210 protein-coding genes and 3 pseudogenes are annotated in these 225,709 nt (G+C 65.9%); 98 read left to right on the top strand and 115 right to left on the bottom strand.

The features are described 5' to 3' along the window. Positions 1-62 precede the first annotated feature (62 nt). The 24 genes from ACMZPQ_RS08245 to ACMZPQ_RS08130 form a co-directional block, all read right to left on the bottom strand. Entirely contained in the window at positions 63-389 is a 327-nt protein-coding gene (locus ACMZPQ_RS08245; protein ID WP_312647104.1) for a hypothetical protein, read from the bottom strand. Positions 390-561: 172 nt separating this feature from the next. Beyond that, positions 562-2,067, bottom strand: coding sequence for a sigma-54 dependent transcriptional regulator (locus ACMZPQ_RS08240; protein WP_197582859.1), 1,506 nt, complete (start codon positions 2,065-2,067; stop codon positions 562-564). Then, positions 2,064-2,441, bottom strand: a complete 378-nt coding sequence (locus ACMZPQ_RS08235; RefSeq protein WP_010485922.1) for a response regulator — start codon at positions 2,439-2,441, stop codon at positions 2,064-2,066. Before ACMZPQ_RS08235 ends, ACMZPQ_RS08240 begins: the two co-directional genes overlap by 4 nt. 14 nt (positions 2,442-2,455) lie before the next feature. Next, the gene (gene rpoN / locus ACMZPQ_RS08230; RefSeq protein WP_197582858.1) at positions 2,456-3,865 is read right to left on the bottom strand and encodes an RNA polymerase factor sigma-54; all 1,410 of its coding nucleotides are present in this window, start codon (positions 3,863-3,865) and stop codon (positions 2,456-2,458) included. Positions 3,866-4,265: 400 nt separating this feature from the next. Next, positions 4,266-4,898 (bottom strand): response regulator, encoded by a 633-nt coding sequence (locus tag ACMZPQ_RS08225; protein ID WP_005413261.1) that lies wholly within the window; start codon positions 4,896-4,898, stop codon positions 4,266-4,268. Between the two features lie 92 nt (positions 4,899-4,990). Next, a complete protein-coding gene (locus ACMZPQ_RS08220) occupies positions 4,991-5,569 on the bottom strand; it encodes a PilZ domain-containing protein (RefSeq protein ID WP_197582856.1) in 579 nt (192 codons plus the stop codon). Beyond that, positions 5,566-5,859, bottom strand: coding sequence for a hypothetical protein (locus ACMZPQ_RS08215; protein ID WP_197582855.1), 294 nt, complete (start codon positions 5,857-5,859; stop codon positions 5,566-5,568). Before ACMZPQ_RS08215 ends, ACMZPQ_RS08220 begins: the two co-directional genes overlap by 4 nt. Further along, positions 5,856-6,272 (bottom strand): flagellar export chaperone FliS, encoded by a 417-nt coding sequence (gene fliS, locus ACMZPQ_RS08210; RefSeq protein WP_197582854.1) that lies wholly within the window; start codon positions 6,270-6,272, stop codon positions 5,856-5,858. The genes ACMZPQ_RS08215 and fliS overlap by 4 nt, the downstream gene beginning before the upstream one ends. 128 nt (positions 6,273-6,400) lie before the next feature. After that, positions 6,401-7,819 (bottom strand): flagellar filament capping protein FliD, encoded by a 1,419-nt coding sequence (fliD, locus tag ACMZPQ_RS08205; protein WP_197582853.1) that lies wholly within the window; start codon positions 7,817-7,819, stop codon positions 6,401-6,403. A 441-nt stretch (positions 7,820-8,260) separates the two neighbouring features. Next, positions 8,261-9,439, bottom strand: coding sequence for a flagellin (locus ACMZPQ_RS08200; protein ID WP_197582852.1), 1,179 nt, complete (start codon positions 9,437-9,439; stop codon positions 8,261-8,263). 86 nt (positions 9,440-9,525) lie between these two features. After that, positions 9,526-10,716, bottom strand: coding sequence for a flagellin (locus ACMZPQ_RS08195; protein WP_312646894.1), 1,191 nt, complete (start codon positions 10,714-10,716; stop codon positions 9,526-9,528). Between the two features lie 72 nt (positions 10,717-10,788). Continuing rightward, the gene (locus tag ACMZPQ_RS08190; protein WP_197582851.1) at positions 10,789-12,009 is read right to left on the bottom strand and encodes a flagellin; all 1,221 of its coding nucleotides are present in this window, start codon (positions 12,007-12,009) and stop codon (positions 10,789-10,791) included. Between the two features lie 384 nt (positions 12,010-12,393). Then, positions 12,394-13,596 carry a flagellar hook-associated protein FlgL gene (gene flgL / locus ACMZPQ_RS08185; RefSeq protein ID WP_197582849.1) on the bottom strand — a complete coding sequence of 401 codons (1,203 nt, stop codon included), beginning with the start codon at positions 13,594-13,596 and terminating at the stop codon, positions 12,394-12,396. Continuing rightward, on the bottom strand, positions 13,593-15,473 hold the full coding sequence (flgK, locus tag ACMZPQ_RS08180; RefSeq protein ID WP_197582848.1) for a flagellar hook-associated protein FlgK: 1,881 nt from the start codon (positions 15,471-15,473) through the stop codon (positions 13,593-13,595). Before flgK ends, flgL begins: the two co-directional genes overlap by 4 nt. An 8-nt stretch (positions 15,474-15,481) precedes the next feature. Then, positions 15,482-16,681 (bottom strand): flagellar assembly peptidoglycan hydrolase FlgJ, encoded by a 1,200-nt coding sequence (gene flgJ / locus ACMZPQ_RS08175; protein ID WP_197582847.1) that lies wholly within the window; start codon positions 16,679-16,681, stop codon positions 15,482-15,484. 1 nt (position 16,682) lies between these two features. Beyond that, positions 16,683-17,825, bottom strand: a complete 1,143-nt coding sequence (locus ACMZPQ_RS08170) for a flagellar basal body P-ring protein FlgI (RefSeq protein ID WP_312647165.1) — start codon at positions 17,823-17,825, stop codon at positions 16,683-16,685. A 2-nt stretch (positions 17,826-17,827) separates the two neighbouring features. Beyond that, positions 17,828-18,520 (bottom strand): flagellar basal body L-ring protein FlgH, encoded by a 693-nt coding sequence (gene flgH, locus ACMZPQ_RS08165; protein WP_197582844.1) that lies wholly within the window; start codon positions 18,518-18,520, stop codon positions 17,828-17,830. A 22-nt stretch (positions 18,521-18,542) separates the two neighbouring features. Then, positions 18,543-19,328 (bottom strand): flagellar basal-body rod protein FlgG, encoded by a 786-nt coding sequence (flgG, locus tag ACMZPQ_RS08160; RefSeq protein ID WP_005409571.1) that lies wholly within the window; start codon positions 19,326-19,328, stop codon positions 18,543-18,545. A 103-nt stretch (positions 19,329-19,431) separates the two neighbouring features. After that, a complete protein-coding gene (locus ACMZPQ_RS08155; protein WP_197582843.1) occupies positions 19,432-20,181 on the bottom strand; it encodes a flagellar basal body rod protein FlgF in 750 nt (249 codons plus the stop codon). A gap of 32 nt (positions 20,182-20,213) precedes the next feature. Beyond that, entirely contained in the window at positions 20,214-21,437 is a 1,224-nt protein-coding gene (flgE, locus tag ACMZPQ_RS08150) for a flagellar hook protein FlgE (RefSeq protein WP_197582842.1), read from the bottom strand. A 32-nt stretch (positions 21,438-21,469) separates the two neighbouring features. Continuing rightward, positions 21,470-22,153 (bottom strand): flagellar hook assembly protein FlgD, encoded by a 684-nt coding sequence (locus ACMZPQ_RS08145; protein ID WP_197582840.1) that lies wholly within the window; start codon positions 22,151-22,153, stop codon positions 21,470-21,472. A gap of 23 nt (positions 22,154-22,176) precedes the next feature. Beyond that, entirely contained in the window at positions 22,177-22,584 is a 408-nt protein-coding gene (flgC, locus tag ACMZPQ_RS08140; RefSeq protein WP_033835497.1) for a flagellar basal body rod protein FlgC, read from the bottom strand. Positions 22,585-22,587: 3 nt separating this feature from the next. Then, entirely contained in the window at positions 22,588-22,983 is a 396-nt protein-coding gene (gene flgB, locus ACMZPQ_RS08135) for a flagellar basal body rod protein FlgB (RefSeq protein WP_005409576.1), read from the bottom strand. A gap of 126 nt (positions 22,984-23,109) precedes the next feature. Continuing rightward, entirely contained in the window at positions 23,110-24,054 is a 945-nt protein-coding gene (locus ACMZPQ_RS08130) for a chemotaxis protein (RefSeq protein WP_197584367.1), read from the bottom strand. A gap of 282 nt (positions 24,055-24,336) precedes the next feature. Here ACMZPQ_RS08130 and flgA point away from each other — a divergent pair, with 282 nt between their 5' ends. From flgA to ACMZPQ_RS08110, 4 genes are all read left to right on the top strand, one after another. Then, positions 24,337-24,993: a flagellar basal body P-ring formation chaperone FlgA gene (gene flgA, locus ACMZPQ_RS08125; protein ID WP_197584365.1), complete on the top strand. Its 657-nt coding sequence runs from the start codon at positions 24,337-24,339 to the stop codon at positions 24,991-24,993. Positions 24,994-25,068: 75 nt separating this feature from the next. Beyond that, complete coding sequence (gene flgM / locus ACMZPQ_RS08120) at positions 25,069-25,374, top strand: flagellar biosynthesis anti-sigma factor FlgM (RefSeq protein WP_197584362.1); 306 nt, start codon at positions 25,069-25,071, stop codon at positions 25,372-25,374. Continuing rightward, positions 25,371-25,709 carry a flagellar protein FlgN gene (locus tag ACMZPQ_RS08115; protein ID WP_006366325.1) on the top strand — a complete coding sequence of 113 codons (339 nt, stop codon included), beginning with the start codon at positions 25,371-25,373 and terminating at the stop codon, positions 25,707-25,709. The genes flgM and ACMZPQ_RS08115 overlap by 4 nt, the downstream gene beginning before the upstream one ends. Positions 25,710-25,800: 91 nt before the next feature. Continuing rightward, positions 25,801-27,021, top strand: a complete 1,221-nt coding sequence (locus ACMZPQ_RS08110; RefSeq protein WP_197584360.1) for an ATP-binding protein — start codon at positions 25,801-25,803, stop codon at positions 27,019-27,021. Positions 27,022-27,114: 93 nt separating this feature from the next. Here the strand turns inward: ACMZPQ_RS08110 and ACMZPQ_RS08105 are convergent, their stop codons facing one another. Beyond that, entirely contained in the window at positions 27,115-28,887 is a 1,773-nt protein-coding gene (locus ACMZPQ_RS08105) for an EAL domain-containing protein (protein WP_312647439.1), read from the bottom strand. A gap of 4 nt (positions 28,888-28,891) precedes the next feature. After that, positions 28,892-30,994, bottom strand: a complete 2,103-nt coding sequence (locus ACMZPQ_RS08100) for a sensor histidine kinase (protein WP_197580128.1) — start codon at positions 30,992-30,994, stop codon at positions 28,892-28,894. A gap of 131 nt (positions 30,995-31,125) precedes the next feature. Between ACMZPQ_RS08100 and ACMZPQ_RS08095 the strand changes: the two genes are divergently transcribed. Further along, positions 31,126-33,885 (top strand): bifunctional diguanylate cyclase/phosphodiesterase, encoded by a 2,760-nt coding sequence (locus ACMZPQ_RS08095; protein ID WP_197580129.1) that lies wholly within the window; start codon positions 31,126-31,128, stop codon positions 33,883-33,885. 110 nt (positions 33,886-33,995) lie between these two features. Here ACMZPQ_RS08095 and ACMZPQ_RS08090 read toward each other — a convergent pair whose 3' ends face one another. The 8 genes from ACMZPQ_RS08090 to ACMZPQ_RS08055 form a co-directional block, all read right to left on the bottom strand. After that, positions 33,996-34,523 carry a hypothetical protein gene (locus ACMZPQ_RS08090; RefSeq protein ID WP_197580130.1) on the bottom strand — a complete coding sequence of 176 codons (528 nt, stop codon included), beginning with the start codon at positions 34,521-34,523 and terminating at the stop codon, positions 33,996-33,998. Positions 34,524-34,660: 137 nt separating this feature from the next. Beyond that, on the bottom strand, positions 34,661-35,008 hold the full coding sequence (locus tag ACMZPQ_RS08085; RefSeq protein WP_197580131.1) for a hypothetical protein: 348 nt from the start codon (positions 35,006-35,008) through the stop codon (positions 34,661-34,663). 96 nt (positions 35,009-35,104) lie between these two features. Next, complete coding sequence (locus tag ACMZPQ_RS08080; RefSeq protein ID WP_197580132.1) at positions 35,105-35,320, bottom strand: hypothetical protein; 216 nt, start codon at positions 35,318-35,320, stop codon at positions 35,105-35,107. A 98-nt stretch (positions 35,321-35,418) separates the two neighbouring features. Continuing rightward, on the bottom strand, positions 35,419-36,609 hold the full coding sequence (locus ACMZPQ_RS08075) for a methyl-accepting chemotaxis protein (protein ID WP_008268676.1): 1,191 nt from the start codon (positions 36,607-36,609) through the stop codon (positions 35,419-35,421). A 163-nt stretch (positions 36,610-36,772) separates the two neighbouring features. After that, the gene (hflD, locus tag ACMZPQ_RS08070) at positions 36,773-37,387 is read right to left on the bottom strand and encodes a high frequency lysogenization protein HflD (protein ID WP_032127363.1); all 615 of its coding nucleotides are present in this window, start codon (positions 37,385-37,387) and stop codon (positions 36,773-36,775) included. Further along, positions 37,384-38,526, bottom strand: a complete 1,143-nt coding sequence (gene mnmA, locus ACMZPQ_RS08065; protein ID WP_197580133.1) for a tRNA 2-thiouridine(34) synthase MnmA — start codon at positions 38,524-38,526, stop codon at positions 37,384-37,386. Before mnmA ends, hflD begins: the two co-directional genes overlap by 4 nt. After that, positions 38,523-38,984 carry an NUDIX hydrolase gene (locus tag ACMZPQ_RS08060; protein WP_197580134.1) on the bottom strand — a complete coding sequence of 154 codons (462 nt, stop codon included), beginning with the start codon at positions 38,982-38,984 and terminating at the stop codon, positions 38,523-38,525. The genes mnmA and ACMZPQ_RS08060 overlap by 4 nt, the downstream gene beginning before the upstream one ends. 1 nt (position 38,985) lies before the next feature. After that, on the bottom strand, positions 38,986-39,459 hold the full coding sequence (locus ACMZPQ_RS08055; RefSeq protein ID WP_197580135.1) for a hypothetical protein: 474 nt from the start codon (positions 39,457-39,459) through the stop codon (positions 38,986-38,988). A 112-nt stretch (positions 39,460-39,571) separates the two neighbouring features. Between ACMZPQ_RS08055 and clpS the strand changes: the two genes are divergently transcribed. Next, positions 39,572-39,898, top strand: coding sequence for an ATP-dependent Clp protease adapter ClpS (clpS, locus tag ACMZPQ_RS08050; RefSeq protein ID WP_006444529.1), 327 nt, complete (start codon positions 39,572-39,574; stop codon positions 39,896-39,898). Between the two features lie 251 nt (positions 39,899-40,149). Here the strand turns inward: clpS and ACMZPQ_RS08045 are convergent, their stop codons facing one another. Continuing rightward, on the bottom strand, positions 40,150-40,962 hold the full coding sequence (locus tag ACMZPQ_RS08045; protein WP_197580136.1) for an APH(6) family putative aminoglycoside O-phosphotransferase: 813 nt from the start codon (positions 40,960-40,962) through the stop codon (positions 40,150-40,152). Between the two features lie 138 nt (positions 40,963-41,100). On the opposite strand from ACMZPQ_RS08045, the gene clpA reads away from it, so the two are divergent. Further along, positions 41,101-43,386: an ATP-dependent Clp protease ATP-binding subunit ClpA gene (gene clpA, locus ACMZPQ_RS08040; protein ID WP_197580137.1), complete on the top strand. Its 2,286-nt coding sequence runs from the start codon at positions 41,101-41,103 to the stop codon at positions 43,384-43,386. A gap of 73 nt (positions 43,387-43,459) precedes the next feature. On the opposite strand, the gene ACMZPQ_RS08035 is transcribed toward clpA, so the two are convergent. The 5 genes from ACMZPQ_RS08035 to trxB all read right to left on the bottom strand — a co-directional run bounded on the left by ACMZPQ_RS08035 (position 43,460) and on the right by trxB (position 47,374). Beyond that, positions 43,460-43,843 carry a hypothetical protein gene (locus ACMZPQ_RS08035; RefSeq protein WP_197580138.1) on the bottom strand — a complete coding sequence of 128 codons (384 nt, stop codon included), beginning with the start codon at positions 43,841-43,843 and terminating at the stop codon, positions 43,460-43,462. 202 nt (positions 43,844-44,045) lie between these two features. Next, positions 44,046-44,264 carry a translation initiation factor IF-1 gene (infA, locus tag ACMZPQ_RS08030; protein ID WP_005409596.1) on the bottom strand — a complete coding sequence of 73 codons (219 nt, stop codon included), beginning with the start codon at positions 44,262-44,264 and terminating at the stop codon, positions 44,046-44,048. 86 nt (positions 44,265-44,350) lie between these two features. After that, positions 44,351-45,091 (bottom strand): leucyl/phenylalanyl-tRNA--protein transferase, encoded by a 741-nt coding sequence (gene aat / locus ACMZPQ_RS08025; protein ID WP_197580139.1) that lies wholly within the window; start codon positions 45,089-45,091, stop codon positions 44,351-44,353. A gap of 85 nt (positions 45,092-45,176) precedes the next feature. After that, a complete protein-coding gene (locus ACMZPQ_RS08020) occupies positions 45,177-46,301 on the bottom strand; it encodes a GNAT family N-acetyltransferase (protein WP_197580140.1) in 1,125 nt (374 codons plus the stop codon). Between the two features lie 101 nt (positions 46,302-46,402). Then, a complete protein-coding gene (gene trxB, locus ACMZPQ_RS08015) occupies positions 46,403-47,374 on the bottom strand; it encodes a thioredoxin-disulfide reductase (protein ID WP_197580141.1) in 972 nt (323 codons plus the stop codon). A gap of 232 nt (positions 47,375-47,606) precedes the next feature. Here trxB and ACMZPQ_RS08010 point away from each other — a divergent pair, with 232 nt between their 5' ends. The 3 genes from ACMZPQ_RS08010 to lolA all read left to right on the top strand — a co-directional run bounded on the left by ACMZPQ_RS08010 (position 47,607) and on the right by lolA (position 52,700). After that, the gene (locus ACMZPQ_RS08010) at positions 47,607-49,967 is read left to right on the top strand and encodes a DNA translocase FtsK (RefSeq protein WP_032127351.1); all 2,361 of its coding nucleotides are present in this window, start codon (positions 47,607-47,609) and stop codon (positions 49,965-49,967) included. Between the two features lie 39 nt (positions 49,968-50,006). Next, positions 50,007-51,950: a DUF3857 domain-containing protein gene (locus tag ACMZPQ_RS08005; protein WP_197580142.1), complete on the top strand. Its 1,944-nt coding sequence runs from the start codon at positions 50,007-50,009 to the stop codon at positions 51,948-51,950. Between the two features lie 111 nt (positions 51,951-52,061). Beyond that, positions 52,062-52,700, top strand: a complete 639-nt coding sequence (gene lolA / locus ACMZPQ_RS08000) for an outer membrane lipoprotein periplasmic chaperone LolA (protein ID WP_197580143.1) — start codon at positions 52,062-52,064, stop codon at positions 52,698-52,700. Positions 52,701-52,879: 179 nt separating this feature from the next. On the opposite strand, the gene ACMZPQ_RS07995 is transcribed toward lolA, so the two are convergent. Then, positions 52,880-54,049, bottom strand: a complete 1,170-nt coding sequence (locus ACMZPQ_RS07995) for a hypothetical protein (RefSeq protein WP_197580144.1) — start codon at positions 54,047-54,049, stop codon at positions 52,880-52,882. A gap of 297 nt (positions 54,050-54,346) precedes the next feature. Between ACMZPQ_RS07995 and ACMZPQ_RS07990 the strand changes: the two genes are divergently transcribed. Both ACMZPQ_RS07990 and ACMZPQ_RS07985 read left to right on the top strand, forming a co-directional pair. Continuing rightward, positions 54,347-55,624 carry a replication-associated recombination protein A gene (locus ACMZPQ_RS07990; protein WP_241885078.1) on the top strand — a complete coding sequence of 426 codons (1,278 nt, stop codon included), beginning with the start codon at positions 54,347-54,349 and terminating at the stop codon, positions 55,622-55,624. Between the two features lie 189 nt (positions 55,625-55,813). Then, positions 55,814-56,185, top strand: coding sequence for a DUF805 domain-containing protein (locus tag ACMZPQ_RS07985; protein WP_197580146.1), 372 nt, complete (start codon positions 55,814-55,816; stop codon positions 56,183-56,185). 73 nt (positions 56,186-56,258) lie between these two features. On the opposite strand, the gene ACMZPQ_RS07980 is transcribed toward ACMZPQ_RS07985, so the two are convergent. Beyond that, positions 56,259-56,633, bottom strand: a complete 375-nt coding sequence (locus ACMZPQ_RS07980; RefSeq protein WP_197580147.1) for a hypothetical protein — start codon at positions 56,631-56,633, stop codon at positions 56,259-56,261. A gap of 282 nt (positions 56,634-56,915) precedes the next feature. Here ACMZPQ_RS07980 and ACMZPQ_RS07975 point away from each other — a divergent pair, with 282 nt between their 5' ends. From ACMZPQ_RS07975 to ACMZPQ_RS07935, 9 genes are all read left to right on the top strand, one after another. After that, a complete protein-coding gene (locus tag ACMZPQ_RS07975; RefSeq protein ID WP_197580148.1) occupies positions 56,916-57,944 on the top strand; it encodes an alpha/beta hydrolase in 1,029 nt (342 codons plus the stop codon). Between the two features lie 122 nt (positions 57,945-58,066). Further along, positions 58,067-59,443, top strand: a complete 1,377-nt coding sequence (locus ACMZPQ_RS07970; RefSeq protein ID WP_197580149.1) for a YncE family protein — start codon at positions 58,067-58,069, stop codon at positions 59,441-59,443. 51 nt (positions 59,444-59,494) lie between these two features. Beyond that, entirely contained in the window at positions 59,495-60,541 is a 1,047-nt protein-coding gene (locus ACMZPQ_RS07965) for an ABC transporter substrate-binding protein (RefSeq protein ID WP_197580150.1), read from the top strand. Continuing rightward, entirely contained in the window at positions 60,538-61,581 is a 1,044-nt protein-coding gene (locus ACMZPQ_RS07960; RefSeq protein WP_197580151.1) for a FecCD family ABC transporter permease, read from the top strand. The genes ACMZPQ_RS07965 and ACMZPQ_RS07960 overlap by 4 nt, the downstream gene beginning before the upstream one ends. Further along, positions 61,578-62,339: a heme ABC transporter ATP-binding protein gene (locus tag ACMZPQ_RS07955; RefSeq protein WP_197580152.1), complete on the top strand. Its 762-nt coding sequence runs from the start codon at positions 61,578-61,580 to the stop codon at positions 62,337-62,339. Before ACMZPQ_RS07960 ends, ACMZPQ_RS07955 begins: the two co-directional genes overlap by 4 nt. A 260-nt stretch (positions 62,340-62,599) precedes the next feature. Next, a complete protein-coding gene (locus ACMZPQ_RS07950; protein ID WP_197580153.1) occupies positions 62,600-63,349 on the top strand; it encodes a hypothetical protein in 750 nt (249 codons plus the stop codon). Positions 63,350-63,798: 449 nt separating this feature from the next. Then, on the top strand, positions 63,799-65,835 hold the full coding sequence (gene fusA, locus ACMZPQ_RS07945) for an elongation factor G (RefSeq protein ID WP_197580154.1): 2,037 nt from the start codon (positions 63,799-63,801) through the stop codon (positions 65,833-65,835). 357 nt (positions 65,836-66,192) lie between these two features. Further along, complete coding sequence (locus ACMZPQ_RS07940; protein WP_005409616.1) at positions 66,193-66,465, top strand: hypothetical protein; 273 nt, start codon at positions 66,193-66,195, stop codon at positions 66,463-66,465. A gap of 110 nt (positions 66,466-66,575) precedes the next feature. Then, positions 66,576-67,331, top strand: a complete 756-nt coding sequence (locus ACMZPQ_RS07935; protein WP_197580155.1) for a SapC family protein — start codon at positions 66,576-66,578, stop codon at positions 67,329-67,331. Here the strand turns inward: ACMZPQ_RS07935 and ACMZPQ_RS07930 are convergent, their stop codons facing one another. From ACMZPQ_RS07930 to ACMZPQ_RS07920, 3 genes are all read right to left on the bottom strand, one after another. Continuing rightward, entirely contained in the window at positions 67,332-69,644 is a 2,313-nt protein-coding gene (locus ACMZPQ_RS07930) for an ATP-binding protein (protein ID WP_414485941.1), read from the bottom strand. Then, the gene (locus ACMZPQ_RS07925) at positions 69,641-70,267 is read right to left on the bottom strand and encodes a response regulator (protein WP_197580156.1); all 627 of its coding nucleotides are present in this window, start codon (positions 70,265-70,267) and stop codon (positions 69,641-69,643) included. Before ACMZPQ_RS07925 ends, ACMZPQ_RS07930 begins: the two co-directional genes overlap by 4 nt. A gap of 162 nt (positions 70,268-70,429) precedes the next feature. Beyond that, a complete protein-coding gene (locus ACMZPQ_RS07920) occupies positions 70,430-70,957 on the bottom strand; it encodes a helix-turn-helix domain-containing protein (protein ID WP_197580157.1) in 528 nt (175 codons plus the stop codon). A gap of 113 nt (positions 70,958-71,070) precedes the next feature. On the opposite strand from ACMZPQ_RS07920, the gene ACMZPQ_RS07915 reads away from it, so the two are divergent. From ACMZPQ_RS07915 to ACMZPQ_RS07905, 3 genes are all read left to right on the top strand, one after another. Next, positions 71,071-72,543, top strand: coding sequence for a serine hydrolase domain-containing protein (locus tag ACMZPQ_RS07915; RefSeq protein ID WP_197580158.1), 1,473 nt, complete (start codon positions 71,071-71,073; stop codon positions 72,541-72,543). A gap of 108 nt (positions 72,544-72,651) precedes the next feature. Then, complete coding sequence (locus tag ACMZPQ_RS07910) at positions 72,652-73,971, top strand: ABC transporter permease (RefSeq protein WP_197580234.1); 1,320 nt, start codon at positions 72,652-72,654, stop codon at positions 73,969-73,971. 11 nt (positions 73,972-73,982) lie between these two features. Further along, positions 73,983-75,197, top strand: a complete 1,215-nt coding sequence (locus tag ACMZPQ_RS07905; RefSeq protein WP_197580159.1) for an FtsX-like permease family protein — start codon at positions 73,983-73,985, stop codon at positions 75,195-75,197. A gap of 104 nt (positions 75,198-75,301) precedes the next feature. On the opposite strand, the gene ACMZPQ_RS07900 is transcribed toward ACMZPQ_RS07905, so the two are convergent. The 10 genes from ACMZPQ_RS07900 to ACMZPQ_RS07855 all read right to left on the bottom strand — a co-directional run bounded on the left by ACMZPQ_RS07900 (position 75,302) and on the right by ACMZPQ_RS07855 (position 84,000). After that, positions 75,302-75,865 carry a fasciclin domain-containing protein gene (locus ACMZPQ_RS07900; protein ID WP_197580235.1) on the bottom strand — a complete coding sequence of 188 codons (564 nt, stop codon included), beginning with the start codon at positions 75,863-75,865 and terminating at the stop codon, positions 75,302-75,304. 81 nt (positions 75,866-75,946) lie between these two features. Then, a complete protein-coding gene (locus ACMZPQ_RS07895) occupies positions 75,947-76,489 on the bottom strand; it encodes a lipocalin family protein (RefSeq protein ID WP_197580160.1) in 543 nt (180 codons plus the stop codon). 8 nt (positions 76,490-76,497) lie between these two features. Beyond that, positions 76,498-77,571: an SAM-dependent methyltransferase gene (locus ACMZPQ_RS07890; protein ID WP_197580161.1), complete on the bottom strand. Its 1,074-nt coding sequence runs from the start codon at positions 77,569-77,571 to the stop codon at positions 76,498-76,500. After that, the gene (locus tag ACMZPQ_RS07885) at positions 77,568-78,353 is read right to left on the bottom strand and encodes a DUF1295 domain-containing protein (protein WP_197580162.1); all 786 of its coding nucleotides are present in this window, start codon (positions 78,351-78,353) and stop codon (positions 77,568-77,570) included. Before ACMZPQ_RS07885 ends, ACMZPQ_RS07890 begins: the two co-directional genes overlap by 4 nt. After that, complete coding sequence (locus tag ACMZPQ_RS07880; protein WP_197580163.1) at positions 78,350-78,910, bottom strand: DUF2878 domain-containing protein; 561 nt, start codon at positions 78,908-78,910, stop codon at positions 78,350-78,352. Before ACMZPQ_RS07880 ends, ACMZPQ_RS07885 begins: the two co-directional genes overlap by 4 nt. Then, positions 78,900-80,159 (bottom strand): class I SAM-dependent methyltransferase, encoded by a 1,260-nt coding sequence (locus ACMZPQ_RS07875; RefSeq protein WP_197580164.1) that lies wholly within the window; start codon positions 80,157-80,159, stop codon positions 78,900-78,902. Before ACMZPQ_RS07875 ends, ACMZPQ_RS07880 begins: the two co-directional genes overlap by 11 nt. Next, positions 80,156-80,923, bottom strand: coding sequence for a DUF1365 family protein (locus tag ACMZPQ_RS07870; protein ID WP_197580165.1), 768 nt, complete (start codon positions 80,921-80,923; stop codon positions 80,156-80,158). Before ACMZPQ_RS07870 ends, ACMZPQ_RS07875 begins: the two co-directional genes overlap by 4 nt. Then, positions 80,920-82,197, bottom strand: coding sequence for an FAD-dependent oxidoreductase (locus ACMZPQ_RS07865; RefSeq protein ID WP_197580166.1), 1,278 nt, complete (start codon positions 82,195-82,197; stop codon positions 80,920-80,922). The genes ACMZPQ_RS07870 and ACMZPQ_RS07865 overlap by 4 nt, the downstream gene beginning before the upstream one ends. Position 82,198: 1 nt before the next feature. Continuing rightward, the gene (locus ACMZPQ_RS07860) at positions 82,199-83,149 is read right to left on the bottom strand and encodes a fatty acid desaturase (RefSeq protein ID WP_197580167.1); all 951 of its coding nucleotides are present in this window, start codon (positions 83,147-83,149) and stop codon (positions 82,199-82,201) included. 80 nt (positions 83,150-83,229) lie between these two features. Then, complete coding sequence (locus tag ACMZPQ_RS07855; RefSeq protein WP_197580168.1) at positions 83,230-84,000, bottom strand: hypothetical protein; 771 nt, start codon at positions 83,998-84,000, stop codon at positions 83,230-83,232. Between the two features lie 131 nt (positions 84,001-84,131). Here ACMZPQ_RS07855 and ACMZPQ_RS07850 point away from each other — a divergent pair, with 131 nt between their 5' ends. The 3 genes from ACMZPQ_RS07850 to ACMZPQ_RS07840 are packed head-to-tail and all read left to right on the top strand — an operon-like array spanning position 84,132 to position 86,129. After that, positions 84,132-84,755: a sigma-70 family RNA polymerase sigma factor gene (locus ACMZPQ_RS07850; protein WP_197580169.1), complete on the top strand. Its 624-nt coding sequence runs from the start codon at positions 84,132-84,134 to the stop codon at positions 84,753-84,755. Then, entirely contained in the window at positions 84,752-85,426 is a 675-nt protein-coding gene (locus ACMZPQ_RS07845) for a ChrR family anti-sigma-E factor (protein WP_197580170.1), read from the top strand. The genes ACMZPQ_RS07850 and ACMZPQ_RS07845 overlap by 4 nt, the downstream gene beginning before the upstream one ends. A 10-nt stretch (positions 85,427-85,436) precedes the next feature. After that, positions 85,437-86,129 carry a Rossmann-fold NAD(P)-binding domain-containing protein gene (locus ACMZPQ_RS07840; protein ID WP_197580171.1) on the top strand — a complete coding sequence of 231 codons (693 nt, stop codon included), beginning with the start codon at positions 85,437-85,439 and terminating at the stop codon, positions 86,127-86,129. Positions 86,130-86,131: 2 nt separating this feature from the next. On the opposite strand, the gene ACMZPQ_RS07835 is transcribed toward ACMZPQ_RS07840, so the two are convergent. The 3 genes from ACMZPQ_RS07835 to ACMZPQ_RS07825 are packed head-to-tail and all read right to left on the bottom strand — an operon-like array spanning position 86,132 to position 91,234. Beyond that, on the bottom strand, positions 86,132-88,540 hold the full coding sequence (locus tag ACMZPQ_RS07835; protein ID WP_414485940.1) for a PAS domain-containing hybrid sensor histidine kinase/response regulator: 2,409 nt from the start codon (positions 88,538-88,540) through the stop codon (positions 86,132-86,134). Then, positions 88,533-89,000: a response regulator gene (locus ACMZPQ_RS07830; RefSeq protein WP_197580173.1), complete on the bottom strand. Its 468-nt coding sequence runs from the start codon at positions 88,998-89,000 to the stop codon at positions 88,533-88,535. The genes ACMZPQ_RS07835 and ACMZPQ_RS07830 overlap by 8 nt, the downstream gene beginning before the upstream one ends. Continuing rightward, a complete protein-coding gene (locus tag ACMZPQ_RS07825) occupies positions 88,997-91,234 on the bottom strand; it encodes an ATP-binding protein (RefSeq protein WP_414485939.1) in 2,238 nt (745 codons plus the stop codon). Before ACMZPQ_RS07825 ends, ACMZPQ_RS07830 begins: the two co-directional genes overlap by 4 nt. Before the next feature lie 267 nt (positions 91,235-91,501). On the opposite strand from ACMZPQ_RS07825, the gene ACMZPQ_RS07820 reads away from it, so the two are divergent. After that, positions 91,502-91,795 (top strand): hypothetical protein, encoded by a 294-nt coding sequence (locus ACMZPQ_RS07820; RefSeq protein ID WP_008264777.1) that lies wholly within the window; start codon positions 91,502-91,504, stop codon positions 91,793-91,795. A 16-nt stretch (positions 91,796-91,811) separates the two neighbouring features. On the opposite strand, the gene ACMZPQ_RS07815 is transcribed toward ACMZPQ_RS07820, so the two are convergent. Together ACMZPQ_RS07815 and ACMZPQ_RS07810 are read right to left on the bottom strand one after the other, a co-directional pair. Further along, positions 91,812-92,297, bottom strand: a complete 486-nt coding sequence (locus ACMZPQ_RS07815) for a tryptophan-rich sensory protein (protein ID WP_197580174.1) — start codon at positions 92,295-92,297, stop codon at positions 91,812-91,814. Positions 92,298-92,369: 72 nt separating this feature from the next. Next, entirely contained in the window at positions 92,370-94,565 is a 2,196-nt protein-coding gene (locus ACMZPQ_RS07810) for an AsmA family protein (protein WP_197580175.1), read from the bottom strand. Between the two features lie 322 nt (positions 94,566-94,887). Between ACMZPQ_RS07810 and ACMZPQ_RS07805 the strand changes: the two genes are divergently transcribed. The 3 genes from ACMZPQ_RS07805 (at position 94,888) to ACMZPQ_RS07795 (ending at position 96,698) form a co-directional block, all read left to right on the top strand. Then, positions 94,888-95,304 (top strand): hypothetical protein, encoded by a 417-nt coding sequence (locus tag ACMZPQ_RS07805; RefSeq protein WP_197580176.1) that lies wholly within the window; start codon positions 94,888-94,890, stop codon positions 95,302-95,304. A gap of 78 nt (positions 95,305-95,382) precedes the next feature. Beyond that, on the top strand, positions 95,383-95,862 hold the full coding sequence (locus ACMZPQ_RS07800) for a GNAT family N-acetyltransferase (protein ID WP_197580236.1): 480 nt from the start codon (positions 95,383-95,385) through the stop codon (positions 95,860-95,862). Positions 95,863-95,924: 62 nt separating this feature from the next. Then, positions 95,925-96,698: a hypothetical protein gene (locus ACMZPQ_RS07795; RefSeq protein WP_197580177.1), complete on the top strand. Its 774-nt coding sequence runs from the start codon at positions 95,925-95,927 to the stop codon at positions 96,696-96,698. A gap of 46 nt (positions 96,699-96,744) precedes the next feature. Here the strand turns inward: ACMZPQ_RS07795 and ACMZPQ_RS07790 are convergent, their stop codons facing one another. After that, entirely contained in the window at positions 96,745-97,593 is an 849-nt protein-coding gene (locus ACMZPQ_RS07790) for a helix-turn-helix domain-containing protein (RefSeq protein WP_197580178.1), read from the bottom strand. 89 nt (positions 97,594-97,682) lie between these two features. On the opposite strand from ACMZPQ_RS07790, the gene ACMZPQ_RS07785 reads away from it, so the two are divergent. Beyond that, positions 97,683-98,144, top strand: a complete 462-nt coding sequence (locus tag ACMZPQ_RS07785) for a DUF6265 family protein (RefSeq protein ID WP_197580179.1) — start codon at positions 97,683-97,685, stop codon at positions 98,142-98,144. Here the strand turns inward: ACMZPQ_RS07785 and ACMZPQ_RS07780 are convergent. Next, entirely contained in the window at positions 98,123-98,434 is a 312-nt protein-coding gene (locus ACMZPQ_RS07780) for a DUF3693 domain-containing protein (RefSeq protein ID WP_414485942.1), read from the bottom strand. The two genes, ACMZPQ_RS07785 and ACMZPQ_RS07780, sit on opposite strands and share 22 nt — an antisense overlap. A 327-nt stretch (positions 98,435-98,761) precedes the next feature. On the opposite strand from ACMZPQ_RS07780, the gene ACMZPQ_RS07775 reads away from it, so the two are divergent. The 9 genes from ACMZPQ_RS07775 to ACMZPQ_RS07735 all read left to right on the top strand — a co-directional run bounded on the left by ACMZPQ_RS07775 (position 98,762) and on the right by ACMZPQ_RS07735 (position 104,748). Next, positions 98,762-99,046, top strand: coding sequence for a hypothetical protein (locus ACMZPQ_RS07775; protein ID WP_197580181.1), 285 nt, complete (start codon positions 98,762-98,764; stop codon positions 99,044-99,046). Further along, a complete protein-coding gene (locus ACMZPQ_RS07770) occupies positions 99,043-99,219 on the top strand; it encodes a hypothetical protein (protein WP_197580182.1) in 177 nt (58 codons plus the stop codon). The genes ACMZPQ_RS07775 and ACMZPQ_RS07770 overlap by 4 nt, the downstream gene beginning before the upstream one ends. After that, positions 99,209-100,264: a replication initiation factor domain-containing protein gene (locus tag ACMZPQ_RS07765; RefSeq protein WP_312645279.1), complete on the top strand. Its 1,056-nt coding sequence runs from the start codon at positions 99,209-99,211 to the stop codon at positions 100,262-100,264. Before ACMZPQ_RS07770 ends, ACMZPQ_RS07765 begins: the two co-directional genes overlap by 11 nt. Then, positions 100,261-100,524 (top strand): single-stranded DNA-binding protein, encoded by a 264-nt coding sequence (locus tag ACMZPQ_RS07760; RefSeq protein ID WP_239503928.1) that lies wholly within the window; start codon positions 100,261-100,263, stop codon positions 100,522-100,524. Before ACMZPQ_RS07765 ends, ACMZPQ_RS07760 begins: the two co-directional genes overlap by 4 nt. A gap of 237 nt (positions 100,525-100,761) precedes the next feature. After that, positions 100,762-101,007, top strand: a complete 246-nt coding sequence (locus ACMZPQ_RS07755; protein WP_197580183.1) for a hypothetical protein — start codon at positions 100,762-100,764, stop codon at positions 101,005-101,007. A gap of 216 nt (positions 101,008-101,223) precedes the next feature. Further along, positions 101,224-102,594 carry a hypothetical protein gene (locus ACMZPQ_RS07750; RefSeq protein ID WP_414485938.1) on the top strand — a complete coding sequence of 457 codons (1,371 nt, stop codon included), beginning with the start codon at positions 101,224-101,226 and terminating at the stop codon, positions 102,592-102,594. A gap of 2 nt (positions 102,595-102,596) precedes the next feature. Then, positions 102,597-102,926: a DUF2523 family protein gene (locus tag ACMZPQ_RS07745; RefSeq protein WP_197580185.1), complete on the top strand. Its 330-nt coding sequence runs from the start codon at positions 102,597-102,599 to the stop codon at positions 102,924-102,926. Continuing rightward, on the top strand, positions 102,923-104,128 hold the full coding sequence (locus ACMZPQ_RS07740; RefSeq protein ID WP_197580186.1) for a zonular occludens toxin domain-containing protein: 1,206 nt from the start codon (positions 102,923-102,925) through the stop codon (positions 104,126-104,128). Before ACMZPQ_RS07745 ends, ACMZPQ_RS07740 begins: the two co-directional genes overlap by 4 nt. Next, complete coding sequence (locus ACMZPQ_RS07735; protein ID WP_197580187.1) at positions 104,125-104,748, top strand: TraX family protein; 624 nt, start codon at positions 104,125-104,127, stop codon at positions 104,746-104,748. The genes ACMZPQ_RS07740 and ACMZPQ_RS07735 overlap by 4 nt, the downstream gene beginning before the upstream one ends. On the opposite strand, the gene ACMZPQ_RS07730 is transcribed toward ACMZPQ_RS07735, so the two are convergent. Continuing rightward, a complete protein-coding gene (locus ACMZPQ_RS07730) occupies positions 104,737-105,099 on the bottom strand; it encodes a hypothetical protein (protein ID WP_197580188.1) in 363 nt (120 codons plus the stop codon). The two genes, ACMZPQ_RS07735 and ACMZPQ_RS07730, sit on opposite strands and share 12 nt — an antisense overlap. 70 nt (positions 105,100-105,169) lie before the next feature. After that, positions 105,170-105,508: a DUF3653 domain-containing protein gene (locus ACMZPQ_RS07725; protein ID WP_197580189.1), complete on the bottom strand. Its 339-nt coding sequence runs from the start codon at positions 105,506-105,508 to the stop codon at positions 105,170-105,172. A gap of 318 nt (positions 105,509-105,826) precedes the next feature. On the opposite strand from ACMZPQ_RS07725, the gene ACMZPQ_RS07720 reads away from it, so the two are divergent. After that, a complete protein-coding gene (locus ACMZPQ_RS07720; RefSeq protein ID WP_312645302.1) occupies positions 105,827-106,072 on the top strand; it encodes a hypothetical protein in 246 nt (81 codons plus the stop codon). Between the two features lie 34 nt (positions 106,073-106,106). Here ACMZPQ_RS07720 and ACMZPQ_RS07715 read toward each other — a convergent pair whose 3' ends face one another. The 9 genes from ACMZPQ_RS07715 to ACMZPQ_RS07675 all read right to left on the bottom strand — a co-directional run bounded on the left by ACMZPQ_RS07715 (position 106,107) and on the right by ACMZPQ_RS07675 (position 115,384). Further along, positions 106,107-106,868: a hypothetical protein gene (locus ACMZPQ_RS07715; protein ID WP_197580190.1), complete on the bottom strand. Its 762-nt coding sequence runs from the start codon at positions 106,866-106,868 to the stop codon at positions 106,107-106,109. A gap of 24 nt (positions 106,869-106,892) precedes the next feature. Continuing rightward, the gene (locus ACMZPQ_RS07710; RefSeq protein WP_414485937.1) at positions 106,893-107,330 is read right to left on the bottom strand and encodes a DUF4124 domain-containing protein; all 438 of its coding nucleotides are present in this window, start codon (positions 107,328-107,330) and stop codon (positions 106,893-106,895) included. A gap of 33 nt (positions 107,331-107,363) precedes the next feature. Then, positions 107,364-107,501 carry a hypothetical protein gene (locus ACMZPQ_RS07705; protein ID WP_197580191.1) on the bottom strand — a complete coding sequence of 46 codons (138 nt, stop codon included), beginning with the start codon at positions 107,499-107,501 and terminating at the stop codon, positions 107,364-107,366. 795 nt (positions 107,502-108,296) lie between these two features. Continuing rightward, complete coding sequence (locus ACMZPQ_RS07700; RefSeq protein WP_197580192.1) at positions 108,297-108,620, bottom strand: hypothetical protein; 324 nt, start codon at positions 108,618-108,620, stop codon at positions 108,297-108,299. Positions 108,621-108,650: 30 nt separating this feature from the next. Next, entirely contained in the window at positions 108,651-109,523 is an 873-nt protein-coding gene (locus ACMZPQ_RS07695; RefSeq protein WP_197580193.1) for an RHS repeat-associated core domain-containing protein, read from the bottom strand. A 95-nt stretch (positions 109,524-109,618) separates the two neighbouring features. Beyond that, positions 109,619-109,984, bottom strand: coding sequence for a hypothetical protein (locus ACMZPQ_RS07690; RefSeq protein ID WP_197580194.1), 366 nt, complete (start codon positions 109,982-109,984; stop codon positions 109,619-109,621). Beyond that, positions 109,981-110,292 (bottom strand): hypothetical protein, encoded by a 312-nt coding sequence (locus ACMZPQ_RS07685; protein WP_197580195.1) that lies wholly within the window; start codon positions 110,290-110,292, stop codon positions 109,981-109,983. Before ACMZPQ_RS07685 ends, ACMZPQ_RS07690 begins: the two co-directional genes overlap by 4 nt. Further along, positions 110,289-112,139 (bottom strand): RHS repeat-associated core domain-containing protein, encoded by a 1,851-nt coding sequence (locus ACMZPQ_RS07680; protein WP_197580196.1) that lies wholly within the window; start codon positions 112,137-112,139, stop codon positions 110,289-110,291. The genes ACMZPQ_RS07685 and ACMZPQ_RS07680 overlap by 4 nt, the downstream gene beginning before the upstream one ends. Then, positions 112,139-115,384 (bottom strand): DUF6531 domain-containing protein, encoded by a 3,246-nt coding sequence (locus ACMZPQ_RS07675; RefSeq protein ID WP_197580197.1) that lies wholly within the window; start codon positions 115,382-115,384, stop codon positions 112,139-112,141. Before ACMZPQ_RS07675 ends, ACMZPQ_RS07680 begins: the two co-directional genes overlap by 1 nt. Before the next feature lie 844 nt (positions 115,385-116,228). Here ACMZPQ_RS07675 and ACMZPQ_RS07670 point away from each other — a divergent pair. After that, the gene (locus tag ACMZPQ_RS07670; protein WP_197580198.1) at positions 116,229-116,585 is read left to right on the top strand and encodes a hypothetical protein; all 357 of its coding nucleotides are present in this window, start codon (positions 116,229-116,231) and stop codon (positions 116,583-116,585) included. 45 nt (positions 116,586-116,630) lie between these two features. Next, positions 116,631-117,056, top strand: a complete 426-nt coding sequence (locus ACMZPQ_RS07665; RefSeq protein WP_312645308.1) for a hypothetical protein — start codon at positions 116,631-116,633, stop codon at positions 117,054-117,056. Positions 117,057-117,066: 10 nt separating this feature from the next. On the opposite strand, the gene ACMZPQ_RS07660 is transcribed toward ACMZPQ_RS07665, so the two are convergent. The 4 genes from ACMZPQ_RS07660 to ACMZPQ_RS07645 form a co-directional block, all read right to left on the bottom strand. Continuing rightward, positions 117,067-117,555, bottom strand: coding sequence for a YbbD-related protein (locus ACMZPQ_RS07660; protein WP_414485936.1), 489 nt, complete (start codon positions 117,553-117,555; stop codon positions 117,067-117,069). 213 nt (positions 117,556-117,768) lie between these two features. Continuing rightward, a complete protein-coding gene (locus ACMZPQ_RS07655) occupies positions 117,769-118,866 on the bottom strand; it encodes a hypothetical protein (protein WP_197580200.1) in 1,098 nt (365 codons plus the stop codon). 140 nt (positions 118,867-119,006) lie between these two features. Continuing rightward, on the bottom strand, positions 119,007-119,483 hold the full coding sequence (locus tag ACMZPQ_RS07650) for a nuclear transport factor 2 family protein (protein WP_049458548.1): 477 nt from the start codon (positions 119,481-119,483) through the stop codon (positions 119,007-119,009). Between the two features lie 61 nt (positions 119,484-119,544). Then, a complete protein-coding gene (locus ACMZPQ_RS07645; RefSeq protein ID WP_133934686.1) occupies positions 119,545-120,114 on the bottom strand; it encodes a TetR/AcrR family transcriptional regulator in 570 nt (189 codons plus the stop codon). A 168-nt stretch (positions 120,115-120,282) separates the two neighbouring features. Between ACMZPQ_RS07645 and ACMZPQ_RS07640 the strand changes: the two genes are divergently transcribed. Continuing rightward, entirely contained in the window at positions 120,283-121,236 is a 954-nt protein-coding gene (locus ACMZPQ_RS07640) for an alpha/beta fold hydrolase (RefSeq protein ID WP_197580201.1), read from the top strand. A gap of 54 nt (positions 121,237-121,290) precedes the next feature. Here ACMZPQ_RS07640 and ACMZPQ_RS07635 read toward each other — a convergent pair whose 3' ends face one another. Together ACMZPQ_RS07635 and ACMZPQ_RS07630 are read right to left on the bottom strand one after the other, a co-directional pair. Further along, positions 121,291-123,942, bottom strand: a complete 2,652-nt coding sequence (locus ACMZPQ_RS07635) for an excinuclease ABC subunit UvrA (protein WP_414485935.1) — start codon at positions 123,940-123,942, stop codon at positions 121,291-121,293. 103 nt (positions 123,943-124,045) lie between these two features. After that, on the bottom strand, positions 124,046-124,933 hold the full coding sequence (locus tag ACMZPQ_RS07630) for a LysR family transcriptional regulator (RefSeq protein WP_053508457.1): 888 nt from the start codon (positions 124,931-124,933) through the stop codon (positions 124,046-124,048). A 169-nt stretch (positions 124,934-125,102) separates the two neighbouring features. Between ACMZPQ_RS07630 and ACMZPQ_RS07625 the strand changes: the two genes are divergently transcribed. From ACMZPQ_RS07625 to ACMZPQ_RS07610, 4 genes are read left to right on the top strand one after another with little or no spacing between them, the layout of a single operon-like run. Continuing rightward, entirely contained in the window at positions 125,103-126,332 is a 1,230-nt protein-coding gene (locus tag ACMZPQ_RS07625; RefSeq protein ID WP_197580203.1) for an MFS transporter, read from the top strand. Between the two features lie 11 nt (positions 126,333-126,343). Further along, positions 126,344-127,330 (top strand): aldo/keto reductase, encoded by a 987-nt coding sequence (locus tag ACMZPQ_RS07620; RefSeq protein ID WP_197580204.1) that lies wholly within the window; start codon positions 126,344-126,346, stop codon positions 127,328-127,330. A 25-nt stretch (positions 127,331-127,355) separates the two neighbouring features. Further along, entirely contained in the window at positions 127,356-127,832 is a 477-nt protein-coding gene (locus ACMZPQ_RS07615) for a (R)-mandelonitrile lyase (RefSeq protein ID WP_414485934.1), read from the top strand. After that, positions 127,829-128,866, top strand: a complete 1,038-nt coding sequence (locus ACMZPQ_RS07610; RefSeq protein WP_197580205.1) for an alpha/beta hydrolase — start codon at positions 127,829-127,831, stop codon at positions 128,864-128,866. The genes ACMZPQ_RS07615 and ACMZPQ_RS07610 overlap by 4 nt, the downstream gene beginning before the upstream one ends. 23 nt (positions 128,867-128,889) lie before the next feature. Here ACMZPQ_RS07610 and ACMZPQ_RS07605 read toward each other — a convergent pair whose 3' ends face one another. From ACMZPQ_RS07605 to ACMZPQ_RS07560, 10 genes are all read right to left on the bottom strand, one after another. Continuing rightward, entirely contained in the window at positions 128,890-130,773 is a 1,884-nt protein-coding gene (locus tag ACMZPQ_RS07605) for a PepSY domain-containing protein (RefSeq protein WP_197580206.1), read from the bottom strand. Between the two features lie 46 nt (positions 130,774-130,819). Beyond that, positions 130,820-133,276 (bottom strand): TonB-dependent siderophore receptor, encoded by a 2,457-nt coding sequence (locus ACMZPQ_RS07600; protein WP_312645335.1) that lies wholly within the window; start codon positions 133,274-133,276, stop codon positions 130,820-130,822. 108 nt (positions 133,277-133,384) lie between these two features. Beyond that, positions 133,385-134,422: a FecR family protein gene (locus ACMZPQ_RS07595; protein ID WP_197580208.1), complete on the bottom strand. Its 1,038-nt coding sequence runs from the start codon at positions 134,420-134,422 to the stop codon at positions 133,385-133,387. Further along, a complete protein-coding gene (locus ACMZPQ_RS07590; protein ID WP_197580209.1) occupies positions 134,419-135,105 on the bottom strand; it encodes an RNA polymerase sigma factor in 687 nt (228 codons plus the stop codon). The genes ACMZPQ_RS07595 and ACMZPQ_RS07590 overlap by 4 nt, the downstream gene beginning before the upstream one ends. 184 nt (positions 135,106-135,289) lie before the next feature. Then, a complete protein-coding gene (locus ACMZPQ_RS07585; RefSeq protein WP_312647320.1) occupies positions 135,290-136,693 on the bottom strand; it encodes a CehA/McbA family metallohydrolase domain-containing protein in 1,404 nt (467 codons plus the stop codon). Positions 136,694-136,770: 77 nt separating this feature from the next. Then, a complete protein-coding gene (locus ACMZPQ_RS07580; RefSeq protein WP_197580210.1) occupies positions 136,771-139,839 on the bottom strand; it encodes a TonB-dependent receptor in 3,069 nt (1,022 codons plus the stop codon). Between the two features lie 112 nt (positions 139,840-139,951). Continuing rightward, the gene (locus ACMZPQ_RS07575) at positions 139,952-140,998 is read right to left on the bottom strand and encodes a FecR family protein (protein ID WP_414485933.1); all 1,047 of its coding nucleotides are present in this window, start codon (positions 140,996-140,998) and stop codon (positions 139,952-139,954) included. Further along, on the bottom strand, positions 140,995-141,486 hold the full coding sequence (locus ACMZPQ_RS07570) for an RNA polymerase sigma factor (RefSeq protein ID WP_414485932.1): 492 nt from the start codon (positions 141,484-141,486) through the stop codon (positions 140,995-140,997). Before ACMZPQ_RS07570 ends, ACMZPQ_RS07575 begins: the two co-directional genes overlap by 4 nt. A gap of 209 nt (positions 141,487-141,695) precedes the next feature. Next, positions 141,696-143,246, bottom strand: coding sequence for a serine hydrolase domain-containing protein (locus tag ACMZPQ_RS07565; protein ID WP_312646534.1), 1,551 nt, complete (start codon positions 143,244-143,246; stop codon positions 141,696-141,698). A 174-nt stretch (positions 143,247-143,420) separates the two neighbouring features. Then, complete coding sequence (locus ACMZPQ_RS07560) at positions 143,421-144,329, bottom strand: LysR substrate-binding domain-containing protein (protein WP_197580213.1); 909 nt, start codon at positions 144,327-144,329, stop codon at positions 143,421-143,423. Positions 144,330-144,536: 207 nt separating this feature from the next. Here ACMZPQ_RS07560 and ACMZPQ_RS07555 point away from each other — a divergent pair, with 207 nt between their 5' ends. Further along, positions 144,537-145,565 carry a zinc-binding dehydrogenase gene (locus ACMZPQ_RS07555; RefSeq protein WP_197580214.1) on the top strand — a complete coding sequence of 343 codons (1,029 nt, stop codon included), beginning with the start codon at positions 144,537-144,539 and terminating at the stop codon, positions 145,563-145,565. Next, positions 145,562-145,909, top strand: coding sequence for an antibiotic biosynthesis monooxygenase family protein (locus ACMZPQ_RS07550; RefSeq protein WP_197580215.1), 348 nt, complete (start codon positions 145,562-145,564; stop codon positions 145,907-145,909). Before ACMZPQ_RS07555 ends, ACMZPQ_RS07550 begins: the two co-directional genes overlap by 4 nt. A 10-nt stretch (positions 145,910-145,919) precedes the next feature. On the opposite strand, the gene ACMZPQ_RS07545 is transcribed toward ACMZPQ_RS07550, so the two are convergent. Further along, positions 145,920-146,078, bottom strand: a complete 159-nt coding sequence (locus tag ACMZPQ_RS07545; protein WP_414485931.1) for a hypothetical protein — start codon at positions 146,076-146,078, stop codon at positions 145,920-145,922. A 579-nt stretch (positions 146,079-146,657) separates the two neighbouring features. Here ACMZPQ_RS07545 and ACMZPQ_RS07540 point away from each other — a divergent pair. Further along, positions 146,658-146,909, top strand: coding sequence for a hypothetical protein (locus tag ACMZPQ_RS07540; RefSeq protein ID WP_197580216.1), 252 nt, complete (start codon positions 146,658-146,660; stop codon positions 146,907-146,909). A 139-nt stretch (positions 146,910-147,048) separates the two neighbouring features. Here the strand turns inward: ACMZPQ_RS07540 and ACMZPQ_RS07535 are convergent, their stop codons facing one another. From ACMZPQ_RS07535 to ACMZPQ_RS07515, 5 genes are all read right to left on the bottom strand, one after another. Next, the gene (locus tag ACMZPQ_RS07535; protein ID WP_197580241.1) at positions 147,049-147,885 is read right to left on the bottom strand and encodes a trypsin-like serine protease; all 837 of its coding nucleotides are present in this window, start codon (positions 147,883-147,885) and stop codon (positions 147,049-147,051) included. 68 nt (positions 147,886-147,953) lie between these two features. Continuing rightward, positions 147,954-149,459, bottom strand: coding sequence for a serine hydrolase (locus ACMZPQ_RS07530; RefSeq protein ID WP_197580217.1), 1,506 nt, complete (start codon positions 149,457-149,459; stop codon positions 147,954-147,956). A gap of 249 nt (positions 149,460-149,708) precedes the next feature. Next, a complete protein-coding gene (locus ACMZPQ_RS07525) occupies positions 149,709-152,132 on the bottom strand; it encodes an SIR2 family protein (protein ID WP_312646536.1) in 2,424 nt (807 codons plus the stop codon). A 351-nt stretch (positions 152,133-152,483) separates the two neighbouring features. Further along, the gene (locus ACMZPQ_RS07520; RefSeq protein WP_197580219.1) at positions 152,484-153,329 is read right to left on the bottom strand and encodes a methylenetetrahydrofolate reductase; all 846 of its coding nucleotides are present in this window, start codon (positions 153,327-153,329) and stop codon (positions 152,484-152,486) included. Then, positions 153,329-154,243 carry a LysR substrate-binding domain-containing protein gene (locus ACMZPQ_RS07515; protein WP_197580220.1) on the bottom strand — a complete coding sequence of 305 codons (915 nt, stop codon included), beginning with the start codon at positions 154,241-154,243 and terminating at the stop codon, positions 153,329-153,331. The genes ACMZPQ_RS07520 and ACMZPQ_RS07515 overlap by 1 nt, the downstream gene beginning before the upstream one ends. 75 nt (positions 154,244-154,318) lie before the next feature. On the opposite strand from ACMZPQ_RS07515, the gene msuE reads away from it, so the two are divergent. From msuE to ACMZPQ_RS07500, 3 genes are read left to right on the top strand one after another with little or no spacing between them, the layout of a single operon-like run. Next, the gene (gene msuE, locus ACMZPQ_RS07510; protein WP_197580221.1) at positions 154,319-154,906 is read left to right on the top strand and encodes an FMN reductase; all 588 of its coding nucleotides are present in this window, start codon (positions 154,319-154,321) and stop codon (positions 154,904-154,906) included. A 56-nt stretch (positions 154,907-154,962) separates the two neighbouring features. Beyond that, the gene (locus tag ACMZPQ_RS07505; protein ID WP_197580222.1) at positions 154,963-155,940 is read left to right on the top strand and encodes a putative oxygenase MesX; all 978 of its coding nucleotides are present in this window, start codon (positions 154,963-154,965) and stop codon (positions 155,938-155,940) included. 44 nt (positions 155,941-155,984) lie between these two features. Beyond that, positions 155,985-157,013: a methionine synthase gene (locus tag ACMZPQ_RS07500; RefSeq protein WP_312646538.1), complete on the top strand. Its 1,029-nt coding sequence runs from the start codon at positions 155,985-155,987 to the stop codon at positions 157,011-157,013. A 596-nt stretch (positions 157,014-157,609) separates the two neighbouring features. Here the strand turns inward: ACMZPQ_RS07500 and ACMZPQ_RS07495 are convergent. Both ACMZPQ_RS07495 and ACMZPQ_RS07490 read right to left on the bottom strand, forming a co-directional pair. Beyond that, positions 157,610-157,822: a hypothetical protein gene (locus ACMZPQ_RS07495; protein ID WP_197580224.1), complete on the bottom strand. Its 213-nt coding sequence runs from the start codon at positions 157,820-157,822 to the stop codon at positions 157,610-157,612. A 100-nt stretch (positions 157,823-157,922) separates the two neighbouring features. Then, the gene (locus ACMZPQ_RS07490) at positions 157,923-159,122 is read right to left on the bottom strand and encodes a serine hydrolase domain-containing protein (protein ID WP_312646017.1); all 1,200 of its coding nucleotides are present in this window, start codon (positions 159,120-159,122) and stop codon (positions 157,923-157,925) included. A 166-nt stretch (positions 159,123-159,288) separates the two neighbouring features. On the opposite strand from ACMZPQ_RS07490, the gene ACMZPQ_RS07485 reads away from it, so the two are divergent. Both ACMZPQ_RS07485 and ACMZPQ_RS07480 read left to right on the top strand, forming a co-directional pair. Continuing rightward, entirely contained in the window at positions 159,289-160,524 is a 1,236-nt protein-coding gene (locus ACMZPQ_RS07485; RefSeq protein ID WP_197580226.1) for an MFS transporter, read from the top strand. A gap of 13 nt (positions 160,525-160,537) precedes the next feature. Beyond that, positions 160,538-161,782 carry an arsenic transporter gene (locus ACMZPQ_RS07480; protein ID WP_197580227.1) on the top strand — a complete coding sequence of 415 codons (1,245 nt, stop codon included), beginning with the start codon at positions 160,538-160,540 and terminating at the stop codon, positions 161,780-161,782. 16 nt (positions 161,783-161,798) lie between these two features. On the opposite strand, the gene ACMZPQ_RS07475 is transcribed toward ACMZPQ_RS07480, so the two are convergent. Both ACMZPQ_RS07475 and ACMZPQ_RS07470 read right to left on the bottom strand, forming a co-directional pair. Next, positions 161,799-162,947, bottom strand: a complete 1,149-nt coding sequence (locus tag ACMZPQ_RS07475) for a serine hydrolase domain-containing protein (RefSeq protein ID WP_312646019.1) — start codon at positions 162,945-162,947, stop codon at positions 161,799-161,801. A gap of 150 nt (positions 162,948-163,097) precedes the next feature. Beyond that, a complete protein-coding gene (locus ACMZPQ_RS07470; RefSeq protein ID WP_197580229.1) occupies positions 163,098-164,102 on the bottom strand; it encodes an extracellular catalytic domain type 1 short-chain-length polyhydroxyalkanoate depolymerase in 1,005 nt (334 codons plus the stop codon). 199 nt (positions 164,103-164,301) lie between these two features. Between ACMZPQ_RS07470 and ACMZPQ_RS07465 the strand changes: the two genes are divergently transcribed. From ACMZPQ_RS07465 to ACMZPQ_RS07450, 4 genes are read left to right on the top strand one after another with little or no spacing between them, the layout of a single operon-like run. Then, positions 164,302-166,491 carry a TonB-dependent receptor domain-containing protein gene (locus ACMZPQ_RS07465; RefSeq protein ID WP_197580230.1) on the top strand — a complete coding sequence of 730 codons (2,190 nt, stop codon included), beginning with the start codon at positions 164,302-164,304 and terminating at the stop codon, positions 166,489-166,491. A gap of 11 nt (positions 166,492-166,502) precedes the next feature. Continuing rightward, on the top strand, positions 166,503-167,381 hold the full coding sequence (locus ACMZPQ_RS07460) for an alpha/beta fold hydrolase (RefSeq protein ID WP_197580231.1): 879 nt from the start codon (positions 166,503-166,505) through the stop codon (positions 167,379-167,381). After that, positions 167,378-167,863, top strand: coding sequence for a MaoC family dehydratase (locus ACMZPQ_RS07455; protein WP_197580232.1), 486 nt, complete (start codon positions 167,378-167,380; stop codon positions 167,861-167,863). Before ACMZPQ_RS07460 ends, ACMZPQ_RS07455 begins: the two co-directional genes overlap by 4 nt. Positions 167,864-167,898: 35 nt before the next feature. Beyond that, positions 167,899-171,234, top strand: a complete 3,336-nt coding sequence (locus ACMZPQ_RS07450) for a hybrid sensor histidine kinase/response regulator (protein ID WP_312646022.1) — start codon at positions 167,899-167,901, stop codon at positions 171,232-171,234. A gap of 3 nt (positions 171,235-171,237) precedes the next feature. Here the strand turns inward: ACMZPQ_RS07450 and ACMZPQ_RS07445 are convergent, their stop codons facing one another. Then, positions 171,238-171,912: a response regulator transcription factor gene (locus ACMZPQ_RS07445; protein ID WP_197580802.1), complete on the bottom strand. Its 675-nt coding sequence runs from the start codon at positions 171,910-171,912 to the stop codon at positions 171,238-171,240. 128 nt (positions 171,913-172,040) lie between these two features. Here ACMZPQ_RS07445 and ACMZPQ_RS07440 point away from each other — a divergent pair, with 128 nt between their 5' ends. Continuing rightward, positions 172,041-173,687 carry a fatty acid--CoA ligase gene (locus ACMZPQ_RS07440; protein ID WP_197580801.1) on the top strand — a complete coding sequence of 549 codons (1,647 nt, stop codon included), beginning with the start codon at positions 172,041-172,043 and terminating at the stop codon, positions 173,685-173,687. A 20-nt stretch (positions 173,688-173,707) separates the two neighbouring features. On the opposite strand, the gene ACMZPQ_RS07435 is transcribed toward ACMZPQ_RS07440, so the two are convergent. From ACMZPQ_RS07435 to ACMZPQ_RS07400, 8 genes and pseudogenes are all read right to left on the bottom strand, one after another. Continuing rightward, entirely contained in the window at positions 173,708-174,550 is an 843-nt protein-coding gene (locus ACMZPQ_RS07435; protein WP_197580800.1) for a DUF6710 family protein, read from the bottom strand. A 79-nt stretch (positions 174,551-174,629) separates the two neighbouring features. Next, positions 174,630-175,067: a hypothetical protein gene (locus tag ACMZPQ_RS07430; RefSeq protein ID WP_197580799.1), complete on the bottom strand. Its 438-nt coding sequence runs from the start codon at positions 175,065-175,067 to the stop codon at positions 174,630-174,632. A 117-nt stretch (positions 175,068-175,184) separates the two neighbouring features. Beyond that, complete coding sequence (locus ACMZPQ_RS07425; protein ID WP_197580798.1) at positions 175,185-175,739, bottom strand: hypothetical protein; 555 nt, start codon at positions 175,737-175,739, stop codon at positions 175,185-175,187. A 190-nt stretch (positions 175,740-175,929) separates the two neighbouring features. After that, the gene (locus ACMZPQ_RS07420) at positions 175,930-177,399 is read right to left on the bottom strand and encodes a S41 family peptidase (RefSeq protein ID WP_197580797.1); all 1,470 of its coding nucleotides are present in this window, start codon (positions 177,397-177,399) and stop codon (positions 175,930-175,932) included. A gap of 87 nt (positions 177,400-177,486) precedes the next feature. Continuing rightward, positions 177,487-179,061 (bottom strand): S15 peptidase family protein, encoded by a 1,575-nt coding sequence (locus ACMZPQ_RS07415; protein WP_197580796.1) that lies wholly within the window; start codon positions 179,059-179,061, stop codon positions 177,487-177,489. Positions 179,062-179,217: 156 nt separating this feature from the next. Next, positions 179,218-179,457 (bottom strand): annotated as a pseudogene (locus ACMZPQ_RS07410) (YadA-like family protein); the annotation flags it as partial. 294 nt (positions 179,458-179,751) lie between these two features. Next, positions 179,752-180,312, bottom strand: a pseudogene (locus tag ACMZPQ_RS07405) (YadA family autotransporter adhesin); the annotation flags it as partial. A gap of 242 nt (positions 180,313-180,554) precedes the next feature. Next, positions 180,555-183,911, bottom strand: coding sequence for a S8 family serine peptidase (locus ACMZPQ_RS07400; RefSeq protein WP_197580794.1), 3,357 nt, complete (start codon positions 183,909-183,911; stop codon positions 180,555-180,557). Positions 183,912-184,206: 295 nt separating this feature from the next. Between ACMZPQ_RS07400 and ACMZPQ_RS07395 the strand changes: the two genes are divergently transcribed. The 9 genes from ACMZPQ_RS07395 to ACMZPQ_RS07355 all read left to right on the top strand — a co-directional run bounded on the left by ACMZPQ_RS07395 (position 184,207) and on the right by ACMZPQ_RS07355 (position 195,299). Continuing rightward, positions 184,207-185,511 carry a hypothetical protein gene (locus tag ACMZPQ_RS07395; protein WP_197580793.1) on the top strand — a complete coding sequence of 435 codons (1,305 nt, stop codon included), beginning with the start codon at positions 184,207-184,209 and terminating at the stop codon, positions 185,509-185,511. A 297-nt stretch (positions 185,512-185,808) separates the two neighbouring features. Beyond that, positions 185,809-186,549, top strand: coding sequence for a DNA/RNA non-specific endonuclease (locus tag ACMZPQ_RS07390; RefSeq protein WP_197580792.1), 741 nt, complete (start codon positions 185,809-185,811; stop codon positions 186,547-186,549). An 83-nt stretch (positions 186,550-186,632) separates the two neighbouring features. Beyond that, positions 186,633-187,298 carry a response regulator transcription factor gene (locus ACMZPQ_RS07385; RefSeq protein WP_197580791.1) on the top strand — a complete coding sequence of 222 codons (666 nt, stop codon included), beginning with the start codon at positions 186,633-186,635 and terminating at the stop codon, positions 187,296-187,298. Then, complete coding sequence (locus tag ACMZPQ_RS07380) at positions 187,295-188,689, top strand: histidine kinase dimerization/phospho-acceptor domain-containing protein (protein WP_197580790.1); 1,395 nt, start codon at positions 187,295-187,297, stop codon at positions 188,687-188,689. Before ACMZPQ_RS07385 ends, ACMZPQ_RS07380 begins: the two co-directional genes overlap by 4 nt. 69 nt (positions 188,690-188,758) lie before the next feature. Next, the gene (locus ACMZPQ_RS07375) at positions 188,759-189,919 is read left to right on the top strand and encodes an efflux RND transporter periplasmic adaptor subunit (protein WP_197580789.1); all 1,161 of its coding nucleotides are present in this window, start codon (positions 188,759-188,761) and stop codon (positions 189,917-189,919) included. 3 nt (positions 189,920-189,922) lie between these two features. Beyond that, positions 189,923-193,006, top strand: a complete 3,084-nt coding sequence (locus tag ACMZPQ_RS07370) for an efflux RND transporter permease subunit (RefSeq protein WP_197580788.1) — start codon at positions 189,923-189,925, stop codon at positions 193,004-193,006. Then, positions 193,003-193,308, top strand: coding sequence for a DUF3240 family protein (locus ACMZPQ_RS07365; protein ID WP_197580787.1), 306 nt, complete (start codon positions 193,003-193,005; stop codon positions 193,306-193,308). Before ACMZPQ_RS07370 ends, ACMZPQ_RS07365 begins: the two co-directional genes overlap by 4 nt. After that, positions 193,305-194,549 (top strand): TolC family protein, encoded by a 1,245-nt coding sequence (locus ACMZPQ_RS07360; RefSeq protein WP_197580786.1) that lies wholly within the window; start codon positions 193,305-193,307, stop codon positions 194,547-194,549. Before ACMZPQ_RS07365 ends, ACMZPQ_RS07360 begins: the two co-directional genes overlap by 4 nt. A gap of 54 nt (positions 194,550-194,603) precedes the next feature. Beyond that, a complete protein-coding gene (locus tag ACMZPQ_RS07355; protein ID WP_197580785.1) occupies positions 194,604-195,299 on the top strand; it encodes an HAD family hydrolase in 696 nt (231 codons plus the stop codon). 7 nt (positions 195,300-195,306) lie between these two features. Here the strand turns inward: ACMZPQ_RS07355 and ACMZPQ_RS07350 are convergent, their stop codons facing one another. The 4 genes from ACMZPQ_RS07350 to ACMZPQ_RS07335 all read right to left on the bottom strand — a co-directional run bounded on the left by ACMZPQ_RS07350 (position 195,307) and on the right by ACMZPQ_RS07335 (position 197,855). Then, positions 195,307-195,537, bottom strand: coding sequence for a hypothetical protein (locus tag ACMZPQ_RS07350; RefSeq protein WP_197580784.1), 231 nt, complete (start codon positions 195,535-195,537; stop codon positions 195,307-195,309). After that, the gene (locus ACMZPQ_RS07345; RefSeq protein WP_197580783.1) at positions 195,534-195,959 is read right to left on the bottom strand and encodes a VOC family protein; all 426 of its coding nucleotides are present in this window, start codon (positions 195,957-195,959) and stop codon (positions 195,534-195,536) included. Before ACMZPQ_RS07345 ends, ACMZPQ_RS07350 begins: the two co-directional genes overlap by 4 nt. A gap of 10 nt (positions 195,960-195,969) precedes the next feature. Continuing rightward, a complete protein-coding gene (locus ACMZPQ_RS07340; RefSeq protein ID WP_197580782.1) occupies positions 195,970-196,431 on the bottom strand; it encodes a helix-turn-helix domain-containing protein in 462 nt (153 codons plus the stop codon). 68 nt (positions 196,432-196,499) lie between these two features. Beyond that, on the bottom strand, positions 196,500-197,855 hold the full coding sequence (locus tag ACMZPQ_RS07335; RefSeq protein WP_197580781.1) for a sigma-54 interaction domain-containing protein: 1,356 nt from the start codon (positions 197,853-197,855) through the stop codon (positions 196,500-196,502). Positions 197,856-198,251: 396 nt separating this feature from the next. Between ACMZPQ_RS07335 and ACMZPQ_RS07330 the strand changes: the two genes are divergently transcribed. The 17 genes from ACMZPQ_RS07330 (at position 198,252) to ACMZPQ_RS07250 (ending at position 210,822) form a co-directional block, all read left to right on the top strand. After that, on the top strand, positions 198,252-198,782 hold the full coding sequence (locus ACMZPQ_RS07330; RefSeq protein WP_197580780.1) for a FapA family amyloid fibril periplasmic chaperone: 531 nt from the start codon (positions 198,252-198,254) through the stop codon (positions 198,780-198,782). Beyond that, a complete protein-coding gene (locus ACMZPQ_RS07325) occupies positions 198,779-199,396 on the top strand; it encodes a FapB/FapC family functional amyloid domain-containing protein (protein WP_197580779.1) in 618 nt (205 codons plus the stop codon). Before ACMZPQ_RS07330 ends, ACMZPQ_RS07325 begins: the two co-directional genes overlap by 4 nt. A 43-nt stretch (positions 199,397-199,439) precedes the next feature. After that, complete coding sequence (locus ACMZPQ_RS07320; RefSeq protein ID WP_197580778.1) at positions 199,440-200,753, top strand: FapB/FapC family functional amyloid domain-containing protein; 1,314 nt, start codon at positions 199,440-199,442, stop codon at positions 200,751-200,753. Positions 200,754-200,851: 98 nt separating this feature from the next. After that, positions 200,852-201,556 (top strand): C39 family peptidase, encoded by a 705-nt coding sequence (locus tag ACMZPQ_RS07315; protein WP_197580777.1) that lies wholly within the window; start codon positions 200,852-200,854, stop codon positions 201,554-201,556. A gap of 12 nt (positions 201,557-201,568) precedes the next feature. Continuing rightward, positions 201,569-202,318, top strand: coding sequence for a hypothetical protein (locus ACMZPQ_RS07310; protein ID WP_197580776.1), 750 nt, complete (start codon positions 201,569-201,571; stop codon positions 202,316-202,318). Positions 202,319-202,364: 46 nt separating this feature from the next. Then, a complete protein-coding gene (locus tag ACMZPQ_RS07305) occupies positions 202,365-203,669 on the top strand; it encodes a transporter (RefSeq protein WP_197580775.1) in 1,305 nt (434 codons plus the stop codon). A gap of 84 nt (positions 203,670-203,753) precedes the next feature. Next, the gene (locus ACMZPQ_RS07300; protein WP_312646722.1) at positions 203,754-205,526 is read left to right on the top strand and encodes a hypothetical protein; all 1,773 of its coding nucleotides are present in this window, start codon (positions 203,754-203,756) and stop codon (positions 205,524-205,526) included. Positions 205,527-205,556: 30 nt separating this feature from the next. Continuing rightward, complete coding sequence (locus ACMZPQ_RS07295) at positions 205,557-206,510, top strand: NUDIX domain-containing protein (protein ID WP_197580773.1); 954 nt, start codon at positions 205,557-205,559, stop codon at positions 206,508-206,510. Between the two features lie 255 nt (positions 206,511-206,765). Beyond that, entirely contained in the window at positions 206,766-207,056 is a 291-nt protein-coding gene (locus ACMZPQ_RS07290; RefSeq protein ID WP_005416648.1) for a RebB family R body protein, read from the top strand. Between the two features lie 43 nt (positions 207,057-207,099). After that, on the top strand, positions 207,100-207,369 hold the full coding sequence (locus ACMZPQ_RS07285) for a RebB family R body protein (RefSeq protein ID WP_046985582.1): 270 nt from the start codon (positions 207,100-207,102) through the stop codon (positions 207,367-207,369). 26 nt (positions 207,370-207,395) lie between these two features. Then, complete coding sequence (locus ACMZPQ_RS07280; protein ID WP_006446865.1) at positions 207,396-207,662, top strand: RebB family R body protein; 267 nt, start codon at positions 207,396-207,398, stop codon at positions 207,660-207,662. Positions 207,663-207,722: 60 nt separating this feature from the next. Beyond that, positions 207,723-207,995 (top strand): RebB family R body protein, encoded by a 273-nt coding sequence (locus tag ACMZPQ_RS07275; protein ID WP_197580772.1) that lies wholly within the window; start codon positions 207,723-207,725, stop codon positions 207,993-207,995. Positions 207,996-208,065: 70 nt separating this feature from the next. Continuing rightward, on the top strand, positions 208,066-208,302 hold the full coding sequence (locus ACMZPQ_RS07270) for a RebB family R body protein (RefSeq protein WP_197580771.1): 237 nt from the start codon (positions 208,066-208,068) through the stop codon (positions 208,300-208,302). Beyond that, positions 208,299-208,883 carry a RebB family R body protein gene (locus ACMZPQ_RS07265; protein WP_197580770.1) on the top strand — a complete coding sequence of 195 codons (585 nt, stop codon included), beginning with the start codon at positions 208,299-208,301 and terminating at the stop codon, positions 208,881-208,883. Before ACMZPQ_RS07270 ends, ACMZPQ_RS07265 begins: the two co-directional genes overlap by 4 nt. Positions 208,884-208,930: 47 nt before the next feature. Beyond that, positions 208,931-209,278 carry a hypothetical protein gene (locus ACMZPQ_RS07260; RefSeq protein WP_197580769.1) on the top strand — a complete coding sequence of 116 codons (348 nt, stop codon included), beginning with the start codon at positions 208,931-208,933 and terminating at the stop codon, positions 209,276-209,278. A 21-nt stretch (positions 209,279-209,299) separates the two neighbouring features. Then, a complete protein-coding gene (locus ACMZPQ_RS07255) occupies positions 209,300-210,379 on the top strand; it encodes a hypothetical protein (protein ID WP_197580768.1) in 1,080 nt (359 codons plus the stop codon). 206 nt (positions 210,380-210,585) lie between these two features. Then, positions 210,586-210,822 (top strand): hypothetical protein, encoded by a 237-nt coding sequence (locus tag ACMZPQ_RS07250; RefSeq protein WP_197580767.1) that lies wholly within the window; start codon positions 210,586-210,588, stop codon positions 210,820-210,822. 55 nt (positions 210,823-210,877) lie between these two features. Here ACMZPQ_RS07250 and ACMZPQ_RS07245 read toward each other — a convergent pair whose 3' ends face one another. Further along, a complete protein-coding gene (locus tag ACMZPQ_RS07245; protein ID WP_197580766.1) occupies positions 210,878-212,389 on the bottom strand; it encodes a helix-turn-helix domain-containing protein in 1,512 nt (503 codons plus the stop codon). Between the two features lie 644 nt (positions 212,390-213,033). On the opposite strand from ACMZPQ_RS07245, the gene ACMZPQ_RS07240 reads away from it, so the two are divergent. The 5 genes from ACMZPQ_RS07240 (at position 213,034) to ACMZPQ_RS07220 (ending at position 217,227) form a co-directional block, all read left to right on the top strand. Beyond that, positions 213,034-213,918 carry an NAD(P)-binding domain-containing protein gene (locus ACMZPQ_RS07240; protein WP_197580765.1) on the top strand — a complete coding sequence of 295 codons (885 nt, stop codon included), beginning with the start codon at positions 213,034-213,036 and terminating at the stop codon, positions 213,916-213,918. A gap of 101 nt (positions 213,919-214,019) precedes the next feature. Continuing rightward, on the top strand, positions 214,020-215,159 hold the full coding sequence (locus tag ACMZPQ_RS07235) for an SPFH domain-containing protein (protein ID WP_197580764.1): 1,140 nt from the start codon (positions 214,020-214,022) through the stop codon (positions 215,157-215,159). Positions 215,160-215,179: 20 nt separating this feature from the next. Further along, positions 215,180-216,532, top strand: a complete 1,353-nt coding sequence (locus ACMZPQ_RS07230) for a TFIIB-type zinc ribbon-containing protein (protein WP_197580763.1) — start codon at positions 215,180-215,182, stop codon at positions 216,530-216,532. Beyond that, positions 216,529-216,789: a hypothetical protein gene (locus ACMZPQ_RS07225; protein WP_197580762.1), complete on the top strand. Its 261-nt coding sequence runs from the start codon at positions 216,529-216,531 to the stop codon at positions 216,787-216,789. The genes ACMZPQ_RS07230 and ACMZPQ_RS07225 overlap by 4 nt, the downstream gene beginning before the upstream one ends. A 63-nt stretch (positions 216,790-216,852) precedes the next feature. Then, positions 216,853-217,227, top strand: coding sequence for a hypothetical protein (locus ACMZPQ_RS07220; RefSeq protein ID WP_197580761.1), 375 nt, complete (start codon positions 216,853-216,855; stop codon positions 217,225-217,227). A 100-nt stretch (positions 217,228-217,327) separates the two neighbouring features. On the opposite strand, the gene ACMZPQ_RS07215 is transcribed toward ACMZPQ_RS07220, so the two are convergent. After that, positions 217,328-218,218, bottom strand: coding sequence for a tyrosine-protein phosphatase (locus tag ACMZPQ_RS07215; protein WP_414485974.1), 891 nt, complete (start codon positions 218,216-218,218; stop codon positions 217,328-217,330). Between the two features lie 20 nt (positions 218,219-218,238). Further along, entirely contained in the window at positions 218,239-220,533 is a 2,295-nt protein-coding gene (locus ACMZPQ_RS07210; protein WP_197580759.1) for a TonB-dependent receptor domain-containing protein, read from the bottom strand. Between the two features lie 123 nt (positions 220,534-220,656). Here ACMZPQ_RS07210 and ACMZPQ_RS07205 point away from each other — a divergent pair, with 123 nt between their 5' ends. The 5 genes and pseudogenes from ACMZPQ_RS07205 to ACMZPQ_RS07185 all read left to right on the top strand — a co-directional run. Beyond that, the gene (locus tag ACMZPQ_RS07205; protein WP_197580758.1) at positions 220,657-221,301 is read left to right on the top strand and encodes a TetR/AcrR family transcriptional regulator; all 645 of its coding nucleotides are present in this window, start codon (positions 220,657-220,659) and stop codon (positions 221,299-221,301) included. 99 nt (positions 221,302-221,400) lie between these two features. Then, positions 221,401-222,009 (top strand): AprI/Inh family metalloprotease inhibitor, encoded by a 609-nt coding sequence (locus ACMZPQ_RS07200; protein ID WP_197580757.1) that lies wholly within the window; start codon positions 221,401-221,403, stop codon positions 222,007-222,009. A 1-nt stretch (position 222,010) separates the two neighbouring features. Continuing rightward, positions 222,011-223,195, top strand: coding sequence for a peptidoglycan DD-metalloendopeptidase family protein (locus tag ACMZPQ_RS07195; protein ID WP_197580756.1), 1,185 nt, complete (start codon positions 222,011-222,013; stop codon positions 223,193-223,195). Positions 223,196-223,327: 132 nt separating this feature from the next. Next, positions 223,328-225,037 (top strand): sensor domain-containing diguanylate cyclase, encoded by a 1,710-nt coding sequence (locus ACMZPQ_RS07190; protein WP_197580755.1) that lies wholly within the window; start codon positions 223,328-223,330, stop codon positions 225,035-225,037. A gap of 405 nt (positions 225,038-225,442) precedes the next feature. Next, a pseudogene (locus tag ACMZPQ_RS07185) lies at positions 225,443-225,709 on the top strand (hypothetical protein); the annotation flags it as partial.

Here is a 225,709-nt window from a genome sequence, read left to right as displayed (position 1 = left end):
GGGTGCGATGGGGCCGTCGTGCTGGGTGTAGATGAAGCGGCCCTGGCGGTCGCCCAGGCAGGTCAGCAGCAGGGTGTAGCGGGCAGGGTGTAGCGGGCAGGGCCGGCCCGGTGGGCTTCGGTCATCCGGATCTCGGCGACGTGCGGGGCCAGGCGCTGGTAGCGGTAGCTGCCGCTGAAGCGGAGGTCGGTGCCGAGGATGTCCAGCACGTAGCGGCTGCCGGCAAAGCTGACCTGCACCATGCGGCCGGCATTGGGGTTGTCCGGTGCGTACAGCGGGTCGCTGAGGTTGGTGAACTGGCGTTGATCCAGCGTGGCGGGAAGCGTGCAGTCGGCGGCGCTGGCAATGCCGGGGCAGAGCAGGGCGGCGAACAGGCTGAGGCGATGCATGGTGGGACCTCCTTGGGATGTCCTTGCCATGCTCCGCATTGCAGCAGCGTTGTCTTTGGGAAAACGTGCAAATGAAACGGGGTCAGATCCCTTTCAGCAGGAAAGGGATCTGGAAACACCAACGCCCGGGCAAGCCCAGGCGTTGGTGCCCCCTTCATGCTGGTGACGCGGTTCAGCCGGCCAGTTCGGCCTGCTCGCGTTCGATGCCGTACTTGCGAAGCTTTTCCACCAGGGTGGTGCGGCGCAGGCCAAGCAGCTGGGCGGCGTGGGCGACTACGCCCTGGGTGCGTTCCAGGGCTTCGTTGATCAGGCCCAGTTCGATGTTGGCCATGTGGTTGCGCAGGTCCATGCCTTCGTCGGGCAGTGCCGCCGGGGCGGCAGCGCGATTGACCGCGATGCCATGCTCCAGCGCCGGCTGGCCGCCGCTGCCCGGGGTATGGAACGAGAAGCTGCGCAGGTCCAGGCGTTCTTCGCTGGGGACGGGCTGCACCGGAGCCGGTGCGGCCACTGGCGCCAGTGCGGCGTCGCCACGGTAGCGCGCCGGCAGGTCCTGCACGCGCACCGAGCCACCCGGGTGCAGCACCGCCAGGCGCTCGACCAGGTTGGTCAGCTCGCGCACGTTGCCCGGCCATTCGTAACCGGCCAGGGCCTGCAGGGCCTCGGCGGTGAAGCGCACTTCGCCACGGCCGGTACGCGCCAGCTGCGCGGCGATGGTTTCCACCAGGGCCGGCAGGTCCTCGCGGCGCTCGCGCAGGGCCGGCACGTCGATCGGGAACACATTGAGGCGGTAGAACAGATCCTCGCGGAACTTGCCTTCGGCGATGCGGGTTTCCAGGTCGCGGTGGGTTGCGGCGACGACCCGCACATTGCAGCGGATGGTCTGGTTGCCACCCACGCGCTCGAAGCTGCGCTCCTGCAGCACGCGCAGCAGCTTGACCTGCATCGGCAGGCTCATGTCGCCGATTTCGTCGAGCAGCAGGGTGCCGCCCTCGGCCATTTCGAAACGGCCCTTGCGTGCGGTGAGCGCGCCGGTGAACGCGCCTTTTTCGTGGCCGAACAGTTCGCTTTCCAGCAGGTCGGCCGGAATGGCGCCGCAGTTGATCGCCACGAACGGGCCGTCACGGCGCGGCGAGCGCTGGTGGATGGCGCGCGACACCACTTCCTTGCCGGTACCCGATTCGCCCAGCACCAGCACGGTGGTATCGAACGCGGCGACCTGCTCGATCATGGTGCGCAGTTCGGTGACGGCCGGGCCGTTGCCGGTCGGACCCTGCTCCTGCACGGCACCGGCCTGGTGCTCGGCATCCAGGCGCTTGAGGCTGGCGCGACGCAGCAGGGCTTCCATCTGGGCGTGGCGCAGTGGGGTCTCCAGCGGCCAGATGTTGGCCTCGTGCAGGCCGTGCTGCTGCGCAAAGGCAGAGGCATCGCCGTCGGCCAGCAGTACCGGCGGCGGCAGGCTGCTGCCGCCGAGCCAGTGGTACAGCGCAGTGCTGGCGGCGCTGTCATCCAGGCTGCCGACGATCACCGCCATCCAGTCGTTCTGGCGCTGGCGGCCCAGGTCGAAATCGGCCGCGTCGGAGACCCAGCGCGGGTTGAAGTCCATGAATTCCAGCAGGGCAACGGTGCGCTCGGCACGCACGGCGTCGTTGTCCAGTACAAGGATGCGCGATTCGCTCACGATCGATCCTCCCTGAGGCCTTCCAGGATCGGCATGACTTCCTGGATGTAGGACAGCTTGCTGACGAAATTGTCGGCGCCGGCGCGCAGCGCGTGTTCGCGGTGCTCGGCGTCGTCGAAGTGGCTGGCGATCACGATGTACGGTGCGTCGTCCTGCGACTTGATCAGGCGGGTGGCCTGCAGGCCGCCCATTTCCGGCATGGCCAGGTCCATCAGTACCACCTGCGGGCGCAGCGTTTCCGAGCGCTCGATCGCTTCCAGGCCGTTGCCGGCACTGCCGACGATCTGCAGCCAGTCGATCTTGCGGAAATGGCGCATCGCCGCGTTGATGAAGCCCTCGTGGTCATCGACCAGCAGGACCGTAAGCTTGTTCATGTCCAACATCCTTTTCAGCCCACCCGGGCCAGCTGCGGTTGCCTGGCCCCGAGCCGGCGCCGTTCACGGGCCGGGGCGATGTCCAGTTGTTCCCGGTATTTTGCGACGGTTCGGCGGGCAATGTTCACCCCCTGGCGCGACAACAGCCCGGCGATCGCTTCATCGGCCAGCGGCCGGCCGGCCGGTTCGGCATCGATCAGGCGCCGAACCATGGCCTTGACCGCCTGGCCGGAGACGCTGGCGCCTTCCAGGCGCACGGCGAAGAAGTGCTTCAGTTCGAACGTGCCACGCGGGGTCTGCAGGAACTTGCCGGTGGTGATGCGCGAGACGGTGGACTCGTGCATGCCGATTTCCTCGGCCACTTCCTTCAGGGTCAGCGGCGCCATGGCCTCCTCGCCGCGCACCAGGAAAGCGGCCTGGCGCTCGACGATCACCCGCGCGGTCCGCAGCAGGGTGTCGTAGCGCATCGACAGGCCGCGGCTGAACCAGCGCGCTTCCTGCAGCATTTCGCGCAGGGCCGGTGCGGCGTCGCTGCTGTCGGCCAGCGCCTGTTCGTACTGGCTGTTGATCGACACGCGGCGGCTGGTGGCCGGGTTCAGTGCCACCTTCCACTGCTCGTCGGCGTGCCAGGCGACCACGTCCGGCACGACCACAGCGTTGCGCTCGGGCAACAGGCTGTCGCCCGGGCGCGGCTGCAGCGAGAGGATCAGGCGGACGGCTTCGCGCACGTCGTCGATCTCGGCGTCGTGCTGTCGGGCGAGGGCGGGGTAGTCGTGCGCAGCCAGCGCGTCGAGCGCGCCGTCCAGGATGCGGGCGGCCAGGTGACGGGCCGGCACCACGCCGTGCAGGCTGCGCAGCTGCGCCTGCAGGCCCTCGCGCAGATCCTGCGCGGCCATGCCGGCCGGTTCGCCGTGCAGCAACTGCTGGCGGATGGCCTCCACGCCGTCGGCGGCAATGTCGAACTGGGCGCTGGCCAGCAGCTGCAGCTGCGCCAGCGGCGCCTGCAGGTAGCCGGCTTCGTCGCAGTGGTCCAGCCAGAAGGCGGCGACCGCCAGCTGACGGTCGTCCATGTCCAGCGACAGGCGCTGCAGCACGCGCAGCTGCGGGTCGGTGGATTCGCCGGCGGCGATGCGCGCCATGCGGTCGTCGTCGCCGTCCTGCCAGCTGGCGCCGGCCACCTCCCACATGGAGGCCTCGGGCAGCTCGTCGAACGCCGCGGTTTCCAGTGTGGTGGTGCTGGCCTCGGTGGCCTCGGTGGCGGGGGCTTCGGCCTCTTCGATCTCCAGCAGCGGGTTGGAGTCCAGCAGGCGCTGGATTTCCTGTTCCAGGTGCAGGCCGTCGAGCTGCAGCAGCCGGATCGACTGCAGCAGCTGCGGGGTGAGGTGAAGTTGTTGGCCCAGCTGGGTCGAGAGTGCAGCCTTCATCGTGGTTCCCCGGCACCGCTCCCCGGCGCCTTGTGGAACGCATCTTGCTTTTCATCCGGCGGGGGCGGAATCAGGGGGTTCCTGAGGGCCTTCATGGAAGTCCCGACAGGATGTAAGGATTTCCCCTACATAAGCGCGGGATGTTGACGATGGCCGCCGCCAAGTCATTGATTCGTGGTGGCGATCCTGCCGTGCTCGCCACGCGGCGTGTACGGATTCCTGTCAGGGCCTGTCAGGGTGACGGGAATTCGTCGCCGATGCAGGGTGTCGAGCTTTGGTAGCGTCGACTGTCAGTCGACTGCTCTCCGATCAGGCCAATGAAAAATCCCGCGCTCCGCGCGCAAGTCGACTGACAGTCGACTCTACCGGACATTTTTCCGCCGACCACCGCGGGCGCAGATCATTCCAGCTCGTGCTGGTGGCGGGCGGCCAGCAGCAACAGATCGTTGGCGCGGCGGCAGCCCAGCGACTCCATCATGCGTGCGCGATGGGTCTCTACTGTCTTGACGCTGATGCCGAGGTCGGCGGCGATTTCCTTGTTGCTTTCGCCCTTGCCGATACGCCGCAGGATCTCGCGTTGGCGCGGTGACAGCGCGGCGATACCGGTGGGCTTCTCGCGGCCCAGCATGGGCGCCAGCATCTTGGCCGAGATCTGCGGGCTGAGGAACACCTGGCCGGCGTGCGCGGCGCGCAATGCCAGCTCAAGCTCCTGCGGCGCCGCGTCTTTGACCACGAAGCCCACTGCGCCGCGATCGAGTGCATCGCGCACATGTGCTGCGTCGTCGTGCATGGTCATCATCACCACCCGGGTACCAGGGGCGCGCAGGCGGATGTCACTGAGCGCTTCCAGGCCGGTGCGTCCGGGCAACGACAGATCCATCAGGACCACATCCGGCGCGTGCTGCAGGGCCAGCTGCAGCGCCTGTTCGGCATTGCTGGCCTCGGCAACCAGCTGCACGTCGGCAAACCCCTGCAGCAGCCGCGCCAGGCCGGCGCGGACCAGGGTGTGATCGTCGACGATGAGAACTCGCACAGGCACGCAACTGGTCCGTGTAGGGGAGTCCACCTTAACTTAGCTGAACGGGCGCGCCAAGCGTCGTCCGTCCTGCGCAGGCGTGACCGGTTTCAGCGCGCCCGGCGGGCCTCGGCCACCTGGCGGCGATGCAGGCGGAAAAGATGGCGCTCCATGGCCATTTCCAGGCCGTCGCCGAGGCGCTGGAAGCGCAGCCAGAGGTAGTGGCCGCCACCGCCGTCCGCCGCTTCGGCGATGACTTCCACCGGCAGATCGATATGGTCGGGCAACCAGTCGCTGGGCTGCAGCCTGACCACGCCCGCCTGGCCGGCGCTGGCGCCGCTGCGCGGGCCAAGCTGCAGGCGGATGCCGCGGCGCGACCAGCGCACCGGGCGCAGGGTCAGCTCCTGGCCCTGCTGGCGAACCAGCCGGCCGAGCAGCACCATCGCCAGATCCAGCTTCGCTTCCAGCCGCTGCAACTGCAGGCTTGCTTCGTTGCGTTCATCGTGTTCGTCAACGCGGCTGTCTTCGACCAGCGCCAGGCTGCGCAGCAGGCCTTCGGCGCTGCTGGTGCGACCGGCGCCGTTGCCTGCCTGGAACTCGGCCGGCAACGCCAGCTCGCAGCTGAGCGTCTCGTCGAACAACTCGCTTTCAGCGGGATGGTGCAGCGACGTGGTCGGCAGTGAGGTCATGCCAGCGATTCTGCCTGCAGGTAAGCATGCGCCGCGCGAAGGGAGCGCTGCCCATCATTGATCAGTGCGGCCACCGCATCGCGGCGCTGGCGCAGCAGCCCCAGCAGGTTCTGCTGGCGTTCGAACAGCGCCGTCAGCGGGGCGTGGTCGGCTGAGGTCAGCGGCTGGCTGAGCAGGGCGTGCAGGGCGCTGTCGTGGCCGTCGAGCAGGCTGTCGGCCTGATCGAGCGTGTCCTCACCCAGTGCCTTCTCGAATGCGTCCAGCTGTGCGTGCAGTTCGTGCAGGCTCATCGTGCCACCGCGGCCGGACGGCGCTGTTCGTGCGGGATCGCGTTCCAGGCGCTGTCGATCTCGCCCAGCAGCTGCAGCGATTCGTCGAGGGCGGCGCGGTCGTTGTGCAGGTTCGCTTCGGTCAAGCGCTGCAGCACGTAGTCGTACAGTGCCGACAGGTTGCCGGCGATCTCGCCACCGGCCTCATGGTCCAGCGAGCCGTTGAGGTGGCCGACGATCGCACAGACCTCGCCGATCGCCTTGCCCTTGCCGGCCTGGTCGCCACGCTCGAGGCTGGCCTGGGCCCGCCGCACGCGCTCCAGCGCGCCGGCCAGCAGCATCGCCACCAGCTTGTGCGGATCGGCATCGGCGACCGCACTGGTCACCCCCACCTGGCGGTACTGCTCGGCATATTGACGGCTGGGACCGTACATTCGTGATTCTCCTTGCGCTGGGTGCCGCCGGGCGATCGAGGTGACCGGTGCCGACGGCGCGGCGATGATTGCTGTTGCGTCCGTTATCGGTGCGTTGCACGCCAAACTTGAGCGTTGCGCGTAGACCTTCAGCGGTTCAGCTGTGCCAGCTGCTGCTGCAGTGCGGTGTTGCTCTGCTGCAGCTTGCCCATCAGGCTGTCCAGCGCCAGGAACTGCTTCTTGTAGCGCTCTTCCACGCTCTTCATGCGCGTGTCCAGGTCCTTGCGGCGCTTGTCGATGTTGTCCAGCGTAGTGTTCAGGCCCTTGGTGCGGGCCACGAACGCGCCTTCCTTGCCGACGGTGGTGCTGACATAGCCGTCGACCATCGTGTAGAGCGTGCCTGCGCCGCCGGTGTCGCCGGTGATGGCCGAGCGGATCTTTTCAGGCTGGCTGGCCAGTGCAGCGGCAAACTTGGTGGTGTCGAGCACCAGGCTGCCGTCGGCGTTGGGATAACCGCGCGTCTGCAGGCCCAGCACCTTCGGGTCCAGGCCGTCGGCGGAAAGCGCCTTCAGCACGCCCGACATCATCGAACGCAGCTGGCTGGAGGCACCACGCATCTGCGCGTCGCCGGTCAGGGTGGCAGCTTCCTTGGTCTTGGCGTCGTACTTGGTTTCGGTGTTGATCGCCGCGATCGCTGCGTTGTACGCGGTCACGAACTCCTGCATCACCTTGGTGGCGGCGCCCGTATCGGTACTGATCACGACCGTGCTCTTGCCGGGCACCTTCAGGTTCAGGGTCAGGCCCGGCACCGCATCTGCCACGGTGTTGCTGGCACTGACCACCTTGACGCCATCGATGGTCAGTTCGGCGTCCGCCGCGGCGGTGTTCTGTTTCAGGCTGCCGACCAGTGCGCCCAGCTTGGGGTCACTGCCGCCGTATTCCAGCTTGATCGCATTGGCGGCGCCGGTCTTCTCCTGGGCGATCGACAGGTACTGGTTGTCGCCGGAGGTGATCAATGTGGCCTGCACGCCTTCCTTGCGGCCAGCGGCATCGATCTTGTTGCGGATGGTGGTCAGCGTGTCGCCGTCCTCCACCGCCACGTTCATGGTCTTGGCCTTGTCGCCCACGCCGACGGTCAGCGTCAAGGTTCCGGCGCCGAAGGTGTCGGTCTTCGGGAACGAGGTGTCGGCAATCAGCTTGTGCGCCGTGGCGAGGGATGTCACCTCCACCTGGTGCGTGCCGTTGGAGGCGGCCGCCTTGGTCGTGCCCAGATCGTACAGCGCCACCGACGCGGTCAGCACATCCTCGGTGTTGGCGGGCTGTGCCTTGCCGCTGGCGGTCACGGTACGGGTATCGAAGGCGGTGGTGGCCTTCAACGCGGTCAGTGCGGTTTTCAGCTTGTCGAAGGCCGCAGTGACGGTGCCGATCGACGACAGCTGCATCTTGGCTTTGGACTGCTGCAGGTTCAGCGCATTGTCGGCCGGCTTGCGGTCTGCTGCGACCAGCTGGTTGACGATGCTGGAGATATCCAGTCCCGAGCCGATGCCACCGTATCCAAAGTCTGCCACGTCGTTTCTCCTGGTATACGGGCCGGCCCGCCGTGCGGTGGCCCGTCGTCAACGAAAATAGCGGCCTGCGCCGCTGGGTCTTGAGGACTTCGTTGATGCATGCGCCGTGCCAATGGTCTGGCGCGGGTTCTGGCACGCAGGTTGCAGGAGGGTTGGGGCAGGGTGCGGGTGGGTTCACCGCGGGCTGCCGGGGGTCTGCAAAAAACCCTCCCCCAATGCAGGGGAGGGATCAGGCTACTGACAATCGGGGGGAGACGAAGCCGCCCGGTACGTACAGTCAAAAGTACAGCGCTGAAAGAGAGGTCCGCAGGAGCGGGCGATGCCAAGCCGGTTCGGGAGGGTTCCCGGGCCGGGCATGGCCCGCGCCTTCGTGCATCGTGGCTTCCGGGTTGCCGCCGCCGTCGGTTCAACCCGACGGCAGCGGCGCCTTCTTGCCGTGGATCAGCGCAGCAGGCTGAGCACGCCCTGCGGCACCTGGTTGGCCTGGGCCAGCATGGCCGTACCGGCCTGCTGCAGGATCTGGGTGCGGGTCAGTTCGGCGGTTTCCTTGGCGAAGTCGGTGTCCTTGATGCGGCTACGCGACGCCGACAGGTTTTCCGACGAGGTCTGCAGATTGGCCACGACCGAGGTGAAGCGGTTCTGGATCGCACCGAGGTCGGCGCGGGTGCTGTTGATCGCACCCAGGGCCTTGTCGACCACTTCCAGCGCCTGCTGGGCGCCGAGCACGGTGCTCACGTCCAGCTTCTGCACGTTGGCGGCGGTGTCGGTGCCGGCGGTGTACGCACCGGCGGCAGCCTTGGCGCTCCACACGCCGGTCGCGGCGGTCAGATCGCTGCGCTCAAGCGCGATGTCGGCGGCGACGACAGCCTTGCCTTCCTTCACCGAGCTCAGCTTCATCGTGCCGTCGGCATTGGCTTCGGCGTAGATGCCGGCCTCACCGATCTTGGCGTTGATCGCGGTGGCGACGGCCTTCGAAGCATCGGCCGTGGTTGCACCGGCCTTCAGTTCGACGGTGCCGATGTCCACGCCCATCACCTTGCCGGTGATGCGTGCACCGTCGGTGCTGGCGACCAGTGCGTCAGTGCCACCGGTTGCGAAGGTCGCGGTGCCCAGCGAGCCCGCCTTGGCGTCGATGGTCTTGTCGATGGCGATCGACTGGCCGGCGTTGGCGCCGACCTGGAACAGCTGGCTGGAGAACGAACCGTCCAGCAGCTTGGTGCCGTTGAAGTCCGACTGCTTGGCGACGCGGTCGATTTCCGAGACCAGCTGGGTCACTTCGGCCTGCAGCGCCTTGCGGTCGCTGGCCGAGTTGGTGGCGTTGGAGGCCTGCACCGACAGCTCGCGGACGCGCTGCAGGTTGTTGCCGATTTCGGTCAGCGAGCCTTCGGCGACCTGGGCCAGCGAGATGCCGTCGTTGGCGTTGCGGATGGCAACGTCGGTGCCGCGGATCTGCGTGCCGAAGCGCTCGGAGATCGCCAGGCCGGCGGCGTCGTCCTTGGCGCTGTTGATGCGCGAACCGGAGGACAGGCGCTGGATGGTGGTGGCCAGCGAGCTGCCGCTGGTGCTCAGGTTGCGCTGAGCATTCAGGGACATGGTGTTGGTGTTGATGACTTGTGCCATGGTGCTTTTCCTTTGGCGAAGGTGAAACGTGTTTCAGGATCCGGGCGCCGCCTCATGCGGCGCCCGGAGGTCGATCAGAGAGCGGATCAGCGCAGCAGGCTGAGCACGCCCTGCGGCACCTGGTTGGCCTGGGCCAGCATGGCCGTACCGGCCTGCTGCAGGATCTGGGTGCGGGTCAGCTCGGCGGTTTCCTTGGCGAAGTCGGTGTCCTTGATGCGGCTGCGCGATGCCGACAGGTTTTCCGACGAGGTCTGCAGGTTGGCCACGACCGAGGTGAAGCGGTTCTGGATCGCACCGAGGTCGGCGCGGGTGCTGTTGATCGCACCCAGGGCCTTGTCGACGATTTCCATCGCCTGCTGGGCGCCCTTCACGGTGCTGACGTCCAGGTCGCCGGCGTACTTGGCAGCCGGTGCCGCAGCAGCGGTGGTGGCGGTGAAGGTCGGCGCGGTGGCGCCGGTCCAGGTGCCCGGGGTGGCGGTGATGGCCTTGAACGAACCATCGGCATTGACGCTGTCCTTGACCGAAGTCAGGGTGACGCCGGCAGTGCCGTTCACTTCGGCATAGACGCCGGTTTCGCCGATCTTGGCGTTGATCGCGGTCACCAGCGCTTCACGCGAGGCCTTGCCGGTGGCAGCGGCGTCGGCGCCCTGCTTGACCGAGACGTCGGCGATGGCCACACCGTTGATGGACAGGCCGGAGGTGCTGAAGTCAGCGTTGGTGCCCGGATCGGCCAGAGCGAGCGAGTTGGTGTCGAACTTGGCACCGCCCAGGGCGTTGGCCTTGGCGTCGATGGTCTTGTCGATGGCAATGGCCTGGCCGGCGTTGGCACCGACCTGGAACAGCTGGCTGGAGAACGAACCGTCCAGCAGCTTGGTGCCGTTGAAGTCCGACTGCTTGGCGACGCGGTCGATTTCCGAGACCAGCTGGGTCACTTCGGCCTGCAGCGCCTTGCGGTCGCTGGCCGAGTTGGTGGCGTTGGAGGCCTGCACCGACAGCTCGCGGACGCGCTGCAGGTTGTTGCCGATTTCGGTCAGCGAGCCTTCGGCGACCTGGGCCAGCGAGATGCCGTCGTTGGCGTTGCGGATGGCAACGTCGGTGCCGCGGATCTGCGTGCCGAAGCGCTCGGAGATCGCCAGGCCGGCGGCGTCGTCCTTGGCGCTGTTGATGCGCGAACCGGAGGACAGGCGCTGGATGGTGGTGGCCAGCGAGCTGCCGCTGGTGCTCAGGTTACGCTGAGCATTCAACGACATCGTATTGGTGTTGATGACTTGTGCCATGAGGAGAGGTCCTTGAGCGGTTGCACGTGAGTTGGGTTAGACGCCCCCGACGTGCTTCGGGGACGACTCATGTCAGCGCTGCAACAGGCTGAGCACGTTCTGCGGTACCTGGTTGGCCTGGGCCAGCATGGCCGTGCCGGCCTGCTGCAGGATCTGGGTGCGGGTCAGTTCGGCGGTTTCCTTGGCGAAATCGGTATCGCGGATGCGGCTGCGCGAAGCCGACAGGTTCTCCGAGGAGGTCTGCAGGTTGGCCACCACCGAGGTGAAGCGGTTCTGGATCGCGCCGAGGTCGGCGCGGACGCTGTTGACCGACTCCAGGGCCTTGTCGACGATGGACATCGCCTTCTGCGCGCCCTCGGCGGTGGTGACGTTCAGGTCCTTGACGAAGCTGGCCGCTGCACCGGTCAGGGTGCCGCCGTTGGTGCTGGTCTCGGTCAGGCCCAGTCCGGCGAGGGTGGCGGCGGTGACGCCGGTCGGCGGGGTTGCTGCGCTGACACCCAGGGCGAAGGTCTGGCCATCCTTGACCGAGGCCAGGCTGACGACACCGGCATTGACCGAGGCAACCACACCGGTTTCGCCCAGCTTGTTGTTGATCGCTGCGGCGGTGGCCGAGGTGATCGATTCGCCAGCCTTCACGGTGAAGTCGCTGATGGTGACCGTGGTGGCGGTGCCGCCCGGCGGGGTCACCGAGACCTGCAGGCCGGAGTAGGTGGTGTCGGCGGTGGCCTTGTCGGCGGCTGCCAGGCTGGTGCCGGTGTAGCCGTTGGCGAAGGTGGCCGCGCCCAGCGAATCGGCCTTGGCATTGACCACGCTGTTGATGGCGATGGCCTGGCCGGCGTTGGCGCCGACCTGGAACAGCTGGCTGGTGAAGCTGCCATCGAGCAGCTTGGTGCCGTTGAAGTCGGCCTGCTTGGCGACGCGGTCGATTTCGCTGACCAGCTGGGTCACTTCGGCCTGCAGGGCCTTGCGGTCGCTGGCCGAGTTGGTGGCGTTGGAGGCCTGCACACCCAGTTCGCGGATGCGCTGCAGGTTGTTGCCGACTTCATTCAGCGAACCTTCGGCGACCTGGGCCAGCGAGATGCCGTCGTTGGCGTTGCGGATGGCCACGTCCAGACCACGGATCTGGGTGGTGAAGCGCTCGCTGATGGCCAGGCCGGCGGCGTCGTCCTTCGCGCTGTTGATGCGCAGGCCGGACGAGAGGCGCTGGATGGTGGTAGCGAGCGAGCTGCCGCTGGTGCTCAGGTTGCGCTGAGCGTTGAGCGACATCGTATTGGTGTTGATTACCTGTGCCATGGGGTCGTCTCCTCTTATATGGAACCCGTTGGTGAATGAAACGAAGCGCCGCCTGTTTTTTTGTGTGGCTGTGTGCTTCGCTGTTGCCAAATGAATAACGGCGCTTTGTCAACAACCTTTAGCCGTGAATTCCGCTTGAGCTGCAATTCGGTGCTGATGGCTGTTTTCCCGGGGTTTTTCAGCCGTGGAGGGCGTGAAGGCGACCCCGGAAAGGGGGCGGTCGGGCATGCCCAACCAGCGCTGATGAAGGTATCGGCGGGGCGGCGCTGGCCTTGATGGGCAATCACGGAAATTCCGCCTTGGAGGGCGTGGCGCCGGGCGCTGAAACGAAAAAGGCCGCGATGCAGGGCATCGCGGCCTTTCAGGGCTGATGTTGTGAAGGCGTCAGCGGATCTTGTTGAACAACGACATCGACTGCATCTGCGAGAAGATCGTCTGTGCCGCCTGCAGCGCCGTGCTCTGCAGCTGGTACTGGCTCAGGGCGTCGGCGTAGTCCAGGTCGCGCATCTGCGACAGGGTGGCTTTCAACGTCACGCCGTTGGCCTCACGCATCTCGGCGGCGTTGTCCAATGCCTTCAGCTGCGCACCGCCGGCGGCGCGCGAATCGATCATCCGTTCCGATGCACGTGCGACATCGCGCAGCGCGCTCTGCAGCTCGTTCTGCTGTGCGGACATCTTGGCGGTGGTGCCGGTGTCGGCATCCAGCGCGGCGATCAGCTTGTCCATGGTGGCGAAGATGTCGCGGCTGGTGGCAGGCGTGACGTTGAAGCTGTCGCCGGTCGCGGGCGCGCCGGTGATCTGCAGGCGTACACCGTTCACTTCCACGTTGTCCCCGGCCTTGAAAGTGCCGGTACCGGTGACGTTGCCGGCGCCGTCCAGCACCTGGTACTGGTCGGCAGCGGTGAAGCGGATGCTGAAGGCCTGTCCGTTCCAGCTGTCACTGCCGTCGCGGGTGATGTTGGTCAGCACGCCGTTGCCGGTGTTGCCGGCCGCCGCACCGCCATCGACAAAGCCGTCGCCGGTGGGGATGCGCATGAAGATCTCGCTGCCCGGCAGCGCGTCGCGCACGTAGGTATCCGGGCCGACTTCGATCTGGCGCTGGGTCTGGTCACCCCGATAGACCACCTTGCCGTTGATCTTGGCAAACGGCGGATCGCCATCGTTGGTGCCGCCGAACACATAGCGGCCGGTGCCGTCGTCGGCGTTGGCCAGCGACAGCAGGCCGTCGCGGATCTGGTTCAGTTCGGTGATCAGGGTTTTCTTGTCGGGCGCGCTCAGCGCCGGATTGCTGGCCTGGATGGTCAGATCATTGACGCGCGTCATCAGGTCGTTGACCTGGGCCAAGGTGTTTTCCTGCACGCCAAGCCTGTTCTGCACGTTGCCGGCATTGAGCTTCATGCGGTCCAGCGCAGCCAGGCTGCGGTCAAGGCCGACCGCGGCACCTGCGGCAACCGGATCGTCCTTTGCGCTGACGATCTTGCTGCCGGTGGCGATCTGCTGCTCCAGGTGGCTGAGCTTGGCCTGCTTGGACATCATCAGCGACACGGACTGGTTGAACATCATGCTGGTGGAGATGCGGCTGCTCATCGGCGGATGGCTCCCAGGATGGTCTGGAACATGCTGTCGGCGGTGGAGATCAGCTGCGACGCGGCCTGGTAGGCCTGCTGCAGGCGCAGCATGTCGGCCGCTTCCTCATCCAGGTTGACGCCGGACACTTCGTCGCGGGCCTCCTGCGCCTTGTCATTGATCACCAACTGCGCTTCCAGCGAATACTCGGCCGAACGTGCGGCAGCGCCGACCTGGGTGGTCAGGCCGCCCAGCGCACCGTTGAGGGTGACCGTGCCGCTGTTGAACGCCTTGGCGCTCTCCACCTTGGACAGCCGGGTCGCATTGCTGTTGTCCGACGAACCGGCCGGGGTCGGCGTGATGTTGAAGGTGTCGCCGACCTTGGGTGCACCATCCAGCACGAAACTCCAGCCGTTGGCGCTGATGGTCTGGCCGGGCGTGTAGGTCTGCGGCGGCCCACCATCGATGGTGTAGGTGGTGGCCGAGGTGAACACGATGGCGGCCGGATTGCGCAGGTTCGCGTTGGTCGAATCGCTGACGGTCACCCCGCTCAGCTTGCCGGTGCCGGTGTTGGCGGTCGCCGCGGCGCCCTTGACCGCAGCGGCGGCGGCGATGCGCGACGGATCGGTGATCGCCACTTCCATGCTGCCGGCGACGCCCGCGGTCGGCTGCAGCAGGAAGCGGTCATTGGCGGCCGGAGTGCCACCGACCACCAGGTTGACGCCGTTGATCACCAGCGGATCGGCGGCGGTACCGGTACCGGTCAACGGAATGCTGGCGCCGGTATCGGCGCGGCTGGCCTTCCAGTTGGTGCCATCGAACTGCAGCACCACGTTCTGCGCGTCCAGCTTGCCCAGGTCGCCATAGGTGGCGCTGAGGCTGGCGCTGCCGGTGTTGCTGCTGTTGCCGGTGACGCGCGGATTGCCGATGTTGAAGAAGTCGCCGCCGAGCTGGCCGTACAGATCAACGCCCTGGTGGTGCACCTGGTTGAAGCTCTCGGCCAGGCCCACGGCCAGCTTGCCCAGTTCGGCCTGGGCCGGGGTCAGCACGGTGTCGCGGAACTCCAGCAGGCCGCCGATCTGTCCGCCGACCGCCTTTGGGTCGAGCCGGATCGTGTTGCCCTGGGTTTCCAGTGCCAGTTGCAGGCGCTCGGGCTGGTACGGGTCGGCCACGGTGCTGACCTTGGTCGCCGTGGTGCCCACTACCAGTGCGTTGCCGCCGGCGGTGTAGACATTCATGATGCCGCCGTCCTGGATCACCGCCGTACCGCCGGTGTAGCCGATCAGCTGGCTGATCAACTGGTCGCGGCGGTCAAGCAGGTCAGGCGCCGCGCTGGCGACGTTGGTGCCGATCGCACCGTTGATCTGCGCGATCTCCTGCGCCAGGCGGTTGACCTCGGTGGCACCTGCCAGCAGGCCGTTGTTGACCTCGCTGTTGAGGTTGTTCAGGTGCGTGTTGAGCTGCACGAAACGGTTGGCCAGCGCCTTGCCGCCGTCCAGCATGTTCTGGCGGTCGGCGGTGCCGGCAGCATTGGAGGACAGGCCGCTGACCGAGTCGAAGAACTTCGACCAGACGCCGGAGACGTTGGTGGCTGCATCGGAGAACAGCGAATTGACCCGGTCGGCCATGCCCGAAAGCTGCTTCAGGCGCGCCAGTTCACCGCTGCTGTCGAGCAGGCGCGAGATTGCCAGCTGGTCGGCGGTGCGGCGGATGTCGGTGATGCGGGTGCCGTTGCCGACCGTGCCGTAGCCATAGTTCTGCGGATCGGCGGTGGCGAAGTTGACCTTCTGCCGGCTGTAACCCGGGGTATTGAGGTTGGCCACGTTGTGGCTGGTGGTCGCCAACGCACGCTGGAAGGCGAGCAGGGCACCGGTACCGGTGGAAAGTACGCTGGACATGGGGTTCCTCAACGACGAGTGATACCCAGCGCCGCGGTTGCGGTGCTGGCGAAGGTCTGGCCAAGGCGCGTGCCGGCGTCGGCCACGGCGCTGACGGCGCGCTCGATGGTCGGGCCGCCGGCGATCGCGGCGATCTTGGCGGCGTAGCGCGGGTCGGTGGCATAGCCGGCACGCTGCAGGCCGCGCGCGAAGCCCTGCACGTCGGTGCCGGCCTGCAACGCCTGCTGGTAGCGCGGGCTGGTCTTCAGCAGGCGCACGTAGTCGGCGAAGCTTTCGGCCGGGGAGCTGTAGGCGCGGAAGCTGGCGGTCTCGTTGCGGCGCACGCCGTCGACGTATTCGTGGGTGCCTGCCACGGCGCGCTGGCCGTTCCAGCCATTGGCCTTGATGCCGAACAGGTTGTGAGAGGTGCTGCCGTCGGCATGCTTGATATGGCGCTTGCCCCAGCCGGTCTCCAGCGCGGCCTGGGCCACCAGCGCGCGGGCATCAACGCCCAGCTCCTTGGCCGCGCTCTGCGCGTGCTGCCAGATGCTGGCAACGAAACCTTCCGGCGTGTGTTCGCCCAGCTGGGCGACGGCGCTGCGCGTGGCCATGGCATCGGCCGGGCTGATGGCGGTGCCGCGGTTGCTGGCAGTTGCGGACCACTGGTCGCTGCTGGCGGCCCAGTCCTGGTCCTGCAGGCCGCCGATGTACGGGTCCTCGGTGCCCAGCGAGCGATGCATGCTGCTGCTCTCGCGGCCGGCGATCAGGTCCAGCGCCTGCGCCATCGGTGCCACTGCGGCCTGTGCACCCGACTGGGCGCCGGCCGCCATCTGCTGCAGCAGGCGCACGGCCTGGCTGCCGTCTTCCAGCGGCAACGAGGGGGCCGGTTTGGCCGGCGCGTTCAACTGGTAGGCGCGGCTGGCCTTGGCCGGGTCCACGCGGGTATCCAGCGCCGGGCCATCGGCGGCCTGGCCGGACAGCTGGCGGCTGATCATGCCCGACAGGCCCAGGCCCTTGCCGCGCGTCATCGCCTCGGCAATCTTCTGGTCGTACATGTCGCGGAACATCTTGTTCTCGCCAGGGAACAGCGAATCGCCGAAGCTGGCGTCACGCATGCTCTTGACCAGCATCTGCGCGAACTGGCCTTCCAGCTGGCGCGCGACCTTGTCGATCTTGGCCGGATCGTTCTGTTGCGCCGGGTGCAGATCGAATGCGGGAGTGATGCGCATATCAGATCACCTCGAGCTCGGCACTCAGTGCGCCGGCCTGCTTCAGGGCTTCCAGGATCGCGATGAGATCGCCCGGCGCCGCGCCCACTGCGTTCACCGCGTGCACGATTTCGTCCAGGGTGGTGCCGCCGCTGAACTTGAACATGCGGCTGCCGTCGTTGGTGGCGGTGATGGTCGACTGCGGGCTGGCCACGGTGCGGCCGCCGGACAGGGCGTTGGGCTGGCTGACGTTGGTGTTTTCCTGGATCGTCACCGTCAGCGAACCATGCGAGATCGCGGCCGGGCCGACCCGCACCTGCTGGCCGATGACCACGGTGCCGGTACGCGAATTGACCACCACCTTGGCCGGCGCGCTGCCCGGGGTCAGTTCCAGGTTCTCGATACGTGCCAGCAAGCCGATGCGCGCGCCCGGATCGGTCGGCGCGGTCACCGCCACGGTCACGCCATCGACGGCACGCGCGGCGCCTTCGCCGAACGCGTTGTTGAGCGCAGCGACCATCCGCGAGACGGTGGTGAAATCGTTGTTGTGCAGGTTCAGGGTGATGTCGCCGCCATTGGCGAGCGGATCGGGCAGGGCACGTTCCACGGTGGCGCCGTTGGGGATACGGCCGACACTGGGCACGTTCACCGAGACGCGGGAACCGTCCTTGCCCTGCGCACCGAAGCCGCCGACGATCAGGTTGCCCTGGGCGATCGCGTAGATCTGGCCATCGGCACCACGCAGCGGGGCCATCAGCAGCGAGCCGCCACGCAGCGACACCGCATTGCCGATCGAGGATACGGTGATGTCGATCGGCTGGCCGGGCTTGGCAAACGGCGGCAGCTCGGCGTGGATCGCCACGGCGGCCACGTTCTTCAGCTGCGGGTTGACGTTGGGCGGCACATTGACGCCCAGCTCGCCGAGCAGGTTCTTCAGGCTCTGCACGGTGAACGGTGCCTGGCTGGTGCGGTCACCGCTGCCATCCAGGCCGACCACCAGGCCATAGCCCACCAGCGCATTGCCGCGCACGCCACCGACCTGGGCCAGGTCCTTGATGCGCTCGGCGCTGGCCGGGGCCACCACCGCGAAGACCATGAACACGCCACAGTAGAGCGACGCCATGCGTCGCTGCCACGAAGAAGAGGAGAAGAGTTTCATGGCCATACTCAGAACGGCGTCAGGCCGGAGTTGAAGAAGCGGCTCAGCCAGCCCATCGCGTTGGACTGCGCGACCGGGCCGCGACCGCCATAGACGATGCGGGCTTCGGCCACGCGGCTGGAAGGAATGGTGTTGTCCTGGCTGATGTCGCCGGGGCGGACGACGCCCTGCACCTGCACCAGTTCATCGCCTTGGTTCAGGCGCAGGTTCTTCTGCCCCTGCACGACCAGGTTGCCGTTGGGCAGGCGCTGGACCACGGTGACGGTCACGCTGCCCTGCAGCCGGTTGCTCTGCGCGCTGTTGCCCTTGCCGGTGAAATCACGCTTGCCGGTGGCCGACGCGCTGAGGATGTCCTTGCCGCCGAGGGTGACCGGCGCACCGAGGATCGAGGGCGTCCCCAGGTTGAGGTTCGACTCCTTGTTGGTGGCGGTGTTGGCACTGGTCTGCGCGGTGGTGTTTTCCAGCAGGGTGATGGTCAGCAGGTCGCCGACATCGCGTGCGCGACGGTCCGAATACAGCTGCAGGGTCGGGCCGGCAGCGTAGATCGCGCCCGCGGTCGGCGCGGCCTGCGGCGGCACGATCGGCTGGATCGGCGCCATCGCCGGGTAGGGGCGCACGTCGCCCGCAATCACGCAGCCACCGAGCAGGGCGACCACGGTGCAGGCGAGGGCAGTGCGGGCAAGTTTGAAAGTGGGCGACATGGCGGTTTCCCGGTTGGGCCGGTCAGAGCTTGTTGTTGAGGTAGCCGAGCATCGAATCGGTGGTGGAGATCGCCTTGGCGTTCATTTCGTAGGCGCGCTGGGTTTCGATCATCGACACCAGCTCTTCCACCACGTTGACGTTGCTGCCTTCCAGTGCGCCCTGTACCACCGTGCCAAGGCCGTTGAGGCCGGGGTTGCCGTTCTGCGCCGGGCCCGATGCGGTGGTTTCCAGGAACAGGTTTTCACCGCGTGCCTGCAGGCCGGCCGGATTGACGAAATCGGTCAGGGTCAGCGCGCCCACTTCCACCGAGGCGGCGCCGTCGGCCATCTTCACGCTGATGGTGCCGTCGGTACCGATGGTCACCGACTGCGCGCCTTCGGGAATCTGGATGCCCGGCTGCACCGGATAGCCGCTGTTGGTGACCAGCTCGCTGTCCTGGTTGATCTTGAACGAGCCGTCACGGGTGTAGGCCGAGCTGCCGTCGGGCATCTGCACTTCGAAGAAGCCGCGGCCGTTGACCATCACGTCCAGTGCGCGGCCGGTCTGTTGCTGGCCACCCTGCTCGAAGTTCTTCGCGGTGGCGACCACGCGCACGCCGGTGCCCAGCTGCAGGCCGGTCGGCAGCTGGGTCTGCGCCGAGGAAGAGCCGCCGGGCTGGCGCACCTGCTGGTACAGCAGGTCCTCGAAGCTGGCACGGTCCTGCTTGAAGCCGGTGGTGTTGGTGTTGGCGAGGTTGTTGGAAACCACCGACATGCGCATCTGCTGCGCATCCAGTCCGGTTTTTGCGATCCACAATGCCTGGTTCATCTTCGGTGTCCTGTCTGGTGGAACTGGCCGCGCGATGCGGCCCTTGGTATCGGGTGTGCAAGCGGTGTGCCAGCGCCGCCGTCAGGCCGGCGCCGGAATACCGTCAACTGCCGAGGCGCAGCAGGCTGTTGGCGCTGCGCGCGTTGTCGTCGCCATGCTTGATCACCTGCACCTGCATTTCGTACTGGCGCTGCAGCTGGATCATCTGCACCAGTGCGCCGGCGGCATCGACGTTGCTGCCTTCCAGCTGGCCGCTGTGTACCGCGGTGCCCTGTGCCGGCGCGAACGGCTGGCGCGGGTCGGTGTTGCGGAACAGGCCATCGAGGCCGCGTTCGAGGCGTTCATCCGGCGCCTGCACGACCTTGATCCGGCCGACCTGGGCCATGGTCTGCGGGCCTTCGCCCTGCGGGATGATCGAGATCGTGCCGTCAGCGCCGATCTCCATCGCCTGGTAGGGCGGAATGGCGATCGGGTTGTTGTTGTCATCCAGCACCGGGCGGCCGCTGGAGGTCACCAGCTGGCCGTTCGGCGTCACCGACAGTGCAGCGCCGCGTGTGTACGCCTCGCTGCCATCGGTGGACTGCACGGCCAGCCAGGTGCCGGTCTGCAGCGCCAGGTCCAGCGGCTTGCCGGTGATGTGCTGCGCGCCGGGCCGGCGGTTGAAGCCGGCGTCGACGTGCAGCGCATCCACCCGCGAGGCAAAGCCCGGGCCGCGGATCGGGAAGGCTTCGGTGTTGGCCAGCGCTTCCTTGAAGCCGGGGGTGTCCGAGTTGGCGAGGTTGTGGCTGAGCGTTCCCTGCGCCTGCAGGGAGGCGCGGGCACCGGTCATCGCCACGTAAAGGGCTTTATCCATGCGGGGAGTTCCGTGACAGGGTCAGCAGCTCATCAACGGATGTTGATGACGGTCTGGGTGATCTGGTCCTGGGTGGTGATCATCTGCGCGTTGGCCTGGAAGTTGCGCTGCGCGGTAATCATGTTGACCAGCTGCTCGGTGAGGTCGACGGTGGACGCTTCCAGCGAGCCGGCCTGGATCTTGCCGAGGTTGGAGGTGTCCGGCATCGCGGTGCGCGGCGTGCCCGATTCGAAGGTCTCCACCCACAGGTTGTTGCCCTTCGATTCCAGGCCCTGGGTGTTGTTGAAGGTGGTCAGCGCGACCTGGCCCAGCGGCTTGTCGTCACCGTTGGAATAGCGCGCGTAGACCACGCCCGACTCGGACACGGTGATCTCGTTGAGCTTGCCGGCCGCGTAGCCGTCCTGCTGCGTGTTGCGCAGCGCGAACTTCTCGCCGTACTGGGTCGAGCCGCTGATATCCAGCGTCATGTTCAGCTGGCCGGCGCCGGTGGTCGGGGTGAAGGTGCCGAGGCTGACCTTGCCGTTGGCCGGTGCGGTCAGCTTGCCGCTGTTGTCGAAGGTGACCGGGGTCGGTGCACCGGCCGGCTGGCCGTCGACGTAGTTGCGCACGGTCCACTCGTTCGGGTTGGCGCCCTTCACGAAGTACGAGACCTGGATGTGGCTCACACCCAGCGAGTCGTAGACGGTGATGCCGCCGCTGGAGTGGTTGTAGCTGTTGGAATCGGCCGGGTCGAACGTGGCCACCGTCGGCTGCTTGGCGTTGGCCGGCAGGGTGAAGCCGACCTTCACTTCGCTGGTCTGCTTCGGCGGGCTGTCGGTGGTCAGCAGCTGCAGGTCGACCAGGCGGCCGGCGTCGAAGTTGGTGCCGTCGGCGTTCGGTGCGAACACCTGCAGGCGTGCACCCTGCGGGTTCACCACGTAGCCGGCGGCATCGGTCTGGAAGTTGCCGGCGCGCGAGTACACGCGCGAGCCATTCATGTTCATGGTGAAGAAGCCTTCACCGGAAATGGCCATGTCCAGGCTGCGCCCGGTCTGCTCGTTGTGGCCCTGGATGAACTGCTGGGCGACATTTGAAACGCGCACGCCCGAACCGGTCTGGTTCTTCGACAGGCCGTAGCTGGTCGAGGCGAACAGGTCGGCGAACTCGGCGCGCGACTGCTTGAAGCCGGTGGTGTTGACGTTGGCGACGTTGTTGGCGGTGACGCTCAGGTCGGTGTTGGCGGCATTGATGCCGGACAGCGAGACATTGAAGCCCATGGGATGCTCCTGGTTGATGCGGAAAGTGCGGCTCAGCTGACGCGGAGCACGTAGTCGATCGGGGCCGTGCCCAGGCCCTTGAGGTTCAGGTACAGGCCGTCGGAACCGACGGTCACGCTTTCCACCGGTGCCTGCACGTAGGTGGACAGCTTGGTGCTCTTGCCGGCGGTGTCGACGTGGTTGGCGACGATGGAGTACTTGCCCGGCTCCATGCGCTTGCCGTTGGCATCCTTGCCGTCCCACTGGAACGCGGTTTCGCCGGCGGCCTTGGCCTCAACGCTCAGCGAGGTGACCTTGGCGCCGGTGGCGTCGGTGATGTCCACGGTGACGATGCCGGCCGAGGGCGCGGCGACCGTGCCTTCGACGCTGCCTTCCTTTTCCAGCACCAGCTTTTCCGACGGCACCAGCACCTGGTGGCCGACCAGCGCCGCGCCGCGCAGCACCTGGTCGCTGGCCATCGATTCCTGGAAGCCCTTCACCGTCTTGTTCAGATCGGTGATGCCCTGCACGGTGGACATCTGCGCCATCTGCGCGACCATCTGCGTGTTGTCCATCGGCTTCAGCGGGTCCTGGTGCTGCAGCTGTTCGGTCATCAGGCGCAGGAAATCGGCCTGGTCCAGCGTGTTCTTCTTCTTGGTGGCGTTGCTGTTGGGAGCGTTCAGGCCGAGTGCGGCGTAGACGTCCTGGTTGGTCTGGGTGTTGACGGAGGTGCTCATGGCGGTATCCGGTACTGCGGGCCTCAGCGGCCCATGGTCAGGGTGGCCAGGGCCAGTTCCTTGGCGGTGGTCAACATCTCCACGCCGGCCTGGTAATTGCGCGAGGTCGAGATCAGGTTGACCATCTGCGCCACCGGATCGACGTCGGGCTGGTAGATGTAGCCGTCGGCGTCGGCCAGCGGGTGGCCCGGCTCGTAGCGCTTGATCGGCGCCGCATCGCTCTGGGTGATCTCCTTCACCTTCACCGAGGTGATGTTCGGATCGTTCTTGCTGGTGACGGCCTGGAAGATCGGTTCCAGCGGCTTGTACACCGCGTCGGCGGAGCCGGCGACGGTGTCGGCGTTGGAGAGGTTGGAGGCGATGGTGCTCATGCGCACCGACTGCGCCTGCAGCGCGGAGCCGGCGATATCGAAGATCGGCAGATTGCTCATGGCTTATTGCCCCGTGATCGCGGTCAGCATGGAACGCACCTTGCTCTCGACGAAGCTGAGCGAGGCGCGGTACTCCAGCGCAGCGCGGCCATAGGCAGCGCGCTCGGCATCGGGGTCGACGGTGTTGCCGTCCAGGCTGGGCTGCACGCCTTCGCGCGCGATCTGGAACGGATTCAGGCCACTACTGATTTCGTAGTGCTGCTCGTGGGTGGTGGCCATCAGGCCATTGGCATCCTGCCCCTGGGCATGGCGCAGGGCGGCGTCGAAGTCCAGGTCCTGGGCCTTGTAGCCGGGCGTGTCGGCATTGCCGAGGTTGCTGGCGATCAGCTTCATCCGCTGTTCGCGCAACGGCATGGCCTGGGCATGGACGCCCAGGTAGTCGGTAATCAGGTTGCGCACGGTGCACTCCCACGGGAACGTTGCCCGGGAAGCTGCAAGGCGTGTGCCAAATTCGAGAGGGTAGTGCCGGCCGCTGGCCGGCTCTGGTTGCCGGCCAGCGGCCGGCACTACCGGGTCAGCGGACCGTCAGGCCGCCAGCGCGACCTTGCGCAGGCGGTCCAGCACGAAGTCGGCCAGTTCGTGCGGCGAGTACTTGGCGACAAAGGCGTTGGCGCCGACGCGCTCGACCATCGCATTGTTGAATACGCCGGACAGCGAGGTGTGCAGCAGCACGTACAAGCCGGCCAGGCCCGGGTGCCGCCGGATTTCCGTCGTCAGCGTGTAGCCATCCATGGCCGGCATTTCGATGTCCGAGATGACCATGGCATAGCGCTCGGCCGGGTTCTCGCCCGAGGCGTGGATCTGCAGCAGGTGGTCCAGCGCCTGCTTGCCGTCGGAGAGCAGGGTGGCGCCCACCCCCAGCTGGTCCAGCACGCTGCGGATCTGCTGGCGGGCCACGCGCGAGTCGTCCACCACCAGCACCTGCAGCTGCGGGCCATCGGAGGGCATCGCCATCGCCGGGTCGAGCACCGCTTCGCCGCGGATCTGGGCGATGTCGGCCAGCACGCTTTCGACGTCGATCACCTGGATCAGCTCGCCCTGGAAGCGGGTCACCGCGGTCAGGTAGCTGGATTCGGCGCCCAGTTCCGGCGGCGGATGGATGTCTTCCACCGCGATGTTGACGATGCGTTCCACACCGCTGACCAGGAAGCCCTGGATCGATCGGTTGAATTCGGTGACGACCAAGTAGCCGGGCGCAGTGTCCGCCTCCGGCTCACGCTCTGGGTGGCCGATGGCCAGTCCCAGGTCGAGCACCGGTACCGAGCGGCCGCGCACGTCGGCCACGCCGGCGAACTGGCCGGGCAGCCCGGGCACCTGGAACAGTTCCGGGCGCCGCAGGACTTCCTGCACCTTGAAGACATTGACGCCAAAAAGCTGACGTCCGCCGAGACGGAACAGCAGCAGCGCCAGGCGGTTGTGGCCGGCCAGGCGGGTCCGCTGGTCGATCCGGTTGAGCAGGTCATGGGACATGGCTGCTGTATCGGCGCTGCAGCGGCAGAACTTGAGGGTGGTCTGCCACACGCGTGTTCCGCATCGCCTCTGCTCTTTTTGTTTTGTAGAGTCGACTGTCAGTCGACCGCACTTATCCGATCGCGGGAAATCCCGCGCTTCGCGCGAAAGTCGACTGACAGTCGACTCTACCCGTCCCGATCCCCATCCTCGGTCCCCCGATCCCATCCCGGCCAAGAGGCTCTGCCCCTTTGGCACACCCCTTGCACGCAGCTGGGCCAGATCCCCACGACAGGAGGCGTCATGCGCCGGGTCACATCCCTATTCGCCGTCGCGCTGGCCATCGCCTCGCCGTGGGCTGCCGCTGCCGACTGGCAGCCGGTAGCCAGCATCCGCGCCGCGGCGTTGACGACGCTGCCGGCGGGCAGCGAGGGCGAGGCCCAGGTCGCCGACGCACTGCGCCTGCCCAAGTGCGGTGGCGCGCTGCAGGTGCAACCCACCGCCAACACCACGGTCGAGGTCAGCTGCCCGGACGCCGGTGGCTGGCGCCTGTTCGTACCGGTGAAGGTGCGGCGCAACCAGAGCGTGCTGGTCCTCAATCGTGGAATCGGCACTGGAGAAACCATCACTGCCGCCGATATCACAACTGCCCAGCGCGATGCAGCCCGGATCGCCGGCGCGGTACTGTCCGACCCGAATGCAGCGGTCGGTCGCATCGCCCGCCGTCCCTTGCAGGCCGGGACCCTGTTGTCGAACAATGACCTGGTGGTCCAGCGTCTCATCAAGCGAGGAGACAATGTGGCCCTGGTGTCGCGTCGCGGCTCGGTCGAGGTCCGTATTGCCGGCCGCGCGATGGGGGATGCAGGTGAGAACGAACGGGTCTCGGTGGAAAACCTGTCCTCGCGGCGGATCGTGCAGGGCACGGTCGATGCCGCAGGTGACGTAATCGTGGCGCGTTGAATTACCGCAGAATATCCCTAAAGATCACGGCCCTGCGGCCGTTATCCCTTGTGAACGGCAACTCCAGGACACCCCATGAGCCAGAAAATCGACGGCAACCTGCAGGTCCCCCAGGCACTGCGCAGCGTGACGACCCCGGCCAACAAGCCCGGCGTCAGCACCGATGCGGCGGCGCGCCCGGTCGAGGCGGCCGACAGCCTGCGCCTGACCGGCGAGGCCACCAACCTGCAGGCCATCGAGCGTGAGCTGACCACCGCCCCGGCAATCGACGCCCAGCGTGTGGCAGCCGTGCGCGAGTCACTGCAGAACGGCACCTACAAGATCAATCCGGACGCGATCGCATCGCGCATGCTCGATCTGGACCAGCAGCTGCAGGGATGACCGCAGCGATGAGCGAGCCGCTGCAGCGTCTCGCCCAGGCCCTGGACGTTGAACGCCAGGCCTTGGTCGAGCACGACGTGCACGCCCTGATCCGGGCCACCGGCGCCAAGCTGGAGGCGCTGCGTGCGCTGGAAGGCGCGCCGCCGGTCGGGGAGGGCGAACAGCTGCAGGAACTGGCCGAGCGCAATCGCGCCAATGGCGTGCTGCTGTCGCGGCGCCGCCGCGAGGTCAACTGGGCACTGCGCCAGCTGGGCCGCACCGAAGACGCCTCGGCCTACGACGCCAAGGGCCAGTCGCACACCGTCACTGCACGGCGTCCGCTCGCTGTCGCCTGAAGCGACGGCGGTCGCACTCTGTATTCCGGCGGGCTGAAGCCCGCTGCGTGACCGCGTATATTGGGCGCCTGTTCGAACGCCCTGAGTCGCCGTGTCCGCTGCCAACGCCCTGGTTACCGCCCCCCTTCCGCCGCAGCCGGTGCTGCAGGCGCTGCTTGAGCGCCTGCGCGAAGGCCTGCTGCTGTTCACCGAGGACGGGCAGGTCGCGCTGGCCAATCCGGCCGCGCAGAACCTGCTGGCCAGTGGCGAGGATGGCGCACTGCCGCCGCCGCAGCGCCTGCGCGAGCTGCTGCCGTCGGATGTGCTGGAGCAGGCGCGACAGCATGGCCACTGGAACGGCAGCCTGCCGCTGGGCGAGGGCGTGGTCATCGCCCACCTGTACCATCATGGTCCGGTCGGCGAAGGTCACTTCCTGGCGCTGTTCCGCCACATCGAAGGACAGGAAGACTACGAGCGCGAGCTGCAGCAGCGCCACGCTGAACTGCGCCAGGCCTACCTGCGCCTCAACGGCACCCAGGAAAAGCTGCTGCAATCGGAGAAGATGGCGTCGATCGGCCAGCTCGCCGCAGGTGTGGCGCACGAGATCAACAACCCGATCGGTTACGTGCATTCCAACCTCGGCAGCCTGCAGGAATACCTGCGCAGCCTGTTCACCGTGATCGAGGCCTACGAGCGCGCCCTGCGTGCACCGGACCCGAAGGCGCTGATCCCGGAAATCGACGATATCCGTGACCGCCTGGACATCGATTTCATCAGCCGCGACCTGCCGCAGTTGATGGCCGAATCACGCGAGGGCATCGAGCGGGTGACCCGCATCGTGCGCGACCTGAAGGACTTCTCGTATTCCGGCCGCGACGAGTCGTGGAAGCTGGTCGACCTGCACGCGGGCCTGGAATCGACCATCAACATCATCTGGAACGAGCTCAAGTACAAGGTCACCCTGGAACGCGAGTTCGGCCAGCTGCCGCTGGTGGAGTGCCTGCCGTCGGAGTTGAACCAGGTCTACATGAACCTGCTGCTCAACGCCGGCCACGCCATTGCCGAGCGCGGCACGATCACCGTGCGCACAGGCGTCGACGGCGACCACGTCTGGGTCGAGTTTGAGGATACCGGCGGCGGCATCTCGCCGGACCTGCGCCAGCGCATCTTCGATCCGTTCTTCACCACCAAGCCGGTGGGCAGCGGCACCGGCCTGGGCTTGTCGATTTCCTACAGCATCATCAACAAGCACCACGGCCGCATCGACCTGGACAGCACGCCGGGTGTCGGCTCGCGCTTCCGCGTGGTGTTGCCGATCAAGCAGCCGCGCTGACCGCTGATGGTAGTGCCGGCCGCTGGCCGGCAGCCTCATTGAACCCGACATCCAGAGCAGCCGGCCAGCGGCCGGCTCTACCAGAGGGGATCGTCACCGCAGCGGGCGATCCTCGCCGCCGTCGCCGGTTTCAACCGGTGCCGGCCCGCCATTGCTGCGGCGCTGTTCCTCATAGGTGCGGAACGCCTGGTGGATGTGCTTGCGCAGCTCATCGTCGTTCCAGGGCTTGGTCAGGAACCGGTAGATCGCGCCGCGGTTGATCGCGTCGGTCACCGTGTTCAGATCGGTGTAGCCGGACAGCACCAGCCGGATCGTGTCCGGGTACAGCATCTTCACCCGGCCCAGGAACTCGGTGCCGCTCATGTCGCTCATGCGCTGGTCGGACAGGATCACCTGCACGTCGTTGATCGCCAGCAGGTCGAACGCATCGCGCACGTTACCCGCCGCCAGGATACGGTAGCCATCGCGGCGGAACAGGCGCACCAGTGAGCGCAGCACGTTCTCTTCGTCGTCCAGCAGCAACAGCGTGCGGTCCGGGCGGGTCTCGGCGAAGGCCTCCGGGCGCAGGTAGCGGCGGCGCAGGGTCATGCCGGCGGCATCGGCCGACATCGGTTCGCCGAACAGATAGCCCTGGAACACGTCGCAGTCGTTGCGGCGCAGGAAGCCCAGCTGCGCCTGCGATTCGACGCCATTGGCAATCACCGTCATGCCCAGCTGGTGGCCCATGGCGATGATGGCGCGGGCGATGGCCGCCTCGCGGTTGCCGGCCGGTGCGCTCTTGATGAAGCTGCGGTCGATCTTCAGCTTGTCCACCGGATAGCGCACCAGCGCGCTCAGGCTCGAATCGCCGGTGCCGAAGTTGTCCAGGCTCAGGCTGATGCCTTCATTGCGCAGGTTGGCCAGCGTTTCATGCACGAAATTGACATTGTTGGTCAGCGCGCTTTCGTTGATCTCCAGCGTCAGCATCTGCGCAGGTACGCCTGCGGCCTGCAGCAGCGACATCACTTCGGCGAAGAAATTCGGGCGCAGCAGCTGCAGCGTGGATACGTTGACCGCGATGGTGAAGTCATCGAAGCCCTGGTCGCGCCACAGCCGGGCCTGCTTCAGCGCGCCTTCCAGCACCCAGGTGCCGATCTGCACGATGATGCCCAGCCGCTCGGCAGTGCGCATGAAACGTTCCGGCACCAGCATGCCCAGGGTAGGGGACTGCCAACGCAGCAGCGCTTCCATGCCCACCACGTGGCCGTCGCGGGCACTGACCAGCGGCTGGTAGCGCAGTTTCAGCTCGCCATTGGGAATGGCATCGACAATCTGGCGCGCGATGATGCTCTCGCTGTGTGCGCTCGGCGGAGTGTCCACCGCATGGATGCGTACCGCGTTGCCGCCTTCGCGCGCGGCCTGATACAGCGCGTCCTCGGCATGGTCCAGCAGGCGCGAGGTGCTGCTGGCATGTTCCGGGCACAGGCTCACGCCCAGCTTGCCGGTCATGAACAGCGTGTACGGCAGCACCGAGAGCGGCAGCTCCATCTGCTGGCGGATTTCTTCGGCGAAGTCCTCCGGCAGCGGTACGTCGGCGGTGCGCGGCACCGCGATCAGGAACTCGTCACTGCCGTGGCGCCACAGCTTGCCGCGCCCGCGCAGGTAGGACTGCAACCGCTGCGCCACCAGCACCAGGGCCTGGTCACCCACCTCGGCGCTCATGTTCTCGTTGACCGAGGCGAAGTGGTCGATGTCCACGTGCATCAGCATCAGCGTGGTGCCGCCGGACGCCGCCTCGGCGACCATCGCCTGCAGCTCGGGGTTGCCGGCGCCGAGGCGGTCGGGGGCATCATCGATGCTGACCGGGGGCAGGTTGGGATTCCACATAGGCTCAGTATTCCGGTGACTCGACGGCGGCCATGCTGGCCGCCTGGTAGGGGAGGTGGACGTCGATCAGGGTGCCTTCGCCGTGCGCCGACTCGATCCGCACATGGCCACCGACGCTCTGCGCGCGCTCGCGCATCACGATCAGGCCCAGCCCGCGCGGGCCATCCGGGTCGAAGCCCTCGCCGTCATCGCGGATCTGCAGGTGCAGCCCGCGCTGGCCGACGTCGCGCAGCTGCAGCTGCACCTGGCTGGCGCGCGCGTGGCGCAGCACGTTGGTCAGGCTTTCCTGGGCGATGCGGAAGCAGGCCTGCTCGATGCTGTTGTCGGGGCGGTGCGGCAGCGGCTCGATCTCGGCCAGCAGTTCCACCGGTGAGGAGCGGAACAGCACGCGCGCCTGCCAGCTCAATGCGGCTTCCAGCCCCAGCGCGTCCAGCTGCGGAGGGCGCAGCAGGGTGGAGATGTCGCGCAGCTTGGCCACGGTGGTATCGGCAAGCCCGACGATCTGCGCGAGGTCCTCGGCGCGGCGCTGTGGGTCGTCCTCATCTTGCGCGGCATACGCCGAAAGCTTGATCGCGGTGATCGCCTGGCCGATGTCGTCGTGCAGATCGCGCGAGATCGCACGGCGCTCGTCTTCCTGCAGCGAGAACAGGCGGCCGGCCATCGCCTGCAGTTCGCGGTTGCTGGTTTCCAGTGCGCTGCGGGTGCGCTCGGCATCGCTCAGGTCACGCACGATCAGCAGCTTGCAGTCGCGCCCGCCGTAACGCACTTCGCCCACCGCCAGGCCGGCATGGAAGCTGCGGCCGTCCGCACGCTGCATCGCCACCACGCTGCTGTGCCCGGGGCCCAGGTGCGGCTGCCCGGCACGCAGCTGGCTGCGCACGCGGGCCAGGTCGTTGGCCGCCACCAGTGCCGACAGCGGCTCGCCCAGCAGGGTGTGGGTGCCATAGCCGAACAGGCTGGCGGCCCAGGCGTTGGTGTACAGCACGTGTTCGTCGGAAAGGATCACCACGCCGTCGGGCAGCACCCGCACCAGTTCGCGGAACTGCTCCTCTCGCTCGCGCAGCAGGCGCCGCGACTGTTCATGCTCGGTCACGTCCTGCAGGGTGCCCAGCACGCGATCGCGGCCGGCCTCATCCAGGCCGCTGGTGGCGCGCAGGTGCACCATCAATGCACGGCCATCCATCGACAGCAGCGGCAGCAGTACATCCACCTGCGCCGCGTCGCCCGAGCACAGATCGGCCAGCAGCTGCTCGGTCTGGGCGGCGGTGGCCGGGTCGGCCGGCACAAGCAGTTCGTCAAAACGGTGCCAGCGCCGGGCCTCGGGCGGGCGCCGCCCGAGCAGGCGATAGACCTGGTTGGAATAGCGGCCCAGTCCGCTGGACGGGTCCAGTTCCCAGGCGCCGATGCGGGCCAGCTCATGCGCCTCTTCCACGCGCGCCAGGGCCTGGTCGCGGCGCAGCTGCGCGAGGTCTTCGGCGGTGCGGTCGATGGCGATCAGCAGGCGCGCGTTGTGGCCGTCGTAGCTGATGGCGTTCGAGCGCAGTTCCATCTGGCGCAGGCTGCCATCGCGCAGCTGCAGCTGCGTGCGCAGGATGCACAGCTCCTCCGGCGCTTCGCGGATCGCCTCCAGTTTGGTCTGCAGGGCCTGGTCCTGGCCCGGCGGCCACAGCGCATCGATGCGCTGTTCCAGCAGTTCGTCGCGCTCCCAGCCGAAGGTGCTGCAGGCGGCGGGGTTGGCGTCGAGGATGGCCAGCGTGTCCAGGTCGTAGACCAGGATCGGCCCGGGATTGCCTTCGAACATCTGCCGCAGGCGCAGTTCGGAGGCCTGCTGGCGGGCGTGGGTATGCAGCACATGCTCGGCCAGCGGGCGCAACAGCAGGTACAGCAGGCCGGCACTGGCCAGCGCGAAGAACGAGCCCTTCACGCTCTGCCATACCGCGGCCTGTTGTGGGTCGGGCACCAGCGCCTGCACGGCGCTGTCGGACGCGATCATCCAGGCCAGTGCCATCACCAGGTAGCTCAGCACCACCCGCCGCCGGTCACGGCTCAGCGCCTGCGCCATCCGCGGGTCGGGAACAGGGGCGTTGCCGGTCGGTTCTACGGGCATGGACGGCGTGGATGAAAGGGGCGCCGGCCATCTTACCGCGCAGGTGTGCCCTGACCACTCAATTATCCGCCGCAGGCGCCGTTAACCACTGCGTGCCCCGCTGACGGGCGTGTCATCCGGAGCAAGATCGCGTGGACCAAGGGATCATCGCCAGCCTGCTGCAGCACCCGCTTGCGTCGGCGCTGGTCATCGTCGACCGTACCGGGCGCCCGCTGGCTGCCAATCCGGCTGCGCGCGAGCATGGCCTGCCGGCTACCGTGGCAGCGTATGCGCCGATGCTGGAAGATCTGCGCCTGATGGCCGCCGATGGCGGCATCGTGGCGTGTACGTTGCCGGGCGGCCCACGTGGCCACTACGACGGCCACCTGCGTGCCGTGCATGACGGTGCCGGCAATCTGCTGGCCTTCACGCTGAGCATTCCCGAGCCGGTACCGGTTGATGGCGGTGGGCGGTGGGAGCTGGCACTGGACAGTGCGGGCCACAGCCTGTGGGACTGGGATATCCCCAGCGACCGCGTGGCCAGGACCCCGGCACTCGGGGACGAGACGGCCACCGAAATGCTGTCACGCGTGCACAGCGACGACATCGTGCAGGTACGCGCGGCGCTGGACGAACATCTGCGCGGGCAGAGCGAGCAGTACAGCGCCCAGTTCCGCTTCCGCCAGGCCGACGGCCAGTGGCGGTGGGTACTCGACCGCGGCCGTGTGGTGGCGCGTACCGCCGACGGCCAGCCGTTGCGCATGGTCGGCACGCATACCGATATCCAGCAACAGAAGCAGCTTGAATCGCTGCTGCAGGAACAGCAGCTGCACCTGAGTGAGGCGCAGCGCATCGCCAGCATGGGCAGCTGGTCGTTCGACCCCACTACGGGCCATTTCTGGTGGTCGCCAGAACTGCGCTCGCTGCTGGCGCTGGAGCAGGGCGCCGTGCCCGGCCAGCGGCGCTGGTTGAAACAGCTGCATCCGCGTTCGCGTGGTGCGTTGCGCGCGGCCTGGCGGCGACTGTGGCGCGATGGTCGTGCCGCCAACCTCGAACTGGAACTGACCCGCGGCAGCGAGCCCTCGCAACACCTGCGGCTGTGGATGCAGCCCTTGATGGACCTCGATGGGCAGCCCAAGCGACTGCTCGGGCAGGTGCAGAACATCACCGAGCAGCATCAGACCGATGCGCTGATCCGCTGGCGTACCGAACTGCTCAACCGCGTTTCCGCGCTGGGCCGCATTGGCGGCTGCGAGATCGAAGTGCAGACCCGGCACATGCAGTGGACCGAGGAGTGCTACCGCATCCACGGCCTGCGCAAGGAGCCGATCACCCTCGACCAGGCGCTGGCGCTGTATACCGAGGATTCGCGCAACGCCTTCGAGGCGGCGTTGGTGCGGATCGCCAATGGTGGGCTGCCCGAGCAGCTGGACCTGTGCTTCTATCGCCAGTCCGGCCTGCGGGTATGGGTGCAGGTGCTGGTTGAACTGGACCGGCGCGATGGCCTGCCGCCGCGCTTCGTGGTGCTGTTCCGTGACATCACCCGCGAGCGCGAGGCCAACGAGCGCATTGAACTGCTGGCCCATTACGATCTGCTGACCGGTCTGCCAAACCGGGTGCTGCTTGGCGAGCAGACCGCCGAGGCCATCGAGGAAGCGCGTGATCGCGGCACTTCACTGGCGATGCTGTTCATCGACCTGGACGGCTTCAAGACCATCAACGACAGCTTCGGCCACGCCACCGGCGATGCGCTGCTGAAGGCGGCTGCCACGCGGCTGCACCAGAACCTGCGCAACAACGATCTGTTCGGCCGCTTCAGTGGCGACGAGTTCATCGTCGTGCTGCGCGACCTGGCTGAGCCAGAGGACGCCGGGCATGTGGCGCGCAAGCTGATTGCTTCGCTGGCCGAACCGCTGCGCCGGGGCGAGACCACCCTGAAGGTGGGCGCCAGCGTGGGCATCGCGATGCTGGGCGATGCACAGACCGACTTCGATTCACTGCTGCGTGCTGCTGACGCCGCCATGTACGCGGCCAAGGAAGCCGGCCGCAACACCTACCAGTACTACAGCCAGGACGCGCTGGCCCGCATCCAGCGACGGCTTGAGCTGGAGCACGGCCTGCACGGCGCGATCGAACGCGAAGAGTTCAGCCTGGCGTACCAGCCGTTGCTGCATGCGCACCATGGCGAGCCGCCGGCGATCGAGGCCCTGCTGCGCTGGCATCGACCGGGCATCGGCTATTGCAGCCCGGCCGAGTTCATTCCCATTGCCGAGAAGTGCGGCGAGATCGTGCGCATCGGCGACTGGGTACTGAACGAAGCCTGCCGGCAGGCCACGGCCTGGGACCGCGCCGGACTGCGTTTCGACCGCATCGCGGTCAATGTTTCGGCGGTGCAGCTGCGCGACCGGGGCTTTGCCGAGCGCGTGATCGAGATCTGCCATGCCCATGGCTGGCCTCCGCAACGGCTGGAGCTGGAGTTGACCGAGTCGGCGTTGATCCGTGACACCGACATCCTGCGCCACTGCTTCGATGTGCTGGAACGGCATGGCGTACCGCTGGCGGTGGATGACTTCGGCACCGGCTTCTCCAACCTCAACTACCTCAACCGCTTCCCGGTCGGGCGCCTGAAGATCGACCGCAGTTTCGTGCAGGGCATGCTGCACGATTCAGGCACGGCCGAAGTGACCCAGGCCATCGTGCATCTGGGCCACGCGCTGGGCATGAAGGTGGTGGCTGAAGGCGTGGAGACGCACCAGGAAGAAGACATGCTGCGCCGCCAGGGCTGCGATGAGATCCAGGGCTATCTGTACTCGCGTCCACTCAGTCCGCGCGATCTGGCGCAATGGTTGCGCCAGCCCCAGCCGACCTCGGCGTGCACCGACGCCAGTGGCGAAGTGGTGCTGGTGCGCTAGCTGGCGACCATCCACGCATGGCGTGGATCTACCGCAACCCGCGATGGTGGGTGCCGACCGTTGGTCGGCACTGATGCTGGTGCTCGCGACCATCCACGCATGGCGTGGATCTACCGCCTCGGGTCGACAAACCGCTGCGGAAACTCGAAGCGCACCCGCGCACGCACCGCCTCCACCACGTCGGCATAGCGGCGCAGTTGGATGCGGTAGCCCATAAGGAACACCAGCAGGAAGGCCAGCATGGGCCAGGCCATCGGGTGCATCAGGATGATGGGCAGCAGCATCACCGTCATAACCAGGGCGAACCAGCTGCAACGCCCGATCACGCGCACCTCGCGCCGTCGCTTGTCTACCACCAGCTGCCCGCGCATCAGCGGAAAATAGCGGCCGCCAAAGTGCGGAGCGAAGCTCTCGCGGAAGGCCACGCTGCCATCGGGCAGGGGGTGGAATGCCGGACTCACCCATCGCTCGATGGGCAGGTCACGCTCCAGCCCAGCCAGTGACAGCTGGGCCAGCTCGGCGGGGGAGGCGGCGATGCGCTGATTGAACAGGATGATGCCGGTTCGATAGAAAAACGGTGCCCAGGTGATCAGCAGCAGCAATTCGATCAGCATCACGGCGATCAGGGCGATGGCCATCGGTCTTCCATGAGCGGGACCGGGGCATCATGCCACAACGATTTCGCCACCCCGGTAGATCCACGCCATGCGTGGATGTTGCGGCGAGGGCCAGGCGTCACACCGGCGGATGAAAGCCATCCACGCATGGCGTGGATCTACCGGTTCATCAACGCAATGCCTGCAATGGAATAGCTGGCGATCAACAGCCCGATCGCGTACTCCGCGACGATGATCAGCCAGAAGGTCATCGGCTCGATGTCCCGCCATGCATCAATGGTGCCGGAGCGGTGATGGCTTAGATGGACATGCCCGGTGTTGATGGCAGTTGCCGGCGCCCAGGCAAATAGAAAGGCCATCAGCATGAAGAGCAGGCTGCCGAACAGGAAGGCGACAGGTCTATGCCGGGGTGGCCGCAAAGTGGCGTAGGCGGGGCGCCAGGTGAAGGTGACCGCGATGAGCACCATCACAGCAAATCCCAGCCAGGTCATGAACGTGGTGCTCATGCGACGACACTCCGTGTCCGGCCGTAGGCGGCGTGGACGGATCATGCCATGGTTCTGCAGGGGGTGGCGGTAAAGCCATCCACGCATGGCGTGGATCTACCTCAGCGCTTCGCCTTCCAGGCCCAGGTCCCACGCTAGCCCCAGCAGCTCCTCGTCCGCGCGGGACGGCGCCGGGCGCGCATCCGCCAGCTGCTGCAGCTCGCGGATCTCTTCGCGTGCGACCTCTTCCAGCTGTTGCAGCTGCTCACGCACGCTCGCGTTGCGCGGGCGCTCGGTATCGGTGAGAGAGGGCAGGGCGCGGATCAAGGTCATGGTGCGCGTACAGGATGCATCCAACGGCAGGTTACAGGCAAAGGCCCCGGTGTGACCGGGGCCTTGCGGGCTGCCGGCAACGGCAGCGGACATCAGGATCAGAACAGCTCGACGGTACCGGCGCCCATGCTCTGCTGGGCAACCGGCTTGTGCGGCGGGCGTTCCCATTCGCTGCGCAGTTCGCGCAGGCGGCTGCCGGTGCGCTGCAGGGCGGTGGCGATCTCTTCGTCGAACACGCCGCCATTGCGGTGCAGCAGCTCCTGCAACGCCACCGCTTCGCGGTTGATCGCGGTCAGGCGGTCCAGGTGGGTGTGCACGCCGCCCAGCGCCTGGGTGGCGATGTCTTCGAACTGCAGGGCGCGCACGGCCTCGGCCACGCTGCCATCGATCGAGCGGGCGCAATCGGACACTTCGCGCATGCCATCGCCCAGCGACGCATTGATCTGCGCCACGTTGTCGAGCATCGCCGCCGCTTCCTGGCGCGCTTCACGGGAGCGGTCCATATCGCGCGAGGCCATGTGCGAGACCGTCTCGCGCACCTTGGCAATGGCGTCCTTGGAGCTGTGGGCCAGCTTGCGGATCTGCTCGTTGAAGGTGGTCGAGCGCTCGGACAGGTTGCGCACCTCGTCGGCCACCACGGCGAAGCCACGACCGGCTTCACCGGCACGCGCGGCTTCGATGGCGGCGTTCAGGGCCAGCAGGTTGGTCTGGTCGGCGATCGACTTGACGTCTTCCAGCAGCGCGAAGATGCCATCCAGGTGCTGCGCCATCTGGTCGATGTGCTGCACGGTGGTGCTGCTCTGGCCGCTCACCTGCTCCAGCGCTTCCACCAACTGCTCCATGCGATGGCTGGCGTGCTGGGCGAAACGGGCAACGTCGAGACCGGCGCTGCCTTCATCACCGGCGCGGTCGACGATGCGCGACAGGGCCTGGCTCTGCTGGCGCGACTTGCGGTTCATCGCATCGAAGCTGCCGCCGAGGCTGGAAACGGCCTGGCGGATCAGGTCGCGGGCGCGCTCGACTTCGCCACGCGAACCGTCGATTTCATTGCCGACGAAGTTGCGCAGTTCGGTCAGCAGCTGATCCTGCTCACGCAGGACGCGGGCATGTTCCGGGGAACGATGCGCCTGTGCGCGGGTGGTCCACCACGCAAAGCCCAGCCAGCTCAGCGTCATCGTGGTCAGGATCGCCCAGCGCAGGGCGGCTGGCCATTCGAATCCGATGGCGAAGGGGAGCAGCAGGGTCAGAGCCAGGGGGGCGGCCAGACGGATGAAAATGCGTGAGTACATGGACGTTCTCGGGAGGTGCACGGAGGATGTATCGGCCGTACCCCCTTTCTCTTTAACGTCGATGTGCCTTGAAGTGCATTCTGAATGCGCCGGTTTTCCGGCGCCTTGGTAGCTCAGGGGTCAGGGCCCTTTCCGTGTCGGAAAGGGATCCGACCCCACGACCTCACGCCAGCTGGCGGTCCACGGCCTCGATCATGGCCTTGCGGCTGAACAGGAAGTCCCAGTAGCTGCCACCCAGCTGGCGCCACAGCACCGCCGAGCGCACCGCCGCCAGCAGCAGGGCACGGATCTCGGCGACCACGCCGGCCTGGCCCAGGTAGTGGGGGTTGCCCTGCACCATCACCCGCGGCTTCAGGTGGCTGATGGTGTCGGCATACAGGCCGCCCAGGTTGGCCAGCACGTCCGGGTGGCCACTGTCGCCCAGTTCGACGGCCTGGCGCTGGGCGCGCTCGATTCCCGAGGCGACCTTGTTCACGGTGGCGCCATCCTGAACGAAGCGTCGCTCCAGCTGCAGCACCGACAGTGCCAGCTTGGGCAGGATCGGGTCCTGGCCCTGGCTGCGGAAGTAGTTGTGCAGCAGGCGCAGCCCGGCCTTCAGTGCATGGCGGTCTCCAAACACCTCCTGCGGCGAGGACGCATCGACACGGAACACGCTGTCCACGGCGGTGCGCACGGCGGCGGCGTCGGAATGGCCGGTATCGGCGATACGGCGTACCTGCTGCAGGGCCTGGGCAATGCCGGCCAGGGCCAGGACGCGGTCGTCGACAGTGAAACTCATGCAGCGATTACCTCAAAAGGAGAAGGGGTGGTGCGCAGGCGCTGTTCCAGCGGTGCGTCGGTGGCGGCGATCACCGCGCCACCGAGGCAGACGTCACCGTCGTACAGCACCAGCGACTGGCCCGGGGTGACAGCGCGCTGCGGGCGCGCGAAGGTGACCAGCACGCTGCCGTCGTCCAGTACCTCGACCGTACACGGCTCGTCGGGCTGGCGGTAGCGGGTCTGCGCGGTGCATTCAAAGCGCCGTGCCGGCGGTGAACCGGCAATCCAGTGCGCGGCCTCCGAGCGCAGGCGCTCGGACAGCATCCACGGGCTCTCACGGTCCTGGTCCACGTACAGCACGTTGCTGGCCACGTCCTTGCCGACCACGTACCACGGCGCTGCCGGGCGGCCGCGCACGCCGCCGATGTTCAGGCCCTCGCGCTGGCCCAGGGTGAAATAGAACACGCCCGGGTGCTCGGCGATCACGCTGCCGTCGGCCGGGTCGAGGATCTGGCCGGGCTTGGCCGGCAGGTAGCGGCCGAGGAACTCGCGGAAGTCGCGCTCGCCGATGAAGCAGATGCCGGTGGAGTCCTTCTTGGCGTGGGTCGGCAGGCTCACGTCACGGGCGATCCGGCGCAGGTCGCTCTTTTCCAGGTCGCCGATCGGGAACAGCGTCGCCGCCAGCTGCTCCTGCCCAAGCTGATGCAGGAAATAGCTCTGGTCCTTGGAACGGTCGGCGCCACGCAGCAGCAGCCACTGGCCGCCGCGCCGGGTCACCCGCGCATAGTGGCCGGTGGCGATGCGCTCGGCACCCAGCTCGCGGGCAGCGTCCAGGAAGTGCTTGAACTTCACTTCGCGGTTGCACAGCACGTCCGGGTTCGGCGTGCGTCCGGCGGCGTATTCGGCCAGGAAGTGCTCGAACACGCCCTGCCAGTACTCGCTGGAGAAATCGCGGAAGTGGAACGGGATGCCGAGCAGGCCGCAGACGGCCACCGCATCGCGGCGATCATCCTCGGCGCGGCAATCGCCACTGCCGTCGTCGGCCCAGTTCTGCATGAACAGGCCGGCGACCGCTTCGCCCTGCTGCACCAGCCGCCAGGCGGCGACCGAGGAATCGACGCCACCGGAGACGCCAACCATCACGCGTGGGGTGCTCATGCGACCTCCCGGACCAGCGAAAGCGGGTGGCGCCGGCCACCGAGGTAATCGGCCACCACCTGCCACACCAGCGGGCTGCGCTGGCGCTCACCGGCCGCCTGCAGCTCGGCCGGGGTCAGCCATAGCGCGCGGTCGATGCCGGCGTCCAGTGGCCGCGACGGGTCGTGCGAGAGTGGGCGCGCGGCATAGCAGAAGCGCAGGAAGGCGGTGCCGTCGCCCGCGGTCCATTGGTAGCAGCCGATGAAATGGGTCAGCTGCACCGTCCAGCCGGTTTCCTCGACGGTCTCACGCAGGGCCGCTTCGGCCAGGCTTTCGCCGGGCTCCAGGTGGCCGGCCGGCTGGTTCAGCACCGGGCGGCCATCGATGGTCTCTTCGACCAGCAGCACGCGGCCGCCGTCGACCACCACCGTGGCGACGGTGGCGTGCGGTGCCCAGCGCGGGTCCGGCGTGGCGTTCACTTCAGAACTCGTCCTTCTTGGTCAGTTCCAGTTCCATCGCGTCGGCGGTGCGGATGGCCGCATCGATGGCGTCGCTGAGCTGGTCGGCGGTGGCATCGGCGTCGATCTTCACCACGAACATCGCCGTGGTGTCCTGCTTCACCCAGCCGCCCATCTTGGCATCCTGCGAGTCTTCCAGCAGGCGGTTGGCCACGGCCACGGGGAACTGCTTGGTCTTGGTGCTGTAGCCCGGCGACCAGATCTCACGGATGTTGTGGGTACCGAAGTCCTCCACTGCCGAACGCACGTAGACCATCTGGGTGCGGTCGCCCTCGACATCGAACACCATCCGGTAGTCGCCATCCTCGTCGACTTCGTAGGTGTAACCCAGCTTGTCCAGGTGGCGGGCCACCGCCTTGTCGGCCTCGGTCGCGGCAGTGGCAGAGCCAGCGGCGGCCAGCGCGATCAGCAGGGCAGGCAGAAGGGTCCTTTTCATGAAGATCCTGTGAAGCATATTTGAAAGAAGATGCAATTGTGACGGGGGGCGTCCGTGCCGTCCAATCCGGGTCGGGCCGACGCAGGCCCGGCGCAACCTCTATAATGGGCAGATGCCCCATGAGTCTTCCCCCGATTCCCATCACGAGCACGGCGTTGCCGTGGAGCCCGCGCGCCCGGAAGTGGCGCCGCCGCCGTTCTACCAGGTGATGCTGCTCAACGACGACTACACCCCGATGGATTTCGTGGTGGACGTGCTGCAGCAGTTCTTCAGCATGGACCTGGACAAGGCCACGCAGGTGATGCTGCACGTGCATACCCGCGGCCGCGGGGTGTGCGGGGTGTTCACCCGCGAAGTGGCCGAGACCAAGGTCGCGCAGGTCAACGAGTACTCGCGGATGAACCAGCATCCGTTGCTGTGCACGATGGAAAAGGCCTGACCGGCGACTGATTCTCGTCCGGGCAAATTGATTCCGGACCCGTTGTGCCCACCAAGGTGGGCACCTACCAGGGCGCGGGCCTGTATCGATCCCCGGACGGGGCGTGCCCACCAAGGTGGGCACCTACCAGGGCACGCCTGTATCGATCCCCGGACGGGATGTGCCCACCAAGGTGGGCACCTGCCAGGGCAGAAGCCTGCATCACCGCGGGCGGGGTGTCCCTGCCACGTTGGGCGCCTGCCAAGCGCGGATCACCCATCCGCCAGCGCCTGCAAGGCCATCCGCACCACCGCCTCGTCGATATCGGCCGGGTCGCCGTCATCGCGGAACCACACCGCCGACAACCCCATGCTGGCCGCGATCCAGCGCAGCAGGCGCGTGCGTTCCAGGCCGGCCAGTGCGCCGACCTGCTGCAGGCGGGCGGCAAACCGCTCGGGACGCGTGGCGACGCGGATGCCCGGGCCGCACAGATCCGGGTTGCTGAACAGTGTCGTGTAATCGAAGGCGCGGTCGCCCAGCAGTCGCTTCGGGTCGATCGCCAGCCAGCCGCGCGCCCCGAAATCCAGCACGTTGTCGTGGTGCAGGTCGCCGTGCAGGGGCCGGATCTCCCGTTCGTCCTGCAGCAACCCCTCCGCCAGTGATCTGCACTGTTCCAGCAGTGGCGGCAGCGCGGCCCTTGGCTGCAGCAGGTCGGCGAACCATGTACGCAGGCAGACCAGTTCCGCGGGTGGCGCCCTCCGTGGCTGGTGCAGCCGCTGCAGGACCTGGCACAGGATCGTGGTGCAGGCGTCATCGTCGCCCTTGATCGAGCGTCGCCGCAACGAATCACCGCGGGCGCGCTCGATCAGGATCGCCGGCCCCTCGTGGGCCAGCAGGCGGGCGGCGCCGTCGCCATCCCACCAGCGCAGCAGGCGATGGCTGTTCTGCTCTTCGGTTTCGCTGCTGACCTTCAGCATTGCCGGTGCACCGGCGGCAGTCAGCACCGGCCAGAGCCGGGCATGGGGCGTTTGGATGGTCTCGCCATCACGCTGCAATCGCCAGCGGCTCAGGTAGGGTTCGCTCATGCTGGGTGGGCGGTCCTGGAGTGAATGAAGATCAAGCAATCTGCACTGCTAACGCCATCTGAACGCAGCAATCCGCTAGGGTGATGGAAATCGCGTAGTCAGGCCGCATATTGTCCCTATCTGCCGCCGGAGTAATCCATGTTCAGCAAAGACCTCGAACACACCATCGGCCAGTGCTACAAGCGCGCCCGTGAGGCCCGGCATGAGTTCATGACGGTCGAACACCTGCTGTTGGCACTGCTCGACAACCCGTCCGCCCAGGCCGTCCTGAAGGCTTGTGGGGCCGACGCCGAACGCCTGCGCCAGGAACTGGAGCAGGCCATCGAGGCCTCGGTGTCGCGCCTGGCCGAAGACGACGGCCGCGATACCCAGCCGACCCTGGGCTTCCAGCGCGTGCTGCAGCGGGCCGTTTACCACGTGCAGTCCTCGGGCAAGAAGGAGGTCACCGGCGCCAATGTGCTGGTCGCCATCTTTGGCGAGAAGGACTCCCACGCCGTCTATTACCTCAACCAGCAGGATGTGACCCGGCTGGATGTGGTCAATTACCTGTCCCATGGCATCGCCAAGCTGGGTGAGGAAGGCGAACAACCGTCCTCCTCTTCCGAAGGCGAGAGCCGCATGGAGGGCGGGGAGGGCGAGCCGAAGGGCGATGCCCTGACCGAGTTCGCCAGCAACCTCAACGAGCAGGCCCGGGCCGGGCGCATCGACCCGCTGGTCGGCCGTGCCGACGAGATCGAGCGCACCATCCAGGTCCTGTGCCGCCGTCGCAAGAACAACCCGCTGTACGTGGGCGAGGCGGGTGTTGGCAAGACCGCCATCGCCGAGGGTCTGGCCCGCCGCATCATCGAGGGTTCGGTGCCCGAGGTGCTGGCCGACGCGGTGATCTACTCGCTGGACCTCGGTGCGCTGGTCGCAGGCACCAAGTACCGCGGCGATTTCGAGAAGCGCCTGAAGAGCGTGCTGACCGCGCTGAAGAAGGTTCCCAATGCGGTGCTGTTCATCGACGAGATCCACACCATCATCGGTGCCGGTTCGGCGTCGGGCGGCACCATGGACGCCTCCAACCTGATCAAGCCCGCGCTGGCCTCGGGTGAGCTGCGCTGCATCGGCTCGACCACGTTCCAGGAATACCGCGGCATCTTCGAGAAGGATCGCGCGCTGGCCCGCCGCTTCCAGAAGATCGACATCGTCGAGCCGACCGTGGGCGAGACCTACGAAATCCTGCAGGGTCTGAAGTCCAAGTACGAGGCGCACCACGGGGTGACCTATTCCGACGAAGCGCTGCAGGCCGCAGTCGACTTGTCGGTGAAGCACATCGGCGACCGCCTGCTGCCGGACAAGGCCATCGATGTCATCGACGAGGCCGGCGCCCGCCAGCGGCTGCTGCCGGAAGGCCAGCGCAAGGAGCTGATCGACGTCGAGGAGGTGGAGGCGATCGTCGCCAAGATGGCGCGGATCCCGGCCAAGCAGGTCAGTGCCACCGACAAGGACGTGCTGCAGCACCTGGAGCGCAACCTGAAGATGGTGATCTTCGGCCAGGACCCGGCCATCGGCACCCTGGCGTCGGCCATCAAGCTGGCCCGTTCGGGGCTGGGCAATCCGGAAAAGCCGATCGGCAACTTCCTGTTCGCCGGCCCGACCGGTGTCGGCAAGACCGAGGTCACCAAGCAGCTGGCGCTGCAGCTGGGCATCGAGTTGGTCCGCTTCGACATGTCCGAGTACATGGAGCCGCATTCGATCAGCCGCCTGATCGGTGCGCCCCCGGGTTACGTCGGTTTCGATCAGGGCGGACTGCTGACCGAAAAGATCGTCAAGACCCCGCACTGCGTGCTGCTGCTGGACGAAATCGAGAAGGCGCATCCGGACATCTTCAACATCCTGTTGCAGGTGATGGACCGCGGCGTGCTGACCGACACCAATGGTCGCGAAGCCAACTTCAAGAACGTGGTGCTGGTGATGACCACCAATGCCGGCGCGGCGCAGGCCTCGCGGCGTTCGATCGGCTTTACCAAGCAGGACCATGCCACCGACGCGATGGAGACCATCCGCCGCGCCTTCACCCCGGAGTTCCGCAACCGCCTCGATGCGGTGGTGCAGTTCCAGCCGCTGGGCTTCGAGCACATCCTGCGCGTGGTCGACAAGTTCCTGATCGAGCTGGAGATGCTGCTGCAGGACAAGCACGTCAGCCTGTCGGCCACGCCGACCGCGCGCGACTGGCTGGCCCACCACGGCTTCGACCCGCTGATGGGTGCCCGCCCGATGGCCCGCGTGATCCAGGACAAGATCAAGCGTCCGCTGGCCGACGAGCTGTTGTTCGGCAAGCTGGTCAACGGCGGCAAGGTCAGCATCGATGTACGTGATGACGAGCTGGTGGTCGAAACCCACGCCGAGCCGGAGCGCTTGCTGCCGGCGACGGTGGAGTAAGCCCCCCCCGGGGTACATGCCGGGCGTGACAGGGAACAAGGGCGGCTACGGCCGCCCTTGTTGTTTCTGCCATTCAGCGCCCCTGTTGGGCCAGGCGCTTGAAGGTGGCCGCATCGATCGGCTCGATCCGGGTCACGCCGCAATGGTTGCTGTCGGTGCGCAGCGTGCTGCGCGCATCGCCACAGATCCGTTCGGGGGTGCTGGGCGTGAAGAAGACATAGCTGGCCGAGGCGGCAGCGCCGAGGCACCGCTTCTGCAGGTGGATCCGATAGTGGTTGTCGCCATCGCGCAGCAGCACTTCGCGTTCCGTGCTGGACGGGCGGATATCACGGTTGGCGCCGACGGCGATGCATTCGGTCGGGGCGCTGGGTGTGGTGGCGTCGGTGGCGCGTGCCACCAGGGGGAGGCTGGCCAGCAGAACTGCCGGCAGCAGGACATGCGGGAGCAGGGCGTTCATGATCGGGCGGGGGGTGACGATCCGGACTGGATCGGATCCCACGATGCCGGCGTCGGCGCAAATGCGAATCTGCCGCAAGCAGGGCTGACCGACGCCACGGTGAGTTCGGTCACGATGACCTCCGGCAGGGCCGGATTCCGGGCATGACAAAAGGCCAGCAACGAGGGCTGGCCTTGTCGAAGTGGCGCCAGGCGCCGACCGCTTACTTCATGCGGTAGGTGATACGACCCTTGGTCAGGTCGTACGGGGTCATTTCAACCTTGACCCGGTCACCGGTAAGGATGCGGATGTAGTTCTTGCGCATGCGGCCGGAGATGTGGGCGATGATTTCGTGCCCATTTTCCAGGCGAACGCGGAAAGTGGTGTTCGGCAGCGTCTCGCTGACGGTGCCCTCGAACTCGATGGAATCGTCTTTCGACATGTAGTCCTGTGCGGTTCAGAAAACGGCCACGCTGGGCCTAAGGCGCAGCATTTTACGCGTGACGGGGCCAGCTTGCAAAGTTTGTGTTAACCCTCGGCCAAACGCGTTGCCGGCAGGCGTCCGATGGCCTGGGTCCAGGGGCCTTCACGGCCCTCGCGGCGCACGGCGTGGCGCACGTGGTCGAGGAAGGGCGCGCGCGGCATATGCTCGGCGCCCATCCGCAGCAGGTGCGGGTTCTCCACCTGGGCATCGATCAGTTCCCAGCCCCAGCCGCGCAGGGTCAGCGCCAATGCGGCCAGCGCGATCTTGGAGCCACCGCTGGCGCCGCTGAACATGCTCTCGCCGAAGAACATCGACCCGATGGCCACCCCGTAGATGCCGCCGACCAGCGTCTGCCGATCCCAGACCTCGAAGGAATGAGCGAAGCCGAGATCGTGCAGCTGGCTGTAAGCCTCGACCATCGCCGGGCTGATCCAGGTGCCATCCTGGCCGGGCCGGGGTGCCGCGGCGCAGGCGCGCATCACACGACTGAAGGCGGTGTCGGCGGTGACCTCCCAGGTGCTGCTACGCAGCTGCCGGCGGAAACGGCTGGACAGATGCACGCTGTCGGTGCGGAACACCATGCGTGGGTCCGGCGACCACCACAGGATGGGTTCGCCCTCGCTGAACCACGGAAAGATGCCGCCGGCATACGCATTGAGCAGGCGTGCCGGGTGCAGGTCGCCGCCCACGGCGAGCAGGCCATCAGGCTGGCGCAGCGCGGTCTCGGCCGGAGGGAAGGGCGCGTCCGGCGCATCGGCCAGGCGCCAGGGCAGCGGGCGGGTCATGTGGGTGATTGTAGCGAGCACCGCACCGGTAGCGCCGGGCCATGCCCGGCGGTCGCTTCGGTAGATGCCAACCTTGGTTGGCAGTTCACCCGTCCGCGCGGAATGGGCTATGCCCCAGCAGCTCCTGCCGGTACCGCCGCACGTCGCGCCGCTCCTGCCGGCACCACTCCTGCAGTGCCTCGGCGAAATCCGCATCGGCCACCCAGTGACGGCTGCGCACCACGGTGGGCAGGAAACCCCGGGCCAGCTTGTGTTCGCCCTGTGCGCCGGGCTCGAACCGGGCCACGCTTTCGCGCAGGCAGTACTCGATGCCCTGGTAGTAGCAGGCCTCGAAGTGGAGGCCGGGCAGGGTGGCGCCGCCCCAGTAGCGTCCATACAGGGTGTCGCCGCCGCGCAGGCACAGCGCACCGGCAATCGGCTCGCCGTCGAGCTCGGCCAGGAACAGCACTAGTCCACGCCCCAGTGATATCGCCAGATGGCGCAGGAAGGCCTCGGTCAGCGCCGGCGCGTTGCCGTACTCAAGAAAGGTTTGCAGGTAGAAGCGGTACATCGCCTGCAGATCGGCGCGGCTCGCTTCATCGCCGTGCACCACGCGGAAGGTGATGCCCTGGCGCGCGACCTTGGCGCGCTCCTGGCGGATGTTCTTGCGGTGCTTGTGGTCCATCGCGCCGAGGAACTGCTCGAACGTGGACCAGTCACCCGGGTTCTGCCACTGGAACTGCACATCCTCGCGCAGCAGCCAGTCATCGCCGAACAGTGCCTCATCGCTGGCGGTGTGGAAGTTGATGTGGGCCGATGACACGTCCAGCGCTGGCAGTGCCTCGCGCAATGCCGGCAGCAATGTGGCGCGCCCGGAATCGTGACGGGCCAGCAGCCGAGGGCCAGTGACCGGCGAGTACGGCACCGCGCCCAGCCACTTCGGGTAGTAGCCGCGGCCGTGGCGCGCGTAGGCATTGGCCCAGGCGTGGTCGAACACGAACTCACCATGCGAGTTGGTCTTCAGGTACCCCGGGATGGCGCCCACCAGGCTGTCGCCTTCCCATAGCGTGAAGTGCCGGGGCTGCCAGCCCCAGTCCTCGCGCAGGCACCCGTGTTGTTCCAGCCCACAGAGAAAGGCGTGGCTGACGAAAGGGTTGCGGCCGTCGTGCAGGGCATCCCAATCGGCGGCGGGAATGCACTGCAGGGACTCGATGAAGCGGGCGGAGGGCATGAGGGAAGGATAGGGCAGATGAAACAAAAAGGCCGACGCATGGACGTCGGCCTTTTGCCTGCGTCGAGCATGGCTCGACGCTACAGAGTCCGGTCAGCGTTTCAGCCGGCCTTGCCTTCGGCGTCCAGGAAGCGCTCGGCGTCCAGGGCGGCCATGCAGCCGAAACCGGCCGAGGTGATCGCCTGGCGGTAGTGCTGGTCGGCCACGTCGCCGGCGGCGAACACACCTTCCACCGAGGTCTGGGTGGCGTTGCCGCCCAGGCCCGAGCGGATTTCCAGGTAGCCATTGTTCATGGCCAACTGGCCGTCGAACAGCTGGGTGTTCGGGTGGTGGCCGATGGCCACGAAGAAGCCGTGGGCCTCGATGTCGCGGGTGCTTCCGTCCAGGGTCGACTTCACGCGCACACCGGTCACGCCGGCGTCGTTGCCCAGCACTTCTTCCACCTGGTGGTGCCAGACGGTCTCGATCTTGCCGGCCGCCACCTTGGCGAACAGCTTGTCCTGCATGATCTTTTCCGCCTTCAGGGTGTCGCGGCGGTGGACCAGGTAGACCTTGCGGGCGATGTTGGACAGGTACAGCGCCTCTTCCACGGCGGTGTTGCCGCCACCGACCACGACCACGTCCTGGTCACGATAGAAGAAACCGTCACAGGTGGCGCAGGCGGACACGCCGCGGCCCTTGAACTCGTCCTCGGTCGGGATGCCCAGGTACTTGGCGGTGGCGCCGGTGGCGATGATCAGGGCATCGCAGGTGTATTCGTGGCTGTCACCGATCAGCTTGAACGGGCGCTGGGAGACGTCGGCGGTATGGATGTGGTCGAAGATGACCTCGGTCTCGAAACGCTCGGCGTGGGCCTGCATGCGTGCCATCAGGTCCGGGCCCATCAGGCCGTGGGCGTCACCCGGCCAGTTGTCCACCTCGGTGGTGGTCATCAGCTGGCCACCCTGCTGCAGGCCGGTGATGACGACCGGCTTCAGGTTGGCGCGGGCGGCGTAGACGGCGGCGGTCCAGCCGGCCGGGCCGGAACCGAGGATGACGAGGCGCTGGTGGCGGGAGGGCAGGCTGGTGCTCATGTAGACTCGCGAAAAGGTAGATGGGACAAGGCGCTGGCGATGTTTGCGCAGCATCCGTGGCTGGTCATAGAGTGGCGGCTGGGGCAGGGCGATTCAAGCCGATGAACAGAACGGCGTTGTCCATCGGTTGTTCCGGCCCCCGCGGAACCCGTCAGACGCCGGATAACTGAAAACTGACGCCGTCTCATTTATTATCAATCACTAACAGCGCATTCCAAAGGTATGGTCTAAGGTGGCGAAGCAGGTCCCCGAACGCTCCAAGTCCGACGACAGCAAGGCGTCACGTCGCACGGCCGCGGCGGCGACGACCGACAATCCACGCCGCCAACGCCTCTGGCGCGACCTTGGCCTGATCGCCATCGCGCCGGCGCTGCTGTACCTGGCGGCCAGTCTGTTCACCTATTCAGCCACCGACCCCGGCTGGTCGCATACCGGCAGCGTGGTTGCCCCGGTGCACAACCTCGGTGGCCGCGCCGGCGCCTGGATCGCCGACGTGCTGCTGCAGTTGTTCGGCTATATCGCCTTCCTGCTGCCGGTAGTGCTCGGCGCCCTGGCGTGGATCGCCATGTTCGGGCTGAAGCGCGAGAGCAAGGGCGAGAACGACCTTGACCCTGCACTGCGCCTGGTCGGCCTGGTGGGCTTCCTGATCGCCGGCACGGGGTTCCTGCACGTGCGCCTGTTCAGTGGCGACGTCTCCAGCGCTGGCGGCATTCTCGGCAAGCTGGTCGGCAACTCGCTCACGGTGGGCTTCGGTGCGCTGGGCGCGAACCTGTTCGTGCTGGTGCTGCTGCTGGCCTCGATCACGCTGGCGACGGGGCTGTCCTGGTTCACGGTGATGGAGAAGATCGGCCGCGGCGTGATGTCGCTGGCACCGTTGCTGGCGCGCAAGAAGGAAGAAGTCACCGAGTGGCAGCAGACGCGGGTGATGCGCGAGGAGCGCCAGGAAGTGCGCAAGGCCGATGCCGAGGTGCGCGCCAAGCGCGAGCCGGTGAAGATCGAGCCACGCCCGGAGCCGGTGATCGAGAAGAGTGACCGGGCCAAGCGCGACACGCAGATCCCGATGTTCCGTGGCGTCAATGGCGATGGCTCGGACCTGCCGCCGCTGGCCCTGCTGGACGATCCCAAGCCACAGCCGGTGGGGTATGACAAGGAAACCCTGGACGCGCTGTCGCGGCAGATCGAGTTCAAGCTGAAGGATTTCCGCATCGACGCCCAGGTGGTCGGCGCCAACCCCGGCCCGGTCATCACCCGTTTCGAGATCGAGCCGGCGCCGGGCATCAAGGTCAGCCAGATCAGTTCGCTGGACAAGGACATCGCGCGCGGCCTGTCGGTGAAGTCGGTGCGCGTGGTGGACGTCATTCCGGGCAAATCGGTGATCGGCCTGGAAATCCCCAACGTCACCCGCGAGATGATCTACCTCTCCGAGCTGCTGCGTTCGAAGGAGTACGACAAGTCGGCCAGCGTGCTGACCCTGGCGCTGGGCAAGGACATCGCCGGCCGTTCGACCGTGGCCGACCTGGCGCGCATGCCGCACCTGCTGGTGGCCGGTACCACCGGTTCGGGCAAGTCGGTGGCGGTCAACGCGATGGTGCTGAGCCTGCTGTTCAAGGCCTCGCCGAAAGACCTGCGGATGCTGATGATCGACCCGAAGATGCTCGAACTGAGCGTCTACCAGGGCATCCCGCATCTGCTGGCGCCGGTGGTCACCGACATGAAGGAGGCCGCCAACGGCCTGCGCTGGTGCGTGGCCGAGATGGAGCGCCGCTACAAGCTGATGAGCGCGGTGGGCGTGCGCAACCTGGCCGGCTTCAACAAGAAGGTGAAGGAAGCGCAGGACGCCGGCCAGCCGCTGATGGACCCGCTGTTCAAGCCGAACCCGGAACTGGGCGAGGCGCCGCGCCCGCTGGAGACGCTGCCGTTCATCGTCATCTTCATCGACGAATTCGCCGACATGATGATGATCGTCGGCAAGAAGGTGGAAGAACTGATCGCGCGCCTGGCGCAGAAGGCGCGTGCGGCCGGCATCCACCTGATCCTGGCTACGCAGCGCCCGTCGGTGGACGTGATCACCGGCCTGATCAAGGCCAACATCCCGACCCGCATCGCTTTCCAGGTCAGCTCCAAGATCGACTCGCGCACCATCCTCGACCAGTCCGGTGCGGAAACCCTGCTGGGCCACGGCGACATGCTGTACCTGCCGCCAGGCACCGCCATGCCCGAGCGCGTGCACGGTGCCTTCGTCTCCGACGAGGAAGTGCATCGCGTGGTCGAACACCTCAAGGCGATGGGCCCGGCCGACTACGTCGACGGCGTGCTGGACGAAGTGCAGACGATGGGTGACGGCGTGGTCGTCGGCGCCACCGGCCTGCCCGAGAACAGCTCTGCCGGCGATGAGTCCGACCCGTTGTATGACGAAGCGCTGCGCGTGGTCACCGAGACCCGCCGCGCCTCTATTTCCGGCGTGCAGCGCCGGCTGAAGATCGGCTACAACCGTGCAGCGCGACTGATCGAGGCCATGGAAGCGGCCGGTGTGGTCAGTCCACCCGAGCACAATGGCGACCGCACGGTGCTGGCACCGCCGCCGCCGAAGTAAGACCCGACGTTTCCCCCACGACGTCCAAGGAACCGACGCATGCTTCACCCCGTACCCAGCGCGCTGGCACTGGCGCTGGCAGCCTTCCTGGCTGCCGGCCCGGCACTGGCAGACACCGCCACCTCCGCGCCCGCTACGGCGCCGCCTTCCACCAGCGGCGATACCGAAGCCAGCAACAATTTCAGCATTGTCCGTTACCGCGCCGACTACCAGGTGCGGCCGGATGCGGGCAATGTGCAGACTGAAACCTACGAAGTCCTTCTCAAGACCAAGGCCTCCGTCGAGCAGTTCAGCCAGGTACGACTGAGCTACAGCGAGAAGATGGAGACGCTGGAAGTGCTGGGCGCCTACACCATCACCGCCGACGGCCAGCGCCGCGACGTGCCGGCCGACCGCATCTACACCCAGGAGAGCTACTCCAGCGCTTCGGCGGCAATGTACGCCGACCGCAAGGTGCGGGTGATCGTGTTCCCGAACCTGGCACCGGGCACGCACCTGTACTACCAGGTGCGCCGCACCCAGGCCACGCCTTACTTCCCCGGCTATTTCGGCCTGTGGGAGACCTTCAATGTATTCACCGAGTACGAGGACGCCGAGGTCACCCTGAGTGCGCCGGCCAACCTGCCGATGTTCATCGACAGCCGTGGCGTGCAGGGCAGTGACCGACCGACGGTGAAGAACGGCCAGGCGCAGTGGCGCTGGCGCTACCAGCGTCGCGAGGCGATGCCGGCGCAGAACTGGTCAGCGGCGGGCTGGGAGTTCGGCCCGAACATCATGGCCAGCACCTATCGTGACTGGTCGCAGATGGGCCGCGCGTACCAGCTCAAGGCTGGCCCGGCCGCGCAGGTCACGCCGGAACTGCAGGCGCTGGCCGACCAGGTCACCGCCGGCATCAGCGACCGCCGCGAGCAGGCCGATGCGCTGTACCGCTGGGTGGCGCAGAACATCCGCTATGTGGCCGTGTACCTGGGCAATGGTGGCCTGGAGCCGAACAGCGCGCAGAGCATCCTCGACAACCACTATGGTGACTGCAAGGACCACGTGACGATCCTGGAAGCGCTGCTGGCGGCCAAGGGCATTGCCAGTTCGCCGGTGCTGATCGGCGCCGGTGGCGGCCCGACCCTCCCGAAGATTCCGGTGCTGGGCCGCTTCAACCACGCCATCACCTACATTCCCGAGTTTGATCTGTACCTGGATTCGACCACCGCGTGGGCGCGCTTCGGCCAGCTGCCCGAAGGTGACCTGGGCGCCCCGGTGATGCGCACCCGCGACGCCACGCTGGCGCGCACGCCGGCCAACACGCCGGAGCGCAATGCCACCTCGATGGAAGTGCGCTTCACCTTCGACGCCAATGGCAACCTGCGCGGCGAGACGATTCCGAAGCTGGGCGAGAATGCCGAGATCGGCATGCGCGCGCAGTTTTCTCAGCTCAACGCGCAGAACCGTGCGCGCGCTGAAGAGCAGATCATGGCCGCGTCCGGCTTCGATGGGCGAGGGCAGCTGCAGATCCAGGGCGTGCCGGTCGACCTGACCCGGCCGTTTGGCTACCGCATGGCGTTCCAGGCCGAGGACTACGCCGACTTCAGCGTGGCCGGTGGCATGGCCGTGCCCGATCCGCCGGGCGGCGAGTCGGTGCGCGGTCTGTACGCCACCGCCTCGGCGCCGGCCAACGAGACGCCGTTCTACTGCAATGCCAGCCTGCGCGAGGAAACCTACCGCCTGCAGTTCCCGGCCAATGCGCCGATCATTGCGATCCCGGCCAGCCAGCGCTTCAGCAACACCGCCGGTGAGTACCGGGTGGACTGGAGCCGCGAGGGCCAGGACGTGATCGTGCGCCACCGCCTGCAGCAGAACGCGGTACGTGGGCCGGAGGCGCTGTGCCAACCGCAGGACTACCCGGCGTTCCGCGCGCTGTATCGCGAAGTGCGGCGCGGCTTCCGTGGCCAGGTGCTGTACGGCAAGCTGCCGGGCGCGGGCGGCTGAATCGCCGATGGACGTCCGGGGCGGCATAATGTCGCCCTGATCGCCCATTCATGTTTCTCCGGGCACACTGGCTACCACCTTTCCTGGCGTTCGCGCCCACAGGATTCCTGCATGAACTTCCGCTTCCGCCGTTTCCTTGCCACCACCACCTTGGCCGTGGCCTGCGCCGCTGCCGGCAGCGTCTGGGCCGGTGCCCGCGATGACCTGAAGAGCTTCACCAGTGGCCTGAAGGGCCTGGATGGCCAGTTCAGCCAGCAGGTGTTCGACAGCCGCGGCAAGGTGAAGGAATCGACCAGCGGCCGCGTTGCCTTGTCCGCACCGCGCCTGTTCCGCTGGGAGTACGTGCGCCCACACGAACAGCTGATCGTGGCCGACGGCAAGAAGGTCTGGATGTATGAGCCGGACCTGGAACAGGCCACCGTGCGCGAGCAGGGCAAGGAAGAGCAGAACAGCCCGCTGACCGCGCTGATCAATCCGGCGTTGCTGGAGCAGCAGTACGACGTCAGCGAAGAGGCCGCAAAACGTGATGGCCTGCAATGGCTGTCGCTGTCGCCGAAGCGCGAGACCGAAGCCAGCTTCCAGTACGCTGCGCTGGGCTTCAACGCCCAGGGCCTTGCCAAGATGGAAATCACCGACGCGGTCGGCCAGCGCACCGTGATCAGCTTCACTGGCTGGAAGCGCAACCCGGGCTTCGCTGCCGGCACCTTCAGCTTCACCCCGCCGAAGGGCACCGACGTCATCGGCAACTGATCGGGGACGCCGGGCATGGCCCGGCGCTACCTGCTCTGGTGGGTGCCAACCGGCACCACCTTGGTGGGTGTCAACCTTGGTTGACACGCTTTTGATCTGCCGGCCAGCGGCCGGCACTACCGGTCATGGGCTGACTGCCTGGGTGGGTGCCAACCTTGGTTGGCACGCTCTCGGCCGGCTCATCCGTTGTCCGGGTGAACGATCACCTGCCACACGGTGCCATCAAATCGAATCAGATCCCAGGGTGTCAGTACCCACAGCACGCCATCGGCGGAACTGATGTCGTTAATTGCAGCATCCATCAGTTCTTCAGGAATGTCCGCCTTCAGGCGTTCAACCACTCCAGAGTTGGGGCTGTAGAGATAGAGTCCATTCTCTGAGCCGATGTAGATGGCTTGTCCGTACCTGCAAGCGCAATAGAACGGGACTTCGGGGCTGATCTGATGCGGGATCGGCGTGAAACCCGTATTGATCTGCCCCATCAAGATTGTTGCCTCGGTACCGACCAGGAACAGTTCGCCCGAATCCGTTCTGGATGCATGCAGCAGTTCGGCGGAGGTGATCGGCTCCGGAATATTCCAGATGGCCCCATCCCAGTGCGCAATCAGGCCGTCAGAACCGATCGCATAGAGATCGGTAAGGCCGGTTCCGCAGAGGTCATTCACGCTGGCCAGATCCAACTCAGCGAGTAGCTGCTTGACCGCTTGATTCTTGCCGATTTGCGCCAGATCGGCGCGTGATTCTTCAAATCTTCGCCGAAGCTCTGCGTCGCGCTCTGCAGGGTCAGCGGGTAGTGGTGGCACACCGTCCAGTTCGAACAGATGGCCAACGCAGGCAAGCCAGTTGTCGAAATCAATCGACTCAAGATCGTCCTTGAGACTCCCGCGTTCGGGTGCGGGGAAGTGGGTGGGAAGCTGCTTCCAGCCAGTCTCGCTACGGTGATAGATCATCCCGTGCACGCCACAGCAGAACAGATCCTTGCCCAGTTGCCGAACTCGGGTCAGGCCCCCGCAGAAGTGATCACCTTCAGGTGGAATGAGCTCGCATTTCGTGCCTGATCGAGCGAGGTCTTCAAGGTGGCCGTAGAAGTCCAGGGCCAGTACACGGCGCTCCCGCCCGTCCTGTTGTTCAGGGATGAAGATGGCGGACTCGACCTGCCAGTCGGACAGGTCGTGATAGAACCATTTCTCATCCGTTTGATGTTGATAGAAGAACATCCGGGAGGGCGGGCCGGGATCAGGGTCGTAGCATTCGTGCCCCGGGCCAATCCTTGCAGCCAGGTAGTAGATGTCCGCGTCGACGGCGCAGCCAGCAACGAACTCGAGGACATTGGAGTCGGGATCGCGCACGGGTGGGTCCTGAATGGTTGAGTTCCAGATTTTCGGTTACTGATAAGGATGCATGGGCCCCGCGAAAGCATGCTCCATGTGAATCAGCGGCTTACCGATGTATCGGTGGCGCCCGCTTCGGCCCATTTCCGACACATTGCGGGGTTGCCGGCCAGCGGCCGGCACTACCGCCGTTCGTCCGGCCCTGCTTGGCGAAAGCGGTACAATGCGCCGGTGCCAAGACATCGCTCCACCTCCTTCCCCGGCCCCGATCTGCTGAGTGTTGATCGGGAACATCTGCGCCCGCTGGCCGAGCGCATGCGCCCGCGCACCCTGGACGAAATGGTCGGGCAGAAGCGCCTGCTGGCGCCCGACAGTGCGCTGCGCCGCGCGGTCGAATCCGGTCGCGTTCATTCGATGATCCTGTGGGGGCCGCCAGGCTGCGGCAAGACCACGCTGGCGCTGCTGTTGGCCGAGTATTCCGACGCCGAATTCCGTGCCATCTCTGCGGTGCTGTCCGGCCTGCCGGAAGTGCGCCAGGTGCTGGCCGAAGCCGCGCAGCGCTTCGCCGAAGGCCGGCGCACCGTGCTGTTCGTGGACGAAGTGCACCGCTTCAACAAGGCGCAGCAGGATGCGTTCCTGCCGCATATCGAGCGCGGCACCATCCTGTTCGTTGGCGCCACTACCGAGAATCCGTCGTTCGAACTGAACTCGGCGCTGCTGTCGCGCTGCCGCGTGCATGTGCTGGAAGGCGTTTCGCCCACGGACATCGTCGAGGCACTGGAGCGTGCGTTGGGTGACCGCGAGCGCGGCCTGGGCGAAGAGCATATCGAGGTCGCCCCCGAGCTGCTGCTGGAAATCGCCACCGCCGCCGATGGCGACGTGCGCCGTGCGCTGACCCTGCTGGAAATCGCCGCCGAGCTGGCGGGCGGCGAGGGTGGCCGCATCACGCCGCAGACCCTGACCCAGGTGCTCGCCGATCGCACCCGACGCTTCGACAAGGGCGGCGAGCAGTTCTACGACCAGATCTCGGCGTTGCACAAGTCGGTGCGCAGCTCGAACCCGGATGCGGCGCTGTACTGGCTGACCCGCATGCTCGATGGCGGCTGCGATCCGTCCTACCTGGCGCGTCGCCTGACCCGGATGGCCATCGAAGACATCGGCCTGGCCGATCCGCGTGCGCAGAGCATGGCGCTGGAAGCCTGGGACATCTACGAGCGGCTGGGCAGCCCGGAGGGCGAGCTTGCGTTCGCCCAGCTGGTGCTCTATCTGGCCAGCACCGCCAAGTCGAATGCCGGCTATGCGGCGTTCAACCAGGCCAAGGCCGATGTGCGCGAAAGCGGCACCGAAGAAGTGCCGCTGCATCTGCGCAATGCGCCGACCAAGCTGATGAAGGAGCTCGGCTACGGCGCCGAGTACCAGTATGACCATGACGCCGAAGGTGGCATCGCGCTGGACCAGACCGGCTTCCCCGATGCGATGGGCGAGCGGGTGTACTACAACCCGGTGCCACGTGGCCTGGAAATCAAGCTGAAGGAAAAGCTGGACCGGCTGCGTGCCGAGCGCGAAGCGGCGAGGGCGGCCAAGGGCCGTTGACCCCGCTTCCGTAGAGTCGAGCTTGCTCGACTCCGCTCTTGCATGGGCTTACAGGTACCTCTTGGAACAGCAGCCGAGCATGGCTCGGCTCTACAGGGGTAATGGCGGTCGAGCGTGGTTCGTCACCACATTGTTCTGCGCACGCGCATTTGGCACACTGCGCGGCTTCTCTTTTCAAGGATCGATGCCGTGCAGGAAATGATTCTGCCGTTGAAGCGCTACGCGCAGTTCGATGGCCGTGCCAACCGTCGCGAATACTGGATGTTCCAGCTGTTCCTGTTGATCGTCTCGGCCGTCCTGATGGTGCCGCTCATCACCGCTTTGGTGATGCAGTCCGACGGCCTGGGCATCGCGTCGATCATCCTGTTTGCCGTGTTCTGGCTGGCCACCCTGTTGCCGGTCATCGCCGTCACCGTGCGCCGCCTGCATGACTGCAACCAGTCGGGCTGGTTGTACCTGCTGGCCTTCATTCCGTTCGGCGGCCTGGTGATCTTCGTGTTCGCGCTGCTGCCCGGTACGCCGCAGGAAAATGCATACGGCCCGGTGCCTGCGGGGCCGTAACTTGGCATGAGTCGAGCATGGCTCGACGCTACAGGTGCAAAGAAAAGAAGCCGGCGTTTCGCCGGCTTCGTCTTTACTTGAGGCTGCAACTGCCGAAAGACAGGTAGTCCGTGCCCGAGCTGAACTGCAGCGTGCAGCTGGCGGTGAAGACAGCGCCTTCTTCCAGTGCGCCCAGTTTGGCCGCCTGCTGCTCATCATCGCTGGTCAGTCGTGCCAGGACATTGCCCTGGTCATCGCCGGCCTCGATGAGCGGCTCGCCCGCCATGTTGCTGGAAACGCCCAGCGCCACGGCGGTGAAGGTCACCGTCTGGTTGAGTTCCTGCATGCTCAGCGTCGAATTGCCGGCTTCTTCAAAGGCTTGGTAGAGCGTCGGAAGATCCTGTGCGGCATGGGCGGCCAGCGGCGCGAGCAGGCCGAGGGTGAGGGCGATCAGTGTGGTGTGCTTCAAGGGGGTCTCACAATCATGGGATCCAATCCCATGGTGGTTGTGGCGCGGATGAACGCGACCGGGTCGGCGGCAGGCTGCCCGCCGTCCATGGCTGCGCTGGAAGCGGGGCGGTCCAATGCCCCGGTGGGCGGCAAAATAGGTGAAATTCCGCCTTTTGTGCAAGCGGGCGTGCGCGCGCGTGATACACAGCGTGACGTGTGATCGATGTGATAATCATTCGCGTTTGAGGTAGACTGCGGTCCCTTGTGAACCGGCGGCTACGGGCCGCTTCTGCTGCCGCCGATGAAGCATCTTGTCCTGCCTCCGCACCGTGGTCCGCTGGCCCGCGGCCTCGCCGCCCTGATGATGGGTCTGCTCCTGGCCACTCCGTACGCCCATGCGCAGCAGCGCAATCCGCTGCAGAAGATCGGCCACACCGTGCTCGAGGAGCCGGCGGCCAGCTATCGCTTCGAGCATTTCGTGGTGGACAGCCCCGACCAGCAACGCCGCTGGCGGGCGAACGTGGCGATCCCGGCAAAGGCGGGCAAGGCGCCGCTGCCGGTGCTGTACGCGCTGGACGGCAATGCCGTGGCGATGGTGCTGGACCAGCCGATCCTGGCCGAACTGGCGGCACGCAAGGCGCCGCCGGTGCTGGTGCTGATCGGCTACGACAACGACCTGCGCATCGATTCGAAGGCGCGCACCCGCGACTACACCGCGTGGATCGACCGCGCCGACGACGAGAGCGGCACGACCCAGGCAGTAGGCGGGGGCGCCGCCGCGTTCCTTGATGTGATCGAGCGGCGGATCAAGCCCGAGGTCGAGCGCCGCGCACGCATCGATACGCAGCAGCAAGCGCTGTGGGGCCACTCGCTGGGCGGCCTGTTCGTGCTCAACGCGCTGTACACCCGCCCGGCCGCCTTCCAGTCCTACCTGGCAGCCAGCCCGTCGCTGTGGTGGAGCCAGGGTGCGGCGCTGGGCGATCCGGAACAGCAGTTCGTGCAGAACGTGCACGGCCAGCACGCAAAGCTCTGGTTGATGCTGGGCGGCGCGGAGCGCATCGGTGACCGCGGCAAGCGCGACATGAACAACCCGCGCGTGGTCGCGCACCTGCGCCGCATCGGCGGCGCCACCCCGGACGCAGCGATGCAGCTGTCCGAGCGGTTGGGCAAGGTGCCCGGGCTGAGCGTGCACTACCGCGAGTTCGATGGCCTCGGCCACGGTCCGATGCTGCCAGCCTCGTTCCACGCTGCGCTGCATGAGTTGTATGGCGTCACCGATCGCAGCGCGGGCGACGGCGCTGCCACTGGCAGTGACAACGCCGCCGAATGAATCCCCTCGCACGCGATGCCGTGCGACCCCACTACCCAGGCGAGGCTGCCGACGTGCAGCGGCCCAGGCAACCGATGACTTCCGCGCCACGTGGCGCGGCCTACGTGTGCAAGGAGCCTTCCATGTCGTTCCGTCCGTCTTTCCGTCTCACTTCCCTGGCCGCAGGCCTGTTGCTGGCAGTGACCGCCACTGCGCAGCCGGTGTTCGACCAACCGGCCAACGCCACCTTCAAGGGCCAGGTTGTCTCACGCGGTGAGAACGTGGTTCCCGGCAGCACCGCCGACGTGGTCGGCCGCGGTTTCGTGCCGGGCCAGAAGGTCAGCCTGCTGCGTGGCGACAGCGTGCTCAACGCGCAGCCGGTGGTGGTCGATGCCGATGGCAACTTCAAGACCCAGCTGAGCATTCCGGCCGATGCGGTGCCCGGCACCCACCCGGTGGTGGTGCGTGCCAGCCAGCCGGCCGCGGCCACGGTGCTGAAGCTGCGCGTCTCGCCGCAGCTGCCGCTGTCGGGCCAGGCGCAGTTCGCCACCCAGTCCAACAAGCTGGTGCCGGGCCTGTACCAGTCCGCCTACAGTGCCGCCAGCAACGCGGTGTTCGTGACTTCGGCGGTGGGCCGCCCGCCGGTGACCCAGTCGCAGCTGCTGAAGCTGGACCCGAAGACGCTGAAGGTGACCAAGGCGATCACCCCGGCACAGGTGCCGGGCAGCACCAACGGTGCGGTGTACGCGGTCTATGGCGTGGGCGTGGATGACACCAACGGCAATGTCTGGGTCACCAATACCCGCCAGAACTCGATCGCGGTCTATCGCCAGAAGGACCTGTCGCTGGTCCACCAGTTCCCGGTCGATGCCGTGCCGCACGCGCGCGACGTGGTGGTCGACGGTACCCACGGCAAGGTGTTCGCCTCGGCCACCGGCGAGGACCACCTGTCGGTGTTCGACGCCAAGACCCTCAAGGAGCTGCCGCCGGTGACGCTGGAGTCCGGCGTGGACGACGGCAAGTTCACCCCGATGAGCCTGGTGCTGGACGAGAAGGGCGGCAAGCTGTTCACCGTCAGCATCGGTACGCCGGAAGCGGCGGTGATCGACGTGGCCAGCGGCAAGGTCGACAAGGTCATCGACCTGGGCAATTCGATCAGCGCCTCCGGCGTCGCCTTCGATGCCGCACGCAACCGCCTGTACGTGGCCTCGCAGGGCACCGACAACCTGTTGATCGTCGATGTGGCCGCCGGCAAGGTGCTGCATGACGTGCCGGTCGGTGCCGGTGCACTGAACGTCGCCTTCGACGATGCCTCCGGCCTGGCCTACGTCAGCAACCGCGGCGCCGGTACCGTCACCGTGGTCAACGGCGATGGCAAGGTGGTCGCCAACCTTGAGGGCGGCACGCTGCCGAACCACGTCCGCGCCGATGGCAAGGGCAATGTGTTCGCGGTGAACAAGTCGCGCGGCGCCGAAGACCCGAAGGGTGATCGCATCACCCGCATCACCCCGAAGCAGTAAGTCACCGGGCCGGGCGGTGCGTGTGCCGCCCGGCCAGCAAGGAGAACGTCCATGAACATCGCATCCCGTCTGCGCCTGTGTGCGCTTCCGCTGGCTGTTTCGCTGGCGCTGTCCGCCTGCGGTGGCGCGCCGGCCCCGTCTGATGGCCAGAAGCCTGCAGAGGCGCCGGCCGCCTCGGCAGCAGCTGACAGTGCGTTGCCGGCGGGCTGGCAGCGCGTGGCCGGTGCCGAGATGCCGGCTCTGCACGACCAGAAGGCCGTGCTGCCGGCCAGGGTGCATTCCGATGACGGCGCCGATATCGAGGTGGCCGACACCAGCCGCATCGTCGCCGGTGGCGACGATGTCATCGCGGTGATCGAAGCGCTGGGGCTGGGCAAGCAGGTATTTGCTGCGCCGACCAACACCACCACCCAGGCCGGCCTGGCCGCGCCGCACCAGTTTTTGTTCAATCGCACCACCGGCGTAGAGGGCGTGCTGAGCCTGCAGGGCTCGTTGTTCCTGGGCAACAGCCTGCGCCGCCATACCGAGCTGGCGAAGAAGCTGCGCGAAGTGGGTGAGCCGGCCGTGGTCATCGACGATCTGCAGCCGGCGCCGGACAAGGTGCGCAAGGTGGCCGCCGCCCTCGGGCTGGCCGAGGCAGGGCAGGCGCTTGCTACGCAGGTGCAGCGTCAGCTCGACGAGGCTGCAGCGATTGGCAAGGGCCTGGGCCATGCGCCGCGCGTGATCCATGTTTCGGCGACCGGCGCAGGTGGCGCGCCGACCGTGGCCGGTGCCGACAGCGCCTCGGCGCAGCTGATTGCGCTGGCCGGTGGCGTCAACATCGGTACCGAGGCGGGGGTGAAGAACTACTCGCAGCTGAGCAACGAAGGCGTGGTCGCGGCGGCACCGGAGGTGATCCTGGTGACCGAGCATGACCTGCAGCTGTTCGGCGGCGCCGAAGGCCTGTGGAAGTCCTATCCGACGCTGAAGCAGACCCCGGCCGGGCAGGCCAATCGGGTCTGGGTGATGCCGGACGTGCAGCTGAAGTACACCAGCGTCGGTTCCGGTGCCGGTGCGCTGGCCCTGGCCAAGGCCCTGGCGGCGTTGCCGAAGGCATGAGTCCGGCGGATCGGCGCCGCCGTCGCGGGCGGATGATGTTGATGATGGCGTTGCTGGCACTGCTGGGGGCGGTGCTGGCGTCGTTTGCCGTGGGTCCGCTACGACTGCCGCCGCTGGAGGTGGTGCAGGCGCTGGGGGTGAAGCTGGGGCTGCTTGATCCGCAGGCGGTCAGCAGTCGCGACCTGGCCGTGGTCTGGCAGCTGCGCATCCCGCGTGCGCTGCTGGGTGCGATGGTCGGCGCATCGTTGGCGATGGCCGGCGCCAGCCTGCAGGGACTGTTCGGCAATCCCCTGGCCGACCCGGGCATCGTCGGTGTCAGCCAGGGCGCGGCACTGGGGGCGGTGGCCGCCATCGTGCTCGGCGCTGCCGGTGCGGCGGGTTGGCTGGTGCCGGTCGCCGCGTTCGTCGGCGGTGCACTGGCCATCGGCCTGACCTATGCGCTGGCGCGCCCGGGCAAGGGCAGTGGCAATGCCACGCTGCTGCTGGTCGGCATCGCGATGGCCGCGTTCTGCTCGGCGCTGATCGGCTTCCTTACCTACATCGCCAGCGAAAGCGAACTGCAATCGCTGGTGTTCTGGCAGATGGGCTCGTTGGCACGCGCCAACTGGGCCGATGTGGCAGCGGTCGTGCCGCTGTTCGCCATCGGCGTGTTCGCGCTGCAGCGGCTGGCCACGCCGCTCGACATGCTGGCGCTGGGCGAGCGCCAGGCACAGCACCTCGGGCTGGATGTGACCCGCACCCGTCGCCGCCTGGTCGCGTTCAGTGCGCTGCTGGTGGGCGCAGCGGTGGCGTTTGCCGGTTCGATCAGTTTCGTTGGCCTGGTGGTGCCGCACGTGGCGCGCCTGCTGGTCGGCCCAGGCCATCGCTGGTTGCTGCCGTTATCCGGGCTGTTGGGCGCGCTGCTGATCGTGGTGGCCGACACTGCTGCACGCACGCTCGATCCCCCCGCGGAGATTCCGCTGGGCCTGTTCTCGGCCGCGCTGGGCGCACCGTTCTTCCTCTGGCTGGTGCTGCAGCAGCGCCGCAAGGCGGCGCCATGAGCGTGCTGTTGAAGCTGCACGAGGTGGTGGTGCGCCGCCAGCAGCGCGAAATCCTGCACGGCATCTCGCTGGCGTTCGAGCCAGGGACGGTGACTGCGCTGGTAGGCCCCAATGGCGCAGGCAAATCCACGTTGCTGGCGGTGGCGGCCGGTGATCTTCGCGCTGATGCGGGCGAGGTGAGCCTGCTGGGCAAACCGCTGGCTACCTTCAAGGCTGGGCCGCTGGCGCGCGAACGCGCGGTGATGCCGCAGGAGCATGGCGTGCGTTTCGCCTTCAGCGTGGAAGAAGTGGTGGCGATGGGGCGCTTGCCGCACCCGCCCAACCCGGTTGCCGATGATGCCCAGGTGGAAGCGGCGATCGATGCCGCCGAACTGCAGGCGCTGCGCCTGCGCGAAGTGCAGCAGCTGTCCGGCGGCGAGTCTGCGCGCACCACGTTTGCGCGCGTACTGGCTCAGGACACGCCGCTGCTGCTGCTGGACGAGCCGACCGCCGCGCTGGACCTGCGCCACCAGGAGCGCACCCTGCGCAGCGTGCGGGCCTGCGCCGAAGCCGGTGCCTGCGTGATCGTGGTGCTGCATGATCTGAATCTGGCAGCGGGCTATGCCGATCGCATCGTGCTGCTGGAGCAGGGCAGGGTGGCGGCAGACGGCACGCCGTTGCAGGTGCTGACCGAGGACAACCTGCAGCGGGTCTACCAGCAGGATGTGGTGGTGCTGGAGCATCCGCGGCGTGGTGTGCCGTTGGTGGTGGTGACCTGAGGTCGCTGGATGTCGCAATCAGCTCGGTATTTGGCTCCGCGCAACGGCTTTCAGGTTCAGGGTACCCGGCCTCGCCGGGCTGGGTGAACAGGGCGCTGGCCCGCGATCTTCCGACAGCGGCGTGGCCGTGACGCACGTCGTTTGAGGCGGACAGGTACGCCTGGCTGAATGGTGTTGATCGTGATGGGGTGCGGTGGAGCTCCTCGTCATGCTGCGACGTACCATCGATGGTTCGCTTTTTTCAACGGAATGCCTCCTCCATGAACCATCATTTCCCCCGTGCCGCACTGCTTGCCTCGCTGGCCGCAACCGCGTGCACCGGCCAGGCCGCACCCACCCGCACGGTGTCGATCGAAAAAGCGGCCGACCAGGCCACGTCGATCGATACCCGCCATGCCACTGGCGCAGGCGCAAAACCTGACCTGTTCACCACGCACTACTACGCAGGTGGCGCGATGCTGATGGCCTGGGCCGACCAGCAGGTGCTGCTGCTCTGCAAGAAGTCGGCGTACCTCAACTTGCCGGGCATGAAGCCCGCGGCCATCGATCTGCCGCTGGAGAAGCGTCAGATGGTTGGCTACCAGGCCATGATGGCTGGCTACGGCGGCATCGCCGCGATTGGCGGGCTGGTGAATGGCACGGTGGAGGTGGCCGATGATGGTAGCGAAGTGCGCCGCCCCACCGAGCGCTCCTGGGCGTACGGCATTGAACGCTACGATGTGATCAGCCAGCGCATGCCCGATGGTGCACTGCGCGTGCGGGCGCTGAAGACTGCAACGGTGAACACGGCCAAGCCGTCCAAGCCGGGAGACACCTTCAGCACCGATGAGGACCAGGCGGCGCGCCTGAGCGAGCTGGGTGCGGTGGGGAGCTGGACGGAAATCACGATCCATGACACGCCCAGGCGCGGGCAGATCCATGGCGATTACTCGCTGAAGGGCTGGGTCTCGGTGACGGGCGACCAGGCCGCGACGGTGAGCGAGGCCCGGCGCATCAACGGCTGTGAGTGATTCTGCCTTGGAGTCGGAGGCTTTCGTGCAGCGAACAACGCTGACCCCGGCAAGCCTCATCGTTCCATCCATGCGCGCAATATTCACTTGCGCGCCAGATTGGCAGGTCTAGAATGCGCCCCATGAACCGGATGCCGCTCCTGAAGTTTTTCACCCTGACCCGCGCAAGCGCGGAACGGGCGTGTCTGCCTGGAGCCCCACGAGGCCGCTGAGTCGGCCGTCGCTGGACCTTCCACAGAGCGCCCTCCGGGGCGCTCTTTTCGTTTCTGCTTTCCCGCAAGTCGAATAACAGTCGACTCTACCCCGTCGACGCCAACCAGTCGACGCCACCCGATGTACCGCAAGGAGAACGTGCCATGCACCAGATCGCCGAGACCGAACGCTAGCCGCGCACCCTGTCGCCAACCGGGGTGTGCGGCCCCCGAAGTTGGCTTTGCAGGAACCTCTTCATGAACACCCAGACCCTTTCCCGTCGCCGCAACCTCGGCATCATTGCCCACATCGACGCCGGCAAGACCACGCTGACCGAACGCCTGCTGTGGAAGAGCGGCGAGATCCATCGCGTCGGCGAAGTGCACGACGGCAATGCGACCACCGATTTCTCGGCGATCGAGCGCGAGCGCGGCATCACCATCGGCGCGGCTGCCGTGCAGGCGCAATGGGCGCCGCGTGATCTGCCGCCGCATCGGTTGACCTTGATCGACACCCCCGGCCACATCGACTTCGCCATTGAAGTCGAGCGTTCGCTGCGCGTGCTCGACGGTGCCGTGGCCGTGTTCTCGGCGGTGGATGGCGTGCAGCCGCAGTCCGAAACCGTGTGGCGCCAGGCGCGCCGCCACCGCGTGCCGCTGATCGCCTTCGTCAACAAGATGGATCGCGTCGGTGCTTCCTTCGAGCGCGTGCTGGAGCAGCTGCAGGACAAACTGCGGGCGCGACCGTGGGCGCTGGGCGTGCCGCTGGGCAGCGAGAGCGACTTCAACGGCTGGGTCGATCTGGTCGATGAGCGTGTGCTGCAGTGGCACGACGGCGCTGCGGCGACGATCACCGCGTGGGACGACGCAGCGCGCACGCAGTGGCAGGCGCGGCGCGATGCGCTGGTCGAGGCCGTAGCGGACCACGACGAGCTGCTGGCCGATGCCTGGCTGGAAGGTCGCGTGATCGATGCGGAACAGTTGCGTGCAGCCATCCGGCGCGCAACGTTGGCCGGTGCCGGGGTACCGGTGTTGGCTGGCGCGGCGTTCAAGGACAAGGGCATCGAAACGTTGCTGGATGCGGTGGTCGATTACCTGCCATCGCCGCTGGATCGCCCGGCCGTGGTCGCTGAAAGCGAGGGCGGCGAGGTGGTGCTGCCGCCGGATCCGGACGGTCCGTTGGCCGGCCTGCTGTTCAAGATCACCCACCAGCAGCACGGCGCGCTGAGTTTCGTGCGGCTGTACTCGGGCACCTTGAAGGTGGGCGATGCGCTGGCCAGTTCGCAGCATCCGCAGGGACGGCGCGTGAGCCGCCTGGTGCGGGTGCAGGCCGACCAGACCCACGACATCGAACAGGCCGTGGCCGGTGACATCGTCGCGGTGCTGGGCTGGAAGGATGCGGTCAGTGGTGAAACGCTGAGCGGCCGTGGCCAGCCGTTGCGCCTGGAAAGCATCCGGTCGCAGGCACCGGTGCTGGCGTGGCGGTTGGAGCCGGCGCGTGCGGCCGACCTGATCCGGATGGCGCAGGGGCTGGCCAGCCTGGCCCAGGAGGATCCGTCGTTCCGCGTCGAGACCGATCGCGATACGGCCGAAACCCTGGTCTGGGGCATGGGCGAGCTGCACCTGGAGGTGATGGTCGAGCGCCTGCGCAGCGAATGGAAGGTCGACGTGGGCGTGGGTGCGCCGCGCGTGGCCTACCAGGAGACGCCGCTGCGTGCGATGACCGGCATCGTCGGGCGGCTGGTCAAGCAGACCGGCGGCCAGGGCCAGTTCGCGCAGGTGGTGCTGGACGTGGCGCCGCGCGAGGACGGTGAGGTCGTGTTCAACGATCGCATCGTCGGTGGCGTGGTGCCGCGCAGCTTCATCGCGGCGGTGGAGAAGGGCGTGCGCGCTGCGCTGTCGGAAGGCCCGCAGGGTCATCCGGTGGTCGGCATCGAGGTCAGCCTGGTCGATGGCCAGACCCATGCCAAGGACTCTTCGGAGATGGCATTCCATCGCGCCGGCGCCGAGGCGATCAAGGCGGCGCTGGCAGAAGGCGGCACGCAGCTGCTGGAGCCGGTGATGGCGGTGACGGTGCACTCGCCCTCGGCGTCGGTGGGCGACGTGGTCGGTGACCTCAACCGCCGCCACGGACGCATTGCCCGCATCGACGACCTGGAGGGTCGCGCCGAGGTCAGCGGTTTTGCACCGTTGGCGCAGCTGGTGGGCTACACCACCTCGCTGCGTTCGCTCAGCCAGGGGCGGGCCAGCAGCGAAGCGCACCTGCATGGCTACGAGCCGGTACGCGCTGCATGAGGAAGGCGAGGGGAGCCCGTGCGCGGGCTCCCTTTTTTGTGTTGGTGTGGGTATGCGTATCCACGCATGGCGTGGATCTACCGGGCGTCGGAGGGGTTCCGCATCCACGCATGGCGTGGATCTGCCGGGGGTTGGCGGGGTTTCGTATCCACGCGTGGCGTGGGTCTGCCCGCTGCGGTTGGGTGTGCGTATCCATGTGGGTCTGCAGTAGATCCACGCCATGCGTGGATGAATCCGTCGCGGCCCACGGAAATTTTGCATTGCACCGCAACAAAACTGCAGAAAAAGCTGGATTAAAGTGATGCCTCACGATAAATTGCGCACCCCCCGTTGCTCGCCGCCGCCCGCACCCCTCTCATGCGTGATGACAAAGACCCCGGAACCCTGGAGCTGACCCTGCCGCGCAAGCGCGGTCGTCCGCCGAAGTTCGGGTACGCCATGAGCGATGCGCAGCGCGCCGCGCGCTATCGTGCGCGCAGGGCGGGACAGGCCAACCACGCCGACGTGCGTTCCTGCTCGGACATGGTGCTGCTGGACAAGATACGCGCTGCGGTGAGCGCTCGCGATACCGAACTGGCGGGTTTTCTGGTCCACGTGCTCTGGCAGCGCTACCCCCTGCAGCTGAAATAGGCCGTCGGTGGGGTGGCCGTTGTCATCGAGCTTGTTGATAATGCGGGATTCAGGTTGTTCCCGCTGGCGCGCCCGGGATGGCAGGCGCGCATGATCGAACGGTTCCCAAGATGACCACCACCAGCGACACCACCACCGAAGCGGCGCAGAGCGGCGCTCCCTTGTTCTACACCCGTCCGGTGCCGCTGCAGGCCGATGTGCACGCCGACCTGCGCATCCTGCCGGGCAGGCTCGAGTTTGCTGCGGGCAACAACGCCATTCCGTTGGTGCTGGGCGAGTTCTCGCTGGCGCTGCACCACTTCCCGATCCTGTTCGCCGGCCCGACGGCGGTGCCGATGGCGGCCGTTGGCGTGTCCGACCAGAACCTGTTCATCAAGGACGGCCTGTGGGAAGACGAGGCCTACATCCCGGCCTACCTGCGTCGCCACCCCTTCATCTTCATCGACACCGGCTCGGACAATGATTTCCTGCTGGGCATCGACGAAGAAAGCTCGCGCGTGGTCAAGGGCGGTGACGAGGGCCAGCCGCTGTTCGTCGATGGCAAGGCCACCGAGATGGTGCAGCAGGCGCTGGAATTCTGCGGCCAGTTCACGCGTGAGCACGAGCAGACCCAGGCCTTCTCCAAGGCCCTGATCGACAACGGCCTGCTGGTCGAGCGCAACGCCACCGTGCGTACCCCGGATGGCCGTGAGTTCAACCTCAATGGCTTCCAGGTCGTCGACGTCGAGAAGTTCGTCGCGCTGCCGGAAGCGACCGTGGTCGAGTGGCATCGCAGTGGCTGGCTGGCACTGATCCATCAGCACCTGATGTCGCTGGGCCGCTTCAACGACCTCACCCGTCGCCAGGTCGAGCGCCTGGCGGCCTGATCAGGCCGAGGGCATGGCTTCCGCAACGCGGGAGCCATGCCAGTCGCGCAGCGCCTGCAACAGGCGCCGCGCGTCGATCCAGTCGGGCACGGCGTCGTTGCCCAGCGACCAGAGATCGGCAGCGATGTCGGCCGGGTCGGCCGCCCCGCAGAGCTGCAGGGCGCCCTGCAGTCGGTGTGCGTGATGACGCAGGGCGGCTCCATCGCATGCATCCACGGCTCGAGCGATGCCGAGCAGTTCGCTGTTGATGTCGGCCAGGGCGTCACCATCCAGCGCCACACGACTGTCGATCAGTGCGGGCGCTTCGTCCGCCACCACCCCCAGTGCCTGCAGCAACTGTGCTGACTGCAGCGGCTTGCCGAGTGCTGCATCGAAACCGGCCTCGCGGCAGCGCGCCGCATGCCCGCGGCCTTCCCGGGCCGAGAGTGCAATCAGCCGCAGGGGCGGGCCCGCCGGGGCACGCAGTGCTTTCGCCAGTGCATAACCGTCCATGTCCTGCAGGCCGATATCGATCAGTACAGTGCGCCGCGGGTGCCGCGCCTGCTCGGCGAGTGCGCCGGCTGCCGTGTCCACCGCATGCACCTGCGCGCCAAGTTGGCGCAGCTGCTCAGCGATGATCCGGCGATTGAGGGGGTGGTCCTCGACCAGCAGCAGGTCGAGCCCGTCCAGAGGCGTGTGGGTGGGCTCGGCCATTACCGGCGCGGCGCCGTTGCCGCCGCTTCGAACCGGCAGGCGCAGGGTGAAGCGGGTGCCGCGCTCCTGCACGCTGTGCAGGGCAAGGTTGCCGCCCATCGCGAACGCCAGCTCGCGGGCGATCGCCAGGCCAAGTCCGCTGCCACCGCGTGCCTGTCCTTCTTCTGCCTGCTGGAAGGGCCGGAACAGTCGCGCCGCCTGTTTGGCGCTGATGCCGATGCCGCTGTCGATCACATCCAGCAGCAGTTCCCGCGGATCATCCGCCGGCATCAGTTGCAGGCGCAGGTCGATGCCGCCGAGGTCAGTGAACTTCACGGCATTGCCGAGCAGGTTGTCGACGATCTGGCGCAGGCCTTCCGGGTCCAGCATCACCGATGGCGCCGGTTCCGGCGTGCATTCAAGCCGCAGGTGCAGCCCCTTGACCTGCGCCTGTGGCCGAACCGCATCCAGGGCCTGATGGCAGAGCGCTGCCACGTCGCAGGCACGTGCGCGTGGCCTGAACCCGCCGTTGGCGAGGCGTGAGAAATCCAGCGAACGGCCCAGCAGGCTGCGCAATGACGTGCCCGCTGCGTTGGCGGCGGCGAGCAGCGTCCGTTGCCCGGCGTCCAGTGGCGATTGGCCGAGCAGGTCGATCGAGGCGAGTACCGCATGCGTTGCGTTGCGCACCTCATGGCTGATCATGCCCATCGCCCGTGCGCGGCTGCGCGTGCCATGCCCGAGGCGCGGGCGCAGCGCGTGCCACAGCAGAGGCAGGCCGCCGAGTGCCGCGGCCAGGGCCACAAGCCAATACGGGGGCGGCGCGCGCATCCAGCCCAATGCGCGCTCGACGGAGGCAGGCAGCATCTGCTGGGCCCAGAGCTGCAGCAGGCCTGCATGCTCCTCCAGCGTGATGTCCTGCAGCGCCTGCTCGATGCGGGCCAACAGCTGCGCGTCTTCGCTGCGCACGAGCAGGCGCAGGTCGGCGGAGAAGTCGGTGTCGAACGGATGCAGCTGCATCGCGTCTGCGAAATGACGTCGGATGATCGGCTGTAGCGTGGTTTCCACGCCCAGCGTCGCGTCGGCAACGCCCGAGGCAACGGCGGCGAGTGCGGCGTGGCGGTTGGGCAGGTGCAGCCGGCGGACGTTCGGATGATGCGTGGCCAGCCAGTCGGCATACGGGCCGCCGTCGACCACGGCCAGTGTCCGGCCATCCAGTCCTGCAAAGCTATGGGGCAATGGCTCGCCGGCGCGCCCGGCCAGCATTATCCTGCCATTGCGGAAACGCCGGGATGCCAGCAGGTTCGGGCAAGGGGGCTGCAGGTGAGGGGTAATGCCCACCACTACGGTCAGGTCGGCTTCGTCGCGGCACACTGCGGCGATCGATGCAGCGGTGCTGGGGTAGGCGTGCTCCCGGAAAGTCAGCTGGGAGTGCCTGGTGACCAGGTCGGCATAGCCATGGGCCAGGGTGGGCGTCGCTTCGGCAAGTTCAGCAGGCAGCGGGCGCAGCGAGGGTGCGGTGGCCACGCGGACCACGCTCCCGGGTCGCCATGGCAGCGGTTGTGTGTCCTCGGCCGATGCGGCCGGCAGCAGCAGGAGTGCCAGCAGCAGGGACAGGGAAGAGCGCAGGCGCCGCCGCTTCACGGCCCCCCCAGTTGCCGGCGCATGGCATAGATCTCCACGTCGTTGCGCAGGCCCAGCTTGCGCAGTGCGGCAATCTTCTGGGTGCTGATGGTCTTGACGCTGCGGTGACGGCGCAGCGCGATTTCGGAAACGGTGAGGCCTTCCAGCACCAGTTCCAGCACCTCGCGCTCGTTGCGGCTGAGGTCGTCGCAGTTTGCCGGCTGCATGCGGTCCGGCGGCAGCCGGCTCTGGCCAAGCCAGGCGCCTACGATCGCCTCGGACAGCATCGACAGGGGCTCGGCCTTGCTGACGATGCCGCTGATTCCCGCGGCCAGCAGGCGGTTGATGTCGGTGGTGGGCGATAGCGTGGCGAAAGCCAGGAGGACGAGGTTGGGATAGGTCTCGCGCAGCAGGGGGGCCAGTTCCGTGCCGCTGCGATCGCCGTGGGCCAGGGTCAGATCGATGATCGCGACGTCCACATCGATCCGCTGCAGGTCGCGGATGAGGTCGTCGCTGTGTGCGTGGCTGGCGACGATATGGAAGCGGTCGTCACGGGACAGGTGCAGTGCGGTGCCGCGGCGGGCGATCTCATGGTCGTCCAGGAGAGCCAGATTCAATTGGCGCGGTGCAGGGAGTCCGTTCATGCGCGGGGAGGCAATGGGCGCCCGCAGGCGTGGTGCCCATTCTGGCGCCGCTGTCGCGACGAACATCGAAATCGTTCGATTTTTGCGATTATTCCTAAGTATCGATCATTGCTGGGTATTGAATGCGGCAATGTTCATTGATGGCGGCGATGGGTCGGCCGGTCAGGTCGATGTTCCGCGCGGCGGGTGTGCGGCGGGCGCCAACAGCACGGTCAGCAGCAGGGGTTCGCCCTGGGCGCTGCCTTCGAGCCCGGCCGCTTCCAGCTCTTCGATCAATGCATTGATGCGGGCGAGGCGCTCGTCGTCCGCGCGGAAGGCCAGGTGCCTGACCGCGCAGTTGCGGTGTGGCCCTTCAAAGCGCGCGGCGGCATGGGTGGCGGCGGAAGCGAACGCACGCAGGGTGGCGGCGACCACGCGCGTTGCCACGCGGACGAGGCTCCGCCGCCCGGACGCGGTGCGCACGGCATCGCGGGAGGACAGGTGTGCTGACGCCGCCGCGTAGACGGCTTCGGGCCGGCGGCCAGTGTCGCGGTGTTCGGTGATGCGTACCAGCCCGTGCTTCTGCAGGTGCGCCAGATGGTGGTAGAGCGCTGTGGCCGGACGGCCCAGGCGCTCGGCAAGCTCGCGGATGCTCGCAGGGCCCTCCGCATCCAGGCGCTGCAGTATCGCCATCCGCGCGGGGGAGGCCATGGCCGCAAGCTGGGTGGGCGTCAGCTTGAGTGGTGCTGGAGCGGGTCGGCTTGCGGGCGAGGAAGTCATAATTCAAACTATAGTTCAAATTTGAATTATTCGGGGATTCGGAAATGCGAACGGCATGGTGTTGGATTGCCCTGGGCGGCCTGCTGCTCGCGACCACAGCTGGTGCCTGGCCCGCGGCTGCCACGGAAGTGGCAGGTGGCGACGCCTCGGGCAGCGCGAGCGCCGCACTGGATGCCGCCGCGATCGAACGGATCGACCGTGGCGTCGATCAGGTCATGCGTCGTTTCAGTGTTCCTGGTGCGGCGGTGATGGTCCTTCAGAACGGGCGCCTGATCCATGCCAAGGCCTACGGCCAGCGCGATGTAGCGCGGCGGCTGGCGGTGCGTACCGACACGCCCTTCGAGATCGGCTCGATCACCAAGCAGTTCACCGCCGCTGCGGTCGTGCAGCTGCAGGAGGCCGGCAGGCTCAGCCTGGATGATCCGCTCGCCCGCTATCTGCCGGACGCCCCGCATGCGCACGAGGTGACCCTGCGCCAGCTGCTGTCCCATACCAGCGGCCTGCACGACTATTTCGACGGGCCCGAGCACGAGGTTGATGCCCTGGTGACGCAGCCGATTGCGTTTGACCGGCTGCTCGCGCGAATCAGCGACCGTCCCCTCGATTTCGAACCGGGCAGCCGCTGGTCGTACTCCAATACCGGCTACATGCTGCTCGGCCGGGTCATCGAGGTGGTATCGGGCGAGCGCTACGCCGACTACTTGCGACGGCATCTGCTGCAGCCGCTGGGCATGCGGCACACCTTTACCCTCGCCGATACGGGGCGGCTGGGTGGCATGGCGGTGGGCTATCGGCACGAGGCGGGCGTCCTGCGCCGCTCGCCCTATTTCCACCCCGACTGGAGCGGCGCCGCCGGCTTCCTGGTCAGTACGCTGGACGACCTCGCACGATGGGACCGCGGCCTGAGCGAGGGCAGGGTGGTCAGCCAGGCCGGCTACCGCGAAATGATCACGCCGGTTCACACCGGCGAGGGCGGCAGTGCCGACTATGGGCTGGGGTTGTTCGTCAATGCGGTTTACGGCCAGGCCCGGATTGGCCATACCGGTGGCTCTCAGGGGTTCACCACCGCCGACGAGTATTTCCCCGATCTTGGGCTGCGCATCATTGCCTTCACCAATCTTGGAGACAAGACGCCGGAGGCCGGCATCACGCTGACCAATGCGGTCTTCAGTGCGCTTCATCCCGCCATCGTCGCTGCGTGGAGCCGGCCTGCGCCTGGCGAAGACGCCGCAGTGACGGCGCGGGCGAGGGCGTCGTTTGAACAGCTGCAGGCCGGGCAAGGCTATGCGGATTTCAGTGCGAACCTGCGTGCAAAGCTGGAGGCCGGGCTGGGGGACGGGCTATCGAAGGCGATCGGGCCCTACGGCAAGCCGGCGACCTTGGTTTTCAAGGGCACGCAGGGCAGCGAGAAGGGCACGATGTACCGTTACGTGGCCACGTTCGGCCCCGGCGTGTTCATGCCGTACATGATCCGCCCCGACGAAGAAGGCAGGGTTGCAGGGTTCGCGCTGGATTGAGTGCCGGTGCGAAGGCGGAGGCGTAGCCCTGATCTTCCGTTTAAACCTTTTGGGCATCCCCGGCATCGTATCTGCATGGAGCACGACGAATGCAGGGGAGCAACGTCCATGATCGGCTATTACCTGAAGTTGGCGCTGCACAATGCCAGACGCAACAAGGTCATCACCGGCCTGATGGTTCTGGCGGTTGCCGTGGGGATCGGCGCCAGCATGACCACGTTGACCGTTACCCACCTGCTTTCGGGCGATCCATTGCCCGGCAGGAGCGGCGAGATCTTCTACGCCCAGGTCGATGTCGACCCGGGGTCGAAGGGGCGCGAGCCACACGACGTCATGGACTACCGGACCGCGCATGACCTCTGGTCTGCCGGCCAGGCCGATCGGCAGACCATGGTGGTGGTCAATCCGGTGAAGCTGCGTTCTGATCGGGCGGGATCGGCGCCGCTGATGGGGTCATCGATCTCGACCACTGCGGATTTCTTCGCGATGTTCGCCACGCCGTTCCGCTATGGCCGGGCGTGGACGGCCGATGATGACCGGCGTCGGGGCCGGGTCGCAGTCATTTCCTCGCGGTTGAACGAGCGCCTGTTTGGCGGGCGTGACAGCACTGGCCAGACCCTGCAGGTCAAGGACACCCACGTACGGATCATCGGTGTACTGGACCAGTGGCGCCCGTCGCCGCTGTTCTACAAAGTCAGGGGTGGGCGCTTCTCCGGCGGAGAGACATCGGGTTTCTATGCTGCCGCCGATGACATCTTCCTGCCGATGTCCACCAGCCTGGACATCAATGAGGGGGACTTCCAGCCGTTCACCTGCTGGGCCATGCCGGACACGCCTGGCAGGCTGCAGAACGCGCCCTGCGTCGCGGTCGGCGTGTGGGTGCAACTGGGCAGCCCGGAAAAGGTGGCCGCGTATCGTCGCTACCTGGCCAACTATGCGGCCGAGCAGCAGCGCCTGGGCCGGATCCGGCACGCGGACAACACCCGGCTGCGCCCGCTGATGGAGTGGCTGGACTTCAACCAGGTGGTGCCCAGCGACGTGAAGGTGCAGGCAGTGATGTCATTTGCCTTCCTGCTGGTGTGCCTGGCCAATGTGGTCGGGCTGTTGCTGGCCCGCTTCATGCGGCATGGTGGCGAGATCGGCCTGCGGCGTGCGCTCGGTGCCAGTCGGCGCTCGGTGTTCATGCAGTGCCTGCTGGACGCCGGCGTGATCGGCGTGGCAGGCGGCGTTGGTGGGTTGCTGCTCACCTTGCTGGGCCTGTGGCTGGTCCGCTCGCAACCGGTGGCCTATGCCGACCTGATCCATCTGGACATGAGCATGTTCATGGCCACCTTTGGTCTTTCCCTGCTGGCGAGCCTGGTGGCGGGTGCGATCCCTGCCTACCGCGCGAGCGCGATCCAGCCCGTGGCACAACTGAAACTGCTGTAACGGAGAGCACGATGCAAGCTGGACTGATCATCGCCGCCCTGCGCAAGCACCGGCTGGCGACCCTGTTGATCGCGATGGAGATCGCACTGGCCTGCGCCGTGCTCTGCAACGCCGTCTTCATGCTGATGGAGAAGGGCCGGAGCATGGGCCTGGACAGTGGTGTCGACGAATCGTCACTGGGCATCGTGCAGCTCTCCGGCTTCGACCCGGAGACGGCGAACGACCTCAATGCGCGGGTGAGCGGCGCGCTGCGGTCGATTCCGGGGGTGACGTCGGTCGGCATCATCAGTGCCGTTCCCTTCGGCGAGCCAGGCGTGCGGGCGGGCGTCAACATCGACGAGGCACGGAAGGTGTTCGGGGGCGTGCTGGATTTCTACCTGGGCGATGAGGCCGCCATCCAGGCGCTGGATCTGACGCTGCTGGCCGGGCGCCTGCCCGAAGCCGGTGAGTACGCGCCGGTCGAGCAGTTCGTGCCTGCCAACGCGCCGATCCTGGTGACGCGCCAGCTTGCAGAGCACTACTGGCCCGGGGAATCAGCGGTCGGTCGCAGCCTGTGGTCGATGGACAGCCGCTTCACGGTCATCGGCGTGGTCGAGCATCTTGCGGTGTCGCAGCCGGGTGGCGGGGAGGCCCTGGGCAACGACTGGTCGGTACTGATGCCGGCCAAGCCCGGCCCGCATCTGGCCGGCCGCTATCTGGTGCGGGCGTCCCCGCAGGATCTGCCGCGGGTGTTCAGCAGCGCGCAGCAGGCGATCGCCGCCGTCGCGCCGGATGTGGTGTTCGACCAGGCTGCCAGCCGGACCTTGCCCGAGCTGCGGGCGGACTATTTCCAGAGCGCAAGGGTGATGATGATGTTGCTGGTCGGTGTGATCGCCGCCCTTCTCGGGGCTACCGCACTGGGTATTGTTGGACTGGCCAGCTATTGGGTGGAACAGCGCCGCAAGCAGATCGGCATCCGTCGTGCGCTGGGTGCCACCCGTACCAATATCCTGCGCTACTTCCAGATGGAGAATTTCCTCATCGTGAGCCTGGGCATCGTGATCGGGTTGGTATTGGCCTACGGGCTCAACCTGGCGTTGATGCGGTTCTACGAGCTGCCGCGCCTGCCGTTGGTGTACCTGCCGCTCAGCGCACTTACCCTGTGGTTGCTGGGGCAGGGCGCGGTGCTGGTGCCGGCACTGAAGGCTTCTGCAATTGCACCGATGCAGGCGATCCGTTCGATCTAGCGGCTGCTTTGCTGCGGGCGAAGACCTGGCGGGTGTTCACCGGGGGTGTCGTCGGCCCCATCGCAACGGGCACTCCTCGGAATGCCCGTTACGCGACCTGCCCGTTACTTGGGCATCAACACGGTATCGATGACGTGGATCACGCCGTTGGACTGGCCGACATCGGCGATGCTGATGGAGGCCTTGCCGCCCTTGGCGTCAACAACCCACAGTTTGCCGTCGCGCAGCACCACGCTGAGGGGCTCGCCCTGGACGGTCTTGAGCGTGGCCTTGCCGCCATGCTTCTTGGCATCGGACATCAGCCAGGCGGCGCTGTAATTGCCGGGCACCACGTGGTAGGTCAGGATCTTGGTCAGCTGCGCCTTGTTCTCGGGCTTGACCAGCGTCTCGACGGTTCCTGCCGGCAGCTTGTTGAACGCTGCGTTGGTCGGCGCAAACACGGTGAAGGGGCCGGCACCGTTGAGGGTGTCCACCAGGCCTGCGGCCTTGACCGCCGCCACCAGGGTGGTGTGATCCTTCGAGTTCATCGCGTTTTCAACGATGGTCCGGGTGGGGTACATCTCTGCGCCACCGACCATCACGGTGTTGGCGGCAAAACTGGTGACACTGGCTGAGCCGAGTACGGCGAAACTGACTGCGACGGCAATGCGCTGAAGGGTGTTCATGATGCATTCCTCGACGGGAGGCCTGCAGGTTGCAGGCACTTATGCATACGTGCTGAGGGCCGGGTTGGATGCAGTGCAGGGTACTCACGGTGTGCTTCGAACGGACTGCGGGACACGCCGCAGTTTGCTTACGTCGTAGCCCATCGCCGCAATGCGCTGCTCTGCCTGCTGATAGTCCGCTTCGGAGACCTGTGGCGTGCGTGCCATGTACCACACATAGTCGCGCTTGCTGCGCGCCACGATGGTCTGGCCGTAGTCATCGGCCAGCCAGGCGATGATGTACTCGGCCTGGATCGGCCAGATGAACTGCATGCCCCACACCGCGCCGTTGCCTTCCTTTTCGACCCGGCCGATGGGATGCATCGACTTCTGTGGCGCGTCGAAGCTGCCCTTGCGATAGGTGAAAGTGGTCTGGATGCGCCCATCCGGCCTCAGCGCGTAGCTTTCGACTGCGTCGAACGCCTCGCGCTCGGGACGCGAGGGAATGTGGGCGATCACATACCAGTCGCCCATGAAACGCGGCACGTCCACCGATGGCGGGCGTGGCAGGGAGCGTGTGTCATTGGAGCTGCAGCCGCTGCCGAACAGGCCGACCGCCAGCAGGGGGAGCAACGAGAACATGCGCATGTCACACCTCAGCGGGGACGGAACAGGTAATGGGCCACCAGCCATTGCTGGCCGCCGTCGTAGCCGAACAGTTCGGCGCAGGCCATCCAGAACATCCGCCAGCGCTGCCACCAGATCCGTGCGGCCGCTTCGCCGTAGGTGGCAACCAGCACCGGCATCACGCGGTCGCGGGCGGCATCCTGGTTGGCCAGCCAATGATCAGCGGTGCGCTGGTAGTGGGTGCCGTCGATCAGCCAGCGTTGCTCCAGCTGCAGGTCGTGCTGGAAGTGCAGCAGGGTGTCGGCAGCGGGCATCAGGCCCCCGGTGAAGAAATGGCGGCCCATCCAGTTGTCGCCGCCGTCGGTCTCGAACGGATACATCAGCGTGCGGTGCGCGAAAATATGCACGAACAGCGCGCCGTCCGGCTTCAGCCACTGCGCGATGCGCGCGAGCAGGCGCTGGTAGTTGCGCACGTGTTCGAACATTTCCACCGAGACACAGCGGTCGAACTGCGCGTGCGGCAATTCCAGCTGGTTGACGTCGCGGGTGAGCACTTCGACGTTGTGCAGCCCACGCGACGCACACTGCGCCATGATGTGCTGGCGCTGGCTGTTCGAGTTGGACACGGCGGTGATCCGCGCATGCGGATAGTGCTCGGCCATCCACAGGGTGAGCGAGCCCCAACCGCAGCCCAGCTCAAGAATGTGCTGGCCATCGGCCAGCCCGGCACGCTCGCCGTACAGGGCCAGCATCGCGTCCTCGGCTTGATCCAGGGTTTCGCGGCCGGTCGGGTAGTAGCAGCTGCTGTATTTCAGCTGCCTGCCCAGGCAAGCCTGGAAGAAGGCAGCGGGCACCTCGTAGTGCTGGCGGTTGGCGGCATCGGTATGCAGCGCCAGCGGGCTGTCGGCCAGTTCGGCGATGCGGCGGGTGAAGCGGGCAGACTGGGCCTCGATACCGCCTTCGGTCTCGTCATGCAGGCGCTGCGCGCACAGGCGCCGGATGCCGGCGCGCAAGGCGGCATCCGGAACCCAGCCGCGCTCAGCCCAGGCGATCAGGCCGCTCTCACCCGCTTCAGTGGGGTTCTGTGACGGGATCGCGTTCATGCAGTGTGCTCCTTGGAAGACCGGGGGAACCAGGGGAAGAACATCGGGGTCGTGCGCTGATACTCGCGGTAGTCATCGCCGCGACTGCGCACAGCCTGCTTTTCGGTGAACGGAATGCCGCTGAGATAGCGCAGGAACACGTACATCAGCAGCGGGCCGGACCAGGCCAGCCACCACAGCGGCGAGCCGACCGCCAGCAGCACGTAGCTGAACCAGTGCAGCCATTCGAAGAAATAGTTGGGATGCCGCGAGTAGCGCCACAGCCCCTCGCGGCAGGTCCGGCCCTTGTTGGCCGGGTTGGCGCGGAAGCGGGCCAACTGGCGGTCGGCCAGCGCCTCGCCGCCCATGCTGAGAAGCCACACGACGGTGGCGGCAGCGATCCAGATCGCCGCGTCGGAGCGCGGATTGGTGGCGACAGCGACGAAGGGCAGGGCGAACAGCACCACCAGCAGCGCCTGTGCCATGAAGAATCCAAAGATCTTGCCCTGGTGCCCCTGCCAGTGGTCGCGCAGATAGCGGTAGCGCCCGTCCTCATTTTCATGGCGAACGCGATGCCACAGATGCAACGCCAGCCGGCTGCCCCACAGGCCGCCGAGCACACCCAGCGCAATGCGGGACATCACCGCGCCATCGCCCAGCAGCGCCAGCAGCAGTGCCGAAGCGCCGACCCCTTTGGCCCAGAGCACGTCCACGACGCCGATGTTGGCGTGGCGGCGCTGCCAGGCCCAGCCCCAGCTCATCACCAGTACGGCATACAACAGGACCCACAGCAGGTTGTTCATGGCGATGCTCCGGCGAGAGGCGGCGGGGTGGTGCTGCGCACACCGCGTCGGGCTGCCCAGCACAGCAGCGAAAGCGCAATGCTCCAGCCGATGCCGAGCAGGAGCAGCCCCTTCCACGCGGGTGCGGCGAACTGCACCGCGCCAAAGCCGCGCGCTGCGGAAAGATAGGCAAGCGGCGCCAGCAACAGGCCGAAGAGGAGCGGCAGTGCGGCGTGGCGCTGCAGGAAGCGCATCGAGGTGGTCAAGGTCATCGCGAACGCGGCCCACAGCGCCATGATCCACGGCGGCGGTGCCCAGCCGAGCAATGCTGCGTCGTAGTGCACGGTGCCACTGGCGGCGGCACTGGCATCGACCAGCCAGGCACAACCCAGCGCCAGCGTCAGCAGCCGAAGGTCCAACCGGGGATGCGGCGAGGTCAGCAGCTGGCTCCCGATGTACAGCGACGCCGCCAGCAGCGCGGGCCATTGCCGGCCACGGCTGGCCCCGGCCACTGCACAGAGCCAGACCAACTGGTTGCCGAGCAGGTTGACCCAGAAGCGTGGCCGGTCAGTGCGCATCTGAGTCGGCGCCTGCGGGGCGATGATCGGGGCGTGCCAGCAGCAGGTGCGACACGCCGATCGAGCGCTCCAGGAAGCCGCCCTCGCAATAGGCCAGGTAGAACTCCCACAGGCGGCAGAAGCGCGCGTCGAAGCCCTGTGCCTGCACCTCCGGCAGATGCGCCAGGAAGCGCTGGCGCCAGGCGCGCAGGGTGAGGGCATAGGAATGGCCGAAGTCGCGCTGCGCAATCAGCTGCAGGTCGCTGGCCCGCGTCTTCGCTGCCATGATCGCGCTGATGGAGGGAATGAAGCTGCCCGGGAACACATAGCGCTTGATGTAGTCGACGCTGCGCCTGGCCTGTTCGTAGCGGTGGTCCTCGATGGTGATAGCCTGCAGCAGGGCCACGCCGTCGGGCTTCAGCAGGCGCTGCAGCGTCGCCATGTACGTATCCAGGAACTCGGCGCCGATGGCCTCGATCATCTCGATCGACACCAGCTTGTCGAACTGGCCCTGCAGGTCGCGGTAGTCCTGCATCAGCAGGGTGACGCGGTCCTGCAGGCCGGCCGCCTGCACGCGCTCGGCGGCCAGCGCATGCTGTTCTGCGGAGATGGTGGTGGTGGTCACATGGCAGCCATAGTGGCGCGCCGCATGAACCGCAAAGCCGCCCCAGCCCGTGCCGATCTCCACCACCTTGTCGCCAGGCTTCAGCTGCAACTGATGGCAGATGCGGTCGAGCTTGCGCCGCGATGCGGACTCCAGCGATTCGCCCTCATCGGCGAACAGCGCCGACGAATACATCAGGTCCGCGGAGAGAAAGAGGGCGAAGAAGTCGTTGCCCAGGTCATAGTGTGCGGCGATGTTGCGCCGGCTGCCCTCGCGGCTGTTGCGGCGCAAGCGGTTCCAGCCGCGCAGCAGCCAGCCGCCAACGCGTGCCGGGCCGGTCTCCATGCCGTCAAGCAGGTGCCGGTTGCGCACCAGCAGCCGTACCAGCGCCACCAGGTCGTCACACCGCCAGTCGCCGTGGATGTAGCTTTCGCCTGCACCGACGCTGCCTTGTGCAGCGACTTTGCGATAGAACGCGGGGTCGTCGATGGTGACCGTGACGTGCAGTGTGCCGCTGTCCGGGCCCAGCCAGACTTCACCGAGCGCATCGCGCACGCACAGCCGGCCTTCACGTAGTGGCGCCAACTGGGCCAGCAGGCGGCGGCGCAGGAATGCATCCAGGGCGCCCGGTTGCGGCAGGGCCACCGAGGGAGTCATCGGGTTCATCGCGGCTTCTCGGCAAGGGAGGGGTGGTCATACACGGGGTTGCGCTTCAGCCACAGTCGCAGCGCATGCCAGTGGATGGCGGCCACGACCTGGGTCGTCATCAGCGGGTAGCAGGCCAGTACCCGGGCCAGTCCACGGGCGTCCAGCGGGCGGCGGTGCAGGGCCTGGGTGGCATCGAACTGGCGCTGGCCATCCCGCCAGACCTGCATGTGCACGCGCAGGTGCTGATCCGGGCGGTTGAAGCGCCAGTCATAGCGGCAATCCATCGCCATGAATGGCGATACGTGAAAGCGCTTGTCGAACTGCCAGCGCAGTCCGCCGCCTTCGCGCATGGCCGTGGCGACCGGCAGCACATAGGCGTGGTGTTCTTTCCAGGGCGTGTTGGTGATGTCGGCCACGATGCACGCCAGGGTGCTGCCGTCGGCCTGGTAGCAGTAGTAGAAACTGACCGGGTTGAAGACATGACCGGCATAACGCAGGTGGGTCAGCAGCCGCACCGGTCCATCCGGCCGGTAACCGAGTGTGCTGGCCGCATGGTCACGCACTGCATCGGCCAGCGGCTGTGCAGGGTCGCCGAAGTAGTCGCTTCGGCGGAATTCGGCCAGGTTGCAGCGGTTGACAGACCACAGCCAGCGGCCGGCGAACGCGCTGTCCAGTTCGTCCAGATCCAGCAGCAGCTGCGCGACGGGGTAGCGGAACGCGTGCGGATGCGGATGATGGCGGCGATGGATCACCTGGCCGAAGTAGAGGGCACTGGCGCTCATGCGGCCACCCCGCCCAACGGTGGGGCCTGGCGGCTGAAGGTGCTGGTCTGCAGGGCATCGACCACGCGGCGGGCGCTGCGGATGCCGTCCTCGTGGAAGCCCCATCCCCAATAGGCGCCTGCGAACCAGGTGTGGTGCTGCCCCTGCAGCTCGGCCCAACGATGCTGTGCGCGCACCGCGGCGTGGTCGTGCACGGGGTGCGCATAATGCAGCGTGCGCAGCACCGTGCGCGGGTCGATGGCGGCACTGCGATTGAGGGTGACCACCAGCGGAGTGTTTCCCGGCAAGCCCTGCAGCAGATTCATGCAGTAGCTGACCGTGCACGGCGCTGCCGGGTCGAGCGGAACATGCGCGTTCCAGGCAGCCCACGCCTTGCGGTTGCGCGGTAGCAAGGATGCGTCGGTGTGCAGTACCGCTTCGTTGGACTGATAGCGGATTGCGCCCAGCACCTCGCGTTCAGCCGGGGTGGCATCGGCCAGCAGGGCCAAGGCCTGGTCGCTGTGGCAGGCCAGGATCACTTCGTCGAACGCTTCCACGCCGGCCGCACTGCTCACGCGCGTGCCCCATGGCGTGCGTTCGACCGCATGGACCGGGCATTGCAGGCGCTCCTGCACCCGCCAGCGGCGCCGCAGCGCATCGACATAGCGCGCAGATCCGCCGGTCACCACGCGCCAGGGCGAGCGTCCAGTCATCTGCAGCATCTGATGGTTGGCCATGAACTGGGCCAGGTAGCGCGCAGGAAACGCCTGCACGGTGGCCGTGGGCGAAGACCAGAGCGCCGAGGCCATCGGCAGCAGGTGCTCTTCGATGAAGGCCTGGCCATAGCGCTGGCTGCGCAGGTACTGGCCCAAGGTCGGACCCTGCTCCTCGGCCAACAGCAAGGGCGCGTCCCGATAGAACCGGCGCAGGTCGGCCAGCATGCCCCAGAAGCGCGGCGACACCAGGTTGCGCCGCTGGCAGAACAGGCCGTCCAGCGAGGTGGCGTTGTACTCCACACCGCTGCGCTCGCTGTGCATCGAGAAGCTCATCGTGGTGGGCTGGGAGGCCACGCCCAGCTCGTCGAACAGCGCCGTCAACAGGGGGTAGTGCATGGCGTTGAAGACGATGAAGCCGGTGTCCACGGCCATGTCCAGGCCATCCACCTGGACATCGTGGGTATGGGTGTGACCACCCAGATAGTCGTTGGCCTCGAACAGGGTGACGTCGTGCTGGCCGTCCAGCCACCAGGCGCTGGCCAGTCCTGCGATGCCCGAACCGATGATCGCGATGCGCATGTCAGTATTTCGCCTTGGCCAGCACCCACTCGGGGATGGGCTTGAGTGCCTTCACCAGGCCGAGCGCGGCCATCACGCGCAGCCCATACCAGGTGAGATCGATCTCCCACCAGCGGAACCCTTGGCGAACCGTGCCGGGGAAGAAATGGTGATTGTTGTGCCAGCCTTCGCCGAAGGTCAGCAGCGCCAGCCAGAGGTTGTTGCGGCTGTCGTCGCGCGTGTCGAACCGGCGGCGGCCGAAGCGGTGGGCCAGCGAGTTGATGGTCACCGTGGCATGGAACAGGACCACGGTGGAAACAAAGAAGCCCCATACCAGCATCTGCGCGCCGGTGGTGTGCAGGCCCGGCGCCCAGCGCTCCAGCGCGGCGCCCAGTGCGTACAGGGATGCGGCCAGCAGCACGGGCACCGCGGTATCGAAGCGATCCAGCCAGCGCAGTTCCGGGAAGCGGGCCAGGTCCGGGACCCGTGAGAGATCAGTGGCAAAGGCCTCCCGGGTGAGGAACCAGCCCATGTGGCTGCGCCAGAATCCGCCTTCGCGCGGTGAGTGCGGATCCAGTGGCTGGTCGGCATGCCGATGGTGATGGCGATGGTGCGCGGCCCACCACAGCGGGCCGCGCTGTACGCTGGCAGCGCCGATGACCGCGAATGCGAACTGCACCGGCCGCGACGCCTGGAAGGTGCGATGCGAGAAGTAGCGGTGGTAGAACGCGGTGATCGCGAACATGCGCACGGCGTAGAGCGCAGCCGCCACGATCACCGCAGTCCACGAGATCCCGACCCAGATCACCGCGACGCAAGCCAGGTGCATCAGCGCAAACGGCACGGCCCGCACCCAGTCGATACGGCCGCGCTGCGTGCCGGCCGCTTCGGATGCGCCACCGGTGTCGACCCAGCGTTGCAGCGAGCGCAGCAGGCGCCAGCGACGGCGGGGGAGGGGCGCGGCAGAGGCCATGACGGTTCCCAGCAGGAGATGTGTATCTATTTACGCAGAAGGGTGTGCAATGGATGCATACAGGGCAGACGATTTCTCCTTCACCCGGAAGTCACGGTGCAACGTTCGACCAGCGGTTGCGCCTGCGCCTGTTGCCATTCGCTGGTTGGACGCGCTGCAGGGGGCGAGCGGAAGCGCACTGTCACCTGCGGATAAGCGCCGCGGGCATCACGCAGGTTGCTGGTGCCGGCGAACTCCAGCAGGCGCCGGTCGGCCGAGGCATAGACCAGGCGCAGGCGGGGTGCCAGGCCGCCATACCAGGTGTCGAGGCTGACCTCGATCGACTGCGCATCGATGCCTTGCCAGCGAAGCGGACCGGTGCGCTGGACTTCCACGGGATAGAAGCGCTGCCGGCCCGGCACCAAGAAGGGCAGCGCGATGCGCTCGCCGCGCATCAGTGCGGGCCAGTGCAGGCGTACCGCGGCGTCGAAGCCGGTATCGATCACCGCCTCCGGCGGCAGAACAAGGCTGCGCTGCAGTGTCGAGGTGGCGGCCGCCTCCTTCCACTCGATCAGCACCTTGCCGCTGGCGGGCTCTACCCGCGCCGCCTGCCCGCTGCGCCGGTCCTCCAGCGAATAGCCCGGTGCCTGTGGACGAGCGGGGCTGGCCGGCAGGTGCTTGCGGGCGAAGGGGCGTCCGTCCGGGCACTGGTACAGCACCCAGCGTTCGGCGCCCTCGGCTGCGTCGCGCTGCCAATGCACCTCACGATAGAGCGTCTGCCCCTGCGCGGAGGTGGCAATGCCCTCGGTGCGTAGCCAAGGGGCCGCCAACGCGGCATGGGGCAGGCAGAGCAGCAGCCAGGCAGTACGCATGGCATTCATCCGGATGAGGGTCACAGGGCATACGGCGCAGGCGGTCGCTTGGATGCAGCCGGTTGCCTGCATCCAATTGCTGCCGCCGCGCGTACAGAGGACAGACCTTCACCTGCCCGCCGCGAACGCAGATGTACCCTTACGCCGCCAGCACTCCCCTCCGCTTGGATAGCGCACGCACCGTGTCCAGCCCCCAACAGCCCAGCAGTGAGCCGAAGAACTGGGCCGGTGACATGGACGGTGTCGCGCGCCTGCGCGACCGTGATTGTTTCATGCGCATCTACGACCACTTCATGCCGCGGCTGTGTGTCTACCTGCGCGGCCTGGGCGCGCCCGAGGCGGTGGCCGAGGAACTGGCGCAGGAATGCCTGCTGCGACTGTGGCTGCGGGCAGCCGACTACGATGCTGCGCAGAGTGCGCTGAGTACCTGGCTGTACCGGATCGCCCGCAACCTGCATATTGATCGGGTGCGGCGCGAGCGCAGCTGGCTGCAGGTGCAGGCGGCGGTAGAGGATGCGGCAACCATGGATGTGGTCGAGCGCAGCAGCGCCGAGCAGTTTGCCGACCAGGCGAGGTTGCGGCAACGTATCAACGAGCTGCCTGCCGTGCAGGCGCGACTGGTGCGGATGTCCTATTTCGAAGCCAAGAGCCACAGTGAGATTGCCGAGGCGCTGGGCATGCCGCTGGGCACGGTCAAATCGCATCTGCGGCGCGCCTTCCTGCAACTGCAGTCGAAAGTGGGTGGTGCGCTGTGAATCCGCACCACCATCTGCACGAGTCCACGCTGATGAGCTATGCCGCCGGTGCACTGCCGGCGCCGTTGAGCATCGTGGCCGGCACCCATCTTGAACACTGCCCACATTGTCGGCAGCGCCTGCGTGAGGCCGAAGCCATCGGCGCGATGTTGCTGGAGCAGACCCAGCCTGCGGCAAACGATGCGCGCCGCGAGCAGCTGCGCGAAGCGATGCTGATGCAGCTGGCGACGGAGACGGAAACCGCTCTCCCCTCCGCTGCGCGGCCGCTGTTGCAGGAGCGACCGGGGGCGAATCCGGACCACCTCCCGGCGTCGTTGCATCCGTATTTCGGCAGCACCTTGAGTGGCCTGCGCTGGCGCTGGATGGCGCCGGGCGTGCACTGCATCCGCGCCGAACAGATGCCGTCGCTGATCATGCTGAAGATCGCGCCGGGCAAGTGCCTGCCGATGCACAGCCACGGACGCAGTGAGCTGACCCAGATCCTGCGCGGTTCGTACAACGACGCGCTGGGCCTGTTCGCGCCAGGCGATGTGGCGGACCTGGATGAGGAGGTGGAGCACCAGCCGGTCACCGCACCGGGCGTGCCGTGCATCTGCGTGTCCGCGCTGGATGCGCCGCTGGTGTTCAGTGGCTGGCTGGCGCGGAAGATCCAGCGCTTCGTGAAGCTTTAGGGGGAACACAATGGCGGCTGCCGGTGCATTGCGGGTTCTGTTGACCGGCGCTACCGGGTTGGTAGGGCAGGGCGTGGCACTGGCCTGCCAGCGCTCGCGCCAAGTGGCTGGGCTGACCGCACTGGTCCGGCATCCGGGCAGCCTCCGCGGTGCCGGCGGCGAACTGATCGTGCCGGAGTTCCTGCAGATCCAAGTGCGGCAGGATGAACTGGCGGGATTCGATGCCTGCTTCTATTGTGCCGGTGCGCCACCGCTAGGTACCGCCGAGGCCGAGTACCGTCGCGTTACGCTGGACACCACGCTTGCCGTTGCCCGGGCGTGGGCAGCGGCCAATCCGCAGGGGTGCTTCCTGTATGTGTCCGGTGCAGGCGCAGATGCGGGTAGCCGGCTGATGCCGCTGCGCATCAAGGGCGAAACCGAGCTGGCACTGCAGGCATTGCCGGTTCGTACGGTGATGTTGCGCCCGGGTGGCGTGCGCCCGGTGGAGGGCACCGGCACCCGCCACGGCCTGCTGAAGCCGTTGTACTGGGGCGGGGCGCCGCTGATGAAACTGGCCGGCGCGATCGCGCCCTCGCTGGTGACCAGCAATCTGGCGCTGGGCCACGCAATGATCGCGCTGGCCGGCCGGGAGCATCCGCCGGCCACGGTCGAGTGCGCGGACATCAACCGGATCGCGGCGGGAGTGCGCGATCCGGCCCCTTGATCTCAGTGCAGCGCGGCTTCAAGCGCGGTGCGCACCGCCTGCGCCAGATCACTGCGGGTGAACGGCTTGGGCAGCAACGCGGCCACGCGGCCCTGGCTGCCGACCGCATCGTGGTCACGCGGGTAGCCCGAGGTGAACAACACCGCGACGTCCGGCCAGCGTTCGCGCACTTCGCGCACCAGCTCCCAGCCCGACATGCCGGGCATCACCACGTCGGAGAACAGCAGGTCCACCGTGGTGTCAGGGCGCTCCAGCAGGCGCAGGGCCGAAGGGCCGTCGTGCGCTTCCAGTACGCGGTAGCCCAGCATGCGCAGCGCGTCCACGGTATGGGCACGGACATCGTCGTTGTCCTCGGCCACCAGGATGGTCTCTTCGCGCGGCGAATAGCCGGCCAGCCCGGTCTGCGGTGCCGTTCCCTCACAGGGCAGGGCCAGCGTCGAGCGCGGGAACATCATGGTGATGCTGGTGCCACCGCCCTCCACCGAATCGATCAGCACATGCCCTCCGGACTGCTTGACGAAGCCGTGCACCATCGACAGGCCCAGGCCGGTGCCCCGGCCCACCTGCTTGGTGGTGAAGAAGGGCTCGAATACCCGCGCCAGCGTGGCCGCGTCCATGCCGTGGCCGTTGTCGCGGACCCGCAGCATCACGTACTCGCCCGGCGCTGCATCAGGGAACAGGGTCGCGTAGTCGTGGTCGAGATGGCTGTTGTCCACTTCGATGACCAGCCGACCGCCGTGCGGCATGGCGTCGCGGGCATTGACGGCCAGATTGAGCACGGAGGCCTCCAGCTGGCTGACGTCGATCTCGATGCACCAGATGTCCTCGGCGACGCGGATGTCCAGCTGCACCAGTTCGCCCAGTGCACGCTGCAGCATGTCATGCATGTCATGCATGTCCAGCAGGCGGTCGTTGAGGTTGGCGGCCTGGCTGTGCAAGGGCTGGCGGCGGGCGAACGCCAGCAGGCGCTGGGTCAGGCTGGCGGCGCGGCCGACGCCCTTGAGGGCATTGTCCAGCGCACGGCCCACCATCGCCCCGGGTTCGCCAGCACGCTCGCTGAGCAGCATGGCGTGCTCGACGTTGCCGGAGATCACGGTGAGGATGTTGTTGAAATCGTGGGCGATGCCGCCGGTGAGCTGGCCCACCGCCTCGATCTTCTGTGACTGCCGCAGCGCGTGCTCGGCCTGCAGACGGGCGGTGGTTTCCACCGCCTCCGAAACCACGGCGGTGACCGCGCCCTCGGCATCCAGCAGCGGGCGGAACGAGAAATCGAAGCTGCGCCGGCCGGTCGGCAACTCCAGGTCGAGCGCATGCAGCGAACTGTGCCCCTTGGCGGCATCGGCAACGGCCCGGTCAACGGTCGCGCCGACGTCATCGGTGCCGGCGAACCAGGGCGACTGCCCGAAACGCAGGCCCATCACTTCGGGCTTGTCGGCCAGCACCGCGGCCAACGAGGCGATGTTGGCATCCACCACCTGGCCCGCGAGGTCCAGCAGCACCTGGTGCTGGAAACTGGATTCGAAGATCGCCTGCAGCCGTCGCTTGCTGGCCCGCAGTTCGGTGGTGCGGGCCTGCACCTGCCGTTCAAGCAACTGGTTGTCCTCGCGCAGCGCCAGTTCGGCCTGCTTCAACCCGGAGACGTCGCTGCCCAGGCAGATGTAGCCCACCACCTCCCCGTCGGCGCCGCGTTCGGGCACGCAGTCCATCTGCACGAAGCGCGACTCGCCACTGCGGTGCGCCAGCTCCACCTGGAAGCTGCTGCGCTCGCCCTGCAGCACCCGCTGCAGGCTGGGCAGGGCATGCTCAAACGCGGAAATGCCGCTGACATCACGCGCGCTACGGCCCAGCAGTTCGGCCAAGCTGATGCCGTGCCAGTCCAGGAATGCCTTGTTGGCAAAGCGGTAGCGGTGTTCCTTGTCGAGCTGGGCGATCAGCGCCGGCACGGCATCGGTCACCTGCTGCAACTGGGCCTGGCTGTCATTCAGCGCGGCCTGTGCATCGGCCAGCTGGGTGCGTTCGCGGGCTTCCTGCTGTGCCCGCCGGATGGCATCCGGCAAGCGCTGCAGCCGCTGCTTGACCACGTAGTCACGTGCGCCGCGGGTCAGCGCCTGCACTGCCAGTTCTTCGGTAAGCGTGCCGGAGACGAAGATGAAGGGGGTGTGCGGAATCCGCTCGCGTGCGAGCGCGAGCGCCGCGTCGCCATCGAAGCCTGGCAGCACGTGGTCGGCCAGGATCACGTCGAACCCGCGGTGGTCGATCGCCTCGATGAATGCGTTGCGGGACCACACCCGCTCGACCTCGAAATCCAAGCCGGCCCGTTGCAGTTGTGCGGTGATCAGCTCCGCGTCAAGCGCACTGTCCTCCAGCATGAGGATGCGCAGGCGCTCGCTGCGGCGCGATCCATCATGCATTGTGCTGCCCCGATCCATTGGGACGATGGGGCGGCGGCTGATTGGTGATGCCCCAGAACATGCCCAGCCCCTGGATGGCATCGAAGAATTCCTTGAAATCGACCGGCTTGACCACGAAAGCATTCACGCCCAGTTCGTAGCTGCGCACCAGATCCTGCTCTTCGCGCGAGGAGGTCAGCATCACCACCGGCGTACTGCTCAGCTGCGGGTCTCCGCGCACCTGCTCCAGCACCTCCAGGCCGTTCACCTTGGGCAGCTTCAGGTCCAGCAGCACCACCACCGGGCCACCGTGGTTGGCGCCGGCGAACTTGCCTTCGCAGCGCAGGTAGTCCAGCGCTTCGGCGCCGTCGCGTACATGGATGACATCGTTCAGCAGCTGGCAGCGCGACAGCGCAGCCAGTGTCAGCTCGGCATCCTTGGGGCTGTCCTCGACGAGGAGGATCGGCCGCAGGTCCCTCATGGGTGATCTCCTGTGGAACGGGGTAAGGTGAAGTGGATCGTGGCGCCCTTGCCAGGCTCACCCTCGGCCCAGGTCCTGCCGCCGTGGCGGCTGACGATACGGCGTACATTGGCCAGGCCGATGCCTGTGCCTTCGAATTCCTCGACGTGATGCAGGCGCTGGAACACGCCGAACAGCTTGTCGACATAACGCATGTCGAAGCCGCAGCCGTTGTCGCGCACGAAGAAGTGGTCCTCCTCCTCGCTGCGCTCATGGCCGACCTCGATCACCGCGTGCTCGCGCTCGCGGGTGAACTTGACCGCGTTGGAGAGCAGGTTCTGCCAGACCAGGCGCATCATCGTCGGATCGGCGTCCACCTCCGGCAGCGGCGCCAGCGTCCACTGTACGTCGCGGCCGGCGTAGTCCAGCGCCAGGCTCCTGCGCACGTCCTCGGCAAGCACCGCCATGTCCAACCGCGCCCGGCCAAGCGTGGAGCGCCCCATCTGCGAGAAGCTCAGCAGATCGTCCACCAGCGTACCAGCCGATTTGGCCGATTCCACGATGGTGTCGAGGAAGCGGCGTTCGGTGTCGTTGAGGCGTTCACCGGCCGAGCTGCCCAACAGCTCCGAATAGCCGACGATGTGGCGGAAGGGCGCGCGCAGGTCATGGCTGACCGAGTACGAGAAGGCTTCCAGCTCCTTGTTGCTGCGCATCAGTTGTTCGTTCAGCTCGGCCATTTCCTCGGCCTTGCGCAGCACGATGTCGACGATGGCGGTGCGCATCTCGTGCGCGGCATCGCGGTCGGCGTCATTCCACGGCAGGCTGCGCTGCTGCACGGTTTCCTTCCACGCCTCGAAGGAGCTGCGCGGCGACAGCACCACGTCCGGTGCGGCGGTCTTGCGTGGGTCGCCGCCCCAGCGCACGGTGCGCACCACCTCGGGGCGGAACCACATCAGGTAGCTGTCGTGCAGCTGCGAGATGGACACCGCCAGCACGCCGCTGGCCACGTCGGCCAGGCGTACCCCGGCCGACCAGTCACCGGCCAGGTGGTCGGTGCAGTACGTTTCCTGCCCGGCCTGTTGTGCGGCCAGCCAGTCGGCCAGGGCCAGCACGTCGGTCGCGGGCGGGCACAGGCCCACGCGCATGCAGTCGCCCTTGTGCACGATGGCCGCGCCGGCCGCGCCGGTCAGCGACAGCAGGCTGGTCTCGTCGTGGCGCAGGGCGGCCATGAAGTCCTCGTCGCCGGCCATGCGGGCCAGCAGCTTGACCAGCACCGAGCGCCGCGCCACGCGCTCTTCAATGGCACGCGCACGTTCCTTCAGGGCAATCTGCAGTGACAGGATCTGGCCCATGAACTCGCACGCAGTGCGCACGTGGTAGGGCAGGCGGCGCGGGTCCACCGTGTGGCACGACACCAGGCCCCACAGCTGGCCCTCATGCACCAGCGACACCGACATCGATGCCCCGGTGCCCATGTTGCGCATGTACTGCATGTGGACCGGCGAAACGCTGCGCAGTACCGCCAGGCTGAGGTCGGTGGGCGGCGCGTCGCGATGGTCCTCGGCGCGCATCAGGGGCGCCGCGGTGTAGTTGTTGTCTGCGATCAGCCGTACCCGGTTGCGCCGATACAGTTCGCGGGCCTGGGCCGGAATGTCCGACTCGGGAAAGCGCAGGTCCAGGTAGGACGGCAACAGGCCGTTGCCATCCTCGGCCACCACGATGCCGTTCCAGCCCGCATCGAACTGGTAGACCAGGGTGCGATCGAAGCCGGTGAGCCGGCGCATGTGCTCGGCGGCCAGCTGGCACAGGTCCTCCACCGTCGAGGCCGACTCGATGGCGGTCATCAGCTCGCGGATGGCCGGGTAGAGCTCCTCCAGCGAGCCCGGCTGGCCGGGAACTGGCGACTCCAGTTCGACCAGCAGGTCGGTGGCGGAGCGGTGCACCAACAATTGATGCCGGCCGTGGCCATCCAGGTGCACGGCGCCGACGTGGGCGCTGCTGCCAACCGCGGCCTGCTGGAACAACGCCTCGAACGGCGCCAGCACGCCGCCCAGTACTTCGCTGACGTGCTGCATCAGCGGCTCGCCGAACTGTTGGAGCAGCCTGGGTTGGCTGATCGCGCGCTCACGCACCCGCAGTGACTGCGGTTCCAGTACCAGAAGCACACCGTACGGCTGGATTGCGCCCGGCGTATGAATCGGTTCGCGTGCACAACGGGACAGCGCAGCGTCGTGCTTGGACTCAACGGAAGGCATCAAAGGCGGCACTCATGATTCATGGATGACGGGAACATCCCGGACGGGGACATCCCAGCACTGCATCCGCTATTCCGTGATGGTGAAGCAAAAGCGTGCATTCGCATACCACTTCGTGAGTGTGAAGGGCGTTTCATTGAAAACTGAACTCTTCACTTTCGCCGGTTGGCGACCGCTTGCGTGTTTCGCAGAAGGTACATGTGCGCTGCACGCTCGCTGCACACCGGGTTGCCTACGGTAGGCCAACCTCCTTGAGCCACCACGACCGTGAACCTGCAGACCCTGCCTCCCATGCCGTACCGCATGCTGCCCGACAGCTGCCAGTTTGAACTGCTGGATGTGGATGCGCTGCAGGACCCGGCCAGTGGCCGCCTGCTGCACCTATACTCGCTGGTCGCCCGCTGCCTGTCGTGCGAAACGGTGTTCAAGGCCGAGGAAGGGCAGGGACTGGTCAGCCACTCCGCATCGCGGGTGGTGCGTTGCCCTGCCGGCTGCGGCCAACAGGCATTCAAGCCGTCACTGTTGCGTGCCTGGCAGCCGCAGGTGGCCGCACAGGCGTGAGGGGGCTGATGGGTGCTCACAGTATCCCAGGGTTGGCACGCCACACGGCGAAATTGAGCGCCGAGGCGAACGAGATCCAGGCAAGGTAGGGCAGCAATAGCATTGCGGCGCCACGCTGGATGCGCAGGAAGGCGAGGATCGTCGCGCACACCAGCACGATCAGCACAAGAATGTCAGCAAAGGCGAGTGCGCCCAGTTTCCAGCCGAAGAACAGCCAACTCCACAAGGCGTTGACCGCGAGCTGCACTAGATAGAGTGTCAGCGCTGGTCGCGCACCGCGCCAACCGCGCTCCCGCCAGACCAGCCAGGCCGCAACCGCCATCATCGCGTAGAGCAGGGTCCAGACCGGCCCAAATACACTGGCAGGCGGTGCCCAGGCCGGCAGGGTAAGGCTGGCGTAGAAGCTGGCAGCGGAAGCGGAGGCCCACGCGCCCAATGCGGCCGCCGCAAAGGTGACTGCGAACCATCCCAGAAGACCCAGTGCCTGTGAACTCCGCTTCATTGCGTACAACTCCATGATGCTTATGCCCCCTCATACGAACGAAGGCGGCAAATGGATGCAGGCCGGCTGCGATCAGTCTGAAGTGCTCGTGGCGTTCCCGTCTTGGCCTGAAGGCAGCAGGGAAGGGCGCTGGTCGAACCACTCGCGCGCCTTGGCCAGATGCCACTGGCGCTGGTCGCCATCGAGCTCGATGCCAGCACCCAGCAGCCCCCAGCGCAGATACAGATCGCCACGCTTGCGCTGCTCCAGCAGATCCAGGCGTGCTCGCACCGAGAGGCGATCATTCTCGGCCTGCAGGCCGTCGATGATCAGGTGGCCCGGCCGCCAGCGCAGCCTGGCCTGCGCATCGACCTGCCCGGAATCCAGCAGCGACAGGGTCCAGCGCGGGTAGTCGGTGCGCGTGGCGAACACCGCCAGCAGGGGGCGGGCATCGCTCAGGGTCAGGTCGGTGGTGGCGTCCACCTGGAATGGGGATTGCGCGTCGATGCGACCCCGCTTGAACGCAGCACGGCCTTTCCATGCCGTGCTGGACGCGGTGCCAGCCACCTGCACATTGCGCAGTTCGACGGCGGTGCCGGACAGGTCGAAGTGGCGCTGGTTGAAATCGCCGCGGCGCAGGGTTGCGTTCACGTCCACATCGCCGCCCATGTCCAGGCCTGCCACCTTGGCGCTGGCGTTGCGACCCAGCAGGCGGGCCGTGCCATGGCCAACGCGGCCATCGGTGTCGAGCGTGGCATCGCCACTGAGGCTGCCGGTGCCACGCAACAGCCGCAGCTGCGACGAGCCCAGGTAGCGGTTGTAGGCGGCCAGGTCCGGAATGGTGGCTTCGCTGAAACGCAACCGGGCGCGTACACCCTTGCGCAGTTCCTGCAGGCGGCCGTCGCCGGTCAGGTCCACGGCCAGGTCGCGACCGTCGAACAGGCGCACGTCCTTGGCATCGCTGGGGCGTGCACTGAAGCTTGGCAGCCGGATCGCCAGCTGCGCCTGATTGGGCGTGCCGGCCTTCAATTCGCCATGCGCACTGGCGGTGCCGGCCAGGCGCACGCCGGCGACTTCGGCCACGGCGGCCGCCGAAGGAATGTCCACGGTGCTGCCTTCGATCAGCTCGCCATGGCGCAGGCGCAGGTCGACCTTCAGCGTGCCGCCGCCATCCAGCTGCAGCCACGGCTTGCGCACGAACAGGGCAGGGATCCAGTTGAGCGACGTAAAGGTCCATTCGCCGCGCACGGTGCCGGAACTGCGCTCCAGCAGCTGGGCCGGCGCCTGGAACGGGATGTCGCGCCCGGTGATGTGGATGTCCGCATCGACTTCGCTGCCCGAGCCCGGCTTAGGCGGCAGGCGCGCCTGCAGGCGCAGGTCCTTGGCCACGTTGAGCTGCAGCGCGAGCAGGCCACGATCGGGCGCGCCATCGCCCAGATAGAGCGGAACCTGCCAGAGCGCACGGTCGCCGGGTTGCAGCTGCCCGTCGATCAGGTGGGCGGCCAGCTGCAGGCGGCCGGGCACCGGCGCGCTGGAAATGCGCGGCTGCTGCGCATCGGTATCCATGCGCAGGCCCTGGCTGCGTGCATCCACGTCCAGCTGTGCATGCAGGATCTTCAGCTTGGCCAGCCCCGGCGCCTGGTCCCGGTAGTGGCGCGGATAGCTGAAGCGCGCGGTCAGGTTCATGTCGCCCAGCAGCTGCACGCCGTCGAAGCTGGTGTCCGCATCGCGGAACGAGACCTCGGAATCGAACAGCTCGGACGGGCCGCCGCGCAGCTGCTTGAGAAAGCCGACCGTGCCCCGGCCCTTGCCGATGATCAACAGCTTGCCGAGACGTACGCTGCGAATGCTGTCGCTGTGGATCGCATCGAAACGCAGGGTCCAGCCCTGATCGCTACGGGGAGGGGGCGGGATGGCATCCTCGACGCGGCTGATTTCGGCGGAGACCCCGGTGGCCTGCAGCCGGGGCACCCGCACCTCCCGCTTGAACAGGGGAAACACCGCCAATCGAGCGCTGGCGCGCTCGGCGTGCAGCACGTAGACGGTGTGGTTCACGTGTCCGCGCATGTGCACGTTCCAGGCAATGACGTGGCCCGGCAGCAGCGTGATGGCAGGGCCGGTGGTCATCACGAACTTGTGCGGCTTGCGGTTGGTGACCTGGTCGAACAGCGGCGTGTTGAGGAAGATGTTGCCCGCCAGCAGGTAGAGCGCGTAGATGCCCAGCAGGATGTAGCCAGCGATGCGCCATCGGCGTGGCAGGGGAAATACGGGCGCGGGAGGGAGGGGCATGTACCGCTCGAACGACAGGAGGCACTTGCACTATTGCGGACATTGGTGGGGTGTAGCGTGAAACGCGGCTCAATTCCGCCAGCGTGCGTGTCGACATCCTACTGCGTATGTGTGTCCATCTGCGCCGCCCGGGGCATCGCATCTGATGAAGTTGTCTGAACTGGCGCAGCCATCGGGAGCAATTGCGACCTGACCAAGACCGGGAGCGGCATGCTGCAGTCTCCTCCCAAGTTATGGTTATCATCTTGAATCATCACGGAGAATAGGGACGTGCAGTGGGAATGACAAAGGACGTTTGGACCGCAGCTGCGTTTTTCCTGCGATGAATACCAAGTTCGCCAATCTTGCAATCATTCTTGGGGGCGGTACGGTGATGTCCCCTATAGCCCTGCACGCTCTGGGCTCAGAGGCTTCTCCTCCGTCCATAGGCTTTGTTGCCTTAATATTCGCATTTGTATCTGTTGGAGGATTACTTATATTTCTGTGGGACACTCATGCGAAGGGGGAGGCCTGGGCCAGGCCATCTTTATCTGTTTCCTTGTTTGGCGCGGGAAAGCAAGCGCAAAGCCAGTTCATTAGCGGGCTTTCATTGTGCTGGCTTGGAGTCCTCTGCATGCTACTAGGTGGGCGCGGCGTACGGATCGAGTGGGTGGGCGCCCTTCCTCTGCTGATCGGCCTCGGGTTGCTGTCGTCCGTAGCCGCGGCGAGATGGCTGTTCCCGCATCAATTTTTAGATTGAGGGTATGAAACCCTTCTTCTGGACTGCATTCTGGTAGTGTCCTTGCCGGCAATCGCGCCAGATTTCAGTGGGAGCGGCATGGAGATCCGAGTTGCCAAGCAGAGCGACTTCGACGCCATGTGGGCCATCTTCAGGGCCGCCATTGCGACCGAGGATGCGCTGCCGTTCGCCGGCACCTTCGAGGCCGGCACCTTCCGGAGCCACTGGTTCGGGCTGCAGCCGGCTAATGTGGCAGTTCTGGAAGGCCGCGTAGTCGGAATGTACAAGATGGGCGCCAACTTCCCCGATCTGGGCGCACACGTGGCCAGCGCCACCTACGTGGTCGACCCGACAGTGCAGGGGCGCGGCATTGGGCGGGCGCTGGTGGAGCACAGCCTGGATCGGGCGCGGACGGAAGGCTTCCTGGCCATGCAGTTCAACTACGTGGTCAGTACCAACACGCCGGCCGTCGCGCTGTACCGGAAGCTGGGGTTTGCGGTGGCTGGAACGCTACCGGAGGCATTCCGGCATCGAACGCTGGTGCTGGTGGACGTGTTTGTGATGCACCGGTTTCTGTAGCGGCCTGGAGTAGGGCGAGCGTGATCTGGCGAACATCCTGCGTCTTTGCATTCTGCTCTTTCATGAGCGCCTGCGCCTTGCAGCCAAAGAGCATCCCGCCGCAGGTCTCATCCGCAGGTTACACATCGGTCAGCTCGACCCTTCTGGCAGGCTGGATCTACCTGCGCAGTGAGAGCTATCTACCTGGATCGAATCTTGCGTCCGGCACCCCTGAGATCAAGGTATGCGAGTCTGTCACACGCAGGATCCAACTTGAGATCTACCCGGGCGTCGAGCCAGATGTTGAAAGAACCTGCCGGAACATAGACGCCTCCGCCACCGAAGCGGAGCGATGGTTCCCCAAGCGCAGCATCCGCTATTCGGTCATCATCGTGCCTGAAGGGCAATCCATTTCCGTGAGCAGGTGGAGCTTTGGCTATCGATCAGCGCATCTTGCGTTGGCTGCGCCGGCATTCAGTAACCGGGAGAGACGAGAGGGCAATCTTGTTGATCTGGTGGCGCATGAGACCTTTCATATACTCGGTCGCATTGACGGGGATGCCCGTGGGCAGGATGAGTACTATGCCTACTACGCGGGCTTGTGCGCTCAGCTCGCCGTTCTTGGGGCGATTCCCGAATCCGCGTTGCCAGGAGCGCCACTTCAAGGGGGCGTGGATGAACCAACGCGGGCATCTTCGGATTCCGCGTATCGGGTGAGGCGTGAAGCCTTGCTGCTGTCCCGCGATGGTTCCATCAAGGCAGGTGAAGATGGCGGCAGAGCACTCGCTCTGCGCTGCATCGCGTTGCAGAAGGTGACAGCGCGGCCAGATTTCAATCGGGGCCCGAACGGATCGTAACGGTTCGTCCGCCGCCCTGGCTGAAGGGCTTGGTAGAGCAGGGGGCTCACGGCGTGCGATCGGCACTGGTTCCGCGTACAAACGCCGCCGCCAACTGCAACGCATCGCTGCTGCCGCGATCGCTGCGCAGTGCATGGGCCAGTCGGCCGGGCGTGACGCCGGTCCAGTGCAGCAGCTCATGCGTGGCATGGGCCTGGTCGCTGTAACCATGGCGCGCGGCGGCCGAGGCGATGCTGGCCGCTTCGCCATCCAATGTGCGCAACAGCGCCTGCAGTCGGCGGACACGGGCGTACTCTTTGGGCGTCATGCCTACAGCGGCCAGAAAGCGCGTCTGCAGGGCGCGCAACGAAATGCCAACCCGGCGTGCCAGTTCGGCGATACGCAGGTCGCCCTCGATGGCATCCAGCGCCGCAACCGCCTGCTCGACGCGCTCATCCAGGGCGAAGCTGGTGCAACGCTCGCGCAGGATCTGCCAGAGCGGCTCGGGCGAGCCGCTTGCCGCACTGGCGCGGGCGGCCGTGCTGAACACTTCGGCAAAGGCAGCATCCAGTGTGTAAAGGTCCGGCGCCTGGTCGCGAAGCCCGGGCAGCCGAGGGCCAGCAACCAGAGCGCTCGCTGCGGGCTGCAGCCGCACCCCGATGCAGAACACCGCGCCGATGGCCTGCAGGCGGATCGGACCACATTGCTGAGCCGCAAAACAGAACGGCAGATCGGAACGGATCCGGCCATCGGCCCCATGCAGATGCAGCGGCACGCCAAGCTCGGCAATCAGCTCGCAACGGCCATCCGGGTAGATGACCTGCACGTCATTCCCGGGCGCCTCGTCCCGCAGCCACCACAGGCATTGGACATGCCGGCGCAGCTCGTCGGGGGCAGGGTGCTCGAAGTAGTCCATGCGGCATCGGACGCCATCCTGCGCGTTTTTACAAGCGGACCGGGCGCCATGCCGCTAACCTGCGGCGAACCCAACCAGGAGCTCAGGGCATGTTGAGGTCGAAGATGGTGATGCTGGGCGCAGGACTGGCGTTGGCGAGCGGCGCGGCCACGGCGGCGCCGGCCGAGTTCGACTGGTTGGCCGGGCATTGGTGCGGTGGCACCGAGGAACGCCGGCTGGACGAGGTCTGGCTGCCGGAAGCTGGCGGCGCGTTGCTTGGGATGTCCCGCACGCTGAGCCGCGGCAGCATGGAGTCATTTGAGTACATGCGGCTCGTGCCGGCAGGCAAAGCGGCTGGCTTTCATGTGCAGCCCAATGGCGTGGCGCCGACCACGTTCGTCATTGCCGAGCATGGCGAGAACTGGGTGGTGTTTGAGAATCCGCAGCATGATTTTCCGAATCGCATCGAGTACCGGCGTGATGGTGCTTCATTGAAGGCAAGCATCTCGGGGCCTGGTGATGATGGGAAGATCCTGCGGATTCCGTTTGACTACCGGCGGTGTGGGGAGTGAGTCGGGGCGCTGACTGGGAGAGGTGGCTGGAAGACCTGGCCATAGGGAGGCTGTGGTGTCCGGGGGCTCCGGCCTCCCGCGAACGGATCTGGCGTGTAACATAATATACAGACTGCGGCACTACCCGCTTCCATGCCTTTGATTTCAAAGGATTTTGCTCGCGCGACGCCGGGTGCTGCGACCACTACCAGCATCAGCACTGCCGCCGCCGCGCTTAGCCTGTCCAAGACCGACCTCCACACCCTGCGCTCCACTGGAGAGGTCGCGCGCTCGGCGTGAATCTTCGCCATCCACACGGCGCCGTCGAGCTTGCCCAACTCACTGATTTGCGCAATTCGCTCATCCGGAATGGGCGCGGTGCCCTTTCGCCACGCGTGGAGAGTCTGTCGGGAAACTCCAAGACGCGTAGCTAAGCCCATGTCTGAGTTGAAGTTTCCTCCCGCGCGTGCTTGGTCAAGCAGGTCGGCAATGGCGTTCATGTAAGGATTCCATTTGACACCTCGTTAGGAGATCAGCTTACATCTGCTCCCGTCAGGATCAATCCTGACACCCGCTACCGGCACCCCAAGGCCGTTGGCGGGTTCCCTTGGGGTAGGGGCTTGGGGGCGGGGTAGGGCATGGATAACGCGTTCCTCATCATCGTTCTGGCCGTCGCGTGCGTCAGCGTCGGCCTCGTCCGCATCGGCTCGTGGGTGATCGACCACCGCGAGCAGGAGCAAACCCGAGTCATGTTGCAGCAGGTCTATGCGGCCTGCGCTATCGCCCAGGCACGCGCCGAACTGGCCGCAACCGGCTGGACCCCGGATGAAGAAACCCTCTATCAGCTCGAAATTGCCGCCACCAAGCGCGGTGATCTTCTGGCTGCCGCTCGCTACGCAGAAGAGCAGGAGCACGCCGCATGAGCAGGTATCCCTCATTCGCCGAACTGGCGGAGTTCGATATGGGCCTCGCGGCAGTCGCTGTGTTTCTCGCGCTCGTTGTTGGTGGAGCCATCGTCTCCATCGTGATCGAGCAGGCATGGCTGGGGCTTCGTCGCCTGTGGAATCTCCGGAAGGATCGCACCAATGGCCGTTGATCGCGCTCGTTTCAGGATGGCTATGGAGAGCGGGGCAGGGGGCTTTTCCCCGCTTTCGCCCGGTCAAAAGGGGCAGCGGGCGGCGGCGGAGATTGGCCCGGGGAGTAACACGGGCCAAAAGGGTCAGCAAGACGCAATCATCGACTACCTGACCATTGTGGTCCCGCTCTCCGCCCTTGAAGAAGTGAACTGCAAGAAGCTCGACCTCTTGCTGTTCCGCATCTTCGGTTTTCGTGGCGAGGTTGTCGCCGGTGCGATTCGTGAGAAGAACTGGAATTTCTACGAGCAATCGGCAGTGCTCATCGACCGCGAAAACGAGGTCGTTGGCCGCGTGGGCATCGGGGGCAAGAAGAACACCGTGTGTCTGAGCCTTACCGGTATGGGCTGCAAGTGGATTCGTGACTGGCGGCGTGTCTACAAGCAGTGCTCCATGCTCGACGCCAAGATCACCCGCGTTGACTGCGCGCACGACGACTACGAAGGCGAACGCCTGGACGTGCATGCGCTCCGCGAGGTCGCTGCTCGGGGTGGCTTTACCGAAGGCGGGTGCCCGCCGCGTCACCGTTTCATTTCCGATGAAGGCCACAACACTGGCTGCACGCTATACGTCGGCGGAAAAGGCCACAAGGAACTGTGCGTCTACGAAAAGGGCAAGGCCGAAGGTCTTCCGTCCTCACGCTGGGTGCGCGCGGAAGTTCGCCTGTACGGCAAGCACATGGAAATCCCGCTTGATGTGCTGTTGAACCCCGGCGCTTACCTGCGCGGTTCCTACGGCGCCTTGCAGGACCTCATTACGGGCGTGTGCACGCGACTGCGCACGCTGCAAAAGCAAGTGGAAACCTCTGTCGAAGCCGGTATCGAGTGGGCGCAACGACAGGTAGGGCCTTTCCTCAACGTCCTTCGCGGAGCGCTCGGCGATTCATGGGCCGACTTCGCAGAGAGCCGCATCCTCCGTGACGGTCACCCCGGACGGTTTCGCGGTATTGCCAAGGGTGAACCACTCCATCGCTATGTGAGAGAAGAACTATGCCTATCTGCCGCGTGAAGTCCGCCGCTGTCGATGAACAGCGCAACCAGAAGACCAACACCATCATCCGTTCACAGATGGTCGGTCTCGACCTCGGCAACGGGTTTGAACTTCCGTTCCGTGTGGGCCTCGGTCAGCGTCCGGCGTACCCGGCCGGTGAATACGACTTGGACCCCATGTCTTTCGCGCTGTCTGCCTACGGCGATCTGACGCTTAAGCGTTACGTCGACCTCGTTCCGTTGCAGGCCAAGGCCGCGCCGGCCGCAGCGAAGCCCTGACCCATGCCGGACCCGGTCTACATCCAGTCGTGTGCGGTCCAGAACATTGGCACCGATGGCGTCTGCGCTGTGCCGGTCTGGATCGAAAGCCCTCAGCCAGTCTTACCGCCGCTCACGCTGGCTGAGGGTACGCAAGTCGCATTTGCCATCGCGGCCTGCTGGGCATTGGGCGGCGTTTTCAGACAGTTCGCCCGTGTGTCCCGTGAGCGGTTCTAACCCAACCAAGAGAGTACCGACATGAAGATGAACAAGATCGCCAGCAACGTCGTTTCCTTCGCCCGTTCCACCGGCACTAAGGTCGCTGCCGGTGCCACCGCCATGGTCGCCAGCGGCGCCGCGTTCGCCAGTGGCGGCCCGGCCGAGGCCATCATTTCGGAAATCACCGCAGGCAAGGCCTCGGTCAGCAGCATCCTCGTGGTGCTGGCAGGCATCCTGGGCCTGCTGCTGCTGTGGGCGATGATCAAGCGCTCCGCCAAGGGTTAATAGGGCTCGGGTGTCATGCCCGTCCTTGTGGCGCTTATGGAGGTCCTCGCGACGGCTAGCACAGTCATCGCGGGGATTCTCTCGGTGCTTGCAGCGATTCATGGGTTGTTCGTGCTGTGGGCGAAGATCAAACAGGCCAAGTAGGGGCGCACGTCGCCCCTACTTTTTTGGGAGTCTTATGGGCTATTTCGTGATCGTGGCTGTACTGGGGGCGCTATGGCTCGCATTCGATTCCTAGCGCTGCTGGTGTGCCTTGTGGTGTCGATGCTGGCGCCCCCCCAGGCATCCGCCTTTGATGCAGGCCAAGCGGCGATGAGTTGTCGCAACAGCCCTCAGTTCAAGGCGGGCAACTCCGCAAGGCAATGTGTAGACAAGGGCTATCAGGCCGATAGCAAGAGTTGCGAGGTTTGGTTGCTTGCGACGAACGGCAATTTCATTTCCCGCATCCCCTACGACTGCAACCAGAAATGCAACACACGCGCAGATGGTCAGGCCGGGATGATCAACGGCACGATGTACTCGGGTGGCGTCTGCGACAACGGATGTAAGGTTCAGCCCAATCTTGATCCCGGCACCAACTTCTCACTGCGTGAGAATGGCAATCCTAATGCCATCCCCATTCGCTCGGGCACATGGCGCGCAACCGGGGATGTCTGCATTCCTGACGACACGCCACCGAAGCCTGAGAGCAAGGATGAATACTGTCATCAGTCGGGGGCATACCAAGTGTGCAAGTCGAAGGACAAAACGTGCATCAGCACTGTATCCGGCTTCCGCACATGTGCCAGTGATACCGCGAATCAAAAAGGTCACACCGCGACCAACAACTCGCGTACAGAGGCCGCCAGCATCAGCGCACCCAACAGCGGCGTGAATCCTCCCAGCAACCGCCCCGGCGAGGACTGGAAGCCGTCCGGCCCGGGCGGCAGCATCACCAACAACAACGGCAACACCACCAACAATTTCAACGGCTACAAGAACGAGGGCACGCCCAACGGCAATACGCCGACGCCGGGTGATGGCTCTGGCCCCGGTGCCGGTGATAGCAATGGCAACGGCGAGCAAGGCGAGGGCAACGGCAACACTGCTACCGGTGGCGGGAACTGCGCTTCACCGCCCGCGACTGGTGGTGATCCCATCCTCGGCATGATCGCAATGCAGACCTGGGCAACTCGCTGCGCAGCAGAAAAGGCCAACGGCGGCAAGGTAACCGGGGACGTTGGCAACTGCGAAGCGCCTTTCAGCGTTGAGGGCGACACCGTGCAGGCCAACCAGCTACGCGCCCAGCGCGCACAGCTTTGCGCAGGCCGTCCGGGCGAGGGGCAGGGCAGTACCGGCAACCCGCATGAGGGTGCTGAGGACGCTGACGGCCCCGGCAAGTGGTCATGGAAATTTGATGAAAGCGTGATCGATAAGTCGGGCTTTGGCGGTGGTTCCTGTCCGCAGCTGGGCACCCTCGACTTTGGCCGATTCGGGACCGTCTCGCTTGATGGTCAAACGTGGTGGTGCCCGCTGATCGCGGCCATGCGGACGGTGATGTTGCTGCTTGGGATGTTCATTTCGTTTCGCGTCGTTTTCGGAGACTGATCATGCTTGGTGCAGATATCTGGGGTTGGATCACGCGAGCTATCAATTTGGTCTGGACAGTGCTGTTCGGCGGAATCGGTCGCATCGTCTCCAAGGTTCTTTCAACAGCAGGCATCACGCTTGTGTCAATCAATCAGCTCTTGCCGCAGCTGCGAAGCGTAATTTCCAACTACATCGGCAGCTTGCCTGATTGGGCCCACAACTTCGTGGGTGCGCTCGGTTTTGACGTCTTCATGAGCATGATCCTGTCCGCCATTTCCGTGCGCTTCATGTTCAAGATCATTCCCATGCCTACCTCGGCGGCGCAGCGTTTGGGAGTGACCAAGGAATGATCTACTGGTATACGGGCCAGCCTGGACACGGAAAAACACTCCACGCCATCGATCACGCCATCGACTATCGCAATGCCGGTCGTTTGGTCTACGTCTGCAACGTGCGCGGTTTCAAGCATGATGAAGCGCGCATGCTTGAGATGACGCCTGAGCAGTTCTGCGACTGGCCGAACTTCCTCCCTGATGGTGCTGTCTGCGTGGTTGATGAGGCGTATGAGCACGGCATGCTGCCTAAGCGGCGTCCGGGCTCCACGGTTCCGCACCATGTCGAGCAACTGGCTAAGCATCGCCATCGCGGCTTGGACTTCATTTTCGTAAGCCAGTCGCCCGACCGGCAGTGCGACGACTTCGTGCAGGATTTGATCGAACGCCATGTCCACGTGCGCCGCCGATTCGGACTGCCCTATGCCCATCTGCGAACGTTCGATCGCTACGAAAAGAACCCGGAGAAGGTCACACCGCTGGTTCTGAAGCGGGTCAAGCTGCCCAAGCGTCCGATGGGGCTCTATGAGTCCACCGTCATGGACACCAGCGAGAAATCGATCCCTTGGTATTACCCCACTGCGATCCTTCTGCTTGTCGGGGTCATGCTTGGCGGTTGGTACACGGTTTCCCGCGTGAACAAGCAGCTCAATGGAGAGCTTGAGCATCAAAAGCTAGACCACAAAGCGCAGCAAGCGGCGGAGAACGGAGCGGTAGCGACGGTCGCAGCCGCGCAGCAAGCGCCCCCCGCTGCGATCACGCGCAATAGCGACTATTTGGCGTGGGTCACGCCGCGCGTGCAGGGCCAGCCTTGGACGGCACCGGCTTACGATGCCTTGTCTATTCCGACTAATCAGCCGCCGCGCGTGTACTGCATGTCATCCGGGGATGGCCTGGACGCAAATGGCGAGCATCAGATCGGGCGATGCAGCTGCAAAACGGAGCAGGGCACCACGTACGCGATGGATCATGAGCAATGCCGCGTGATCGCGCTCAACGGGCAGTACGAGCCATTCCTAGACACCAATCAGGCTGAGGCGAGGCGTATGAACGATTACCAGCAGTCTGCGCACTATCAGGAAGAGTCCCGAAGGGTCCGCAGCGAAGCGGGCGGGGCGGTCATGCAGCACGTCGAGCGTGCATCGGGCACCTTCCCTGAGTCGAAGGCGCACGCTACAGACACCTTCTTGACCACGGCCACCGCGCCGAATCTCCTATGACCAGCAGCGCACGCGAACTGTTGAAGTGGCTGGCCGTGATCCTGATGACCGGGGATCACTTCGCCAAGGTGATCTATGGCGGCTATGTGCCAGGTCTCAGCGAAGCGGGGCGGGTGGCCTTCCCATTGTTCGCACTGGTTATGGCCTACAACCTCGCCCAGCCCGGTTCCGATGTGGTCAAGTCCGTTCGTAGGCTTGCCATGTGGGGCGCAATCGCCCAGCCGGTGCATGCGCTAGCCTTCGGCTACTGGTTGCCGCTCAACATCCTGCTGACGTTCGCGCTCTGTTCTGCGGCGGTGTATGCGGCCAGCCAGCGCAGATGGGTTGTCCTGGCATTCGCCGCGGTGGTGCTGCCGGCATTCGTGGACTACCAGTGGTCGGGCGTGGCCTTCGTGCTGCTGGCATGGTTCGGGTTCCGCACGGGCCGACCGCTGCTGATGCTGGCCGGGTTCGTGCCGCTGTGCCTGTTCAACGGCAACTTGTGGGCCTTGGCGGCGCTTCCGGTGGTCGTGGCTCTGTCCGGGGTGCGCTGGCAGCTGCCGCGAGGCCGGTGGGCCTTCTACGGCTATTACGTGGGCCATTTGGCGCTGCTGGCCACTATCGCGGCTCTATGGGCATGAGCCGGACTGCTCCCAGCCGTTTTCAACTCGGCGAAGTCGCGTGCCACCGACGCATCGCTCATCGTTCTTCAAGGTGACCGGTGCTGTCATCCGCGCTTGGTTGAGCGCCTCGATTCTGCGCTGTTCCTCGATACGCTTGTTGTTCGCTTCATACCGCCGATTGCTTTCGTCGGTCATCTTTGCCGTTTCGTCCATCCAGCTTTGGATGGCGGCAGCCTTGGCCTGTTCCTGCTGCTGCATTGCGGCGCTGCCGCCAACTGCCAGCAGCCCGCAGGTTGCCAGTAGGCATGCTGTGCCGCCGAGGAAAACGCCCAGTGCAACTTTCCAGATCAAACCGTTCGAACTTGCCATCTATGGCCCCCCAAGTTGTCCTGGGCGCATTCTAGCCGGGGTGTAGGGGCAGAGCCCCTACGGAAGCGCCTCACACGCGCTGGCGGCGTTTCGGCCCCGGTACCGGCAGGATCGCTGCGGGAGGCTCGGCGTCGGGGCCAGCCATCGCCACCGATGACCGCTTTTCCCGGCGCTGTGCCAGTGCATCGGAGAGATTCACCACGCTGGCGGCGTTGAAGGACAAGGGTTTCCGGGGCTTGCCGATCGCGCGGCCGCTCTCCATCATCCGACGCCATTCCTGCGCCTGCGCAGCAGTGAGCGACAGCCATGCCAGATCCTGCGGTTCCAGCTCGCGGCCTTCGGGGGTGACCAGTCGGCCAGCCTTAAACGAAAAACCGGCCCATGGGCCGGTCAATTTCCGATCACGCACGATCAGGCTCCATGCCAGAGTAGGAGCCGAGGCCGACGCAAGAAGTGCGCCAGCCAGCCACGCAGTAGAGAACATAATATACATTATGCGAAATGCCGTATCTGGCCTGATCCGGTTCGTGGGCTCCGCTTGGCAATGGCTCCAGCTCTGGCTTGGCTCTTGCCTCCCTGTTGGGTCCCCCGACAAGGATGAGATTGAAGTATGAGCAAGATCGATCCCCATGCAGATCGCATCGACCTGACCGGCCCCTGGGCCGGTTTTGGATTCTAGGGTGGACACATGTTCACCCCTGAGGGTCACCAACTGGAGCCTTGCGACATGACCTGGTGGTCCCTGGCCTGCAACATCGCGCGGGAATGGCGGCTGATGATGGCTGAGGCGGCTCCTCGGACCTCAGCTACACAGAAGGCGTCGACCACGGCGAAATCCAGTGTCATCTACCTAGCCGAAGCGATCAGAATTCGCCGAGAGCGACGGTTCGGCGTACGTGAGCCCGGTTCCGACGCCGAGACGTCCAATGTGGTCTACATGAGCCGTGGGCCGAGGCCGCGCCAGCGCATGTAAGACGCTTCCGTAGGGGCGTTGTCCCTACGCCCCATCATTTGCCACTCTTCCTGCTACCAGCTTCGACGCCAGGCGCTTGAGGAGCGGGGCTTGAATTTTGGTCTCCTAGAATACTGATTAGCTGAAAATCAAGAAATTTCTGCTTGGGGAATCGCTTGCGCAGCACAGCTTGCAATGATGCAAGCGTGTCGTCCACATCTTTAATGATGAACTCTGTAGTTCTTACAAGCTCATCAATCACACGCGGTCCGACTTCGACACGCAATTCCTGCAGAGTAATCCCTCCCCGCTCATGAAGAGCCTTGGCTTCAGCTATCGGCTGGTACTGATCCAAGTGAACCTTGGACCGGCGATCGATCGCCTTCATAAGGGTATGGAAGCGTCGCTCCTCTAACCACAAGTCAGCGACAGCCTGCTGGCCCTCGTTGTCAGAAAGGAAGCTGAGGCCATCGAAGTTGAAGCGCTCTCGATCCACATCCTCCGGAAGGCTGGGCGCCAGCTTTATTCCGGCGGCCGGTCCCATCTCGCGAACCGGATCCACGTAGTTCGACTTGTAACCCCCAACCGTATCCGCCATCCGGAACGGGCACTGAAGGGCGGCGCCCGCTTGCGCAATCTCCTGCTGCCGCCTTTCCCTATCCTTCTCCTTCTGCTGCAGCTGGAATGCAAACATGGCGCCAAAGAAAGAGGCCGCGATCGTGGCAATTGCTGAAAGGTAGTCCTTCTCCAGCACGCTTGATATCACCTGGCCAACTGTCTCTTGTGTCTGGCGTAGAAGCTCGTACACGCTCTCCATTTCATTGCTCCATTAGTGGGGAGACTACTTGCACGCGGACCAGACTTTGTCATCCATGCGGCGACTCAGTTCAAAGGATCGACGCATACCAACCGCTTCGTACACCCGCGCACGCTCTGCCTTGGCGGTTTCGCAGGCGCTAGGGTCCTTGTACTGCGAAACATGGTGGAGGCGCCCTCCACCACCGCCATTGCTGCGGTAAGTCGGGTTGGAGCGCGCTGGGTGCCGTGCAATTGCAGCCGCGTTCTGCTGGCGCAGGTTGTCCAGGCGCTGTTCGTTCTCGATCACAGTGGCAGATCGAGGTGCTACGTCCACGGCCCATGTTCTAGCCGCTTCGCCGCTGGAGCAAGGCGCTGACTGGTACTCAGTGCCGGCTTTAGTGACGCACTTGTAGGCCTGTTGAGCCACCGATGGCACGGCAAGCGCGCACAGCAGCAATCCGGCTGCAATCCTTGTGAACATAGCTTCCCCCTGATGCTAGGCGAAGCTTACCGCTCAGATGGCGAAAGCCACAAGAATCGCCAGATGGCCCACGTAGTAGCCGCAGTAGATCCGACGGCATCGTGGCAGCTTCCAGCTCATCCCTGTCAGTGCGGCGACCATCGGAATCGTGGTGGTGGCCAGGCGGCGCATGTTCAACCCAGCTGACGCTGTCCTGGAGTACACTTCTTTCGTAAGCATGGTTGTGCGCAGCGCATTCTCAAAAAAGACTCAAGCCGGGCCCCTTTGATTCATCATCAAACTGCGGCTGATCGTGGCTCAAACGAAACCGAGAAGTGATATTGGTGCTTTTCAGCGATATGGCTCAAACACCATTTTTCCATCGGAACCAGCCTCGACAATGAACCTCCCGCCTCCTCCGCGCAAGGTGCTGCCTTGATAAGGGAGTGGGATGAAGCTGACTAATATGCTGGAGCCTTCCCGGTATACTGTTGACTTGTAATTATCAATATCGGAACTCCGGCATGCCACTTTGTCAGACGCTTCAGACGAGAGGTTGGTTGCTGATATTGCAATCAATAGAGACACTTTGAAGCTGTGTCGTGTCAGATGCCTCATTTCTCTTCCTTCTTCGCGGCCTGCACGTTGCAGGCTATAAGGACGACCGCCATTAACAGGCTCTGTCAGACTTGCTGCGAGGTCTTGGACGACTCCCCGCCTCTCTTTCCTCAGTCTGCGCCAATCAGGAGTGAGCTGGCTACAGGTAATGCGCACAATCCTTCCCGCCTTGCCCGCTTTGAGTTCACGAGCGACCACGCTCGGTTTTCGGTAGCATGTGCCCTCGTGGAGATGGCAGGCCCGTGTCGCAATCGAGCCGGATGCTGGCTGCATCACGGCCCCGCCCCTTCGTGGGGCGTGTGCCAAAAGCAGCGGTTCGACACTGCTGCCACGCTTCGCGGGTAAAAATTTGAGTTTGAGTGAACTCATTCAATAGACTTCCGACATCACCCTCAGGTAGTCATCTAGCGTGCTAATTCGCCTATCAATTGTAATTCCCTTCTTGCTCGCGTGGCGTTGAACTTCATATAGCAAAATTCCATACCCTGAATCCCATGTCCCACCTTTTTTGGGAGCTAGCTCAACCGCGAATCGATCATCTGGTCGCAGCTTCGTAACTGGCAAGCGAAGCTCCTGGGCGACATGATTCAAAAGCTCAATAACTAACCTTTCATCCAGGCCGCTTTCGGCGTAGTGCTGCTCATAAAATATCTCCGGAGAAATTGCATCTCGACAATCAATGGGGCTTGACATTGCTATCCACCACCTGAGCTGCAGCCACAATTAGACCATGGATCCTATATTCCAGAAGCCTTCCCATATGGTTGTAACAACAGCAACCCGGCCCGCCAATCTGCCCGCAGAACTCCAGGATGCTTGCACTGGGTCGAAGCTCCGGCCGTTGGAGACGCGCTGAAGCGCTTGGCCAGCCTCTGAACCCGCCGAATGTTGCCATGTTGTTGCGTGCGAAGCGGTGCCAATTCCCGACCCCGTGCTGCCAACCGCGACATTCGCAGCCGTGTTCGCGACCTGTCCGCCAGATGCGGCGTTGCCGATTGACGATGTTCCCTCGGGACCACTGGCTCCAAGTTTTCCCCAATCCCAGCGCCTTTCAGACACACAGTCTGCAAAGGTCCGCTGAAGGCCCTCTGGATCGATATACGAAATTGGATTTCCATTCACGTACGCGTACGTATTGGCGCCAGCAAGCAACCCAATCGGATCACTCTGCACGTGGCGCCCAATGGTCGCATCGTAGTCCCGGAATCCGTTGTACCACAGCCCACTCTCGGCATCGTAGTACTGCCCCGGGAAGCCGATGTTCAACCCTCCGATGTTGTCCTGCAGCACGCCTCTGCCGTACGCGTAGTTGTACGCCTTCCATACCATCTGCTGGCTGTTGTTGGTCGCGTGCTCTGGCCGCCCCAGATGGTCGGTATGCACATGGCTAATCTGCCCACTGCGCGCAATGCCCACCAGCTCACCGTCAAACCACAGGTAGTTCGTCCACGCGGCCTGGGTCTGCTCGGCGAGCAGCTGGTTCTGCCCCTGGTAGAAGTACAGGCTAGCACTCTGGCTGTTGCGCTTGCCTACCCGCTGTCCAAATGCATTGAGCAGGTACTGGGTCGACAGCCCGCCAATGTTGCTCTGCTCCATGCGATTGAATGGCCCATAGGTCCAACTCGACGTGCTGGCGCCGTCATTCTCGCTGATGCGGTTTCCGAGGCCATCGTACCTGCATTATCTTTGAACTAGGGTTCACTCTCGACAAACGCTCCCAAATCAAATTTCCTGCTGTACGAGCTACGGCTACTGATGGAGACTTCATCCGAGCGAAACTTGCGGCCATCGTCACATTCGGCCACAAAGTAGTAGGATTTCGGCTTCTGCCCGGCAACAACCATCATTGTTGTGGAGAAGTCAGCAGGGATGTCCCGTGTTGGCGACTGCTCACCGGTCTCGGCGGAAACCATGCCAAGTTGGCACGGCTCACCCGGCTTATCTTCCAGCCCCGATCGCGGCACTGATCCAGACACCCGAATGATCATATCGCCGCCGAATGCCGTGCAGCCCGTGACCATCAATGCGACCATGAGAATTGGCACCCCCATCTTCATTTGCTGCACTCCTCCTTCTTCTTCTGCAGGCAGTCGTTAAGTGCCTGGGCGTGGCTCTTGGAAAACGCATTTGCAGCATCCTCGAAGCGATTTCCATCTGCTGATCCGTTCCGCATGAACTCTGCCGCATAAGCCCCGCGAGACAACTGACCCGTATTCCATTGCCGCAGCACATGGTAGTACTCATGCAAAACCAAACCGCGATCGGCAAAGAATTCATCGACAGGCAAAGTGGGCGGAAGACGGATTGAGTTCCTTCGTGTCGTTACGAAATCGTTGTTGACGATTGCCTTATTCCTGACATTCACGCCAGCAACTGACTGGCCAAAATCTGCTCCAAACAATCTGCCATTGCGCCCGACGCAGGTGCCAAGCCGAGCGGATCGGTCAAGCTAATCGGGTTTCCACGAACATAGGCATATGTATTGTGACCGCCGAGCAACCCAATCGGATCACTCTGCACATAGCGCCCAATGGTCGCGTCGTAGTCCCGGAATCCGTTGTACCACAGCCCACTCTCGGCATCGTAGTACTGCCCCGGGAAGCCGATGTTCAGTCCTCCGATGTTGTCCTGCAGTACGCTTCTGCCGTACGCGTAGTTGTATGCCTTCCATACCATCTGCTGGCTGTTGTTTGTCGCGTGCTCTGGCCGCCCCAGATGGTCGGTATGCACATGGCTTATCTGCCCGCTGCGCGCAATGCCCACCAGCTCACCGTCAAACCACAGGTAGTTCGTCCACGTGGCCTGGGTCTGCTCGGCGAGCAGCTGGTTCTGCCCCTGGTAGAAATACAGGCTGGCACTCTGGCTGTTGCGCTTGCCTACCCGCTGTCCAAATGCATTGAGCAGGTATTGGGTCGACAGCCCCCCAATGTTGCTCTGCTCCATGCGATTGAACGGCCCATAGGTCCAACTCGACGTGCTGGCGCCGTCAGTCTCGCTGATGCGGTTTCCGAGGCCATCGTACTGGTAGCTGCGGCTTACGCCGGGGGCGGCGTACCCCTGGATTCGATTGCTCAGCGGATCGATGTTGTAGGTGGTGAGCTGATTGCCCGTCAGGTAGCTATTGTAATTCCCGCCCGCATCGTACCCCAGCGTGTGGCTCGCACCAGCGCGCTGAAGCTGCGTTAGCCGGCTAAGCGTGTCGTAGCCGAATATCTGGGTGCGATTGGCATCGACATCGTCGCCGATGCGGGTGATCTCGTTGTCTGCGTTGTAGCTGTAGTTCGTGCGAGTCACCGGACTGGTGTCCGGTCGCCTTACTGCCATGGCCTCCAGGCGCCCGCTGGAATCCAGCGCGTAGGTACGGGTAAGCCCATTGCCATGTGCGAGGCTCTTTCGGCTGCCAATTGCCGTGTAGGTGGTATCAGCGATGACGGTGTGCGCTGTCGCCCCAACCGTGAGCTGCAGCGATTTGGCCTGCCCAAGTGAAGTATAGGAGTAGCGGGCTATCGCACCATCGGGATAGGTCAGAGTCGAAAGCCGCCCCAAGGCATCGAACGCGTACGACGTGGTCTGTTCCGTCGTGGCGCCGCCCAGCGTGCTGCGATCCTTGCGGCTGGCTATCTGCCCTTCGGCGTTGTAGGTGAAGCTGTTGCTCGCCCCTGGCGCACTGGAGGCGCACAGTCTTCCTTTCCCGCCAATGCAACTGTCGTAGCTGAAGGTCTGCTGCTGCCCTTCTGCAGTGATGCTCGTTGCGCGTCCCAGGCCATCGTATCCGTAGCCAACTACGCTTCCGTCATTCCGGACAGTGGCGATACGCAAGCCGCTCGCATCGTACTGATGATCAGTGACACCCGTATCCGGGCTGTTCTGCTTCCACAGTTGGCCAAACCCGTCGTACTCGTAGGTAGTGGTCAAGCCTCGCGGGTCACTGACCCGCGTCAGACGATCGCCCAGATCGTAGGAGAAATGGGTGGTCCCATTCGCCGCGTCGATGGACTGAACCATGCGTCCCAGCGGGTCATAGCTCATCTTCGTCATCCGGTTCTGCGAATCGGTGATCTGCGTGACGCGCCCTTCCGCGTCGTAGCTGTAGCGCACATTCAAGCCGCTGGCGGACGTCTCGGCAATCACCCTGCCGAGCTCGTCATACTCGTAATTGGTCGCAACCATGACAGTATTCATCGCCATGAGAGTCAATGTGATCAGTGACATCAGCGCGGCACCTCGCAGTCAAGGCCCGACGGGCCGGAGCATCCACCCATGACGTTCTCGACGCCGATACTCACTGTGGGTCGCGGCCCCCACCCTGCCCCGCCCGTCGCCATCTGTGCGACATAGGTGTACACCCAGCTGCCGGTACCCCCGGGGTTCGGCGGCTCCACTTCAATGGTGAACGTTGCCACGCCTCCGGGCGGAATATTGCCGGGCAGCCCGCGCCTCTGGTCCAGGCGCTCCAGGCCCCAGGCCAGGTAGGTGTTGCCGTCCCAGATGACATTGCCGGTATTCCGGACCTGCGCCGTCAGTGTGCTGCCGCCGCCGCCCTGGATGTACTCCGGATTGGCATTGAAGGTGATGAACTCGGCACTGCGGACGATTGCGGGAACCGCGAAGCTACCCGAACGATTGATCAACAGATGCTGTTGGCCTGCCGGGGAGATCGCGTGGATGAAAATTGGCTTCCCGGCGTGGGCCTCGCGCACTGCCGTACTCAATGGCAGCCGGAATCGATAGGCCGTGCCCTGAGCCTGGCAGGCGTTGGCAACGCCGGCGTCACTGGCCAGATCTGCCCTGCCGGAGACAACGAAGGTGCCCGCCCCTGCAGGGCCTCCAACATAGGCATGCACATCGATGGAGCTGTTCACCCCCACCGAGCAGGCCCAGCCCTCGACATGGTAGTTCCAGCCCGCATCATTGCCGATGCCGGCGACATCGCCGATGACCGTTGCAGTGGGAATGGCGAAGGCGCCCGAGTTGCCGAGTGGCTTGTTGAACGCAGCACCTTGGGGGGAAAGCCCGTAGATGGTGACGGTCTTTCCGCCGAGCTGCTGGCGCTGGGCCAGGGAAATCGGCAACTGGAATCGATAGGCGCTTCCATTGGCCTGGCAGGCTGCGGCGACGCCGGCGTCACTGGCAAGGCTTGCCTGGGTCCCTCCCAGGAATGTGCCGCCATCGGCATAACCGTGCACGTCAATGGAGCTATTGGAGCCGGTGCTGCAAGCCCAGCCCCGCAGGTACCAGTTCCAGCTTCCGTCGTGGGTCAGCTCATCAATCACACCCGTGACGCTGCTTCCCAGCGGATAGTCGGTATGGGCGATTTCCTTGCGGGTGACGTTCGAGGCGGCATCGTAGCTATAGCGGGTCCAGGCATAGGTGCCATCGCCAAGTGGCTTTACTTCCGACTGCAAGCGGCGCGCAGCGTCGTACTGATAGCGTTCGATGACGCCGTCCGGTCGGGTCAGGCTGGCAAGATTGCCTGTGCCGTCAAATCCGTATGTGGTGGTTGCCCAGCTGCTGCCGACGCTGTCGCGCTGGCTCGTCACCCGGCCACGCGCATCGTAGCTGTATTCCCTGGCCTGGCCATTGACCTGTGTTACTCGCGCTGGCTGGCCCAGGCCGTTGTAACCGCTGTATCCGGTGCTATGACCCAGTGCATTGGTGATGCTGAGCAGATCGCCTTGGGCGCTGAACGTAGAGGTGACATCGTCCTGGGCCAGGGGGCCATCGACCTTCATCGATGCTTTCAGCCCATTGGTGTGGTAGGTGTAACTGTAGTTCGTGGTTCTGCTTTGATTGGGAACGCCCTTCGAGCTGAGGTTGCGCACGGTTATCGATGCCACATTGCCGCGCGGATCGTAGGTGTACGACGTTTCCCGATCGCCTGCCACAGTCACTTTGGTGCGACGATTCTTTGCGATATCCCACTCGAACGTCGTGGTGCGCTGAGCGGGAGTTCCCGTTGCCTCGATCTGCTTCAGTAGATAGCCCTGGGGGCTGTAGTCGAAGTCGGTGAGGTTGTCTGCGAAGTCATGAACCAGATCGGGGTATCCGTTCGCGTCGTAGCTGCGCTCCTTGTAGCTGGCCGCACAGCGTGGGGACGCAGTGCCGGTTACCGACGTCTGCCGGCCATCCTCATAGGCATAGGTGGTTGTGCGTCCCAGCGGGTTGGTCTCGATGGTCTTGATCTTGACCGGGCGCTGCTTGCTGTCGGGCGTTGCAGAGAGTGCGGCATTGGCCGGCCCTGCGGAACCGGCGGACATGGCCAGCGGCACGCTGCCGCCTGGCAGCGAGAGCGGCTGGTAGCACACCCCGCCTTCGCACCAGCCCCGCTCTTCTTCCGAATACGGACCACCCGGCCGAGTGGGGGACGGGGGAGGCAGAACCGGCTCTGTGCTTTCGACAACATAGCTGAAGAGATGGCGGTCAACGCCGCCGGCATGCTCGGAAAGGATCGCGCGCCTTTCTGCGTCGTAGGCGAAGGTGGAGTAGCGCACGCCGTTGAACGACTTGCCGGTAAGGCCGCCCGGATAACGGTTGTCTTCGTAGTGATAGGTGATGGTGGTCGTTGGCGCGCCTGGCAACGTGGTTGACGCCAGCCGGCCCCGCCCTGCCCCGAATACATTCGGCGAATAGCTGTACTGATAGACATTGCCCGCCGGGTCGGTCACTTGCGTTACCTGCCCGCCCGTCCAGGTGAACTTCACTTGGCGACCGGACGCATGGGTGACCGTCTGCAGATACTTGCTGTTGTATGCAAAATCCCAGGCGACACCTTGCTCGTTCCGCAGCTGGAGGATGTAGCCATCCGTGTTGTAACGCTCGGTGCCGTTCTCATCGTTATGCAGCGTGTAGCTGCCGTCCGTGTTCTTGATGATGTAGGCAATCGGCTGTGCCTTGTCTTCGTTCCATCGCCCGGTGGCCGGGTCCAGCAGGAACTTGATCCGGCGGCCGTCCGGCCGCTGATTCCAGGCGGTGGACTGGTCTGCAGAGAATGCGATCGAATAATCGAAGCTGCTCAGCCAGTGATTGCCGAACAGGCCGGTGGCGCTCCAGTGATGGTTGTAGCTGCGCTGCAGGTACAGGCCCATTTCGCCGCCACTGGCGAAATCGAGCTCATGCTCCACCTTGTTGCCAGTGTAGAGAACGACCGGATTGCCCTTGGTTTCTCCGCAGTCGCCGCTACGATCGTCGGTCTCCTGCTCTTTGGCGGTCTGTGTGGGCTCAGAGCCGCCACCGCCACCGCCAAAGTCTCCAATGGAGTCTCCGGGGCCGAACCCCGGCTCACTCCAGTAGGAGGGAGGGATGACTGGGTCAACCCAGCGGTTCAGGCGAATTTCGACGCCGCCGATGTTTGTTGGATCGGGGACTTGAGCGCTTGCAGCCAGGCCGCCACTAATCAGCAGAAGCGGTGGGTAAAGTAGAAATCTGGATCGTGACGTGCCTGTCGTGCCGAGCTTCATGCTCTCTCCGGGTCCTGTCAGGGGCGATACGCGCTTAGCGAGCCTCGCCTGAATGAGCGGTTCAGAAAGCGAAGGCTAACAGCAGATTCAGCAAAGTGGAAGCGCCGTGAAGTGTGGTAGGCAGAGCTGTTGTTTCGGTGGCAGCCAGCACACCTGAGGGCCATTTTCGGCACCATGCGGCGTGGAACTCGCGCCAAATAATGTGACGCGTCACGCTCGGATGGAGCTGTGGCATTAACGCCCTCCCTCCCGCCTCGCAACCCACGTGCCTGAAATCGGCTGCCCCCGCGGCGAGGGCAAGGCAATGCGTTTTGCCCAGTCACGCCGCGCGCTTGGTCGCAACGCGAGCCGGCTGCGGCAGCCCGGCGTGGCAAACGGGGGATATCGACGGCAGTCACGGGAACCCCGGGCTGTCGCATACGCCCCAACGTTGGCGCTACTGACCGCTGACACTAGGAGGCGGGCCTGTGTCACACACGCGGCCGATAGGCTTATAGCCCAAGGTTTCAGCCACATTGCGCCATATACAACGATTCTGAAAATGTTGAATGTGGTGACGGCATCGGCCTTACTGCATTGGCATCGCGCACAACCGGGCGTATTCATTGCTGTGCCCCCTTGAACAGGTGGCCGGGCTTCGAAACCCCGGTTGTGCAATCGTAAAAAGCGCTTGCCAGTCGGCACCACTCCGTGCGGTGCCGGCTGGCAATCCGTCGGCCGGCTATGGCGGGCGGTGCGTGGGGGCCTTGCGCCCGCCGGTCTGATTGCACACCGGGTTTCGAACCTCGCACCGTCCGCCACCTTTATCGGTGGCGGCTTCTGCCTGCCCGCAAGGAGCCCTGCCATGACCAAGCGCTACTCCCCTGCCCCGCAACCGATCCGGGAAGAGCCCGCGAACGGCCCCGTACTGGACCGCAACACCCTCGTTGCCCTTCTGCATAGCATCGGTTCGGGCGCCACGTCCGATGGCCAGCCCTGGCCAGAGCGCCACCTCATGCCGGGCCGACGCACCGCGCTTGCCGACACTGACTGCTCGCTGGCGGGCCTTCGCGTGGTGATGGAGATCCTGCTGGCCGCGCAGCGCGCCCGCGAGGACGGCGAACTGGAGCAGGACGTCGGCCCGCGCATCATGGAGGGGCTGATCATGGCCGGACTGGGACTCACCGCGCACGCCAGCACGCGAGTGCGCCCCGAGGGTTGAGTGGCCTGGTGCAGGCGGGCGGCCACGGCCCTGTGCGTTGGGGTCGTGCTTGCCGCACAGGCGCAGTGGCTGGAGCCACCCGTCCCCTCGCCTATCGCGTTCCAGCGCATCTCCAACGAACGATTTTCACAGCTGCGCCGGCAAGCGATGCAGTTCGTGGAGGTTCGGTCAGGTCACGGCTTCCAGTTCGTGGAACGGCATGAAGACACCTCTTTCCAGATTCATTGCAGGGGCGTGCCCGTGTTGTGGCTGGAGAGGCGGCCGCAGCATGTGCTGTTGCAGGTCTCACTTGATGCGAATCAGCGGGCGCCCGCCGTTGTGCCGTTGCGTGCGCTGATTCAATGGCAGCTGGAGCCCGTGGACTATCTGGAGCAGGTGCTGGCTGGGGTGCCAGAACCTGTTCTGATGGATCGGGTGCTGCAGATGCTCGCGGGCGAGGTGCCTGATGGTGTGCGATGTGGTGTGCAGTAGTCGAGTGTCGTTATCTTTTGCTCACCCAGTAATAGATCTTTCGCCGCGCGAGCAGCACTACGGCGCCTGCAGGAAGTGCATTTCCTGCGTGCCGCATCGCTTCGCATGCGTAGACCTCATGTCCGCCAGCGCCATCGGGGTGCGGCGCATCACTCAACAGATCATCAGGCCACCACGGTGCGTTCCTTCTCGTCCGCCTGGAATCCGGAAAACCAAAGGTGCTGGTGGGCGTGCAGCCCTTGAGAAACGCCCTCTCATCACTGCCGCTGTACGAGAAACCAATCCACATCTCGTTTGAATCTACATTGTGGACTTCACGTATGTCCGCGGCAGAAGCTGGCATCTCCTCTGGCAGCCACCCCCTGGCAAATGCGCCTTTCTCTTCCGCTTCCAGACGTGTTTCGTACTGATCTGACACAACGCCGTCAGGAACTGCGCAGCTTGCGAACAACAGTGACGCAGATGCAAACACCACACGCGCGAGTCCATGGGGGGTCATAGGTAGCTGAATCCGATCTCGGTATCGGATAGTGGCACGCCGCAGGACGCCGCGCCGCACTCGGCCAATTACCGTGACGCGTCACGCTCGCTCGGGCGCCCAATGGCCATCCTGCCCCACGCCCTCATGGAGACCGCCACCTGTTCGTCGAGTGGCTGATAGCACGCCCGTCCCAGCACGATTTTCCATGTTGAAGGGACGAGGCCGGCTATTTCAGAAGTAGAACCCGATATTCAGGTTCAGCCGCGAATGCCAGCGCGACGGGCCGCCGTTGTTGATGCCGATGCCATCGCCGCCGGCAAACCACATGTTGCGGCCGGCAATCCAGTCGACATAGGTGAGCACCACGCCCTTCTGCAGGCTGCAGCCGGTGACGTTCTGCCAGGAGTCGCGCACCCCGCTGCTGTGCCCCACCGGGCGCGTCATGCTGAGGTTGTTGTAGCAGGTCACATCGTCCAGCCAGCCGCGCGGGCCAAAGGAATAGGCAACGTTGGCACTGGGTACATCGGCCTCGGCCGCGATTTCAAACGGGGCCTGGAACGCCGACAGTGCGATGCGTTCGCCGGGCACGCTGTAGCGGTAGCGCGCCCATTGCAGTTGGGTGGTCCAGCCATCGCGCTTCCACTGCGCATGCACGGCGGCGGCCTGGTGGTCGTGATGGCGGCGGCTGCGTGTGTTCTGCACCTTGCCTGCGAAGGCCGATGCGCCAACCAGCAGTTCGCCGCCTGCCCAGTCTCGCGATTGCTCGACGCGCACATTGAACCGCTGCCGTTCGCGATACGGCAACGCATCGGTCTGTGCCACATCGAAGGAATAGCGGTCGTAGCGGCCCCCGGTTCCGTACTCGTCACCCGAGAACCAGCCGAGGTGCCAGGTGGTATTGCCGGCCTGGTGGATCACTACCACGCCCGGGTCGTAGTCGTCCTCGATGCCCAGGTAGTAGCCGGACCCGAACCAGAAACTCTGCGAGACCGTGGGCAGCAGCCCGAAAGGTACCTGCTGGATGCCGGCCTTCAGCTGCGTGGCGTCGGTGAACTGCCAGCCCGCATAGGCGTGATGCACGGCATCGAAGCCGTCGTACCAGCGGTACTGCGCGGAGAAGGAGAAAGGCCCGCTGCCGGCATCGATGTCGGCGCGAAGCAGCTCCAGCTGCAGGCGGCTGGTGGGCCCGTAATCGAGCCAGCCATAGTTGAATCGGACTGCGCCACCGAGATCGAAATGAGGCGCTGTGTTGCGGTCTTCGCTGGCCGCGCGCGCATCAAGCGATGGCGTGGCCAGTGCTGCGGCGATGATGATGGGAACTGCCCTCACGGTCGCGTCCTGCCTCCTGTTCTGCGAGTGAAAGCACTCGATTCCAGCCTTGATGCGCGTCATGCCTCACCGTGAGGCATGACGTGCTGTGGCGTGCAGGTTACGCAATGGAGGGTGAAGCGAACGTCGGCCAGCCGTGCTCACATGCCCAGATCAGACAGCCCCGGGTGATCATCCGGTCGACGCCCCAGCGGCCAATGAAACTTGCGCTCGCTCTCCTTGATCGGCATGTCGTTGATGCTCGAGAACCGATGCTCCATCAACCCATCCGCTCCGAATTCCCAGTTCTCGTTTCCATAGGAACGGAACCAGTTGCCGGAGTCGTCGTGCCATTCATAGGCGTAGCGCACGGCAATACGGTTGCCGCTGAAGGCCCACAGTTCCTTGATCAAGCGATAGTCGAGTTCCTTCTTCCATTTGCGGGCCAGGAACTGCCGCGCTTCCTCGCGGCCGTGGGTGAACTCGGCACGGTTGCGCCAGCGGGTGTCGAGCGAATAGGCCAATGCAACCTTGTCGGCATCGCGGGAGTTCCAGCCATCCTCGGCAAGGCGAACCTTCTCGATGGCCGATTCAAGGGTGAACGGCGGCAGCGGCGGACGGGGTGCTTCAGTAGACACGGTGGGGCCTCCAATCAAGTGGATGAACGGGCTGCTTCGACGGGTTTTGATGGCTCAGGCGTCAGCGCCTGGCCTGCTCCAGCAACACCTTTGCAACATCCCTGGCAGTGTCTGCGGCGTTGTAGTCGCCCATCACGCGCGAGACGGTGATGGCGCCTTCCATGAGAACCAGCAGCTGCCGCGCCAGCGCGTCCGGCTGCTCGATATCCAGCTGCGTGGTGAGTTCCAGCGTGTAGTCCAGCAGCTTCTGCTTGTGGTGTTTTGCGATGTGGCGAATCGGATCGTCGGGGTCGCCCACCTCGCCCGCGGTGTTGATGAAGGCGCAACCGCGATAGCCCTCGGACTCGAACCAGCCCTTGAGCACGGTGAACATGCCGAGGATGCGCGCTTCCGGGCTGTCGGCCTTGTCGCACGCCTGCTGGAACCAGTCCAGCCAGCGCACGTCACGCGCGTTCAATGCCGCAGCGGCCACCTGGTCCTTGTTTTCAAAGTGCCGGTAGATGCTTTTCCGCGCCACGCCGGAGGTCTTCACCAGCAGGTCCATGCCGGTGGCGTGGATCCCGTTCTGGTAGATCAGCGCCTCGGCGGTGGCCAGGATCTTCTGCGCGGTGTCAGTGCCGGTCTTGTGCATGGCTGCATGGTAGAACGCGCGTTCTACCGTGTCAACGCACGGCGGGCGGCGTTTCGAGTGCGCACATCCATGCAAGACGATCTATCAAGAAATCCGGACATTGCATCACCCGGGCGCCTGATTGCAGGCGCAAAGTACGCCTCACCACCCACCCATGAGAGTTCCCGCATGAACACCTTCGCCCGCACCCTGGCCGTTGCCACCCTCGCCCTCTCGGTCCAGGCCGGCCTGTCCGCGCAGGCCGCCGAACCGGCCAAGCCCGCGCCGATCACCAGCGTCGCCCGCACCGCCAGCTACATCACCACCGCCGATGGCGTGCAGCTCTACTACAAGGACTGGGGTCCGAAGGACGGCCCGGTGGTGACCTTCAGCCACGGCTGGCCGCTGAACTCGGACAGCTGGGAATCGCAGATGATCTTCCTGGCCAACCACGGCTACCGTGTCATCGCGCACGACCGCCGTGGCCACGGCCGCTCCAGCCAGCCGTGGGAAGGCAATGACATGGATCACTACGCCGATGACCTGGCCGCGGTGATCAACACGCTCGACCTGCACGACGTGACCTTGGTGGGCTTCTCCACTGGCGGCGGCGAAGTGGTGCGCTACATCGGCCGCCATGGCACCGGCCGGGTGAAGAAGGCGGTGCTGATCAGCTCGGTGCCGCCGTTCATGCTGAAGACCGCCGACAACCCCAACGGCCTGCCGATTGAAGTGTTCGACGGCATCCGCAAGGCGCAGATGGACAACCGCGCGCAGCTGTACAAGGACATCCCGTCGGGCCCGTTCTACGGCTTCAATCGCCCGGGCGCGAAGGTATCGCAGGGCCTGATCGATGCGTGGTGGGCACAGGGCATGCAGGGCGGCCACAAGAACACCTACGATTCGATCGCTGCGTTCTCGGCCACCGATTTCCGCGCCGACCTGAAGAAATTCGATGTGCCGACGCTGGTCATCCATGGTGATGACGACCAGATCGTGCCGATCGACATCTCCGGTCGCCAGTCGGCAAAGCTGATCAAGAACGCCCGGCTGATCGTGTACCCGGGCGCACCGCATGGCCTGACCGACACGCACAAGGATCGCGTCAACCAGGACCTGCTGACGTTCCTGCAGGAGAAGTGAGTCCCCCGAGGCTCCGGCATCTCGCCGGAGCCTTTTTTCAGTTGGGCCTGCGCCTCAACCGCCCTGCCCCAGCTCGCGCGCAAGGAATGGCGCCGTCCTGCTGCCTTTGGCCCGCGCCACCTGCTGCGGCGTTCCCTTCGCCACGATGGTGCCCCCTGCCCCACCAGCGCCAGGGCCTACATCAATCACCCAGTCCGCCTGCGCGACCGCGAGCATGTCATGCTCGATCATCACCACGGTATTGCCGGCGTCCACCAGCCGCTGCAGCTGCACCAGCAGCCGGTCCGCGTCGGAGGCATGCAGGCCGGTGGTGGGTTCATCCAGTACGTACAGTGTGCGCCCGCGCTGGCTGCGCTGCAGCTCGGTGGCCAGCTTGATGCGCTGGGCCTCGCCACCTGAAAGCTCGGTGGCCGGCTGGCCCAGCCTCAGGTAGCCCAGGCCGATTTCCTGCAGCAACTGCAGCGGGCGGGCGATGACATCCTCTTCGCTGAAGAACGCACGCGCCTGGTCCACTGTCATCTGCAGGACTTCGGCGATGTTGCGCTCATTCCACTGCACCTTCAGCGTGGCTTCGTTGTAGCGCGCACCGTGGCAGGTGGGGCACGGCGCATAGACGCTGGGCATGAACAGCAGTTCGACACTGACAAACCCTTCGCCTTCGCAGGTTTCGCACCGGCCCTTGGCCACGTTGAACGAGAAACGGCCCGCGTCGAAACGGCGGCGGCGCGCGGCCGGTGTTGCGGCGAACAGCTTGCGCACGTGATCGAACAGGCCGGTATAGGTAGCCAGATTGGAGCGCGGCGTGCGCCCGATCGGCTTCTGGTCGACCTGCACGACGCGTTGAATGGCATCCACATCGCCAGCCAAGCGGCCTCGCGTTGCTTCGATCACAGTCGGCCCGTCGGCGGGCTCGCTGTCCGCGCCCTCGTCCACCGGCTCATGCCCCAGGTGCAGCAACATCAGCTCCGGCAGCGCCTGTGCCATCAGGCTGGACTTGCCGGAGCCAGAGATGCCGGTGACGGCGGTCAGCAACCCGAGTGGCACCTGTGCGTCCACACCCTGCAGGTTGTGCCGATGGATGCCTTCCAGTTTCAGCCAGTTGCCGGCGCTGCGCAGGCGGCTGGCGGGCGCAGGTACCTGGTCGAAGAGATACCGCGCCGTGCGCGATTCCTGGACGTGGCGCAGGCCATCGGGCTCGCCACTGTAGAGCACGCGCCCACCGTGCTCGCCCGCCTCTGGGCCCACATCCACCAGCCACTGCGCGCGGCGCATCAGTTCCAGATCGTGTTCAACTACGAATACCGAGTTGCCGCCGTCACGTAGCCGGTCCAGCGCGTCGTACAGCGCCTGGCTGTCGGCAGGATGCAGGCCGGCCGAGGGCTCATCAAGCACGTACAGCACGCCGAACAGCAACGAACTGAGCTGCGTGGCCAGCCGCAGCCGCTGCAGTTCGCCGGCCGACAGTGTGGGCGTGGCGCGATCCAGCGAGAGATAGCCCAGGCCCAGTTCACGCAGCTGGCGTACCCGCGCCATCACCCCGCCTGCCAGCCGCTGGGCTGCAAGGCGCTTCTCTTCGGACAGGGCCGAGGTCAACCGCACGTCGGGGGCGCCCTCGTGGGTCGCTTGGCCACTCGCGGCCCGACGCGCGCGATCGCGGGGTGTCACACTCCTGCGGGTGCGAGCGCCCTTGCTGTGCGCGCTGAAATCACCTTGTGCCACCGGCTCCAGCAGCTCCGCCAGCTGGTCCAGTGGCAGCCGCATGAACTCACCGATATCCACACCGGCAAAGGTGACCGACAGTGCCTCCGGCTTCAGCCGCTTTCCGTGGCAGGCCGGGCACAGCTTGCCTTCCATGTAGCGCGACACGCGCTTGCGCATCAGCGCGCTCTGGGTGTTGGCGAAGGTATGCAGCACGTAGCGGCGCGCGCCGGTATAGGTGCCCATGTAGCTGGGTTCGAGCTTGCGCTTGAGCGCGGCGCGGGTCTCGGCAGGGGTGAACCCGGCGTAGACCGGCACGCTGGGCGTTTCCTCGGTGAACAGGATCCAGTCGCGGTCCTTTTTCGGCAGCTTCTTCCACGGCACGTCGATGTCGTAGCCGAGCGTGACCAGGATGTCGCGCAGGTTCTGGCCATGCCAAGCCGGCGGCCAGGAGGCGATGGCGCGCTCACGGATCGTCAGCGACGGGTCCGGCACCATCAGCGCTTCGGTCACTTCGTAGACATGCCCCAGGCCGTGGCAGGTGCTGCAGGCGCCCTGCGGCATGTTCGGCGAGAAGTCTTCGGCATACAGCATGGGCTGATGGGCCGGGTAGGCCCCGGCGCGCGAGTACATCATGCGCACCAGGCTGGACAGCGTGGTCACGCTGCCTACCGATGAGCGCGCATTGCTGGCCCCGCGCTGCTGCTGCAGGGCCACTGCCGGGGGCAGCCCGTCGATGGCATCCACATCGGGCACGCCTGCCTGGTCGATCAGGCGCCGTGCATATGGCGCTACCGACTCGAAGTAGCGCCGCTGCGCTTCAGCGAACACGGTGCCGAAGGCCAGCGATGACTTGCCCGACCCCGAGACCCCGGAGAACACCACCAGTGCATTGCGCGGAATGGAGACGTCGACGTTATTGAGGTTGTGCTCGCGTGCACCACGCACCTCGACGCAACCGCTGGCGGCGGCAGCGCATGACGACTCGCCAAAGGGGGTGTTGGACATCGTTACGATCCTGCAGGCAGTGAGTGGCGCGCTTCAGGGCGCGCCCAAGGATGCATTTTCGCTGCTGCGGGGTGAATGTGGTGAGGGTGAGCGCGGTATCGATCTAAACCCGCAATGCCTCCAGCACCAGGCTGAACGCCGGGGAAGGCTGCCGTCGGCTGGGGTAGTACAGGTGATAGCCGGGGAACAGTGGGCACCAGTCTTCCAGCACCCGCACCAACCGACCGCTTTCAAGGTGAGCCGCAAGCTCATCGACAGGCAGATGCACCAGTCCCAGGCCGTCAAGCGCGGCATCGACCATGTGCGGTGACGTACTGAACACCAGCGGGCCATCCACGCGCACATTGATCTCGCGACCCTTCTTCTCGTACTCCCACACGTACAGTCCACCGCTGGTGGGCAGGCGGATGTTGATGCATCGGTGGCCGGTCAGATCACCTGGCATCTTCGGAATTCCGTGTGCAGCGAAGTAGCCCGGCGTCCCTGCGGTGGCCATGCGCAGGCGTGGGCCGATGGGCAGGGCAACCATGTCCTTGTCGATGGATTCGCCAAGTCGGACACCGGCGTCGAAGCGGTCGGCAACGATGTCACGCAATGCATAGCTGACGTCGAACTCGATGCGGATGTCCGGATAGCGATGCAGCAGCGGCATCAGCTTGGGGAGCAGAACGGTGCGCAGCACGTGGTCGCCGCTGGTGATCCTGACCTGCCCGGCTGGCGTGTCTCTCAGCGCAGTAAGGGCTTCGAGCTCCATTTCGATGTCGTCGAAGTGGTTGCCGATCGACTGCAGCAGGCGCTCGCCGGCGGTGGTCGGCGAAACGCTGCGCGTCGTGCGGGTCAGCAGCCGGATTCCCAGGCTCTCTTCCAGGGTCTTGATTGCCTGGCTCAGTGCAGACTGGGTAACTCCGAGCACGCCCGCCGCGCGGGTGAAGCTGCCCTCCCGCGCTACGGTCACGAAAGCCAGGAGGTCATTGAAGTTGCGTCGTGCCATGGGCGCAGTGTGTCACAGGGATTAATTAGCGCAACTAATTGACCTATTCGAAATTGATTATCTAATCAAGTGTCCGTGCGTGGTCCAGACTGGCCCCCTCCCCCAACCACGGGAGCTCCGGCAGCCGGAGCCTTCCGCCGTCATCGCCCTTCCGGGCCTGGAAACCTTCATGAGTTCACTCAATCCTCCCCCGGCCGGTGCGGGCGTGGCCGCGCCTGCCCGCTCGGCAACCCCCAGGGAATGGGGAGCCGTGCTGGCCCTGTCACTCGGCGCGTTCGCCCTGGTTGCTTCCGAGTTCATGCCGGTCAGCCTGCTGACACCCATCGCCACCGACCTGCGGGTCAGTGAAGGCCAAGCCGGACAGGCCATTGCGGTGTCCGGCGCGTTCGCCCTTGTTACCAGCCTGCTGGTCTCGCCACTGGCCGGGCAGCTGGACCGCAAATGGCTGCTGCTGGGCCTCACCACCGCGATGATCCTCTCGGGCACGCTGGCGGCCCTGGCGCCCAGCTTCCCGGTGTTCATGCTGGGCCGTGCACTGATCGGCGTGGCCATCGGTGGCTTCTGGGCCATGTCGGCGGCCACCGCCATGCGCCTGGTTCCCTCCCACCAGGTGCCCCGCGCACTGGCGATCGTCAACGGCGGCAACGCGCTTGCCACGGTCATTGCTGCACCGATGGGCAGTTACTTCGGCGCCATCATCGGCTGGCGCGGCGCATTCTTCTCGCTGGTGCCGGTGGCCGTAGTGGCCCTGTTGTGGAAGATCGCCGCGTTGCCACCGATGAAGGCGACCGCCGGGCGCGCTTCGTGGAATGTGTTCGCGCTGTTGAAGCGCCCGCCGGTGGCGTGGGGCATGGTGGGCGTGAGCCTGTTCTTCATGGGCCAGTTCTCGCTGTTCACCTACCTGCGGCCGTTCGTGGAAGCCACGCTGCACGTATCGCCTTCAACGTTGTCGCTGTTGCTGCTGTTGATGGGCGCTGCGGGCCTGGCCGGCACGGTGTTGATCGAGCCCTTCGTGCACAAGGCAATGTTCCGCACGCTGGTGCTGCTGCCAGCGCTGATGGCCCTGGTGGCTGCGTGCATGATCCTCATCGGCAACACGCTGCCGAGGGTGGCGGTGTTGTTCGCGCTGTGGGGCCTGCTTGGCACGTCGGCGCCCGTGGCCTGGTGGTCGTGGCTGGCCCGCACCCTGCCCGATGACGGAGAGGCCGGCGGCGGCCTGATGGTGGCCGTGGTGCAGATGGCCGTCGCCATTGGTGCCACCGTGGGCGGCCTGCTTCTGGACCACCAGGGCTACCGCGCCACGTTCTGGTTCAGCGCCCTCCTGCTGCTGGGCTCGATGGTCACCTCGTACATCGCGGCGCGCTCGGCGCAGCGGCAACGCGTGCCTGTTCATTCCTGAAGGAGTTCCCCGTGCACTATTCCTCTCTGGGCCGCTCGGGCCTGAAGATCAGCCGGCTGGGCCTTGGCACCATGAACTTCGGCGAGCTTGCCGATGAGGCGACCAGCTTTGCCATCATGGATGCTGCCGTGGACGCCGGCATCAACCTGTTCGACAGCGCCGATGTCTACGGCGGGGCACAGTCACCGGACATGGCGCAGGGCTTCGGCCTCTCGGAAGAGATCATCGGGCGCTGGCTGAAGCGCAGTGGCAAGCGTGACGGCCTGGTACTGGCGACCAAGGTGTATCAGCCGATGGGGCTGGGCGCGAATGATCGTCGTCTGTCGGCGTACCACATCCGCCGCGCCTGCGAGGCCAGCCTGCGCCGGTTGCAGACCGATCACATCGATCTGTACCAGATGCACCACGTGGACCGAGCCACGCCCTGGGAAGAAATCTGGCAGGCGATGGAACAGCTGATCCGCGAAGGCAAGATCACCTACGTGGGCAGCAGCAATTTCGCCGGCTGGGACATCGCCACCGCACAGGGCGTGGCCATCGCACGGCACAGCTTTGGCCTGGTGGCCGAGCAGAGCCTGTACAACCTGACCCAGCGCATGGTGGAACTGGAAGTGATCCCGGCACTGCGCTACCACGGGCTGGGCCTGATTCCCTGGAGCCCGATCGGCATGGGGTTGCTGGGCGGCGTGCTGAAGAAGGTGGCCAGCGGCCGTCGCGCCACCCCGCAGCTCCTGCACCGCATTGAACGCCTGCGACCCCAGCTCAAAGCGTACGAGGCGTTCTGCGATCAACTGGGCGAAGCACCTGCCGATGTGGCCCTGGGCTGGCTGCTGCACAACCCGGTGGTGACCACCGTGCTGAGCGGGCCGCGCACGGTGGACCAGCTTTTGCAGAACCTGAAGGCCCCTCGCCTGAAGCTCTCAGGCGAGTCATTGGCTCGGCTGGATGCGATCTGGCCCGGCCCTGGCGGCGAGGCACCCAATGCCTACGCCTGGTAATCCCCCAACTCCTGGAGCACTCCCCATGTCCATGCTTCTCGGCACCTTGATGTCCATGGCCGCGCCTGCGGCTGGCGACGGCTCGACCAGCACCGGCCTGAACGTAACGCCTGCGGGCAGCGCCTCGTCCGTTGCAGGTTCCGCTGACTACTTCACCGGCAACGTGCGCATCGATGGCGGCTTCCAACGCCCTGCGCCGGCACGCGTAGGCGGTGCAACGGTTACCTTTGAGCCCGGCGCACGCACGGCCTGGCACACCCACCCGCTGGGCCAGACCCTCATCGTGACGGCAGGCGTGGGCTGGGTGCAGCAGTGGGGTCAGCCGCGCCAGCAGATCCGACCGGGTGACACCGTGTGGATCGCCCCGGGCGTGAAGCACTGGCATGGCGCGAGTGCCGCGGTAGCGATGACCCACATTGCGATTGCCGAGGCGGTGGATGGCAGCCCGGTGACGTGGCTGGAGAAGGTAAGCGACGAGCAGTATTCGGAGATGAGCGAATGAAGACGCTGCTGCTGTCTCTGGCTCTCGCCACCATCCCCTTCATTGCAGTTGGACAGGACATGACCCACGGCGCGGACAATTTCTATCGAAGCACCCAGCTCATCACTGAAAAGGTGCACTTCAGCAACCAGTACCACATGCAGATCGTCGGCAATCTGTACGTACCGAAGAATGGAAAGCCCGGGCACGCCCTGCCTGCCATCATCGTGGGTCACCCGATGGGCGCGGTGAAGGAGCAGAGCGCGGATCTCTACGCGCAGAAGCTTGCCGAACAGGGCTTCGTGACGTTGGCCATCGATCAGTCGTTCTGGGGCGAAAGTGCGGGTGAGCCGCGGAATGCGGTTGCGCCGGACATCTATGCCGAAGCCTTCAGCGCCGCCGTCGACTACCTGGGCACGCAGCCGCAGGTGGATCGCGAGCGGATCGGCGTGCTGGGCATCTGTGGCAGTGGCAGTTTCGTGATCAGTGCGGCCAAGATCGACCCGCGCATGAAAGCCATTGCCACCGTCAGCATGTACGACATGGGCGCTGCGAACCGCAGTGCCCTCAATCGCTCGCAGAGCGTAGAGCAGCGCAAGGCCGTGATTGCTGCCGCCGCGCGCCAGCGCTGGGTTGAAGCCGAGGGCGGCGCCACACAGTACACCTCCGGTACGGTGCATAGGCTTGAGGCAGACACTCATCCGATCCAGCGCGAGTTCTACGACTTCTACCGCACTTCGCGCGGCGAGTTCACGCCGGCCGGCTCATCACCGGAGCTCACCACGCACCCGACGCTGACCAGCAATGTGAAGTTCATGAACTTCTATCCGTTCAACGACATCGAGACCATTTCGCCGCGTCCGATGCTGTTCATCGCGGGTGATCAGGCGCATTCAAGGGAATTCAGCGAGGAAGCCTACCGGCTGGCGGGACAACCGAAGAGGCTGCTGTGGGTGAAGGGTGCAGGCCATGTGGATCTGTATGACCGGACCGATCTGATTCCCTTTGCAGAGCTGGGGGCGTTCTTCCGGAAGAGCCTGGATGGAAGCATGTGATAGGCCGACACCCCCCCCTGCCCTCACCCCGACCGCAGGATCGCTACCAACACTCCCATCAGGGCGCTCCCTGCCACCACGACCAACCACACCTTCCCCACGCTACGGGCGCTGAAGATGCCCACGGCGACGGCGATCAACAGCACGAACCCCAGCAGCGAACTGGTCAGGACCGAAACGGATGTGCGTATATTCACCAGCGAGGGCAGCAACAGCGCCAGTGCCGTGGCGGTGAGCGCGGTGAACACGTAGGCCCCCACCGAGGCAGCCAGCACCCGGCTCGCCACCTGCCAGCGATGGACCGCGCCCTGCCCGGGCGCCGGCTTGGCGCTGCGCGCGGCCTCCTGCGCCTGTGGCCAGCGGCGCTGCAGCATCAGGACCATTCTTGCCAGCACCAGCCCGAAGGCCAAGGCGACCAGCTCCACGCCGGCCTGCTGCCATGCGCCGCGCTGCAGGTACATCAGCAGCCCCTGTCCGGTGGTTGCCAGATTCACCAGCGGCAGTGCCAGGCACAGCGCGGAGGTCAGCCACAACTGCTCGATCCAGGCCAGGCGCGGTGGGCGCCACAGTGCGTGCAGCACCGAGGCCGCGCAGGTTAAAAGGAAAATGCGTATCTCCCACGCGCTGCGATTACTCATTTCCAGTGGCAGCAACCGATTGCCGTGCAGGTAGACGATGCTTGCCAGTGCCACCCCGGCCAGCGATGCCACGTTGAACGCCTCCACGCAACGGTAGATGCCTGCCGTGGCGGCGCCGAACTCCTGCTCGCTGCGCTTGCGCCGCTTGATGGAGAACAGCAGCGTACCGATGGCGATCATCGCCGTGCCCAGCAGGCCGCTGATGAAGTACAGCCACTTCATCGGCCAGCCACCGAAATCGGCCTTGTGCAGGGCTTCGATGGTTTCGTGTACCTGCACGGCACCCAGTTGCTGCGGATGCGCTGCATGCTGCTGCAGGAGCCTGCCGCTGGCCGCATCGAAGGTCACCCGGCTGGCCTCGCTCAACAGGTGCTTGCCGGTGTTCCCCGCTGTCTTGCGGCCTTCCACTTCCACCACGCTGTGTACCGTGCCCGGCACCTGGATGGTCACCCGTGCCGGCCGCTGACCGCTGATGGCCTGCGCCCGTTCCAGCAGTTGCTGCAGATCTGGAAGCTGCGCGCCAGATACCAGGATGCCCGGTGCAGCCGGTTGGGGAGGTGCCAGTTCGGCTGCATAGCGCGGATAGGCATCATCGGCATCGCCATAGGCTGCCTGCACGGGCCACGGCAGGTAGCTGCTGTAGAAGAAGGTCAGCCCGGTGTAGCCGGTCATGAACAGGAACGGCAGGGTCAGCACGGCACTCAGGTTGTGCGCGTCCAGCCAGCTGCGCTGCCCCTTGCCCGGGCGGAAGGTGAAGAAGTCCTTGAAGATGCGCTTGTGCACCACCACGCCGGACACCAGCGCCAGCAGCATGCAGGCGGTGATCCAGCCGACCAGCCAGTAGCCGGCCATGCCGCCGTGCAGGGTGTAATGGAATGACATGAAGTGGCGGCCGCCTTCGGTCTGCCTTACCCGTGGCGCGGCGCGCAGGGGCCCCGTGTCGGCGTCCACCCATTGCGCGTGCTCGATGCCGTTTCGATCCTGCCACGCAAGCTGCAGCGGCCATCCGCGCTGGGCGGGCCAGTGAATCTCCCAGACCTGTGCATCCGTGGCATTCCTGGCAAGCCACTGCTGCGCTCGCGCTGCCTGCGCACCTGCATCCATTTCCTGCGGGGAGGCCGGCACCGGGCCGGCCTCCATCCATCGCGTGATCGGCTCACGGAACACACTGAGCGTGCCGGTGAGGAAGATCGCGCACAACAGCCAGCCGCAGGTCAGTCCGCACCAGGTGTGCAGCCACGACATGCTCTGCCGGAAGCCCGCCTTCATGCCATCCCCGTGGCGGGCATGCCCCTGCCCCGCCGGTTGCGGAGGATCACAGCGCGCCGCGCAGCGTCAGCATCACGTTGCGGGGTTCGCCAAAGAAGTTGCCGCGGCGGATCTGGCTGATCATCGCGTAATAGCGCGTGTCAAACAGGTTGGCCACGTTGACGCCCACGCTCCAGCGCGGATTGATCCGGTAGCCGGCACGCAGGTCCCACACCGCGCGTCCGGCCGCACCCATGCGCCAGTCCGGGTCGTCGTAGGCCGGATAGGAATAGCTGCTCTGCGCAGATACGCCACCGCCCACGGAGAACGCATTCCACCGGCCGGGCAGCTGGTAGGACGTCGACAGGCGCAGCAGATGGCGCGGCGTTTCGGCGCTGATGGTGGCGCCCTCATCGTCGCGGCTGGTGACGTGGGTATAGCCCGCCATCATCTGCCAGCCGGGCGCCAGTTCGCCGCTGGCTTCCAGTTCAAAGCCCTTGCTGCGCAGCTTCCCACCATTGCGGTAGCAATCGGACGAGGCCAGCGAGCCGGGGCAGCTGCCGGGGTCGGACGCGTCCACCACGGCGTTGCCGGTCTTGCGGATGGAAAACACCGCAGCGGAGACGTTCAGGCGCCCATCGTTCAGTTCGCCCTTCACGCCCAGCTCGTAGTTGGCGCCGATGGCGGGATCGAGCACCGCACCGGATGAGGTGACGTAGGAGCTCTGCGGCTGGAAGGTATCGGCGTAGCTGGCGTAGACCGACCACTGCGGGCCCAGGTCGTAGACGAGGCCGGCGTAGGGGGTGAACTCGTGCTTCTGTTCGTAGTCGCGGCTCCTGGCGCCGGTGAAGCCATCGTTGGACTGGAACTTCACCCAGCTCAGCCGGCCACCCAGCGTGAGGTGCAGCGGTGCGGCCAGCTGCAGGCGCAGGTTGCTGTACAGGCCGCTCTGCTGCGCACGCGCGTTTTCCGACCAGTCCCAGGCGGGTTGCAGTGGTTGTGCAATGGCGCTGTGGTCCGGTGCGTAGACATTGATCGGCACGTCGATGGCCAGGTCCGCCGAGCTTTGGCGGGTGCGTTGGCGCGACCACATCGCGCCCAGCAGCAGCTGGTGGCTGCGGCCGAAGGCGTCGAAACTGCCGGTGGTGTGCAGGTCGATACCGTCGCTGCGCACGCGCGATTGGTTGAAGTAGATGTCATAGAAGCGCGAACCGATGCCGGTGGCCCGGTCCACCCCGCCCACCGGAACCGCGACGCGCTGGTCCAGGTCTGATTCGGTGCGGTTCACCGACAGGCGCGCCTTCCAGCGCTCGTTGAAGCGGTGCTCCGCTTCGGCAAAGGCTTCGTCAACGGAGCCTTCCTGGCGGTTCCAGTCCTGGATGAGCGAGGTGGAGCGCTTGATGTCCAGCGCTCCGCCATCGGTATAGCGCGGCAGGCCGAACAGCCAGTAGCCGTCGGTGTCACTGGCCTGATGTCGCAGGCCGAAGGTGAGCGTGGTGTCCTGGCCCAGGTCGACATCGATCACGCCGTAGGCCACCGGCGTCTTCGATGAGGTGCCGCGCTGGAAGTAGTCGCGGTCCTGGTAGGCGGCGACGACTCGGCCACGTACCGTGCCAGCGGCATTGAGCGGGCCGCCACCGTCGACCTCGAGGCGATAGTTGTCCCACGAGCCCAGCGTGGCCGCCAGATCCAGATGGGCCTGGTCGCGCGGGCGCTTGCGCACCATGTTGATCGCCCCGCTGGGGTCGGCCGCGCCCAGCATCATGCCGCCGGCACCGCGCAGCACTTCAACCCGCTCCAGCACGGCGGTGTCGATCGGCAGCCAGCCCACCGGGGCATAGACGATGCCGGCCACGCCATCGACCAGATAGTTGCTGTCGTCCACGGTGAAGCTGCGGATCGAGAACTTGTGGTTGCCGAAGTTGCGGGCGGTCTTGGTCACGCCCGTGGTCTGCGCCAGCGCCTCGTCCAGCGTGGTGAGGTTGCGGTCGTCCAGCTGCTGGCGGGTGATCACGCTGACCGATTGCGGGGTCTGGCGGATGCTTTGCCCCAGCTTGCCCAGGCTCAGCTCGCGTGCCGTGTAGGAGCCATCGCCTGGGCCGTTGGCGGTCACGTTCACCGTCTGCAGGGTGGTCTGGGCATCCTTGCTGCTCGCAGGTGATGCTGGGTCCTGCGCCAGCGTAAACACGCCGGGGCGGGTGGCGTTGACACGTACCCCACTGCCCTCCAGCAGGCGCGCCAGTGCTTCCTGCGGCGTGTAGCTGCCCGTAACCGCCGGCGCGCGACGGCCGGCCACTGCCGATTCACTGAACAACACCTGCTGCCGCGACTGCTCGGAGAATCGGCGCAGTGCTGCATCCAGCGGTTGGGCTGGAATATTGAACGGCATGCGCGCCGCCGGTTGCGCCTGTGCGATAGCCGGCGCAGCCAGTGCGCTGGAAATGCACACGGCCAGCAGCGGCAGCCGCGTGGCCTGTACCCCGGTAGAGAACGCGCGGGCGACAAGTGCGCGCTTGATCTTCATGTACCCCATTACCACTCCATCATGCTTGGCCACCACTGGCCTCACTGGGGTAAACGGAAAACAGCGATGGGGTGGGAACCCGTGCTGGAAAAATTTCTTCCTGCGGCGTCAGCGCGTGACAGGCCGCTCGTCGATGCGATAGCCGCCCTGCGCCGTGCGGGTCACCCGTACAGGCAACAGGTCCGGCAGCGCCTCGACGAAGCTGGCCGGGGCGTCGGTGGCGGCGTAGCCGGAAACCGGCAGGAATTTCAGCCCTGGCTGGCCCAGCGTGACCGGGTGGCCCAGATACTGCGCGACTTCCTGCGCCACTTCGTCCAGCGGGGTGCGCCGGAACACCAGGCGCCCGTTGCGCCAACCGCCGATGCTGTCTGCACTGGCAGAAATGGGACGATACGTGGCTGTGGCAGTGGTGACGGCCAGGCCCTGTTCGGCGTACAGGCTGGCCGGCGCGGTGCCTTCGGTGCGATCCGGCTGTACCCGCACGTGCCCATGCAGCACCTTGACCAGCACTTCGCCCGGCCCGTTGCGCACATTGAAGGCGGTGCCCACCACGGTCACCCGGCTGCGCTGGGCATCCACGGTGAACGGCCGCTCGGCCGCCGGGGCGACCTCGAAGAACGCCTCGCCCTGGCTGAGCACCACTTCACGGCGGGAGCGGTAGAAATGCACGGCCAGCGTGCTGCGGGCGTTGAGCGAAATCCGTGAGCCGTCCGGCAGTTGCAGATCGCGGATCTCGCCAGCGCCGGTGCTCACGTCCTGTACGTAGCTGGGCGTGCTGTACCACCCGTAGCCGACCCAACCCAGTACCAGGAGCGCCACTGCCGCAGCGGTCGCCATGCGAGGAAGGCGTCGCGACCGCGCCCGGCGCGTCACGCCGTCCCGTCGCAGGGCGGCAGGTGCCGCTGGCGCACGCGCGGCCTGAGTGTCCGAAGCCAATGCGGGGCGCGGCAGCTGGCCGAGGTCGTGCCAGGTCTGGGCCACTTCGGTGAACGCCTGTTGGTGCGCTTCGCTCTCAGCGAGCCAGTGCTGCAGGGCCGCCTCGTCATCTGGCCGCCAGTCCACATCCTGCCGTCGCAGCAGCCACGTGGCCGCCGCCTCGTGCAGGGCAAACGGGTCAGAACCTGCGGCAGAAGGAAGATCGGTCATCGGCAGGGAAGATCGGCATCAATGGCAGGCGCCAACTCCTCGCCTGCCCCGGTGGACCGATGCAGTTCCTGCATCTGTTCCAGGGACGCATAGCGTACCCGCACTTGGCAGTAGGCAACCGCGCGGGACAGGTGCTTGACCACCATGCGCCGGGAGATCTGCATGCGGGCGGCCACCTCTTCCTGGGTCAGGCCATCGAAGCGGCAGAGCACGAATGCTTCGCGTTGGCGCTCGGGCAGTTCGGCCATCGCATCTGCCAGGCGTTGCAGGCGCTGGCGCTGTGCGGTGAGCTGCAGCGGGCACTGTGATTCATCGCTGGCCATGGGATGGCCGGCATCCTCCGTATCTGCCAGAGGCACGGTCTGCACGTGGCGGCCTGCGCTGCGCTCGCGGTATTCATCGGCCACGGTGTTCATTACCGTCCGGCGAAGGTAGGCGCCCTGCTGGTCGCTGGACGCCAGCGAAGGATTTGCCGCAATCCATTTGACTGCGCCGTCGTGCAGGGCGTCCTCAGCGTCTCCGCCTCTGACACGCGCAAGGCCGCGGAGGATGGGCGCCCGCCAACGGGCATAGGCTTTGGCCAGCAGGTTCCCGCCCGTGGATGAGCCGCTCTCGGCCAGGCCTGCCTCTGCTGATGCGCTGTGGTTCGCGGCCCCGCTCGTGCCCCGGCCTAGCGCGGACACGGCGCCCTCAGGACATATGCCTGCGGTCTACACAGGTGGGGCGGGACATTCACTTGGATAGCCGGCGGATTGGCCGCACTAGGCGACAGACGGGTGGAGGCCTGCAAGTGTAGTGAGAGTCATTTGCAATTGGAACTCCCCCGCCCTGCCCGTCCCTCCTCGCGAAAGGCGCGCCGGTGCTACATCACTCGCGCGGCGGCTCAGCACCCTCGGCAACCCTGACGAACACCGGGTTGGAATAGAACCAAAGATCCGCCCACGGATCCTCGCCGGGCGCGTCCGCCAGTGCATCCACCGCACCGGTGCTGTTGCCCCGCACTCGCACGAAGCCACGGCGCGGCGGCACCGGCACTGACCAGCGCGCCACGATCCAGTCGCCGTCACGCTGCCAGGTTGCGGCGTCGAATCCGCGCCGCTGCATCTGCAGCGCACCGCCCTCCTCCCTGCCGCCCATGATCAGCTCGATGCGCTTCAGCGCCGGATGCTGGCCGTTCGCGTTGGCGCGCGCCGGCTGCCGTACCCGTACCTCCACCTGCATCGTCTGCGCTGGCGGCAGCACCAGTGTGCCGCCCATCCCGGCGCTGGAGTCGCCCGCGGCTACCCGCAGCTCCAGCGCATCGATCAGGTCGCCGGTGACGGTGAACATGCGGCCGTTGCGCAGGGCATCCAGGATGTCTTCGGCCTCCGGCCGCGCCCACGCATAGGTCTTGCTGTACTCGCCCGGGTCGTAATCGCGCCCACCATCGCGCAGGTTCACATGCGAGTCGGAATTGGCGGTGATCCAGAAGCGGATGCCATCGGCCAGCATCTGGTCCCAGATGCCGCCGACTTGCGCGGTCATCTGATCGTAGCCGCCCAGTGTCGGCGCGGCCGCGTTGCGGTACAGCCCGCGTTCGCTGCGGATGGCCTGGTGCCCGGGGGCGCCCTCCATGCCCACCAGCACGTGGGGCGCAGCCGCGTGCCAGCCGCGCAGCTCGTCCGGGGTCACCTCGCCCCACTCGCCGATGCCGGTCGCGGTGCGCGAAGGATGGTTGATGAACAGCAGTGGCGCAGGGGCCAGGCCGCGCAGGTAGGTCAATGCCGCCTGCATCTGCTGTTCACTATCGCGGCTGCCGTGCAGTGGCTCGCTGCGGCTGAAGTCCCGCTCGGCGACGACCAGCTGCTCCTGCTCCTGCGGGCCCGGCGCGATGATCAGCGAGGCGTGCTCACCTGCGGGTACATCGAATTCCATGCCGTTGAACTGGATCACCTCGGGTACATCGGTGCGCGCCTGCAGCAGCGCGGGATAGGCATGGTCGCGGGTAACCGCGGAGTGGCCGTGGCCACCGTGGTCGGTGTGGACCATCCAGCGCAGGCCGAAGGCCCTGGCCTGTGCCGCGTTGTGGCTGCGGCTGTAAGGCGAGTCGCCACCGCGCACTGGCGTGGGCGGCGTGGTGCGGCGGTCCCAGTCCACGCTCCATTCGCTGTGCACATGGTGGTCGCCGGCCAGCCATTGGCGGCCAGCGTCGTCTGCCGTCGTTGCCGCCGCCGGGGCCGAGAATGCCGGGGCCGCCGCTGCGAGCAGCGCCAGCATTACAAAATTCTTCATGGATTCACCTCTGAAAAGCTCACGGACGACGCACGGACCCTTGCGGGTCCGCACGCTGCCGGTGCGTGGATGCCTGCTTAGAAGTCCGCGCGCAGGCCCAGGCTGATGCGACGGCCCGAGGTCTCATCCATGGTCGGGAAGGACGGGTCCATGGTGTAGCCGCTGGTCCGCTCGTTGGTGAGGTTGATGCCCTTCAGGCTGATCTTGATGTTGTCGGTGATGCGGTAGCCGATCGACACATCCATCTGGCCGTACGCATCGCGCCAGATCGGGTACAGGTTGTAGCCGATCGATTCGACGTAGGCGCCCTTGTGGTTGTAGGACACGCGCGCGTCGAAGCGCGAGTTTTCGTAGTAGGCGGTGAGGTTCCAGGTCTTCTCCGAAAGCCCCGGCATCGGGGTCCGGATGCCCAGGCTGGATTCGCCGGCCAGCGAGCTGTCCAGCATGGTGTAGTTGGCATTGATGCCAAACCCGTCCAGCCACGGCGTGAACATGTTCAGCGGCAGCTGTGCTACCAGTTCAACGCCATCGACCTGGTAGGAGCCCTTGGCATTCACCGGCTGGTAGACATCGAAATCGTAGATGCCATTGAGGCTGCCGTTGGCGTTGTACACCGCCACATCTGGTACCACGCCAGTCAGCGAGTTGATCACCACGCCATCGATGTTCTTGCGGAAGTAGCTGGCGGCGAACAGCGCGCCGTTGTCCAGGTATTTCTCCAGGCCGACCTCCCACTGCTTGGCATAAGTGGGCTTCAGCTCAGGATTGCCGTCGGTGAAACGGTAGGAGCCCCAGCTGGCGGTGCGCTTGTAGGCGATGTCGGTCAGCGCCGGGCGCATCATCACCTTGGATGCCGCCGCGCGCAGCAGCAGGCCGTGCGACAACTCGGCGGTCATGTTGAAGCTGGGCAGCAGGTCGTCATAGCTGCCGTCCTTCGACACCGGGGTGTCGGTGTAGCCGGTGCTGCCGTTGGGCAGCTGGATCGGGTGATAGCCGAACGAATCGACCTTCGTGTCCACGTAGCGCGCTCCGGCGTTGACGGTGAACGGCACGCTGCCGATATCGAAGGCGAAGTCGGCCATCGCGTAGAAGCTCATCACCTTCTCGTCCACCTGGTAGAACTGGCCAGGATCGAACGGGGTCTGGAAGCCTGCGTAGCGGAACGCGCTGCGTGCGTAGTCGTTGGAGATCTGCTGCCACGCCAGCCCCTTGTTCGAGTAGCTGCCGCCAGGAACGATGTCGTTGATGTACTGCAGTGGGCTGTCGGCCATCGTGCGGGTGTTGACCCAGGCGCTACTGCCTGCGGTCGGCCCGGTGATCTTCAGCTCGCCGTACTGGCGCTCCTTGGAGCGATCGGTGTAGCGCGCGCCGAACCGGACCGTGTGCAGCGCGGGCAGGAAGGCCATGTCCAGCAGGCGGGTGACATTGACCTGGGCGGCGTACTTGTCGTCCTTCACTTTCTCCAGCGTGGTCTCGTAAGCCTCGAACAGGTACCGGGCCGGGTCGTTGTACATGTCGAAGCTGCCGGCGGCGGCGGTCGGAATGGTTTCACCGCTGCTGCCGGTCCAGCGGGTGCGCGACGGCGCATAGGCCACGTGCTTGAGGTTGGAGAAATCCGAGGTCTTTTCCGCGCCGGAGTAACCCACCAGCGCATCCACGTACCAACGGTCACCCTTCCAGTCCATCGCCATGCTGTACTGGCTGTAGTCGGTCTTGTTGATCCGCTCCTTGCTCAGCATCTCGTGCTGGGTGGCGGTGTAGGAGACATCGCGCAGCACGACCATGCCGTACTCGGACAGCGTGGTGGCATCGTAGGCATGGATGGTGTCGAACGTACTGCGGCTGGAGGCCGAATAGGCGGCCGCATCGTACTCGTCTTCGGTGCTGTCATAGCCGCCGACCATCGCGTCGAAGGTCAGGCTGAAGTTGTTGCTGGGCTTGTACTGCAATGACCCGGTGGCGCCCCACTTGTCCTGCTCGTTGAGGTAGACGCGGTCGCCTACCTTGTCCTGGAACACGACCCGGTTGGTCTGCTCGGCATCATTGCGATTGGTGATGTTGACACCCGCATCGCGCAGCAGCACGGCCTGCGCCTGGGTGCCGCGGGTGCCCGAGGCAGTGAGGAAGCGCGAGGACGGCCGGAAGTTGATGCCCGAGGTCGAGTCGGTGCGGTTGGTGCGCTTGGACTGCGAATACGAGACCAGCGCGCCCCAGTCACCCCAGGTATCGGCGGCGAGGAAGGCAAAGCGCGGGTCCACCTCCTCCGAGATGCTGTTGTGCGCGCCCTCGGCGGAGAACACCAGCTTGCGTTCGTTGTAGTCGAACGGACGTGCGGTGGAGATCTTCACCGAGCCGGCAATGCCGCCCTCTTCGTCGGCGGCGGTGGGCGACTTCTGCACGGTCACCTGCTGGATGATCTCCGAGGCGAACATGTCGAACTCCACGTCGCGACCGCCACTGCCCGAGGCGGTCGCCAGATCGTTGATCGAAACGTGGGTGTACTCCGAAGGCAGGCCGCGCACATTGACCTTGGTGCCCAGGCCCTTGTTGCGCTCGATGGTCACGCCGGGCATCCGCTGCAGGGCTTCTGCAAGATTCTGTTCGGGAAAATCGGCCACGTCGGTCGCAACGATCGAATCCGAAAAGCCCACCGTGGCGCGCTTGATGTCCACGGCCTTCTCCAGGCTGCGGCTGTAGCTGCCGGTGACCTGGATGGTTTCCAGGTTGGCCGCCTGCGCACCGGAGTTCGCAGCGCCGGCCGGCGCCGATGCCGCAACTGCGCCCACCACCCCTTCGGGTGCTGCCAGCGCGGAGGTGGCTGCAGGAGCGCTGGCGTCCTGTGCCTCGATGGTGACCGTGGTGGCATTGAGGTAGCGGTAGCGCAGGCCGGTGCCGGCCAGCAGGCGGGTCAGCGCTGCGTCCGCGCTCAGGCCGGCCGGTACGCCCGGCGTGCGCGGATTGCCGGCATTCTGTGCGTTGTAGACGAACTGCAGGCCAGTCTGGCGCGACAGCGCGTTGAGTGCCCCGTCCAGCGGCTGCGAGGCGATCGCTTCGCTGGCGACGCGGGCCGGTTCTGCGGCGTTGGCGCCGGCCGTGGCGGTGATCTGCAGTGCAAGGGCAATGGAAAGGAACAGGGTGCGGCGCATCGTAGGGTCCAGTAGGGAATGGCGGTGGTCGCGGAACAGGTGTGTTCCTGCATTCCCCATCTACGAGGGCGCAGCGCGCCGATCGGGCACCACTTATTCGATGAATTTTTTCTTACAGCGCCTGCGGCGTTCCAGCGCGCAACCGCACATGGATTCCGTCCGGTGCCACCCGCGTGACCAGCGTCGGCTGCTGGTCGAGGAATGCGCGCAGCGACGCAACGTCATCCGCGCGCAGGTTGCCGGTCAGGCGCAGCGCGCCGGCGTCGTCGCTCACGTGCAGGTGCAGCGCGTTGCGCCGGTTGAAGCGGTCGGCTACGTCGCGCAGCGCCTCGTCGCGGAACAGCACCCGCCCGGTCCACCATGCCGTCATGCTGGCGGCGTCTTCCTCGCGGATGCGCACGCGCTGGTCACGGTAGTCGACTTGTGCGGCTTGCCCGGCACCAAGGTCGGCCAGCATGCGGCCGCGGCCACCATCGCCGCGCACGTGCACGCGCCCCTCGCTGACGCCGATACGAGCCTGCTCGCGCAGCAGCGAAACATCGAACGTGGTGCCGATGTCCGTCACCTGCAGGCCAGCAGCATGTACCGCGAACGGGCGCCGGTCCTTGGCCACAACAAAGCTGGCCTGGCCACGTTCAAGCTCGACGCGCCGCCCCAGCAGGGTCATGCGTACCGAAATCTCGCTTTCAGCGTCCAGGCGTACTACGGTGCTGTCGGGCAGCGTGACCTGTCGCGGCATGCCATGTGCGGCTGCGTAGTGCCCGGTGCGCGGCCACGCAACGGTGGCGCCTGCGCCGACAGCCAGCATCAGCGCCGCCGCGGCCGCGATACGCGGCAAGCCGGGTGTGGGCCGTGCCCGGCGTTGGCTCGATGCGGCGGACGGGCGTGGCGACAACCGCACGACGTTGTGATCATTGCGCGTCGGCGCGGGAGCCTTCAACAGTGCGTCGACGTCATCCGGCATGCCGCGCAGTGCATCGCCCAGCGCACCGGCCACCTCGCTGATGGCCATGTACTCGCGCAGGTGTTCGGGGGAGACCAGCAGCCACTGCATGAAGGCATGCTGCTGCGAAGGGCTGAGGTCGCCTTCGCGTTGCAGCGCGTGCCACTGCGCGGCGGCCAGGGTCAGCGCCGAGGGATGTTCAGTGGCCACGCTCACGACCTCCCTGCCGGTTCGGCCAGCGCCCGGCGGCACACCGAAAGCCCGCGTACCACGTGCTTCTTCACCATATGCGCTGACACGCCCATGCGTTCGGCGATCTGCTTGTAGCTCAGCCCGTCGCGGTACTGCATGACCAGCACCGCCCGGGTGTGTTCGGGCAGGGTCTCCAGCAGCGTCTGCAGGCGCTGGCGGCGCTGCTCCCGTTCGGCGGCATCTTGCACGCATTCCCCGCTGGCCAGGCTTTGGCCCGGGCCTTCGATTTCTTCGATGGACAGGGTCGACCAGCGCCGGCGCGCGGCCTGCTCGCGTGCCAGATTCTGCGCGACGGTGAACAGGTACGCTTCCGGGTTGGCGATCGGCTCGCCTTTGCCTTCATGCGCACGCAGCAGGCGCAGATAGGTTTCCTGCACCAGGTCTTCGGCGTCCTGCCGCGCACCGCGTCGCACGAAGAAGCCACGCAATAGTGGCGCGTGCTCTTCGAACATGCGCGCCAGGCGCCGTCTTGCCTGTTCGGCCACCTGCGTCGCCCCTACCCCCTGAAGTGCGCCGCAAGGTACGGGCGCGGTGTGACGCCTTCATGACGGCCGCGCAGCGGCGCCGGGCTCTCCCCTTCCCTGCCGCGGCTCTGGATCGGCACCCGACGGTCTGCAACGGCGCTGGCTATCGCCGCTGACCCGCTGCCGGGTATCGCAGCTCACTCCTGCCTGACCCCGGTATGGCGGGCGCCATTGCGCAGCAGCGAGAACGCGGATGCCCGGCCACGTTCATCGAGCTGGAAATCGAGTGCCATATCCTTGGCGGTGAAGAAGAAGCGGGTGCTGGATTGGGCGAACAGCTCCATGCGCTCGGCGCCGAACAGGTCACTCTGGAAATACAGCCGGTCGCCTTCGGCGATGACGTGCGCAGGCGTGTCATGCAGTTGATAGTTGCCTGCGACGGCCGCATTGGACCGGGCATCTGGCGCGATGGCAGTCTTCTCGATGACCTTGAACTCCGGCCAGCCATACTCGGCGGCAATGCTGACCAGGAGCTCGTCGATCAGCGCGGCACCATTGTCGCTGTTGGTCATCACCACTGCGCCCTGCCCCGTGTGCGAGTAGCCATAGAGCTGGGTACGGAAGCCATCGGTGCCGCCAGAGTGCCCAAAGCTGGTGCCGGCCCCCACCTTTTCAACAAACACGCCCAGCCCGTAGTCCCCCAGTTCGCGGTGCAGCAGGGTGGCCGCCATCGCGGGCGACAGGATCTTGCCGGGAACGCTCCCCTGTGCCTGCTGGATATCGACGACCACCTTGGCCAGATCGCCTGGGGTCGTCCACAGCGCAGCGGCGGCCGATTCCGGATAGACGTGCCAGCGGCCCACCACCGGCTCGCCATCGCTGTGATGCGCGGTCGCGGTACGTGCCTGCCAGGCCGCGGGTGGCGTGAGCGCAAAGCTGCTGTCCTGCATCTGCAGTGGGGCGAGGACAAGCGCCTGCATCAGCTCGGGGAAAGGCTGGCGGGTCGCGTCGGTCATCATGAGCTGGGCGACACTGTAACCGCCTCCCGAGTACGACCATTGACTGCCGGGCGTGGACACCACTCGAACCGCCTCAGAGTTGGCGGGGGGCGTGCCGTCCAGCACCTGCACCAGTGACGGAACCGCTGCACCTTCCGCGTAGCCCAGGAACCCATGCACGTTCATGCCCGCGCTGTGGTTGAGCAACCGTCGAAGCGTGACCGGGCTTTGCCGGGTGAATGGGTTCTGCGGGATTTTCCAGCTGCTGAGCTGCGTGTTGGCATCGGCATCCAGCGACAGCGTGCCATTCTCAACCAGGCGCAATGCCGCCATCGCGGTGAGTGTCTTGCTTACAGAGCCGGCCTGGAACAGGGTCTCCGGCGTAACCGGGCGCTTGCCGCCTGCCTCGAGCTCGCCGTAGGCACGGGCCCATTCGACATGACCGTTGTTGATGACGGCAATACTGACGGCAGGAACCCTGTGGAAGGCCATGCGGTCCATCAAGCGCATCCGGCGATCAGGCGCACCTTTCACAACGACCGGCGTGGACAGCCCCTGCTCTACCCGCGCAATGCGTGCCTGCACGTCCGGCGTGGGATCACGCTCCGGCACTCGGTCGGCGTGCGGTTGGGAAAGCGCGCATGGCGAAAGCGCCAGCATCGCGATCGCGGCCAGAAAGCCTCTTGCAGAGGCGAGCGTGCGGCAGCTGGATGGGAGGCCCATCGACAACATCTTCCTGGTGCTGGACATGTGTGCAGTGTCTCGCTTGGGGTCAACAAGCAACGGGATGGGAGAGTGGCTTCGGAGTGTCGAACCACGGCCCGGCGTGGGCGCCTGCCAGAAGTCACTGCGTGCGCCGTGCCCCGGCGACGTGCCCGCAGCCGTCCCGGGCGACCCCGCCCGGGCCATGCCCGACTGCCGGTACTACAGCGGCAAGTCCTGGTCCCAATAGGGGTCAGGACCGAAGCGCTCGACAAGCCAGTCGACAAACACGCGGACTTTCGGCGCAAGCTCGCGTGCGCTGGGATAGATCGCCCACAGCGTCTGGGTGGAAACCAGCGGAAATTCCCGAAGGATCGCAATCAGTTTTCCCGACCGAAGCTCTTCAGCAACGCACCAGGTGGCCATCAGGGCGATTCCGAGGCCGTCCAGGGCGGCATCGCGCACCGCAGCACCATCATTGATCCGGATGGAGGGCGCAACGCGCCTGGCGATCACCTGGCCGTCCGGGTCCTTGAAGGTCCATAGATCAAGCGTGCCGACGACCAGGCAGGCATGCGCATCCAGCACGTCGGGGGACCGTGGTTCGCCGCAGCGTTCAAGGTAGGCGGGTGAGGCTACCAGGACGCGCTTGTCCGGAGAGATCCGCCTGGCAACGAACGACGAATCTGCCAGGTCCGCATAACGGACCGCCACGTCGAACCCTCCTTCCAGCAGATCGACAACGCTGTCGGAAATCCGCATGTCCAGTCTGATCTCAGGGTAGCGGGCGGTGAAATCAGGCAGCCCTGGAACAATATGCAAGCGCGTGAACGACGACGGCGCAGCGATGCGCAACACCCCCCGGGGCGTCGCATGCTGGTGCCCCAACGCACTGCGCGCAACCGCGGCGGCCTCCAGCAGGTGCTCCGCATGTGGCAGGAAGGCACGGCCATCCTCGGTCAGGGTCGTCGACCGGGTCGTCCGATGCACCAGGCGGGAACCCAACTGCTTCTCGAATGCGGCCAGGCGTGCGCTGGCTGTGGCCGGCGTGATGCCGAGATCCCGTGCGGCCGCGCTGATGCTGTCCAGCCGGGCGATCCGCGTGAACAGGGTCAGGTCGTTGAGGTCCATTACGCGCGTCTCGTTGCCGGCAGTGGGCATCATCACCCAAGCGACGGGGACGCGTCACCCGGCGCGCAATGAAGCGGCAGCGGCACTTTCAAGAATCCCTTGAAGGAGATTCCTGTATCGCCCGGCTACCGGCGGTCTGCGGCGGAGCCCACGATTGCTCCCGTTGCAGGCCGATCCGCGCCCGCACAGACCACAGGATACGAGAAGATGAATGACACCATGAAGGCGATGGTCCTTCGCCGCTTTGGCGGTCCCGATAGTTTCGAGATGCGTGACGTCCCGGTGCCGGCAACGGGCGCGCGCCAGGTGCGTGTACGCGTCCACGCGACGGCGGTGAATCCGCTTGATTACCAGATTCGTCGCGGCGACTACGCAGATCACGTGCCACTGCCGGCGATCATCGGCCACGACATTTCGGGCGTGATTGAAGAGGTCGGCGCCCTGGTCAACGAATTCCGCGTCGGTGACGAGGTCTACTACACGCCCAGGATATTCGGCGGTGCGGGCTCCTATGCAGAACGGCACGTTGCGGACGTGGATCTGGTAAGCCCCAAGCCGGCGAACATCAGTCATCTTGAGGCGGCAAGCCTGACGCTGGTCGGTGGCACCGTATGGGAAGCATTCGTGACCCGTGCCCAGCTGGCGGTGGGTGAAACGGTGCTGATCCATGGCGGTGCAGGCGGCGTTGGAACCATCGCCATCCAGGTCGCCAAGGCGATGGGCGCACGCGTGATCACCACGGCGCGGGGCGGCGATCATGGCTTCGTGAAATCGCTGGGTGCGGACGAAGCGATCGACTTCATGACTGACGATTACGTCGAGGCCGTTTCCACGATGACACGTGGCCGAGGCGTTGAGGTCGTCTTCGACACCATCGGCGGCGACACGCTGGCACGAAGCCCCCGGGTGCTCGCAGATGCAGGACGTGTTGTCAGCCTGGTCGATATTGCACAGCCGCAGAATCTCATCGAGGCGTGGGGTCGAAACGCGAGCTACCATTTCGTGTTCACTCGCCAGAACCGCGGCAAGCTGGATGCGCTGACCAGACTCGTGGAGCGAGGATTGGTGAAGCCGGTTCTGGGAGCCACCCTGCCGCTCTCCAGAATGGGGGAAGCGCATGAGCTGCTCGAGAATGGAGGCCTGTACGCGCTTCGCGGCAAGGTCGCCATCGACGTGGTGGGAGAAACGGTGCAGGTGCCGTCGGCCTTCCAGGATCGTCTGGCAGGTCCGCGATGAGAGAGGGTGCCGGGATAACGGAGTTGGCGTTCCTGAGGGTAAGGGACAGCCATGGACCCGCGTTTGAAGCCGCTTTCGCGGGGGCCGCCGGCTTGGTCAAACGTGCAGAGGGCCATCTCGGGCACCGTCTTGTACGGGCACTAGATCACGCCGACCTCTACCTGCTGGAGGTGCATTGGAGGGATCTGGCGGCGCACGTCGAGGTGTTCGAGGCCAGCGAAGCACATGCGGTTCTCATGGAAACACTTGAGCCGTTTCTGGTTGATGAGCCGCATGTGATCCATGTGCCAGCCCATCCAGGCATGGACCTTCCACGCCAGCAACCGCGTCGAGGGGCCGCGTAGCCCTGCCTCGTCACGAATCACGAATCGCCCATGCGCCATTCACCGATCCGTGAATGCCCCCTGCGCCACCATGCAGCTGCGCCGAAGCGTGGCGCAGCAACATGCAAGACAACCGTTGAACGCACGAGCCTTCCCCACTCAGTGCAACCGAACGGATGATGGTGTTCATACCCATCGCTGCTGACGCCCCGAGAGGGCATCGTCGTGATCGGATCTGAGGCGTGCGCCATGCGCCATGCGGCCTGCACGCGCAGCGCCACGGCAGTGGCAAGCATGGCCGAATCACACTGCGGCATTTCATTCAAGATCCCGCAGAGGCGGAAATCTTAATTCTTCAGAATCCAGATGCGTGCCGCGCGCCGCCAGGGCGCATGATGAGCGCCCCCAAGGTTCAGGGATTCATTCATCTTCATGCGTGACATCGGACAGTTCTATGTAACAAGCGTCGAAGGAGTGGCACGTGCAGATGGCACCTTGCTCCAGGTAACCCGGATTGATTGCTCGTGCCTGAAATGTTCCAGGTCTTTCAGGGCCACCCCCGGCCATGGACTGGTCGACCTCAACGGTGCTGCCGCCCTGGATTGTCCGGAGTGCGGCAACCACCAGTCGGTCAGTCGCGCCAGGCTTGAGGAGTTCAACGTCGGTGGCGGTGGGTGAGCGGGCATTCCACGTCGCCTCAACATTGCGCCCACGCTCCCGATATCCCCTTGGTTCTACCTTCCTGACATAGACCCCATTCGGCGTAGCAATGAGTCATACCGGCATCTTCAAGATCACCGACCTCACTTACCGACCTGGCGCGGAAGGCGGGCTGGCCCGGGCCCTGCAGATCGAGGCCACGTGCACGGCCTGTGGATCGACCAGCGTCTGGACCGAGCAGGACATGGAGCATGTGGCCGGCGGCACGGTGCTGGCCTGCCGCGCCTGCGGAACGCGGCAGGCGATCAGCAATGCCCGCCTGATCAGCTGCCCATCCGACATGCGCCATCCGCGCCGCTGAGCTGGCCGCAGCCTATAGCGGCCGGCCGCCGCTCGCGTCCTGGCGGGATGCGCGGTTTCCGCGCACCCAACCCAGCAGTGCGCCGGCAAGGAGCCCAAGTAGGATCATCGATGGCGCTCCTTCTGCACCCGGCACACCTTTATGGAATTGCTTGTGCCTGACAGGCGTCGCCGTTCTGGCACATCACACGCTCGATCCAGTCGATGTACCGCGAGACGCGGGCGTTGTAGATCATCTGTCCATAGAAGCCAGCGTCCAGAGCGTGCTCCGGAACCGCGCTGATCCAGGAGCCGAGGCCGACCAGCTGTTGACTGCCGCCAACCGTGATCAGCAGCGGGCCGCCACTGTCACCGCTGCCCAGCACGCCCTCCAGTGGCAGGCCCTGCGGCGGCGCGTCGAAGCGATACCAGAGGTACCGGTCATTGCCGCCGGTGATCGTGTTGTTGGCCTCGCGCAGCAACGTGCGATGCGATCCTCCCGGCAGCAGCCCGATGGCGCCGTTGCCGGTGGCACCCTTCCCTATCAGGGTGGCCACTTGCCCGGCCTCGCCGGCGCCGCGATACAGCGCGACCGGGCGCACACCGCTTACGGGTGCAGCAAGCCGAACCAGCGCAATGTCATCCGACGAGGCCAGGAAGGCGTGGATCTTCGAGGGGCTGCCTGTTGCCAGGGCCTCCGTTCCCAGTGCGTCCGGCATGCGCTTGAAGCCGGGATGCAGGAAGACCCGATCGACGCCATAGCGCTTTCCATCGATGGCAAGGGCAGCACCCATGCCTTCCATGGGTGCCGCATGCGCGGCAGTCAGCACCCAGCGCGGTGCAATCAGCACACCATGACCCTCGCCCGGCATGTCGGCCAATGCGGGCAGCACAGCGGCGTCGATGCGGTATCGGGCGTCGTCAACGTCGTGGCGGATCACCACTGCTCCCGCGGCGAACGGCAGTGCGGCCAGCGCGAGGAGCAACCGTCGGGCCATGGATCGCGTTGTCCGTGCCATCACGTCGCGCCGCCGAGCCGACCCGGTCCAGGCAGAAAATGCCGGATTCACTCGGCCTCCAGCTCGGTGAGGATGCCGCGCAGCCGCGAATCATTGGGTGCGAGCGCCGCGGCCCTGCGGTAGCTGGCTTTCGCAGGCCCGGCCTGCCCGCTTGCACGATAGGCTTCGCCCAGGCTGTCATGCACGTTGGCGGCGTCCGGATGTGCACTGGCATTCCACTGGAAGACCGCCACCGATTCCGGCAGGCGTTTCATCCTCAGCAGGCGATAGCCCAACGAATTCAACGCCTGTTCGGAGGTGTCGTACTGGCTGGCGGCAGGCCCCAATGCCTCATAGGCGCGAGTCATGCCGGTTACGCCTTCCGAAAGCGCCGCCGGCACCAGCAGCGTGGCCAGATTCTTCTTCGCCAGCGCCACCGGCTTGCCGTGCAGCACTCCCATCAACGCCTTGCCCAGGCTCGCGGCGGTTTCGCCCTGCCAATAATTGTCCAGCACGATCACCACCGACTGGTCCTGCCCGGAGCGGAGCCAATAGGTCTGGTAGCCCGGAACGCTGCCCGTATGCGATTGCACCGGGTAAGTGCCGCCCGCTGCGAGGGGCCAGTTCTCCACTTCCCAACCGTAGCCATAGCCCGACCGGTGGTTGGTCCACATCGCGCGTCGCGCGGGTTCGGCCAGCAGTGTGTCGCCCTGCAGGGCCTGGTCGAGTCGGAACAGATCGTCGACCGTGGAGTACAGGCCGGCCGCCGAATAGGAAACGCTGGGATCAATCGGCATGGGACGCGCCAGGCTGAAGTCCGGCCGGGTCTGGTACCCGGTTGCCAGGCGCGGAATCAGTTCGCTGGCGCGATACAGGCCGCTGTCATTCATGCCGGCCTTGTCCAGAATCCGGCGCTGCAGGTTGGCCTCGTAGCTGGCGCCCGTCACTTTCTCGATGATCAGGCCGAGCAGGAAGTAGCCATTGTTGTTGTAGCGCCACTCAGCCCCCGGAGGGCTCTGCAGCGTGCCCGGAATCCAGGCCTTGGCGAAGTCGACGGGCTGCAACGCGATCCGGGCCTGCGTCTGCCACCACGGGTCCTCGTAATTGCGTGGCAGGTCGACAATGCCGGACGTGTGGTTCAGCAGTTGCGCCACCGTCACCGCGCCAGCAGGGGTATCGGCATAGAGTGCGGGCAGGTATTCGCCCAGCGTGCCGTCCAGCCGCACGATCTTGTCCTGCACCAGCTGCATCACCAGGATCGCGGTGATCGGCTTGCTCAACGAGCCGATGCGGAAAACGCCGTCCTCGACGTTCGGTACCTGCCATTCCCGATTGGCCAGCCCGTGCGCGCCGCGATACAGGATGTGCCCGTGCTGGGCGACAAGCACGACGCCATTGAAATCCCGGTTTTCTGCGTAGCTGTCGACCAGTTGCGCGATCTCGGCCGGACCCGCGGCCGCCCTCGCCTGCCCTGTGATACCGATCAGCAACACCAGCGAACCTGCCGCAGCGAAAACCACCTGCAGCAGGGAACGCTTCCACTCCATGGAGAACTGCAGGACGGCGCCGGGCATCTACCTACCTCACTGGTTGATGCCGCAGTGTAGCCGTGCCGGGCGGCCGCAAAGCAGGCCTGGCAGCCATGACTGATGGCCTATCAATGGCTGGGCTGCACTTACGCCTTGCGTCTTAGTGGCGCTGCATCTCCCTGCCGGCGAGATGAAATTACGCGTCAGCTGAGCATCGGCTCGCCTAAAGCGACCACCACCCCACCCTCCCTTCATTTGCGTTACTCGAAGGAAGGGTGAGGGCGGCGGGTTCACTCAGGATGCCTGGTTAATTGCTGCGTCAAGGGTCTTCCTATTCTTTTCGTCCGCAAAAATTGCCCATGAACTGAAGAGATAGAAATTCTCCCTATTTCTCCTTATCTCCGACTTCAGTATTTCACGACACTTGTCTGCAGTGCCAACCATGATATGAGCGCATGCACTTGCCGCCTCACTCCCCGACTTTTCGATCACGTCAAGAAGTCGAGACTTCTTTGGGGACTCACCCTGCCGGGCGCGCGCGAGCTCATAATTAACAATTAACGCCGGGTGGTTGATGCTCCAGCCAATCTGGTCAAGCGCCGCCTTTGCGATATCTTCCGCCTCCCTATACTTCTTTAGTATAATTAGATCGTGAATCTCGTCATTCTTCTCGTTGACGCCGGTCATTCTTAGGGAGTTCATTGCGCGAAGTTGCGCCAGGGCGCCTTCGATATTTCCTTTTGAAATAAATTCAAGTCTACTTAGTAGGTGCCTTTGGATTGGATACAGTGATTTTCCATGCTCTTCGGTAAGAGTCGCGATTGCATGGGAGTCCTGCTTGTAGCTCAGATATCTAGCGAGAGTTAGAATGTCTTCCGACGTTTTTTCTGACTTGATTGCTGATTTCATTGAGGCAATAGCCCCATCCAGATCTCCGCTAGCCTCCATCAAATGCTTTGCTTTGCGAACCAGAAATTCACGACTATTCGATAGGTCTGCATCAAGATTAACTTCGCTAACTTTTTTTGATAACTCCGAATGTCTCTCAAGACTCGACATGGCATCCATTTCGAGCCAAATGTAATCAGCTCTTAAGTACTGGGGCTTCGATTTCGATGCATGCGATATTTCGGATAGGAGCGCCGAAGCGTCAGCTGATGTCCGATCCTCCTTGTATCTGGCGAGACGATTAACCCGAGCTCTGAAGGCGGTGAGAGAGGTCGGATCCATGGCTGAACATTTTGTTATGATGTCTTCAATTCGGCGCTTGTATTCATCCTTAGGGATAGCCTCCTGAAAAAGGTGCTTCGAAAGTAGCGACCAGGCCCAATTTGTCAATCCCGGGTTACATCTCACACTTTGTTGAAAATGATAGTCAATCCTGGCGTTTAGCTCAGTGCTATCGAAGCCTAGCACTGCTCCGCGCGCGTCGAGCATGGCGGAAAGGGCGGCATTATGGACTTTGAACTTATGCGGCGCAAATTCGAGGCAGGAATTTATAACATCCATGCGCTCTTTGTGATCGAGGAGAAGGTGGCTCTTTCGGATGTAATTGTCCGGGTCAAGTGGATCAAGAGAAATCAAATCATCCAGTACGCGAATTGCAGCGCGAATATCTCCAGCCAGCTCTTCAGTTCGCACAAGCAAATCGTAGAATCGATCTCTCGCCCTGTTTCCAGGTTGCTTTTCCAGTTCTGCCTTAATTCGCTCGCGCGCTTCAATAAGAGAGTTGGAGTCAATCAGTCGGCGAATCTCAAGCATCGCGACCGTCTCCCGATCACTCAGCTCATCATCATCTGATTCCTGCGGGAATCTCTTGTAATCCCTAAAGGTACTAAATAGCTCCTCGCGAGAATTCTGGCGCTCAAGTATTTCGAGATCCCTCTTTATCACTTCCGACGTTGAGCTTCGCAGGTATGTGTTTTCACAAAATCCTTTTATTATTGTACGGGGCTTGTCGTTTACGATCCCGGTATCGATGGGCAGATTGCTTCCTATTAAGTCATTATGCAGCTGACCCATCAGCTCGTCGAATCCGTCAATTTCAACAAAATACACTCGATCGCGCCAGAGTAGCTTAATTAGCTCATCACTGGGTGTCTCACCCTTTCTAATGCACCAATAGATTCCATGCTTAAAATGATCCTCACTTCTGAGGAGATACTGAAGAACATCCATTATGGAGCGATCGCAGCCACTGTACCCGACTACAACCAGACCGAAATTCCTTCCAAATTCGACGAATTTCTTTCTAGTATTTTCCTCAAGCGACTCAGTCTCCCTGACTGTCGACTTGATATCATCAAAAAGATAGTCACCATGCAGTTTGATGATCTTAGGCCTGGCCGATGTGACGGATACGCTCGATATTGCAGAGTCGTGCGCGCACATCATGGGCCTGCTCTGGGAGAATTGAAAAAAAGACTCAGTTAGGAGGTCATCAAAGTTTGTGGTGAACATGGTATTAATGAAACCAGTATCCACAAGTCTAATTAGGTAGGCGTATCCAAGATTGGGAGACTTGCCAGCCACCTCCTTCTCGACGAACATTCTTCTTTGTCGAGGCAAATCAAAATTCTTCTCAAAAAGCGCAGAATACTCTCTGGTGGAGTTGTACCAGACACCCTCGGTCTTACTCAGGCGTTCGCGGGCTACCTGAGCGTCGTAAGGTTCACCCGGGAATAGGCGCTCGAAGACCTCTTGGCGCCACTGCTCCACCAAGGCACTTGCACTTCGTACGCCCGAGGATACCGAGCATCCCGCCCCCAAAAGAAATGAATAATTGGGCACCTCAGATGTGCGCGACGAAATAAATCGACTCAGATCAGCGTAGGTTCGCCGCTTTGCTGATAGCTGCTTCAGTGGATCATGATCCATCACTCCCCCCCTGGTTGATAAGTTCTCTTGTGATAAACGCGTGCGCCATGAAACGGGCAGCTCGAGTATCGCACCACTACGATGTCATTTGGCGCCCAAAGAGCCACTAGCAAGCGCGCCTGCGAAGGATTGCAAGCGTCTTGCGCCGCTGAAAAGGAGCCCAATCGGAAGCTGGCTGCAATCCGGTGCGCACTATCTGTATCGCGCAATCCATTCCAGCGATGGCGCAATGCCGCCGAACGGGAAGAAATGCGGACTGACCGGGCCATGGGCGTCCGTCAGCCCCTGCACCAGACGGTCGACAAAGACCTCCGGCCCGGCCGTGCCCAGCAACCGGCCGATCGAGATGCCGTACCGCGCCAGCATCGACGCGCTGGCACCTACACCGCACATGGCGGCGTAGCGGACCAGCCGTGCGATGCTGGCCGGCCCCGGCACACCGACCAGCACCGGAACGCGGATGCCACGGGCGCGCAGTGTATCCAGCCACGCCAGCACGACTTCGGCGTCGAACGCGAACTGGGTGACGATCACCGGCGCCATGCCGCGCGCATGGATGCTCTCGCATTTCCGCTGAAGCACCTGCCAGCGATCATCGCTGCTCATCACCGGGTGACCTTCCGGGTGACCGCCGACGCCGACCACCTTGATGCCGGCACGCTCAAGCAGCCCGGTCTCGATGAGCGCGCTGCTGTCGGCGAAGGGTCCAGCGGGCGCAGACAGGTCGCCGGCGATCAGCAGGCAACGTTCGATACCCGCTTCAGTGGCGGCACGTTGCAGGAAGCGTTCAAGGCCCGCGCGCGAGCCGATGCGGCGGGCAGACAGATGCGGCATCGGCGCAAACCCGAGCTCGCGCACCGTGCGCGCGGCCGCCAGGCGCACGTCGTCGTCTTCGTTGGCAAGGTAAGGAATGGAGATCGTCGTTCCGGGGGCGATACGGGCGGCTTCGGCGCGTAGCGCCGGCATGGCCTTGGCGCTGACTTCCAGTGAAAAGGCGTTGATGAAGGCGTCTGCCCGCAATGACGTGCCCGCCGACATCAACCGGCCCCACGCAGGTTGCTGGCGATCGGCGTGCTGTTGCGGGCCAGTTCGACGAAGGCCTGCAGGTAGTCGATGCCGGTATCGGCCTCGCGCGCGCCCAGGTAGATCTGCTTGGGAATGCCCTTGGCGCCAAGCCGCACCGGCACCACGTCCATGCGCGCGGCGTACTCCTCCACCAGCCAGCGCGGCATGGCGGCCACGCCGCGGCCGCTGGCCACCATCTGCATCATGATGTCGGTGGTCTCGATGGCCTTGTGGCGCCGGGGCGTGATACCGGCCGGCAGCAGGAACTGGTTGTAGATGTCCAGGCGCTCGAACGGCACCGGATAGCTGATCAGCACTTCCTGGGCAAGCTGGCGCGGCTTTACATGGTCGACCTTGGCCAGGGCGTGGTTCCCGGCCACCACCAGCACCTGCTCGTAGTCGAACACGGGGACGAACTTCAGGCCCGGCTTCAACAGCGGGTCGGGGGTGACCAGCAGGTCGATCTCGTAGCCGAACAGCGCGCCGATGCCGCCGAACTGGAACTTCTGCTTGACGTCCACATCCACATCCGGCCACGCGGCCAGGTAGGGTGAGACGATCTTCAGCAGCCACTGGTAGCAGGGGTGGCATTCCATGCCGATGCGCAACGCGCCGCGCTCACCCTGCGCGAACTGGCCCAGGCGCTCTTCAGCCAGGTCCAGCTGCGGCAGCACGCGGTTGGCCACGGCCAGCAGGTACTGCCCGGCCTGGGTCAGGCGCAGGCTGCGGCCTTCGCGCAGCCAGACATCGGTGCCCAGCTGCTGCTCCAGCTTCTTCATGCTGTGGCTGAGGGCCGATTGGGTGAGGTTGAGCACGCCGGCAGCGGCGGTGAGTGACCCCTGCTGCTCGACCTGCTGCACGATGCTCAGGTGGATTCGTTCCAGCATGACGATGAATCCTGCTCATGGATGTGTGAAGTAAAACCATTTTACGTCATGGAAGGCGATCACTAGCATCGGGTCATGCTTTCAGCCAACCGCCCCCTCCGCGTCGTCGCCGTTTCCGGCGGACTGCAGCGCCCCTCCCGCGCCGCCACCCTGTGCGAACACCTGCTGGACCTGATCGGCGAGGTGGCCCACAGCGATCGGCACCTGATCGAACTGGGCGGGCTGGCCCCGCAGCTGGCCGGTGCCCTCTGGCGCTCGCAGCTGCCCGACGCCGTGGAGCGCGAACTTGCCACGGTCGAACAGGCCGACGTGCTGGTGGTAGCGACCCCGGTCTATCGCGGCTCGTACACCGGCCTGTTCAAGCATTTCTTCGACTTCATCGACCAGGACGCACTGGTCGATACGCCGATCCTGCTGGCTGCCACCGGTGGCAGCGAGCGCCACGCACTGATGATCGACCACCAGCTGCGGCCGCTCTTCAGCTTCTTCCAGGCCCGCACCCTGCCGTTGGGGGTCTACGCCACCGACCGCGACTTCGCCGACGGCCGGCTGCACAACGCGGCCCTGATCGAACGGGCGCGGTTGGCGGTGCAGCGGGCGATGCCGCTGCTGGCCCTGCCCCGCCGGGCGATGCCCATCACTGAAGCCACTGCAGTCCTTTGAATGCCGGATGCCCTCGCCTGCATCTGGATGTCACCCCGCAACACGGAACGCCACCCATGACCACCGACACGTTCAGCTTCAGCATCACGCGCATCCCCTTCAACGAGGATTACCAGCCCGCTGACGGCACGCGCATCACCACCAATTTCGCCAACCTCGCCCGCGGTACGTCGCGCCAGGAAAACCTGCGCAACACGATCAGCATGATCAACAACCGCTTCAACGATCTGGCGCACTGGGACAACCCGGGCGCGGACCGCTATGCGGTCGAGCTGGACATCATCTCGGTGGAGATGCACATCGATGGCGGTGACGGCAGCGATCCGTTCCCGCTGATCGAAGTGCTGCGGCCGACCATCGTCGACACCCACACCGGCGCGCGTACCGCAGGCATCGTCGGCAACAACTTCTCGTCCTACGTGCGTGACTACGACTTCAGCGTCGTGCTGCCCGCCAGCAACGAGGGCAAGCCCACCTTCAGCATTCCGGAAGGCTTCGGTGACCTGCACGGCAAGCTGTTCAAGCACTTCCTGGAATCGGATGTCTACCGCGCCAATTTCAGCAAGGCGCCGGTGATCTGCATCAGTGTTTCCAGCAGCAAGACCTATCACCGTACCGAGAACCACCATCCGATCCTGGGCGTGGAGTACCGCCAAGGCGAGTTCTCCCCCACCGACCAGTACTTCGACAAGATGGGCCTGCAGGTGCGCTACTTCATGCCGCCGGGCAGCGTGGCGCCGCTGGCGTTCTATTTCCGCGGCGACCTGCTGGGCGACTACTCGAACCTGGAGCTGATCGGCACCATCAGCACCATGGAAGCGTTCCAGAAGATCTACCGTCCGGAGATCTACAACGCCAATTCCGTGGCCGGCAAGGTCTACCAGCCCAGCCTGAAGCATCAGGACTATTCCTCCACCCGCATCGTCTACGACCGCGAAGAGCGCAGCCAGCTGGCGGTCAAGCAGGGCAAATTCACCGAAGAGCACTTCATCAAGCCGTACCGCGCCGTGCTTGAACAGTGGGCTGCCCGCTGAACCAACGATTACCCATTCGCCCCAGGACACAACACGCAATGTCGATGAAGAAACTGCTCCCCACCTCTACCGCCGGCAGCCTGCCCAAGCCCTCCTGGCTGGCCGAGCCCGAGAAGCTGTGGTCGCCCTGGAAGCTGCAGGATGACGGCCTGGTTGAAGGCAAGCAGGACGCCCTGCGACTGTCGCTGCACGAGCAACAGCATGCCGGCATCGACATCGTGAGCGACGGTGAGCAGACCCGCCAGCACTTCGTCACCACGTTCATCGAACACCTCAACGGTGTCGATTTCGAGAAGCGCGAAACCGTGCGCATCCGCAACCGTTACGACGCCAGCGTGCCCACCGTGGTCGGCGCAGTCAGCCGCCCGAAGCCGGTATTCGTGGAGGATGCGAAGTTCCTGCGCCGGCAGACCTCGCAGCCGATCAAGTGGGCACTGCCCGGCCCGATGACCATGATCGACACGCTGTACGACGCACACTACAAGAGCCGCGAGAAACTGGCGTGGGAGTTCGCGAAGATCCTCAACGAAGAAGCGAGGGAGCTGGAGGCGGCCGGCGTGGACATCATCCAGTTCGACGAGCCGGCCTTCAATGTGTTCTTCGATGAAGTGAACGACTGGGGCGTGGCCGCGCTGGAACGGGCCGTGGAAGGGCTGAAGTGCGAGACTGCTGTGCACATCTGCTACGGCTACGGCATCAAGGCCAACACGGACTGGAAGCAGACGCTGGGATCGGAATGGCGCCAGTACGAGGAGTCGTTCCCCAAGCTGCAGACCTCCAGCATCGACATCATCTCGCTGGAATGCCACAACTCGCACGTGCCGATCGACCTGATCGAACTGGTGCGTGGCAAGAAAGTCATGGTGGGCGCCATCGACGTGGCCTCCAACACGGTCGAGACCGCGGACGAGGTGGCCAGCACCCTGCGCAAGGCGCTGCAGTTCGTCGATGCCGACAAGCTGTACCCGAGCACCAATTGCGGCATGGCGCCGCTGCCGCGCGAGGTGGCACGCGGCAAGCTGCGTGCGCTCAGCGCCGGGGCGAAGATCGTGCGTGAGGAGCTGTCGGCCTGACACCGCTGCGGGGTGCCTGGGCTGCCGGAGCCTGGCCCGAGACCGGCCAGGCTCCACTGCGTGCCTGCACATCCGGCCTGCGTGGCGGGGCCGACCGCAGTGCGAGAACCTGCTTGATCCGATCGATTTCCCCTGACCCGGCCGCAGCCAGGCGCCGCGCCTGCTGCCGCTGCTCGCGGGTGAGCATCCCCGGCGGCGCGGCGGGCGTCAGCGGTGCGGGGGCGCCGAGCAAGCGCGCCACCGCCTCGCGTAGGGGCACCTGCGGGTAGAGCCGCACTGCCCACCAGCGTTCGGCACAGCGCCTGGCCTGGCGGAGGCTGGCGGCGGGCACCTGCCTGCCCTGCGACCGCGGTCGTGCATGCAGGTACAGCCGGACGCCCGGCGCGGCATCTGCCACGATGCTTGCCAGCGGACGCCCGTTCCACCACAGGTCCCAGCGCCCGCCGCGCTGGATCCAACCGACAGGGCGCGCGGCGGTCCGGTCATCGGCGGGGTCGAGGGAGGCGTGCATGGGCGAAAGCATACGATCGCCCGTCGCACGGACTGAGATTGGAACCGGGTCCCGGCCGCTGGACCGGTTCGACGTTACGCGGCACTCACCAATCCGGGCCGAGCAGCTTCGATACCTCGATTTCAAGCCGCTGCGCCGCTTCGGTCTGCGAGGCCACCTTGATGCACAGCCCGGACTGCGCCGGCCCCGGCTTCAGCTGATAGCGGTTGATGGTGCCGCCACCCTCGCCGTCCAGTTCCACGCGTGCCACCAGCGTTCGGCCGTTGGCAATGAAGGTCCAGTCCTGATAGTCGAACATCGCGCTTCCACAGATAAACACGTCACGTGATTGCCACTCTATGCGCGGGGGCGGTGAAGAACCGCCGAAGAAAGCGTTCGCGGCGCGTGGGCGCCACCGCTCAGCGCAGCGTCTGCGCCAGTTGCAGGACGTCCGCGAAGAAGCCGCTGTAGTCGTCGCGCGGGGCCTCGTGGGTGTCGCGCCGGTGGATCAGGCGCACCGCCACCACCCGTTGTCCGGGGATGATCAACAGGTACTGGCCCAGATAGCCGTTGGCGGCGTACCCCACGACCGGGCCGCGCGCGATGTCGTAGAGGTCGGCGAGCTTCAGGCCGCGTCCGGTGATCTCGGTGCCGTAGCGCTGTGGCCACTCCGGCCCCAGCCGCTCGGCCAGCGCCGCGATCAGTGCGGCCTTGCTGTCGAAGCTGCGTCCGGCCGTGGTCTGTATGGCCTCCTGTACGCCGGCTTCGACGCCGCGCGCGGACAGCAGATCGGCCAGTTGTGGCTTCAGCTGATAGCGCTCCCATGCTGGAATCCGCCACCACAGAAGTCCCACATCGGGCGAGCGTGCACTCTCAGCGGTCAGCAGCGCCACTGACCGGGCGCTCAGCAGGCGCGTTCCATCCGGCGCCACACCGTCGTCCAGCAGCAGTTGCCCGATGGCCGCCAGATCGTCCGCACGCAATGACAGGCCGGCCATGCCCAGCGGAGTGCCGGCCTCGTCCTTCATCCACGTGTAGTGGGTGATGCCCAGCGGTTTGAACAGGCGCGCGTCCAGATACGCATCCAGCGGCTGGCCGGCCAGCTGCTGCACGATCCCCGGCAGCAGGTTGGTGGCCTTGTTGTTGTACGAGAAGGTGCTGCCCGGCGCATGGCTCAGCTCCGCAGCCAGGGCCAGCTTCACCAGGTCCGGCGCACCTTCCAGCTCCTCGCCGGCATTGGCCACGTTCTGCAGGCCCGAGGTATGGTCCAGCAGCATGCGCACGGTGATGGCCTGCTTATGGCCCTGCTTCCACTCGGGGTAGAGGTGGCTGACTGGTTCGTCGATCGAGGCCAGCCTGCCGTCGTCGAGCAGCAGGCCGATGGCCAGCGCCATCACCGACTTGGTGGCTGACATCAGATGGACGGCATCCGCTCCATCGGCCGGCGCCAACTCAAGAAGGGTTTTCCCATCGTGCCTGACCAGCACCGCATCGGAGTGCGCGGCACGCGCGTTGTGCTCGATCGCGCGAAGCGCATCGTCAGTGGGGGTCGCAAGGGCAGTCAACGGGATCAGCAGCGCCAGCCCGAGGATGCGGGAGAACCGGTATGCGGTTGTCATGAGGGCCTCATTCGGTGAATGCGATTCCAGTATGCCTACAGCTGTAGTCATGCTGCAGTGCCTGAAGTCATGCCGGTGGCTGCGCGATGCAATCATCACGGTGGGACACGCATAACTCGCCAACCCGACACCCGCCGTGGTGCCCCTGGATTGACGAATCGCCGCCGTGACCGCACAGCCCGCTGCCCCTGATATTGCTGCTCGCGCAGAGCGCGGTCTGGATGGACTGAACTTCCTCCTCGCCGACGTCCGCGACGGCCTGGGGCCCTATCTCGCGATCTACCTGCTGGCCGTGCACCACTGGCAACCGGCCAGCATCGGGGCAGTAATGACCGTGTCGGCGGTGGTCGGCCTGCTGACGCAGACCCCGGCCGGTGCATTGATGGACCGCATCGACGCAAAGCGTGCGGCGCTTGCACTGGCCGCGATACTGGTCACCGGCACCTGCCTGCTGCTGCCGTGGATGGATTCGTTCACGCTGATCGCGTTGACCCAGGCGCTCAGTGCCATGGCCGCTACGGTCATCGCGCCGGCCATTGCGGCCATCTCGCTGGGCGTCGGCGGTCCCCGCGCCTTCGCCCGCCGGATGGGCCGCAATGAAACCTTCAACCACGCCGGCAATGCAGTGGCCGCACTGCTGGCCGGCGCCTTGGCATATCTGTGGGGCCCGGTGGTGGTGTTCCCGCTGATGGCAGTGCTGACCGTGGCCAGTCTGGCGGCACTGCGTTCGATTCCGGCGCAGGCGATCGACAGCCAGCGCGCACGTGGCATGGACGCTGCCACCGACACCGATCGCACGCCCGCGTCGGCACGGCTGCTGCTGCATGATCGCAACCTGCTGGTGCTGGCCGCATGCTGCGCACTGTTCCATCTGGCCAATGCCGCAATGCTGCCGCTGGTGGGCCAGAAACTGGCGCTGAGCACTCCCGCCCTGGCCACTACGATGACGGCGGGCTGCATCGTGGCCGCGCAACTGGTGATGATCCCGATGGCATGGCTGGTCGGGGCGCGTGCCGACACATGGGGGCGGCGCCCACTGCTGCTGGCAGGCTTCCTGATCCTGCCGATCCGCGCGGCGCTGTACCCACTGTCCGATGCGCCCGCATGGCTGCTGGGCGTGCAATTGTTGGATGGTGTGGGCGCGGGCCTGTTCGGCGCGCTGCTGCCGGTGATCGTCAGCGACCTGACCGAGGGCACCGGCCGCTTCAATATCACGCTCGGCGCCGTCTCCACCGTATTCGGCGTGGGGGCAGCATTCAGTCCGGGCCTGGCAGGCCTGGTGGTGCAGTTCGCAGGGTATGATGCCGCCTTCCTGGCACTTGCCGTGATTGCAGCGGGCGCGTTCCTGCTGGCGATGCGCGTACCGGAGACGGGCCGCGCATCCGCGCGCCAGCGCAACTGAGACCTCCTCCTGCATGCTCATCCCTTCTTCCCTCATCATCTGGGCCGCCGTCGCCATTGCCACTGTCGGCCTGCTGTTCCGGCCGTTGCGCATTCCGGAATACGTGTGGGCGCTGGCGGCTGCCGCGTTGCTGACGCTCAGCGGCGCGGTGTCAGCAGCCATGGCATGGGGCGCGGTGGCCGAGGGACGTGACGTCTACTTGTTCCTGGTGGGCATGATGGCGCTGGCCGAACTGGCCAGGCGCGAAGGCCTGTTCGACTGGCTGGCACTGTATGCGGTCGGGCATGCCGGCGGTTCGGGACGGCGCCTGTTTGACCTGGTGTTCCTGGTCGGCACGCTGGTGACCGTGTTCCTGTCCAACGATGCGACGGCGGTGGTGCTGACGCCGGCCGTCTACGCGGCCTGCAAGGCGGCGCGTGCCAATCCCCTGCCCTACCTGTTCGTCTGCGCGTTCATCGCCAATGCGGCCAGCTTCGTGCTGCCGATCTCCAATCCGGCCAACCTGGTGGTGTATGGCGCGCATATGCCGCCCTTGCTGCAGTGGCTGGGGCAGTTCGCACTGCCTTCGCTGGCCGCGATCGGTGCCACCTACCTGGTGCTGCGCTGGGTGCATCGACGCGAGATCGCACAGCCGCTGGTGGTGGCGCCCGAGCGCCGGCCGCTGACCGAGGGCGGTCGCTTGAGCGCGTGGGGCGTTCTGTTCACCGGCAGCGTACTGCTGCTGACCTCTGCCCTGAATGGACCACTCGGCCTTGCCACGTTCTGCGCGGGCGCGCTGAGCGTGGCGGTGGTGGCCATTCGCCAACGCAGCAGCCCGCTGCCGCTGCTGCGGCACGTGTCCTGGGGCGTGCTGCCGCTGGTGGCCGGACTGTTCGTACTGGTGGAAGCGGTGGCGCAGACCGGGGTCATCCAGGCGGCGGCCGACGCGCTGCAGGCGGTGGCGCAGTCATCGCCACGCCAGGCTGGCTGGCTGGCCGGTGGTGTCGCCGCTGTGCTCAGCAATCTGGCCAACAACCTGCCGGTCGGATTGGCGGCGGGCTCGCTGGGCCAGATTGCCGAGTTGCCCGCACAGACGCGCGCGGCCCTGTTGGTGGGCGTGGACCTGGGTCCGAACCTGTCGGTGACCGGCTCCCTGGCCACGATGCTGTGGCTGGTGGCGCTGCGCCGCGAAGGTGAGCATGTCAGCGCGCTCGACTTCCTGCGCGTGGGCGTGCTGGTGATGCCGCCGGCGTTGATCGGCGCGCTGTTGCTGCTGTAGCCGGCAGGCGGCGCTTCTATCGGGCCGCGCGAGCGGCGATTCTTTCGACCAGGGTATCGATAGCCGCTTCCATGGCGCGTGCCGTCTGCTCGCCACTCTGGTTGGTGATGACGAAGATGCCCAGATCATGCTTCGGCATGATGTAGATGTAGCACTGCGAGCGCGGCACGCCGCCGTGGTGGGCGTAGTAGGTGCCCTTCAGGCGATCGCCGGCAACGATGTTCCAGAAGTAGCCGACGCTGAATTCGTCGTCGAACCTGGCCAGGGGGCGATGCGACTCCTTCACCACGGGGCCGTTGACCAGCTGGAATTGAAGGTACTTCACCATGTCAGGAACCGTCGCTTTCACATTCCCGGAGGCGCCCCACGGCAGCAGCGGCATGGGCGTGGTCGGCAACGGATTGTCGCTGTGGTAGCCGACCGCCAGCCTTGGCGCTTCAGCATCGCCCAACGTGATCCTGACCCCGTCCATCGCCGCCGTGCCGCTGAAGAAGTCGCGCAGCAGCGCCTCGTAATCACCCGGGTAGACCTGCTCCAGAATGTGCGCAGCCAACTGCGATCCAGCGCTGGAGTACGCGTACTCCTTGCCGGGCCTCTGCGGGATCTGCACGGCATGCAGGTCCCTGAGGAATTCTGCCTTGCCGTAGCCTGCGTAGATGGCATTGAGTGCCGCCGGGGTGCGGTGATCGGTGAACGCCTCCAACACCGTATTGGCACGCTCGGGCAGCATGTTCGGCAGGCCACTGCTGTGCGTCAGCAGATGGCGGATGCGGATGGGTTCGCCCTGGTACTGCAGGTTCGGATAATCGCCCGGCAGATAGGTGCGAACGTCGTCGTCCAATCCCAGCCGGCCTTCCAGCACCGCATTGGCGACCAGGGTGCCGGCCAGGGTCTTGCTGAGCGAGCCGATCTCATAGAGCGTGGCATCGGTCGGCGGCGCCTGGCCGGCCTGCATGTCACCGCGATGGCGGATGAAGGACTGGCCCCGGTACACCACGGCGATGGATGCCGAGTGCAGCAACGGCTGTTCGATCAGGGTCTGCGCCACCGCATCGATGTCCGCGCCAAGATCCTTGGCCGGCGCCTTGGCGCCGGAGCAACCCGCGGCCAGCAGCGCGGCGGACAGGGCGCAGGCATGCAGCCAGCACCTGCTGCGAACAATCATCGAAGGGGCGTCCATGCGTCGTCGCGGGAAGTGGCGTGGGAGCGGAGCCTTACGATAGCCGAGCGGCACAGGTCGCTGGAGGTGCCATTGGACACCTCCAGCGAGGTTCATCCAGGGCGGCGCTGCTGCCGGCCATGCCCTCCCGCTTCCTCAGCGCTGGTAGTCCTTCAGGAACAGCCAGGTGATCAACGTGGCGTCCGGACCCTTCGGGTCGGTGAACGGCAACCCGGACTGGCTGCCGCTCCAGGCATGCCCCATGCCCTGCACCACATAGTGCTGCGCCAGCGTGCGCCCGCCGTAGGTGTACGTATCGACCGTGTACGCGCGTCCACCGGGCACCTGGGCGTGGACGGTGCTGGTGGGCACGTACTTCACCGAATCGTTGTCCAAGCCGTCATCGGCCAGGTCATTGGTCTGCAGGAACTGGCGCACGGCCTGCTGCCCGTTCACTGGGTTGACGGTGAGGTCGGCACTGCCATGGAACACCAGCACCGGCAACGGCCGCGGTGACGGCGAACCGGAACACTGCCAGGCCAGCCGTCCGTTGCTGTCCGGCGAGTAGATGCTGCCTGCCAGCAGGGCGTAGGCGCTGCCGGAAATGGTGGTCGCGCCCTTGAACATGCCACCGGAATGAATGGCGCCAGCGGCGAATACATCCGAGTAGCAGGCCAGCATGATCGAGGTCATCGCCCCTCCGGCGGAAATGCCGGTGACGTAGACCCGGTGCGGATCGACGCTGTAGCCGGTTTTCACCTTGTCCACGATGCCGGCCAGGATCGAGGGCTCGCCGCTGTCGCGGGCCTGGTTGATCGGCAGCTGCCAGTTCCAGCAGCGTGCCGGGTTGGAGGTGACGTTCTGCCGTGGGTACACCACGATGAACCCTTCGCTATCGGCCACGTCATTGAAGCCAGAGGCTTCACCCATCAGGTTCGGCCCGTTGACGCAGCCATGCAGCACCAGCAGCAGGGGCAGCGGCTGGGTCGCGTCGTAGCCGGCCGGCACCCATACCTGGTACTCGCGGGCACCGAACGAATTGCCATACAGGCCGATGTCCCAGTGCCCCGGCGGCTGTGCGGCGAAGGCGTGGCCCGCCATCGCCCACCCGCTGCACAGCACCAGCGCTACTGCCTTGATCGAATCAATTCCGGATTTCATGGCCAGATCCTCATGCGTAGGTCGTGGATGAAGGAGTACCGGAGAGCGCCTCCGGCTGGGGGCGCGCCCAGTATCCGCATCCGGCAGCCGCTGCCGACTGGACCTAGGTCCACTCGCCGGCTCCGGATGACACCGCTAGCCTTGGCTGACAGGGTGGCATCGGGCCATCTGCAATGGACATGCCTCGGGGGAAGGTCGAATGAAACGGAATTGCTTGAGCCTGGTGATCGGCGCATTGCTGGTGTCCGGCCCGGTACTGGCACAGGAGGCGCCGCAGGCAGAAGGCCGCACCGCCTCGCCCACCAACCTGGACAGCATCAAGGTCACCGCCCGCAAGCGCGAGGAGACCCTGCAGGAAGTGCCGGTGGCGGTCACTGCCTTCACCTCCGAGGCGCTGGACAGGATGAATGTCCAGGACATCAGCGACCTGGACGCGCAGGTGCCCAACCTGACCATCTATGCGGCGCGCGGCGCCAGCAGCACGGTGACCGCCTACATCCGCGGCGTGGGCCAGTCCGACCCTACCTGGGGCGCCGATCCGGGCGTCGGCATCTATCTGGATGATGTCTACATCGCGCGGCCGCAGGGAGCGTTGCTGGATGTGTTCGACGTATCGCGCATCGAGGTACTGCGCGGTCCGCAGGGCACGCTGTATGGAAAGAACACCATCGGCGGCGCGATCAAGTACATCTCGCGCGGCCTGCCCACCCAGACCGAGGGCTTCGCCCAGATCACCGTGGGCAACTACAGCCAGCTCGATGCCAAGGCGGCCATCGGCGGCCCGATCGGCGGCGCCGACAGCGGCCTGCGCGCGCGCGTGGCGGTGGCCAGCATGAACCACGATGGCTTTGGCGAGAATACCTTCAACGGTCAGCCGGTCAGCGACAAGCAGATCAACGCGGCACGCCTGAATCTCGGCGCCTATGCGGGCGACGACTTCGACGTGCAGTTCGCACTGGACTGGATCGACGACCAGTCCGGCATGCGTGGCTCGAAGATGCTGGCGCCGAACCCGTTCCTGCGCGCCTACCCACCGATGGACAGCCGCTACGACATCCGCTCGGGCATGCGCAATCTCAACAACGTGGAAACGAAGGGCGCGTCGGCCACGGTGAACTGGCGCCCCAGCGAAGACATCGCAGTGAAGTACGTGGTGGCCAAGCGCGAATCGGACAGCGAGGCCAACATCGACTTCGACACCACGCCGGTCAAGCTGGCCGACGTCAGCGGCACCTACAACGACAACCAGGTCAGCAACGAGGTGCAGCTGAACTACGATGCCGGTGGCCGCGTGCGTGGCGTGGTCGGCGTCTACCAGTTCAGTGGCGAAGCCGGCGGGCAGATCCAGAACAACTACTTCAGCGCGCAGTTCGCCGACAACCAGGGCAAGGTGCTGACCGACAGCATCGCGCTGTATGCGGATTGGACCTTCGACCTGACCCGCAGGCTCAAGCTGGATGTGGGCGCCCGCTACACCGATGAGGACAAGCGTGCGATCGTGCTGAACCGCCTCTATGCCGACCCGGGCTTCAGCCGGCCGGTGGCGGTGACCGCGGATTTCGACAAGAAGACCACCTTCAGGAACGTCTCGCCCAAGGTCTCGCTGGACTACCAGATCACCCCGGACATCATGGTGTATGGCCTGGCAACGCGTGGCTTCAAGTCGGGCGGCTACAACATCCGCGCCAACGCGGTGGCGGTACCGCGCTCGGCCGAGCCGTTCGACGACGAGACCGTCGACAGCTATGAAGTGGGCAGCAAGATGGCCTTCCTCGACCAGCGCCTGTTCCTGAACCTGTCGGCCTTCTACAACAAGTACAAGGACATCCAGTTGTCGGTGTTCACCGGCCTGGATACCAACGGCGATGGCATCGATGATTCCTTCTTCGGCGACTTCACCAATGCCGGCGCCGGTACCGTCAAGGGCCTGGAAGTGGAGTACCAGTACCTGCCGAGCCAGCACTGGCTGATTTCCGGGAACCTGGCCTGGCTGGATACCCGCTACGACGAGTACATCGACCGCGGCATCAACGTGGCCAGGCAGATGAAGTTCACCAATGCGCCGGAATTTTCGGGGGCAGTGAACGTGGAATACCGCACCGACCTGGCCAACGGCAGCAACCTGTCGGCGCGGGTGAGCTACAGCTACCAGAGCGAGGTGTGGCCAACGACCGACCTGAGCCCGGTGATCCGCCAGGAGGGCTACGGGCTGGTCAATGCCGGCGTGATCTGGCGGCTGGATGATGCGTGGACGTTCTCGTTGCAGGGCGCCAACCTGACCGACAAGGAATACCGCACCACCGGTTACAACATTCCAGCGGTGGGCACGCTTATTGGCTTCTACGGGCCGCCACGACAATATAGCCTCAGCATCCGTTACGATTTCTAGGAAGCCCCTGCATGACGCAGTCTTGCGTAGATCTGTACTGGAACAGCGACGATGGCCTGCGACTGCATGCGCGCGATCACGCGCCGGCAGCGGGCCGGGCATGTCGCGGCACGGTGGTGTGCATTCCGGGCCTGACCCGCAATGGCGCCGACTTCGATGCGCTGGCCGATTCGCTCACCCTCGCCGGCTGGCGCGTGATCGCCGTCGACCTGCGCGGGCGCGCCGGCTCGGAGCGCGCCAAGGACCCGTCCCGCTACAACCCGCGCACCTACGCCGACGACATGGTGGCACTGCTGCGCTCGCAGAACATCGACTCGGCGGTGTTCATCGGCACCTCGCTCGGCGTGCTGGTCACCATCACCCTCGCCTCGCGCGCGCCGCAGCTGATTTCCGCGGCGGTGCTCAACGATGCTGGCCCCAAGGTCCCGCGCGAGGCGCTGGCGCGGATCGGCAGGTATGCCGGCAAGCCGGTGCCGCCGATGGATCTGGACCAGGCCACCGCCTATGTGGCGTCGATCGGCAAAGCCGCGTTCCCGCGCTTCACACACGATGACTGGCGTGCGATGGTGGTACGCACGTTCCGGCCGCGCGGCGATGGCCTGCTGGAGCTGGACTACGATCCAGCGGTGATCCGCACCACCCGCCCGTGGCTGCTGTGGCTGCTGCGGCCGGTGCTGTGGCGTGCAGTGCGTGCGCTGACCGCGCGGGTGCCGGTGCTGGTGGTGCGTGGTGCGCTGTCCGACATCCTGCCGGCCGAGGTTGCGCGGCAGATGGCGGCGACAGCGGAGAGTGCCCGCCTGGTCGAAGTGCCCGACGTCGGCCATGCGCCGATGTTGTCCGAGCCGGAAGCGCGTGATGCGATCCTGGCCCTGCTGGAACGTGTGCGATGAGCAGCGGGGCCGCGGAAGACGCGCTGCCTGCCTCCCTGCAAGCGCTGCATCGGTGGGCGGCAGGGGAACGCGTGGGCGCCAGCGTGCACATCACGCAATCACGCATCGATGCCTTCGCCGAGGCGACCGGCGACCACAACTGGATCCATGTCGATCCGGCCCGGGCACGCGCGCAGCTGCCGGGTGGGCAGACCATCGCACACGGGTTCCTGCTGCTCTCTCTCACTGTGGAAGACGATGTGGCCGCCCTCGCCGGCTTTCCCGGCATCGCGCACGTACTCAACTACGGCCTGAACAAGGTGCGCTTCCTGGCACCGGTGCCGAGTGGTTCCGAGGTGCAGGTGCGCTCGCGGCTGCTGTCGCTGGAGCCGCGCCGGCCCGGGCAATGGCTGCTGACCCAGCACAAGGCGGTCGAGCGCGTCGCCGATGGCGAGGTAGCAGCGATGGCTGAGCAGTTGTCACTGGTCGTGCTTGCCGCCTAGCGCCGACCGGCGCCGGTTCTCTCTACACTGGAGCGATGTTGACGCCCTCCGTCGTCCTGTTCGCCTGTATCGCGTGGACCGTACTGCTGTTTGGCGTGGCCCTGTGGGGGGAGCGTCGAGGGCACCGGCTGGCCAGGGCGTGGCCGGTCATCTACGCGCTGTCGCTGGGCGTGCATTGCACGGCCTGGACGTATTACGGGGCCGCCTCTCAGGGCATGCAATGGCACTTCCCGATTCCGCCGACGCTGGTCGGCATGGCGTTGATCTTTGCCTTCGGCCTGCCTTTCCTGCTCCGCCTGGGGCGCCTGGCCAAGCAACACAACAGCGCCACCATCGCCGACCTGGTGGTGGCACGGCTGCGCGCTGACCAGGGCCTGGGCATCACCATCACCCTGGTTGCGCTGTTCGGCATCATTCCCTACATCGCGCTGCAGCTGCGAGCGGTCAGCCAGGGCCTGGCGGCGCTGTTGGGGGATCGCTTCGCGCCGGCCGGCTGGCAGCTGGACATGTCGTTCTGGTTCGCGCTGACCATGGCAGCGTTCACCCTGCTGTTTGGCGCCCGCAAGGCCTCGGCCACCGAGCACAACCGGGGCATCGTGGTGGCGCTGGGCCTGGAATCGCTGTTGAAGCTGGTAGCGTTGCTGGCGATCGGCCTGTATGCGGCGCTGGCGGTGCAGCACTCCGGCGCGCCGCTGCTGCCGAAGATGGCGCAGCTGCCGCCGCCCGCCGTGGTGCCGGACTACCTCACCATGGTCGCGCTGGGCGCGATCTCCGCGTTCACCCTGCCCCATCAGTTCCATGTGGGCGTGGTCGAGCTGCGCAAGCCTTCGGACCTGAAGACAGCGCGCTGGATGTTCGCGGCCTACCTGCTGCTGATCGGCCTGCCTTCGGTGCCGATGGCGCTGGCCGGCGCCGCACAGCTGCCAGCATCGGTATCGCCGGACCTGTATGTGCTGGCGCTGCCGCAGGCCGGCGGCCACCACCTGTTGGCCCTGCTCGCCTATCTCGGCAGCCTGAGTGCCGCCACCGGCATGATGATCCTGTCCGGGCTGACGTTGTCGATCATGCTCGGCAACCACGGCTTTGGCTCGCGCCTGCTGGGCGGCATCGAGACCGGCGCGACCAGCGCCGACCTGCGGCCGCGCGTGCTGGCGTTCCGCCGCGCCGGCATCGTGGCCGTGTTCCTGATGTCATGGTTGTACAGCCGGGCGATGAGCGGCATCGAGGCGCTCAGCGACTTCGGCCTGATGTCGTTCACCGCGCTCTCGCAGCTGGCCCCGGCGGTGCTGCTGGCGGTGTATCGCCCACGTACGCCGACGCCGGCCATCATCGCCGGCATCGTGCTGGGCTCGCTGGTCTGGTTGTGGCTGGTGCTGCTGCCGATGGTGCTTCCTGCCGCGTCAGCTTCGGCCAGCCCCGCCGCACTGCGGTGGCTGGCGGTGGTCTCGCTGCACCTGCAGCCGGGCCACATCGCCCTCAGCATGGGTGCCAGCCTGGTGGTCAATCTGCTGACCGTGGCACTGGTATCCCGTGCCGTGCGGCCGTCACTGCCGCGTCGCCGCGAAGCAGTGGCGGCCGCGTCGCTGCGCAGCACCGCAGGCCGTTTTCTCGGCCAGGAACGGGCGCGCCAGCTGATGGATGGGCACGCCGGGCGGGTGCTGGACGACGATCGGGTCACCGCCATCGAACGCGAACTGACCGCCGTGGTCGGCGCCGGCATGGCGCGGCTGCTGGTGGAAGCCGCCCGCGATGGGGGAGCCGCGCCGCTGGAGGCGGTCACCCGTGCCGTGGGTGAAGCCACCCAGGTGCTGCGCTTCAACCAGCTTCTGCTGGAAGCGGCACTGGAGAACATGAGCCAGGGCATCAGCGTGGTCGATGCCGATCTGCAGCTGGTGGCCTGGAACAGCCGCTATGCCGCGCTGTTCGGATTCCCGCCGTCGCTGCTGCAGGTCGGCCAGCCGGTGGTGAACCTCACCGCATGGGCACTGGCACGCCTGGAAATCGGCACCGTCCCCGGCGACTCGCCCGACAAGGCCCTGCAGCGCCGCGTGGCGCACATGCGGCGAGGTACACCGCATCTGTCCGAGCGCATCTTCCCGGATGACACCATCGTGGAGATCCGTGGCAATCCGATGCCGGGCGGCGGCTACGTGGCCACCTTCACCGATGTCACCGCCTTCCGGCGCGCGGAAGATGCGCTCAAGCGCAGCAACGAGACGCTGGAGCGACGCGTGCAGGAGCGCACCGCCCAGCTGCAGAACGCGGTGCAGGAGGCCGAACGTGCCAACGTGGCCAAAACCCGCTTCCTCACTGCGGTGGGCCATGACCTGATCCAGCCCCTGCACGCCGCGCAGCTGCTGACCGATGCCATGTCGCAGCACATCGAATCCGAGTTCCTCGACAGTTTCCTGCGCCAGATCCGCGGCGCACTGGATTCCACCGACGACCTGCTGTCAGGCCTGCTGGACATCTCGCGGCTGGAAGCCGGTGGATTGGTCGCCGATCCGCGCCCGTTCGCGCTGTCGACGGTACTGGATCCGCTGGCGCAGGAATTCGCCGTGCTGGCTGCAGCACGTGGCCTGCAATTCGGCCATGTGCGTACCCGTGCCTGGGTCCACAGCGATCCCCTGCTGCTGCGCCGGGTGCTGCAGAACTTCCTCGCCAATGCCATCCGCTACACCCGCCGCGGTGGCGTGCTGTTGGGCGTGCGCCGACAAGGGCAGCGGCTGTCGATCGGCGTGCATGACACGGGCCCCGGCATCACCGTGGAGCAGCATGCGGTGGTGTTCGAAGAATTCCACCGGCTGGACCGCAGCAATGGCCAAGGCCTCGGGCTCGGCCTGACCATCGCACACCGCATCGCCGACCTGCTGCACGCGCCATTGCAGCTGCGCAGCGTGCCCAGCCGCGGCTCCACGTTCTCGATCAGCGTGGCCAGCGCGATACCGCCGTCGCTGCCATTGGCGGCGCCCGCAGCCAGTGCCAACAGCACCCTCAAGGGCATCCGTGTGCTGGTGGTCGACAACGATGCGGAGGCGCTGGACGCATTGCGGCAGCTGCTGTTGTCGTGGGGATGCGAGGTCATCGCCGTACGCGCTGCCGATGCCATCGGGGCCTCGGCGCAGGCGGCCGCGCTGTGGCTGTTCGACTATCACCTGGATGACGGCGATACCGGTGTTGCGCTGTGGATGCGCCTGGCCACCCTGCACGGGCCGCGGCCCACGGTGATCCTCAGTGCGGACACGGGCAGCGCCACCCGCGAGGCGGTGCGCGCCGCCGGCCTTTCATTGTTGAGCAAGCCGTTCAAGCCGCTGGCACTGCGCTGGGCAATCAACCACCTGCTGGTGACACCGCGCGCGGCCACGGCATGACGGTCAACCGTCATGGCCGCCTTCAATCTGCCGCGATGGATCGGCCAATCCCATTTCGTGCAGCACGCGGATGGCCTGCGCACGGTTGCGCACCCCCAGCCGCTCCATGATGCGCGTCATGTGCGCCTTGACCGTGCGCAGCTGCACGCCCAGCCGATCGGCAATCTGCTTGTTGAGCAGGCCTTCGGCTACCAGGCCCAGTACCCTGTACTGATGCGCGGACAGGCTGGCCAGCCGTGCGGCCAGGTCGGTATCCCGGTCGAAGGGGGCGATCCGCGCCACCGGCTCGCGCAGCAGCGCCGGTATCCAACGCTCGCCCTCCAGCACCGATTGCAGCGCGGATTGCAGTTCGCTCAACCCCGAACTCTTTGGCAGGTAGCCCGCCGCACCGAGGTCGATGGCACGGCGGATCACCTGCGGCTCTTCGTTGGCCGAGACGATGATGATCGCCAGCCCCGGTTGCAACGCGCGCAGGGTGGCCAGGCCGGCCAGCCCGTGATTGCCCGGCATGTGCAGGTCCAGCAGCATCAGGTCGATCGACTGCTGCTCCAGCACCTCCAGCACGCCGTCGAGCGAACCGGCCTCGCTGATCTGAAGATCGGCCACCGCCTCTACGGCCGCGCGATGCAGTGCCGCACGGAACAGGGGGTGATCGTCGGCGATGAGCAGGGTTGGCATGTGCAGACGAGAGTAGCAAATCGTCCCGCCGTGGGGAGGCGTACCTAGGTACGCTGGCGCCGCGCGGGCATGCGGATAGTGTGGGGGGTGAAGCACGGCTCTCGATACGCCGTCCACGAGGACACCCCATGTCATTCCCTCCTGCCCCTGCCACCTCCGCCTGCCCGCTGCTGATCAAGCAGCTGCTGCGCACGCCACTGGCAGTCCACCCGGACCAGGAGATTGTCTACGGCGATTCGGTCCGTTTCGACTACCGCACGCTGCAGGCGCGCATCGGCCAGCTGGCCGGGTTGTTGACCTCACTTGGGGTCAAGCACGGCGACACCGTGGCGGTGATGGACTGGGACAGCAACCGCTATCTGGAGGCCTACTTCGCCGTACCGATGATCGGCGCGGTGCTGATGATGGTGAACGTGCGCCTGGCCCCCGAACAGATTGCCTACACGCTCAATCACAGCGGTGCGCGGGTGATCCTCGCCAATCGCGAGTTCCTGCCGATACTGGACGGCATCGACGAACAGCTGCCGGATCTGCATACACGCATCCTGCTGGACGATGCCGGCGGTCCATTGCCAGAGGGTTTCGTGACCGAGTACGAGGCGGGCCTGCGCGCAACCGCGGCCGTCACCGACTTCCCGGACTTCGATGAGAACACCCGTGCCACGGTGTTCTACACCACCGGTACCACCGACCTGCCCAAGGGCGTCCATTTCAGCCATCGGCAACTGGTCCTGCATTCGCTGACGGGGATGGCCGCGCTGGGCAGCGCGGCCACCCAAGGACGCCTGCACCGCGGCGACGTCTACATGCCGATCACCCCGATGTTCCATGTGCACGCCTGGGGCCTGCCCTACGTGGCCACGCTGCTGGGCATCAAGCAGGTCTACCCGGGGCGCTACCAGCCTGCACAGCTGCTGGCATTGATCGCCCGCGAAAAGGTCACCTTCTCGCACTGCGTGCCGACCATCCTGCATATGCTGCTGGAGCATCCGCTGGCGGCGGATACCGATCTGGGCAGCTGGAAGGTGATCATCGGCGGCGCGGCCCTGCCGCGTGCGCTGGCGCAACGGGCGCTGGCACGCGGCATCGACATCTTCGGTGGCTACGGCATGTCCGAGACCTGCCCGCTGCTGACGCTCGCCCAGATCGACGTGGACTCCGTGACCGACGTGGATGAGGTTCTTTCGCTGCGCACCAAGGCCGGCATACCCGTGCCGCTGGTGGAGTTGCGCATCGTCGACCCGGACCTGAGCGAGGTCGCCCACGATGGCATCGCGACCGGCGAGGTGGTGGTACGCGCCCCCTGGCTTACCGAGGGTTACCTGCACGATCCCGACGCCTCGGCGGCTTTGTGGGCAGGCGGCTACCTGCATACCGGGGACATCGGCAACATCGACGCCGCCGGCTACCTGCGGGTGACCGACCGCATCAAGGACGTGATCAAGACCGGCGGCGAATGGATCTCGTCGCTGGCACTGGAAGACATCATCGCCCTGCATCCGGCGGTCAGCGAAGTAGCGGTAATCGGAATCGCAGATACAAAATGGGGCGAGCGGCCGTTGCCGCTGGTGGTCCGGCAGCCAGGCAGCAAGGTGACGGAAGCCGAGATCATCGAACTGATCTCGGCCCGCAGCCGTGCCGGGGATATCTCACGCTATGCGATTCCAGAACGCGTCAGCTTCGTGGATTCCATAGAGCGCACCAGCGTGGGCAAGATCAACAAGAAGAAGCTGCGTGGGCTGCATGATCCGGGTGCAGAGGCCGGCACTCGCTGAGCGTCGCGTCCGCGACGCACTCAAGCAGAATCGCAACGTCCCGCAGGCGTGGCGGCTTGTCCGGCCAAGTAAATGAGTCGCCCGATCTCGAACACGGCCGCGATGCGTGGATCATCCACCGCCGCCTCCCAACGACCATTGTCGACACGGCGGAAGCCTTTGGCCTCGGCGCGCAGCTCCGCGAACAGATAGGAAAAATCATAGACCGAGCTGGGGGTGATGACCCCTTCGCCGGCCAGGATCCCTGCGGCGATGGAGTGATTGCCGCCATGCACGAAGCCGATGCGCCAGGGCAACCAGAGCTCGACGCTGTGGTTGAGCGGATCCTGCCGCCAAGGCCCTTGCCAGCGCTGCAGCCACGCCGGACTCTGCGCGTGGCCTTTGGTGCTGCCGATGGTGGCCAGTGCGGACACATAACGCCCGTGGTTCCAGGGCCACGGCAGCACCAGGTCCCGTGCAAGCGCCATCGGATGCTGGTCTGGGTCATGCGTGGTGGGACGCCAAGTGCTGCCGTCATCCGCAAAGAGGCGCCTTCTGACCGCCGGACCAAAGAATGTCCACGAATCCGCCTCGATATCCGGCGTGCCGCCGAACTCGGCAATGCTCAGCAGGTGCTCGGCCTGCAGCGGACGCAGGATCGCGCTGATGAAATCAGGGAGGCCAGCGGGATTGATGGCGGCAATCTCATGAGCGGTCTCCATCAGTCGCTGGAAACGTGCTTCGGGGCGCGCCCGTGCCCGTCGCTCGCTACGGGCCTTGGCCCGTTCGGCCGCGCGCAGCAAGGGGGCGCCAATGCACTGCGCCCAATGGGACAGCGTGGAGCGTGGTTTCAATGGCCACGCCATGGATTCGGGATCGTCCATCCAGGCAGGTGCTCCGTAGTGGAGGTGGCGCGCATGCCGATCGGCCTGCATCAGCGAGCATAGCGGTCAGCCACCGGGATCAGGATGGCTGATGCGAAACCACCGATACGTTGTGTTGGACATCGCCAAGGAACACCTCGGTGAAATCGCCAGCGTGCGACACCTCTTCCTGGAAGGCCATTCCATCCACGCCCATCGTCTTGAAGCTCGTCGCCAGGTCACGGTTGATCATGGCGTGCTGTGGAAGAAAGTCGCCGTAGTGCCTCTTGAGCATCCTCAATGGCGCATTGGGCAGCAGGATGACGTTGAGGTCCCGGAGGACCATTACCTGCAACAGGTAGGTCGGTATGCCTGCGCTGCCAAAACATGCGTACTGCCGGGCAAGGGCTGAATCCGTGGAGAACCACATGCCGTGCGTGATCCCGGACAACGGCTTGCCGGGGCCGAATGCACCGCCATGGAAGAGCTGCATGCCCGACGCCAGCGTCGCCCGCGAAAATGTGGACAACAGCGGCACCAGATCTGCAGGGGACGCCAAAGTAGTCATAGGGGTTGTACCTTCTGCTTGAGGATGCCTCCCATCAGGGCGGCGGGAAATCCATCTCGGCGATGACGCGCCGGCTGGACATCGCTCTCAAACTCGGAATCGCTCAGATCCATGATCTTCAAGGACATCCATCTCCGGTTGGCACAACGCTACAGGTTGGGAGGCACCGGCATTCCGCTCGGCCCGATACCAGCGACACACCCAATCGGCATAGCGCCGATGGTACTGCCGGCTTTGCGCACCGTACAGATACTGCAGGTAGAGGTCCCGCTCCACCTGCATCTCGGCAAGGAAGTGCGCGCGCCCTTTGCCATCGGTGTAACTCTGCGTGGCAAACACATCCATCGCACAGGGTCCGTTGAAGTGCAGGATGCCCGGATCGGCTCGACGCTTCGGTTGAATGATGCGTTCGAAGCCGTCGCCCTCGTCGCGGATGTCGCTGTCGGCGGGAAGCCCGGCGACCGAGGGCAGCCGCGAGCCGACGCTCACCAGCAGCCGGATCTGCGTCCAAGGCGTGCCGGCCCCTCTGCCCGGCCCTTCGATGACACGACCGTCCCGGAGTGAAAGATGGACGACGACCGCATTGTCACCGGCCCGATCGACACCGGAGCGCGACAGGTACGGCGCAACGAGCGGGTTCAACGGTCGCTCGACAGGCGGCTCGCTACAGCTGCAGAGCCCGACGAAAAACGCCAGCGCGAATCCGGCAGACCACGGAACGCGCCTGCCCGTCTCCCGTAGCGCTGCCATTTTCCTTGGCATGACGACCCTCCTCGCAATCCGCGTTATGCATGCACCAGTCGCGCAGCATGGTGTTCCTGCCCAACAACCGTCAATGGATGAAATCGTCCCCTGCCCCCGTATCGCGCTGGACCCATGCCTCCAGTGCCGCGGTATCCCGCATGTCGCCGCCATAGCGGCGATCCGGCAGGTGAGGCTCATTCGAACCGCGTACCCGACCGCGGAAGACCTTCATCGGCACCGAGATCCTGGCAACGCCGCTTGGCAGCACTTCCGGCCTCACGTCCATGTAGAGGCTGTCGGCGGAGGTCTCGACGCCCACCTGCAGCGCGCCCAATCGTTTCCAGAGATCCAGCGCATCCAGGCAGGCCGAACCACAGGCAGCGTCGGCCACGATCACCACCCGGCCCTTGTGCGTGGATATGACCTGGGGTGCCGTGGGTACTGGATCTGCCGTGGCCTCCGACGGCTCACGCCACAACACGTCGCCCCCGCGGCGCGCGCGTGCCATTCCTTCCGTCACGATTTCCAGCATGCGAATCAACTCCGGCGATGCATCGGGCGCCTGTTCCAGCTTCTGCAGGAAGCCGCGAAGCTGTGCGATGTTGGCCTCGGAGGTCCGCCACTCCACCCAGCTGCGGTCAGGCAGCGCATCCACGGCGGCGCGCCCCCAGATCAATCGCGCCAGCTCGATGCTCCAATGAGACGCCCCGCCGGTGTTGCCACGCACGTCCAGCACCACCTGCGGCGCCTGTTGCAGCGATCTGGGTGCAAGCGAAAGCGCCTCAAGCAGCGCTGTCAGCTCCTTGAAATTCTGTCCGGCCGGATCGGCATTGAAGCTGCTGGTGGTGATCCAATAGCCGCCATCATGCAGGGCGTGCCAACCGTTGGCCGGCCGGAAACTGCGACGGGTATCGGCCACGCGCTGTGTGCGCTGCGCCGGATCGAGCGGCGTCCAGTGCAGCGCATACGCCTGTTCGCGCCCATCTACGCGGAACACGCAGCTGCGCAGCGTGGGCAGGAAAGGATTGCCCTGCTCAAGCAACACCTCGCCACCGCCCTGGATGCGGCTGGCCTGAAGGTTCCATCGCCCACTGAAGTCGCCCACGCGGCGTGCGGCCAGCGCCGCCGCATCCACGCCGTCGCAGGACACCAGGTGTGCCCCCAGCGGCGGATGCCCTGGCCCACCGTCCACGCTCATGACCACCTGCATGCCGCCATCGAAGCCGGTCAGGAAGCCGGGCCATCGCATCGGCAACCCTGGCGCGCCGGCAAGCGCATTGACGCTGACATGGCCATCATTGAAGGCGGCCGCGTAGCCTTTCATGCTCCACCAGTAGCCGGCGAAGCTGTCCACCTTGCCTGCGCGTGATCGCGCAAGGGCAAGCGCATCATCCAGCTGGGTGGCGAATCCGGGGTTCTGCCGGTCCACCGCGCCGGGGTGACTGCCACGCATGGCCGCGTCAGCCGCGTCCAGATCTCTCAACAGCGTGTTCGACCAGTCTGTCGCCGTGGCTGGCGCGACGAACACTGCAGCGAGCAGCAGCCATGCGATGGCCATGGATTCATCCCTCCCCTGGATCAATCAGAAGTCTCGCAGTTTTCCGGGCTTCGGTACTGCGCCCGCCGCAACGGGCGCGGCATGGTGTCAGTGCAACGGCACCTTCAGCACCGAAGCCGACCCGGCCGGGGAACTGAAGCTCACCGTGCCACCCAGCTGGCTGATACCGGCATAGCGCAGATCCACCGTATCGACCACCAGGGTCAACCGACTGCCTGCCGGAAGGTTCCAGCTGCTCGCTTCCAGGCGCAGATCGATGGTCTTGGCCTGCCCCGGCGTGGCACCGCGCAGCGTGTACGGCTTGTGGCTGATCAACTGGCCGTTGCCCAGCACATCCTCGGCATACAGGTACGCATACAGCGTGGTGTTGGCGCGGCTCGGGGTCACCGTCAACCGCACTTCGGGGGCACCGTCCAGGCGGCGCGCGCTCCAGTACACCGGGCCCTGCCAGACGCCGGCGGCGCTGCGCCCGACGAACGGCATATAGGCGCCGGGTGGCAGGTTGATCATCTGCAGCGCCCCCGAGGCGAGCGCCACCCCGGAATTGGCCGCAGTCAGCAGGCCACTGCCGATGCGGTAGTTCCAGCCGGTGGCGCCGCCATTTTCGGCGAGGCCGCCGGTGGGCAGCAGCAGGCCACTCGGCGCGGTCAGGCCGTAGCTCACCGCGCCACTGTTGGTGGCCTGCCAGGTCGGATAGGTGCTCCAGCTGCCCTTTTGTGACTTCAGCTGCACGGCGGGCTGGCGGTCGATGCCATTGGCCACGGCCTTCAGGTAGTGATCGAACCAGTCACCCACCTGGTCATAGACCTCGTTGGGAATGCCCAGCGCGCCGAAGGCTTCGTTGAGTGCATGGTCACCGTGGCGCAACTGCAGCTGCTTGGGGCCTTTCAACTGGTTGAAGAAATCCACCAGCTGGCCCGGCGGGAACAGGCTGTCGTTGAAGGCGTTGGCGAGGAACACCGCGGGTTGATGCGCGTTGATCTCGGCGATGCTCGCCGAAGGGCTGCGTTGTGCGGCCACCGGCAGCAGTGAGTCCACAGCGCCCTGGTAGTTGCCCACCAACACGTTGCGGTTGATGGTGGCCAACTCCGCGCCAGGCCGGCCAGTGGCCAGGCCCGCAGCGACCAGCAGCGCGATGCCCTGTGCGCTGGGCGTAGCGTTGCTGTACAGCGAGGCCTGCAGATCGGCCCAGCCACTCAGTGCCGCCACCGCCTTGATGCGGGGGTCGCGTGCCGCTGCCAGCAGGCTGGTGCCCGCGCCATAGGAAATGCCCGAGACGCCGATCCGTGCCGGGTCGGCGCGGGTGTTGTCCAGCGCCCAGTCGATCAGCGCGCTGACATCTTCGACGGTCGCCGGCCCGGCGATGTCGATCGCGCCGCCGGACTCCCAGAAGCCGCGCGAACTGTAGCTGATGACCACGTAGCCGCGCTGGGCCAGCGCCTGTGCGACCCCCACGTATTCGACGCTGGGCACGGCCCAGCTGCTGGGCATCACCAGCAGCGGATAGCGACCGCTGCCCCCGTCCTGGGGTTCGATGACAAAGGCCCCGAGGGGTGTTCCGTCCCAGCTCGGAATGGTGCGGTGGGTGGTCTTGACCGTAGCCGCGAAAGCCGCGGGCGCCAGCCCGGCCAGCAGGATCAACAGCAGCAGAACCTTGCGCATTGTCGCCTCTCCCCGTAGGTGGTGATGCCACGGGTCGGACCGTACCAGTGCGAATGGTGGGTGACACCTTGCGACGCAGCATGGCGTTATCGACATGTTGGCCGCGATTGTCGGCTGAACAGGGGGCGATCAACGCCCCCTGCCCGGTTCCGCTGTTTACAGGTCCACGCCGAAGCCCATGCCCGCAGACTTTTCGCCGTTGCTGAAGGCACCGCCCAGCGAGAACGAGGCGCGCTCGCCAATGCGCTTGCCATAGCCGATCGACAGCGCCTGCTCGCCGCCCTGGAAACCTGCACCGACGGCAATGCGGCCACGCGGGCTCTGCGAACCGGCGGCATTGATGGCCATGTTCAACATGGCTGAGCCCATGGCCCCCATCCGATCGATACGCTGGTCCTGGTGGCGCAGGCGACGGTCCAGTTCCTGGCGCAGGCCGTTGTTGTCGAGGGCGAACTGGGCCAGGCGCTGATCGGTGTAGGCATTGGCCGAGGTCACCGCCTGCGCCGACTTGGTATCGGTGTAACCGTTGGCCGAAGACAACGTGGCCGCACTGCTGGCATCGGTGTACGACTTGGAGGTGCTGACCGCCGCGGCCGTCCTGCTGTCGGTATAGCCGTTGGCCGAAGACAGTGTGGTGGCACTGCTGGCATCGGTGTAGGCGTTGGCCGAACTGATCGCGGCCGTGGCACGCGTGTCCGCATAACCGTTGGCCGACGACAGCGTGGTCGCGTTGGCGCTGTTCATCTGGTTGAGATTGACCGCGTCGGTGCCCTGGGTTGCCGCAGCCACGTTGGTCAGTTGCCGCTCGTTGCCGGCACTACCGACCGACACCGTGTTGGCACGGTCGGCCACCGAGCCGTTGCCCAGCGCGACGCTGTCATTGGCGGTGGCCACGGCGCCATTGCCGACGGCGCTGCTGTTGGTGCCGCTGGCCTCGGACAGGCTGCCGATGGCAGTGCTGTTCTCGCCGGTGGCGTTGCTGCCGGCACCGGACGCGGTGGAGAACGAACCGGTAGCCGAGCTGCCGGAGCCACTGGCGCTGCTGAAATCGCCACTGGCGGTACTGCTGTCGCCGATTGCCGCGCTGTTGGCGCCGGACGCCGATGCGCCGACGCCAACGGCCGCGCTCTGGTCGCCCGAGGCACTACTGGCCGCGCCGATGGCCGTGCTGCCGGTGCCACTCGCGCTGGCGCCGGTACCAACGGCCGCTGACAGGTCGCCACTGGCATCGGCGCCATTGCCGCAGGCCATCGCAGCGGCGCCGCCAGCGGTGGCGCCCCCATTGGAAACGCCACCGAACCCATCGTCCAGCTGGCAGGTATCACCGGCCCACGCCGGTGCGGTTGCCATGGCCAGCGCCACGGCAAGGATGTGCTTGTGCATCGTCTTCACGGTACCCCCAAGGTCCATCAAGGAAGGTTTCCGGCGCCTGCCGGAAACGCTGGAAAACGGGCCGGTCCCTGAGCAGGACCGGCCCGGAGCCTGCGCACGCGTTACGGCGTGACAGTCAACGCGACGCGCACGGCGGTCTTCGGCGTGCCCGGATCATTGCTGCCCACGCAGACAAAGCCGGAATAGCTGCCCGGGGCCAGCCCGCCGGCATTGATCTGCACCTGCGTGGTCTGGTTGCCGCCGGCCACGATGCGGCCCAGCGCCCGCGAGGGCGTGCCGATCCAGCCGGCACCGCAGCTGTTGCTGCCGCCCAGGCCGTAGGCCAGGCCGGGCGCGCCGGTGGTGGCCGACCAGGCACCGCTGCCATCGGGATTGATGATGGCGCCGCGATACACGCTGTCACCGCTGGTGGCGTTGAACCAGAACCAGCTGGTGGCCAGCGGCGCACGCACCGAGACAACCAGCCAGTAGCGGCCGGCGGCCAGGTTCACGTTCTGGCCTGCGCCAGCCATGTCCAGGTTGATGCTGGCCAGCGTGGACGAGGTGCTGACACCGGCGCCGCCGACGGTCGTGGTGTACGACCACACTGCCAGCTGCGGCGACGATTCCGGATTGCCTTCGGGGTTACCGCCGTCATCGCGGAAGATCGACCAGTTGATGTTGGTCGAGGTTGCCAGCGTGCCGCCGTTGACGAAACCGTCGGCAACGATGCGGGTGATGCCCGTGGCTTCGGTGAGGGTGAAGTCATCGGCGGACAACTGTGCGCGTGCTCCCACCGAGGCGGCATCGGTGAAGCGGGTCGAGCGGCGACCGTTGGCGTTGTTCGGTGCCTGCGCCACCAGCGTACGCGTGCCCACGCCAGAGTTGTCGATCTGCCATTCCAGCGGCGAGCCGCCGGTGTTGCTGATCTGCAGGTTGACCGAACCACTGCCACCGCTGGGCAGCGTGAGCGAGCTGGTCGGCGGCGTGGCGGCAATCTGCGGCGGCGGTACCGAGACGGCAATCGGCAGGCGCAGCAGCGGCTGGCTGGTATCACCGCCCTGCGGCGCCACCGTCAGGCGGGCGAAACGCCAGCTACCGTCATTCGGCACCGAGCCGGTGGTGACGATCACCCGCACCGCCTTGCTCTCGCCCGGGGCCAGGGTGAACACCGAAGGGGACACCACGGCGGTCAGCCCGGTGACCTTGGCGGTCCAGGTCTGCCGGGTCGGCAGCACATTGCGGAATACGCGGGTGAAGCTGCAGCTGTCCGGGCATTTGCGCTTGCCCATGCTGGCGATGTTGAGCGAGGCGACATCACCACCGTTGGCCGGATTGGCCGCCAGGAAGTTGGCCTTGGTCTCGTTCAACACCAGGCCTGCACGCAACGCCTGATCGACCTGGATGCGACCGGCGCCCATGGCGAAAGCATCGGCCGGGGTCACCCCGTCTTCCTTCAGCACTTCCTGGCGGGCGGTCATCATCAGCGCCGAACGCGCTTCCTGCACGGTCCAGTCCGGTCGTGCCTGGCGCAGCAGGGCCGCGGCACCCGCGTGATGCGGCGACGCCATCGAGGTGCCGTCCATCAGGCCCACGGCATTCTCCGAACCGGTGACGCTGGTGCCGGCTACCACCGCCAGCACGCGCACACCGGGTGCGGTCACGTCAGGCTTGACCAGATCGAAGATGCCGGCCGGGCCGCGCGAGCTGAAATCACCCAGTACGTCCGGGGTGTTGCTGACCTTGGTGGCCGGATAGGCGATGCCGCCGGTGGCGGCGTTGCCGACGCTGTTGGCGAAGGTGCGCAGCGCGTCCGCATCGGCCTGGTCGATGGCAAAGGCCGGCACGGTGGCACCGGCCACGTTGGGCAGGATCGGCGTCGGCTGGTTGTTGGCGATCAGCACGGCGATCGCGCCTGCCGCCGCCGCATTGTTGACCTTGTCGCTGAAGTTGCACGAGCCGCGGCGCACCACCGCGATCGCACCCTGGAAGCTGTTGGCCGGGAACGCGGCGCAGCCATCGTTGGCGGTATCGATACCGGCACTGACCCGCATCGGCGTGGTGGCGGGAATCGGCGTAGTGAACGGCACCCCGCCCGAACCTTCGGTCAGCAGGATCACGCTCAGTGCCGGCGGCACCGTGCCGGGGCCACTGACGGCGGCATACAGCTCGATGTCGCCGCGGCCATGGGTCGCGGCAGCGGTGCTGCCGGTCCACGGTTCCAGATGGCCCAGCGTGTTCGGCCCCGGGCCGGAATTGCCGGCCGAGGTGGCCACGTAGATGCCGGCGTCGGACGCATTGAGGAAGGCCAGCGACACCGCTTCACCCCACGGCGCGGTGCCACCGGCAATGGAGTAGTTGATGACATCCACCACGCCGTCGGCCAGCGCCTGGTTCACCGCGGCCAGCGTCGAGGTGTTGGGGCAGAAGCCGCGTCCGGTGGACACTTCGGTGTAGCAGGCGTCGTAAGCGATGATGTTGGCGCGCGGCGCAACGCCGGAAATATGGATCTGGTTGCCACGGTAGCTGGCCGTATGGGGATTGCCTGCCGCGGTGGATGCCGTGTGGCTGCCGTGCCCGTTGGTATCACCGAAACCGGGCTCCTCGCGTACATCGGCAACGCCGCACTGGTTGCCGGGCGCCGCACAGACGAAGTCATAGCCACCGATCAGCTTGCTGTTGCAGCGCCCATCATCGACGCCACCGGGCGCGCACGTGCCCAGATAGTTGCCCGCGCCCAGCGGATTGACGTGCTCGTAGCCATCTTCGGCACGGGCGGTGAACGCCGGGCTGCCGAAGTTGATGCCCGAGTCGATGACACCGACCACGATGCCCTCGCCCCGATACGGCGTGGGCGTGCCATTCCATACGGCCGGCGCGCCGATCAGGCCGGGGCCGACGTCGGTGTCCTGCTCGTACTCGCGGTATTCCTCCACCAGCTCCACGTCGGGCAACTGGCGTACGCGCTCGGCTTCCTGCGGGTTCATCTGCAGCACCGAGGCATTGATGGCGTGCTGCATGCGGCGCTCGACACGCACACTGCGGCCCAACGTGGCATTGATGCGTGCCTCGTGCTGCACCTGCCGATCGGCCAGGAAGCGCACGTAGTCACGCGAGCGTGCACCCTGCACCGCAATCCGCGGCGTGGGCGTGTTCCCGGTGGCCGCCGCCGCACGTGCGGCACTGGCCGACGGACGCAGCCGCTCCGGTGCCGCCAGGCCGCGGATATCACCCTTGTAGGTGGCCAGCGGTTCTTCGCGGTAGACCACGATGTAGCGGTTGGAAAGCTCGCCCAGGCCGCTGCCCAGGCTGGGCGCGGCCGGACCGGCAGGATTGCTGACTCGCGCATCCACCGACGGATTGCCGCTCTTGGACTGGGTGGCGGTACTGCGCACGCCGACGGCGGCGGCCGCCAGTGCGGCACCGGCCACCAGTGTCAACGCGACCCATTTGCTTCGTTTGATCCATGCATTGCGCATCGAATACCCCTTCAATGAAAGCCCGAGATGCACGCCGGCGCAGCGCCGGCGCTGTGATGTCTGGTGCTTCAATGGCTGGTGCCGCGCGTGGTCCCCAACGCCGTACACCCTGCTGCCTCCCCGGCAGCGACCCCGACACTACCCTAAAATTTGACGTGCCGCACACTTTTCCAAATTCGCATTGACAGCGCCGGGCTGTACGGACCGGTACGGACCGCCCGAGTGCGTGTCCAGTGGCGATCGCATCGCAACCAATGCTATGAGTGCACGCCACATACATTACTGCAGGGATGCCATGGAGTTGCGACGCGTCAAACCGCTCTGCCTGGTGCTGTGCCTGATCGGCCCTGCGGCGGCCGCCGAATCATCGATTCCCGATGCCGCAGCGCGGGCGGTCTTCGCGGAGGCCGACGCACTGTGCCGGTCGGATGCGGGAGCGTTGTGGGGCGCATCGCTGTGCGGGCCGGTGATGCTGGTCGACCCCTCCAGCCGCGAACTGGCCGCTTCGCATCCGGACGCACAGGGACGGCTGGTCGCACGTGACGGGGTTTTCGTCGGCCAACTCCCGGCCGATGCGATGGTTGCCAACACCGCGGTCGACTGGTCGGGCACCCGTTGGACACAGCTGCGCTGGCCACTGCCACAGGATCTGGCGCGCCGCCGCACGCTGCTGGCACATGAGATGTTCCATCGCCTGCAACCGGAACTGTCCATCGCACATCCTGCCGAAGGCAGCAATGAACACCTGGACACGTTCGATGGACGCTACTTCATGCAACTGGAATGGCGGGCGCTGGCGGCCGCCCTCTGCACAGCCGATGCCGATGCACGGCGTTCCGCGGCCGCCGACGCGCTCGCGTTCCGCGCCGCGCGCCACCGCCTCTTCCCAGCGGCCGCGAGCGAAGAAGCCGCACTGGAATTGAACGAGGGCCTGGCCGAGTACACCGGCGTGATGGTCGGCAATCCGGCAGCGTCGGCGCGCATCGACGCCGCGTTGCACGATCTGCGCGCCCACGTCGACGACCGTAGCTTCGTCCGATCGTTTGCGTATGCCACCGGCCCGGCGTATGGCCTGCTGCTGGACCAGGCCGCTCCCCGCTGGCGCGACGAGCTGGGCCAGCGACCCCGCGATCTCGGCACGCAACTGGCAGAGGCAGCGCAGATCACGCCGTCCCTCGACGAACCGGTGTTGCGCGCTGCCGCCGCACGTTATGACGGGCCTGAACTGCATCACGCCGAAACCCTGCGCGAGCAGCATCGCATTGCGCAGCTGCAGCAGAACCGGGCGCGTTTCGTGACCGGGCCGGTGCTGCGGCTGGATCTGCGCAGCATGCGCATCCAGTTCGATCCCAACACCCTGCAGCCGCTGCCGGGCAGTGGCACGGTCTATCCGACGATGCAGCTGAGCGATGCCTGGGGCACCCTGCAGGTGACCGGCGGTGCGTTGATGCAGAGCGACTGGAAAGCCGTGTTCGTGCAGGCACCGGCACCGGAAGGGTCGTTGTTGCAGGGCGAAGGTTGGTCGCTGCGCCTTGCGCCGGGCTGGTCGGTGGTGGCGGGCGCACGCTCTGGCGACTATGTGTTGAAGCCGCAGCCCTGAGCCTTGCCACAGGCGTCGCACCGCCCTAGCACGCGCGCATTTCAGCCACCCATCGCCTGATCTGACACGTTGCCAGTGCTTGCGCACTGTCACAGCTTCGCCTTTTCGTCGTTGACCGAAAGGCGACAGCTTGTGACGCTTGCGACACCGCAGGGCCCCGCTGGCCCGCTCGTTGCGGTCACGCCTCACCGCACTCCGCAGCACCTGCATTCCGCATCCGCACCGTCTCCACATGACCTCGCTCTAGCAAGGCCATGGCAGGCGCGTGCGCCCTGAACCTTCTATTGGAGCACCGCAATGCGCTTTGCAAGCTTCTTCTTCGCGCTCGTCCTCAGCGCCGTCGCCGGCGCCGCCCAGGCACAGGTCGTCACCCTCAACAAGGGCGGCTTCGTGCTGACCTACGATTGCGGCATCCACAGCGCGACGCGTTACGAATACACCCTCACCGCTGACACCGGATCGGCCGCGCGCCCGTCCAGCTTCTACAAGGACCCGGACCTGCCGGCCGGCTGCCTCGGCCAGACCAGCACCGCCTCGTATGCCAGCATCAGGTCCGGCTATGACCGTGGCCACCTGGTGACCTCCAACCACATGGACTACAACGCGACCTATATCCGCCGCGCCAACTACATGACCAACATCGTGCCGCAGGTATCCAGCTTCAACCAGGGCATCTGGGTGAAGGCCGAGAACGTGGCCGAGTGCTACCGCGACATCGCGCCGGTGGACGTCTACGGCGGCGTGGTCTACGGCGATGCGTCCAACGACTACTTCCTGTCCAGCCACGGCATCCCGACGCCGGAATTCTTCTGGAAGACGATCATCACCCGCGACCCCAACACCGGCACGGCCAAGGCGATCAGCTGGATCATCCCCAATGAAGCCAACCTCGGCAGCCTGGACAGCTACCTGGTCACCATCGCCGACCTGGAGGAGCTGCTGGGCGCCAGCTACGTGGCCATCAATGCGCCGGCCTCGCTGAAGAACATGCTGCCGGCCACCACCTGGCCGCAGCCGGCAGGCTGCGACCTGAGCTGATGCGGTTCACGCATGCGCGGGTAGGGCCGGCCGTGTGGCGCAAGTGTCGCTAGAATCGTAGCCCCCCACCGCCTCGCCCCAGCATGCGCCTGCTCCTGGTTGAAGACTCCGACGTGCTTTCGCAGACGCTCAGCCGCGATTTCCAGGCCGAGGGACATGTCTGCGACCTGGCCCGGGACGGCGAAGCCGCCCTGGGCTACCTGTTGGCCTACGACTACGATGCGGTGGTGCTGGACCTGATGCTACCGCGCCTGGACGGGGTGACGGTGCTGCAACGCTACCGCGCGCAGGGCGGTGGCGCCCCGGTGCTGGTGCTGTCGGCGCGCGACCACGTGTCCGACCGCATCCAGGCGCTCGACGCCGGCGCCGATGACTATCTGGTCAAGCCCTTTTTCCGCGATGAACTGATGGCGCGGGTGCGGGCGCTGTTCCGGCGCCCGTCGCAGACCCTCCCCGCGCAGCTCCAGGCCGGTCCGCTGCTGCTGGACCCGCGGACCCGCTCGGTGCTGGTCGCCGGGTTGCCGCTGTCACCGACGCCGAAGGAGTACGGCCTGCTGGAACTGCTGCTGCGCAACCGTGGCCGCGTGATGTCGCGGCAGATGATATTCGAGCGCCTGTACGACACCCAGAGCGAGGCCTCGGACAAGGTGGTGGAGGTGATCGTCAGCACCCTGCGTACCAAGCTTGAGCGCGCCGGCGCGACGGGCCTGATCGAGACCCGCCGCGGCTTCGGCTACTGCATTGCATGAGCACGGGTACGCGCGGCACCGGCTCGATCTACCGCAGCGTGGTGCTGAGCACCCTGTTGGCGATTGGCGCCGCGGTCGGTGCGCTGTTCTTCACCATGGATTACTGGGTCGACCGCGAAGTGCATGCGCACCTGGACCGGGTGCTGCTGGAGCGCGCACGGACCCTGCAGGGCCTGCTGCCGCTGACGATGGCACGCCAGCGTGACGGCAGCCACGGCAGCGACGCCGGCAGCATCGACCTGGACGTGGAGTTCTTCAGCCTGTACGCCACCGACGGCCGCCTGCTGCGCCAATCCACGCGCAATGCGGGACGCTCGCTACCCTACCCGGGTCCCGCAGCGCGCCAGCCGCGTTTCTACGACGCGGCGCTGCCCGACGGCCGCCACGGGCGCGCGGTGGCAATACCGGTTCAGGTGTTCGCCGCTGGCCGCGCGCGCGAAGCCACGCTGGTGGTGGCCAATGACCGCGAAGGTTGGGACAAGGCCGAAACCCGTATCCACAGCGCGCTGCTGTTCGCCACGCTGCTTATTTCCGCGCTGGTTTCGCTGATGGCGATCGGCCGCGTCCGGCGTGCATTCGCGTTCCTGCACCGCGCCTCCGCACAGGTCTCGCGGCTGGACGTGAACGAGCCGCTGCAGCCCATCGGCGCGCAGTTCCCGGCCGAGCTGGCACCCTTCGCGAAGGCCTTCAATACCGGCGTGCAGCGCCTGTACCAGGCGGTCGACCGCGAACGTCGCTTTGCCTCCAACGTGGCACATGAGCTGCGCACCCCGCTGGCGGAAATCCGCAGCAGTGCCGAGTCGGCGCTGGCAGCCCAGGCGCCGGATCAGTCGCGGCAGGCGCTGCAGGACACCGTGGAAGCGACCCTGCGGATGCAGCGCAGCGTGGATGCGTTGCTGCAGCTGGCCCGGCTGGAATCCGGGCAGGACGTGCCATTGAGTGATCCGCTTGACCTGCAGGATCTGCTGGCGCAAGCGGTGCGTGCCGCCCAACGCACGCCGTCCAGCGATGCGCGCGCCATCGTGCTCGGCACCGGGGGCGCACGCTGGGTCACCGCCGATGTCGCGATCCTGGAGCGCATCTTCGCCAATCTTCTGGCCAACGCGCTGGAATATGCGACCGGCGCAGGCGACATCGATTGCGCTGTCGAGACCGCCGCCGATGGGCTCTGGGTGCGCATCAGCAACCCGGCCGAGACGCTTCGCGAGGACGATCTGCAGCACTTCGGCCAGCGCTTCTGGCGCCGTGACCCGCAGGGCGGCACTGCGCGCCACGCCGGGCTCGGCCTGGCCTTGTCGCTGGGCCTGGCCCAGGCCCACGGCGTGCAGTTGTTGTTCGACGTGCGCCACGCTCGGCTTCACGTGCGGTTGGGACCGTTCGCGCCGTTGTAGCGGCCTGCCAAAGCGTTTCCAAAGGTTCGGCTGGCACCGTGCCCGGGTTGCTCCACAGGACCCGCTTCGATGCCCTCCTCCCCTTCCCCCGCGACCGGCCGGCCATTGCTGGCGCGGCGCATGCTGCTGGTTGCCGTTCCCCTGCTGTTGATTGCAGTGCTGGTCGTCTGGCTGTGGCCGACGCCTGCCACGCCGCCGCCAGCGGCCGCCAGCGCGGCGAACGGCCCACTGGTGCTCACCGCTGAACAGATAGCCGCGCAGGGCATTGCCAGTCAGGCAGTGGTCGCGGCCGGCACCTATCCACTGCCAGGGCTGGCGGCCGAAGCCAGCGCGCCGCTGGACGCCAGTGCACGCGTGGTCGTGCCGTACGCCGGTGTGGTCACCCGGCTGCTGGTTGATGAAGGTGCGATGGTCGAACGCGGGCAGGCCCTGGCCAGCATCCAGAGCCGCGAGGCGCTGGCCGCGCAGGCCGCGCTGATCAGCGCACGCAGCGATGCATTGGCGGCGGCCAGCCAGGCCCGCCGCGACCGTGAGCTGCTGGCGGCGGGTGTCGTGCCGGCCGCACGCGACGAACAGTCGCGCGCCCGCGCCGCAGCGGCACAGGGCGTACTGCAACAGGCCGAGGGCGCAATGGCGCACCTGCGCATGGCCCGGGACGGCATGCCAGGCGAATACATCGTGACCGCGCCGATGGCCGGCCAGGTCCTGCGCCGCGACGTCGACACCGGCCAGACCGTGGACGCACTGGCGTCGGCCTTCCTGATCGCCCGCCCCGGACCGCTGGATGTGCGTTTCAACCTGCCGGTGCAGTACCGCACGGAGATCGCCCTTGGCCAGACGCTGCAGTTGGCCAGCGGCGAAGACGCCGTGGTGCAGGCCATCGGTGCCGATACCGATGCGGCCACGCAGAGCCTGCGCGTGCGTGCGCGGCTGGCGTCGCCCGGCGGCGTAGTGGCCGGACAGCAGTTCGCAGTGACGCTGCAGGTACCGGCGCCACAGGGCAGCCTGCGCGTGCCCGGCTCGGCCGTGCTGCCGGCTGGCGCCGGCCACAGGGTCTATCGCATCGACGCTGGGCGCATCGACGCAGTCGAGGTGCAGCGCGTGCTGGGCAGTGACGGCGAGCATGCCGTGATCCAGGCCGCCGGGCTTCAGCCCGGGCAATCGGTGGTCAGCCGCGGTACCGCCCTGCTGAAGGCGATGGTGCCGGCCGCCGCGTCGCAGGGGGAGTAAGCCATGCTCTCGCGATTGATTGAATTCTCGCTGCGGCAGCGGGTGCTGGTGCTGTTGCTGTCCGCCGCGATCGCGGTGGCCGGCGCGATGGCTTTCCTGAAGCTGCCGATCGATGCCTATCCGGACATCTCGCCGACCCAGGTCAAGCTGATCCTGAAGGCACCCGGCATGACCCCGGAGGAAGTCGAGGCGCGTGTGATCACGCCACTGGAAATGGAGCTGCTGGGCGTACCGCGCGGCACCCTGCTGCGCTCCACCGCCAAGTACGCGATTGCCGACATCACCATCGATTTCGCCGAAGGCACCGACATCTACTGGGCACGCCAGCAGGTGGCCGAGCGCTTCGGCAACGTCGCCGCGGATCTGCCGCCCGACGTCAACGGTGGCCTCGCACCGATCTCCACGCCGCTGTCCGACGTGTACATGTTCACCCTTGAAGGCGGTGGCCTGAACCTGGCCGAGAAGCGTTCGCTGATGGACTGGACGCTGCGCCCGGCGCTGCGCACGCTGGCGGGCGTCGCCGACGTCAACGTGCTGGGCGGCTATGCGCACAGCGTGGTGGTGGTGCCGGACCGGGCGCGGCTGGCCTCGGCCGGGCTGGACTTCCGTGACCTGGTGGAGGCTTTGGAACGCAACAACCGCAATGATGGTGCTGGGCGCCTCGACGCGGGCGAAGAAGCGTTGATCGTGCGTATCGAAGGCGCGTTGCGCACACTCGATGACGTCGCTGCCGTGGTGGTCAAGCCGGGCCTGCCACCGGTGCGGATCAGCGACGTCGCCTCGGTACGCGCCGAGGCGCGCACCCGCTATGGCGCGGTGTCGCGCGACGGCAAGGGCGAAGCGGTCCAAGGCATCGTGGTGGCCCTGCGGGGCGCCGATGCCTCGGCGCTGGTACGCGATATCCGCGCCAAGCTCGATTCGCTGGGCTCGAGCCTGCCGCCGGGTGTGCGCATCGTGCCGTTCTACGACCGCAGTTCGCTGATTACCCGCGCGGTGAGCACGGTACAGAATGCGCTGCTGGAGGCCACGGTGCTGGTCGTGGTGCTGCTGCTGGCCTTCCTCGGCGGCCTGCGCCCGGCGCTGGTGGTGGCGTTGATGCTGCCGTTCGCTGCACTGGGCACGTTCCTGCTGATGCGCCTGACCGGCATGAGCGCCAACTTGATGAGCCTGGGGGGGCTGGCCATCGCCATCGGCATCCTGGTGGATGCGGCGGTGGTGGTGGTGGAGAACGTGGTCAGCCGGCTGGACCCGGCAGGCCCTGGCGCACGCCTGCCGCGCCTGCACCGCGTGTTCGTGGCGACCCGCGAGGTGGCCACACCAGTGGCCGCGGGCATCTTCATCATCTGCCTGACCTTCATGCCGTTGCTGACCCTGGAAGGCCTGGAGGGCAAGATGTTCGCACCCGTGGCGCTGACCATCGTGTTCGCACTGGCATCGTCGCTGCTGCTGTCGCTGACCCTGGTACCGGTGCTGTCCTCGCTGCTGCTGAAGGAACAGGCGCATCACGAGCCATGGTTGATGCGGCAGATCCTGCGCGGCTACACGCCGCTGCTGGGGGCCGTGCTGCGGCGGCCGGCGCTGGCCTACGCTGCCGCCGCCCTGGCGCTGCTGCTGGGCGCGGCCGCCTATCTGGTCACCGGCAAGACCTTCATGCCGTCGATGGACGAAGGTGACCTGCTGCTGCAGGTGCAGAAGCCCGCCTCGATCAACCTGGAGCGCTCGCAGGCCATCGACGGTGCGATCGAACGCGCCCTGATCGCCGGCATTCCGGAAATCCGCCACGTGGTCACGCGCGTCGGCTCGGACGAACTGGGGCTTGATCCGATGGGCCTGAACGAGAGCGACCTGTTCATCGAGCTGGCGCCACGCGACAGTTGGCGCGTGGCCGACAAGGAATGGTTGATCGGCGAAGTGCGCACGGTGATGCAGGCCTTCCCCGGGGTCGAGTACGGCTTCACCCAGCCCATCGAAATGCGCGTGGCGGAGATGCTGACCGGCAGCCGCGGTGACCTTGCGATCAAGATCTACGGGCCGGACCTGGAGGTACTCGCATCGTTGGCGCAGCGCACCCAGGCCACGCTGGAGGCGGTATCCGGTGCCGAGGACGTGCTGACCCAGGCCGCCGACGACGTGGCCTACCTGCAGGTGAAGGTCGATCCCCTGGCGGCCGGCCGTGCCGGGCTCGCCGTCACCGATGTGCAGGACGAACTGCGCGCCCAGGTGGAAGGCGTGTCGGCCGGACAGATCATCGAGCCGGACCGGCGCATTCCGCTGTTGGTCCGCGGTGATGGCGAGGTGCGAGGCTCGGTGCAGCGCTTCGGCCTGCAGTCGCTGGCCACGCCGGACCAGGGCAGCATTCCGTTGACCGCACTGGCCAGCGTGGCGCAGACCAGCGGCCCGGTGATGGTGCGCCGGGAGGCCGGGTCGCGCTATGTGCTGCTGCAGGCCAACGTCAACGGCCGCGATCTGGTCGGTTTCGTCGAAGAGGCACGCGCCGCGGTTGCGCGCGATGTGCCGCTGCCACCGGGCTACAGCATGCAATGGGGTGGCCAGTTCGAGAACCAGCAGCGTGCGGCGGCGCGCCTCGGCGTGGTGGTGCCGGCCGCCATCGCGCTGATCTTCGTGGTGCTGTTCATGACCTTCGGCTCGGTGCGGCAGGCGGCGCTGATCCTGGGCAACGTGCCGTTCGCGATGGTCGGCGGCGTGCTGGCGCTGTGGTTTTCCGGGCAGTACCTGTCGGTGCCGGCGTCGGTTGGTTTCATCGCCCTGCTCGGCATCGCGGTGCTCAACGGCCTGGTGCTGGTGTCCTGCTTCAACCAGCTGCATGCGCTGGGCCATTCGATGGACTACGTGGTGCGCGAAGGTGCCTTGCGCCGCCTGCGCCCGGTGATGATGACCGCGACCATTGCGGCGTTCGGCCTGGTGCCACTGCTGCTGGCCACCGGCCCCGGCTCGGAGATCCAGCGTCCGTTGGCGATCGTGGTGATCGGTGGACTGGTTACGTCCACCGCGCTGACCCTGTTGCTGCTTCCCCTGCTCTACCAGCGCTACGGCCAGCCGGCCGTGGCGCGTGAGGTATCCCCATGACTGAACTGGTTCGATTCAACCTGGTGTTCCCGCCCGTGCTGGAAGACGCCATCACCGAATGCCTGATCGCTGCACCCGGCATGCCCGGCTTCACCCTGCTGCACGCCGAAGGCCACACCAGCGACTTCAGCAGCGCGCAGGTGCCCGAGCAGGTGCGTGGGCGGGTGGAGCGGCGGGTGCTGTGGATGGTGCTGCCCTCCACGCGCGTGGGCGAGCTGCTGGTGGCACTGCGCAAGGACGTCGCCTCCGGCGACGCACGCTGGTGGACCGAGCCGGTGCTGGGCATGGGGAGGCTGGCATGAAGCCGCTCCACCCAGCGCTGTTGGCCGCCGCGCTGGCCCTGCCCGGGTTCTGCGCCCACGCCGCCGGCGACGACCTTCCATCGCCCGAGATCGTGCGGGTGGCCCTGCAGGGTCATCCACAACTGCTGGCCGCGCGCGCCGAGCATGAGGCGAGCGGCTACGGCGCCGAGGCCGTGCAACGCGGGCCGTACGAATTCGAAGCCAGCGTCACCCCACAGCAGCGACGCAGCGATGCCGACGGGCGCTTCAACGAGTGGGAAGCCCAGCTCGGCCGCAGCGTCCGCCTTCCCGGCAAAGCCCGGCTGGACCGCCAGATCGCCACCCAGATGCGCGAGGTGGCCGACCGCACGCAGCACGGCGCGCAGCTGGCGGTGGGCGAACTGCTGCTGGAGAGCTGGATGCAATGGCTGGACGCGGAGCAGGTCCTGCAGCTGACCTCGGCACAGCAACAGCTCCTCGCCCGTGAGCGCAACGCCGCACGCCAGATGCACGACAAGGGCGCCCTGTCCACCTTGGACCTTGACCTGATCGATGCCGATCTGGCCTCGGCCAAAGCGCGCCTGATCGGCGCCCAGGCAGCCGCAGCGCAGGCCCGGCAACGGCTGCACCTGCGGTTCCCCCATCTGCCGGTGCCCGAGCGCGCACCGCCGGTGGCCGAACCGCAACCGCTTCCGCTGGACACCACAGCGCTGTCGGCACAGCTGCTGGAGCGCAGTACGGCACTGGCGGTGGCGCGTGGCAGGGCCGCCGAACAGTCACTGCTGGCCGAGCGCGCACGCGCCAATCGCCGCCCCGATCCGACGGTCGGTGTGCGCTGGCTGCGCGAGGGGCGCGATCCCGAGAATGCCGTTGGCGTGGTGATCAGCGTGCCGTTCAGTGGCGGCTACCGGCGTGCGCAGGCACAGCAGGAATCCGCCCGCGAGGCGGCGCTGCATGCGCAGGCACAGGACGTGCAGCGCGACGCCCAGCTGCAGGTCTGGGATGCACTGCACCAGGGGCGGGCGTTGCAGGACCGTTGGCAGGCCGAGCGCGACGCGCTCGCCGCGCATCGTTCCGCTGCCGAGCGCAGCCGCCGCGCCTGGGAGTTGGGCGAACTGGGCATGGGCCAGTACCTGCTGGCTGAACGCGCCCTGCTCGACCGCGAACTGGCGGAACAACAGGCACGTACCCAGGCCGCCACCGCAGCCCGGATGCTGCAGCTGCGGGCGGGCCAGCTGTGGAGCGGCGTCCTGCAGCCGTGACCGGCAAGGGGGAGCGGGCGATAATGGGTGCTTGTCGTTCCCCAGGAAGTGCTGATGTCCCCCTACCCCTTCGATGCCGTGCTGTTCGACTGTGACGGCGTTCTGGTCGATTCCGAGCCCCTGGTGGCCCGCGTACTCTCTGAGATGCTGACCGCGCGTGGCTGGCCGTTGACCCCGGCACAGGCCGGCGAAGTGTTCCTGGGCCAGTCGGTGGCCCACCTGGCGGGGCTGATTGAAGAACGCACCGGCAAGCCGTTCACCGAGGAATGGCTGGAGCAGTTCCGCCTGCAGCGCAACATCGCGCTGGAGCGTGACCTGCAGGCGATCCAGGGTGCGCCGGGGGCGGTGCGTGCGATCGCGGCGGCCACCGGCGGCCGGATCGCCTGTGCTTCCGGTGCCGACCTGCACAAGGTGCAGCTGCAGCTGGGCAAGGTCGGCATCCTCGATGCCTTCGGTGGGCACGTCTACAGTGGCCAGGACATGCCGAACACCAAGCCGCACCCGGATGTCTACCTGGCGGCGGCCGCCGCGCTGGGCGTGGACCCGAAGCGCTGCGCGGTGATTGAAGACACCGTGACCGGCGCCACCGCGGGGGTGGCGGCAGGCGCCACCGTGTTCGGCTTCAGCGAAGGTGGCCCGCACCACAGCACGCCGGAGGCGCTGCGCGCGGCCGGCGCGCAGGTGATCTTCCAGCGCATGGAAGACCTGCCGGCCCTGCTTGCCGGCTACGCGGTCGACGCGGTCGCCTGATCTTCGTTCAGCCCGCAGCGCCCAGCGAGGCGCTGCGGCGCTTTGCTGCGTAATGCAGCGCAAACAGGTACAGGCCGGTGAACAGCTGCAGGAACAACGGGGGCAGTGGCGAGTAGGTGATCCACGCCGCAGGTTCACCCTGCCCCATCGCGCGCGCCACGAAGTTGGCGATCACCGCCAGGGTGAACACGATCGAGGTCCAGCGGTGCACCGGCCGCACCCAACCACCGCGACTCATTGGCGACGCCTCGCTTCGGAGCGGGCTTCAATCATCTTCCAGCCGTTCCCGGAAGGATCACGGAATCCGGCGTCGATGGCGCCGAAGCGTTCGACCGGCGCCTGGGTGAACTCGACTCCCTTTGCCTGCCATTGCACGTAGCACGCCTGGCAGTCGTCCACCGCCAGCACCAGCGGCGGCATCGCCCCCTTGGCCACCAGCTGCTGCAGCGCCTGCGCCGTAGCCGTGTCATGGGTCGGCGGACCGGGAACGAACAGGCCAAGCTGGAAACCGTCCTGGCCGGGGCTGCGCACGGTCAACCAGCGGTAGCTGCCATTGCGCACGTCGGTGTGCACCTCGAAACCGAGCGTGCCGACGTAGAAGGCGAGTGCTTCATCCTGGTCGCGCACATACAGGCCGACCGTGTTCACGGTATTCGTCATGGGACCTCCCTCAGATGCGGTCCACGTTAGCAACGGCCTGGCGGCGGCGCTTCTCCGAAACTGCGATGTTGAGGTCAGGCCGCTGCGCCGCTCGCGCATGGCATTCGGGCACGCTCTCCGCCACGGCCTGCCCTGCACGCTCGCGGTCACGCACGTTGCCGGGGCTGTCACCGGTGATGTCGCGGAAGATCCGGCCGAAGGTTCCCAGGCTGGTCCAGCCCGTCTGCGCCGCGATTTCGGTGATCGCCAGATCGGTGTCACGCAACAACGCCACCGCCCGCTCGATGCGGCGGCTGAGCAGATAACGGTGTGGCGGCAGGCCGAAGGCCTGCTTGAACGAGCGCGCGAAGTGGGCGGGAGAGACCGCGCTGACCTCGGCCAGGCGGGCAACCGGCCAGTCTTCATGGCTGGCCCGGTCCATCCGGTCCTTGGCACGCAGCAGGCGGCGCAGCAGTTCGGGGCTCTGGTTCATTCGCGCAGGGCAAGGGCAGCGGTCGTTGGCCGCAGACTGGGTGGTACGGGCGGTGGCGTCAACCCGGCTCAGCGCTGCGCAGGCAGCTCCAGCCGGTGCTTGCGGCACAGCCGGTACACCGTCACCCGCGAGATCTGCATCTGCCGTGCGCACTCGGACACGTTGTAGCCCGTGTGGCGCAGCGTCTGCAGCAGTACATCGCGTTCGGCCTGGCCGCGCGCGTCGTGCAGCATCGCGCTGGGCAGCGCCTGTGCCGCCTCGCCCAGTTCAAGGTCACGCTCGCTGATCAGCTCGCCTTCGGCCATGATCGCAGCCCGCTGCACGCGATTGAGCAGTTCACGCACATTGCCGGGCCAGCCAAAACGCCGCATCGCCTGGCTTGCGGTGGGCGAGAAGCCGCGTGCGCGCACCGCGTGGCGCCGCCGGAAGCAACGCAGGAAGTGCTCGGCCAGCAACAGCACATCGGCGCCGCGCTCGCGTAGCGGCGGCATCAGCAGGCGCAGCACGTTGAGCCGGTAATAGAGATCGCTACGGAACCGTCCCTGCGCCACGGCCTGTTCCAGTTCCACGTGGGTCGCGGCCAGCACGCGGACATCGGCACGCAGCGACTGGCTGCTGCCGACACGCTCGAACGTCCCCTCCTGCAACACCCGCAGCAGGCTGGTCTGCGCCTCGCCGGGCAGATCGCCCACTTCATCCAGGAACACAGAGCCGCCGTGGGCAGATTCGAACACGCCGATCTGGCGCTTGTCGGCGCCGGTAAAGGAACCGCGCTCGTGCCCGAACAGCTCCGACTGCACCAGGTTGGCCGGAATGGCACCGCAGTTCACTGCGATGAAAGGCTTGCCGGCACGCCCGGACAGCGCATGCAACGCGTGCGCGGCCAGCTCCTTGCCGGTGCCGGTTTCGCCGGTGACCAGCACCGGCAGCTCCACCGGCGCGAACTTGTGCAGCACCGTGCGCACCGCATGCAGCGCCGGACTTTCGCCGATCAATGCGCGCGGCTCCTGCCCAGCGCAGGCCTCGTCGGTGGGTGGATCATCCGCCTCGAATTGGCTGCGCATCGCGCAGACCAGGTCCTGCAGGCCGAATGGCAGGGTGAACCGCGCAGGACAGTGCTGCAGCACGGGCAACCATGCCGACGGTGTGGCGCCTGCCCCCGGCGGCAGCACCGCCAACCAGGGTAGATGTTTGTGCTGCTCGATCCATGGCACGAGCAACTGCAATGCCGTCGCATCCAGGTGGCGAAGATCCAGCACCGCGAGCAATCGATCGCGGCCACGCAACCCGATCGCCATGGCAGGGTCAGGTTGAATGCTGCGCACGTACCAGCCCGCGGCGGCGAGCGCACTGCGCTCGTTCGGCAGCGGCTGGCCAAACCACAGCACACAGCGTGAGCTTGAAGCTTCCGGGACCGCCGCCATGCTTCCCCCAGCATCCGGACTCCGTCGGCGGACTGTCAGTCGATCACCGGCGTGCCGCCCTCCGCCGGGACTCCCACGGCCACCAGGGCGGCCTTTGTTGGGCGGATCCTAGCGCTGCGCTAAACGGCTGCGCAATGAGCAGCGCGTAAAGAAATCATCGACTGAAGCGGTACCGTTGCAGTCCGCGGCGGCGCCTGTAACAACAATGCGACAGTCGGCCAACCGCCTTGCCCCGTGGCGCCTGCGGGCTGCGCAATCCCAACACTTTCGCGACGCCGTTGTAACGCATCGGCAGCACCCCACCCCGCGGCACTGCAGGCATCGGCTGCTGCACCAGCCTTTGGCAGTTGGCACGGTTGATGCGTGGTTCCGCCGCACCCATCGCGGGAGATCGGCATGGACGGCAGCACCCTGAATTGCGGACTGGCGGTATCGCTGGCGCTTGCCCTGCTCGCGGTATCCCCAGCGACGGTCGCCTCCGGCGCCCGCCAGGGCGTGAAGGCACAACCGGGCGAAATCGTCCTGTTGCGCGATGTCTCCACACGGCCGGCCTATCGCATGGCGCCCCCGGGCGTCGCGCTGATCGCCGACCCCAAGCCGCAGCGCGAAATTGCCGCTGCGCTGGGCGCCGGCAACCCGTCCAGCGGAATGGATGAACTGAGCGACGAAGACTACGCCGGCATGGGGGCGGGCCACAGCGCCGCACACGCCCCGGCGCACGGCACCACGGTCGAACGCGTGACCCAGCAGGCGCTCGGCGGCACGCTCGGCCGCGGCAGTGACAACACGATCGGCAGCAGCCTTGGTGGCGCGCTGAGTGGACCACTGGGCGCGGTGGGCAGCAGCACGCGCGGCATCGGCGATACGGTACGCGGTGCACTGGCCCAGTTCCCGTTGCAGGGCCCGGCCCAGGCGGGTGGCAAGTGAAGCGCCTGCGCTGGCCATTGCTGCTCATCGCGCTCACGCCGTGGGCGGCGCTGGCCGATGACTACAGCGGCATGCTGGCCTACCTCGACGTGGCGCGCATCGAGGGCCGCGCACTGGCCGGTGCCAGCGGCGCGATCGCGGTGAACCAGGCCGCCGGTGATCTCAACCAGCAGGCCAACCTGCGCGGCTTCGCCAAAGGCGAGCGTGCCGACGTGGCCACCAGTGCCCAGCAGCTGCAGCGCGGCAACCGGGTGCTGTCGGCGCCGTTGCAGGCACGCGCCGGGATCCACGGTGACGCGCTGGCAGGCGCCAGCGGCATCGCATCCATCAACCAGGCCAGCGGCATCGCCAACACGACGCTCAACGTCGTCAGCGCGACGCTGGCCCGACAGGGCATACGCGAAACCGACGACTCGGCCTTGGCCGGCGAAGGTTCCGCGTTGGCAGGGGGGCGGGACGACGCCGGCCACGGCGTCGCTGCCGGTACCCGCAGCGCCGGTGTAGCCAGCACCGCACTGCGGGGATTCGACGGTGTCCTGCAACTCAATCAGATCGCGGGCAGCGGCAACGACACGGCCAATGTGCTGGGCCTGGTCGTGCAGGACCGCCCGTGACAACCACCCAACCGATGCACCACCTGATGAGAGAGAGGGCACCATGAAAGCGACCGTCAAACGGACCATGCTCGCCATGGCGATTGCCACTGCCTCGACCGCCGCTGCGGCCAATGGCTGGGACAACCAGAACGCCAACGCGAACATCAACCACAACCACACCGTCAGCGAAACCCGCAACGACACCCACAATCACACCGACAACGACGTGCGCAACCGCACCGTCAACGTCAACGTGCAGAAGCACAGCACCATCCAGGCCGACGAACGCAAGGAAAAGAACAACCACGGCGTTGACGTGAACCTGGAAAAGGACCTGCGCCTGAGCACCGACGTCAACTTCTCCGGTGACCCGACCATCACCGGTGACATCGACCTCGACTCGGCGGCCATCGCGGTGATCGACAACCGCCAGTCGATCAGCAACAACGCCACCAGCAACAGCCTGGTCACCAACCGCGCCTCGATCGGCGACAACGTAGGCGCGGGCGCGTCCGGCAACCTCGGCTTCAACGTGGTCTCCGGCGACAACAACGCGCAGGACAACGCCGCATCGCTGTCGGCGGCCGACGCCTCCTTCAGCTTCGGCATGGCCGATGCCGAGGTGTTCGTCAACCAGGCCGGGTTCGGCAACGTCACCCAGAATTCCGGGGTGACCAATGCTGCCAGCCTCGGTGGCAACGCCTTCGGCGGCGCGTCCGGCAACATCGGCGTGAACATCGCCTCGGGCAACAACAACGAGCAGAAGAATGCGCTCGCCGCCTCGGTGGCAACCACCGCCGTGGCGCAGTCCAGCATCAGTTCCAACCAGGTCTCCACCGGCAACTCGGTCAGCAACGCCGGCTTCGTGCGGTCCTACACCGATACCGTGCAGGTCGGCATGCGCGGCAGCGTCAGTGGCCTGACCCTGGGCTACGGCGCGGGCACCTACCGCGGCACCGGCAACGCCTACCAGATGGCCAACTACTACCTGGATACATGGAACGGCGCACTGCCGCACCCGGGTGGCAACAGCACCGGCCACATCGACCTGGACAACGAGATCCAGAACGCCACGATGAACCCCAACCGGCCGGGGGTGGGCGGCCTGGGCTTCGATACGCGTGAAAGCGGCACCAGCCAGTTCGTCGAACTGGGCGTGGCCGACCTGTATGCCAGCCTCAGCGGCACGGTCAGCACCACGCGCTGGGTGAACGTGGATGCCACCAACACCTCGGCGTTGTCGGGCAGTGCCTTCTCCGGCGCCTCCGGCAACATCGGCGTGAACGTGGCCTCGGGCACCGGCAACCTGCAGGCCAACAGCCTCGCCCTGGCCGTCGCCCAGCCCAGCACCGGCGGCGGTGGCAGCGGCGAGTAAGCGCAAACCCCGGCCGTCCGCCAATGGCCGGGTTCCCGGGAGCCCCTGTTCCTCCTCCCCCTTGGAACAGGGGCTCCCCCCTGCTGCCGGAGACCGTGATGAGCCGTTGCCGTCTTTCGATGCGCCTGCTGTGCTGCCTGATGTTGCTGGCCACTGGGTCGGCGTGGGCCGGCGAGGTGCGCTTCAGTGGCGTGCTGCCCAACGGCGCGCTGCTGCAGCAGAAGGTGGAGAGCATGCAGGAGCGGCGCTACCGCAACGTGGTGCGCCAGCACACCGACTACAGCTGTGGGGCTGCGGCGCTGGCGACCATCCTGCGCCACGCCTACCACCTGGACACCGACGAGGCGACCGTGATCGAAGGGATGATGGGGGTATCCGACCCGGCGCTGGTGGCCGAGCGCGGCTTCTCGCTGCTCGACATCAAGCGCTACGTGGAATCACTGGGCATGCGCGGGCGCGGCTATCGCATTGACGAAACGCGGCTGCGCACCCTGCGTGTTCCCGGCCTGGTGCTGATGGATGTACGCGGCTTCCGCCATTTCGTGGTGCTCAAGCAGGTGCACCAGGGCTTCGTCGAAGTGGCCGACCCGATCCTCGGCAACCGCAGCCTGGCCTTGCCCGAGTTCCTGGCGGCCTGGCCGTCACGCGCCGTGTTCGTGGTGATCGGCAGTGATTTCGATCGCAACACGGTATTGCTGCAACCCAGCGAACGGCCCAGTGCCCGCGCGCTCTACGCGCGACAGGGGCCGATCACCGATGCCGAACTGGTCGACTTCGGCTTCAGCCATGCCGACCTGTTCTGAAGGAGGCTTCACATGTTGCGCCGTCCCGTGTTGATGGTCCTGCTGCTGGCGATCCCTGCCCTGCCCGTGCTGGCAGCAGAGGGTGCACCCGGGCGTGGGCTGAAGGAAATCCCGGACCCCGAACTGAACCTGATGCGCGGACGCTACACCGTCGGTGGCAACAGCGTGGCCTGGTTCGGGGTGACCATGGTCTCGCAATGGCAGGCCAACAATGGCACCGCGCTGCAGGGCGCGCTGACGCTGGGCATGGACTTCCGTGGCGGCGGCGCGCCGAAGCTGAGCTTCCAGCCCAGCGTGCACGTGACCGCCGCCGATGCGCCGCTGCCGGCCACGCCCGGGCGCAGCATCGACAGCAGCGGCCTGGCCAACGTCAGTGGGTTGGTGCAGAGCGTGCAGGTGGCCGGCGATGGCAACGCCGCGCGCAACGCCACCACGCTGCTGGTGCGTGACGGTGAGGTGCCCGCATCACCCGCCGACGGTGCGCATTCGGCCAGCGCACAGCAGGCCGGGGTGAGCGCCAGCGCCGTGCTCGACGGCAATCAGGCGCGCCTGCAGTTGCAGGTGGATGGCCAGGGCCTGGTCCAGCAATGGATACGCAATGGCAGCGTCGGCCAGGGCATTGCCCTGGCCGGTGATGGCCAGGCAGCCAGCAACCAGCTGCGGCTGGAGCTGGTACGCAACACCGCGGGCGGCAACCTGCCGTTGAGCCAGAACGTGGCCCAGGCAATTGCGTTGAACCGCGGCATGGGGCCGGGCCAGTAGTACGGCGCGGCATTGGGGGACGCGTTGCACAACGCAGGATACGAACATGCATACCCTTCTGAGGATCACCCCGTTGGCGCTGGCGGCGCTGGCGGGCACCGCCCTCGCCGCGCCACCAACGGCCGACGACAGCGCCGATGTACAGGCCCTGGCCAACCAGCTGGAGCAGCTGAAGAGCAACTACGCCCAGGAGGTTCGACGATTGCGCGAGCTGGACATGCAGGTCCAGGCCATGCAGGCGCGATTGAGTGGGCGCACGGGGCCTGCCGGGCCGGCGACGACGGCGGCAACGGGCACGCCAGTCGAGCCTGGCTCGACTCTACAAACGCCGCCGGGTGGTGAGGGCTATGCCAGCACCGCTGCTGAAGCACAACAGGCCAAGCAGGAATCACGGCGCAGCGTGGATGATGTGAAGCAACAACAGTCTGCCTTGTTCTCGCGTCGTTTCACCATCGAGAACAGCCTCACCTACGCCCGCTACGATCGCAAGCAGCTTACCCTCAATGGCTTCCTGGCACTGGATGCGATCTTCCTCGGCAACATCGCCATCGAGAACGTGGAGTCCGATTCGCTCACCTACAACCTGGCCGCCCGCTGGGGCGTAAGCCCGAACCTGACGCTCAACCTGGATGTGCCGTATCTCGCACGCCGCACGGTGTACCAGAAGGGCGGAGCCGGTGGCGCCGCCGCCGCCATCGCCCAGGAGGAGACCAACGGCAATGGTTTGGGCGATATCGGCCTGAGCGCAAACTACCGCCTGTTCGGTGAACGTGGCTGGCGGCCGGAAACGGTGCTCACGGCTGGGGTGACTGCGCCGACCGGACGCGCGCCCTACGGCCTGGACTGGAAGGTGATCGAGCGCGACAACGACGACTACATCCGCTTCGCCGTGCCGAAAGAGCAGCCCACCGGCAACGGCGTGTGGCAGGCCAATGTCGGCCTGTCGATGGTCAAGACCGCCGACCCCGCCATTCTGTTCGCCAATCTGGGCTACGTGCATTCGTTCCCGCGTGGCTTCAATGACATCGACAGCAACCCGGACACCGTCAATCCCGGCGACGTGAAGCTCGGTGGCTCGGTGTATTTCGGCGCCGGCGTGGCATTTGCGTTCAACGAACGCACCAGCCTCAGCCTGTCCTTCAGCGACCGCATCAGCGCCCGCGCCTCGACCCGTTTCCAGGGCGGACAGTGGATGAAGGTGATCGGTAGCGACGCCAACGCGGCGTCACTGAATCTCGGCGTGACCTACGCGCTGAACCCGCACACCACCCTGGTCACCCTGCTCGGTATCGGCCTGACCCCGGATGCCCCGGACTTCACCCTGGCCTTCAAGATCCCATACATGCTCTAGCCCTGATGCCCCGGCGACGGCGCGGCCCCGACCCGCCGTCGTCGATTCCGCCGCATCCATGCCGATCCACGCAATGGCACCGCATTGCGCGTCGATTTCGCCGATTCCCGCAGTCTCCCCGTTTCTAGCATGCCCCTGAGCCGGCCATTCCAGGCCTCGCGCCGCGCAGGGTGCTCCATGCTGAACATCATCCGCAACGACATCATCGGCTTGACCGTGCAGGACTCGAGTCCGACGGAAGCCTTGGTCCTCAACAACATCACCGTCGGAAAGGGCGGCGAAGCCATTCCGTGGAACACCTACGGCATGGAGATCGAGTTCTGTACGCACGACAGTTCGATCTTCGCATTCACCCATGTGACCGCCGCCCGCCTCAGGCCCGGAGAGATCGCGTGGAAGAACACCACGAAGCTGGACCTCGGCGAGAACGGCCCATGGATGATCGAATCCGATTCCGACCACACCTTTGAACTTGTCAGTCCGCCCCTGCACTTCAGCACCATCGAAGCAGCGTACGCGTTCAAAGCCAAGCTGGTTCAGGCGCTCCGCGATTCGGTCGCGGTCACCGTGCCCCCGCCGGAGGACCGCATGGAGATCGACGATCCGCCGATGGACGACGGCACACCGATCGTAGCCTGCCTCTTCCACCATTGGGAGGAGCGCTTCCAAGGGCGCCTGCGCGCCCTTCTCACTGATGCCGCCAATGCTGGCCTGATTGGCCTGCACGAGCGGGACAACGCTGCACAACAGCTTGCGCCTGCCCGCTGCGAGTACGCCGACTGGACCCGGGTGGACGCGGAGGTCAATCGCTACAACGTTGACGATGGCATCAACATTCCTGCCGCCCGCTATCGCCTCCAGTTGCAGCAGGACACGTGGCCGGGCTACACACGGCAGATCATTCTTGCCAAGTACAGCAAGTTCTGGTCCAGCGGATTCTCCTCGCAGATGAACCTGCCCATGACCCTGTGCGGCTACTACCTGTACATGCTGCGCAAGACAGCCATGCCCCGGTACACCGAACTGCTCACCGGCCTCGGGCATCCTCCGTGCATCACCGAGCGCGACAACCGCAAGCTCAATCACTGGTACTGGCGGCATGTCCTGCTGCGCGCCTGCTGTGGCTACATCTTCAATGTACAGGGCCTGGACAGGCAGCATGCATTCGACCCGGTGCAGCTGCCGCGATGCGCCGTGCTCTACCTGGTCTCAAGCAAGCTGCTCACCGGCGCGATGGCCGCCATCAGCGAGCCCATGCAGCTGGAAATGCAGCGCGCTGCGTGGGACGCCAGCTCCACCCAGGCCATCGACGCGGACCAGGGCAGCACGTTGACAGCGGCGCAGCGTGACTGGGCGCCCTATCACAGCAGCCTGAAGGACCTGACCGGCATCTGGTTGAAAGCCTCGCTGCTGGACGTGCTGCGCACCCAGGATCTGGCGACCTACCAATGGGCGGTGCTGAACCTGCCTACGGTGCTGAGAGAACCCACCATCTGGCGCAACGCGTTCGAAGACTGGGATGTGCTCAACACCATCGAACGGCTGCGCGATCGCGCGGATGTGGACTGGAATGACCTGGACTACTTCCGCCGCCGTGAAACCCGTGCGGCGCTGACCGCACGCATACAGGCCGTCGCGCGGGAACTGGCTGATCGGTTGACCGATCTCGGCCAACCGCTGCCACCGGTGCCGGGGCCGGTTGACCTGCCACCGCCAGATCAACGCCGCTTCCTGGAACGCGAAGGCGTTCCGCCATGGGAAGCGCGCTACGACACGTTGTACCGGCCGATCGTCACCGACGCCGAGGGCAATGCCGTGCAGCCTGCCCGCTATCTGATCGAACACCGCAACAACTGACCGCAACCACCCACCCGAAGGAGAACACTGATGCCCCAGGTCTATGCCGCCGTACGATCCGGCACCCAATGGTTGATTGCCCAGAAGCGCACTACCAACAACTGGTGGAGCGCCTATGCCACTCCGGTTCTGGTGATGGAGGCTGGGGCGCTGTTGAACACGGCGCTGACTTCGGCGAGCCGCGCTGCCCAGACCGACAGCGCCATCACACTGCTGACCAATGCCGAGACCGCCGCCCGTACCGCTTGGGGTACGGTGACGGCCAATGCCACCGCCATTTCAGCGATCGCCACCGCGGCGAGCCAGGTCCAGACAGCCCGCGGCATCAACACCGTCGAGGCGCTGCAGGCAGCGATTCCGTCGGTGCTGACCGCAGTCGATCGCGCCTCGCTGGCCGCCGGTTTTGCGGGTCGCGTCGCGCTCGGCGCACCTCCCATCACCGTGTGGCCGGATGCCGCGCTTGGCGCGCGCATTGTCACGGCGCAGCAGGCGCTGGAAACCTGGGTCGCCCAGCGGCCGCTGGTAACCATCAACCAGGCCGGGCAATGGGCACTTCCCGGAGGCGCGATGGGCGCTACCGAAGCCGCCGAAGCGGCGGCCCGTCGTGAGTTCGCCGAGGAAACCGGATTGACCCTCGATGCCAGCTATGTGATGGACCAGACCGTGGCGTTCCGTGACCCGCCGGACCAGGTGCTGTTCTTCCTGGTCTGCTTCGCCGCGCCCGCCGATATCGATCTGGCGACCGTGGCGACCACCCTCAACCAGAATCTGGCGCCACGACCGGCCTGGATGGGCCGCCCTACGTCGGATTCAATCGTGGATTGGGAACTGTCGCGCGTGCAACGGGTGGAACAAGCCGAGATCTCCTCGCAGCTGGGTGTACGCCAGCCAGTGATTCCACCTCCAGGCGGTCCCGCGCATCGGCAGAGCATCGACTGGTATGCCGCAATCGCGCGCTACATCGAGGGCCTGCCCGCAGAGTGAGACTGAGACTGAGGCTGCAGGTGATGGGACCGCGCGGGGGCTGATGCGCAATCGTCGAAATACCGCACCGACCAGCAATCCGCCCGTATCACGGCCCCGATCTTCACACCGTTTTCCCCGCATTCTCCGTCGATTCCACCAATCCGCCAGCAGCGCTTCTTTCTACTCTGCATCCACGGTGAAGCACACGCAGTTACGCACCACGCACCGTGACGCTGGATACCACGCACTTCCACCTTTTCGCAGGAGCAGGACATGGCATTTCCAACCGCGGTAAACGACCAGATCACCGATTCGGTCACCCAGGCCAACACCAAGGTGCTGGGCGATGCGCCCGCCGTGGCGGTGGGCAATCTGTACCAGGCCACCGCACAGGCACTGGCCAACGCCGCCCACAACGCCACCAACGCGCAGCAGCAGTCCTATGTGACCGCGCAGTCGGCCACCACCATGGGCGTGGCCACGCTGTACTCGATCGATACCGCCACCACCGCCGTGGCAAGCAAGGAAATCCTCAGCACCCGCGTTCGCGGGCTGGGTTCCTGATCTGTCGTTCCGTAGCTGACCCGCCAACCTCAAGGAGATCGATATGGCATTCCCGACCGCTGTAAACGACCAGATCACCGATTCAGTCACCCAGGTCAACACCAAAGTGCTGGGCGACGGCCCCGCCGTGGCCATGGGCAACCTCTACCAGGCCACCGCGCAGGCGCTGGCCAACGCTGCCCACAATGCCACCAATGCCCAGCAGCAGTCCTATGTGACTGCGCAGGCCGCCACCACCATGGGGGTGGCCACCCTGTACGCGATCGATACCGCCACCACCGGCGTGGCCACCAAGCAGATCCTCGGCGCGTGATGCGCCGGCAGGCAAGGAGCTGAGCCATGGCATTTCCCACGGCCGTCAACGACCAGATCACCGACTCGGTCAGCCAGGCCAACCTGCAGGTGCTGGGCGTGGCGCCTGCCACGGCGATGGGCACGCTGTACCAGGCCACCGCACAGGCATTGGCCAATGCCGCCCATAACGCGACGCTCGCCCAGCAGCAGATGTATGTCACGGCACAGGCCGCGACCACCATGGGCGTCGCGCTGCTCTACGCCGTCGATACCGGCGCCACCGGCGCCGCCACCCGGAAGATTCTCGGCTGAACCCGTTGAGTGCCGGCAATCTCCGTTCCCGTAGTGCTGTCCATCCTAGGAGCTTCCACCATGGCATTTCCCACCGCCGTCAACAGCCAGATCACCGATTCGGTCTCGCAGGTCAACACCAAGGTGCTTGGTGATGCGCCGGCCATCGCAATGGGCAACCTGTTCGTCGCCACCAGCCAGGCACTGTCCAATGCGGCGCACAACGCCACCAACAACCAGCAGCAGTCCTACGTGACCATGCAGGCGTCGACCACCCAAGGGGTGTCCACGCTGTATTCGATCGACACCGCCTCCAACGGCGTAGCCACCCGCGAAATCCTGGGTCTGCGCTGACGTGTCGGCCCGGCGTGACGCCAACCACCGCGCCCCCGCCCCGGGTGGCGTCACGTCGGGCCCCTGATCGATGGCCGCATCGCCTGCCACCGGCTACCTGCTGGATGCCACCAGCGCCGGGGCCGGGCTGGCGATCGCCCTCGCCCCCTCGTTCGCGATGTCCGCCACTCACCTGGCGATGGCCGACAGCCTCGGCCTGGCAATGCAGAACGCGGCGGCCAACCAGCAACGCGGCCAGGTGACCGCCAGCGCGAGCCTGGCCCAGGTCCTGGCCCTGATCCTCCAGAAGGGAGCCGTTCCGTCATGAGCAGTGAGAACACCGTCAACAGCCAGATCGTCGACAGCGTCAGTGCGGCCTCGACCCTGCTGGTGGCCCAGGGTCCGGCGCAATCCTTCAGCATGCTGGACATGGTGATGCTGGAAACGCTGGGCACGGCCATGCACAACGCGGTCGCGCGCCAGCAGGGCGCGGGCATGGTCAGCAACGCCGCGGTCACCGCCACCTGCGCCAAGATGATCAACGCCCCCTGGCCGGCACCACCCCCCGCTCCGGAACCCCCTCCGCCGCCACCGCCGCAGGTCATCCCCCTGCCTGGACCGGTGCCGACGCCCCCTTCGCCTGCGGCAGTGATCGCCGCGGCCACCGCAGAAGGAAAGACCGCCATCAGCGTCCTGCAGGCACAGACCCACGGTGCCACTGCCGACGCTGCGGCCGCTACCACCAGCCTGCATACGCTTGAACAGCTTGCAGGAACGGCGGCAGCGCCCGCGCCCGGTCCTGCGCCCGACCCCTCGTCCGGTCCGGATCCGGCCGCAGGTCCCGCCCAGGATCCCGCGCCAGACTCCCCGCCCTCCCCGGCCACAGACCACGCTGGCGCCGGAACCTGACACCGCGCAGGCCGCCTGCGGCCGCACCCGCCCATCAAGGAGCCCGTATGGACCCGAGCAACGTCAACGCCCAGGTCATCGATGTGATCAACCAGGTGCAGACGGCCACCATGTCCGCAACCGTGGTGAAGACCAGCGGCGCCGGCAAGGCCTACCAGTCGGTGGCCCAGTCGGCGGCCATCGCCGTGCAGGACGCCGCCGACGCCCTGCGCAATGTCTCCACCATCGCGACTACCGCGGCCGGCGTGGCCATGGCCCAGTACCTGGCGACGGGGGACGAAAAATATGCGAGGGTACTCACCCAGGCACAGTCCATGATGCAGGGGGCGACCGACGACTTCACCCGCGTCGGCAGTGCTGCTGCGAACGTCCTCAAGGATTTTCCGGCCCAGTGAGGCCGCCAAGGAGAGCCACGCATGAGCGTTTTCATTGCCGGTCGTTCCATCCCCCAGGCTACCCTGCTCAGTCCATCCAGCAGGCGCGTTCTTCGGTTCATCGACGGCGGCGAGCAATGGCTGAGGTGGGCCATTGAATCGCATGAGCACCGTTATTCCTTCGCCGACGAAGGCGCGATGCTTGAGGGCGTGCAACAGGGTCTGCACGGTTCACGCATGACATGGTTGCCGCGCATCGGGTTGCAGATCGGCCCGATCAAGCTGCTCAGCCTCGGCAGCAGCGAACTCGATGCTCTGCTTCACATCGAGCTGGGCGAGGAAACACGCTTGTCGCACAGCGAGGCGCAGGGAGTGCTGGCACGGCACCGGATGCTGACCAACACCGAACTCGGCGCTTCCCGTGCCTTCCTGGCCTCGATCGGTGCCGCGGATGCCCCCCTGCTGCAGCAACTGGATTTTCGTGAATCGCTGGCGCTCCATCAGCTGGCCGGTGAGGTGGGAATGTCCACGGCCGGGCACGATGATCTGGCCGACGCCGCCAGCTTCGCGTTGCTGCACGCACGCAGGCCCATCGAGTTTGCCGACTACTTCCGCTTCTACCGACGGGTAAATGCCGGCGGCGATAGCCGCGAGCATCGGCTGACGCGTGCCACCCGCGCGTTGCAGCAGGTGCTGCCAATCCTGTTCGGTTTCCTGGACGGGCCGCAGCTGCAACAGCTGCCATCGCCGGAGCAGGTGCGCGAGGCGATCGCCGCCAGCCTGGCTGCGAACCGGCAGATCGGCTATGCCCGCATCTCGCTGGCGGCCCAGCAGATGGCTGCGTGCTTCGACAACGATCCCGACCTTCTGCTGGATGACAACCGGCTGCGCGAAGCAGTGCGTTGGCAGCTGCGCGATGCGCAGGAATTCCTCAACGAACACCCGGTCTCCCGTGGCCAGCTCGGCCAGGATGGTGCCAGCGTGCAGTTCGCGATCGATGGCTCCAAAGCGCAGGCGCTGATACAGGTAGAGGACAACGTGATCACCCTGCAGGATTACCGCAGGACCCGCCGCTACCTGGGCGATGAAGCGCAGGTGGGTTATCAGGCGGATGCAGTGTGAACCCGCCTCCGGCGCCAGGTGGTGACGGCGTACAGGCGGCCACGGAGGCCCTCGGCTCGATGGCCGGCGCAGCCGTTGCCGCCGGACGCGTCGAGGCCCGGCAACAGGCGCAGAAGATCCTGGCGGATGCCCAGGCGGCATTGCGCCACATCCTGGGGGAGCGCGCTGACGGCTCCCCCTCCCCAGCCCCAGAAGGAGTTCCGGCAATGACCTTCCCGACCCCGCTGCCCCCGCACCCCAAGCCCGTCCACCCCAGCGGCAAGACACCCATGGAGATCGCGCAGGAGCTGGCCGAAGCTGCGCTTGCTGCAAGCGAGGAAGGCATCCGCGCAGCGATGGCGGTCTCCCAGCAGGCGATCGAGGCCGCCAATGAAGCCGCCCGACGGGCCGACCAGGCCGCTGAAGAAGCCGTGCGCAGGGCGGCCGAAGCGAACGCCAGGTAGCGTCCGCTGCGGCGATGACATGCCCCGGCCAGGCTCGCGCCTGTGCCGGGTTTTCTTATTGGTCCGGTACGCGGCGATAGCTGCGCGGACTGACCCCGACCACGCGGCGGAAGCTCTTCTCGAAGTGGCTCAGGTCGCCGAAGCCGACCTGCAGGGCGACATCGGTGATGCGCAGGCGCTGGCCCCCGCGCAGCAACTGTTTGGCATGCTCGATGCGCAGCTGCTGCAACAGCAGCTTGAAGGTGGTGCCCAGCTCGCTGCGGAACAGGAACCCGAGGTGCGACTGGCTGACATGCGCCTGCCGCGCCAGGTCGCCCAGCGTCACCGGTTCGGCGGCGTGATCCTTCAGATAGGCCAGTGCGCGCTTGAGCCCGTCGTGCAGGCCTTCATGCGATGCCGCGGATGCGGCAGCAGCAACCCGATGCTCTTCCTGGGCGTTCGCCAGCAGATCCCCCGCAGGCTGCAGGGGCAGGCCAATGCCGGCAGGGTCGGCACAGGCAGCGGCGCCGGCCAGCTTCAACCCCGGCGCATGACGAAGTACATCTTCGCGGTGGATGTTGCGGCCACCGGTCATCACCGCAAGGCGAACCACCACACGCTCCATCTCCAGAAGATTGCCCGGCCAGTCGTGGCCGCGCAGCGCGTCCAGCACGTCTTCGCTGATGACATGCGGATTGAACCCGTGCAGCTGCAGCGAACGTGCCACCAGTGCATCGATGTCTTCGCTGCGCTCCCGCAGTGGGGGAATATCCACGGTAAGGAATTCCAGGCCGGCCAGCAGTGCACGCGAGAACTGGCGTTCGCGCACGCGCTGCTCCAGGTCGGCGCTGGTCGAGGCAATGACCCGGATGGCACGGGACGCGCCGGCGTCAGCCGTCGCCGAGTGCAGGCCGCGGATGCAATGCGAGAGCTGCGCCTGCAGGGGTACGGGAAGTTCGTCCACTTCGTGGAAGTAGACGGTTCCGCCGCGGGCGCGGTCGAACCAGTCGGCAGGTCCTTCCTGCGGGTGGGCGCAGTTGACTTCGACAAACGGCCCTCGCCGTCGCGGGCCGCAACTGTGCAGGGCCGCGGCCAGCTCCATCTTCTCGGTGCCGAACTCGCCGCGCAGCAGCACCGGCAGCCGGCTTGCCGCGGCGCGCTCGACGAATTCCTCCATCCGTTTCAGTGCATCGCAGGCGCCCACCAGCAGCAACGAACGGCTCAGCGCCTGCTCCGCCCAGGCCTGCGCCTCGTAGCGCTTGATCAGGTGTGCGCAACGGTGCGCGAACACTTCGCCCAGCGCCAGCGCGCTGCTGTCCAGATCCCCGGCTTGCCCTTCCAGCTGCAGCTCACCGAGCACTTCGCCGCCATAGCGGATCGGCAGGCGCTGGCCGCTGCCGCGCGCCCGCGTGCCGGCCGCGGCGGTGGTTGCGTCCGACGTGCTGGTGCCGGGCCCGCGCAGATGGACGCGACCTCCGCGCAATGCATGGTGCTGCGAGAACTCCTTGACGAACGCGCCCAACAGGTCCGGCAGGGACCGGTACGGTCGATAGGCGCGCTGCAACATCTCACTGACTTGCCTGTGCATTGAAACTCCCCTTGCGAATGGCGCCCCGGTGCTCCTGCACCAGGCGATCGCGCAATGCGTAGCGTCTGGCTTCATTGCGTGATGCTGCGATGCCAACGCCGCACTCCGCGCCAGCCGTTGCACACGCAGATCAACGCGCACGCTGTCCGCCCCCATGCCCCCAGGGGATTGCCGTCGGTGGGTCGACGATGCGGACGTCGGACGGATCCGGATTCCCCCAGCGTCTTCACGGCGCCGGGTGTTCCGATTAACCAACCGGAGTTTCAAGAGAAACCTGATGATAATCACGTGAATATCCATGGCATCCGGCCGCCTTCACGTCCCACAGGGTGCGGCACCGGCAGAAAGCACGCATTTTCACGGGCTCTGGCGCGGTCCAGTGATGTCTGCGCAGCGCGCAGTATTCCGCCCCTGTCCTGCAGCGGGAACGGACCACATAATCCGCTCCCCTCGCCGCCGGCCAGATCGGCCCGGCCACGGTGGCATCGCGCAAGGCGCTGGGCTGGATGATCGCCTCCTTCGTCACACTGCCGCTGTGCGTCCTGCTGCTGGTGGGCTACGCACTGATCCTGCCCGCGGGCACCTGAGCCACACGGCGCCCATCTGCGGCATGATGGGCGCCCTGTCCAGATCTGGAGTCGGCCATGCCCGTTGGATTCATCGGCCTGGGCGTGATGGGAACGCCGATGGCGGCGCATCTGGCGCGTGCCGGCCACAGCGTGCGTGGCTGGTCGCGCTCCGACCGCAACCATGCGGCCGCGCGCGCCGCCGACATCGACGTCTGCAAGGCAGTGGACGAAGTATTCGCCGCCTGCGACACGCTCATCCTGATGCTGGCCAATGACGGTGCCATCGACAGCGTGCTCGATCGGCATGGCGCGGCGTTCGCCGGGCGGGTCGAGGGCCGCCTGCTGATCAACATGGGCACCAGCTCGGCAGCGTACTCACAGGCGCTGGCCGAACAGATCCGCGCCGCGGGTGGCCGCTACGTGGAAGCGCCGGTGTCCGGTTCACGCGTGCAGGCCGAAGCGGCGCAGCTGGTGATCCTGCTGGCTGGCAGCGAGGCCGATCTCGCCGTGGCCACACCGTTGCTGGCGCCGATGGGCCGGCAGACGGTGGGCTGCGGCAGCGTGCCGTCTGCGTTGCGCATGAAGCTGGCGGTGAACCTGTACCTCATTACGCTGGTCACCGGCCTGGCCGAAGCCGTGCACTTTGCCGAAGCCCACGGCATTGAGCTGGAACGCTTCGCCCAGGTGCTCAATGCCGGACCGATGGCCAGTGACGTGTCACGGATCAAGCTGGACAAGATGGCCCGTGGCGACTTTGCCGTGCAGGCATCGATCACCGACGTGCACAAGAACAGCGTGCTGGTGGCCGCCGCCGCACGCGAGGTCGGCATGCACGCACCGCTGATCCACGCCAGCGATGCCCTGTTCGCGCAGGCGCAGAACGCCGGGCTGGGCGCGCTGGACATGGCCGCCGTGCTGCAGGCGGTACGTGCCGGCCCGGGCGGTCCCGGCCGGGCCTGATCGGGATTCATCTTCCGGCACTCCTGCCGTCCCCGGCCGCTGCTATATTCAGCCCAGGTCGGCAGGCATGGTGCCTGCCCTCGAATCACAGGGAGTTGGACATGGGTCTGGTACAGGCAGTCAAGGGTGCGGTAGGCGGTGTTCTCGCCGACCAGTGGAAGGACTTCTACACCGTGCCGGCAGGCCTGCCGTCCACCGCTGCCCTGTTCGCGGCGGTACCCCAGGGCACCAATGCCGGTCGCGGCTCCAACACCAGCGGCTCGTCCAACATCATCAGCAATGGCTCGAAGATCGTCGTGCCGGAAGGCTACGGCCTGCTGCTGTTCCAGGACGGCGCGATCACCGCCTTCGTCGCCGAGCCGGGTGGCTACGAGTGGCGTTCGGATGATCTGAACTCGCAGTCGATCTTCGCCGGTGATGGCCTGGTCAGCACCTTCATCAAGCAGAGCTGGGAACGCTTCAAGTTCGGCGGCCAGCCCGGCTCGCAGCAGGCCGCGTACTTCGTGTCGCTGAAGGAACTGCCGGACAACCGCTTCGGTACCCAGTCGGAAATCTACTGGGACGACGGCTTCCTCAACACCCAGGTCGGTGCGGTCACCCGGGGCTCGTATACGCTGAAGATCGTCGACCCGATCCTGTTCGTGAAGAACTTCGTGCCGGCCAGCTACCTGCGGCCGGGCCAGGTGTTCGATTTCACCGACCTGGACAACGCCGCCGCCAGCCAGCTGTTCAATGAAGTGGTCGGTTCGCTGGCACCGGCCTTCAGTCTGTATACCAACGATCCTGGCAAGGGCAACCGCATCACCAAGCTGCAGCAGGATTCGCTGGGCTTCGCGCAGAGCCTGTCGGCCGCGGTCGAACAGGGCTACCAGTGGAAATCCGATCGCGGCCTGGCCATCGTCAAGACCGCCATCGTCTCCATCGAGTACGACGCCAACACCCGTGAACTGCTGAAGACCGTGCAGCGCGCCGATGCGCTGTCCGGTTCGCGCGGCAACTCCAACCTGCAGGCCAGCGTCGCCCAGGGCATCCAGTCGGCCGGCGAAAACGGCGGTGCGGCAGGCCTGGTGGGTGTCGGCATGGCCTCGGGCATGTTCGGCGTCGGCGGCATGCAGCAGCCGGTGACGCCGGCCGCGGATGATCCGGTGGCCAAGCTGAAGAAGGCCAAGGAGATGCTGGACCTGGGCCTGATCACCCAGGGCGACTATGACGCCCTGAAGGCCAAGGCACTGGGCCTGTAACGGCAGGACGCGCAACGAACATGTCCGATCCCCGAAACGGCCCCCCGCCGCTGCCCGGATCCATGCCTGCAACGCCGCCGCCCTTGCCGGCGGCGGCGTTGGATGGGCCCGGTTCGCCGCAGGACGTCCCTCCCCTGCCCGGCAGCTTCCCGCTGGACACTTCGAAACTGCCGCAGGCCATCCGCGAAGAGGTGGAAGCGCCCGACCCGCTGGCCATCGACACTTCGGCCAGCGAACTGAAGGACGGCCTCAACCGCTGCCCGAAGTGCGGCGCCACCGACATCCGGCCCAAGGCCGGCACCGACATCCTGGTCTGCCTGTACTGCCGTCACGAATGGCATGGCGCACGCGTGGAGGAGGAGTTCGGGCTGGGCGAGGCCATCGACCAGCTGCGCGGCACGGTCATCGCCTCCGGTGCGCGTGACATCGATGCCGACACCTCGGCGCTGATGACCTTCAAGTGCACCGGCTGTGGCGCCGAAGTCACGGTCAATACCGAAAGCACGATGACGGCGCGCTGCCACTGGTGCCGCCACGTGTTCGGCGTCAACGAACAGATCACCAATGGCGCCGTGCCCGACGCGGTGCTGCCGTTCCACATCAAGAAGGACGATGCGGTCGCGCGCATCCGTCAGTTCGTGGACAAGCGGCGCATGTTCGCGCTGAAGGCGTTCAAGGACCAGTTCACCCCGGAAAACGTGGTGGGCGTGTTCCTGCCGTACATGATCGTGGACAGCAACGTCAGCGCAGCCGTGGCCGGCAAGGGCGAGATCCAGACCCGGCAGTACACGGTGGGCAGCGAGAAGAACAAGCGCACCGTGTACGACGCCGATATCTACCAGATCGAGCGCCAGGTCGACTTCACCGTTGACGATCTGCCGCTGGAATCCTCTGCCGATCGCGGCAACCTGGACATCCGCGCCAACACCAACAACATCATCAACACCATCCTGCCGTTCGACACCAAGAACGCGGTGAAGTGGAACGCCTCGTACCTGGCGGGCTACACCTCCGAGAAGCGCAACCTGGATGTGGAAAAGCTGCGCCCACGGCTTGAGGACCAGTTGCTGTCCATCGCGCGCTCGCAGGTGGAGGCCTCGGTACGCGGTTACAACCGTGGCGTGCGCTGGGAGCAGGAACAGCTGGACGTGCATGGCACCCGTTGGGTATCGATGTACCTGCCGGTCTGGCTGTACTCGTACCACCAGCCCGGCAAGAACGGCGGGATGCTGCACTACATCGCAGTGAACGGCCGTACCGGCGAAACCATGGGCAGCGTGCCGGTGCAGCAGTGGAAGATGCTGCTGGCGGCGCTGACCGCCGGCACGGTCATTGAAGCACTGGCAATCCTCATCCTGATGGCGACCTCATGAGCGACGATAGCGGCCTTTGGCTGTTGGCGGCAGGCCCGGCCGGCGCAACCGCGCTGTACTGGGCGCTGTACCGCTACTACCGCAACACCGACAAATCGCACGCCTTCGAGCACGAGACCGAGGTCAAGGCTCAACCGGTCACCGGCTCCAACCAGAAGGTGGGCCAGGTGCGGGGCACCGAGGCCACGCGGATCGACGGCGACAACGTGTACCAGTACCGGATACGGGTCGTGAGGGTGAAGCCGGAAGGCGATTGAGGAATGCGGCCGCGGTCCCATCCTGCGCTACGCTATTGCACAACCCAACAAGGAAGCAGGTTCATGCAGCGAGTATCGAGAGTTGTCGCAGGACTGCTGGTCGCCATGGCAGCAGGCGCCACGGCGCCCCCCGCCCATGCCCAGAAGGTATGCAACGTCATCGGAAAAGTTGCGGGCCTCATTCCGTCGCAGGGGGTTGCCGGTTTCGGCATGACAGTGCCGCTGACCGGCTGTTCCTGTGACCACTCCATGATCTGGATCGATACCGCCACGGATGGCGGCAAAGCCATGTACGCAGCGGTTCTCGCAGCGAAATTGAATGGGAGCCAGGTGCAGGCGACTTTCCAGGATGGCCAGGGAGCCAACTCACCGGGAAACTCCTCGATCGTGTTCCGCTATTCGGCCACCTGCAAACTGGCGGCGTTCGAAATGCTGTAGCCGGTGCGAACATCGGCCCACGACCCGTCGAGATCGATGCGGAACCCGTGGGCCCACCCGCAGATCGCTGCGGGGGAGCCCCTCCTGGCCACTGCCCGCCTCAGCCCGCCTGCCCCAGCCGCACCTTCAACTGCTGGATCTCCTGCTCGCTCACCCCGATCGACTTCAGGTAGCCCTCGGCACCGCCGTACTGGCGGTGCAGCGCGGCCAGGAACTGCTCCATGTTGTCCGGTGCGGTACCGGACATGCCGGCCATCTTGCGGCCGATCTCCGGGTTCTGCTTGATCAGCGCCATGATCTGCGCGTTCATCGCACTGTCCTTCGGCTGCCCTTCCAGGTAGTGCGCGGAAATCGCGTAGTTGTGCACGATCTCGGCCTTCGGCACGCCAGCCAGGTCCAGCAGCAGGCCGGCGATGATCCCGGTGCGGTCCTTGCCCGCGGTGCAATGGAACAGCACCGCGCCGTCCTGCTGCGCGGCAATGCGCTGGAACACCTGCTTGAACTGCGGCTGGCTATGGCCGAGCCACTGCACATAGGCCTCGCCCAGTGAATCCGGGAAACTGGTCATCATCTTCTGCAGGTCCATCTTCTCCGTGCCCATCAGCGAGATGCGCCGGTAGTCGAAGCGGTCATCCCTGGCCAGCAGGTCCGGCGACTGCGCCTGCTCGTCCGCGGTGCGCAGGTCGATGTCCAGCTTCACACCGGCGGCGGCCAATGCATCGCGATCGGCGTCGGTCAGCCGGCCGAGATCGGCGGTACGCACGAACGCAGCGGCCGGAATCGGGCCGTGGCGGCCCTGCAGGCCAGCGAAGGTGCGCACGTTCCATGCGCCCTGCAGGGGAATCACGCGCTGAGCATCGGCGGCGACGGGCTTCACGTTGGCGGCCGCGGCCTGCGGCGCCACGGCTCGCGGTGCATCGGCGGCAAGCGCGGTGGCGGCCATCGGCAGGCTCAGCAGCAGGGCAAGGGCGAGTTCGGTGGGGCGGGTCATCATGTGGGTCTCCATTGCAATCAGAAGTTGACGGCCACGTCCAGGCCGAAGGTGCGGGGGTCGTTGAAGATGCCGGTCTGGCCCAGCGCCGGGCTGTTGAGCTTGTAGAACAGGTGCTGTTCGTCCAGCAGGTTGCGCGCCCACAGCGAGAACGACATCGTGGTGCCGGTGCTGTTCACCGGCACATCCACCAGTGCCACGCGGGCGTTCACCACGAACGAACTGTCGGTCAGCATCTGGTCGTACTCGCTGGTGTAGTAGCCATCGGACCAGTTGCCGTCCACATGGAACTTCAGCGCCGAGAAGTTGGCGAACGGCACCAGGTAGTCGGCCGACAGGCTGCCCGCATTCTTCGGCGCCAGCAGCGGCTGCACGGTCACCTGCACACCGGCACCGAACGGGTCCGTGGCGGTCTGCGCATCGATCTTCGTATACGCGTAGTTGAGGCCGAGGGTGAGGTTGTCCACCGGCATCACGTTGAATTCCAGCTCCGCGCCCCGCGACTTCCCATCACTCAGTGCATTGGTGGTGACCATGGTGGTGCGGGTTTCGCCGCTGTTCGGGTCGAACGGCAGCGAGAAGTCCATCTGCTTGTGCGCGATGGTCGAATCGAACACCGCCAGGTTCAGGCGCGCACGGTTGTCCCAGAACTGCGATTTGAAGCCCAGCTCATAGGCGGTCACCTCTTCCGGCCCGAACGCGGTGTAGTTGGTCGAGCGCGAGTTGGCACCACCGGCCTTGAAGCCGGTGCTGTACCTGGCGTAGACCATCGCGTGCTCGCCCAGGTCATAGGCGATGTTGACCATCGGGTCGAAGCGGCTCCAGCGGTCCTTGAAGGCGAGATTCGTCGCCGCACCGTTGACGGTGTACAGGCTGCCCTTCTTGTCATCGCGGGTGTAACGGCCACCGGCGGTCAGGTGCAGGCCCGGCATGGCCTCCGGGGTCCACGTGGCCTGGCCGAACACGCCCAGGCTGTCGGTCCACGCCTTGCTGGCGCGGTCGATGCGCACCCGTGACAGGTCCAGCGGGTTGGTGGCCGGGTTCAGCGTGTAGCTGTTGCCGCCCGGCCCCCACACCAGCATGTTGGGCGTCTGTGCATTGTCGCCCGCGGTCTCGTGGTAGTAGAACGCACCGCCGAGGAACTGCACCTGCGCGGTGTTGCCGATCAGCTGGAACTCCTGGCTGTACTGGTGCTGGTAGACCTGGGCCAGGCTGTAGCGGCCGAACGGCGTACCCGCGCCACCGTAGGCCGAGATCGCATCGACCAGGCCCATGTCGAACTGGCCCTGGGTCAGTTCGCGATAGGAACTGATCGACTTCAGTTCCAGGTTCTCGTTCAAGGTCCACGACAGGTTCAACAGATGACCACTGGTGCGGCCGATGTTGTCTTCCTGCGGGCCGCCCAGGATGGCGCTGTCGCGGCGGTCGAGGCTGGCTCCGGCCTTCTGCAGCGGGCTGAGGTAGGCGCCGGGCACCAGCACCTGGGTGTGGTAAGGCGTGGTCGCATCATAGGAACGGTCGAACGCATACAGCACCGAGACATCATCGCGTGGCTGCCACAGCGCACTGAGGCGTGCGCCACGCTTGTCGTAGCTGTTGAAGTCGCGCTCGCCGCGCATCGGGTTGTCGGTGGTGCCGCCACGCTTGGCCTGCACCGCGTCGATCTTGAAGCTGACATCGCCCACCTTGGGCAGGTCCAGGTGCAGCGCGCTGTTGTAGCCGCTGTAGTTGGACACACCGGCACTGACGCTGCCGCCGAACTCGCCGGTCGGCGCCTTGGTCACGATGCTGACTGCACCGCCTTCGGTGTTGCGCCCGAACAGCGTGCCCTGCGGGCCCTTCAGCACTTCGATGCGCTCCACGTCGTAGAGCATGCTGCCCAGGCCCTGCGCTCGGCCGATGAACACGCCGTCGACGTAGATGCCGACGCCGGCATCGCGCGCCGGCTGGTTGGCATCGCCGGAGGCGCCGATGCCACGGATGCCGATGTTCAGTGCCGAACTGCGGGTCGCGAACGGGGTCACCCGCAGCGAGGGAATCGAGCCATCGGACAGGCTGCCCAGCGAGATCGCGCTGCGATCCCTCAGCGCTTCGGCATCCACCACCGACACTGAAATCGGGGTCTCCTGCAGGTTGGTGGCGCGTTTCTGCGCGGTCACCACCACCTGGTCGAGCGCCACCACGGTTCGCGCCGCGTCGGCGGACGCCGTAGCACTGGTATCGGTAGTCGGGCCGTCTTCGGCATGGGCCAGCGCCGGCAGAGCGGCGGCAATGGCGAGGGTGAGCAGCGGGCGGTGCAGCAGGGCGTGGCGCATCGGACTCATTCGCGGAAGGAGAAGGCCGGCGCAGTCTGGGAGGCGGGAATTACAAATGAATGACCGTTCATTCACATCTTTTGTGACGTACTATCCCGCCTCTGGACGCCCTGACCTTCCGCAATGACGCCAAAGCCCGCCGTAGCCCCTCCCGTTGATGACGCCGCCGCCGCACACGCCGAGGCCCAGCGCCGGCGCATCCTCGATGCCGCCCAGAAGTGCTTCATCACCCGCGGCTTCCACGCCGGTTCCATCGGCGATATCGCCGCCGAGGCCGAGATCAGCCAAGGGCTGATGTACCGCTATTTCGCCAACAAGCGGGCCTTGATACTGGCCCTGATTGAACGCCAGCTTCGCCACGACCAGGCCTCGATCAGCGAGATGCCGGCGGCGTCCGACCTGGTCGACGGGCTGTTGGAGTGCTATCTGCAATGGTCCCGTGGCGAGGTGCTGCCGATCCACGGCAATGCCATCGCCAGCGTGGCGCTCTATGCGGAAATCAACGCCGAGGCACACCGCGACCCGGTGCTGGCCGAAGTGCTGCGCACTCACGACCAGCAGACCAGCGCCGCGATCCATGCCTGGCTGCGCCAGCGTGACGTGGGCCTGGGCCGGACGGTGGACGAGGAGGCCATCGCCGGGCGCACCCTGCTGCTGCGACTGCTGGTGGAAGGCCTGGCCATGCGCGCGGTGCGCGACCCGGACCTGCCACCGGCACGCGTGCGCGCCCTGCTGGCTGATGCGATCGGGCGGGTGATGGCGGATTGAGCTTGGCAAGGGGGAACCCGGCCGCGCGCGGCAGGCCATCACGCGCGCCCCGCCCCGCCGGCCTGATACTCGCCCGGTCTCCCCTCCGAGGTTCCAGCGATGGCTGCCGTGCTTGCTCGTACCTTTCTGTCGGCACTGTGCTGCGTGGCCCTGCCTGCCGTCGCCCAGGACGCCTCGTTCGGCGCCAGCGAACAGACCACCCGCACCGATCAGACCACGCAATCCAGCAGCACCCAGACCCTGAGCAGCGAGATATCCGCCTCAGGCAACAGCGGCGCATTGACCACGCAGACCACCACCCTCGGCACCTCGCAGTCCGAATCACGCAGCGAAACCACGGGCATGGACGTGGGCTTCGGCGTACAGGGCCGCGACGATGACTGGGGGCACGATCGCCGTCGCCGCGACCGCGATGTGCGTGACAGCGATCTGTTCGGTCGCTGGACACTGGGCCAGGAAAACGGAAGCAACTGCACCATCGAGCTGAAGAACATGCAATGGTTCGGTGGCTACAGCGCGTACGTGCCCGCCGGCTGTCCAGACGGCTTCTTCTCGGCCAACCGCTGGGTGCTGTCTGACAACGAACTGCTGCTCACCGACACCAGCAACACCGTTTTTGGACGCTTCCGCGCATCGGGAGGCGGGCGTTGGTCGGGGTACCGTGAGTCAGATGGAGCGCGCTTGTACCTCAATCCCAACGGCCGCTGAGATGCCCTGCCCCCGCGCGCCCGAGGCCGGCCGCTGGCTGCTGTGGGCTGCAATGCTGCTGCCCGGTGCGGTAGTTGACGCAGCCACCGCTGCACCGCCCCCGTTGGCACCTGTCGAGGCGCGCGTTCCGTTTGCGCCAGCGCCATTCACCGGCAGTGACGGTGCACGCCATCTTGCTTACGAGCTGCACATCAGCAATTTCTACGGAGACACCGGTACGCTGGTCCCGCAGGGGCTGCAGGTGTTCGCCGACACCTCCACCACGCCACTGCTGATGCTGGATGCCGCGGCGTTGGCCGCATGGGCACGGCCCACCACCACCGAGGGCGCGCCGTTGGCCATCGCTGCCGGCAAGCGCGTGGTCCTGTTCGTCTGGCTGACACTGCCTGCAGGTGCAGCGGTTCCCCACGTGCTGCGCCATCACATCGATTTCGCCACGGAAAAGAGCGGCATCAACACGCTTGATGGGACCCCGGTCAACGTAGAAACTCAGACGCTGCCGGTGCTCGGGCCACCGCTGCGGGGTGGCCGCTGGCTCGCCCATGAGGGCCCGGGTGCGGCGCAGTCGCACCATTGGGGCAGCCTGGTGGCGGTGAATGGCGCGCTGACCATTCCGCAGCGCTTCGCGCTCGATCTGGTCGGCGTGGATGCGCAGGGGCATGCGGTACATGCCGCCCCCGAACGCCTGCAGAAGACGCGACACCAGGATTGGGTGGGCTATGCGGCACCGGTCATTGCGGTGGCCGACGGCGTGGTGCGCGATGCACGCGATGGCGAGCCCGAGCACCCTCCCCTTACCGCGCAGCCCGAACCGGCATCACTGACCAGCCATGGTTTGTTCGGCAATTACGTGGTGCTGGAGATTGCGCCCGGGGTGTTCGCCAGCTATGCCCACCTGCGCAGGGGCAGCGTCAGGGTGAAGCCGGGCCAGCGGGTGCAACGCGGGCAGACGCTTGGGGCGCTGGGCCAGTCGGGCAACTCCGCCGCGCCCCACCTGCATTTCCAGCTTTCCAATGGCGCTCGCTTCGAAGGTTCGGAGGGCATCCCCTACGTCTTCGAACAGTTCCAGTATTTCGGAGCGGAAACCGAGGCGCAGCTGTTCGGGCAGGGACCGCCCTGGAACAGCCCACCAGCCCAGCCACGCCGGCAGCAGCTGCCGCTCAGCGATGTGGTGATTGGCTTCTGATCGCGGCGATGGGCGCGGCCGGCGGCGAGCTCGCCTCACGCTGGCATCACCTGTGCTTGGCACTAGATAACACCCGCGGCGCTAGCGTTGTTGCCGCCGCTGCAGCCTCCCGCCCACGCCCGGTCACGCGCCATGGACGAAGCCGAACGACTGCTAGAGCTTGATCGATTGCATCTGCTCGATACGCCGCCCGAGCCGGTGTTCGATGCCATCGTCGCCGCCGCGCGCGCCGCGACCGGCATGACCATGGGCCTGATCTCGGTGGTGGCTGGCGAGCGCCAGTGGTTCAAGGCCAACATCGGCCTGGAGGGTGTCAGCGAGACTGCGCGCAGCATCTCCTTCTGCACTCATGCCATCCAGCAGGACGAACTCTTCGAGGTACCCGACGCACGCCAGGACCCGCGTTTCTCCACCAATCCGCTGGTGATCGGCGGGCCGCGCATCCGCCACTATGCCGGCATCCCGCTGGGTTCCGCGCAGGGCGCGCGCATCGGCACGTTGTGCCTGCTCGACCCGATGCCCGGCGTGCTGTCACCGTCGCAGCGCGAGCTGATGGTGCATCTGGCCCGGGTCACCACCCAGGTGCTGGAACAGCGCAGCACGCTGATGGCGCAGGTCGGCCAGGCCAAGGCACTGCACCGCGAACTGAAGCGCAGCGAGGATTTCCTGGAGCGCACCAACCGTGCCGCGCGGGTGGGCGGCTGGGAGCTGGACCTGGCCAGCAACGAGGTGCGCTGGACCCGCGAGACCAAGTTGATCCACGGCGTGCGCAGCACCTTCCAACCCACGCTGGAAACCGCGTTGTCGTTCTACCGCGAAGACAGCCGCAACATCATCGGCACGGCGGTGCAGCGCTGCATCGACGAAGGCACCTCCTGGGAACTGCAACTGCCGATGACCACTGCCGATGGCCGCCCCATCTGGACGCGCGTGGTCGGCAGCCGGCAGCAGGTGGATGGGCGCCCGCGCCTGGTCGGCGCCATCCAGGACATCACCGAAGAACGCGCCGCACTGGATGCGCTGGAGGCCAGCGAAACGCGCTACCGGCGCTTGTTCCATTACAGCCTCGGGCTGATCTGCACGCACACGCTGGAAGGCGTGCTGACCTCGGTGAATCCGGCCGCGGTGCAATCGCTGGGCTTCGACGAGAGCCACATGATCGGGCGCAGCCTGTGCGACCTGATGCCGCCAGAGAAGCACGCCGCGTTCAAGGCGTATCTCGCGCGCATTGAAGTCAACCATACCGATGCCGGCGTGATCGAGCTGATCGCCGCCGACGGCACGCGCCACTTCTGGGCGTACCACAACGTGCTCGACAGCGAGGCATCGCCACCTTATGTACTGGGCCACGCGCAGGACATTACCGCGCTGCGCATGCAGGAACAGCAGCTGCGCGAGTTGTCCTTCAAGGACCCGCTGACCCAGAGCTACAACCGCCGCTTCCTGCCACGGCTCGACGACCTGGTGGACCAGCCGTGGGCCTGCCTGATGTTCGACCTCGATCACTTCAAGCAGATCAACGACACCCAGGGCCATGCGCGCGGCGATACCGTGCTGGTGGCGTTCGCCGCCTTCCTGCGTTTGCCGCTGGGCGCAGCGGAAAACGTGGTACGGATGGGCGGTGACGAGTTCATGGTGGTGTTGACCAAGCCGGACGCGGGGCGACTGGCGGTATTGGAGCAGTGGTATGCACAGCATGCCGCGCAGTCCCCCACACCGTTCTCTCTCGGTGCAACGCACCACATGCCCGGCGAATCGGTGGGCGATACCCTGCAGCGTGCCGACAGCCGGTTGTATCGCGAACGCGCACGCGTGCGCCGGCATCCGCGACCGGCGTCCTGACGGGCCACACCCGCTACGCGGCATCGCAGGCAATGTCGCGATCGGCACATCTCGATCTTCCGCTGCGCGAGTGCGCCGATGTTCCAATCCTTTCGAACTTTCCAACTATTCTCATTGGCAGCCAAGGCGCTGCATGCAAATCATATCGAGCCACCGACAACGGGTGGCACGGGCTTGCAATCCCGTTCGACTAATGTTGTTTACGCTTGCCTGTCGGCGTCGTCCATCCCCTGTGGGTGGCGCCGGCAGGCAATCTGTCCGCGCATCTACGGCGGGCGGTACGTGGGGGCCTCGTGCCCGCCGGAGCTTTGGCAACGTTAGTCGCCGGTATTGCAACCACGCACCGTCCGCCACCCTTGCTGTTAAGCAGGGTGGCTCCTTCGCGCAACGCATAAGGAAACCGCCATGAGCGCCAACCGCTACCCGCACCTGTTCGCCACCCTCGGTGACGTCGCCAGCCAATTGCCCGACAGCCTCGCCGAGCCACTGGAAAGAACCCTCGCCGCCCATCCCGCCGCCAACGGCATCACCCTGCTGGACTGCCTGCAACGTATCCGCGACGTGGAAGCGGCCGACGGCCAGCCATTGCAGCGCAAGGGGCGCGCACCGGGGCAGTGCGTGGGGGGGGGGGGGGGGGCCCCCCCCCCCCCCCCCCCCCCCCCCCCCCCCCCC

It is taken from the genome of Stenotrophomonas maltophilia (genome assembly GCF_047497515.2).
Classification (GTDB): domain Bacteria; phylum Pseudomonadota; class Gammaproteobacteria; order Xanthomonadales; family Xanthomonadaceae; genus Stenotrophomonas.
The sequence above is the reverse complement of the archived record's forward strand: the minus strand, read 5'-3'. Positions and strand labels throughout refer to the sequence as shown.

Coding starts and splice junctions, on each gene's coding strand:
- ACMZPQ_RS07260 (WP_197580769.1), top strand. CDS start 208,931: ATGGACCCGAGCAACGTCAACGCCCAGGTCATCGATGTGATCAACCAG.
- ACMZPQ_RS07670 (WP_197580198.1), top strand. CDS start 116,229: ATGACCAAGCGCTACTCCCCTGCCCCGCAACCGATCCGGGAAGAGCCC.
- flgL (WP_197582849.1), bottom strand. CDS start 13,596: ATGAGCAGCCGCATCTCCACCAGCATGATGTTCAACCAGTCCGTGTCG.
- ACMZPQ_RS07610 (WP_197580205.1), top strand. CDS start 127,829: ATGAAGACGCTGCTGCTGTCTCTGGCTCTCGCCACCATCCCCTTCATT.
- ACMZPQ_RS07750 (WP_414485938.1), top strand. CDS start 101,224: ATGGCTCGCATTCGATTCCTAGCGCTGCTGGTGTGCCTTGTGGTGTCG.
- ACMZPQ_RS07380 (WP_197580790.1), top strand. CDS start 187,295: ATGAGCACGGGTACGCGCGGCACCGGCTCGATCTACCGCAGCGTGGTG.
- ACMZPQ_RS07495 (WP_197580224.1), bottom strand. CDS start 157,822: ATGTTCGACTATCAGGACTGGACCTTCATTGCCAACGGCCGAACGCTG.
- ACMZPQ_RS07420 (WP_197580797.1), bottom strand. CDS start 177,399: ATGGCCATCGCATGGCTGCTGCTCGCTGCAGTGTTCGTCGCGCCAGCC.
- ACMZPQ_RS08195 (WP_312646894.1), bottom strand. CDS start 10,716: ATGGCACAAGTCATCAACACCAATACGATGTCGTTGAATGCTCAGCGT.
- ACMZPQ_RS07580 (WP_197580210.1), bottom strand. CDS start 139,839: ATGCGCCGCACCCTGTTCCTTTCCATTGCCCTTGCACTGCAGATCACC.
- ACMZPQ_RS07230 (WP_197580763.1), top strand. CDS start 215,180: ATGTCCGATCCCCGAAACGGCCCCCCGCCGCTGCCCGGATCCATGCCT.
- ACMZPQ_RS07555 (WP_197580214.1), top strand. CDS start 144,537: ATGAATGACACCATGAAGGCGATGGTCCTTCGCCGCTTTGGCGGTCCC.
- ACMZPQ_RS07215 (WP_414485974.1), bottom strand. CDS start 218,218: ATGACCCGCCCCACCGAACTCGCCCTTGCCCTGCTGCTGAGCCTGCCG.
- ACMZPQ_RS07370 (WP_197580788.1), top strand. CDS start 189,923: ATGCTCTCGCGATTGATTGAATTCTCGCTGCGGCAGCGGGTGCTGGTG.
- ACMZPQ_RS07550 (WP_197580215.1), top strand. CDS start 145,562: ATGAGAGAGGGTGCCGGGATAACGGAGTTGGCGTTCCTGAGGGTAAGG.
- ACMZPQ_RS07755 (WP_197580183.1), top strand. CDS start 100,762: ATGAAGATGAACAAGATCGCCAGCAACGTCGTTTCCTTCGCCCGTTCC.
- ACMZPQ_RS07965 (WP_197580150.1), top strand. CDS start 59,495: ATGAACATCGCATCCCGTCTGCGCCTGTGTGCGCTTCCGCTGGCTGTT.
- ACMZPQ_RS07630 (WP_053508457.1), bottom strand. CDS start 124,933: ATGGCACGACGCAACTTCAATGACCTCCTGGCTTTCGTGACCGTAGCG.
- ACMZPQ_RS07205 (WP_197580758.1), top strand. CDS start 220,657: ATGACGCCAAAGCCCGCCGTAGCCCCTCCCGTTGATGACGCCGCCGCC.
- mnmA (WP_197580133.1), bottom strand. CDS start 38,526: ATGAGCACCCCACGCGTGATGGTTGGCGTCTCCGGTGGCGTCGATTCC.
- ACMZPQ_RS07735 (WP_197580187.1), top strand. CDS start 104,125: ATGACCAGCAGCGCACGCGAACTGTTGAAGTGGCTGGCCGTGATCCTG.
- ACMZPQ_RS07315 (WP_197580777.1), top strand. CDS start 200,852: ATGAGCCGTTGCCGTCTTTCGATGCGCCTGCTGTGCTGCCTGATGTTG.
- ACMZPQ_RS07775 (WP_197580181.1), top strand. CDS start 98,762: ATGGATAACGCGTTCCTCATCATCGTTCTGGCCGTCGCGTGCGTCAGC.
- ACMZPQ_RS07975 (WP_197580148.1), top strand. CDS start 56,916: ATGAAGCATCTTGTCCTGCCTCCGCACCGTGGTCCGCTGGCCCGCGGC.
- ACMZPQ_RS07585 (WP_312647320.1), bottom strand. CDS start 136,693: ATGAAGAATTTTGTAATGCTGGCGCTGCTCGCAGCGGCGGCCCCGGCA.
- flgM (WP_197584362.1), top strand. CDS start 25,069: ATGAGCCAGAAAATCGACGGCAACCTGCAGGTCCCCCAGGCACTGCGC.
- ACMZPQ_RS07830 (WP_197580173.1), bottom strand. CDS start 89,000: ATGAGGGACCTGCGGCCGATCCTCCTCGTCGAGGACAGCCCCAAGGAT.
- ACMZPQ_RS08130 (WP_197584367.1), bottom strand. CDS start 24,054: ATGTCCCATGACCTGCTCAACCGGATCGACCAGCGGACCCGCCTGGCC.
- ACMZPQ_RS07865 (WP_197580166.1), bottom strand. CDS start 82,197: ATGCGCATCGCGATCATCGGTTCGGGCATCGCAGGACTGGCCAGCGCC.
- flgA (WP_197584365.1), top strand. CDS start 24,337: ATGCGCCGGGTCACATCCCTATTCGCCGTCGCGCTGGCCATCGCCTCG.
- ACMZPQ_RS07805 (WP_197580176.1), top strand. CDS start 94,888: ATGAATACCAAGTTCGCCAATCTTGCAATCATTCTTGGGGGCGGTACG.
- ACMZPQ_RS07700 (WP_197580192.1), bottom strand. CDS start 108,620: ATGTCAAGCCCCATTGATTGTCGAGATGCAATTTCTCCGGAGATATTT.
- ACMZPQ_RS07715 (WP_197580190.1), bottom strand. CDS start 106,868: ATGGAGAGCGTGTACGAGCTTCTACGCCAGACACAAGAGACAGTTGGC.
- fusA (WP_197580154.1), top strand. CDS start 63,799: ATGAACACCCAGACCCTTTCCCGTCGCCGCAACCTCGGCATCATTGCC.
- ACMZPQ_RS07920 (WP_197580157.1), bottom strand. CDS start 70,957: ATGGCCTCCCCCGCGCGGATGGCGATACTGCAGCGCCTGGATGCGGAG.
- ACMZPQ_RS08190 (WP_197582851.1), bottom strand. CDS start 12,009: ATGGCACAGGTAATCAACACCAATACGATGTCGCTCAACGCTCAGCGC.
- ACMZPQ_RS07545 (WP_414485931.1), bottom strand. CDS start 146,078: ATGAACACCATCATCCGTTCGGTTGCACTGAGTGGGGAAGGCTCGTGC.
- ACMZPQ_RS07880 (WP_197580163.1), bottom strand. CDS start 78,910: ATGCGCACTGACCGGCCACGCTTCTGGGTCAACCTGCTCGGCAACCAG.
- trxB (WP_197580141.1), bottom strand. CDS start 47,374: ATGAGCACCAGCCTGCCCTCCCGCCACCAGCGCCTCGTCATCCTCGGT.
- ACMZPQ_RS07710 (WP_414485937.1), bottom strand. CDS start 107,330: ATGTTCACAAGGATTGCAGCCGGATTGCTGCTGTGCGCGCTTGCCGTG.
- ACMZPQ_RS07645 (WP_133934686.1), bottom strand. CDS start 120,114: ATGCACAAGACCGGCACTGACACCGCGCAGAAGATCCTGGCCACCGCC.
- ACMZPQ_RS07530 (WP_197580217.1), bottom strand. CDS start 149,459: ATGCCCGGCGCCGTCCTGCAGTTCTCCATGGAGTGGAAGCGTTCCCTG.
- ACMZPQ_RS07600 (WP_312645335.1), bottom strand. CDS start 133,276: ATGAAGATCAAGCGCGCACTTGTCGCCCGCGCGTTCTCTACCGGGGTA.
- ACMZPQ_RS08005 (WP_197580142.1), top strand. CDS start 50,007: ATGCTTCACCCCGTACCCAGCGCGCTGGCACTGGCGCTGGCAGCCTTC.
- ACMZPQ_RS08100 (WP_197580128.1), bottom strand. CDS start 30,994: ATGCCCGTAGAACCGACCGGCAACGCCCCTGTTCCCGACCCGCGGATG.
- ACMZPQ_RS07255 (WP_197580768.1), top strand. CDS start 209,300: ATGAGCGTTTTCATTGCCGGTCGTTCCATCCCCCAGGCTACCCTGCTC.
- ACMZPQ_RS07490 (WP_312646017.1), bottom strand. CDS start 159,122: ATGACAACCGCATACCGGTTCTCCCGCATCCTCGGGCTGGCGCTGCTG.
- ACMZPQ_RS07455 (WP_197580232.1), top strand. CDS start 167,378: ATGAGCAGCGGGGCCGCGGAAGACGCGCTGCCTGCCTCCCTGCAAGCG.
- clpA (WP_197580137.1), top strand. CDS start 41,101: ATGTTCAGCAAAGACCTCGAACACACCATCGGCCAGTGCTACAAGCGC.
- ACMZPQ_RS07730 (WP_197580188.1), bottom strand. CDS start 105,099: ATGGCAAGTTCGAACGGTTTGATCTGGAAAGTTGCACTGGGCGTTTTC.
- ACMZPQ_RS07360 (WP_197580786.1), top strand. CDS start 193,305: ATGAAGCCGCTCCACCCAGCGCTGTTGGCCGCCGCGCTGGCCCTGCCC.
- ACMZPQ_RS07295 (WP_197580773.1), top strand. CDS start 205,557: ATGCCCCAGGTCTATGCCGCCGTACGATCCGGCACCCAATGGTTGATT.
- ACMZPQ_RS07640 (WP_197580201.1), top strand. CDS start 120,283: ATGAACACCTTCGCCCGCACCCTGGCCGTTGCCACCCTCGCCCTCTCG.
- ACMZPQ_RS08035 (WP_197580138.1), bottom strand. CDS start 43,843: ATGAACGCCCTGCTCCCGCATGTCCTGCTGCCGGCAGTTCTGCTGGCC.
- ACMZPQ_RS07560 (WP_197580213.1), bottom strand. CDS start 144,329: ATGGACCTCAACGACCTGACCCTGTTCACGCGGATCGCCCGGCTGGAC.
- ACMZPQ_RS07500 (WP_312646538.1), top strand. CDS start 155,985: ATGAAGAAACTGCTCCCCACCTCTACCGCCGGCAGCCTGCCCAAGCCC.
- ACMZPQ_RS07225 (WP_197580762.1), top strand. CDS start 216,529: ATGAGCGACGATAGCGGCCTTTGGCTGTTGGCGGCAGGCCCGGCCGGC.
- ACMZPQ_RS07340 (WP_197580782.1), bottom strand. CDS start 196,431: ATGAACCAGAGCCCCGAACTGCTGCGCCGCCTGCTGCGTGCCAAGGAC.
- ACMZPQ_RS07475 (WP_312646019.1), bottom strand. CDS start 162,947: ATGATTGTTCGCAGCAGGTGCTGGCTGCATGCCTGCGCCCTGTCCGCC.
- ACMZPQ_RS07810 (WP_197580175.1), bottom strand. CDS start 94,565: ATGCCCCTCCCTCCCGCGCCCGTATTTCCCCTGCCACGCCGATGGCGC.
- msuE (WP_197580221.1), top strand. CDS start 154,319: ATGCTTTCAGCCAACCGCCCCCTCCGCGTCGTCGCCGTTTCCGGCGGA.
- ACMZPQ_RS08220 (WP_197582856.1), bottom strand. CDS start 5,569: ATGACCTCACTGCCGACCACGTCGCTGCACCATCCCGCTGAAAGCGAG.
- ACMZPQ_RS07445 (WP_197580802.1), bottom strand. CDS start 171,912: ATGCCAACCCTGCTCATCGCCGACGATCACCCCCTGTTCCGTGCGGCA.
- clpS (WP_006444529.1), top strand. CDS start 39,572: ATGCCCCATGAGTCTTCCCCCGATTCCCATCACGAGCACGGCGTTGCC.
- ACMZPQ_RS07625 (WP_197580203.1), top strand. CDS start 125,103: ATGAGTTCACTCAATCCTCCCCCGGCCGGTGCGGGCGTGGCCGCGCCT.
- ACMZPQ_RS07695 (WP_197580193.1), bottom strand. CDS start 109,523: ATGGAGCAGAGCAACATTGGCGGGCTGTCGACCCAGTACCTGCTCAAT.
- ACMZPQ_RS07785 (WP_197580179.1), top strand. CDS start 97,683: ATGTTGAGGTCGAAGATGGTGATGCTGGGCGCAGGACTGGCGTTGGCG.
- ACMZPQ_RS07740 (WP_197580186.1), top strand. CDS start 102,923: ATGATCTACTGGTATACGGGCCAGCCTGGACACGGAAAAACACTCCAC.
- ACMZPQ_RS07870 (WP_197580165.1), bottom strand. CDS start 80,923: ATGAGCGCCAGTGCCCTCTACTTCGGCCAGGTGATCCATCGCCGCCAT.
- ACMZPQ_RS07190 (WP_197580755.1), top strand. CDS start 223,328: ATGGACGAAGCCGAACGACTGCTAGAGCTTGATCGATTGCATCTGCTC.
- ACMZPQ_RS07460 (WP_197580231.1), top strand. CDS start 166,503: ATGACGCAGTCTTGCGTAGATCTGTACTGGAACAGCGACGATGGCCTG.
- ACMZPQ_RS07605 (WP_197580206.1), bottom strand. CDS start 130,773: ATGAAGGCGGGCTTCCGGCAGAGCATGTCGTGGCTGCACACCTGGTGC.
- ACMZPQ_RS08020 (WP_197580140.1), bottom strand. CDS start 46,301: ATGCCCTCCGCCCGCTTCATCGAGTCCCTGCAGTGCATTCCCGCCGCC.
- ACMZPQ_RS08235 (WP_010485922.1), bottom strand. CDS start 2,441: ATGAACAAGCTTACGGTCCTGCTGGTCGATGACCACGAGGGCTTCATC.
- ACMZPQ_RS07335 (WP_197580781.1), bottom strand. CDS start 197,855: ATGGCGGCGGTCCCGGAAGCTTCAAGCTCACGCTGTGTGCTGTGGTTT.
- hflD (WP_032127363.1), bottom strand. CDS start 37,387: ATGAGTTTCACTGTCGACGACCGCGTCCTGGCCCTGGCCGGCATTGCC.
- ACMZPQ_RS07290 (WP_005416648.1), top strand. CDS start 206,766: ATGGCATTTCCAACCGCGGTAAACGACCAGATCACCGATTCGGTCACC.
- ACMZPQ_RS07835 (WP_414485940.1), bottom strand. CDS start 88,540: ATGCATGATGGATCGCGCCGCAGCGAGCGCCTGCGCATCCTCATGCTG.
- ACMZPQ_RS07450 (WP_312646022.1), top strand. CDS start 167,899: ATGTTGACGCCCTCCGTCGTCCTGTTCGCCTGTATCGCGTGGACCGTA.
- ACMZPQ_RS07220 (WP_197580761.1), top strand. CDS start 216,853: ATGCAGCGAGTATCGAGAGTTGTCGCAGGACTGCTGGTCGCCATGGCA.
- ACMZPQ_RS08080 (WP_197580132.1), bottom strand. CDS start 35,320: ATGACCTTGATCCGCGCCCTGCCCTCTCTCACCGATACCGAGCGCCCG.
- ACMZPQ_RS07200 (WP_197580757.1), top strand. CDS start 221,401: ATGGCTGCCGTGCTTGCTCGTACCTTTCTGTCGGCACTGTGCTGCGTG.
- ACMZPQ_RS07465 (WP_197580230.1), top strand. CDS start 164,302: ATGAAACGGAATTGCTTGAGCCTGGTGATCGGCGCATTGCTGGTGTCC.
- ACMZPQ_RS07330 (WP_197580780.1), top strand. CDS start 198,252: ATGGACGGCAGCACCCTGAATTGCGGACTGGCGGTATCGCTGGCGCTT.
- ACMZPQ_RS08245 (WP_312647104.1), bottom strand. CDS start 389: ATGCATCGCCTCAGCCTGTTCGCCGCCCTGCTCTGCCCCGGCATTGCC.
- ACMZPQ_RS07635 (WP_414485935.1), bottom strand. CDS start 123,942: ATGTCCAACACCCCCTTTGGCGAGTCGTCATGCGCTGCCGCCGCCAGC.
- ACMZPQ_RS07540 (WP_197580216.1), top strand. CDS start 146,658: ATGAGTCATACCGGCATCTTCAAGATCACCGACCTCACTTACCGACCT.
- lolA (WP_197580143.1), top strand. CDS start 52,062: ATGAACTTCCGCTTCCGCCGTTTCCTTGCCACCACCACCTTGGCCGTG.
- ACMZPQ_RS07355 (WP_197580785.1), top strand. CDS start 194,604: ATGTCCCCCTACCCCTTCGATGCCGTGCTGTTCGACTGTGACGGCGTT.
- ACMZPQ_RS07910 (WP_197580234.1), top strand. CDS start 72,652: ATGATCGGCTATTACCTGAAGTTGGCGCTGCACAATGCCAGACGCAAC.
- ACMZPQ_RS07915 (WP_197580158.1), top strand. CDS start 71,071: ATGCGAACGGCATGGTGTTGGATTGCCCTGGGCGGCCTGCTGCTCGCG.
- ACMZPQ_RS07905 (WP_197580159.1), top strand. CDS start 73,983: ATGCAAGCTGGACTGATCATCGCCGCCCTGCGCAAGCACCGGCTGGCG.
- ACMZPQ_RS08045 (WP_197580136.1), bottom strand. CDS start 40,962: ATGAGCGAACCCTACCTGAGCCGCTGGCGATTGCAGCGTGATGGCGAG.
- ACMZPQ_RS07770 (WP_197580182.1), top strand. CDS start 99,043: ATGAGCAGGTATCCCTCATTCGCCGAACTGGCGGAGTTCGATATGGGC.
- ACMZPQ_RS07940 (WP_005409616.1), top strand. CDS start 66,193: ATGCGTGATGACAAAGACCCCGGAACCCTGGAGCTGACCCTGCCGCGC.
- flgJ (WP_197582847.1), bottom strand. CDS start 16,681: ATGCGCATCACTCCCGCATTCGATCTGCACCCGGCGCAACAGAACGAT.
- ACMZPQ_RS07240 (WP_197580765.1), top strand. CDS start 213,034: ATGCCCGTTGGATTCATCGGCCTGGGCGTGATGGGAACGCCGATGGCG.
- ACMZPQ_RS07690 (WP_197580194.1), bottom strand. CDS start 109,984: ATGAAGATGGGGGTGCCAATTCTCATGGTCGCATTGATGGTCACGGGC.
- ACMZPQ_RS07285 (WP_046985582.1), top strand. CDS start 207,100: ATGGCATTCCCGACCGCTGTAAACGACCAGATCACCGATTCAGTCACC.
- ACMZPQ_RS07235 (WP_197580764.1), top strand. CDS start 214,020: ATGGGTCTGGTACAGGCAGTCAAGGGTGCGGTAGGCGGTGTTCTCGCC.
- ACMZPQ_RS08055 (WP_197580135.1), bottom strand. CDS start 39,459: ATGAAAAGGACCCTTCTGCCTGCCCTGCTGATCGCGCTGGCCGCCGCT.
- ACMZPQ_RS07925 (WP_197580156.1), bottom strand. CDS start 70,267: ATGAACGGACTCCCTGCACCGCGCCAATTGAATCTGGCTCTCCTGGAC.
- ACMZPQ_RS07960 (WP_197580151.1), top strand. CDS start 60,538: ATGAGTCCGGCGGATCGGCGCCGCCGTCGCGGGCGGATGATGTTGATG.
- ACMZPQ_RS07860 (WP_197580167.1), bottom strand. CDS start 83,149: ATGGCCTCTGCCGCGCCCCTCCCCCGCCGTCGCTGGCGCCTGCTGCGC.
- ACMZPQ_RS07250 (WP_197580767.1), top strand. CDS start 210,586: ATGACCTTCCCGACCCCGCTGCCCCCGCACCCCAAGCCCGTCCACCCC.
- ACMZPQ_RS07765 (WP_312645279.1), top strand. CDS start 99,209: ATGGCCGTTGATCGCGCTCGTTTCAGGATGGCTATGGAGAGCGGGGCA.
- ACMZPQ_RS07210 (WP_197580759.1), bottom strand. CDS start 220,533: ATGCGCCACGCCCTGCTGCACCGCCCGCTGCTCACCCTCGCCATTGCC.
- ACMZPQ_RS07815 (WP_197580174.1), bottom strand. CDS start 92,297: ATGAAGCGGAGTTCACAGGCACTGGGTCTTCTGGGATGGTTCGCAGTC.
- ACMZPQ_RS07895 (WP_197580160.1), bottom strand. CDS start 76,489: ATGCGCATGTTCTCGTTGCTCCCCCTGCTGGCGGTCGGCCTGTTCGGC.
- ACMZPQ_RS07955 (WP_197580152.1), top strand. CDS start 61,578: ATGAGCGTGCTGTTGAAGCTGCACGAGGTGGTGGTGCGCCGCCAGCAG.
- ACMZPQ_RS08170 (WP_312647165.1), bottom strand. CDS start 17,825: ATGGCCATGAAACTCTTCTCCTCTTCTTCGTGGCAGCGACGCATGGCG.
- ACMZPQ_RS07195 (WP_197580756.1), top strand. CDS start 222,011: ATGCCCTGCCCCCGCGCGCCCGAGGCCGGCCGCTGGCTGCTGTGGGCT.
- flgH (WP_197582844.1), bottom strand. CDS start 18,520: ATGTCGCCCACTTTCAAACTTGCCCGCACTGCCCTCGCCTGCACCGTG.
- ACMZPQ_RS07800 (WP_197580236.1), top strand. CDS start 95,383: ATGGAGATCCGAGTTGCCAAGCAGAGCGACTTCGACGCCATGTGGGCC.
- rpoN (WP_197582858.1), bottom strand. CDS start 3,865: ATGAAGGCTGCACTCTCGACCCAGCTGGGCCAACAACTTCACCTCACC.
- ACMZPQ_RS08105 (WP_312647439.1), bottom strand. CDS start 28,887: ATGTGGAATCCCAACCTGCCCCCGGTCAGCATCGATGATGCCCCCGAC.
- ACMZPQ_RS07415 (WP_197580796.1), bottom strand. CDS start 179,061: ATGCGCAAGGTTCTGCTGCTGTTGATCCTGCTGGCCGGGCTGGCGCCC.
- ACMZPQ_RS07990 (WP_241885078.1), top strand. CDS start 54,347: ATGCGCCCGCGCACCCTGGACGAAATGGTCGGGCAGAAGCGCCTGCTG.
- ACMZPQ_RS07470 (WP_197580229.1), bottom strand. CDS start 164,102: ATGAAATCCGGAATTGATTCGATCAAGGCAGTAGCGCTGGTGCTGTGC.
- ACMZPQ_RS07365 (WP_197580787.1), top strand. CDS start 193,003: ATGACTGAACTGGTTCGATTCAACCTGGTGTTCCCGCCCGTGCTGGAA.
- ACMZPQ_RS07270 (WP_197580771.1), top strand. CDS start 208,066: ATGGCCGCATCGCCTGCCACCGGCTACCTGCTGGATGCCACCAGCGCC.
- ACMZPQ_RS08075 (WP_008268676.1), bottom strand. CDS start 36,609: ATGTACTCACGCATTTTCATCCGTCTGGCCGCCCCCCTGGCTCTGACC.
- ACMZPQ_RS07950 (WP_197580153.1), top strand. CDS start 62,600: ATGAACCATCATTTCCCCCGTGCCGCACTGCTTGCCTCGCTGGCCGCA.
- ACMZPQ_RS07440 (WP_197580801.1), top strand. CDS start 172,041: ATGTCATTCCCTCCTGCCCCTGCCACCTCCGCCTGCCCGCTGCTGATC.
- ACMZPQ_RS07825 (WP_414485939.1), bottom strand. CDS start 91,234: ATGCCTTCCGTTGAGTCCAAGCACGACGCTGCGCTGTCCCGTTGTGCA.
- ACMZPQ_RS07675 (WP_197580197.1), bottom strand. CDS start 115,384: ATGAAGCTCGGCACGACAGGCACGTCACGATCCAGATTTCTACTTTAC.
- ACMZPQ_RS08090 (WP_197580130.1), bottom strand. CDS start 34,523: ATGGCCATCGCCCTGATCGCCGTGATGCTGATCGAATTGCTGCTGCTG.
- ACMZPQ_RS07505 (WP_197580222.1), top strand. CDS start 154,963: ATGACCACCGACACGTTCAGCTTCAGCATCACGCGCATCCCCTTCAAC.
- flgC (WP_033835497.1), bottom strand. CDS start 22,584: ATGAGCAATCTGCCGATCTTCGATATCGCCGGCTCCGCGCTGCAGGCG.
- ACMZPQ_RS07305 (WP_197580775.1), top strand. CDS start 202,365: ATGCATACCCTTCTGAGGATCACCCCGTTGGCGCTGGCGGCGCTGGCG.
- ACMZPQ_RS07885 (WP_197580162.1), bottom strand. CDS start 78,353: ATGAACAACCTGCTGTGGGTCCTGTTGTATGCCGTACTGGTGATGAGC.
- ACMZPQ_RS07705 (WP_197580191.1), bottom strand. CDS start 107,501: ATGCGCCGCCTGGCCACCACCACGATTCCGATGGTCGCCGCACTGACA.
- ACMZPQ_RS07935 (WP_197580155.1), top strand. CDS start 66,576: ATGACCACCACCAGCGACACCACCACCGAAGCGGCGCAGAGCGGCGCT.
- ACMZPQ_RS08215 (WP_197582855.1), bottom strand. CDS start 5,859: ATGAGCCTGCACGAACTGCACGCACAGCTGGACGCATTCGAGAAGGCA.
- ACMZPQ_RS07480 (WP_197580227.1), top strand. CDS start 160,538: ATGCTCATCCCTTCTTCCCTCATCATCTGGGCCGCCGTCGCCATTGCC.
- flgG (WP_005409571.1), bottom strand. CDS start 19,328: ATGAACCAGGCATTGTGGATCGCAAAAACCGGACTGGATGCGCAGCAG.
- ACMZPQ_RS07595 (WP_197580208.1), bottom strand. CDS start 134,422: ATGACCGATCTTCCTTCTGCCGCAGGTTCTGACCCGTTTGCCCTGCAC.
- ACMZPQ_RS07565 (WP_312646534.1), bottom strand. CDS start 143,246: ATGTCCAGCACCAGGAAGATGTTGTCGATGGGCCTCCCATCCAGCTGC.
- ACMZPQ_RS07345 (WP_197580783.1), bottom strand. CDS start 195,959: ATGACGAATACCGTGAACACGGTCGGCCTGTATGTGCGCGACCAGGAT.
- ACMZPQ_RS07435 (WP_197580800.1), bottom strand. CDS start 174,550: ATGGACGATCCCGAATCCATGGCGTGGCCATTGAAACCACGCTCCACG.
- ACMZPQ_RS08200 (WP_197582852.1), bottom strand. CDS start 9,439: ATGGCACAAGTCATCAACACCAACACCATGTCCCTGAATGCTCAGCGC.
- flgE (WP_197582842.1), bottom strand. CDS start 21,437: ATGGGCTTCAATGTCTCGCTGTCCGGCATCAATGCCGCCAACACCGAC.
- ACMZPQ_RS07350 (WP_197580784.1), bottom strand. CDS start 195,537: ATGAGTCGCGGTGGTTGGGTGCGGCCGGTGCACCGCTGGACCTCGATC.
- ACMZPQ_RS07875 (WP_197580164.1), bottom strand. CDS start 80,159: ATGAACCCGATGACTCCCTCGGTGGCCCTGCCGCAACCGGGCGCCCTG.
- ACMZPQ_RS07400 (WP_197580794.1), bottom strand. CDS start 183,911: ATGCGCAATGCATGGATCAAACGAAGCAAATGGGTCGCGTTGACACTG.
- ACMZPQ_RS07320 (WP_197580778.1), top strand. CDS start 199,440: ATGAAAGCGACCGTCAAACGGACCATGCTCGCCATGGCGATTGCCACT.
- ACMZPQ_RS07515 (WP_197580220.1), bottom strand. CDS start 154,243: ATGCTGGAACGAATCCACCTGAGCATCGTGCAGCAGGTCGAGCAGCAG.
- ACMZPQ_RS07310 (WP_197580776.1), top strand. CDS start 201,569: ATGTTGCGCCGTCCCGTGTTGATGGTCCTGCTGCTGGCGATCCCTGCC.
- ACMZPQ_RS07265 (WP_197580770.1), top strand. CDS start 208,299: ATGAGCAGTGAGAACACCGTCAACAGCCAGATCGTCGACAGCGTCAGT.
- ACMZPQ_RS07385 (WP_197580791.1), top strand. CDS start 186,633: ATGCGCCTGCTCCTGGTTGAAGACTCCGACGTGCTTTCGCAGACGCTC.
- ACMZPQ_RS07855 (WP_197580168.1), bottom strand. CDS start 84,000: ATGCGTACTGCCTGGCTGCTGCTCTGCCTGCCCCATGCCGCGTTGGCG.
- ACMZPQ_RS07890 (WP_197580161.1), bottom strand. CDS start 77,571: ATGAACGCGATCCCGTCACAGAACCCCACTGAAGCGGGTGAGAGCGGC.
- ACMZPQ_RS07795 (WP_197580177.1), top strand. CDS start 95,925: ATGAGCGCCTGCGCCTTGCAGCCAAAGAGCATCCCGCCGCAGGTCTCA.
- ACMZPQ_RS07790 (WP_197580178.1), bottom strand. CDS start 97,593: ATGGACTACTTCGAGCACCCTGCCCCCGACGAGCTGCGCCGGCATGTC.
- ACMZPQ_RS07520 (WP_197580219.1), bottom strand. CDS start 153,329: ATGTCGGCGGGCACGTCATTGCGGGCAGACGCCTTCATCAACGCCTTT.
- ACMZPQ_RS07615 (WP_414485934.1), top strand. CDS start 127,356: ATGTCCATGCTTCTCGGCACCTTGATGTCCATGGCCGCGCCTGCGGCT.
- ACMZPQ_RS07970 (WP_197580149.1), top strand. CDS start 58,067: ATGTCGTTCCGTCCGTCTTTCCGTCTCACTTCCCTGGCCGCAGGCCTG.
- ACMZPQ_RS07850 (WP_197580169.1), top strand. CDS start 84,132: ATGTACCCTTACGCCGCCAGCACTCCCCTCCGCTTGGATAGCGCACGC.
- ACMZPQ_RS07390 (WP_197580792.1), top strand. CDS start 185,809: ATGCGCTTTGCAAGCTTCTTCTTCGCGCTCGTCCTCAGCGCCGTCGCC.
- ACMZPQ_RS07570 (WP_414485932.1), bottom strand. CDS start 141,486: ATGTTCGAAGAGCACGCGCCACTATTGCGTGGCTTCTTCGTGCGACGC.
- ACMZPQ_RS07245 (WP_197580766.1), bottom strand. CDS start 212,389: ATGCACAGGCAAGTCAGTGAGATGTTGCAGCGCGCCTATCGACCGTAC.
- flgK (WP_197582848.1), bottom strand. CDS start 15,473: ATGTCCAGCGTACTTTCCACCGGTACCGGTGCCCTGCTCGCCTTCCAG.
- ACMZPQ_RS08155 (WP_197582843.1), bottom strand. CDS start 20,181: ATGGATAAAGCCCTTTACGTGGCGATGACCGGTGCCCGCGCCTCCCTG.
- ACMZPQ_RS07780 (WP_414485942.1), bottom strand. CDS start 98,434: ATGGCGAAGATTCACGCCGAGCGCGCGACCTCTCCAGTGGAGCGCAGG.
- aat (WP_197580139.1), bottom strand. CDS start 45,091: ATGACCCGCCCGCTGCCCTGGCGCCTGGCCGATGCGCCGGACGCGCCC.
- ACMZPQ_RS07720 (WP_312645302.1), top strand. CDS start 105,827: ATGACCTGGTGGTCCCTGGCCTGCAACATCGCGCGGGAATGGCGGCTG.
- ACMZPQ_RS07745 (WP_197580185.1), top strand. CDS start 102,597: ATGCTTGGTGCAGATATCTGGGGTTGGATCACGCGAGCTATCAATTTG.
- ACMZPQ_RS07840 (WP_197580171.1), top strand. CDS start 85,437: ATGGCGGCTGCCGGTGCATTGCGGGTTCTGTTGACCGGCGCTACCGGG.
- ACMZPQ_RS07660 (WP_414485936.1), bottom strand. CDS start 117,555: ATGACCCCCCATGGACTCGCGCGTGTGGTGTTTGCATCTGCGTCACTG.
- ACMZPQ_RS07395 (WP_197580793.1), top strand. CDS start 184,207: ATGGAGTTGCGACGCGTCAAACCGCTCTGCCTGGTGCTGTGCCTGATC.
- infA (WP_005409596.1), bottom strand. CDS start 44,264: ATGTCGAAAGACGATTCCATCGAGTTCGAGGGCACCGTCAGCGAGACG.
- ACMZPQ_RS07275 (WP_197580772.1), top strand. CDS start 207,723: ATGGCATTTCCCACCGCCGTCAACAGCCAGATCACCGATTCGGTCTCG.
- ACMZPQ_RS07680 (WP_197580196.1), bottom strand. CDS start 112,139: ATGTCACTGATCACATTGACTCTCATGGCGATGAATACTGTCATGGTT.
- ACMZPQ_RS08115 (WP_006366325.1), top strand. CDS start 25,371: ATGACCGCAGCGATGAGCGAGCCGCTGCAGCGTCTCGCCCAGGCCCTG.
- ACMZPQ_RS07535 (WP_197580241.1), bottom strand. CDS start 147,885: ATGGCCCGACGGTTGCTCCTCGCGCTGGCCGCACTGCCGTTCGCCGCG.
- ACMZPQ_RS08145 (WP_197582840.1), bottom strand. CDS start 22,153: ATGAGCACCTCCGTCAACACCCAGACCAACCAGGACGTCTACGCCGCA.
- ACMZPQ_RS07280 (WP_006446865.1), top strand. CDS start 207,396: ATGGCATTTCCCACGGCCGTCAACGACCAGATCACCGACTCGGTCAGC.
- ACMZPQ_RS08085 (WP_197580131.1), bottom strand. CDS start 35,008: ATGAGCACCACGTTCATGACCTGGCTGGGATTTGCTGTGATGGTGCTC.
- ACMZPQ_RS07375 (WP_197580789.1), top strand. CDS start 188,759: ATGCCCTCCTCCCCTTCCCCCGCGACCGGCCGGCCATTGCTGGCGCGG.
- fliS (WP_197582854.1), bottom strand. CDS start 6,272: ATGTACGGTCCCAGCCGTCAATATGCCGAGCAGTACCGCCAGGTGGGG.